The organism is Solirubrum puertoriconensis (assembly GCF_001483135.1).
GTDB classification, from domain to species: domain Bacteria; phylum Bacteroidota; class Bacteroidia; order Cytophagales; family Hymenobacteraceae; genus Solirubrum; species Solirubrum puertoriconensis.
Map to the genome: position 1 here is coordinate 741,777 of NZ_LNAL01000006.1, position 230,686 is coordinate 972,462.

Below are 230,686 nucleotides of genomic sequence, written 5' to 3' on the forward strand. Positions count from 1 at the left end.
TTAAAACCGCGCCGTTTCAGCTCTTTGCTGAGGGCTTCGCTGGCAGGGGTGGAGAGCGGCGGCGGGTTGTCGGGGCTGCGTTGGTTATTGAGCGGGTATCCGCCCGCAAAGCCGTAGAAAAAGCGCAGAATCCCTAGGTCGCTGCCAAGTGCTTGGCGCAGCTTTAGCCAGGCCTGCGCGTTTTGCACCGTAGCCTCCAGCTTGCGGCGGTTGCGCAGGATGCGCGGGTTTTGCAGCAGTTCCTCAACGTCATCGGGCGTAAAGCGGGCAATGCGTTCGGGAGCGAAGCCAGCCAGCAACTCCCGGAACGCCTCGCGGCGGCTTAGCACCACCGGAAAATCGAAGCCGATTTGGAAGGAGTGCAGCACTAGGTACTCAAACAGGATGTCGGCGTCGGTAACCGGTTCGCCCCATTCGTGGTCGTGAAACGCGCGCAGTAACGGGTTTTTATCGGCCCAAGGGCAGCCGTTGGTAGCCATGCAGCAGGGTGGAGGAGGTGCAGGTGTGTAACCCAATCGGGCGCGAGTAGTTTGCTTGCGGTGCCCTAGGTGCCAAAGCAGCCGCCTAACCTAGGGAGCAAGTAAGGGCACGCCTCTTTGTGGGGTATGGCAACATTGGCCCGCCGCTTGCGCCTGAGCCTACATGGGGCCGCTCGGGCAGCCTTTTTTGCCCTGCTGAGGCTAGCTGATATACGCTTTCCGAATGAAAGCGGCTCATTGCCTGTGTGGTAGCTTGCGGGGCTTGGTGGGGGAACCTATCTGTCGGCAGAAGGCTTATCTTGCCGTTATGTCTTACGAAGTAGCCAACCTCACCCTGGCCGAAGCCACGCGGCTGGAGCCCGTTCTGCACTACGCCATTTGCATCGACGCCGACAACCGCCCCGGCAACCACGTGGGCGATTGGCCGGAGGAAGGCAAGGTGTACCCCGTGCGCTTGGTGACGAGCAAGCTCGAAGGGATGGAGCTTGTGCATGTGCTCGGCTTTCGGGCCGAAGCGCCTTACTACAACGCTTTTGCGCCGCACCGCTTTGCCGTGGTGGCCGAGGTATTCCTGAACTAACCATACCGGGCAGGCCGGCGGCTACCTAGGCCGCTGGCACCCGCTCCGACGACCCCCGAATCAGCAGCTCGGGCTGCAGCGTAATCTGCCGCCCAACGGCTTTCTCCTCGTTTTCGTGCTGTGTCATCAGCTCGAGCAACAAGTGCACGGCCGTGCGCCCCATCTCTTCGCACCGCTGATCAACCGAAGTCAGCTTGGGCTCGGTAAGCGACGAAAATAACTCGTTGCTGAAGCCCGCCAGTGCCACATCATTGGGCACGCGCAAGCCATACCGCTTTAGCACCTGCATGGCACCCACCAACGACAAATCATTGGCCGCGAACACGGCATCGAGCTTGGGCGCCTGCTGCAGCAACTGCTCCATGCCGTCGAGGCCGTCTTGCATCGAGAGGTTGGAGAAGTGTACCAAGGCCTCGTCGTAGGCAACGCCGTGGGCGCGCAATGCATCCTGGTAGCCGCGGTAGCGGTTCTGGCAAATATTCACGTGCTGCGGGCCGCCTAGGTGCGCAATGCGCGTGCAGCCTTGCTCAATGAGGTGCGACACGGCCTGGTAAGCGCCCTGGTAATCGTCGAGCACCACGGCGCTGGCATCGGGCGTTTCCATCACGCGGTCGAAGAACACCAGCGGAATGTTGCGCCGGCGCACCTCCTCAAAGTGGCTGAAGTCGCGGGTAGTAAGCGACACCGACACCAGAATGCCATCAACCTGCGCGTTCAGCAGGGTAGCAATGTTTTTCTTTTCGTGGGTTTCGTTTTCGTTCGATTGGCAGATCATCACGTTGAAGCCCGCCAGGTTGGCAATGGTTTCGATGCCTTTGAGCACCAACGCGAAGAAGTGCCCATCGATGTGCGGCACCACGACACCTAGGGTGTTGCTGCGCCCTTTGCGCAGAGCGGCCGCTAAGTGGTTGGGCTGGTAGTTGAGCTGCTTGGCCAGTTCCCACACCCGCTTTTTGGTAGCGTCGCTGATAGCGGGGTGGTTGTTTAGCACCCGCGAGATGGTGGAAACCGACAGGTTGAGCTGCTTGGCGAGGTCTGATATGGAGGCGCGACGAGTAGCCACTGGGGAGTGCTAAGTAAGAAATGAGCCTGCAAGTTCGGCTAAAACGAGCACTGAAGCGGCATGACTTCGGTACCGCCTGCTTTGCAAGTAATAACAAGTAATACCCGCGACTAGGTTTTCGCAGCAACAGCCAGCATTAACGCCGCCGCCCGCCGCTAACGGGAGCTGGTGCAAGGAAGAAGCTGACGCATGATTTATGCAAACGTTTGCACAGAAAATTTCAGTCGCCTACATTTGGCAAGTGAGCAGCCGCTAAAGCGCGAGGCATGGGCCGCGAATGCCTTGTAGCGAGTGGGTGCTTTTGCCAACCGACCCTGTGTCTTCCCCACCCAACACACATCGTTAGCTCTTAGTCATCCGTTACCAATGGGCCGTCACCGTTACACCCTACAGCTTACTCGCAAGCAACAGGCATACCTAGCCGACTTTATCAACTCCGAAACGCTCTCCAAACAGCAGCGCAACCGCGCCATTGTGCTGCAGCATTGGCTGGCTGATTTCTCCGCGCAGGATTCGGCCGACATCCTGGGGCTCAGCATCGACCGCGTGTACAGCATGCGCCGCGCCTACTCGCAGCAAGGGTTCCGCGGCTATCTGCACGAGGTACCCCGTTGCGGTGCGCCCAACAAGCTCACGCCCGAGCTCGAAACCCTGTTGCGAAAACTCACGCAGGGGCAGGCCCCGGCCAAAGGCAAACGCTGGACGCTTGCCTTGCTGGCGCAACGCATCGTGGAACTCGGCCACACCGACCGAATTTGCACGCTTACGGTGCACAAAGCCCTGAAGCGCATCCGGAGCACTGCGGCCACGCCGCAAGCCACCCACATGAGCCAAGCAGCCTAGCTTGTGCTAAGCGCTTAAGTTGCTACAGCCGTTGCAGTGCCTCCATTACGAGGGCAATCAGTGGTATTAGCATGCCTACGCCCACAGTTGCAATGCTAACCCAAGCTGGGAGTATCCGATCGGCGGCCTCGTGGCGGCGCAAACGGTACCGCTCTACAATGAATGTGTGGTGCATAGCGATGGTGGCTGATGTTTTAACGATATGATAATATAAACATAAAATTTAAATATTGCCATAGATCTGTAGTTTCTAGTTACCTCATGTGTACAAGAAGCCGACTGACCATACACTAACGCCCCAAACACCCGATGCCCTAGCGCCTGCACGTGCAGGCGCTAGGGCATCGGGTGTTTGGGGGCAATCAGAATCCGGAAGTACCGCTAGGAACGCAGCATATGAATGTGCTCTATGCCATCTTCCAGGTAAATGTCATCGAGCTGCTCGAAGCCGAAGCTAGTGTAGAAGGCGCGCAAGTAGTACTGCGCCCCGATTTTTATGGCCTGCGGGCCAAACAACTGTTCGCACTGGGTAATGGCCTGTTGCATCAGCTCGCGGCCTAGGCCGTAGCGCCGGTACTTTGGGCTCACTACCACGCGCCCGATGCTGGCCTGCTCGTAGGAGCGGCCCGCCTCAAACAAGCGGGCGTAGGCCGCCAACTGGCCTTCGGGCGAATAACCCAGCAGGTGGTAAGCTTGCTGATCCATGCCGTCGATGTCCTGGAATGCGCAGGTTTGCTCCACCACAAATACCTCGCTGCGCAGTTGCAGCAGGTCGTACAGTTCGGCTAGGGTAAGCTCGGCAAAGGGCTTGGTAATCCAGGTAAGCGTCATGGCAAGAAAATGTGAGCCCAAAGGTAGGTGGCCAGCCGTGGTTTTGTCACGCTGGCTACCTGCGGCACTACATTCTCTTTTGCTCAACCGCACGAAGCGCCGTGTTTGGGCTTAGCTATTGCACGAGCAAGCTTCGGGTAAGCCGCTGCCCATCGATGCTGAGCTGGCACACGTACATGCCGGCTGCCAGCCCCGCCCGTTCGAAACGTATGGCGTGGCTGCCTGCGGGGCGGGCGGCATCGAGCAGCACGGCTACTTCGCGACCTGCCAGGTCGAGCACCGAAAGGCGCACATGGGCGTTGCGGCTAAGCGAAAAAGGCACCACCGCGCCATCGGCCGCAATGGGGTTGGGGTAGGCGGCCTGGAGCTGCATGCCTGCCTCGATGCTGCGGCGGTTGCTGGTTATGACCGAGGTAGTTTGCACGGGGTCGTTTTCTTCGGGCGCATTGGTAGAGCCCAGTACCCCAGCAGGGCCGGTTCTTACCTGATTGGCCACGGTTTGGCCCGGCGCATCCTCAAAGCGGAAGTAAGCCAGCAACTCGGCTGGCGGCACGGCCACACCGCTTTGCATATCGGTCAGGATTTCTTCGCTGCGGTCGTCCTTCCACACCATCACCTCGTCGATAAAGCCTTCCCAACCGGTGTCGTCCACGTTGTAGCCGATTCCTAGGTTACTGGCGGTGGGCAGCGTCCAGGGGGCTTTCTTGGAGGAGGCTACTTGCGTACCGTTCACGAACAGGGCTCCATCGGTGCCGTCCCAGGTGTAGGCTACGTGCGTCCAGGCACGTATGGGCACCGAGCCGCCCGCCGTTACATTAAAAAGCTCCAGCTGCCCGAAGCCGTTCACGCCAAACCACGGCGTGTCGTTTCCGAACTCCATAATGGTATGGTGACTCTTGCCGGAGGTGTAGCTGGCGCCCGTGTAATACACCCACGCCTCTAGGCTTAAAGCGCCGTTGGGAACCAGCAGTGGCACGGATATTTTCGACGACTTAGCGCTTGAGAATCCGAAGAACCGGCCGCCCTGTTGCGCGTAGGCAATGCAAGGTAAAGTTGCACTTAGCAAGACTATGAGGGTAATGCGAAAAAGTGTTGGCATAGGATAGTATATAGGTGTGCAGATATACTCTAAACGGAAACTTTACTGTTGGGTTGTTGTCATAAATATATTATTATCAATAGTAATGTGTTATGCCTATATTTATACTCAACAGCTTGGGTGCCGATCCTCTCTGGTTAAGATCTAAGGCGCCTTGTAGCGGTAAGGTGATAGCACTATCCCGCGTTTCGGCGCGTCTTGAAATGCCCTGAGCTTTTCGGGGGTTGGGCAAGCTATTTTTGCTTTTGCGGCGAAAGCGAAGCCAGGTAGGTCGCAAGCTCCTCGGATGATTTTCCTTCGAGTGTCAGAAGTGCCTCGTATGGGTCGCCGGGCAGTTGCAAAAGCTGCGCAAACGCTGGCTCTGTTTTCAGACCCTGCAGCTTAAGTGCCCGCACAGCTTCAAGCCACGCTGCTCCACCGGCTTGCAACAAGGCATGCTCCACTATCAGATGCCGGTAGGCATACTGCTGCCGTACAGGTCGGCCCTGCCCGAAGACCTCCACGGCAAACCCGCCGAACTCAAACCCGCACACCACTGATGACTGCCCACGCACAGATTTGTGGCGCAGGCTATACCCGGCAAGGTGTGCGTAGGCACGATGCAGCAGGGCCGCAAACCGCGGCTGCTCGTTGTCGGGTACTTCGCAAATCACGTCCAGGTCGCTGGTGGGCGTATCGATACCTAGCGGAATGGTGCCGGCCAACACGGGCGAGTAGGCCCGGAGCGTGTGCCACACACCGAGCTGCAGCAACACCGCATAGGCTTGCTGTTGACGGGGGCTGCCGGTGGCCAAGTAGCGGTGGTCGTGCCAATTCATAAGCCAGTACCATGACTAAGGGCCGATAATCCGGGCCTAGGTGAATAACGTGAGCCGGACAGCAAAGACCTGGCGAGGTACCGCGCGTTGCCTAACTTTGGGGCAAATCTAGGTGCGACGATGCGTCGCTGGCAGGAGCATGCGAAGAAGATTGCGCGGGCACGCCCGCCGGGTAAAGCTGATTGTATACGAAGAAACGCTGTTTGACTACCGAGAGCATTTCTGGACGTTTCTGGGCGCTTTTACCGGTATTGCCCTCATTGGTTTGCTCAACCGCCTGCTGCTTGGCCCGCACGATACCTTGTTGCTGGTGGGCTCGTTTGGGGCTTCGGCCGTGCTGATTTACGGTGTAATCAATAGTCCGCTGGCGCAGCCGCGCAATCTGCTGGGCGGGCATGTGCTAAGTGCCATTGTGGGCGTTACGGTGCACAGGCTAGTGCCCCACGAGCTGTGGCTGGCAGCGGCGCTGTCGGCCTCGCTGTCGATTGTACTCATGCAGATTACCAAAACGCTGCACCCACCCGGCGGAGCCACCGCGCTTATTGCCAACCTGGGCTCGGCAGAGGTGAAAGCCCTGGGGTATTGGTACGTGCTGATGCCGGTACTCACGGGAGCTGTGCTACTCCTTGTGGTGGCACTCATCTTCAACAACCTCACTAGCGCACGGCACTACCCCGCCAATAAGCACTGGTACAAAATCTGGCGGCGTCGGTACCCGGTGCGGTAGTGGCCGAGCCTGCTTTTGCCACATGCTAAAGCCCCTTGTAACGGGGGCTTTCTCTTTTACGCTGCATTAGCGTGCGCCTGAGAAGTCGTAGTTACTTTTTCTGAATATACTGCTTCAACTTACGTCCACTGACCGAACCGAAGGTCGGCGCAGCAGGACCGTTTCATCCGCTTCAGTCACTGCCTGGCCAATACCCGCCTCCGAGCAGCTTTCGCCTAAAAACCAAGTCATGGCTGGCTGTTAGCCATTGGTGGTTGGAGCAGCCACAAGTTCATCATAGGTGTGCACATCAAGAGCAACATTGCTCCCCGTCAGGTTTGGTAAGGCCAGTGCCAGCCTACAACGTCCCCAATTCAGATGCGCTCATTGTTCTGCGCCAGCGCAACCGCGAGGAGACAAAAGGCCGCAACAGCCACAAGAAGGAAGAAGGCAACCCGCCTTAGGTAAAAAATAGCGCCCACCTCGACAGCCGCAGGCAGGGCAAGGCCGTATGCAGGCGTATATAAACATTCCTGCATATGCCGCTGCGCAACCTCTCGTTACGCCACACCAACCAAGTATTGCTGCTCCTCGTGCTTAGCGTGGCAGTGCTGTACTTCGGGCGGGTTTTCCTGATTCCGCTGGCGTTTGCGGCGGTGCTGGCCATGCTGCTGGCCCCGGTAGCGCGGCGGCTCGAGCGGTGGCACCTAGGGCGGGTGGGCGCGGCGTTAATCTGCCTGTTGTTGCTGCTCGCATTTGTGGGCGGCTGCATCTTTATCGTTGGGGCGCAGGCGGCCAACATTTCCGAGCAGTTACCGCAAATTCAGCAAAAGCTGCAGCAACTACTGGCACAGGCGCAGCAATGGATTCAGCAGCAGTTTGGCGTGGCGCCCGAGCAGCAAATCCGGTTTGTGCAGGAGCAGGTAGGCAAGCTGGCGCAGTCGGCCAACCGCTTCCTTACCATGTCGCTTAAGGGCATTGGCGGGCTGCTCAGTGGTTTTATATTGGTGCTGCTGTACTTGTTTTTCCTGATTTGGGGCCGCGACAAACTCCGGAAGTTCTTCCTGCAGCTGGGGCCCAACGAGCGTCGCGCCGAGGTGGGCCAGATGCTCGACGAAATAACCAAGGTAGCCGGGCAGTACATTTCGGGGCGCTTGCTTTCCATGTTGTTTCTGGCCGTGTTCTACTTAATCGGCTTTTCCATCGTCGGCCTGAAAAATGCCTTGCTGCTGAGCCTGATTGCCGTATTGCCCACGCTCATTCCGTACGTAGGGGCGTTTATTGGGGCGTTTTTTCCGCTTACCATGGCATTGGTAAGCGGCTCGTCGGGGCAGGTGCTGCCGGTGGTAGGCGTGCTGGTGGCCGCGCAGGTTATCGATAACAACATCATCGAGCCCTTAGTAATGGGCTCGCGCCTCAACCTGAGTCCCATTTTTACCATCATTGCCATTGTAGCGGGCGAGCTGCTGTGGGGCATACCGGGCATGATATTGTTTGAGCCATTGCTGGCCGTTATCCGCATTGTATGCTCGCACGTGCCGGCCCTGCACGCCTACGCTTTCTTGCTCGAAGACGAAGTGCAGGAGCCGCGTTGGGTAGAGCGGATTAAGCAATTGGTGAAGCAAAAGTAGGTAGCAGATGAAAGTGTATGCTTTGCCAAGTAGTTGCAGCAAAGCCTAATACAAGCTGCCCTGTGGTAATTCTGTTGATTGATAAGTTTATATAAAATATCGACAATGTTATAAAAATTGCAATTATTTCATGGCTAACAGCAACTTAGTAAGGTTATTATAGTACACATGCAATAAAAAATTGTGTTGTTTGAAGCTTTAGCAATATGCCGCGGTTGCTCCAGGCCACTACAGCACTACCACCTATTTTCCAATCAACCACCAACCACATGAGAAATTCTCTATTGTTGGGCGTGGCTACATGCGCGCTTTCCGTTTTTAGCTGTCAGAAACACGAAGTTGAACCGAGCGGGCTTGCTGCCAAAGGTGCAGCTGCAACAGCCGCAGCTACCAGCTGCGTAAGTGATGTCATCAACTTTGAAAATGCTTCGGGGTTGTTGCAGCAAGTAACCACGGCCAATGGGGTAGTAGTACCGGTTACGAGCTATAACCCGCATTATGCCGAGCCGCAGCGCTCCAACGCGGCTATTGTGTTCAATACCAATCCGCTTTCCAGTCCCGAAGACAACGACCTAGGTACGCCCAACTGGGTGCACGGTGGCACCGGCACCGGCGACGCGGGCATCAGCGGGCCGTACATCAACGACAAGGCGCTGGGCAAGCTGGCCGTGCTGCACAACTACAAGGAGTACCCCGTGTCGGAGCCCAACGACGACGACTTCCGAACGGGTGAGGAGGCCGGTTGGATGCGCTTTAACTTCAGCAATATTGGCACCGTAACGGCTACCTCCATCACTGTAATTGATATTGAAGGTGCCGAGGCGGAGTACGGCAAGGCCGAGCTCTACAACAGCAGCGGAGCGCTCATCAGCACCGTCGACTTTCCATCGACGGGCTCCAACGGGGTGGCCGTTGTTAGCCTAGGTAACGTGGCTGGCGTTAGCGCCATTCGGGTAATCGTAGGTGGGTCGTTCGGCGTGGATAATTTGCAGTTCTGCCGCAGTACCACACCGCCGCCCACCAACCAGTGCACCTACACCCAGGGCTACTGGAAAAACCACCCCAATGCATGGCCGGTTAGCTCGCTCACGCTCGGCTCGGTTACCTACACCAAGGAGCAGTTGCTCAGCATCCTGAAAACGCCGGTAAAAGGCAACGGCTTGGTTTCGCTGGCGCACCAGTTGATTGCCGCGAAGCTCAACGTGGCCAATGGCACCAACCCGGCCGCTATATCTACAAGCATCAACCAGGCCGATGCGCTAATCGGCAACCGCAACATCCTGAACGGTGGCTACCTGGCTCCTTCGGCCACCAGCACGCTCACCGATAAGCTTGACGCGTACAACAACGGCAAGCTCGGCACACCGCACTGCGGGTAAAGCAAAGCCGTTTGCTACAGCAAAAAACGCCCGGAGCAATCCGGGCGTTTTTTTTTGCGCGGGCGGTTGTCAGCGGGCAGGGGGTAAGCCAGTTTAAGCAAACCGCTGCACGGCGAGGTTGGCTACAAATAGGAGCTAATGCCTTTTCCCCAACGCTTTGCAGGTTGGCCCATCACGCCGATGTGGCTCACTTCCTAGGTATATGTCAAGGCAGTCGGCACAGCCTTACTTCGTTCCATCAATAGCCTTTTGCATGAAGCCGGCAATGTTGGGGTGCGAAAGGGCATGGAACACCACCTTGCCTTCTTTGTCGAGCACCACATTGGTAGGAAAGGCCCTGATGCCGTACCGCTGCGCCATAGCCCGGGCACCGGGTATTTGGGCGTAGGCAAACGGGTTTTCCTTGATGAACTTTTGAATGGCGAATTTCTCGTCGAGGGCCACGGCCAGAAACACCACGTCCTGGCGTTGCGCGTTTTGCTCTACCAAGCGGTTGAGGTCGGGAATTTCGCGGCGGCAGGGCGGGCACCCGATAAACCAAAAGTTGAGCACCACCACCTTGCCGAGCAGCTCTTTGCTGTCGTACTTCTTGCCGTTGATGTCCCACACTTTGAAAGGGGCCATGGCTTGCCCGGTCTTAAAGAACGGGCTTTCCTCGGGTGCAGGCATGCGCGCCAATTGGGCAGCGCGCTCTTCGGCCGTTTGGGACACTACCACGAACACGGGGTTGGCCGGCGTATAATTGGGCGCACTCGTCAGCTTGAACGTGCCCGACGCCAACATGGCACTCCACACCGCGTACGGCAAGCGCTGGCCTTGCTCATCGTTTACTACAGAATTCTGATCAACTCGAACGCGCTGCTGCGCGGTAGCCGGAGTAGGCGGGGTTACTTGCGCAGCTGCCATGCCGCCAATGCCCAATAGCAGGCCGAGGGTAAGTACCAGTTGCTTCATTGATGCAGTAGTAATGATTGAAGTACAAAAATTGAGAACAGGCAAACGCCGAAATGGCGGTACGGGCATACCAGCTACAAATGAGGCTGCTAGGCTAGCCGCGGTGATGGCTTGGGTGTACTTGGCTCAGGACAGCAGGCGTGCCTGCTGCGCCGCTTTTATAAGAGCCGGCGCGTTTCTGAGTGTAGCCAGAGCCACCTCCTTGGCGGCTTGCTTCACCTCGTCGCGGTGGATGTCGCGGATTTCCTCCTGCACCAACTCAGTAAGGGTATGAATGGCTTGGCTGAGCGCCTCGCGTCGGGGCCGCTCGGCCCGTAGCTCGGCGTAGGCTTCGGCTAAGTGGGCCTGCATGTTCTTGCGGCGGATGTGAAACACCGACTCCTGCGCCAACTGCCGCTGCACCGAATCGAGCAAGTTTACCAGCGGCAGCAGTTTGCTGGCCCCGCTAATCATCACCCGGTTGAGGCGGTCTGGGTGTTGCGAAGCTTCGGTAGGCCCTGGCAGCTCAGCAGCATGCTCCGGCGTGGGCAGATGGGTAACATACGAATCGAAGTAATGGGGCTTATCGGCGGAGAGCATGGCCTAGGTGGCAATAGCATAGTGCAGCTACCAAGGTAGTAAGCTCGTGCGGGTTTATCGACTATCGCAACGCCAAGTTGCCTGATACCAGCACTCTGTATTACACGACCTGCCGTGTGCCCTAGGTTGCCAACCAGGCTACCAAGCACAACACCTTCACTGCTCCGTGCTAGCACGGATTTTAGTATATGTGTATTGCAATATTTGTTGATGATATGGCGAATCCCTAGGTTGGCACTGCCGCACCGATGTCAACCGCCCAGCTCCTCATTTATGATCAAAGCTTTACTCGTAGCCAGTTTGCTGTGGGTGGGTGCACCCGTGCCGGTTGTTCGGCAGATGCTGCAGGCCCGCGCTACTGCCAGCGCGCAAACCGTTTATGTCTGCATCAGCAAATCATCGGTAGCCTACCACTCGTCCGACGGTTGCGCGGGCCTGAACCGCTGCACCCACGAGGTGCGTGCCATGTCGGTGAGTGCCGCGCAAGACATGGGCAAACGAGCTTGCCAGAAGTGCTACTAACCCGAGCCACCTAGGCCTGCTGCCGCCATTTACTGCTTATCTCTCAACCTTTTTCATCCCCACCTTATGAGCAAGTTTCAAGTATTCAAAAGCACCGCCGATGGTCAGTACTACTACCATCTGAAGTCGGCCAACAACGAGATTATTCAGTCGGGCGAGGGGTATACCAGCAAGGCCAACTGCCTACAGGGTATTACCTCGGTGCAGCGCAATTGCCAGCCCGAGCGCTTCGAGCCGTACTATGCCTTGGGGCAGTACGGCTTCAACCAAGTAGCCACCAACGGCGAAATCATCGGCCGCAGCGAAAAGTACACCGCCAGTGCTGCGCGCGACCACGGCATCGAGGCGGTTATCCGGCTGGCACCTTCGGCGCTGATCGAAGACCTGGCCTAGGTACTGTTGGCCCTTGGCTGCCGCACAAAGGGCATACTTTAGAGTGGGCTGGCACCGCGCTGGCCTCAGTCGTCACGCCGATTTTTCAGCAACGCTATGCAGCCCAAAACGTGCAGCCACCTTCAGGCCCTAACCCACATTACGCCCCCAGCCGAATATGCGTGCGCCGAGTGCGTAGCAGCCGGCGACACCTGGGTGCACTTGCGCGTGTGCCAGGAGTGCGGCCACGTAGCCTGCTGCGACGACTCCAAAAACCAACACGCCACGCGGCATTACCACGCCACACAGCACCCCGTAATAGCCTCGGCCGAACCGGGCGAGCAGTGGCTCTGGTGCTACCCCGACGAAGTGTTTCTGCAATACCGCTAAGCACCTAGGGCGGGCAACAAAAAAGGGCGGACCCAACGGTTCGCCCTTTTTGCGTGTAGCGCAGCGGCTGCTTACATCACCAGCTTCGGCAGCTGAGCATCGAACAGCTTGGCAAACTCTTGCGGGCTCAGGATATGGCCTTGCTTTTGAGCGTTGTTGGCCAGGTTGTAGCCCCATTCGGCAGCGGCCAAGCGCTGCGTGGGTGTGCCGTGGTGCCCGTCGCTTGTGAAGGAACAGTCGCCGATATTGAAGAACACCTCCAGGAACAGGCGCACGCGCTTCCATTGCATGGCAGCGCCGCGGGCGTGCGAGAGGTAATAAGCCGAGTAAGCATCGGCCATCAGTTCGGTGCGGCGGGTAGCCTCGGGGCTGTCTTCTTCGCCGAACAGGTTGAGCTGAAACTGAATTTGGTGGCCAAACTCGTGGGCCAAAATGGCTTGCGGAGCTACGTCGCCGAAGCCAATGGCCGTAAAGCCTTCCATGATGCCGTCGCCCATCACGATTTTATCCGGAATGTTGGCGTAGGGCGGGTAGTTGAAGCCTTGCAGCGCAAACGCGTTGAAGGTGAAGATGGGGTGGCTACCATCGCGGTACTGCGGAATTTGGTCGGTGAGCAGCACCACGATCTGCGCCAGGGTATTGGCAGTGGTCTTGCTCAGGCCGTAAGCGGCTTCGTAGGTGCTGGCAATTTTGGCTTGGTCGAGCATCACGTTGCCGTGCATGCCCACCATCACCATCTGGCCCGATTCAATCGTCCAGAAACGTCGGAGGTCTTTAAACGTTTTGGTGAGGCGCTGGCTGTACTCGCCGTTTTGGCCAAACGTCTGATTAGCCGAGCTGTTCTCGAACACCAACGTGTAGTAGGTGGGCAAGTTCAGCATATCGTAATTCAGCACGTACGTGATTACCTGCGAGTTCCAGTCGGAAAGCTGCTCGTCGAGCCACAGGTTTATGGGCGTGCTGTCCTCGCAGGGGGTGGGCGTAACGGCCAGCAAGCGGCGGGCCATTTCCTGGTACTGCGGGTCGGTTTGCAACAGCTGCGCCGAGCGCTGCTTCAGCTTCTCTTCGGTGCCGGCAGGCAATGTAGCCCGGAGCTGCTCGATGCGCTCGATGGTGGCAGCAGTGGAGAGCTGTGCCGATTCGGTAGCTGCAACTGGCGCAACCGTGTTATCTGCTTCTTTCTGGCAACCCGTGAGCAGGGTAAACGAAGCGGCAACGCAGGCCAACAAAAGCTTTACGTGTTTCATACAAGCGGTTGGGAGGGTGAAACAGAGAGGTATAGAAAGGCCAACCCATATTGTATTAAATCAATACAATATAGGTGTGTGCTTATCCGGTGCGGCCAGCTGGGCTCTGTTGAAGAGGTGTTCTAAAGTATAATTACATCTTAAAATATCATAATAAAATCATGAATTAATTTACTGTTGGGCTTGAGATGGACGCCTCAACAAATGATTATTGCATAATATTTTATTGATAAAAGAAGAAGCTATAACGGCTCAGGCACACGGTTGCGATGGCTGCACCGGTATTATTGTATCCCAAGGTGCGTGCCTGATTACCGTTGGGCTAAGCTGTTCGGGCATCATAATTGCAACGGAAGTATGGGCGGCTTGTCCGCCTCCATAGCTCCATCTAAAAGCCCAGGGTTTTGCCCTGGGCTTTTGCTCGGTTGGGTAAGCCAGGCGCAACCGCTCTGGTAGCCGCAGGGTTAACTACGCACCAACACAATTGAGCCAATGTGCCAACGAACACGGGGCCGCAGCAGTGCTGCGGCCCCGTGTTCGTTGGGCTCGTCTGCGGGCGAAATGTTTCTCACGGCATTTCGCGCTCAGCACAGGAATGCCAGCCTTTGTTTTCCATACCTAGCAAATACATTCCTGTGCATTAACTACAAGGCCCCTAGGGGTGCTGCGTTTGCAATCCGCTCTCAACGCAAACACCTAGCAAGGCCTTGGCCAGTTGGTTTCCGGTAACCGACCAAGGCCTGCTACCGAGCTGCGCTCGGGTAAGCACCCCTTACGGATGTTGCAAAGCTGCATGCCTAGCATTAACCGCAGATTAAGTTCAAATTAGAAAACATTAACACGGCCAACATTCGGCCCAGGACGACTCGGTACCTGAACAAAAAGCCTGCAGATTAGCGGTTGCCAGGCAGCACCGAAACCAAGGTATTGTAGAGCAAGTCCTCGTCGAAGGGTTTGGCTACGCAGGCGTTCATACCGGCGGCCAAGTACTGTTGCGCGTCGGCCTCAAAGGCATTGGCTGTTAGGGCTATAATGGGCACGCCGGCGCGAGCAGCATCGGGCAGGGCCCGAATGGCGGTGGTAGCCTCAAGCCCACTCATGCCCGGCATTTGTATATCCATCAGCACGGCATCGTAGGAGTACTGGGCGGCCATCTGTATACCGGCCCGGCCGTCCTCAGCCTCGTCGAGCACCACCCCCCATTCTTCGAGCAGCATGCGGGCTACCAGGCGGTTTACCTCGTTGTCTTCAACCAACAGCAACCGCTTGCCTTGCAGAGCGGTGCGCTCGGTAGTGGTGGACTGCGGCGCGGCGGGTAACTCCGGTGCCTTGGCGCGCGGCAGCGTTATCCGCACCGCAAACGTGCTGCCTTTGCCCAGCTCGCTTTGCACTGTTAGGGTGCCGCCCATCTGCTCTACCAAGGCTTTGGTAATGGTAAGGCCTAGGCCCGTGCCGCCAAACTGCCGCGAAGTATCGGCATAGGCTTGGGTGAATGACTCAAAAATCCGGTCGATTTTATCGGGCGCAATGCCCACACCGGTGTCGCTGAAGCGAAACTCAACGGTGAGCGTGTCGTCGGTTTCGGCAATTTGGTAACCGCCCGCGTCGATGCGCCCACCCGCCGGCGTAAACTTGATGGCGTTGCTGAGCAGGTTGAGGATAACCTGGCTGAGGCGGTGCGAATCGCCGAGTACCTGCGGGTTGGGGCACGAGTCGTGCAGGCGGGTGGCCACCACCGTAATGCCTTTTTCCTCGGCTTGCATCAACAAGGGCTCTGCAGCGCGGTACAGCACTTCGCATACATCGAACGGCTCCTGCACTAGCTCCAACATGCCCGCGTTGATCTTAGTCATGTCGAGCACGTCGTTGATGACGGTGAGCAGGTGCTGGCCCGAGCTACGAATAATGCCCAGCAACTCCTGCTGACGGGCGTTGAGCGGAGTTTTGGAGAGCTGGTTGGCAATACCCAATACGCCATTCAAGGGGGTGCGAATTTCGTGGCTCATGTTGGCCAGAAAGTTGGCACGCGAGGCCGCGGCGGCTTCGGCAGCCAGGCGGGCTTGTCTCAGCTCGGTAACTTCCGTTAGGTAAAGCGTGGCGGTTTGCTCGCTGGGCTCGGGCGTTACGCACACCTTAAAATGCTGCTCGCCAATTGATAAATATTGCCGACGCACTGCGTTGGTAGCCAAGGCTTCGTGGGCCCACGCAAGCGCCTGCGTGCGTAATTGCTGCTCCAACTCCGATCCTTGTTGGCGGCGGAGTTCCTCACCGGCCTGGTTAGTGTATATCACTTGGCCGTTGGAGTGCAAGCGAAATACGGGGTTTGGGTTACGGGCCGGGATGCGAAGCAAGGATTCCTGCGCGGCAAGCTTCGCATTCAGCTCCTGAATGCGAGCGTGCGCATCGGCCAGAGTAGCAGGCAGAACGTTGGTGGAGAAGGTAGGCTCAGTCATAGGAAAACGCACGCAGGAGTGGGGGCAACTCTTGCAATACGGAAATGCAAAATCCCGTGATAAAAATACTGGGGTGCCAAGTACGTAATTACCACAGCCTTCGGTTTTAGTAGGTAAGTACCATTTTTCGAAGAAAAAAACAGCCCGACCACCAAAAGGCAATCGGGCTGTTCTGGGCGGAAAACCGGGCTGTGCTATTCTACCAGCAAGCGGCAAGCACCCGTGCCGCTGCGCACAAAGTACACGCCGCTGGGCAAGCCGGCGGGAAGGCGCAACGCGCTCTGGCCAGAGGCATCGGCGGTGGTACGAAGCAGCAGGCGGCCGGTGGCATCGTACACCTCAACTGGCGCATTGGGCTGAGCCCCAGCTACGCTGGCTTGCGTGCGGGCCGGGTTGGGCGTTACGCGCAAGGTGTGGGCAGCCCGATCGAGCACCACCGTGCGCACGGGCGAGTAGTTGGTGGTGCCGTCCAGGTCTGCCTGGCGCAGGCGGTAGTAAAGCACGCCGGCCTGCGTAGGCAGTTGCGCATCGGTAGTGGCGTATGCGTGGGTACGGTTGCTGGTGCCTTGCGCCGCTAAGCGTTCTATCTCGGCAAACTGGCGGCCATCGGTGCTGCGCTCCACGGCAAAGTATTCGCTGTTGCGCTCTTGGGCGGTAGTCCAGCTTAGCTGCACGGCAGCGCCCAGCGCTTCGGCCGTGAAGCTTACCAGCTCCACCGGCAGCGGGTTGGCCGAAGAGCCGAGCGTCCAGACGGAGAAGCCCGTTACGCCCGTGGCCGTTACGGTGTTGGCGCTGGCGTTGCGGTTGTTGGCAGCTACGTACTGCCACGGACCGGCCGTGCCGGTGGTGGAGCGGAACAAACCTAGGGAGTTTTCAGCCAAGCCGTTGAGCTCGGCCTCGGCGTAGCCGAACTCCAGCGTTACGTTCAGGCCGCTGTTGGTTTGAGCCGTAATGTCGTAGTAGCGCTTGATGCTGGTGCTCGTGCCCTGGCCCGACAAGGCCGTGCCCGTTACGCGGCGCACGGTGGTGGTGCCGGGCAACGTACTGCCGCTCGGCGTGAGGGCCAGCCCTAGGTTGCCAAAGGCCTGGCGGGTGCCGGCAGCGTTGAGCTGGCGGGTGGTTTCGACGGTGCCCGTAACGTAGCTGGCTGCCGACTCGCTGATGGTGGCCGTAGTGCCCAAGGTTACTTTGTTGGCCCCCGTAAGCAGGGTGCCGGCCGTCAGCGTCAGGCTCTGGCTCACGGTTGCGTTGGTTTGCAGCGTAAGCGAGCCAGACGTTTTGTTTACTGTCAGGCCCGTAAAGGTGGTGGCGCTGCTACCACCTAGGGTTTGAGCATTGCCACCGCGGAACACCACCGTACCGCTGAGCGTGGTCGTGCCATTGTTCGTCCAGTTGCCGTGCACCTCCAGCGTGGCGCCCGAGGCTACTGTTAGGCTTGAACCCGAAGCTATTGTTACGTCGGCGGCTGTTAGCGTGCCGCTGCTCAGGGTTGGGTAGCGGCTTAGGCCAGCCGGAATAATTACGTGCGTGCCGGCGTCGGGCAGCTTGCCAAAGCTCCAGTTGGCGCAGTCGCTGAGTACTGCGCTGGCGTTGCCGGTCCAGGTAGTAGTAGGGGTGGTGGGCACGCTAACGGTAATGGAAACCGGGGCGGTGCTGCGGTTGCCCGCAGCATCGGTTACCACCAGCTGAAAGGCGTTGACTCCCACGTTGGCGCAGGTAAAAGTAGGGCTGCTGCTAGGCACCATGCGCAGGCTCAGGTTGTCCAGGGCTGCATCCACATCGGCACCGTTGATTTCGCTACGGAATGCGAGCGTGGCGCTCGTAGCCGGTGCTACAAAGTTGTAGCTGAAGCTCGCCCAGGTAGTGCCGGGGTTAGGGAAGGTCGTTTGCTGAGTGCCGTTCAAATCAAACGCCAGCAGTGCCACCCCAATCGGAGGGTTGCCGTAGCCGGTGCCATTGCGCAGGCTGCCGCTAACCGTGTACGTGGCACCAGGCGTGAGGCCCGTTACGGTTTGCGCAATGCTGGGGTCGGTTGCCGAGGCTCCATTACTGTTCAAAATGACATAGCCACCCGGGTTGCCGCCCGTGTTGCGCCAGCCGCCGTTTGCATCCACGGTGCTTATTGTCCAGCCATTGGTGTTCGAGGTTAACTCGCCGTTGCTGATGCGTTCGGTGAGGTCGGCAATACTCAGTGTAACGGCACCGCAGGTAGAGCTACTGCCGTTGTTGATGGAAGCTACCGGCACAGTTACCGTGCCGTCGGCACCTAGGGATACGGCTACATCGCGCGACACAGCGGTTACGGTGCAGGTGCGGGTAACGGCTACCGAGTAGGTGGTAGTGGTGGTGCCGTCCTGGGCCGTTACCAATACGGTAATGGTGTTCAGCCCTGGGTTGAGGTTAATCGTGCCCGAAGCGGCCCCATTTGCCACAACCGTACCGTTTACCCTAACGGTAGCATTGGCCTGCAGGAGTGTTGGGGTTACCGTGGTAGTAGCGGCAGCGGTGGAGAGGGTGTAGCTGGAGGTGTTGCTCGCAAAGGCCGGGGTGAGCGTACCTGCGCTGAGCACTAGGTTGCTTAGGCGCGACTCGTTGGAGGGCGTGTACACCGAAATGGTGTTCGAGTAGTTGCCTTGCCCCGTCACCGAAGCTTTATCAGCCCGCACGCGGTAGTAGTACGTGGTGGCACTGGCCAAGCCGGTAATGGCGCGCGAGGTACTGTTGCCCGCTACCGAGAACGGCGAGCCGCTAATCTGGGAGGCAAACGTGTTCGAGGTAGATACTTCGAGCAGGTAATTGGTTACGCTGCCCACTGCCGGCGCCGTCCAGTTGGCTGTAAAGCCCGTGCTGCTGATGGCCGTAGCGGCCGTGGCCGTTGGCACCACCATGGCGTAGCTTTCCACCCAGTTGGAGGTGCTGCCCGTGAGACCAAAGTTGGTGAGCGTACCGAAATATGTATTAGCAGTTACGTCATCTAGCAGGTTCTGGCTGGTATTGGTACCGTTGGCCATACCATGCTCAAACGTGTAATAGGCAACCAGTCCGGCTTGGCTTGGGCTTAGCGGAGTAGCGTAGTTGGCCTGAATTTCGGCCGCCGTGCGAGCTGTGTTCCAGATGCGCACTTCGTCGAAGCGGCCGCTGAAGTAGCCATTTACCAGGGTTTGCATGGAACCCAGTACCAGTCGGTTGGGGACATTGCGTGGAGCATTGCTGGCCGAGGAGTTACTAGCTTCCAACTTCCCATCGATGTACAGTTGCATGGTGCTGCCGTTGCGTACAGCGGCCACATGGTGCCAACGCCCATCGTTCACGGCCGTTGCCGACTGAATGGTGATATCGGGGTTACCCATGCCAAAGGCTACTTTGTTCTCGAGCAGCGCCGTACCAAAGTCGTTGGTTACACCGCCGACTTCGGCATCGAGCAGGCCAACGCCTTGGTACCACTGCGTGCCTTGCGGGGCCGTTTGGGTGGTGTTCAGCCAAAATTCCAGGGTAAAGTTGCCTTGAACGGTTTGGGGCAGCACCACGTAGTCGTTGGTACCGTCGAAGTGCAGAGCATTGCCGGGCTGGGGTTGGGTAATGGTGTAGTTGCGGGTTACCGAACAGCCATTGGCATCGGTGGCCGTTACGGTGTAGTTGCCGGCGCGCAGGCCCGAAGCTGTGGCGCTGGTGCCGCCGCTTGGTGCCCAGCTGTAGGTGTAAGGAGCGGTACCGCCGCTAAGCCCAATGGTGGCCGAACCATCGGTGCCGCCCGAGGTGGTTACGTTGGTTTGGGAGGAAGTGGTGACAATCGCCGACGGCTGCGTGATGGTGACGTCGCGGGTAATTTCGCAGCCGTTCGCATCGCGGATGAGTACAGAGTAGGTACCAGCAATAAGTCCGGTAATGCGGTTGGTGCCGTCGCCGGTAGGGTTGCCAGGCGACCAGTTATACGTGTAACCCGGTGTGCCGCCGCTTACCGTAACCGTGGCACTACCACTCGCCACGCCGTTGCAGCTTATGTTGGTTTGCGCCATCGAAGCTTGCAAGGCGGGCGGCTGCGTGATGGTGACTTGCGCCGAAGTTTGCAGGCCGTTTCGGTCGGTTACCCTCACGAGGTAATTACCAGCAAAAAGGTTATTGGCAGTTGAACCGCTGCCGCCACTCGGTTCCCACACGTAGGTGTACGGGGAGGTGCCACCGCTAACCGATACGGTGGCCGAGCCGCCCCGGCCCCCGTAGCAGGTTACGTTGGTTTGCGAGCTGATTCGGGCGCTTACGTCGGGTTGGTCAGTAACGAAAATGGTAAACGTCTCCTCGAAGCTGCCTACTGGCACGCCGTTATCGGTAACACGCACCCGGATGCTGTAGCTGCTCTTGGTTTCGAAATCGAATATCGACGCCGTGCGCAAGCTATTGCCTACGATGCTGAACGAGCCGTTGTCCGCTGAGCCGGTGCCGCTTACCAGTTCGTAGGTGTGCGTTTGACCCGCTCCATCGGCATCGGTAGTACCTAACGTACCAACCGTAGTGCCTGCTAGCTGATTCTCAGCCACTGAAGAATTGGTGAGCGAGATGTCGGTAGGAGCTAAGTTGGGCGGCGGGGGGGCAAAGCGGTAGGAGCGGCCGTTTGTGAGCGTTACGCCGTTGGCAGGCTCTATGCTACTGCTGCTAGCCGTGTGCGTATTGGGATTTACCGTCAGATACTCCGTAGCTGAGGTAGCAATACCAATAGTGGTAGGCGTGCCGTTGCTGAAAGTATTGGGGCCATACACAAATCGTACAGCATTGGAGCTTTCGTAAAGCCACACTTGGTAGCGACGGGAAGAAGGACTGTTGAACGTGCTTGCGCCTCCCCATTCTACCACCAGCCTGCGGTTGGGGCTTACGCCCACCAGCCGGTAATACACACCTCCATCTGAGCCCATGGTTTGCGGAGTGGCCAGGGCTGCCACAGCTGGAGTGTTTTCCGCGGTCGGAAAATCGGACCAAGGGCTAGGGGCGGTGTTCCCGAACCGTAGCACGCCGCTGCCGTTTACCCAGGCCTGCGTGTAGGTGGTCGCGCCAAACTTAAAAGCAAAGCTACTCGGGAAGGTGAATGGTGATGGGGCTACTGAACCAAACGAGGAGTTTGGCGCAATGAGCAGCGTACCGCCGCTCATTGATTCTAGCGAATAGCCTGTTTCGGTGCTAAACGAATAGCTAGCCGCCGACTGGGCGAGTGCCGGATTCCACTTTACCGGAAACAGGTTTAACAGCATGGTGGCCAGTAGCAACAAGCCATAATTAAGCGGCCGACTGCGCGCTGCAGCCGGTACAATAGGGTAGCAATGGGGCATATGTTGAGAGAAAGTGAGAGAAGGCGGTTCTAGCCAGCGCAAAGGTCGCTGAAAGCTTGAAATATTTTACTCGCTATATGCCTTTATCTAAGACAATTGCACATAACGAGTACAAGCCCGTGCGTACACGCATGCAGTGCCAATCTGTGCCGCCAAGGCCTAGGTGCCAATTGGTATTTAGCTAATAATGAGCAAGCCGGTTAGTGGCACGTTGGGCCACCAACCGGCTTGTTTTCCGGAGTATTTTGGTTTTTGCGGTGCCGCTTTAGCTGCCAGCCCGATTAAGCTCTTCCAAGTTGGTGTTTCGGCGCTTGGTATCAACCTTGGCGCCCTGGCTGAAGTTGTAACGGACCGTAAGGCCCACGCTACGCCAGCGGAAGTACTGGTTGAAGTCGTTGATGTTGCCGTTGATGTTGGTGCTGAAGCGGTACCGATAGCCTTTGAAAATGTCGTTCACGTTCACGCTCACATCCAGCTTATCCTGCCGGAAGCTGCGCTTGAGGGCCACACCCACCCAGTGCATGGGTTCGATCTGGTACAAGCCCGAGGCCGTGGGGCCTAGGTACCGCGCTTCTATTTCAAGCCGCACTTTCGAAGGGAGCAGCAAGGTGTGGTTGCTCTGTAGCATGTAGTACAGCTGCTCGTTGGTCAGAAAGCCATTGAGGTCGTTGGTGCTGAACTTGCGGTACGACACCACCACGGTGTTTTGCGTGTCCCACCACTTAGCCAGTTTCACCGGGGCCACGCCCGTCATGCCGATGATGTGGCCGGTATCGAGGTTGTCGGTGGTGTACGTGGTGGTAGCTGCTTCCACATCCAGGATGGGCACTTCCGAAATTACGGCCGTTTGGTAATCGTAGTTCAGCGCGAGGCTGTACACCTTTTTGTACGTGTGGGCCACCCGGAAGGCGTGGGTGTACTGCGGCCGCAAAAACGGATTGCCTTCCTCCCAGGTGTACGGGTCGCGGTAGAAGCGGAAGGGGTTGAGGTTGCCGTAGTTGGGGCGCGTGAGGCGGCGGCTGTAGCTGTAGCCGATGTCGTAATCTTTGGTTACCTGCTGTTGCGCGAACAGGCTCGGGAACAGGTTCAGGTACTGGCGCCGCGTTACCTGCCCCGTGGTGTACGACTCACCTAGGGAGGTAGTGTTTTCGAGGCGCAGGCCCGCCTGCAGCTTCAGCCGCTCCGAGGCCTTTCCGCTCCAGTTGAGGTAAGCGGCCTGAATGTTTTCGCGGTAGTTAAAGTGGTTGGTGCGCAAAGGGTCGAGCACCAGCGCCCCGTTGTTAAAATAAAAGCGCGAATCGTTGTCGGCCGTTACGCGGCTGAACTTCGTGCCTGCCTCAATTTTGTGCCCGTTGGCAAGCGGCTTCGTGAAATCGACTTTGGCAGCGTAAATGCTGAGGTCGGAGAAGGTGTTTGTGAACAGGAAATCCTGGGTGCGGTTGTTGGTGCCCAGGTCGGTGAAGAAATTGAAGAAATCGGCTTTGCCGCGGTTCTTGATCTGCACCAAGTCCAAGTCGGCGGTAAGGGTGGTGCCAGCGCTATCTAGGTTGCCGATGTAGTGCAGGTTGCCGGTGTAGTTGGCGTAGGTGTTGCGGCTAATGTTGTCGGCATCGATAAAGCGCGTAGGCTCCTGCGGCGAGGCGCCTAGGTAAGTGTCCGTCAGAAAATCCGACTCGCCGCGGCGCGGAGTGTAATTAGCCATAAAGCCGATGGTGTGTCGTTTGCTCAGGCTGTAATCGGCACCTAGGCGCACCACGGCCGGGCTAATCGAGGTGAAGTTGCCAGTTGCTTGTTGATTGAAATACGTGGTGTTTTGCTCGCCGAAAAACACCCGCGTAAAGGTGGCGTCGCGGCCCCCCACGCGGCGCGAGCCATCCACCGTCAGGAAACCGTTCCACCGCTCGCGCTTTAGGTTGAGGCTGGCACCGTAGGTATGGCCAAACTGCTTGAAGTTGTAGTTGCCGCTGGCGTACACGCTGCCGTTGAGGCCGCGTTGCGTGTTCTTTTTTAGGTTGAGGTTGAGAATGCCCGAGGTGCCTTCGGCGTCGTAGCGGGCCGGCGGGTTGGTAATGATTTCGATGTTCTTGAGGTTGGCCGCGGGCATGCTCTCGAGCAGGTTGCGCAGGTCGCGGCCCGAGAGGTACGTCAGGCGGTTGTCGAGCATTACCGTTACGCCGGTTTTGCCGTTGAGCTGAATGTTGCCTTCCTGGTCGATGAACACGCCGGGCGACTTGGCCAGCACATCGTAGGCGGTGTTGCTGGCTGCCATGGCCGTGCCCTCTACCGAAACCACCATGCGGTCGGCTTCCTGCACAATCGTCGGCCGTAGTCCCTCAATTTTCACCTCCGCCAGCTGCTTGGCATCCGCTTTCAGGGTAAGCGTACCAAAATCTTTGCCCGGTGCGGTGGCGCTTAGCTCGAAGGCGGGCGTTTCCAGCATTTGATAACCCACCGACGTGATGCGCAGCCTGTAGGAGCCAGCCGCGGGTGCTTGCAGCTGAAAGCGGCCGTTTTCATCGGCAACGGTGCCGGTAATGCTACTGGTGGCACCGGCTGGTAGCACGGCCACCGTGGCAAAGCCCACGGCCGCGCCTTTTTCGTCGGTGGTAGTGCCCGTGAGCACGGCGCTTTGCTGCGCCCAGCCCGCCCGGACGACCAGCAGAAGGCAGAATAGCAGCAAGTGAGCGGAGAAGTTCTTCATACCTAGGTGCTGTTGGTTGTGGAAAGAAGGCAGAAACCCGAAGAGCGTTGCACTAATCGGGCGCGGAAACCGAGGTTTGTAGCAATAGTTACACGTGCCACTCAAAAAACTTTTGCCGTGAGCCACAAGCCCGAGCAAGGCAAAGCGGCAATGGTTCAGCAGCCGGGCTATATCTTCCGGCCATGAGACCCTTGCTTGAGCTTGTTTCCGTACTCGTGTTTCTTGGCCTGGGCATGGGCTACAGCTACCGGGCGCGTAAGCTCACGGGAGCGGGCGTATGGGCGGGCGGGGTGCTCGGCCTGTTCATCTTTTTGGGCACCGGCTACCTAGGGATGAGCTTGCTGGCGCTGTTTTTCGCGCTTGGCACGGCGGCTTCGGCCTGGCGCGTAGCCGACAAACGCCGACTGGGTCTGGCCGAAGAAAACCGCGGCCAGCGCACCGCCGGGCAGGTGCTGGCCAATGCCGGCGTGGCGGGCGTGCTCGGGTTGCTAAGCTGGGCGTTTCCGGCGTTTGCGCCCCTGGGTAGCCTAATGCTGGCCGGCGCCTTTGCCTCGGCCACCGCCGATACGTTGGCCTCGGAGCTGGGCAATGTGTACGGCAGCCGCTACGTCAACGTCCTCACCCTGCGCCCCGACACGCGCGGCGAAAACGGCGTGGTAAGCATCGAGGGTACTTTGCTGGGGGTGGCCGGGAGCGGCGTAATTGCCCTAACCTACTGCCTGGCCGAAGGGTGGGGGCCGTGGGCTTGGTGGCTGCTGCTGGCCGGCACCGCCGGCAACCTCGCCGACTCTGTACTGGGCGCCACGTTGGAGCGGCGCGGCACCTTATCCAACGACGTGGTAAACAGCCTCAATACGCTGGTAGGCGCCCTCGTGGCAGCAGCCTGTGCACTAGCCCGGTAATGCATTACTTCCACCTTCGAGCACAGCCGGTGACCCAATACGTAGGAAAGGCGCAGCGTACATGGCGGCTGCAGGTAGTTGGGGTGCTGCTCGGCTTGCTCTGCGTATGTGCTTCGGTAACCTGTGTGGCCCAACCGGGCCGCTTGTCCGAATCCGCCACCGTAAGCTTGCTGACGTGCGCCCCCGGCTCCGAAACCTACGCTTTGTTCGGGCACTCGGCCCTGCGCATTACTGACCCCGTGCAGGGCATTGATCAGGTGTATAACTACGGCACGTTCGACTTCCAGACCTCGCACTTCTACTGGCGCTTTGTGCGGGGCAACTTGCGGTATTACCTGTCGGCGGTACCATTTGCAAGCTTTAGCCAAGCCTACGAGCAGGAGGGCCGCGCCGTAGCGGAGCAAGTGCTCAACCTGCAGCCGCAGGAGGTACAACGGCTGTACGCCCGCCTGGAAAGCACGCTGCATTCGGAGGCACGATACTACCGCTACCAGTTCTTTTCCGATAACTGCTCCACCCGGCTTTTCACCCTCATCAACGAAAGCACCAATGCGCCGCTGCAGCTCGATTCGGCGCGGGTGGCCGCGGCTACTTACCGGCAGCTGCTCAGGCCTTACTTAGCCCCGGCGCCTTGGGTAAAGCTCGGCATGAACCTAGGCCTGGGCTTACCTGCCGACCACCAGACGCACTACCGGCAACGGCTGTTTCTGCCGCTGGAGCTGTTTCAAGCAATGGCCCGAGCAACCCATCGCGGCAAACCGTTAGTTGCCAGGCAACAACAGGTTGTGGCGGCAGATAGCGCCGGCGTTCCAGCGCCTGCAGGCATTGTGCCCATGCAGGTACTGCTCGGCTGGCTGCTGGGGAGCGTGTTGGTGTGGCGCATCAAACCCCTTAGCTGGCTGCATCAAGTAAATATGCGCGTGGTGTTTGGGGTAACCGGTGCTTTGGGCTGTTTGCTCGCGGGGCTTGCTTTGGTTTCGCTGCACGAGCCAGTGCAGGCTAACTACCAATTGCTGTGGCTGCTGCCGAGCCATATTGCTTTGGCCCTAGGTCGGCGGCGCTCGTGGTGGCTGCGTTATGCGGCGGTGGCCATGTTGCTGCTGTTGCTCGGGGGCATAATTGCGGCTGTGTTGGGATACGGGTTGCTCTTGCCCGAGGTAGGCATGTTGCTGCTCTTGCTACTAGGTCAGCTGCTGCTGATTTGGGCAGGGCAGCGTAGGGAAGAGGAGCATCAGGGTTGATTTGCGCTTTCCTGGGTTGAGTACGTGAGCTTAATAGCCAGGCAGCAAGCCATCGTGCGTCAGTTACCTAGTAGTACCTGTGTCGGCTGAAGTACGCTGGTTGGTAGCAATACCTCGCTTGCGCGAAGCACTCATCGACCTGCCTTACGAGCCGAGCCAACCAGCAAGTCAAGTGTGCTGAGAAATCGTGATAAATGAAAAAACATAGCACTTTGTATTGCAAAGTATCCGCTGAACACATTGCTTTGCAATACAAAGTTCTTTTTTGGTTGCTGTGCAGTTCATGCTACTCAGAATTCTCAGCTGAGGGAGTTTCCTTAAGCTCTGCTGCCTGCATCTGCCTTTTCTTCCCGCATCGTCTTCTTCACTTGCCTGCTGAATTGTTATGGAATTACGGATACGCAACGTCTCGAAAAGCTACGGCAACGGAGTGCAGGCCCTGCAGGACGTGAGCCTGACCATCCCGGCGGGCCTGTACGGTTTGCTGGGCCCGAACGGGGCGGGCAAATCGACGCTGATGCGCACGCTCGCCACCCTGCAAGAGCCCGATTCGGGCAGCATTCACCTAGGTGATATCGACGTGCTGCGCCAGAAAGAGGCCGTGCGCCAGACGCTGGGCTACTTGCCCCAAGAATTTGGCGTGTACCCCAAGGCCCGGGCCGAAGACCTGCTCGACTACTTCGCTATTCTCAAGGGCATCGGCAACCAACGCGAGCGGCGGGCAACGGTCGAGCATTTGCTGCGGCAAACCAACCTCTGGGAGGTGCGCCGGCAAAAGCTGGGCGGCTTCTCGGGCGGCATGAAGCAGCGCTTCGGCGTGGCCGTGGCCCTGCTCGGCCAGCCGAAGCTGCTGATCGTCGACGAGCCCACGGCCGGCCTCGACCCGGCCGAGCGCGTGCGCTTCCTCAACCTGCTGAGCGAGCTGGGCGAGCAGAGCGTGGTCCTCCTCTCCACCCACATCGTGGAGGACGTGGCCGAGCTCTGCACGCGCATGGCCATCATCAACCAGGGCCGCATCCTGCTCGAGGCCGAGCCGCTGCGGGCCGTCGAGCAGCTGCAGGGGCGCATCTGGCGCCGCATCGTGGAGAAAAGCGCCTTGGCCCAACTCGAGCAGGAGCATAAGGTGATTTCCACCAAGCTGCTCAGCGGCCGCACGCTGGTGCACGTGTACAGCGACGAGGCGCCCGGCCCCGGCTTCGAGCCCGTCGCCCCCGACCTGGAGGACGTCTACTTCTGCACCATGGCCGGGCACTTCGGTCCGCACGTTGCTCAACCGCTGCAGGCCGTACGCTCATGAAGTTCTGGGCGATTTACCGTTTCGAGCTAGCTTACCAGCTCCGCCGCCCTTGGCCTTGGCTGTTCGTGGTGGTGCTGCTCGCGCTCAATTTTCTGATGACCCGCGACGGCTCCGTAGCCGAGGTACTGTACTCCGAATTTTACCTGAACTCGCCGTTTGCCGTGGCCAAAACCACGGTGTTCGGCAGCTTGGTGTGGCTGGTAATGGCCGCCGCTATTGCCGGCGACGCCGCTGCGCGCGACGTGCAAACGCGCATGCACCCCTTGCTCTACACCACGCCCATCAGCAAAGCGCAATACCTAGGGGGTAAGTTTTTGGCCGCGTTGGTGCTCAACGCACTGGTGCTGCTGGCGGTGCAGGCCGGTATTGTACTGGGCGCGTACCTGCCCGGCGTCGATGCTGAGCTGATTGGCCCGTTTCGGCCGGCGGCTTTCCTGGGGGCGTACGGCATCATTGCTTTGCCCAACGCCTTGGTCGCTACCGCCATTCAGTTTGGGCTGGCTGCGCGCAGCGGCCGCGCTATGGCCAGCTACTTCGGCAGCTTTCTGATCGTGTTCATGGGGTTTTTCGTGGCCTCCATGCTGCTGTTCAAACGGAGCCTCGGAACCCTGCTCGACCCCATCGGCATTCGCTTCGTGGTGGAGGATATGGCGCATCTCTGGACGCCCGCCGAGAAAAATGGGCGCCTGCTCGCGCTGGAGGGGACACTGCTCACCAACCGCCTGCTTTGGCTCGGCCTTGCGGTAGTTGTTGGCATGGTTACCTACTTAAGTTTCCGGTTCGCGCACCGTGCCGAAAGCAGTTGGCTGAGTCGGTTCCGGAAACGCCACAAGTCAGTGAATTCGACCAAGCTGGCCCGCCTCGGCATTGCCGCAAGCACGCCGGTAGTAGTGCCGCCGGTGCGTCAGCAATTTGGCCTGGCTACGCACGTGCGCCAGCTGCTGGCCGTAGCCTCTGATTCGTTTCGGATGATCGTGACGAGCTGGGCCGGGCTGGCCATGCTGGTTGCACTTCCGCTCCTTACGGTGCCCGTAGTGCTCGATCAGATGTCGTCGAACGGAGTGCCGCTGGTGCCCACCACGGCGCTGGTGGTTAAGCAACTAACAGCCTCGCTGGCCGATGAGCTGAGCCGTTGGGTTGTAGTGCCTTTTCTAATCGTGTTCTTCGCCGGCGAACTGATGTGGCGCGAGAGAGATGCCCGCGTAAACGAAATCACCGACGCCATGCCCAGCTCCGAGTTGACGTCCTTCCTCGGCAAATACCTAGGACTTGGTGGTGTGCTGCTCGTGTTTATGGCTTTGCTGGCCGCAGCCGGCATGCTCGCCCAGGCCACCCAGGGCTACCAAAACTTTGAAGTTGCGCTGTACCTGAAAACCATGCTCGGGCTGCAGCTGCCCGAGTACCTGCTCTTCGCCATGCTGGCCTTGGTGGTGCACGTGGTAGTTGATCAGAAGTACGTCGGGCATTTGGTAGCCATCCTGGTCTTTGTATTCATCACGCTGGCCTCGCTGTTCGGCATCGAGCACAACCTGCTTATTTACGGGGCCGGGCCGGGGTGGTCGTATAGCGAGATGATCGGTTTCGGCAACTCGCTGGGGCCGTGGGTATGGTTTAAGCTGTACTGGGCCGCCTGGGCATTGCTGCTGCTAGTAGCAGCGCGGCTGCTGTGGGCGCGGGGCAAAGAAAACAACCTAGGGCAGCGGCTGCAGGTAGCGCGGCGCCGGTTTACGCGCGGCACGGCCGTAACGGCCGGTATTGCCGCGGTGCTGGTGCTGGCCCTAGGCGGATTTATCTTCTACAACACCAACGTGCTGAACGTGTACAGCACCGCCGCCGAAGGCAAGGCGCGCAGCGCTGAGTACGAGCGGCGCTTTGCCCGGTACGCCAACCGCCCGCAGCCACAGCGCAGCGCCGCCAACCTGCGCGTGGAGATATACCCCGAGCGGCAAGCAGCCGACATTCGGGGTAGCTACCGCCTCGTCAACCGCAGCGCCGTTGCCATCGATTCCGTTCACGTGGCCACTGCGCCGGGCGTCGAAACGGATGCAATTACCTTCGACCGGCCCGCCACCCGCGTGCTGGCCGACAAGAAGCTTCACCAGCAGATTTATGCCCTGCAGAAACCGTTGCAACCCGGCGATTCGCTGCAACTTAACTTCCGGGTGCAGGTGGCGCCGCGCGGCTTCCGCGAAAATGGCGTGGACGGTTCGGTAGTTACCAACGGCACCTATTTCAGCAACAGCTGGCTGCCGACTATCGGCTACCAGGCAAGCCGCGAGCTTACCAATGCCGGCGAGCGGCGGGCACACGGCTTGGCACCGCGCCCGGTAATTGCCTCGCTCTACAACACGGCGGCCCGCGGCACACACGGCGTAGGTACTGCCTTCGAGGCCGTAGTGGGTACCGCCGCCGACCAAATAGCCGTGGCGCCAGGGGCGTTGCGCCATACCTGGGCCGAAGGCGGGCGCCGCTACTTCCGCTACGCAACCGATGCCCCAATCAGCGGCGAGTGGGGCTTTTTCTCAGCTAAGTACGCCTTGCACCAGGAGCAATGGCAAAACCCCGATAAGCCTGGGCAAGTGGTTACCATTCAGCTCTACCACCACCCCAAGCACACGGCGCACCTAGGGCGCGTGCTGGCAAGTGCTAAGGCTTCGCTGGATTACTACACCAAACAGTTCGGGCCGTACCGCTACAAGCACCTTAGCATTGTGGAGCGGCCCGGCCTGGGAACGGGCATGCACGCCGATGCCAGCATGATTTCGCACGGCGAAGGATTCACCTTCTGGAACCCCGAAAACACCCCCGGCAGCCACGACCACCCGTACGCTATCGTAGCCCACGAAATGGCCCACCAGTGGACGGTGCCCTACGCCGCCGTCGAGGGTGCCCCGGTGATGTCGGAGAGCCTAGCCTGGTACTACGGCCTGAAGCTGGTGGAGCACGCCAAAGGGCCCGAGCACCTGCAGCACCTGCTGGATTACATGCGGCAGCCCTACCCATACCCGGTTATCCGGCGCGGCGAGCCACTGTTGCGCGGCCTCGACCCGTACATGTCGTACCGCAAAGGGCCCTTTGTGCTGTACGCACTGAGCGAGTACCTAGGGGAGGAGCCGGTGAATGCCGCGTTGCGCCGCCTGCTCGAAAAGCATCGGCAAGCCGATGCCCCGCTGGCTACCACGCTCGATTTGTACCGCGAGTTGCGTGCCGTTACGCCCGATTCGCTCCGGCCGCTGCTGCACGATTTGTTTGAGGTGAATACTTTTTGGGAGCTGAGAGCCGAGCGCGCCACCGCCAGGCAAACCCTGGCCGGCACTTGGCAGGTAGCCCTCGAGGTACGCGCCCGCAAAGTGGTGGTGGATAGCGCCGGCACCGAAACCGAAGTACCCCTGAACGATGTGGTGGAAGTTGGCGCCTCCGCGGCCGGCAACAAGCCGTTGTATCGAGACAAGCACCGCCTGCGCACGGGTCGGCAAACCATCACGTTCACGGTACCTCGCCAGCCCCTTCGCGCCGGCATCGACCCGAACCACCTGCTGCCCGACCTGAAGCCCGAAGACAACACCGCCGACATCAAGCCATGAAGTTCCGGAGCATCTTTCGCTACGAGTTCCGCTACCAGCTGGGGCACGTAACTACGTGGCTGTTCTTCGCGGTTCTGCTGCTGTTTCCGTTTCTGCTGACCAAGCTCGGCACTCCTTCCGATGGCACTTACAACAACGGACCGACATCCATAGCATTTCTCACCGTATTCAGCAATGTGGTTTGGCTGCTGATGGCCGGGGCCATCAGCGGCGACGCTGCCGCGCGCGACGTGCAAACGCGCATGTACCCCTTGCTCTACACCACACCCGTGAGCAAGGTCAAATACTTGGGCGGGCGCTTTCTGGCTGCCTTCGCGCTCAATGCACTGCTGCTGCTGGTGGTGCAAACCGGCCTGATCCTGGGTTTCTACACGCCCGGTTGGAAACCCCAATTACTCGGCCCGTTTCTGCCCGAAGCCTACCTCACGGCCTACGCCTTTCTGGCCTTGCCCATTGCCTTGGTGGGCACTTCGGTGCAGTTCTGCCTGGCTGTGCTCAATGGCCGCGGCATGGGCAGCTACGTCGGCAGCGTGCTGCTGTTCATCACTTCGCATTTCATCGTGATGATTGCCGCCAAAGCCGTAGGCTGGTGGGATTTAACCAAGCTGCTCGACCTCGTAGGGTTTGCCAGCATCGTGAGCGGCCAGCTTGAAACCTGGACGACCGCAGAAAAGAACACGCGGCTTATTGAGCTGGCGGGTTTGTTCGGCTGGAACCGCATGCTGTGGCTTGGGCTTACCGCGGGCGTGCTGGCCTTTACTTACCACCGCTTCGGGTTTGGTAACCCCGCCACTAGCCGCGGTTGGGCGCCCTTCAAACGCCGGGCTGAAGCTACAAGCGCAACGCCTGCGGTAGCCCCGGCGCTGGTTAGCCACCCAGTTACGGTGCCGCAGGTTAGCCGCACGTTCGGTTTCGCCACCGACGTGCGCCAAACCCTGGCCGTGGCGTGGTCGTCGTTTGGCAGGGTGGCCCGCAGCCGCATTGGCCTGCCGGTGGTAACGCTTATTGCTCTGGGCTCGGCGCTGGTTGGGTCGGAGTTTATGGAGCAGAACAGCATTCCGATTTTCCCAACCACCCAGCAGGTTGTTGATTTTCTGACCACACCGCTGGGCAATGTCAAAACGCCCTGGATTGTGCTGCCGCTGCTCATCATGTACTTCGCCGGCGAGCTGGTGTGGCGCGAGCGGGAGGCCGGCCTCAGCGAAATTGCCGACGCGGCCCCCGTATCGGAGTGGGCCTTGCTGGTGGGCAAGTTCCTGGGCCTTGGGCTGCTGATTGCCACCTGGATGCTGCTCTTGCTGCTGGGCGGCATGTTGCTGCAGCTCATCCTTGGCTACGATAAGTTCGAAGTAGGCTTGTACCTGCAGGCACTGTTCGGGCTGCAACTGCCCGAGTACCTGCTTTTTGCCATGCTGGCCTTGGTGGTGCACGTGGTAGTCAACCAAAAGTACCTAGGGCACTTGGTGTTGTTGCTCGTGCTGGGCTTTATGGGCTTTGCCGCCAAGCTTGGGGTACACCACCACCTGCTGGTTTTCGGCGCCGCTCCCGACTGGTGGTACACCGACATCCGTGGCTTCGGCAGCTCCCTCGGTCCGTGGGTGTGGTTTAAGCTGTACTGGGCGGCCTGGGCATTGCTGCTGCTAGTAGCAGCGCGGCTGCTGTGGGCCCGAGGTAAGGAAAACAACCTAGGCGCTCGAAAGCAACTAGCTCGTAGCCGCTTTACGCCCGCAACCGCCGCCACAGCCGCGGTAGCAGGCGGGCTGGTGCTAGGCCTAGGTGGGTTTATCTTCTACAACACCAACGTGCTGAACAAGTACATAACCACTGCCGATGCAAGCAAGCAGCGCGCTGAGTACGAACGGCTTTATGCGCGGTACGCCGATGCGCTGCAGCCGCAAGTGGCTGGTGCCAAGCTGCGCGTGGAGCTGTACCCCGAGCGGCAGGAGGTAACGATACAGGGTACCTACCGCCTTGTCAACCGCAGCGCCGTTGCCATCGATTCCGTTCACGTGGCCACCGCCCTAGGTGCCGAAACCAATGCCGTTTCGTTTGGGCGCGCAGCTGCCCAGGTGCTGGCCGATGACCAACACGGCCACCGCATTTACATCCTGCGGCAGCCGCTGCAACCCGGCGACTCGTTGCAGCTCAGCTTTCAGGTGCAGAAAAAAACCAAAGGTTTCAGCAACAACGGCAGCACAGCCTTAGTGGAGGCCAACGGTACCTATTTAATGAGCCAGGATGTGCTGCCCGCCATTGGGTATCAGCCCCTACGCGAATTGCGCGAGGCAAGCGCCCGCAAGCAATACGGGCTCAGCCAGCGCCCCGAAATTTCATCGCTCTATGATGTAGCCGCCCGCCAGAAATCAACGCGCGGCGATTGGATGGCTTTTGACGCCGTTGTGGGCACCGCTGCCGAGCAGGTGGCCGTGGCGCCCGGTAAGCTGCGCCGAAGCTGGCGCGAAGGCGGGCGCCGTTACTTTCATTTCGTTACCGATGCGCCCATCCAGAATCAAGCGGCCTTCTTCTCGGCCAACTACGCGGTGCGCAACGCGCAGTGGCACAACCCCAAGCAGGCCAACAGCAAGCCCGTCGTCATCAGCCTTTACTACTACGCGGGGCACGCGGCCAACGTGGAGCGTATGCTGCGCAGCGTGCAAGCCTCGCTGGATTACTACACCGAGCAGTTCGGCGCCTACCCGTACGGCCACCTCACCATCATCGAGAGGGCCGGCACCGAGGGCGAGCTGAACGCCGAGGCCAGCACCATCGACTACGGCGAGCAGTTTGCCCTGATGAACCCCGACGACAGCCCGCGCGGCTTCGATTTGCCGTACTACGTGCTGGCCCACGAGGTAGCGCACCAGTTTGGCATGGGCTTCGCAAGCGTAGAAGGCGCGCCCTTCCTGGCCGAAGGCCTGGCGGTGTACTCGGGCATGCAGGTGCTCGAAAAAAACTACGGCTACGGCCACTTGCGCCGTTACCTAAGCTTTTTGCGCCAGTCCTACGAGGTGCCACGCTCCCGCGCGATGGTGCCCTTGCTGCGGGCCAACAATGCCTTTATGGGCTACCGCAAAGGCCCGTTGGCGCTGTACGCGCTCAGCAAATACATCGGGCAGGAGAAGGTAAACACCGCGCTGCGGCAACTGAAACTGAAGCATAGCCCCAAAGTGCCGCCGCTGGCTACCACGCTCGATTTGTACCGCGAGCTGCGCGCCGTTACGCCCGATTCGCTCCACTACCTGCTGCACGACCTGTTCGAGGCCAACACCTACTGGGAGCTGCAAACCAAGCAAGCCACGGCCCGGCAAACCAAAGCCGGCAATTGGCAAGTGAGCCTCGAGGTGCAGGCCCATAAAGTAGTAATCGACAGCACTGGCGCCCGGCACGCGCAGCCCATGAACGACTGGATAGAAATTGGGGTAATTGCCCCACGCGAGAAGAACGAAGACTATGGCAAGCCGCTGTACTTGCAAAAGCACCGCATCCGCTCGGGGCAACAAACCATCAGCGTAACCGTGCCCCGCAAACCCGCCCGCGCCGGCCTCGACCCATACCTGTTGCTGGTTGATTTGGATGGGGACAATAATGTGAAGGATGTGCAGACTGCGGCAGCCATGGCAACCGCTAAAGCAACCCAACGATAACGGAGCATTGTCAACAAAAAAGCCCGGCAAGGGTTACTTGCCGGGCTTTTTTGTTGCCTTCGGGACACTGGGTTTAAGCAGTCAGTTAATACAACTGTAGTCTTTGGTCGTCATGCTGAGCTTGTCGAAGCATCTCTACCGCTTCGTTGAATAGTCTCTGACGAAGCGGTAGAGATGCTTCGACAAGCTCAGCATGACGGTGTTTTGGGTATGCGTACTTAAAGCACCTAGGCTTTCTTCTTCCACTTAATGGTGCATCCAATGGCTTTCGTCGAAGTAGTCTGCACGGGCTTACCGGCCATCAGCTGCGTCATGGCCGATTCTACGTAGCGCTCCGTGGCGGCGGTGCCGTCCTCGGTGTTGTTGTCGATGGCGCCGATGTACGCCACCTTAAAGTCCTGGCCCGAGCGCTGCAGCACGTACACGTGCGGCGTGCGGGTGGCGCCAAAAGTACGGGCCACGCTCTGGGTTTCGTCGAACAGGTACGGGAAGGCGTACTTCTTCTCGGTGGCGCGTTCCTGCATTTTCTCAAACGAGTCGCCGGGGGCAATTTGCGGATCGTTGGGGTTGATGGCAACTACCGGGTAGCCCTGCGAGGCATACTTTTGGTGCAGGGCCATAATGCGCGATTCGTAGGCCTGGGCGTAGGGGCAGGTGTTGCACGTAAACACCACAATGTAGCCCTTGGCGCCGGCGTTGCTGCTCAACGAAACGGTTTTGCCATCCACGTTCTTCAGCTTGAAATCCATGGCTTTGTCGCCCACCTTGTAACCTTCGTCGGGGCTGGGGCCTGGGCCGGGGGTGCGCATGTAGCTGCTAAAGCCGACTATCAGGGCCAGCACTAGCAGCAGGGGCAGGAGGTACGCTGCTTTCTTCATGGGTTGTTTGGGTTGTGAGAGGTGAACAACAAAGACGGACCTAGGGCCGCACAAACGGGCGGAGGGCCTGCGTCAGTTCGGCTTCGGTAAGCGGCTGCTCGAACGACGTGCGCAGCTTGCGCCGGTTGTTGATGAGCAGCGTAAACGGCAACGCACCCGACCACTTCGGGTCTACTTTATCAATGTAAGCATTAGCGTCGGTTTCGTTGAGCAGCCACACGGTGGAGGCCAGGCGTTGCTGCTTCACGAAGGGTTTTACCTTTTGCTCAAGCTTCGACGGAAAGTCGAGGCTCACGAGCAGCACCCGCACTTTTTGGTTGGCGTAGCGTGCCCGTACCTTCTCGAAGTGCGGCAGCTCCTCGATGCAGGGTTTGCACCACGTAGCCCAGAAGTTGATAACGTAAGTAGTATCGGTGGGCCGGGCCAGCACCCGCTGCAGCGCGGGCAGCTTCACCACCGAAACCTTTTGGGCCCAGGCCGGAGCGGCACCTAGGCACAAAAGCATTAAAACCAAAATGCGCAAGTGTTTCATGGGCAAGATCCTAGGTGGCGGCAGGAGTTAGGGCAACGAACAAGACACCGCACCGACGAAAGCGTTGCGCGGATGCGGGTATGCATATCCTTTCGCAATAATATTAATGCATTAGTTGCCTACACAGGCCACTTAGTCACGGCCCTGCAAACCGATGCGCGCACCTAGGGCGTATAGCTGAGGCGGGTCCTAGGGTGGACCCGCTGCTTTCAGGTTGTATTTATGCGTGTAGTTCGTTGGTTGAAGATGCTGGTTGCGCTAACCGGCACCCTGTGGTTGCTGGTAGCGAACAATGAGGCCCTGGCCCGGCCCAGCCGCCGCACCGCCGACGTGGCCTACGTAGCCACCAACGCGCCCGATTACGATGCGGAGCGGCACCGGCTGGATGTGTACGCCCCACGCCGCAAGGCCTTGGGCGGGCATCCGGTGGTGGTATTTATTCATGGCGGCAACTGGAACAGCGGCCGCAAAGAGATATACCGCTTCGTGGGGCGGCGCTTGGCCAAGCAGGGTGTTGTGGCGGTGGTTATTAACTACCGTTTGGCGCCGCAGGTGCAAGTGCCTGCCATGGCCAACGACTGCGCCCGCGCCGTGCGCTGGACGCGGCAGCACATTGGGGAGTTCGGCGGCGACCCTGGGCGCATTTACCTAATGGGCCACTCGGCCGGGGGCGGACTGGCCGCCCTGCTCGCTACCAATGATGCGCTGTTTGCCCAGCTCGGCCTGCCGCAAAACCCCGTGCGCGGCGTCATCCTGAACGACCCCGCCGGGCTAAACATGTACGCGTATCTACAGAAAAAGCAGTACCCCGACGATTCGCAATACATGGTGGCCTTCGGAACTGCACCCGCGTGTTGGCGGCAGGTGTCGCCGTACTACTACCTCACGCCCAAAAGCCCGCCATTTCTCGTCTTCGTCGGCGGCGAAACCTATGGCTCCATTGCCAGCAGCAGCGAGGAGTTTCGGCAACGGCTAACGGAGCTGGGTCACCAACCAGGCTTTACCGTGATGAAGGGCAAAAAGCACGTGCCCATGGTGCTGCAGCTGTATTGGAAAAACAACCTCATTTACCGGCAACTGCTGCCTTTTGTAGGCGCTAAGCCGCAGCCCGAGCACCTAGGCACTGCCCAAGGTCAACCCTAGGCGCTCGATGCATTACTGCACCAGCTTCTCGGCCCGAAACACGTCGTCGGCGGCTTGCAGCAGCTTGGCGCGCAGCTTGGGGTTGAAGTTGGGGTGCGCCTGCAAGAAGCTACGGACCGTGGCCGCCGCACTGGCGCTCTGGTAATTACCTAGGGTGGCCTGCAGCCAGGAGTAAGGGAAGAAAATGTCGCCGGTTAGCTGAATTTCTTCGAGCAGCTCGAGGCTCTGGGGCAAGTACTTCTCGGAGGTGCGCTGGCGCAAGGGGTGGTGCAGCGCACCTAGGGCGGCCAGCACCCAAGCTTCTTTTTCGCGGTTCTGCTCGTCGCGCAGCGAGGCGAAAAACGCGTCGCGGGTGGCTACGTCGGGCGAGAGGGCGGGCATCAGAAACTGCAGGCGCTTTTGGCGGTCGGGGTTTTTGATGCGGGCCAGTTGCTTGGTCAGGATTTGCGCATCGGCGGCGTAGTCGCGCACGGCCAGGGCTTGCGCCAGCGAGGTGTAGTCGTCTTCGGTAAGCGTAACGCCAGTAGGGGCCTGCTGCTTGTCCCAAATCTGGTACAGACGCTGCTGGGCCGCTGGCGTGAGGGCAACCGATTGGTAGCTCTTGAACAGCAGCTTGCGGATGTTGGCCGAGTTGTTCTGCTGCATCGTGCGCCACAGGTCAGCCTCGAGGGCCGGAGCTAGGGCGGTGCGCTCTTCGGGCTTCAGCAGACGCCAATACATGTCGGAAAGCTGGCCCGTAAGCAGCTTCAGGTTCAGCTCCTCGGTTTCGAGGGGCAGCTGTTGGCGGTACAGGTCGAGGAGCTGGCGCGGGGGTAACACCTGGCCGTTGAGCATGTTCTCGTAAAGGCTGATGTAGGCTGAGGCGCGCGCCACCGGATTCGGAAGTTTGCCTAGGTTGGGCAGCAGCAGCTTATCGATGGGGAACACCCCATAACCCAGGCCCGAAGAGTTGAACAAGACGAACGCCGGGACTGGTTGGTCAGCCGCTTCCGCGAGTTGCACTTGCCGCTCGTTCATGTTGACGGTCAGCTCCTTGCTGGTGCCGTTGGGGTACACCAGCAGCACCTCAAACACCTGCGGCCAAAGACGGTCGGAGTTGTCTTCGGCGCGCTGCCTGAGTTCGAGCTGTGTGATTTTGTCACCTTGGGTTTGCAGTTGGTAGTCGATGACGGGGCGGCCGGGTTGGTTTACCCACACTTGGTTCCAGGCCTGCAAATCGGCGGGCGTGCGGCGGTCGAGGATGCTGATGAGGTCGGGCCAGGTGGCGTTGCCGTGGGCGTAGCTGCGCAGGTACTCCTGCAAGCCCTGCCGGAAGGCCTCTTCGCCCATCAGCCGCTCCAGCTGCCGCATCATAATGGGCGCCTTGTGGTAGATAATATTGCCGTAGAGCGAGCCGGCATCCTGCAGGTTATCAAGCTGCTGCCGAATGGGGTTAGCGCCCTGGGTGCGGTCGATGCCGTAGGCGGCCGGGAAGTGGTCGGTCACGAACTTGAGGTCGTAGTTGGAGTTGGCTACGGCCACTTGCGTGATTTTATCGGCCATGAAGTTGGCAAACACCTCCTTCATCCACACGTCGTTAAACCACTGCATCGTCACTAGGTCGCCAAACCACATGTGGGCGGTTTCGTGGGCGATGAGCGAGGAGCGGGCAATCTTCTGGTCCTGGGTGGCGCCTTCGTCGAGGAACAGCGTGCTGGCTTTGTAGTCGATGGCGCCCACGTGCTCCATGCCGCCGTACTGAAAGTCGGGAATGGCCGCAAAATCGAACTTGCGGAAGGGGTACGGAATGCCCGTGTACGCTTCCATGAACTTCAGCGCATCGGCATGAATCTGGAAGATCGGACCTAGGCTAAGCTGCAGTTTGCTTGCATCGGTTTCGCGGTGCAGTAGCTGCATGGTGCGCCCGCCCGCCTCGCGCGACAACCGCGTAAACTTGCCCGCCACAAACGAGAACAAATAGGTGCTGATGGTGTCGGAAGGAGCGAAGCGGTAGGTTTTGGTGTTGCCCGCAACGGTCGAATCTTGCACCGGTCCGTTGGCCAACGCCTGCCAACCCTGCGGCACCGTAAGCTGCAGCTGAAAACTGGCTTTCAGGTTGGGCTGATCGAACACCGGAAACACCGTGCGGGCGCGGTCGGGCACCAGCAAAGTGTACAGGAAATCGTCGGAGCGGTTCAGCGACAAATCACCGGCTACAAAGTCAATCTGCACGGTGTTCGGGCCGCGCTTAAGCGTGCTGGCGGGTAGCACCAGGTGCTCCTCGTGGTGGTCGATGGCAACCGCTTTGCCGTTCACCACCACGCGCTTCAGGTGGTCGGTTTTCTCTTTGAAATCGAGCTGTACGGGCTGGCTGGCGTCCTTCAGCTTAAACGACACCACCTCCGACGCAACCACCGGCTCGGCTTTGCGCTCGGGTATACTTAGCTGCAGCTGGTACCCTAGGTTGCTGATGAGCTGTTTGCGTTGCTCGGCCAGTTGCAGCGAAACACCCTTTGCCACGGGCACGGCCGTAGTGGTGGTAGGCGCCAGGTTTTTTTGGCAGGCAGTAGCAAGCAAGGCAAGCATAAACCAGCTTGCCTGTTCATATTTACCGAAACGCGTGTTCATCGGGCCAGATCAGTACCTAGGGAAGAAGTAAAAGTAAGTTGCAGGGCCGATGAAACACACCACTCCCGAGCCGCATCCCTCCGTTCAGCTGTACCCGCTGGGCGATGCGGCCGTGGTGGTTGAGTTCGGCAAGAGCATAAGCCCCGCCACGCACGAGCGCGTGCAGGCGTTTTGCCACCGGCTAGAGCAACAGCCGTTTGTAGGGTTGGTGGAGTACGTGCTTGCCTTTACGACCGTAACCGTGTACTACGACCCGTGGCTGCTCCGCCACCAGGCCGCCACGCCCTACGATGCCGTGCTGCAACAACTGGAGCAGCTGCTGCGCCGCGTCAGTATTGCAACCGAAAAGCCGGCCCCTCGCGTGGTTGAAATACCCGTGTGCTATGGCGGCCCGTACGGCCCCGACCTCGATTGGCTTGCCGAGCACCTAGGCCTGCTGCCCGAGCAAGTAATAGCCCTGCACGCCGCCTCCGAATACCTGGTGTACATGATTGGGTTTGCGCCGGGCTTCCCGTACCTGGGCGGGCTCGATGCGCAACTAACCGCCCCGCGTAAAGCGCAACCGCGCCCGTTGGTGCCCGCCGGCGCGGTAGGCATTGCCGGCCAGCAAACCGGCGTGTACCCGCTGGCCACGCCGGGCGGTTGGCAGCTGATTGGCCGCACGCCGTTGCGCTTGTTTCGCCCCGAGGCCGAGGTGCCCAGCCTGCTGCAAGCCGGCGACCGGGTGCGCTTTGTGCCGATATCCGCCGCCGAATACCAGCGCCTCCAGCAGCATGAGCTTTAGCATCCTCAGCCCCGGCCTGCTCACCACCGTGCAAGACCTAGGCCGCGTGGGGTACCAAAAGCAAGGCATCATCGTGAGCGGCGCCATGGATGCCACGGCCCTGCGCCTGGCCAACCTGCTGGTGGGCAACCCCGAAAACACCGCCGGCCTGGAGCTAACCTTACTGGGGCCCAAAATCCGCTTCGAAACCGACCAAGTAATTGCCCTTGCCGGCGCCGATTTGTCACCTGCCGTCGATAGTGAGCCGGTGCGCATGTGGCGGCCGGTGCTGGTACGTGCCGGGGCCGTGTTGTCGTTTGGGGCACCTAGGGAGGGCAGCCGGGCCTACCTGGCCGTGGCCGGGGGGCTGGCGCTGCCGCCGGTGCTCGGCAGCCGCTCCACGTACCTACGCGCCGGTTTGGGCGGGCTGCAGGGCCGGGCTTTGCGCAAAGGCGATGCAGTGCCGTGTTCCAAGCCAAACGCCCTAGCTGCCAAGTTGATGCAGGTGCTGGTAAGCAATGCCGATGCCTTAGGTCGGCGGTGGGCCGAGGCGGCGTGGGCACCCGATCCGGCCCTGCTGCCGCGCCACGAAAGCAGCCTCGAAATACGCGCCACAACGGGCCCCGAGTACCACCTGTTTTCGGCCGAAAGCCAAGGGCACTTGTGGGAGCAGGAATACAGCCTGAGCACCGAATCGGACCGCATGGGGTACCGTTTGCTTGGGCCCCAGTTAGGGCTCGAAAATCCCCAGGAGCTGCTCTCGAGTGCCGTTACGTTTGGCACGGTACAAGTGCCCGCGGGCGGCTTGCCTATTGTGCTCATGGCCGACCACCAAACCACCGGCGGCTACCCGCGCATTGCCCAAGTCATCACGGCCGATTTTGCGCGGCTGGCGCAGTTGCCCCTAGGTGGTAAAATCCGATTTCGGGAGGTTACTTTGGCCGAAGCGCAGCAGCTGTACCTGCAGCACGAGCAGCAGCTACACGCTCTGCGCGAGGGCATCCACCTGAAATTGCAGCATACATGAGCGCAAGCTTTACCGTTGATCTGAACTGCGACTTAGGCGAAAGCTTTGGCGCCTATCAACTCGGCACCGACGAAGCCATTTTACCCTACGTCACCTCGGCCAACATTGCCTGCGGTTTTCATGCCGGCGACCCTGCCGTGATGAAGCGCACCGTGCGCCTCGCCCTGCAGCATGACGTAGCCATCGGCGCCCACCCCGGCCTGCCCGACCTCGTAGGCTTTGGCCGCCGCGAAATGGCCGTTTCGGCCGAAGAAGCACACGATATGGTGGTGTACCAATTAGGGGCGCTCGAGGCGTTCGTACGGGCCGAAGGCGGCCGCATGCATCACCTGAAGCCCCACGGTGCGCTCTACAACATGGCCGCCGTAAACGCCGCCCTCGCCGAAGCCATTGCCGAAGCCATGTACCGCGTAAACCCCGAGCTGGTACTCTACGGCCTGGCCGGTAGCGAGCTGATTCGGGCCGGCGAAAAGTTAGGCCTGCGCACCGCCCACGAGGTGTTTGCCGACCGCACCTACCAGCAAAACGGCACCCTCACGCCCCGCCGCCAGCCCGATGCGCTCATCACCGATCCGCAGCTGGCCATTCGGCAGGTGGTGCGCATGGTGAAGGAGGGCAAAGTGCGTGCCCAGCAAGGCCCGGATGTGGCCATGAAAGTCGATACCGTGTGCATTCACGGCGACGGGGCGCATGCCGTGGCGTTTGCGCAGCAAATCAGGCAGGTGTTGCAGCAAGAGGGCGTACAAGTTCGGGCCGCGCAGTACCCCGCCACCGTATGAGGCAGCAGCACAACTGGGGCGTGCTGCTAGGTGCGGCCTTCCTGATGGCTACCTCGGCGGTGGGGCCGGGCTTTCTCACCCAAACCACCGTTTTCACCGAGTCGTTAGGCGCCAGCTTCGGCTTTGTCATTCTCACGTCCATCCTCATCGACCTAGGCGTGCAGCTGAATATCTGGCGCGTAATTGCCGTCTCGGAGCGGCGCGCGCAGGACATTGCCAACGCCGTGCTGCCCGGCCTAGGTGCGGTTATTTCGGTGCTGATTGTGCTCGGCGGCCTGGCCTTCAACATCGGCAACGTGGCGGGCGCGGGCCTAGGTCTGCAGGTGCTCACAGGCATGTCGGCCGAGGTGGGGGCGGCTATTTCGGCGGCGCTGGCAATCGGTATTTTTCTGGTGAAAGAAGCCGGAAATGCCATGGACCGCTTCGCGCAGCTCATGGGCTTGCTGATGATTCTGGTTATCATTTACGTAGCCGTTACCTCAGCCCCGCCGGTTGCCCAAGCGGCCCTGCACACGGTGGCACCTAGCAAGATCGACCTGATGGCCATTGTAACGCTGGTGGGCGGTACCGTGGGCGGCTACATCACGTTTGCGGGCGGCCACCGCCTGCTCGATGCCGGCGTGAAGGGCCAAGCCGCCTTGCCGCAGGTTACGTCCAGCGCCGTGTCGGGCATCACGGTGGCGTCGGTTATTCGAGTGCTGCTGTTTTTGGCTTCGTTGGGTGTGGTAAGCAAAGGGCTGGCGCTGGGTGCGGCCAACCCGCCGGCCTCGGTGTTTCGGCTGGCAGCGGGCAACCTAGGGTACAAACTATTTGGCGTGGTGATGTTTGCGGCGGCTATTACGTCGGTTATCGGCTCAGCTTACACGTCGGTGTCGTTTCTGAAATCGTTTCATCCCAGCATCGGCCGCCACGAAAACCGCGTCATCATCGGGTTTATTCTGCTCTCCACGGTGGTGTTTGTGCTCATCGGTAAGCCTGTGAAACTGTTGGTGTTGGCCGGCGCCGTCAACGGGTTTATTCTGCCGATTACGTTGGCTACCATTCTGGTAGCTGCTTACCGCCGCAACGTGGTAGGGGAGTACCGGCACCCGTGGTGGCTGACGCTCTGCGGCGTGCTGGTGGTATTGGTGATGAGCTGGATGAGCGCCGCGGTGTTTGTGGAGCAAGTGCGCGGCTTGTAGCCGCGTGCGCAGGCATGGGGCGCAGGTTTTTTGGCCAGCCGGTGTAATCTTTTTTCGCAGCGGGCGACTAATGAGCTAAACTACACCGCCATGCCGCTGGTAGCCCCTCCCGATTTCGTCGACACAATAGCCCAGTACCGGCCCATGCTGTGGCGCGTGTGCCGGCTGTACTGCCCCGCTTCGCCCGACGACCAGCGCGACTTGTACCAAGAGATGGTGCTGCAGCTGTGGCAGGCCTGGCCGCAGTACCAGGGCCGCGCCAAGCTCAGCACCTGGCTCTACCGCATTGCGCTCAACGTGGCCATTTCGGCCTTGCGCCGCGAGCAGCGCCGCCCTGCCTCCAGCGGGCTGGATGATGCCGCTCAGGAGCTAGCCTCGCCGGGTGCCAGCGGCCCCGAAGCAGACGAGCTCGAACAGCTTTACGCAGCAATCGAGCGGCTTTCCGATGTCGACAAAGCCTTGGTGCTGCTGCGTCTCGAGGAACGCCCCGACGACGAAATAGCCGACATCCTGGGCATCACCGTGAACAACGTGCGCGTGAAAATGCACCGCGCCCTGCAACGCCTCCGTCAACTACTACCCCCGCAGTAACCATGGACCTCGACCGCCTCAGCCGCAACTGGCAGCAACAGCACGTAGCTGCCCCAAACGCCGCCTTACCCACTGCTGCCGCGGGCAGCGCACTTAGCTTTCCGGTGGCGCAAATGCAGCGCAATGCTTGGGTCGAGCTAATCGGCGCGGTGCTGTTTGGCGTGCCCATCGTGCTTTGGGTTTTCTCGCTCGATTGGCGCTACGCAGCCTGGGCCGGCGGCTTACTGGCCGGTTTGCAAGCCATTACCCTGCTCTACCATTACCGCCAGCTTGCCTTATTGCGGGGCATGCGCCAGCCGCTGGGCTCTTTGCGCCAAATACTGCCGCCCCACATCGCGCAGCTACGCCAACTGTTGCGCCTGAACTACCAACTGAGCCTGTGGCTCACGGCGATGATAGCAGTAGTGGTGCTGGCGGGCATGGTGCACTACGTGTTGCCAGTGCTGCCGGCAGAAACGCACGTTCAGTTCTGGACTTGGCTCGTGTCAACGATAGTGGTGGGCCTGACCCTGGTGCACCTATGCTTGCGGTGGCACTTCAAGCATTCATACGGCAAGCACCTCGCCCGCCTCGAAAGCACCCTGCACGACCTAGGCAACGAAGCTTAAAGCCGCGCTGCTCAATGATCCAACCTCTTTAACTCACCATCTGTTAGTAGCTACCCGTGGCGCCACCGCCGCCAGAGTGCCCGCCTCCGAAGGCGAAAGCCGGCTCCGCTGGTGCAGCAGGTTTGTTAATCTGCACCGTTACCAACGCCTCTAGGTTGAGCGGGTCGGCTTCTTGGATGGGGGCTGCCGTGAAACCGTGCTTGGGTTTGCGCAAGTAGCGCAGGCAGATGGCCGTGAGCAGCACCAGCGCCGCGCCACCTAGGGTAAGGGCCGCCTCTACAGGCAACACCGAACGGTAGTGGCGCACGGTGTACAGCGAAAATGCGAACGTGAGCAAGCCTACGTACAGCAAAATGCGGTTGTGCTTGCGCAGCCCCAGCACCACGTACGCTACCGGAATGCCCGCCGTGAAAAAGTAGAACAGCGGCGCAAAGGCAATTTGTACAGAGGTGGGCAGGTTGTTGAGCGCCGCGTTGGCCTCGCGCACCACCAGGTAGTTGCCGCCTAGGTAAGCCGTAACGAGTGCCAGCGCCGAAGTAAGCTTGATGCAGGTGCGGTAGTACAGGTAATCGGGGCGGCGCTTAAGCCGCTGCAGCACCACATACGCAGCGCCCGAAACCAGCATCAGCACGAAGGGCAGGACCACTTTACCTAGGGCAAGCTGCAGCGCGAACGTAGCCACCATCAGCAGGATGGTGAGGTAGCAAGCCGCGGCTACCAGGGCATCGGCGTAGCGCACCACGGCGGCAAACAGCAGCGCTACTACCGGCACGAGCAGCAGCCAAAACAAGCCTCGCCCGATGAGCACATCGTCGAAGATGGGCAGGCCGAGAATATGGTCGTAGAACAAACCTAGGGCCGTGAGAAATGAACCCAGGGCAAAGTAAAGCAGGGCATTGTCGGAGCCGGAGTGGTAGAGGCGGGAGTTGCGGATAAAAGCATCGAGCGCCACGATTGTTACCGCGCCCATGAGCAACGAATCGACGAGCAGCACGCTTTCAAACGTCACTACTCGTGTATCGGCCAGGCCGCTGCCGAACATCAGTAGAAACAAGCCCCCGGCCATAAAGCAGCCAAACCACGTAAACAGAAACAAGCCAACCTTGATGAAGAAGTTGGGCTGATAGAAATCGAGCGGATAAGCCTGCACAATGGCCTTGGCCTGCGCCTCGGTAAGCAGGTTGGTTTTCAGCCAGCGGCGGGCGCGGCGGCGCACCTCCTGGTTGAAACTCCACTCGGGGTTATAAGCCTTCGGATTCATGGCCGCGTACGATTTTCTTGAGGTTTTTCAGCAGCCAGATTACCGCCGCTGCCGAAGCCGGGAAGTAAACCATAGCGCAGTAAATGGCCGCAATAGATAGGATGGTGCTGTCGAGTGCGGCAATCAGCTGAATAAAGGTGTAGGTAACGGCCACATAGCCGTAGAGTGCCGCCAGCAGTACGAACAAGTAAGAGTGGCTGTGGCGGCCGTACCACCACAACACGGCGCTGAACGCCAACAGCATAATCACACCCAGCGCCGCTGGCAAATGCGCCGTATCGTCGCTGCGGAACAGCGAAGTAAGGGCAGCCAGCAAGGCCAGGTTGCTGCCCATCAGCACGTAGGTGTAGGCAAAGTGCGGCTTGCGGTGGTAGCGTTCCGAGGCCAGGCCGGCCGCCATCAGGGCCATGCCCAGCAGCACGGCAATGACATCGAGGTAAGGCGCCGAAAAGTCGTTTTGCTTGAACACGTCGGCCGGGGCGGCGGCAATGCCTACCCAGGCCGCCAGCGCCGTGATGCCCATGGCCAGCACGCCCCGATGATCGAAGCGGTAGGCGCAGTAGAAAAACAGCAGCGCGGGGAGGAGCGGCATCAGCCCGTAGCGCGAGCCAAACACCGTGTACTGCGCCTGCAGGTAGCCCTCGAGCGTGAGGAAAGTAAGGCAGCCGAGCAGCAGGGCGTAGTCGGCAAACACCGAAACCCTAGGTGCTTCGGCCCAGGTAAATGGCTGCCGGCGCCAGTAGGCATAGCCAAACCCCGCGGCCGATACCGCCGCAATGGCGCCTACGATTACGGCGTGGCTGATGCTATCGAGGTTTTGGTAGATGTAGATACCTAGGCCCGTGCTGAGCAGCGTAACGCCCAACGACAAGAGTGCCCGCAGCTCGAAGTACAGCGAAAAGGGCTTGGTACGCTCGTGCTCGGCCAAAGCCCGGGCGTGTTCCGGCGTTACGATTTGCCGCTCTTGCAGCGAGGCTAGTATGTTGGGGTCCATGAATAAGCGACGTAGTAAGCTGCCGATGAGGGAAGCAAATTGGGTATAATATAGGCGCTTTTGGATGCTTTGCCGATGTAGCGGCGCTTGGCCCGATTCAGTAACTTCGTAAACTCGACAACAGCACGTGGAAGCGGCCGAAGCACAGCGGAAGATTATTCACTTGGACATGGACGCGTTCTATGCCTCGGTGGAGCAGCGCGACAACCCCGCGCTGCGCGGCCAGCCCGTGGCCGTAGGCGGCTCGCGCCAGCGCGGCGTGGTGGCGGCGGCCAGCTACGAGGCCCGGCAGTTTGGTGTACGCTCGGCCATGCCCTCAGTGGTAGCGCAGCGCAAATGCCCGCACCTCGTCTTCGTAAAACCACGCTTCGAGGTGTACAAGGAAGTGTCGCGGCAAGTGCGGGCCATTTTTGCCGAGTACACTCCGCTGATCGAGCCCGTGTCGCTCGACGAAGCCTACCTCGACGTGACGCACAACCTCAAGCAAATGGTCTCGGCCACGCGCATCGCCGAGCAAATTCGGGCCAAAATCTTCGATCAAACGCAGCTCACGGCCTCGGCGGGCGTGTCGTACAACAAGTTTCTGGCGAAGCTGGCATCGGATTACCAAAAGCCTAACGGTTTGTTCGTCATCAAACCGCACGAGGGGCTGGCCTTTGTGGAGCCGCTGAAGGTGGGCGACTTCCACGGCATTGGGCCCGTTACGGCCGCACGCCTCAACCAGCTAGGCATTTTTACCGGGGCCGATTTGCGGCAGCAGTCGGAGCAGTGGTTGCGGCAGCATTTCGGCAAGGCCGGCTCGTACTACTACACCATTGCCCGCGCCATCGACCACCGCCCCGTCGTGGCCGACCGCGTGCGCAAATCCGTAGGCTCCGAAAATACCTTCGAGCAAGACCTAACGGAGTACGAGGAGCTGGTGGCCGGTTTGCAGCCTTCCATCGACGAAGTATGGGAGTACTGCCAGCGCACCGAGGTGCTGGGCCGCACGGTTACGCTCAAGGTTAAGTACGCCGATTTTCAGCTCATCACGCGCAGCCGCACCAGCTTCGCGCTCATCAGCTCGCAGGCGTTGCTGGAGCGCATTACGCTCGAACTGCTCGCGGCCCTGCTGCCCATGCCCAAAGGGGTGCGCCTCCTAGGTGTGTCGCTTTCCAACCTCGACAACACCGACGAGCTGGTGGGGCGCCAACTGGTGCTGGAGCTGTAAGCCACCTAGGGCGCACCAACGCTCGCGGAAACAGTTACTGCACCAAAATAAGGGCCGAGGTAGCAGGCAACTGCACCGGCGCTTGCTGCACTTGCAGTTGCCCAAGGCCTTGCTCAGCGTTTAGCTCGCTGCCACGCAGCACCACCGTGTAAGCCCCCGCCGGAATGCTCACCGGAGCAGCCGTGCGGTTGCCGTTGAAGAGCACCACAATGTTCTTCCATTTGTCGCCGCCCGCATGGTCGCGCAGGCGGTAGCCGATGGTGCCAGCGGGCAGGTTTGGTAAGAACTCCAGGTGCTGCTGAATGAGCGCCTGCGTGGGCAGCCGGAAGGCGGGGTGGTTGCGCCGCATGGCAAGCAACCGCCGATGAAACTCGTAAACGGAAGCATACCGGGCTTTGCGGCTCCAGTCGATTTGGTTTACGCTATCGGGCTGGTTGTAGGAGTTGTGCGAGCCACCCTTAGTACGCAAAAACTCGTCGCCGATGGGCAGAAATGGCACCCCTTGGGAGGTCAACACAATGGCATGGCTCAGCAGGGCCATGTTGATGCGCTCGGCCTCGGTGGTGCCGGGGTTGGCTACCTGCAGCTTGTCCCAGAGCACGCGGTCGTCGTGGCAGGCCACGTAGTTGATGCTTTGCTCGGGTGCAGCGGCCCAGGGCGCCTGGGAGTAGTTTACCAGGGCGTAGTTTAGCTGCGGGTGGCGTGTGGCGGCCACAATGCCAAACTTCACGCTTTCCTCGAGGCTTGGTTGGCCGCTGGCAAAACCGCGTTCGGCTTGCCGGGCGTAGTGGCCCTTCACGCCGTCGCGCAGCTCATCGCCGAAAGCGGCCACGCGCTCAAGCTGCAGCACGTTGGCTTTCACGGCACGTTGGCTTTCGGGCAAGGGGCTGGGCCCAGCGGTCCAGCCTTCGCCGTACACGTAAATGCTGCGGTCTTGCGTATCCAAGGCGGCGCGTACGGCCCGCATGGTTTCCAAGTCGAGAATACCCATGAGGTCGAACCGGAAACCATCGACGTGATACTGCTGCGCCCAATACGCCACCGACTCCACAATCAACTTGCGCACCATGGGGCGCTCCGAGGCTACCTCGTTGCCGCAGGCGCTGGCGTCAGCAAATTTGCCGTTGGCCGTTTGACGGTAGTAGTAGCCGGGCACCAGTTGCTCGAAAGGGTGACGGCCCGCATCGGCCGTGTGGTTGTACACCACATCGAGCACCACGCGCAGGCCCTGCTGGTGCAGCGCCTGCACCATTTGCTTCATTTCGAGAATGCGCGCCGTGGGCGCGGCTGCCGCCGAAGCATAAGAGCCCTCTGGCACCGTGTAGTGCAGCGGGTCGTAGCCCCAGTTGAAGGGGCGCTTCTCGGCGGGCAAGCTTTCGTCGATGGAGGCAAAGTCGTTGGTGGGCAGCAGGTGCACGTGCGTAATGCCGAGCTCGGTAAGGTGGTCGAGGCCGGTGCGTACGCCGCCGGGGCCGCGGGTGCCGGTTTCGGCAAAGCCCAGGTACTGCCCTTTGCGCCGCACTCCCGATTGCGGATGCGTGCTCAGGTCGCGCACGTGCACCTCGCCAATTACAATGTCGGTGGCTTTACTTAGGGCCGGGCGCTGGTCGCGGCTCCAGTTGGCGGGGCTGGCTTTGGCCGGGTCGAGCCAAGCACCGCGTTGGCCGTTCAGCCCAACGGCATGTACATACGGGTCGGCCACCTCGGCCATGGTTTTGCCGGCAATGGTGGCTTGCACGGTGTAAAAACCAGTGGTGTTGGCCGGCAGGGTATAGGTCCAGGTGCCGCCCTCGGCTTTGCGCATGGCATGGGTAGCGCGTGCTTTGCCGCCGGTGCCCGCATCGTAGAGGCGCAGCTGCAGGCTTTGGGCCGTGGGCGCCCATACCCGCAGGGTGCCCTGGCCTTTGCTGAAGGTGAGGCCTAGGTCGGCGCCGTTGTAGGTAGGGTAGTGGGCGTAGTCGGGCACAGACTGAGCAACCACGGCTGGGCCGCTGCCGAGGGCCAGCAGCAAAAACAACAAAGGGCGAATCATGGGGCCAAGGTCGGGAGTTGGCCGCACGAATCACAACCCGGTATACCTAGGCCTTACTCGCGACGCGGCGCACGCGGCCTTTGCTAGCAGTAGCGCGTTTTGTTTTGGGCTTTTTGCGCCGCCGTACGGGCCGGCTCAGGCGTTCGGCTTTGCGCACGGCTCGGGCCTCAAGGCGCTGGGGCATGCGCTGCATCAGCCGGGTACGTACAAACTGCGCTAGCTGCGAAAGCGGGATGGAGTGGGCCGTATTCAGCAGCTTGGTGATGTCGCGGCGGCGCAGCAGGCCTACGTGGTACAGCCCTAGGTCGGTAAGAAACTCCTTTACCTCGGTAAGGCGCAGCAAGCCCGCCACCGCGCCGCGTTGCACGGTGGCGTTGTAGCCGGGCGCCCGGTGCTGGCGCAAGCCCTCGGGCGTAGCTACCAGCACGCCTACCCACTCGGGCACCAACGGCAACAGCTTCTCGAGGTGCTTTTCGGTGACAACGAAGGTTACCAGATCGTAGGCGTTGGCGTAGCAGGGCAGCTGCTTGGCCACGCGCTGCAGGGTATCGTTGTCGCCTTTTACCTCGAAGCCGTGCATGTAGTGCTCCGTGATGTGCACCACATCGGCACGGGTGGTGCTGGTGGGCAGTTCATCCACGTACACGCCACCTTGCAGCAGCGGGTAAAGCAAAGCTCGGATATCGGGGTCGTTCATTAGTAGCTGGCACCAAAAAAGCGGTGCACCTTCGGCAACACAAAGGTACTAGCTTGTGCCTCAACGCTGCTGAAGCAGCATTAAGCTAAATAGAATATATCTAACAAGTGCTATGTTGGACCTTGTACGAATAACCAGCGCATCCTCCTTGCATTTAAACTCGCTTGCAGCTCGGCAATTTGCAGCGGCCAAGAGAGCTAACTTAAGCAGTTGTTTTGATAAATAGTCAGCTTTATGGGTAAATAATTTTATTTCGACAAAATGAAAACCAAATACATTGAAGGATTCGTAAGTACCCTCACAACTGAAAAACAGCTGATTTTACCGAGGTACATAGCATACCTGTGTTGAGCAGTGGGGTTGGATAAAGTTCTGCGATTCGCCGCTAGTAGGACTTTGTGTGGATGCGTTGCCTTGGGATGAACAGCCAGTTTCGGTTATCTATTCACTCCAACCAACACCTTAATGACCAAATCTTTATCTGCGTTGCTCGTGGCTGTGCTGGCGAGCAGCACCTCCTTTGCCCAAGCCGTGGTCGACCCCGAAATTCGGGCGGCGTTGCAGTCGAACCCCGTTGCTCAGGTAATCATCACGTTTAAAGGCGATGGCGCTCCACAAGTGGCCCAGCTAAGCCTGTTGCAGCAGCTGGGCCTCACCAAGGGCATAACCCTACGCTCGCTGCCCATTGTGGGCAGCCTCGCTACCGCAGCCCAGGTACAAGCCCTGGCCCAGCGGCCCGAAATCCGATCTATCTACTTAAACAAACGCCTTCAGTACTACAACTACGACGCAACCCACCTCACGGGCGTGAAGCGCCTGCGCACCGATGCCAACCTGATTGCCCGCAACAACGGCATGCCGGTTTCGGGTAAGGGCATTGGGGTGGTCATTAACGACAGCGGGGTCGACGGCACCCACGAGGACATTAAATCGGGCACGCACCTGGTGCAAAACGTGCTCGGCTCCATCAACCTGAACGCGGTTGATGCCATGCTGCCCGTAACTTACCTCGAGAACGTGCCCAACACCGACACCAACTCGGGCCACGGCACGCACTGCGCCGGTACGGTGGGCGGCAACGGATCCAAATCGGGTGGCAAGTACGAGGGCGTAGCGCCCGGTGCTTCGCTGATTGGCTACGGCTCGGGCGCCGCGCTGCTGGTGCTCGATGGCATTGGCGGTTTCGACTACGCCCTCACGCACCAAGCGCAGTACAACATTCGCGTTATCAGCAACTCGTGGGGCTCAACGGGTGATTTTGACCCCGAGCACCCCATCAACCTCATTTCGAAAAAGGCCTACGACCGCGGTATCGTGTCGTTGTTTGCGGCCGGTAACGAAGGCCCCAGCTCCGATACGCACAACCCCTACGCTGTTGCGCCGTGGGTAATTTCGGTAGGTGCCGGCGACAAGTTTGGCAAGCTGGCCGATTTCTCGTCGCGCGGGGTGAAAAACGAAGGCGGCTCCTTTGCCCTTGATGGCCAAACCTGGACGTACCAAAACCGCCCCACGCTGGTAGCCCCGGGCGTTGACATCGTATCGACGCGGGTAATTGGCCCGGTTGCCAGCCTAGGTATCCAGACGGATATTGAGCAGCTCGACCCCGCGCACGTGCCCTTCTACACGCACATGAGTGGTACCTCCATGGCTACGCCGCACGTGGCTGGCGTGGTGGCTCTGATGCTGGAAGCCAAACCCTCGTTGTCGCCGATGCAGGTAAAGCAAATCCTGGAGAAAACGGCCACCAACATGCCCAACCGTGAGTCGTGGGAGGTAGGCGCCGGTTACGTAAACGCGTATGCTGCCGTCGACCACATCTTCCGCGGCTCGGTGTTTGGCGCCCCCGTTAACCTCACGCGTACCTTCAACAGCAGCGTAAACTCGCAGCTAAGCTTTACGCCCTTCAGCATCAACTACAACCCGCTGATTACGGCCAACAACCAGCAAACCTTCCAGGTAGGCTCGGGCGTAACCAGCATCGAAGCTAAAGCCCTGGCCGGTGGAGTATCGGGCCTGACGGGCAACTCCATCAACCTCGTGCTCATCGACCCCAGCGGCACGCGCTACAGCTCCGGCATCAGCGCCTTGTTCGCGTTGTATCAGGACAGGGGCATAGCCGTAGCCTCGCCCAAGCCGGGCACCTGGACGGTGCTGCTCGAGGGCCTGCGCGGCGTAGCCTTGCCCGAAACCATTTCGGGTACCATTAGCATGCTGACCACCTCCGGCACTTCGGGCCTAGGTGACATTGCCGGCCATCCGGCCGAGGCATCCATTAAAACAGCCGTAGCGGCGCGCCTGGTTGATGGCGTGAGCGGCGGCTACAAACCCAACGATTTGCTTACGCGCCGCCAACTGGCCGACTACTTGCTGATGGGCCAGGCCGTGCGTCAGTATCTACCCACCACGGGTACCAGCAGCTTCATTGATGTGCAAGGCACCGACCTGCTGCTGGCCGAATCGGTAACGGCACGCGGTGCTGCCCTACGCGACCGGGAGCACAAGTCTCGGGGCGTAATGCTGCCGACCGCATCGGGCGTCTTTGCACCTGCTTCGTCGGTAAACCGTGCTAGCTTGGCTTACTCGCTCGTGCAGAGCCTAGGGCTGGAAGAAGCTGCCTTGGCTCGCAACGGTAAGGCCGTGACGGTAACCGCCGATGGCAAAACCATTCCCGTGGATGATGCTTCGCAAATCCCAGCCGGCTTGGAAGGCTACGTGAGTGTGGCCCTCGAACTGAACCTGATAAACGCCTACTACAAGGTAACCCAAGGGCCGTTCGATCTGGTGCCGACTTTGCACGCAAGCTTCAAACCCGCCCAGGCTGTTACTCGCGGCGAGTTTGCAGTTATCGTAACGCGCACCTTTACGCAGTGGGATGCCGTAACGCAGCCGGCTGCTGCCCGCAGCACCGCAGCTACCGCGGCCTCGCAGCCCACCGAGGAGGTAACGGCTTACCCGAATCCCTTCTCCGGCAGTACCACCATCAGCTACACCGTAGCCGAGCCCGGCCTTGTAACCGTGGAGGTGTACAACGTGCTCGGCCGCAAGGTGAAAACCCTGGTGTCGGAGTCTCAGCAATCGGGTATTCACCAAGTGAAATTCGACGCCAGCAGCCTAACGCGTGGCTCGTACGTGTACAAGGTGAAAGCCGGCGGCAAGCTCACCTCCAAGCAACTGCTGGTGCAATAGCCGCGAGTAGTTTGCCTACATACCGAAACGCCCTGCTCCAGATTGGAGCAGGGCGTTTCGGTATGTGCTTGCCTAGGTCGCTTGGCGCTGCGCTACGGCAGGCGCTTAGGCCGGAAGCGTAATTACAAATTCGGTGTAGTGGCCTTCCTTACTGTCTACGCTGATGCTGCCGCCATGGCCTTTGGTTATAATGTCGTGGCTGAGCGAGAGGCCCAGCCCCGTGCCTTCGCCCACGGCTTTGGTAGTGAAGAAGGGCTCGAACACGCGCTGTCGCACGGCCTCAGACATGCCGGTACCGTTGTCGCGCACGCGCACCTCCACGCCGTTTGGCGTGCGCCGGGTGCTGATGCGTACCTCGGGTTGGTAGCCGTTGAGGCTAAACTGCTGACGCTGGCGCACGGCGAAAAAAGCGTTGGTAAGCAAGTTTAGCAGCACACGGCCCAGGTCCTGCGGCACGGCCTGCACCTCGCTTAGCGTCGTGTCGAAATCGGTGTTGAGCGTAGCCCGGAAATTTGGGTCTTGGGTCTGAACGCCTTCGTAGGCCAAGCGTAGGTTTTCGGCTGCTAGAGCGTTCAGATCGGTAGCTTCGCGTTGGCCAGTGCCCGAGCGCGAGTGCTCCAGCATATCTTTGATGATGGAGGATGCCCGCAGGCCGTGTTGGCTGATTTCCTGAAGGTTTTGCTTCAGGCCAGCCAAAATCTCCTGCTGCAACTCCTGCCCGTTGTGGGCGTGGCTGGTTTGCTGCGGCATGCCATCAATCATGTTGGTGCTCACCTCGGCAAACCGCTTCATAAAGTTGAGCGGATTTTGCAACTCGTGCGCAATGCCCGCCGACACTTCGCCCACAAAGGCCCACTTTTCGGCGGCCACCAGTTGGTTTTGTGCCTGGCGCAGCTGGGCCAGGGTACGCTTGTTAATTTGTAGTTGCCGGTACAAAAACACTCCCAAGCCCGATACTGCCACCACCGTAAACAGCGCAATAAAAAGCAGGCGGTTGCGCTGCCGCAACTGCAACTCCTGAATGGCGCGCGTTTGCTGCAGCGCGGCAATGCGGGCATTTTGGGCTTGCTCTATTCGCTCGCCCTCGTACTGCGCCACCAAAAAAGCACTTTGCTCTTGGTGCATCGAATCGGTGAGGGCCATGTACATGCGGGTGTACTGCTGCACTTTGGCCGGCTGCTGGCTCTTAATGTAGAAGCCAATGATGTCGCGCAATACCCGGTAGCGCAGAATTTTGAGCCTGCCCGAGGTAGCTTTGTTATAAGCCTGTTGCCAATACTGTTCGGCTACGTTGGGCTGGCGTACGGCCTCGTAGTACTTGGCCCAGGCCGCATCCAGCAGAAACTCGCCCGGGCGACCCGAAACACGCAGTTGCAAGGAGTCGGCCAGGTGCTGGGCTCGGGTAAGCATGGGCCGCACGGGTTGCGTTTGGCCCATACCCAGCAGCACAAAGCTTTTCTGCACCAAGGCGTAGGCCTTGCAAATATGCTTGTGCACTGGGTTTTGCTTTGTGCCTACCTCCGCAAGGTTTTGATTGGCATACCGTAGCGCATTGGGCATATCGCCTTCCTGCAAATACACCCTCGAGAGCGTCTGCAGGGTATAAAACCGCTGCAGGCCCTCCACGTTGTACTTGTCTTCGAGCACCATGGCTTGGCCTAGGTACTGCAGCGCTTTTTGCGGGTTGCCCCAATCGGCATACAGCGAGCCGGCCACCATCAGCTCGTTCACATAGTATTTGGGGTCGAACTGCTTAAACAAATCAGCAGCGCGCAGGCAGTAGCTAATGGCCTGATTGTAGGCTCCCATGTGCCGGAAGTAGCCGCTGATTACCAAGTAGCAGGCGGCGGTATTCTCGAGGGAGTTGTGTAGGCGGTAGTAGGCTAGCTTATCCCGGAAATAGGCGTAGCGCTCCTGCGATTGGTGCAGGCGATTATAAAGCGGAGCTAGGTCGATCAGCAGCCGCGGAATAGGATGATCGAGCCGGTCGAATTCGGCGATGGCCTGCTTGATGATTTCGAGTGCCTGCTGATCGTTGTGCCCTTTATGCCACAAGGCTACCCCGCGGCGGAGCAACCGATAAGGCGTTTCGTCGATTTGTTGGGAGCGGGCATTCAGCTCCAGCAGCTCGTCGATTAGGGGCAACGATTGTTCGCGGCCGGAGGCCTCGGTTAGCTCCAGAATGTCAAGCAAATGCACCAACGTGCGAATGCGCGCACTATCGCTCTGTTGCCGCGGCAAGCTTTTGCGCAGCGAATCGTAGTCGGTTGTCCAGTAGCGTTGATTTGCACGGGCAGGAAGCGCGCAAAAAAGTTGGATTAGCAGACTGCTAAAGAGGCAAAATGCAATAGTGCGCACAAACAGGTGAGGTAGCTGGATTGGTCGCCGAACTCCTAATTAGCTCTGTAATCAGTTGCTAAGCAATTGCTTGCAAAACAATGGTTGCAGTTAAGAAGATCGGAAGTAAGTACTGAGAGCAGAATCGTGTCCAAAATAGGAGTAATTGCCGATAATCATGTTCTTTGCTCGCCCGGGCCTTCGGCATACCAACGCAGCTGAGCAGGCAACCCAGGCCGTGCGGCTCAAGCGGCACAATGCCTAGGCAATCAGCCTTAGGCCTGTTCACAGAAAACACCAGCCTACGGGAAAGATGGCACTACTTTTTCTCCCGCCGCCAGATGAAACCATCGAGCACGTAGTGTGTGGTTTGCGGCAGTGCCAGTAGCGGCACCAGCCACGCAAGGGTAGTGGCATCAGCTACGCGCGGCAATTGCTGAAACCAGCCAAATACGGCCGCATGCTCGCGCCACACCAGCCCGTCCCATATGCCTTCCTCAAAATACGCCAGCATCACCAGCACACCTAGGAAAACCGCCGCCCCGTACTTGCCCGCCCACAACCCGCTGGGCGAGGCCCTAGGTGCTACGGAGGAAGGCTGCGCCCCGGCAGCCCAAATCAGGGCCAGATAGGGAATGCCGTGCGACACCACGTTGAGCAGGGTAAACGCCAAGTCGCCGTTGAAGTACACAATGCCGAAGTACCACGACAACAAAGTGCCGATGACCAGCAAATTGCGCGGTAGGTTGAAGCGGCGCGTTTGCAGCCATTGCTGCAACTCCTTACTCGCATACAACACCAGCAGCACGGCGTAGGCAGTTGTAGCCAGCAGCCGACCTAGGGGCCAATCCAGCTGCACAAAGTCGCCATCGACAAACCAGTTGAAGTTGCGGGCAGGCGAAAAGTGCCAGTAAAGCAGCGGGTAAATCGTAGCGTAGTAGATAACGGCCGTATCGAGCCAGCGGTAGGGCACAGTAGGCTCGTGGCGCGAGTACAGCCGCAAAAAGCCGTACTGCTGCCGGATGAAATGAAAAACTGCCAGGTACGCCAGCACGCGCCAAAACAGTAGCCCGCTTGCGAGGTGCAGCGCCACGCCCGCGGCGTAGCACAGCACCGGTACTACCACAAACAGCCCCAGCTGCCGGCGCCGGCGCTGCGCATCGAGGTAGGTGCGGAACAACGTACTGTACACGTGGCTTACATCGACGAGCAGCACCAGGGCCACCCAACCGAGCAGCGGCATGTGTGGGGTGTTGCGGAACGCCGCAGGCAGCAGCAACACGATTAGCAGCGACACAAAAGGCGGGGCCAGCACAAACAAACCATCGTACCAAGCCGAGCGAATCCAAGGTTGCTTCATGCTGGTAGCAGCATTTCGGTTGCCGCCCTGATGCCTTGGTAAAAGGCCTCCTCAAATATGGAAATGCCGCTCAGGTCGGTGTGGGCGAAGTATAGCTTATTGCGGAGCGGTTGGGCTGCCGCCTGCCGGTTGGAGCCCCACAGGTAGCCCGGTGTGGGCGCCACCATGCCGTGGCCCCACACCCAAACCTCGGCGTGTTGGATGCGCGGCGTGATGCCCGGGTGCGCCGTTTCGAGCTCGGCCACTACGCGTTGTAGCCAATCGTTGTAGCTGGTTTGGTAAGCTTCGCGCCGGGCCGCGTTGGCATCGGGGTGCGAGAGCGGCCAGTACAGGGTAATAACCTGGGGACCTATTGGCTGCGTTACCTGCTGGTGCGTAGCGCTAATGTAACCCACCGACTGGCTGTTGTAGAGCACATTATCCCAGCACAGCGGCTGGCCGGGGCCCTGCGGCAAACCATCAACCGTGAGGTTGGCAATAACCCAAGGGGCGTGGTGGGGCGCGGGCGTGAGTTGCGGAGCATCGGCAAGGCCCGCTAGCAGCCGCTGCGTTACGAAGTGCGGCGTAGCCAGCAGTACCTTCCGGGCTTCGAAGCGGGTGGTTTGCTTGGTGGTGCCGTCGTAGGTGAGTACCTCTACGCCTGTTGCGGTTTCGCGCAGCTGGTAGGCCAGCGTGTTCGGGCGAATACCTTGTGTGGTTTGCCGGCGTAGCTGCTCTACCAAGTAGCCGTTGCCCTCGGGCCAGGTAAGCACGTCGGCTTGTTCGGCGTTGTGGGCGCGGCCTTTGCGGGCGGCAAAGTAGTGCAAGCCCGCCCACGCCGATACTTGCTCGGGGGTAGCGCCGTAATCGTCGCGGCAGCTGTACGCCAGAAACCAGCGCAGATACGGCGAACTGAAGCCTTCGCGACCTAGATACTCGGCAAACGTAATGGCGTCGAGCTGCCGAAACTGCTCGTCGGCGGAGGAGCGGTCGAGCGGAATGGCAAAGGCATCGAGGCCGTCCGTGCCCTTGGCGTGGCGCAGCTCCTCAACCAACGCCAGAAAGCGGGCAATCTGTTGGCGGTCGGCATCGGGCACGCCAAACTCGGGCACCAAGCCCTGCTGCCAATGCCCGTTGATGTACAATCGCTCTTCGGGGTCGTGGCACAAGTGGTACTCGTTGTAGATGGGCAGCCCATCGGCCGAGTAGCCGGTAATCACGTTTGCCTCCTGCAAAAACGCGAGCAGCTCGCGGTTGCGCACATCGGGAATGGGCAGGTAGTGCGCGCCCCAGGGATAAGCCGAAACAGCGTTCTGGCCGCTGGCTGCGTTGCCGCCCACGTGGTTTTCCAGCTCCAGCAGCACCACATCGCTGAGGCCGCTGCGCTGCAACCAGCGTTTGGCCGAAAGGCCCGTTATGCCGCCGCCAATAATTAACACCTCCGCACGCTCGGTGCGGGTGGGTGCCGGCAGTTTGCCCGGCTGGCGCAGCAAATGACCTAGGGAGAAATCGGCGCCGCGCATCCCGCCCTTGATATGCGCCAACGAGGCCGCCGGCGCGCACGAATGCAGCAAGGCAGGACTTAGCATCAGCCCGGTAAGCGCCAAGCCCGTGCGGCTGATAAACTCGCGCCGGCCAGACGCAAAATTACCGTAGGCGTTTCCTTCTTTGCTCATCTTCAGCTCGGCCACTTAGTGGGTGTAGGGGCCCCAATCTTCCTCGAAATAGCGTACCAGCGCTTGGTTGTTGAGCTGGTTGATGTCGGTGGGCAGCTCGGCCATATCCGGCGGAAACACCAGCATTTGCCGGATGCTCTGCGGCGTTACGTAGCGTAGGCCCTTGGGCAAGGGGCCCGCATCGGGGCGCCAGTGGCCGTTTCGGCCGGCCAGCACGTAGCCCCACTCGCCAAACGAGGGCACGTAGAGGTGGTACGGGATGGTATGGAAGCCCGAAGCCTGCAGCGTGTGGGTAATGCACCAAAACGAGCGCCGCGCCACGTAGGGCGAGGTACTTTGTACCACCATCAGGCCGCCGGGCGCCAGTAGCTTGTGCAGCTCCTGGTAAAACGAGGTGCTGTACAGCTTGCCGATGGAGTAATTGGAAGGGTCGGGAAAGTCGACCACGAGCAAGTCGTAGCGGGTGGTGTCCTGTCGTACCCACTGGTAAGCGTCGCCGTTGATCACCTGCACCTTGGGGTGCAGCAAGGCCCGTTGGTTGAGCGCCACCAGCATTTCGTTGCGCCGGAACAGCTCGGTCATGCCCGGGTCGAGGTCGACGAGGTGGATTTGCTGCAGCTGCGGGTAGCGCAGCAACTCGCGCACGGCCAGGCCGTCGCCGCCGCCTAGCACGAGCACGCGGCGCGCCCTAGGTAGCGCCTGCATGGCCGGGTGCACCAGGGCCTCGTGGTAGCGGTACTCATCCGAGGAGCTGAACTGCAGGTTGCCGTTCAGGAACAGGCGCAGCTCGCGGCTGTTTTTGGTAAGCACGATGCGCTGATAAGGCGTGCTTTTGCTGTAAATCACCTGATCCTGAAAAGCCAAGGTTTCGGTGTAGACTTGGATGCGCTCGGCGTACACAAATCCGGCTCCCAGAAAAAGCAGCGAGGCGGCTACCACGCCCAAAAAGGACCGGCGAAAGGAGCGGGTTTCTTCGAAACGAAGCAGCAGCACCGCGGCCACCGCCACGTTGAGCGCCCCGAAAAACAATGAGGTGCGTACCAAACCCAACTGCGGCACCAGCACCAGCGGAAAGATGAGCGAGGCCAGCAGCGCGCCGATGTAATCGAAGGTGAAAACCCGCGACACGAGGTCTTTGAACTCGAACCGGTTTTCCAGAATCCGCATCAGCAGTGGAATTTCCAGCCCCACCAAAATGCCCGTGAGGCCCACCAGCGTGTACAAAATCAGGCGGAAGGAGCTGACGTACTCGAACAGCACAAACAGCAGCGGAGCCGAAATGCCGCCCACCAGCCCCACCATGATTTCGAGGCGGATAAACCACTTCAGCAGCTGCCCATCGAGAAAGCGCGAAAGCCACGAGCCGATGCCCATGGAAAACAGGTACGCCCCGATGATGGTGGAGAACTGCGTAACGGAGTCGCCGAGCAGGTAGCTGGCCAGCGTGCCCGCTATCAGCTCGTAAATCAGCCCACAGGTGGCAATAACGAAAACCGAACCTAGGAGCAGGGCCGGTAAATGATCTGGGCCTGCCCGGCGCGGGGGCGCCGGCAGCACCGGTTGGTTAGCCATGAATTGCGGAACTGATAATCAGGGCTATGGCGACGATAAATGCGGCCGACACAATAGCCAAAGCGGTGTTGTGCTCCTCAATAATCTCTTTCCAGAGCGTGCGCGGCGTAATCTTCTCGAACACGAAAAAACTGATAAACAAAATCGCGATGCCGATAACCGAGTAGATAACCGACGCCGCGATGAGCTTGAAGTTGAGGTATTCCATGGGGAGGGATTAGGATCAGGAGTTAGGTTGTGGGTTGGGTTGCGCTTATTGAAGTCGCGCACCAACTGATGACGCGGGCTGTAGCCCGGCTGCAGTTATTTATGATAAAACCGACCTGTGCGGGTACCAGAGCCACCGCTACCGCCGCTGCGGTAGCCGTTGATGTTCTCGGTGCTTTCGTTGTCGTCGCCGAGCAGGCGGTTGCCGCGCAGGCCCGCCCACACAAAACCCGCGAAGGCCAATAAGGCCACCACGATGTAATAGCGGAGTTGGTAGAATTGGCGAAACATAGACAAGTACAGTTAGGCGCCTTGGGGGCCGTAGTCGCTGTTTTCCCAGCGCTGCTGCTCGTGAAAGCGACGCCGAAGAAACAGGATGGCGGGGTACACAAACAGTGCGCCCAGCAGCAGAAACAGATTCGACTGCAGCGTAGCGTTTTCGGTTACGCGCAGGCTGAAGGTGGTGGGCATGCCGCCCTGCGACGCGGGATAGATGTTGATGTGGTAGCGGCCCGATGGAACTTCGGCCAGCACCGCATCGGCCGAGGTGCTGCCTTCGCTCCAGCTTTCGCCGCCCTCGTAGCCGTGGTAGTACTCAATGCTTTTGGTGAACTCGTAGCTCTGGCCGGTTTTCTCGTTAACCAGCGTCACGGGTAATTCCAGCCAAGCGTTGTCAACATAGGCGTTTATATCAACCGCAATGGCGGTGGGGCCGTGCACCTCAAACGAATGCGTTACAATGTTGGCGCTGGGGCCTGCCGTGCTGCCACGAGCGGTATCGGGCTGCGTCGAGAAGTTTTCGTTCACGAGCAGATTGCTCGGGTTGGTCGCCGACATAAAGAACTGCGCCACCACCGTCAGCATGCACATGAACAGCGTGAAGCGCAGCAGCGGGAGCCAGGTGTCTTCGCCCGGCGCCGGCTGAACAGCCCCCGTGCCGCTGCGCCACGGCATTTCGTGGCTGGGCACGCCAAAGGCTTTGGCTACGGCCTTGGGCTCGATGTGCTCGGCGCGGTACCACTGCTGCTTTTTGCCGAACCGTTCTTTTTCCTCCACCAGCATGTGCGGCGGACTGATGTATTCGGCTACGAACAGCTTCTCGTCGTCGAAAACATCGTAGTCGTACTCGCCCACGGCATAGAGCACCTTGGGCTGGTACTTGTTGTACAGCCGGTAATCCAAATCGCCACTGGCTATGTAGGCGCTACGCGAGTTCGGAAACTGCACCTTGTAAAGGCGCTCGGTAGGTTGAATAAACGTCCAGTGGCCCTCGTACACGGCCAGTTGGGCGTACTTATCGGGGGCACTGAACAACGTGTACTCGCCCCAGCGGTACTGCTGAGCGTTCAGCTCGCAGCGCACCGAATAGCCCGCCACCACGTAAGTGCTGCCATCGAGCATAACACCCGAAGCACCTAGGGGAATAACTTGCTTCGGTTGCTGGGTGCTAGCCTTAAACTCCCCGATGACGCGCGGCGGCTTTGGGTCTTCGTACTCGAAATACGTATGGCACGCCGGGCAGCCGTAGTGCGTGCTGTTTTCGGTGTCGTAGTACGCGATGGTGGTATGGCACTGCGGGCACTCGAGCTGCGCCGTAGGCACCGATGGGGTAGCGGTTTCGCTCATCGGCACACTTCGGTTTTGCTTTGCTCGGTAGCCTGAAAGTAGCGCAACGTGGCCGCGTACAGGGCTTGCACGGTGGCTGAGTTGTCGCGCTGAAAATTCGACAAAAATACGTCGAACGTAGCCAGGCCGAACTCGGGCCAGGTATGAATGCTTAGGTGCGACTCGGTAAGCGCTACCACGGCAGTGAAGCCCCCATTACCCGGAAAGCGGTGGTAAGCTTCGCCTACTTTGCTCAGGCCCAACTGGTGTATCTGTGAATCGAAAAACACCCGGCAGCCTACCATATCGGTTAGCTGCGGCACGGGTGCGATAAACGTGGCCAGCACGTGCAGGCCCGGGGTATAAGTGCTCATCGGATAGAAGCGACCGGCTCGGCAATGGAGCGGGCCAAATGAAAGCGGCTACAGCTCCAAAACTAGCGCCCGACGAGCTTCGCTCCAACTCCACCTAGGCCCGAAACTGATCAGCTAATCAGCTTGTAGCCCACGCCGCGCACGTTCACGATTTGCACCTGCGGATCGTCTTTGAGGTAGCGGCGCAGGCGGGTGATAAACACATCGAGGCTGCGGCCGTTGAAGAAGTTGTCGTCGCCCCATAGCTCCTGCAGCACGGCGGTGCGCTCCAGCACTTGGTTGCGTTGGTCGTAGAGGCGCTTGAGCAGCTCGGCTTCGCGGTGGGTTAGGGCCTCTTCGTGGGGGCCTAGGTGCAGGCGTTGCTTCAGGTGGTCGAAGTGATACTGGCCGATTCGAAGGGTGGCGGGCTCATTGGGCGCAGCGGCAGGCGCCTGACCTAGGCGGGCTCGGATGCGCACAATCAGCTCATCCATGCTGAAGGGCTTTTTGAGGTAGTCGCTGCCGCCCAGTTCAAAGCCGCGCACCACGTCGGCAGGTTGCGAACGAGCCGTCAGGAAGATGATGGGCACGGTGCGGTTTTCGCGCCGGATTTGCTCGGCCAGCGAAAAGCCATCGAGCTTGGGCATCATCACATCCGCCACCACAATATCGGGACACTGCTGCCGAAACAACTTCAGGCCCTCTTCGCCATCGGCGGCGTATTGCACCGCGAAGCCTCGCACCTCCAGGCTGTCTTTTACAATCATACCTAGGGCTGGTTCGTCTTCGATTAGTAGAACAGAGGGCATGTTGTTGGAGGAATTGAGAGCGGAAGGTGAGAAGCTAAAGTTATAGTTAAGGCTAGCTCCCCTCCTCAGATGAGGAGGGGTTGGGGGTGGTTGATTAATCGTTGACCGGCAACTGGTACCAGCTTTCTAGCTCTATCCTTTCAACCACCCCCAACCCCTCCTCATCTGAGGAGGGGAGCTAGTATTAGCCTCGAACTAGTTGGGCAGCCACAGGCTGAACTCGCTGCCGCGGTTTGGCTCGCTGCGCACGGCAATGCGGCCGCCGTGGCGCTCCACCACTTGCCGCACGTAGTACAAACCGAGGCCAAAGCCTTTAATGGGGTGCAGGTTGCCTGTGGGCACCCGGAAGAACCGATCGAAAATGGCATCCTGGTAGTTCTTCGGAATGCCAATGCCGTCGTCTTGCACCGTGAGGCGCCAGCCGCCGTTGTCGTCGTGGTGGCCCCGTATGGCAATGCTTACCTGCTCGCGCGAGTACTTAATGGCGTTGTCGATGAGGTTGTTGATGACGTTGCCCACGTGCAGCGGATCGAGGTGCACCGAGTCAGAGGGGGCAATGTCGACGGTGAAGTGCACTGGTTTGGTGGCCTTCAGCTGGTGGCGCGTTACCAGCTCGCTCACCAGCTCGGCCGGGCGCACAGGCTCGGGGTTGATGGTAAGCGTTTGGCGCTCCTCCACGGCAATGTTTAGCACTTTCTCCACCAAATCGGAGAGGCGCTGCAACTCGTTGCGCGAAATGCTGAGGTAGGTTTGGGCCTTTTGCGGATCGTTGAGGGCGCCGAAATGCTGCATGGCCTCCACGGCTGCCGATACCGTTGCCAGCGGCGTCTTCAACTCGTGCGTCATGTTGTTGATGAAGTCGTTCTTCACCTCCGAGAGCTTCTTCTGCTTCAGGATGGTGCTCAGCATCAGCAGAAAGCATCCCGTGGTTAGGCCCAGCAGCAACACCGAGCCACCCAGCAGCCCGCCCATTTGCCGCAAGATGTAGTACGTGGGCGTCGGGAACGACGCCTGCACGTACAGCGAGCGGAGCGGATTAAGCGGAACGGGGGGCGTTTGTACGGGGTAGCCCACCGGGGCGGGTTTGCTGGGCGGCAGGGCACCTAGGCCAGCGGCGCGCGGGACCGAAAGGGTATCCAGCTTCAGGTCGGAGTCGGCGCCGCGCAGGCGCAGCTCGGCGCGGTAAGCCTTGGTTAGCTTCTGCAGATCGACATTGCGGCCACCGGCCCAATCGTCGATGATGATACGCGAAATATTGCGTGCCACCGTATCGGCCTCGGCTGAAGTACGGAGGGAAGGCCGCCGCTTGTGAATCTCGATGCGCTTGGTAGCAGCAAAGCGGCGTTTGCCTTGGCGGCGGTTGGTATCGGTAGGAGAGGCACTGTCGGGCGACACCAGCACGATGCGGTTGACGCTGCCGTTTTCGGAAGTGAACTGCCGTACAAATAGCTTGTTGGGCACGCGGCCGGGCTCCATCACCAGCTCGCGCGCACCGGCCAGTAGTTGGCGCTGCGCGGTAGCCAGCAAGGCCTCGCGCACCGTGCGGTTGAACTGGGCCGTGGTGAGCTGGTAGGTATTGTAAAGCCAATACGCCTGAAAGCCGTTGATGCCCAGGATGCAAACCGCCATGAGCCAGAAGATAGAGCGGATGCGGCTTTTCATGAGATGACGAAGCAAGTGTGCACCAACGAAAATACTACCCCCCGGCGGGCTGTAAGTGGCCGTTAACACACTTTAACACAATATAACAGTGCTTTACACGGCAGCATCGGTGCTTTGCAAGCGTCAATCAACCCAACTCTCTTGCTGCCATGAAACCCTTGCTCATGTTCCTGCTCCTGCTGCTGCTCACCGGCACCAGCGTGTTTGCCCCGGCCAATGCCCAAACCACCTCGGGCCGCATTATGTACGAAGGCACCCGCCGCATCGACCCCAACTCCATGCGCGTGGTGATAAACGGGCAGGAGATAAAGCCCGGCAGCCCCGATTTCCCCTCCGACATACCCGACGTGCGCAGCTTTGCCATGACGCTGAGTTTTGCCAACGGCTACGCCAAGGAGGAGCGCGAAGGCGGCGCCGTGATGCGCACCATGGTAAGCAGCTCCGGTGCAGCCCCGCAGGTAACCAACATCGGCCGGCCGTTTGAGGAAGCCGTGTACCTCAACCTGAATGAGCGGGCCACCAGCACCGTGCTCACCCTGAAAAAGGATAACGCCACCACCGTGTACCGCGCCGATGCGCCCATGGCCAAGCAACCCACCGGCTGGCAAACCACCGAGCAAACCAAGAAAATTGCGGGTTACACCTGCCGCAAAGCCACCGTGCCTTACCAGAAGGAAACCTACACGGTGTGGTATACCACTGAGCTGCCCTTCACCTACTCACCCATTCGGGACCTCACGCCGGAGAAAGGCGTGGTGCTGGCCATTGAGGGCTCGAAAGAACAGTTTCGGGCCAACAAGGTGGAGCTGAAGCCGGTGAAAGACGCCGACGTGCGCCCCAGCGAACAAGCCAAAACCGTTACGGCCGAGGAGCTGAAAGACCTGCGCGACAAAGCCAGCGCCGACTTCCGCCAGCGCATGATGGACGAAGTGGGCACCCGCGCCAATTAGGGCGGCGGGGCATTGCCCCGCCGCAACCCGCCTGTTGCTTACCCATTGCACACCTGGTTTGCACCTAGGGCTTGGCCGCGCCTTGCCCATACTCCGGCACCTTATGCGCTACTGTATACTTTTGATGATTAGCTGGCTGAGCTGCGTGGCTGGCACGTTCGCGCAGCAGCCGGCAGCTCCGCGGCCCAGCAGCGGGCAAGTGCGCGGCGCCGTGGCCGACTCGCTCACTGGTAAGCCCTTGCGCGAGGCCTCGGTGTCGTTGCTGGCGGCCAAGGATTCGTCGTACCTGAGCTTTACGATAACCGATGGCGACGGCAACTTTACGTTGCGCAACGTGGCTCCCGGCCGCTACTTTCTGCTGCTCACCTTTCTGGGCTACAAAAGCAAGCTGCAGCCCATTAGCCTGACGGCTGCCAGCCCGAGTTTGGAGATGGGTACGCTGCGACTGCGCGCGGTTTCGCAAACCCTAGGTGAGGTGGTGGTGCAGCAGGAGCGGGCCCCCGTAAGTATGCAGGGCGATACGCTGGCGTTCAACGCCCGAGCTTTCAAAACGCAACCCAACGCCGCTGTGGAAAGCCTGCTGAAAAAACTGCCCGGCGTGGAGGTAGACCGCGACGGCACCATTCGGGCCCAGGGCCAACAGGTAAACCGCGTGCTGGTAGATGGCAAACCCTTCTTCGGCGACGACCCCAAAATGGCTACACGCAACCTGCCGGCCAACATCATCGATCAGGTGCAGCTGTACAACCAGCAGAGCGACCAGGCGCAGTTTTCGGGCATCGACGACGGCTCGCAACAGAAGACCATCAACCTGGTAACCAAGCGCGACAAGCGCAAGGGATACTTCGGCACCGAGCAACTGGGCTTGGGTACCGATGGCCGCTACCGCGCGCAATTGGGCCTGAACCGCTTCAACAACGGCCGGCAGATTTCCGCCCTGGGTCAGGCCAACAACGTCAACCAACTGGGCTTTTCCGACGATGGTGCCCCCGCGGCCGGCGACCTAAGCAGCGGCCCCAGCGCCCTAGGTGGTGGGCTGTCCGGCGGCTTTGGGGGCGTAGGTGGGCCCATGGGCGGTGGCGCTACCATGGTGATGCAAGGCGGGCGCGGCGGGGGAGGTGGCTCGGCGGGCGGCATCAACAACCAGCCCAGCAGCATTACCGAATCGATGGCGGGCGGGCTGAACTACCGCGACGCCTGGGGCAAGCGCGCCGAAGTGGCTACCAGCTACTTTGCCAGCCGCACTACGGTACGTACTGAGCAGCTGAGCCGCCGCGAAAACGTGGCGGGCATCACCCGGCCCAACGGCGAGGCCGGTCCGGCGCTCATTACCGACTTGGATGCCGCCGCGCGCAACCGCACGCTTAGCCAGCGCTTCAACTTTCGGCTCGACTACAAGCTGGATTCGCTTACCTCGCTGCGCTTTACGCCCAGCCTGTGGTGGCAAAATACCGAGCAGCGGCGGCGCAACAACCAACAAACCAGCTTGGGTGAGCGGCTGCTCAACACCAGCCAGAACCACTACGATGCCACGGCCGATAACCTGTGGGGTGGGGGCAACCTGTTGCTGATGCGCAAATTTGCCAAGCCGGGCCGCACCTTTTCGGCCAACCTGAATGCGGTGCTCAACAACCAAGAGGGCGAAGCCTTTAACCGCGCCAACAACACCTTCTTCGGCCCCGATGGCACGCCGCGCAGCAATGTGCTCGATCAGCGCATCGGGCAGGATTACCCCGCCCGCTCGCAGGCGCTGAACCTCTCGTACACCGAGCCGCTCAGCCTGCAAAGCAAGCTGGAGCTGCACTACAACCTGGCCAATTCGCGCAGCAGCGCCATGCGCTTACTGGATGATTACAACGAAGCCACCAGCCGCTACGACTTGCGCAACCCCCTGCTCAGCAACCAATTCGAGAGCGGGTTTCTGACGAACCGCGCCGGCCTTACTTGGCAAACCCGCCGCCTGCGCTACGGCTACTCCCTAGGTGTGGATGCCCAGCAAGCCGAGCTAACAGTTGACAACCAAAGCCTAGATACTGAGCTGGCGCGCCGCTACCGCACGCTGCTGCCCAATGCCATGTTCAACTACAATGGCACCCGCAACCGCAGCCTACGCCTCAACTACCGCACGCGCCTGCAGGCACCCACCGCCACGCAGCTGCAACCCGTGCCCGACAACACCAATCCGCTGTTCGTGCGCCTTGGCAACCCGGCGTTGGCGCCCGAGTATTACCACACGCTGTCTGCCACCTACAACCAGTTCAATGCCAGCAACAACCGCAGCATCTTTGGCTTGCTCTCGGGCAACCAGGTGCAAGACCGCATCGTGTCCTCGACTGCATTTGACGCCAACGGCGTGCAAACAACCCGCCCCGTGAATGCTAACGGATTTTACAGCCTGAACGGGTTTATGTCTATGGGTCAGCGTTTAAGCTGGCATAAGCTAAACCTGAACCTGAGCACCAACGGCAACTACACCCGCAGCATCAGCTACGTAAACGAGCAAGCCAACGAGGCCCGCAACTGGAGCCTGGGGCAGGGCATTAGCCTCAATTCGGCCTTCAACGATGCGCTGGAATTTGGCCTTTCGGGCAACGTTACGTACCAGCGGGCCAGCTACTCGCTGCTGGCGCAGCAGAACACCTCGTACTGGACACAAACCCTCAGCGCCGACGTGCACTATCAGCTGCCCAACCGCTGGGTCGTTACTTCCGATTTGTGGTTTACCAACTACGCCGGGCGCTCAGCAGGCTTCAACCAGGCCGTAGCGCTCTGGAACGTGGGCGTGGCGCGGCAGTTTTTCGCCAACAAGCAAGGCGAGCTGAAGTTGCAGGCCTACGACTTGCTGAAGCAGAACCGCAGCCTGGTGCGCAACGTGACGGATACCTACCTCGAAGACGTGCGCAGCCGGGTGCTCACGCGCTACTTCATGCTAAGCTTCAGCTACAACCTGCGCCAGTTCGGTAAGTAGGCGCTGCAAAGCCACGGTATTAAGCCCTGGGTGCCGAACGCATTTTCGATACCCAGGGCTTATTGCTGCCCGATTGAACCCGCAGCCCGCGGCCTGCGTTCGAGGCCTTAAGTTTTGGCTGATGCGGCTTAACCTCAACAATTTAGCTGCAAACTTCTGGCCCAAACCGCCGTACACGCACACCTTTGCTTACAACACACTCCGTACCATGCGCATGAAAAGCCACTACCTGTTGCTTGCCACTTTGGCCACTGCCGTTGCCTGCACCCGTACCGATCAGGTGCGCTCGAATCCCGAGCGCGTGATTGATCGGGATAGTGCCTCGACCGATGTGGCCATTGCGGCCGATACGGCTGCGCTTGCTACTGCCGCGCCCACCGCTACTCCCACCGCAGCAACGGCGGGCGCATCGGGTAAAAGCACCCTGAACCCTGCCGTGGTAGAGGCCGCTGCCAACCTTACCGTGGCCCTGAACCGCGACGCGCAGCGCCTCTCGGAGGTGCGCGCCACCGGCAACACCGACCACGACTTTGCCGCCATGATGGCCGAGCACGCCCTAGGTGCCGTCGACCTGGCCCGCGTGGAGCTGCGCGATGGCAAGAACCCCGAGCTACGCCGCATGGCCGAGCAAATAATTACCGAGCGCCCGGCCCAGGCCGAGCGCCTGAGCGTAACGGCCAAACGCTTGGCGGGCGCCAAAGCCAACTACAACACCCTCGATGCCACCGACCCCTACAAAGCCCGCCTGATTGGGGTGATGCGCATCATGAAACAACCGCTGGTTTCGTCGGAGAAGATTGACGTGGACTTTGCCCGTTTGCTGCGCATTCACACGCAAAGCGGCATTGCGCTTACCAACGCCGTAATTGCCCACGGACGCGACGCCGAGGTAAAGAAGCTGGCCCAGCGCCTAACTACCGAGCAAACGGCTTCTTTGGCTCAGATTGATACCTGGCTGCAGCGCAACGAGCGGTAAGGGAGCAGCCCTAGGTTGCTGCGGGCGGTAGCTCGGCCGGAACATTGGGCCAGCGGTGGCGTAAGGGCAGGTAGCCGCACGCCCGACTGATGTTCTCCTTCATTCCTTCGCCAACGCCATGAAACGTACTTTCTTGCTGCCGGCTGTGCTGCTCACCTTGCTATTGGGCGCCTGCAACAGCGGCTCTAACCAAGCCAGCACCGACGCCGACAATCCCAATACCGAAGCCGCCGCCAGTGCCAACTCTACCAGCGGCACCGGCACGGCCGCTACCGCCGCCGAGGGCGTAACCCGCGACTCGACCTCGGCCGATGGCTTGGCCGACGAATCGGCCAGCGGCAACAAAAAAACCGGAATCGATCCGGAATAGCCTACCCGCATACAAAGCCCGCCGGCAGCTCCCAACCTAGGGTCAGGAGCTGCCGGCGGGCTTGTGTTTGGAGCATGGGTTAGTCGTGGGCCGGCAGCACCAACACGGGCACGGGGCACAGCTGCATCAGCCGATCGGTAACGCTACGATGAAACAGCTCGCCCAGCACGCTGTGGCGGCGGGCAATAACTACCAGCAGCTCGGCTTTGGTGTCCTCCACGGCTTGCAGCAGGCCGTGCGCGGTGGAGAGGTGCTGAAAAGCGCGGGTGTGCACCTGCCGGGCTCCTTCGCACAGGCCGCTTTGCTCCACCTGATACCGCGCGGCCAGGCAGTAGTCGTCGGTTTCGAGTACGGATACGTTTACCACCGTCAGGTCGGGCTCGAGCTCGGTGAGCAGCAGCCGGGCGCCCGTGGCCGCATCATCGAGCTGAAACGCGTCGCCATCGGCGGCTACGGCTACGTGGCTGGGGCAGGAGGTGCCGCGGTATCTTTCGGGCACAAGCAGCACCGGAAACTGCCCGGTGCGCAGCACCTCCAGCACAGCGGTGCTCAGCTCGGCCTCCTGCGCGGCCGAGCGGCCCACCACAAACAGCGCCGGTTGGTAGCGCTTGGCCAGGCTTAGGGCTACATCGGACTGCAGACTGGGCACCAGCTCCACGCTGGTAGGCACGTACACCTCGTCGGCCAGCGCGTTCAGGGCCATCAGCAGCTCACCGTCGCGCTCGTGGGTGTCGCTAAGCCAAGAGGCATCGGTAGCGTCATCTTCGAACACGGCAACCTGCCGCACGTGCAGCAGCACCAGTTGCGCACCTAGGGGCGCCGCCAGCTCGGCCGCGTACCGAATGGCTCGGTGCGCGGCCGGAAAGAAGTTGGTGAGCACAATCAGCGACAGCGGCGTGCCGGGAGGCGCAGCCAGCTTCGCCGGCTTTGGTTGGGCGGTAAGTTGTGGCATGGCAAATATGGCTTAGCTGTGGCTGATGTGGATGGGCCTGGGTGCTTACTGCGTGTGCAGCACCAGCACCGGCACGGGACTGTGGCTCATTACCTGCGCCGTAACGCTGCGGTGGAACAAGCCGCCGAAAAAGCTGTGGGGCCGCGCCAGCATCACCACGGCATCGGCCTGCAAATCGGCCACGGCTTGCACAATGCCCTCGGCGGGGTCTTCGTCGCGCACTTCGTAGAGGCGGTTGTCGGGCACTTGCTCGAACAGTCCGGCGCGGCGCACGTGGGCCAAGGCTGCCTGCGCATTGGCGGCTGCCAGCGGCCCCTCCGCCGACACGTGCACCACCGCGGGGTCGGCTTTGAGGGCAGCAAACAACGGCTTGGTATTGGCCGAGGCCGCGTTGAGCTGAAAGGGGTGTCGATCGGCCGCTATCAGTACCCGCGTGGGCAGCTTGGCCTGGCCGGGTTGCTCGGGCACTACCAACAGCGGAAAATGCACCGCCCGCAGCGAAGGCAAGGCTAAGTTGCTCACCAGCCGATCGAGAAAGTTATCGGCGTGCTCGCGGCCTACCACCAACAGCAGCGGGTGGTAGCGCTGCACAGTATCGGCTACCACCTCCGATATACTGCTCGACGACACGGCTACCTCGGCAGGTACCGGCAGTTTTTCGGCCAGCTGCTGCAGGTGCTGCGTTACCTCCTGCTGGGTTTGGTAATAGGCCTCCACGGGCACCGTCACCAGCGCTGTTTCGGTTACCAGCAAGGGGTCTTGGTAGAGGTGCAGCAGCACCAAACGCGCCGAGAGTTGCTCGGCCAGGCTGGTAGCGCAACGCAAGGCTGCCTCAGCGCCCGGCGAGAAGTCCATCAGCACAACGAGGGAGGGAGACATGGGTGTGATTGGTTGGGAAGAGAGGGAGAACAAGGAAGGAGCAACCAAGGGGCCGCTTATTCGGCGGCGGGCAGCAACAGCACGGGCAGCGGGCTTTCGGCCACTACCTGCGCCGTTACGCTGCGGTGAAACAGGCTGCCAAACAAGCTGCGCCGCCGCGCAATGAGCACCAGCAAATCGGCCTTTACCTCGTGGGCAGCTTGCAGAATGCCAGCCGCCGTTTCGGCTTGGTGCACGGTGTGCACGTGGGTAGCGGGTATTTCGGATGATATTCCGGCCGTACGGGCCAGTTTAAGCAAGCTTTCCGGCGTGGGTTCGGGCTCGTTGGTGGGGGCCACGTGCAGCAAGTTGAGGCTGGCACCTAGGCAGCCTTGCAGGCGGTGCAGCAGGTCTTCTTGCTGCATAATGGTGAAGGGATTGTCGTCGATAGCCACGGCTATGCGGTGGGGCGGCACGGTACCCCAGCCCACGGTGGGCACCACCAGCAGTGGCCGGTGCACGGTGCGCATCAAATCAACGGTGGCTCCGGTTACCAGGTCGGAGGGTGAGTAGGCGGTGCCGGGGCGGCCCAGCACCAGCATCAGCGGGTGGTGGTGCTCCACCGATTCGCGAATGGCATCGGGCAGAAACGCGTCGGAAATCTCGGCCACGGCGGGCACGGGCTGCTGCTCGGCCAACTGCACGAGCTGGTGAGCAGCTTTCCGTTCTTCGCGGTGGGCGCGGTAGGTGCCGTGCTCGGCCGGGTCGAGCAGAGCATCGTGCTGCACGTGCAGCAGCACCAACTGGGCACCCAGGGGCTCGGCCAGCTCGCCGGCATAGGAAAGCGCCCGGTTCGACACGGCAAAGAAGTCGGTAAGTACAATAATGGAAGGCGTCATGGTGCTTAGGTGCTTGGTAAGCCGGCAGCCCGGCCGAGTAGGAGTGGGGGAGGCAGAATTGGGCGGGTATTCAGGAGCAGGTGCTTGGCTTTCAGTAGCGTATGCGCTACCGGGCAGCCGAGCCACTAGGGTGCGCTGATGTCGCCAGCCGAATGCTCGGGAGGCAAATGAGGCATACTGCCCTAGGTGGAGTAGCCGCCGTTTCGGCTAGTGGGCAAAAGCCGAGCGGGTAGCCGGCTCGGCCACGCGCCAGGCCGTGTGCCGGCGTGGGCGCTGCACCGCGGGTTGCGGGCGGTGCAGATTGTGGTGCTGCAGCATCACGGCCAAATTGGCGGTTTTGGCCTTCAGCTCCTCGGCTTGGTGGCGGGGGTAGTGCGCATCAAGGGTTTCGGCCAGCACCTGTTGCCACCGCCCAAACGCGGCCAATAAGTGCGATATAGGCTGCTGGCGCGGAAAAGGCCGTCCTTCGTAACAGGTGCCTTGCATTACGCTCTCCCAAAAAAGGTACACCACGTCGGGCTGCGGCACCCGGGCTAGGCTGGCCTGGTCGCCAAACAGGGGGCGCAGCATGGCATCCAGGCTGATGCGCCGGTACAAATCGTGCACGAAGGCTTTGGGGTTGGCCGCGGGTCGCTGGGCCATGAGCGAAGCTAAAGCAGGCATGGTAACTGGTCGAGAGGAACAACACGCGGAAGCAAAAGCAGCGGAACCCGGGGCGGAGTCAGGCTCGCGGCGGCGCAAAATGGGTGGAGGCGCCGCGCAAAGGATCAGTAAGCCGGCTGCAACCTGCGCAATGGGGCGCAGGTGCTATTCGGCTCTCTACAAATATGACATTTGCAGAATGCCAATGCACTGATTTATGTCATTTTTTTGACAAAAACTTTACCGGAGGGTGCGGTGTCGCAGCCTGGGCGGCAACGCTTGCGCCTAGGTAGGCCACGCATGGTACATGCTCCACACCCTTCGTCGTCATTCTGCTGGTCGGGCCTTGCTTCGGTCTTGATGCTGCTAGCTGCAGCCGCTGCCCTGCTGGCCTTGCGCAGCACCCTTAACCCAGCAGAAATAATGGTGCCCGGCTCAGCCGCAGCTATTGCCATCAGCCGGCCCGATACGGCCCTGCAACACCAATTGCGCTTGCACCTGAGTGACTCCGCCAACGCCCTGCCGCGCCTAGGTAGGCACGCGTTGGTGGAGGCATTTTATGCAGAGCGCAACTACGCGCCCGCCTGGCACAATGCGGCTGGCCACGCGTTGCCGCTGGCCGATTCGGTTTTGCGGGTGCTAAGCCGCGCTGCTGCCTTCGGCCTCGACCGGCGTCCGTACCACTATGGCGCCCTGCTAGCCCTCCACGACTCTTTACAAGCGCAGTCCGCCGCCCACCTAGGGCAACAATCCCGCGACGAGGCGCTGCTTACCGATGCGCTGTTGCAGCTCTTTGCGCACCTGCAGCACGGGCGCGTGCGGGCTTCGGTACTCGCGGCTGACGCTACCGCGCCCACTGGCCCGGTAGCATGGCTGCAGCAAGCCTTGCAGGAGCAGGCCTTAGCCAATGCGGTGCACCACTGCCAGCCTGCCAGCCGGGAGTACCGGCAGCTACAACCGGCTTTGGCGGCTTGGCTGCAAACGCAACCCGACTGGGCGCCCGATGCGCTTTGGCAGCAGCCGCAATTCTGGAGTGCGGCCTTTAGTCTGGAGCGTTGGCGGCAAGCACCCGTTGCCGATACCGCTTACGTACTTCTCAACCTGCCGGCGTATGAGCTGCAGGTGCTGAGCCAAGGGCGAGTTGTAGCCAGGCACCGCGTGGTAATTGGCAAGCCGCAAACGCCCTCGCCCACGCTAAGCAGCCGCATAAGCTACTTTACCACCGCGGCCGATTGGCACGCGCCGCGTTCCATTCCCGTCAACGAAATTCTGCCATGTTTACGGCGCGAGTCTGGTTACCTGGCTCAGCATAATTATGCCCTGTACTCCTAGCAAGGCGAGTGGCTTGATGCTTACAGCATCAATTGGCAGCAAGTGTCGGCCAAGCGGTTTGTTTATCACATTCGGCAGAGTGCCGGCTGCGACAATGCCCTTGGCAACGTGGTGTTCCGGTTTGCAAATCCTTACGCCGTGTACTTGCACGATACGCCAGCCCGCGAAGCTTTTCGGGCTCCGCAGCGGGCGTTCAGCCACGGCTGCATTCGGCTTGAACACCCCATGCAGTTTGCAGCCTATCCGCTCCGGCGCGAAGGCCGCCTTGCTTAACTGCCAGCCGAGGCTGCGTGTGCTCGGCAAACCAGGCCTCGGCACTACCAGCTGCGCCAGCCAACGCCCTTTCATATTCGCTACGCTACCAGCACCGGCGAAGGGGGCGAACTGCACACTTACCCCGATGTGTATGGCCGCGACTCCGCGCTGGCGCGCCACTGGGCAACAATGCCTCTGCAGTAAAAGGTAGGTACGAGGATTTAGCGAAGAAAGTAGTTGATTTTCAGTAATTCAGCTCCTATCTTTTAGGTAGTTGTTCAACCCAAAAGCACCTACGGCTATGCAAACGAATGTGGGAACTTTGGATCGGGAAATTCGGCTGGCATTGGGCGCCGCCCTGATACTAATTGCCTTGCTGCCCATTGGCGCCAGTCAGCCGGTATTGGTGCTGCTGCTGGTGTTCGGTGGTCTTTTCTTGCTAACGGGCGGCGCCGCTTACTGCCCCATCTACGCCATCCTCGATATTTCGACGGAAGATGGCCGCGATGAGCTGGAGGTGACGTCCTAGGTAGGCCGGCAACCAACCTAGGCAAACAGGTATGCGGCAGGCCGCTTAGCTAGGGGCGCGCCTGAGTAGGCCCCTGCGTGCCGGCTTGTTTACCGCTGCTGCTGCAGTTTGCGCAAAAACTTCAGCATGGCGGGGTTATCGTACTGCGCCATGCCTTCGTGCCGCGATACAATATCGCCGTTGGGCGCGATGATGAACGTGGTGGGTATCGACTGCGTATCAAACACCCTAGGTACGTTGCCGTTGAGGGTGTAGATAGGCATGCTAAACCCGCGCCGCGCCACAAACTTGCGCACTTTCTCGGGGCTATCGTCAACAGAAACCAGGGCCAGCGAAACGCGGTCGGTGCCGGGTTGCAGTTGCTCGTGCAGGCGCTGCAGGCTGGGCATTTCGGCTACGCACGGCGGGCACCACGTGGCCCACAAGTTCAGCACTACCACTCGGCCCCGCAGCTCACCTAGGGTAATGCTGCGGCCATCGAGCGTGCGCAGGGGCAACGAGTAGTCGGCTTTGGCTGCGGCGGCCGGCGGGGCGTCGGGCAGGGTAGGCGCAAACAGGCCGGTGGCCAGCACCACTTGCTGCACCCGCCCGATCACCTCGGTGTGCCAGCCGCTTAGGTACAAAGCCAGCGGAATCGTAACGAAAGCCGAGCGGCGCAGCTGCCGCCAAAGGGTAGGGAGGAGGTTATTCATTGTTTCTTAATTGATGTAGCGCGGAAATCCGTTCCGCGACGTGCCTTGAAGCGCGTCTGTGGTGCTGCATGGTACCGGATACGCTCCTGCGGCGCGTTGCGGAACGGTTTCCGCGCTACACATGCGCCAGCAACTGCTGCACCTGCGTTTGCAAATCCTGCAACGAGCCCGTGTTGCGCAGCACGGCATCGTAGTGCGTGTAATTATCGAGGGCGGTTTCGCTGGGGTGGTTGTCGTCGCGGGTGCCGTCGCCGCGTTGCTGCAGCGGATCGCCCTCTATGCGCCATACCACGCCGCCGCGGCTCCTAATCGCCTCGGCTTCGTCGGGGAAGCGCAAGTCGGCTACCACCACGGGCTTGTCGGCTGGCAGCGCGGCCAGTAGGGCTTCAATCCAAACCTGCGGGCGCCACGCGCGCAACGCGCCGCCCACTTGCTGCAGCAATTCGCCGCGCGTTAGGCCAAATACCGGCAGCAGTTCGGTTTTGCCTTCCTGGCTGTAGTAAGGCTGCGTAGGCTCAGAAGCCAGTGCAGCGCTAACCGCCTTTATACCATCGCCAAAGGCCAGAATTTGCCAGTTGCGCTCGGGCTGCATCGCCTGAACCAGTTCGGCCACGGTGTTTTTGCCGCTGCCACGTTTGCCCGCAAGGCCAATCAACTGAAGCATAGGAGAAGTAGGGGAGTAGTGCTGAGTAAACAACTGCATTGGGCAGTTGGCCGGGCTTTATTCCGCGGCGCAAGCTGCAAAGTTGCGCAAGCCCGACTGAAATTGCCTTAGCCCGTTATTCGGGCAGAACGCCAACACAACCCAGCCGGCGCAAGCGTAGTACATTGCACTACGCTATGCCCGAAAACACCCCTTACCGCCGCCCCGATCTGCTGCGCCTTTCGTACGACGATTACCGCGCCTTACCCGCCATTGCCAACTCCGACCTCTCGAAGTTGCGCGATGCCCTAAACGGCCGGCCGCGGCGCGAATCAGGCGGGAACTCGGCGCTTAGCTTCGGTACGGCTTTTCATACGGCCCTGCTCGAGCCCGACCAGTATGTGCCCAGCTACCCCGTGGTAAACGACACGCTGGTGTGGTGGCTGGTAGAAGGCGTACGCCTGCGCGACGACATGCGCGAAATGATTGATAACGGCGTGGCCGAACCCAGCTGCGTGTTCACGGAGCCCATTACCGGCACCATGTGCAAGCTGCGCGCCGATTTGGTGTACAACGTGCCCGGGCAGCCTTACACCATCATCGACTTCAAGACAACCATTGCGCGCGACTACCACCACTTTGTAGCGCAGTGCTCGGGTTACGATTACGACCGCCAGGCCGCCTTTTACTCCGACGCGCTGCGTGCGGAGCGGTTCTTGCTCGTAGGGGTGCAGAAGGTAGAGCCCTTCCACGTATTTGTGTACGAAGTACCGCCCCACATGCTCGAAGAAGGCCGCGCCAAGTACCTCCGTTTGCTGCGCCTGCTCGACCCCAGCAAGCTGCCCGACTACCTGCACCCCTCCGTGCGCGATGTGGTGCTGGAGCTAGGCCATACCCCGCCCGAGCAGGAAGACGACCCTGCTACCACCCCCGATACCCCCGCCTAACCCGCTGCCCCGGCAGCGGTTATAGTTGCCCAACCTCACTGTTCACCTCCACATCCGTATCACGATGCTTAAGCGAGATTTCCTGAAGAACGGTTTGCTGACGATTGTTGGCGCCATGGTAAGCCCCAGCCTCCTGGCCTACGCCCGCGACGAAAAGCTGCTGCGCGAAGCCCGCGCTACGCCCATTGCCGATGGCCCCTTCACGCTGCCGCCGCTGCCGTATGCCAACAATGCGCTTGAGCCGCACATCGATGCGCGAACCATGGAAATCCACCACGATGCGCACCACAAAACCTACGTTTCGAAGCTGAACGAGGCGGTGGCCGGCAAACCGCTCGAGAAAATGTCGCTGGCGCAGCTGCTGGCCTCGGCCAGCAAGCAGCCCGATGCCGTGCGCAACAACGCCGGCGGCCACTGGAACCACTCGTTCTTTTGGCAGCTGATGGCCCAAAAGGCCGGCGGCCAACCCACCGGCGAGCTGGCCGCGGCCATCACCAAGGATTTCGGCTCGTTCGACAAGTTCAAGGAAGAGTTTACAAAGGCTGCCACGGGCCGCTTCGGCTCGGGCTGGGCCTGGCTCATCCACGATCCTAAAGCAGGCAAGCTGGCCATTACCTCCACGCCCAACCAAGACAACCCGCTGATGGACCTACCCGGCATTCAGCGCGGTACCCCGCTCATCGGCCTCGACGTGTGGGAGCACGCCTACTACCTCAAGTACCAAAACAAGCGCCCCGACTACGTGGCCGCTTTCTGGAACGTGGTAAACTGGAGCGAGGCCGGCAAGCGCTACGACGAAGCCCGCAAAGCGAAAGGCTAATTCGCTTTGCTGAATTGCCTAGGTAAAATGCCGCTCCCGAACCATCGGGAGCGGCATTTTGCTTTAGAAGTCTCATTATTAGCAGGGATTAAAGATGCCGCGATGCTTTGCGCAACGTCCTGCTGAACTTGTAGAAGCATCTCTGCCGCTTCCTAGGTCGTCATGCAGAGCCGCGGGCGAACCGCAGGTCAGCGTAGCTGAGCATCTCGCCGTATGGTGACTTCTATCGGGCTTCAGCACGCGAGATGTTTCGCTTTAGGCTCGACATGACGGGCCATTGTAAATGCCACGAAGCGGGAGAGGTGCTTCACCGGAGCTTACTACAAAGTTTTTGTGTCTACCGCTCACACAACCTTGAGCAAGACGACTAATTAAAATGCCTAATTTCTTCTCTTGAAAAATTATTTACACGAATTATTTGCATTAGAAATTATACTCTTTACTTTGGCAATACCAAACGCCCTTAAAGCGCTTATCATGTTTCAGTTCGCCAATAGCCTCAATAATCAGAATCGGAATAATCAATTCCGACGAGGAAGGCTATTGGTCTGATCGACAGACGTAAAATCATAAACTGATTTCAATAAGCCTTCCGATTTCGGAAGGCTTTTTTTTCGCCTATACACGGCCGTTACCGGGCTTTGTGCATCGAAAAAACATAGTGTTTTCTCGGTTGGGCGGAGCCTTGTCTAAATATTTATAATTCCGAAATCCAAACACAATTCTTTAATCCAAAACCACACATTTCGCATGGAAGCAACCCTTGCCCCCGCCAAAGCCCTGAGCCCCGCCGAACTGCTCAAAACCGAAGAAGCCATTGGCTTCGTGAAGGACACGTTTGCCCGCGAGCTGGCCCGGCAACTGCAGCTTACCAAGGTGTCGTCGCCGATAGCAGTGCTCGACGGCACCGGCATCAACGACGACCTGAACGGCGTGGAGCGCCCGGTGTCGTTTCCAATCAAAGCCCTGGCCGAGCGCCGCGCCGTGGTGGTGCACTCCTTGGCCAAGTGGAAGCGCCTGCGCCTAACAGAGCTTGGCATTCCGGCAGGCCGCGGCATCCTGACGGACATGCGCGCCCTGCGCCCCGACGAGGACTACTCGCCCATTCATTCGATTTACGTCGATCAGTGGGATTGGGAAAAGCACATCTTGCCCGAGCAGCGCACCGTGGCTTTTCTGAAAGAAACCGTGGAGAAAATTTACGACGCCTTGCGCACCACCGAGCTGCGTGTGGCCGAAGAGCACGCGGACATCGTGCCCGTGTTGCCCGAGCAAATCACCTTTATCCATGCCGAAGAGCTGCTGCAGCGCTACCCCACGCTATCGGTAAAGGAGCGCGAAACCGCCGCGGCCCGCGAGTACGGTGCGGTGTTCATCATGGGGATTGGCGGCGAGCTGAGCCACGGCGAAATCCACGACGGCCGCGCCCCCGACTACGACGACTGGAGCACCGCAACCGAGCCCGGCCTGCGCGGCCTGAACGGCGACATTGTGCTGTGGCACCCCGTGTTGCAATCGGCCTTCGAGGTATCGTCGATGGGCATTCGGGTGGATAAGGCGGCTTTGCTGCGCCAGCTGGCGCTGCGCGGCTGCCCCGAGCGGGCGGCCCTAGGTTTCCATAGCCTGTTATTGGCCGGGCAGCTAACCGAAAGCATTGGCGGCGGCATTGGGCAGTCGAGGGTGTGCATGTTTATGCTGCGCAAGGCGCACATCGGGGAGGTGCAGGTAAGCATCTGGCCCGAAGCCGTGCGGCAAGAGCTGAGCAGTGCTGGTATAGCGCTGCTGTAGGCAACCCAAAGGTTGGTGGGTTGGTGAGGCGAGGGTGGGCCGGCGTAGGCTGGCGCACCCTCGTTTGCTGCCACCGATATGGCCACAAACCTAGGCGCAAATGGGCAGGCAAGCAGCGAAAGAATGGCCCGCCCGGGCAAGTTAAACTAAACGAAGCGTAGCCTTTAGCCGTAGTAGGCAGCCAAGCTAACCAATACTACCATGGCTATGAACCAACCTCAGTCCTCCTCGAACCAAGGTGCCCAAAATGGCACCAACGCACAATCCGACAACAACACGCAAGGCGGCGGCTCGCTGCTCAACCAGGCCCAAAACTGGCTTAGCCAAGGCCGCGACCTAGTAGGCCAACTGCCCGAGCCGGTACGCAACGTGGGTACCAATCTGGGCTCTAGCATCGGCCGCCTCAGCACTACGCAAAAAGTAGTAGGCGGTGCGCTACTGGCCCTAGGTGTGGGCTACTTGGCCACCCGCGGCCGCACCGGCGGGCAGCGCGGTACGGCAGCTACTTTGCAGGAGCTGCTGCTGTTCGTGAACGACCGCATCGAAGGCTACCAGCGCGCCGTGGACGAAAGCACCGATGCCGAGCTGCGCGGCTACTACAAGCAGCTGGTAAGCCAGAGCCAGCGCTTTGCGGGCATCCTCAACGATTACCTGCGCGAAGAAGGCGGCGGCCGCGAAACCAAAACCACCATCAAGGGCAAGTTCTACCGCGCGTTTATGGAGGCCAAAGCCGCCGTAACGGGCTACAACGAAAACGCCATCCTGGGCTCGAACATCTACGGCGAGGAGTGGGCTATTAAAGCCTACAAAGAAGCCCTGGCCGACCGAACCCTGACCGGCGAGTTGCGCCAGGAAGTGCAGCGCCAGTACGATCAGTCGCTGAAAACCTACGAGCGCCTTAAGCAGCTGAAGCAGCAAAGCAGCAACAGCGGCTCGGGCCAGGCCTAAGCCACTGCCCATAGCACCCTAGGTGCACATGAGCGCAACGCCCCACCTGCTACCAGCAGGTGGGGCGTTGTTGTTTTAGTTAGTCCGGTGCCGAGTTAGCCGTTGCCGCCTTCGCCTTGTTTCTGGTCGTCGTTGCGGATGCTCTTTTTGGGCTTGGCTGGTTTGGTATCGAGCTTGCCGAACTGGTAGTTGAAGCTGAGGCGAATTTGACGGTTGTAGAAGTACGAGTTGTTGGTGTAGTCGAAACGGTCGGTTTCGAGCTGGCTGCGGAACACTAGCTTGCGGTTAAAGGGGTTCACTACGCCCAGTGTCAGGCTGGCTTTTTTGTTAAACAGCTCCTTTTTGGCGGCAATAGTGTAGGTACGGTAGCCGGGGGTTCGGCCCTGCAGCGCCACGCGCCGCGAGTTGAAGAAGCCCGAAAACTGCGCGCTCCAGCCCTTGTCAAAGGTCCAGCTGCTGGTAAGGTTGCCGTTGTACATCACCCCGCCGTTCGTGAGACCTAGGGCCTGGCTACGCAGCTGCAGGTAATACGCGTTGATGTTGCCGTTGAGGCTCCACTTGGGCGTAATCTTCGTCGAGCCGAACGCGCTGAGGCCGTAGGTGGCGTTGCGCGCCACGTTCAGGAAGGTGCTGTAAAGCACCCGCGTGGTGTCGTCGGTGGGCAGTACGGTGTTGCTGGGCACCAACCGCGACACGCTCTCGATGGCGTTGTTGGTTTGGCGGAAGTACCCCGAAAAATTGATGGTGCTCTTGTTGATGTAAGTGCTGTAAGCCAGCTCGTATGCGTCGGTCAGCTCCGGATCGACTTTGGGGTTGCCCGAGGAGATATTGCGCCTATCGCTGAGGTTTACGTAAGGGTTCAGAAACCAAATGCCCGGGCGCTGAATGCGGCGCGTGTAGCTCAGCTTCAGCTTGTTGTCCTTGTTGATGTCGTAGGCCGCTTGCACGCTCGGCACCACGTTGGTGTAGTCGGTGCGCAGCGAAATGTTGTCGGTAATAAAGTCGCCGTCGATGCGGGTGTGCTCTACGCGGGTGCCGGCTTTCAGCGTCAGTTTTTTACCTAGGCTGAAGCTGTAGGTAGCGTAGGTAGAGTACACGTTTTGGTCGTAGCGGAACTCGTTGGAGCGCGAGGGGATGGGCAGCAGCCCCCGGCCATCGAGGCTATCGGCCGCCACCAGGTAGTCGCTCGATACACGGCGCAAAATGCTCTTCAGGCCGAGCTCCAGGGTGCCGGTGCTGTCGACGGGCTGAATGTAATCGAGCTGCAGCGTAGCCTCGCGGTTGCGGTTGTCGTTCGAGCTGGTTTCGCGGTAGTCGATAAACTCCTCGCGGCGCTGATCGAGGTCGTAATCGGTGTTGCCTTTGTTTTGGCTGTAAAGGGCCAGCACGCTCAACTCTTGCTTGGGCTTGGCCATGGTGCGCGTGTAGCCAAAGTTCAGGTCGAAGTTGGTGTTCTGTTCCTTCGTCACGATGTCGCGCGTAAAGATGTCATTCACCTTCGGGCCGACGTAGGCCGTGCGCTGGTTGCGGTCGTTGGTGTAGCCAAACAAGTTGCCGCGGCCGCTGAGGTTAAAGGCGTCTTTGGGGGTGAAATCGTACTCGATGCCGAGCTGCGCAAACGCTCCGCCGCCTAGGTTGGTGAAGTTGCCGTTTTGCTGCAGGGTGCTGCGTCCTTCCTCGGGCAAAAACTCGGTGCGCATGGAGGCGTTACGCGCCACGTTGTAGAACATGTTGGTGCCCGCGTTGGTATTCAGGCCCAGCTTGCCGCGGCGGGTGTTTACGGTGCTGCTCAGGAAGGCGCCCCGGTTGGAGCCCGCGCCGTTGATAGAGCCGTTTACGCCCTCCAGATTGCTCTTTTTCAGGATGATGTTTACCACGCCGGCCGTGCCTTCGGCATCGTACTTCGACGAGGGCGAGGTAATCACCTCCACCGACTTAATCTGATCGGCCGGAATCTGACGCAGCGCATCGGCCAGGTTGTTGGCCAGGATGGTGGATGGTTTGCCGTTCACGAGTACCCGAATGTTGCCCGAGCCGCGCAGCTGCAGGTTGCCATCGATATCGACGCTCAGCAGCGGTGCTTTTTGCAGCACATCGGCGGCGGTGCCGCCGTTGTTGGTAATGTCCTTGTCGGCGTTGTACACAATGCGGTCGACCTTGTTCTCCACCAACTCCCGTTCGCCCACCACTTTCACTTCGCTGAGCTGCTGGGCCGCCGCAGCCAGGCTGATGTTGCCTAGGTCGACGTTGGCATTGGCGGCAGTAAACACCACTTGCTCCACCACTTTGGCCTGAAAGCCCACAAAGCTGACGTTGAGCTTGTAGGTGCCCGCGCCAATGTTGCTCAGGATAAAGCGGCCTTTCTCGTCGCAGGTGCCGCCGCCTATCGCCTTATTCGTAGCCACGTCGATAAGTCCAACATTGGCAAATTCTACGGGTTGGTTGGTGGCCGCGTTTACTACCGTGCCGGTCAGCTTACCTGTGCCTCTGTTGGGCTTGGCTACCTCGGCAGTTGCGGGGGCATTTTGGGCCAATAAGGGCCGAAATAGCGGTGTTGCCGCAAGCAGGCCCAGCATCAGCAGCGAACGACGGGGGGTAAGAAGTAGCTTCATGTTTGGCTGGCGTAGGGGTGTATCGGTGCAATTCAGGCCAAGTGACAGCAGGTGCTTCTTCCCGGTTGCATACAAATACGAAATATTTCGTAAATATTTTTTAGCACCTCCCAACAGTCAGCTTAGCAAGGCTGAACGCAGGTGAGGGCACCTACAAAAGGGAGGAAGGAGGGGTGTGCTACCCTAGGTGGCAAGCCACCGCCCAGGCACACAGGTGCTGCTTGGCAGTACCATCAGGTCGGGAGTAAAAGTAGAAGCGTTGCATTCAGTCTTCAAGTATATATTTTGCATCGATTGATATAATGTAGATATGAATGAAAAGCGGCCCGAGCTGGAGCTACGGTTGTTGTGGTACTTCGTAACGGTGGCCCAGCACCTGCACTTCGGGCGGGCGGCCGAGCAGCTGGGCATTGAGCAGCCGCCGCTCAGCCAGCAGATTCGCCGGCTCGAGGAGTTGATGGGCTGCCGCTTATTTGAGCGCACCAGCCGGCGGGTGCAGCTGACGGCCGCCGGCGAGGCGCTGCTGCCCGAGGCCCAGCGGTTGCTGGCCCAAAGCCACGCCTTATCCGAGGCGGTGCGCACCGTTGGGCAGGGCCGCTCGGGTTTGCTAACAGTGGGCTTCGCGGCTTCGACGCTGTTTACTACCGTGCGGCAGATTATTCAAACGTACCGCACGCGCTACCCTGGCGTGGAGCTGCGCTTGCGCGAGCTTTCCACGGCAGCGCAGGTAGAGGAGCTGCGCACGGGCGGCATCCATGTGGGCTTTTTGCGCGAGCCGCCCCATATGCCCTGGTTTGTAGCCGAAGATGTAGTGCGCGAAGCATTTGTAGCCGTGTTGCCCGGCGCGCACCCGCTGGCCCAACAGCCTACGTTGGCGTTGGAGCAACTCAACCAAGAGGATTTCGTGCTCTTTCCGCGGCAAGTAGCTCCGGCCTTGCACGGGCAGGTGCAGCACCTGTTTGCCACGGCGGGCTTTACACCTAGGGTGGTGCAGCAAGCCTTGGAATGGACGACCATTGTGGCGCTGGTGGAGGCTGGCCTAGGTGTATCGGTGGTGCCCGCTTCGTTCGATATCCTGCGCCTAGGCCACGTGGCGTACGTGCCGCTTTCGGCACCGGTGGGCCACACGCGCATTGCGGCTTGTTACCCAACTGGCCCCGTTTCGCCGCTGGTGCAAGGGTTCTTGGGAGTGGTAAGGGATTTGACCACGACCTAGCCAAAAACAACCGGCGTTGCGGCTACGGAACAGTATTCCGCAACCGCAACGCCGGTTAGCAAGGCAGTGTGCTTGGCAGCCTAGGCCAGTACCTGAATTACCGCTTCCGAGAAACGCTCCATTTCCTCGAGCTGCGGGCTGCACTGCAGCAGGAACAGGTCGACGCCCACGGCTTCGAACTGCGCCACACGCTCAGCAATCTGATCTGGCGTGCCCGTTAGGCCCGAGCGCAGGCCGCGGTTCGAAACCGAGTAATCCTGCAGCGAAACTTGCTTTTCGAGCTGAGTGCCGGCTAGCCACTGCTGGTAGTTTTTGTAGCCGGCAGCCGAGCCGTTCACGTTGGTGATGCGCTCCAGCTCTTTCTTCACCTCCTGCTCGGTGTTGCGCACAATGCTGTACGCCGCCACGCCGAACTTCATCGGTGGTAAACCGAGCCGGTCGCGGCGCTCCTGCAGGTCCTTAATGCGGCGGCCGATGGCCTCGGGCTCGTCCCCGTGCATCACGTAGCCGTCGCACTGGGCCGCAATCAGGTTTTTGGCCGCTTCCGATTCGCCGCCGGCGTACAGGAACGGGCGCGGGCGCGACACCGGCTTGGGCTGCAAAATGGAATCGGTAACCTCGTAGTACTTGCCCTTGAAGGAGAAGTGGTCTTGCTTCCAGAGGTTGTCGACAACGTGCAGCCACTCGGCCGTGCGGGCGTACCGGTCGTCGTGCTGCTCGAAGTGCACGCCGTACTTCTTGGCCTCGTCCTGCCACCACGACGACACTACGTTCAGCGACAACCGGCCGTTGCTGATGTGGTCGATGTTGGCGGCCTGCTTGGCCAGCAGCGCCGGTGAGTGGAATGTAGGACGCACGGCCACCATCAGCTCGAGCGTTTTGGTAACGGCTGCCAGCGCCGCGGCCGTGCTCCAGGCATCCAGCGAAGGCGCTTCTTCGCCTTTGATGTCGTTGAGGTTCAGCTCGGCGATAAGCGAGAGGTCGTAGCCGAGTTCCTCGCTGCGTTGGGCCAGCGTTTTCACGTAGTCCCAATCGGCGCGCATGTTTTCATCTTCAACATTGCGCAGCCACCCGCCAAATACGGGCATCCAATATCCGTAACGCATTATGCCAGGGCTTTTTCGGTGGCCAGTTTCAGTTCTTGCTCGAGGTAGTCGACAAACAGCGCGTAGGGGTCGAAGCCCACCACGTTCACGGCATCGGCCACGAAGTTGGACAGCGCGTTGATGTCGTAGAACAGCACGTCGCCGGTGCGGTCGTCAACCAAGTACTCAATGCCGCCCACGTCGATTTTGGCTGCGGCTACCAAACGCTCTACTGCCTCAATAACCTCGGCGGGCGGCGTGGTGGCCTCTACCTGAATTCCTTTCTTTGGCGCCGTGGTAAGGCAGAACTCGCCTTCGGCAGCTGGCTCGTCGGGAATCTGGCAGATTTCGGCCGGGCACAGGTTGAAGCTGGTGCCGGTAGTGTACACCTTCATGGCGTACAGGAATTTGCCGTTCAGCGTCTCCACGCGGGTAATGTGGCCGCCGCGCGGCGCCACAAACTCCTGCACCAACGCGGTTTGGTCGATGCCTAGGTCAATCTGGCCGTTATCAACGGCCGCCTGCAGGCCTTCGGGTGTATCGAAGCGCACAATGCCCGCGCCGCTGCCGCCGATGTTCACCTTCACCACGAGCGGGAAGCTGAGCTCCTTAGCGGCATCCGGAATGCGCGACACGTGGTTCACCACCCGCGACTTCGGAAACTTCAGCCCCAAACCAGCCAACAAATCGAGCTGGCGCGCTTTGTTGGTTTCGATGCCCGAAGCCACCGTGCCGTTAATAACGCGCACACCCAGGCGCTCCAAGTGCGTGAGGAAGCCCGCCGTGTGGAATATGCCTTGGCCGTGGCCGCGCAGGTAAGCCGAAGAGCTCATGCGGTTGATTACCAGCCCGTAGCGGCTTTCCGACTCTGATGGATCGAAGAGGTGGTGCGCGGCGTCGATCTTCTCGTAGGGCAGCCCACGGCGGTCGAGCTCGGCGAAGAGCGGCTTAAACCACTCGGGGTGTTCGTAATAAATTCCTATGGGCTTGGGGTAATGTGCCATGTTATGCAGAATTGAAAATGTATGTCGGGGGAGGGAAAAGGCAGCTGCGACAGAGCTGCAAAGCTGATTATCAGTTGAAAAGCCTAGCTTGGTAAGCTCTAGGTGACTGCTGACATGCGGACCAGCAAACCAGCACGTGCCCCAAACCAGAGCAAGAACAGCGTAGCACATTGCCGGCACCGCAGCGGCGCCAGCCAGGCACGAAAACAGGTTAGGGACACTGCGGCGAAGCTCGAACGCCGAGCGCGCAATTGCTTAGCCATCAAGTAGCTGGGTTACGCATCAGCAACGCCGAAACCGGAAGGGCAGCGTAACTGAGCACCATGCCCTAGGTGCCAACGCACCTAGCAGCTAAGCAGCAGCAAGGGAGGGGGTATAAATCCGGCTCAACAACAACAAGCCGCAACTGCCATGCCCATACAGCAACACTGCGCACGGCGCAGGTTGAGGGCGGTGGTAGCAGAACGAAAAGCGGCGGTGCGGGTAGTTGAAGCCACGGCTACTTGTTTTTATATGGTCAGGACTTGGCACCGTTCCCGGGAGTTACCCCGCTGGTGGTTGCCGGCGTTTCGCAGAGCCTGTCTCTCCACGCCTCTGTATAAAAACAATCCTTTGGTCGGAAAGAATTGGTGCTGCAAAGGTATAGCAGCTTACGGCAGAAACACAAACATTCTTGTCAAAGAACAAGCACAAATGCTGCGTAATAGGCAACGAAAAAGCCGCGAAACGACCGGTTGCCCGGCGCGTTTCGCGGCTGAAAAGGGTGGCTGAAAAGCCTTAGTTGGCCGGAAATTCGGCGAAAGAAGAGAAATCGACGAGCTTGCCCTTCTGAATCAGTTTCAGCTCGGCCTGCAGGTTTTTCTGGTTGCTCTTGGTGGTGTATTCGGTATCGAGCTTGGTGAGGTCGGGCTTGCCGGCGTTTACCCAGGCCGTGTACCAGAAGTTGGCAGTGGTTTGCGCGGCGTTGCGCATCTGCCGCTCAATCATGTTGTTGAGCGCCTTGTGGTAAGCGGCCGAGTAAGCGGGGGTATGTACCCAGCTGTTGAACACGTTTTTCTTTACCTGGCCGTCGGCGTTCAGCACGTAAAGCGCCTCCTTGGGCGTTTCGCCGGCTAGCTTCTTCTCAATGGTCAGCATCGAGTCGATGGCAGCATGGCTCTGGGCGATGATGCGCCACGATTCGGCCACGGGGTCCTGAATCAGCTTGGGTTCGGCGAGCTTGAAGTTGTAGTTCTTGCCAAACTGCTCGGGCAGCTGCGACTCGTAGAAAGCGTGGATGCCGCGCTGGCCGGTGCGCTGGCCGTCGTGATTGGAGGAGGTGTGCAAGGGCTGGTGCGCATCGCCGATGTAGTGACCCAGGTCGGCCGCCAGAAACAGGATTTCGTCCTTGCGCTGGTTTTTCATGGCCTGCGTCAGCTTGCCCAGCATGTCCTGCATGTACCAGGGCAGGCGCCCATGTTTGTCGAGTGCTTCGGCGCCGTATTTCTGGTAAGCGTCGGCAGCGGCTTGGGGTATCTCCGCCACGGGGCCGTACTCCTCCAGGTCGATGTAGTGGCGCGGAAACTCGGCTTTGTCGTTGATGCTGTACTTGCGCGAATCGGGAATTACCGACTCCGTCACCACATAATCGATGTGGTTGTAGAAGAAGGTGCGCATGGCAGCGGGCAAGGCCAGCACGGCAGCGCGATTGATGCGTTGGTGGCCCCAGTTGCCCCAGGCAAACAGCAGCGACGGAGCAGCGAGCAGCAAAGCCGTAGCCAGCACCAGGCGGCGGTTACGGCGGCTAAAGTTGAACATACGTGGCGTAAGCGTAAGAAAAAGAAAAAGCAAAGTTCAGCCCTTGGAAGGCGCCCGCAAAATATCACCCAAATTTATGCACTGGTGTTTGTTCAACATGCTTGTATACAAACGATTAAGCGGGTGTGCGCGTGGCTGATTGTTGCCGAACGGTCAAATGAAACAGTTGAATTAATCCAAGAAACATCTGGCAAACCGTAAACGAGCGTTGGGTGCTTGGCCCGGGTATGTGCTAGCGCAACCTAAACGATTATAACGGCGCGGGCTGTAATCGTTGGCGACAAGCAACCATTAATCAGGCCTAGCAAAAGGCAGGCTGCAAAGGCTGGTGCTACTTGCCGGCAGGATACAATGCAAGGCGATTTGGTCTTCTGGTTTGGACTGCGATACGCTGAAGATCAGTGTGGTTACAATTGTGGTGATAAAAAATATTGCCGAGCAGCCTACTACAGCTAGGTGATTTTCGTACGCGGGGCGTGGCCAAGCTCTACCGTTGGCGTTTGGCAAACCCCCAATGGTCTTGCCGAACGCCAAGCCCAAGGCCACGCGCCGCCAAATTCCTCACCACTCTCCACCGATGCAGATTGTTTTTCCGGCTAAAATCCTGATGACTGCCGACGCTGTGGGCGGCATGTGGACGTATGCGCTAGAACTTGCCAACGCCCTAGGTGCTCACGGCACGCACGTGCACTTGGCAACAATGGGCACGCCCCTGAGCGATGCCCAAAGCCAAGAAGCTGCCGCCATCCCCAACTTAACGGTACACGAAAGCGCCTATAAGTTGGAGTGGATGGAGGAGCCGTGGGAAGACATAGCCCGCGCCGGCGAATGGCTGTTGCAACTGCGCGACGAAATTCAGCCCGACCTGATTCATCTAAACGGCACGGTGCACGGCAACTTGCCGTGGGGCAAGCCTGTGCTGGCAGTGGTGCACTCCTGTGCACTCTCGTGGTGGCAGGCGGTGCGCGGCGAGCAGGCGCCCAATAACTGGGCTACCTACCGCCGCATGGTGCAAGCGGGCCTGCAGGCAGCCGATGTGGTGGTGGCGCCGACCCACAGCATGCTCAGCCAAGCCGAAGCGTTTTATGGGCCGTTTCGGCAGCAGGCCGTAGTGCCTCACGGCCGTACGCAGGAAAATTTTCGGGTGCGCGTTAAGGAGCCGCTGATCTTCGGCATGGGCCGCTTGTGGGATGAAGCCGAAAACCTGGAAGTGCTGGCCCGGGTAGCTTCGTTGCCGTGGCCGGTTTACCTGGCCGGCGATGCGCAGCACCCTGTTACCGGCGAAACGATGCAGCTGGATAACGTGCACTTCCTGGGCTGCATAGCGCCCGCCGAAGCAGCTGACTGGCTGAGCCGCGCCTCGATTTTTGTGTTGCCGGCAAAGTACGAACCCTTTGGCCTGACGATTCTGGAGGCGGCAATGTCGGGCTGCGCGTTGGTGCTCGGCGATATACCAAGCCTGCGCGAAGTGTGGGGCGATGCGGCACAGTACGTAAAGCCCACCGAAGCCAAGGGCCTGGAGGCGGTTATTGAGTGCCTGATGATTGACGAGATGGCGCGCAACCGCTTGGCGCTCCGCGCCGCTGCTCGCTCACAGAACTACACCACAGCCCGGATGGTGGAAGCCTACGGCGCCCTCTATGAACAACTGCTTGCATCGGCTGCCGCGGTAATGGAGGCTCCGGGCCTAGGTGCTGAGGCCAGCAGCACAAGCCAGCAAACCGCTGCCAAGCTGCTTAGTAGCTCCCTTGCTTCGGCCTGAATTAGCTGACCTAGGCATGCCCTGAGTTACCGCTATTCACTTAATGCTTGTTTCAAACCGCACAAAAGCAGTAGCTTTTCTACCACTCCATCTTATTCGACTAAAGTCACGGCCACGCTGCGGCAGCTAGACAAAGCCGCACATTAACCCTAGGTGCCAAATGCAGCGGCATTAGCGCAACACCGGCTCGGGCGTGGCGGCTTCTTTGTGCAGCAACGACGAGGCCCTAATCAGTACATCGGGTGGCAGCACAATGCGGCGCGGTAGAAAGTCCTTGGGCTTCTCGTGCATGATTTCGAGCAGCAGCTTTACGGCGGCCTGGCCCATTTGCTCGCACCGCTGATCGACGGAGGTAAGCATGGGCTCGGTGAAGGAGGTGATGGGCTCGTTGCTGAAGCCGGCGAGCAGCATGTCGTCGGGAATGCGCAGGCCCCGTGCTTTCAACACGTGCATGGCACCTAGGGCGCCCATGTCGCTGGAGGAGAACACGGCATCGGGCGGATTGGGCAAGGCTAGCAGTTTTTCCATGGCTTCCAGGCCCTCGGCGTAGGTAAGGTTGCCGTAGTGAATCAACTGCTCATCCACCTCCAGGCCGTTGCTGATCAGGGCATCGTGGTAGCCGCGGAAGCGGTTGTTGTAGATGTTGAGGTGGCGCGGGCCTTCGAAGTGCGCAATGCGGCGGGCGCCCTGGTCGATGAGGTGCTGCACCAGCTGAAAGGCCCCAAGGTAGTCGTCAATCACCACGGAGCTGACGTTGACGTGCTCCAAGGTACGGTCGAACAACACCAAGGGAATTTCGCGCCGCCGGATTTTCTCAAAGTGGCGGAAGTCGCGGGTGGTGCGCGCCAACGATACCAGAATGCCCTCCACCTGGGCGCTCATCATGGCCTCGATGTTCTGCTTTTCGCTGTTCACATCTTCGTTTGATTGGCAGATCATCACGTTGAAACCGGCCTTGCGGGCCACCGTTTCGATGCCGTGCACTACGGCCGCAAAGAAGTTGCCCTCGATGTGCGGCACCATCACGCCAATGAGGTTGCTGCGGCCTTTGCGCAGGGCCGCGGCCAGGTGGTTGGGCTGGTAGTGAAGCTGCTCGGCCAGGGCGCGCACCTTCTTTTTCATGGCCTCGCTGATGCTATGATGCCCGCTGAGCGCCCGCGAAATCGTGGACGGGGAGACGTTCAGCTCCTGCGCCATATCTGCGATGGATGCCCGTTTCTGTGCCAAGGCAGTAAGGTTGTGTTGGTGTGGAGAAAGAGAATGATAGGCTGGAGCCTACGGCAAAGGCTAGGCAAACTGCTAAGGTATGGGCTGAGGCGTGTACGTAGGGCCTTGGCAACGCGGGCCCTGCGCCGTCCAGAGCAGTTTATCGATGCACATTTGCCGTTCCTTCATGCCCGCATCCCAGGCATGATACACGAGGTACTCGGTTTTGCCGTCGGGCCCCATAACGTGCGAGTGATGGCCGGGCCCGCGCACCTTGCCGGGCACGTACTGCAGTACGCGGGCCCCTTTTTCGGCCCCGGCATCGGAGTACGGCCCCAGAATGTTGTCGGCCACTAAATAGTCGACGCCGTAGTTGGTGGTGAGAAAGTTGGAGCCGCTGTAGAAGCAGTAATACCGGCCGGCACGGCGCCGCACAAACGGGCCCTCCAGCGTGTGCCACTGCGCAAAGGTGCGGTTCTCGTAGAGCGGCATGGTGCGGTTGGCCTCAAACAACGTCCAGGGGTGGCGGGCCCGCATTACGGTGCGCTCTTCGCCGGCCAGCTTGGTCATGTTTATCAGCCGATCAACGGCCAGGCCAGTGCCAGGGTAAAAGCCGTTGTCCGAATCGATGAAGTCGCGGGCGTAGAACAAGTACCATTTGCCGTCGGTGTCCTGGTAGGGGTGCGCATCAATGGTAAAGCGGCTTTGGGGCACCTCCAGGGTAGCCACATCTTCGTACGGGCCTTCGGGTTTCTTGCTGGTGGCTACGTGCAGCTGGTGGCCCACAGTGGCGCCAATTGCCCCACCGCCCCGCGAGTAGTAGAGGTAAAAAGTACCGTTTACGTACACTACCTCGGGCGCCCAATACTCCATGTTTTCCGCTCCCTTGGGTGGCACCAGCGCCCCGCCCACCTCCTTCCAATCGACGAGGTTTGTGGAGGTAAGCACCTTGAAGAAGCGGCCCGTGCGGGTGTCGCGGTTGGTGGTGCCAAAAGCGTAGTACTTGCCTAGGTGCCGCAGCACAAACGGATCGGGCATGGAGCCGGGGTACACCGGGTTGGTGTAGGTGCGCGGGGCGGCAAGCAGCTCGGGCATAAAGGGCAGGGCCGCCAAACCTAGGGCCGTGTGCTTCAGAAACTCTCGACGGGTGGGGAAGGGGAGCATGAGGAGTGGGGCTGATGAAATTCGGGGATGTTGAGGCGGCAGCGGCGCGCGGTGGCTACGGCCGCCTAGGTGCCCAGCGTTGTTCGAGCATCTTGATGAAGTAGCCACCCACTACCGAGCGCGCCCGAAAGCCTACGGCCTTGCCAGTAGTGGTTTCGTGCCAATCGCTGAGCGGAATGCGGTCGGGCGTTTCGTTGACGAAGCGGTAGAGCGGACCAATGAACTGCTGAAATTCCTGCGGCGAATCGGCCAGCGTAGCCGTCCACACAATCCAGTCGGATTTAGTGTAGGTGCGGCGGCTATCGAGCGGCAACCCGTAGGGCTGCTGCTTGCCTAGGTAGTAGCGCACCTCGGTGCGGGCCACTTCGGGCGGAAACACCTCGAGCCGCAGCAGCTTATCCCACACTAGGTTATACTTCTGGCTCCAGGTGTTGGCGTTGTCGAAAGTGAGGCGGTAGTGGTCGTTGCCGTCGCGGGCTTTTTCCATCCATTGCCGGGCCATGTCGCGGGCCAGTTTTTGATATGCGGCGGCCGTGGCTTGGTCGCCGAGCATGCCGGCCAGGCGACCGTAGCTGGCCAGTCCCAAAATGGCTTTCACCGAGAGGTTGGCGTTGTGCGCCAGGTGGCCGGCAAAGTCGTCGGTGCACAGCTGGTTGTCGGGGTTAAAGCCCTCTTTTTTGAGGTAGTCCGCCCACTGCGTAAGGGCGGGCCAGTGCTGCTTGGCGTAGCTGGCGTTGCCCTCGGCCGCGGCAATGGCAGCCGTGAGAATGAGCATGTTGCCACTTTCCTCCACGGGCATGTCTTCGCCGTAGGTTTGGCCGTTGGCAACGGGGTAGGTGCCTACGTCGTGCGCCGCAAATTCCTTCTTCCACCTGCCGCTTTCGGTGTAGTAGAAAATGGGGTCGAGCATGCCCTTGAGCAGCGTGGGGTTGTAGCGCAAAAAAAGCGGGGCCGAGGGGTACGTTACGTCGACGGTACCAATCGAGCCATTGCTGAAATTCTCCTTCGAAAAGAACAGCGGAGTACCGTTGGGCCCGGCCACCGTTTTGTGCGCGGCTATGGCTTGGCGGTAGGCCAAAGCGCACAGCTCGGCGTATGGCTCGCCGCCGGCCGCGCGGGCTTCCTGCGCCAACTCCGTATCAAAACGGTTGCAGGCCTGCATCAGGCGTTCGTAGTCCTGCTCGGCGGCTTGCAGTATTTGCTCGGCCGAGGCGCCGTTGCGCCGCCACCATGGCCGCAGCCGTTGCCCGAAATACTCTACCGAGTACAGGTCGTCGTAGCCAAGCAAGGCGTGCCGGCTTGTGGCGGTGGTAGTCAGCTTGCCTAGGTCCCAAACCAACGCCAGCTCCACGGGCTGCTGATTGGCAGGGCGCGGCATGCGTGCGTCGTCGGTTTTGGGCAGGGTGCCGCGCCGCTTAAAGCTGCTGCGGGTACTGGTGTTTTCGGCGATGCGGGCAGTAGCGGCGTTATCGGCAGCCAGGAACAAGTAGCCCCAATCAATGCGCACGTTGTCGCCTTTGGTACCCAGTACGTTTTGCTGTTGCGTGCCGGTGCGCAGCAGCGTAAGTGGGCCCGCAATGCTGCGCTGCCACGCCACGGCCTGGTCGGGGAAATTTACGGCCAACTGCGGCGAGGCCCCTAGGTACAGCTGCACCGCATGCGGGCGGCCATCGGTGGCCTTGGCTCGCATGGTGATGTAGGAAACCGGGCGGCTCAGCACCTCTAGGTCGTCGAGCAGCAGGGGAGAGGTAAAGGCAACCTCCAGTTGCACCGGGCCGCAGGCAAACTCATATAGCGTTTGGGTGGCGGTAGTGCGCACGCTGCGCTGTGTAGCAGTAGCAGCGGTGCTTGGGTCGGGCTCTTCGAGTAAGCCCACGTCGAGGGTGCCGGGGCCGCCGGTGTTTTTACAGTGCACGGCCAGCGTGTTGGCTCCTTTGCGCAAGGTGGCCGCGGCAGCGGGTGCCACCTCAAACTCCAGGTAATCGGGCGTAAAGCACGGCGCGCACGAAAACGCGGGCACGCCGTTGAGGTACACTTCCACGTCGTCGTCGTGGCGCATGTACAGCTTCAGCTTTTGGCGCGGCACTTCCTTCAGCGTAACGGTGCGCCGCAGCCATACATCGGAGCCTTGCCAATGAGTTTTGGCGTTGCGTTCATCCTTTTCGGTTGCCAGCAGGCCCGCGCCTTGCTCCCAAGCCTTGTCATCGAAGTTGGGCTGCATCCAGTTGTCGGCGGGCTTGTTGGTGGTGAAGCGGTAGGCTTGCGGCACGGTTTCCGAAGCAGCCGCAAGTACCTTTTGGGCATCTTCCGGTGAGCCCAGAAAGGTGAAAGTGCGGCCATCCACGCGGGCCATGCCCAGTAGGTTGTGGTTGCGCCCGGTCCAGTGCTTGGTAGGTTGCCCGTATAGCTGGTCGCCAAATGCCCACACGCTGGTGTAGGGGTCGATGGTGACCAGCGGATAAGCCGGTGCGCGCAGCCCTTGCCCCAAGGCAACGTTAGCCCAAACAAGAACCAGCAGCCACAAGCAACTATTGCGTAGCGTTTTAGCACTCATAGGCAGACCGGTGTAGGGTTGAGAAATAACCGCCAACAGCATGTTGTCGGGCTACGCAATCGTTAGCGCATGACTGCAGATGCCTTCAGGAGCCAGTGTGGGCCTTTTAGAAGGCTCCAGCAAGCAGTGTTAGCGCAAATAGTGTGCTGAATCAGTACTTTAAAAGTATGTTTTTTGCTTATTCGAAGTCAAGTCAGCGTAAAAATCTTGTTAGCGCGACTTAACTGGAGTAAGTGCTGGTCAGCTTAGGCAGGTATTTTCCTAAGTACGCGCAACAATTGCTTCGAATGATTCGCAAACGATTGTTTGGTGCGTTGCAACAACCCTACGATTGAGCTGCCCGTATTGTTCGGCTTGTAAGGTCCTCCGGTCATGATGCACGGTAGCAGAATTATTTCTGCCTATCGTAACACTTGACATTGATAAAATTACTTTTTATCCTTACTTATACTAACTTTCAGTAGGGTGTTGGTCGCTTTACTCACCCTGCCCAGCGCGTCCGCTTACCGCTTCGCTTAGCCCCTGTTGCCGCCCGCTTACCTGGGCTTTTTTTGTCCAAGTGCGCGCAAACGATTGCGCACCTCCGGAGCAAGCCCTTTATTCTCACTTGTGTTGCTCACCATTTCCCACTTCTGCTATGAACAAAACTGTACTAAGCAAGTATGGGCTAGCCTTCCCTACGTTGCTGGGCTTGCTGGCTGCGCCTCCTGCGCCTGTGCATGCTGCCAACCCCGAGGCAGCGCCTCGTGCCCTGCAGCCCGACATTACGGTGCGCGGACGCGTAGTTGACGAACAAGGCCAAGGTCTGCCGGGCGTAACCGTTTTGCAGCGCGGCAGCACCAACGGTACCTCTTCCGATTCGGAAGGGCGCTTTACCATTACAGTGCCCGACGATGCCACGCTGGTGTTTTCGTACGTAGGCTACACCACGCAGGAAGTTGCCGTAGGTGGCCGCGCTACCCTCGATGTGTCGTTGCGGCAGGATACCAAGGCCCTGCAGGAACTGGTAGTTGTAGGCTACCTCACCCAAAACCGCCAGGATGTAACCGGTTCGGTAGCTTCGGTTAGCGGCGACGATGTGCGCCGGGCGCCCGTAGCTACCTTGGCCGAGGGCATTCAGGGTCGCTTGCCGGGCGTGCAGGTTACTAACTCCGGCGCGCCGGGGCAGGCTCCCATTGTAAATATTCGCGGCATTGGTACCCTCACCAGCGGCAGCGGACCTTTGTATGTGGTTGATGGCTTGTGGGTAGAAAACATCCGCGACTTCAACCCGCAGGATGTGGAATCGGTGCAGGTGCTGAAAGACGCCGCTTCGCTGGCACCCTACGGTTCGCGCGGGGCCAACGGCGTTATCATCATCACCACGCGGCGGGGCAAAGAAGGCACACCGGCTATCAACGTAAACGCCTACGTGGGGGTGCAGAACATCACCCAGACTTACGACCTGATGAACGCCCAGCAGTGGGCGGCCGTCAACCGCCAAGCCTACGAAAACGCGGGCCGTGCACCGCAGCCCTTTGCTGCCAACCCGCCAGCCGGCGTTGATACCGACTGGCAGGATGCGCTAATCAAGCAAGGCACGGTGCAGGATTACAACGTTGGCTTTTCGGGCGGCGGGCCCAACTCCAACTTCCTGATTTCGGGCGGCTATTTTACGCAAACCGGCACCATCGTGGGGCCGCGTTTCGACCGCTACAGCGTGCGCCTGAACACAGGCTTCCGCCGCGGCAAACTGCGCGTGGGCGAAAACGCATTGCTTACTCGCTCCAACCAAGTAAGGGTAAACGGCGCGCCCTTCGTGGATGTGCTGCGCATGCTGCCCGTAATCCCCATCCAAGACCCGGCCAACCCCGGCGGCTTTGGCTTCGGCAACAACAACGCCAGCACCTTTGGCACCAACCCCATTGCGCTTCAACGGCTGCTGAACAACACCAGCGTAAACAATCGCCTGCAGGGCAACGTGTTCGGCGAGTTCGATATCCTCAGCTCCCTGCGCTACCGACTCAACCTAGGTGTCGATTACCTGGCTTACCACGACCGCGAAAAGCGGCAATTTGGCCAATGGCGCCAAAACGACCCGCTGAACCCCTCGTACTACGCCGAAAACCAGGGCAACGACTTCTTTACGCTGGTAGAGAACACGCTAACGTTTGATAAGAGCTTCGGCGACAACAACGTAACGGCCGTTGCGGGCTACACCGAGCAGCGCCAGCACAACGAGTTTACGCGCGGCCGCAACAACGGCTACGGCACCGGGCCTATTTATTACTGGTCGTTGAGCGCGGGCAGCACTACGCCCTCGGTTGAAGGCAACGAGTACACCTGGACGAAGCGCTCCTACCTAGGGCAGGTAACCTACGACTACAAGCAGCGCTACTTGCTTACGGGTGCGGTGCGCCGCGATGGTTCGTCGCGATTCGACCCCGACAACCGCTGGGGTACTTTCTGGGCCGCTTCGGCCGGCTGGCGCATTTCAGAAGAAGGCTTCTTCGATGCGGTAAGTGCCGTAAGCAACCTAAAGCTGCGGGCCAGCTACGGCTCCCTAGGTAACGAATCATTGAACGGGCCATTCGGGGGTTCCTACTTATGGCAGGGTGCCGTGAACCCCAATGTAAACTACCCCTTCGGCGGCGACAACATCCAGAACGGCAGCATCCAAACACAGCTCGTGAGCAATAACATTGCTTGGGAAGAGCGCCGCACAACCAATGTAGGCTTCGATGCCGGTTTCCTGGAAGACCGCATCACGTTTTCGGCCGACTACTACGTGTCGCAAACCCGCAATGCGCTGGTGCGGCCGGCTACGCCCATCATTTTAGGCAATGCCGGCGAGGAGCCGTACCGTCGCGTGGGCCGCATTGAAAACCGCGGCTTCGAGTTTCAGGCGGGTTACAACGAAAACCGCAACCCGTTTAAGTATGGCGTATCGGCCAACCTTACCACCATCAAAAACGAGGTGCAGCGCCTGAGCGACGACGGCAGCAGCAGCTTCTTCGTGGCGGGGCCCGAGGGCGGCGTTACGCGCACCGAGGTAGGCTACGAAGTGGGCTCGTTTTACTTGTTCCAGTTCGACGGCATCTTTCAGCAGGGCGACAACATTGCCAACAGCGCGCAACCCAACGCCCGACCGGGCGATGTGCGGTACCGCGACATCAACAACGATGGCCGCATCGACCAGCTCGACCGTACGCACGTGGGCCGCGTGTTCCCGAAAATCCAGTACGGCGTCAACCTGAACGCCAGCTACCTAGGGTTCGATGTGGCAGCCTTCTTCCAAGGGGTGGCCGGCAACGACATTCTGAACACCACGCGCTGGTGGCTCGACCGCACCGACGACAACGGTAACTACCGCGCCGACTTCAGCCCCTGGACGCCCAACAATCCTTCGAACACCACACCTAGGGCCCTCATCTCGGGTGGGGGCGGGCAGGCCGGCGAGGCTGCGGGTATCAACTCGCGCCTGGCTTCTACGCGCTGGCTCGAAAGCGGCTCGTACATGCGCCTGAAGAACATTCAGATTGGCTACACGCTGCCGAAAACACTTACCGAACGCTGGGGTGGCATTACCAACGTGCGCGTTTACCTGACGGGGCAAAACGTGTTCACGATTACCGATTACTCTGGCTACGACCCCGAAGTGGTGAACGTGAACACCGTAACGCGCTTTGCCGATCCGCTGCTGCGCGGCGTCGATGAAGGCTACTACCCCAACGTGCGCACGTTCACGGCGGGCTTGCAAGTGGGGCTCTAACGTCAGCGGTAAACGCCTATTCTCACTCCACGTCGACTTCCCATGAAAGCACATACCCTTAAACTTTGCGTGCTGGCGGGCGGCCTAATGCTCGGCGCCACGGCTTGCGACAAAGATTTGCTGGACCAGGTAAACCCCAACCAGCCCACCACCGAAACCTTCTGGCGCAACAGCGACGACGCCATTAAGGGCGCAAACGCGGCCTACAGCGGCTTGCAGCAGCTGGGCACGTACCGCCGCTGGCTCAACTTCGCGTTCGATTTGCGCTCCGACGATAGTTTCAGCTCCAGCCCCTGGGGCGAGCTGGCCGACTTCACGCGTTTCACGCAGCCCAACTACAACTTTGAGGTGTCGCGCGATATTTGGCGCGACCATTACCGGGCCATTTGGCGCACCAACCAGGTGCTGGCCAACGTGCCCAACATCGAGATGGACGCAGCCCTGAAAGCGCGCGTGCTTGGCGAGGCGCGTTTCCTGCGGGCCTTATACTACTTCAACCTGGTGTCGCTCTACGGCAATGTGCCACTGGCGCTGCAGCCCGCCGACCCCACCAACCTGCCGGCGCAGGCTACCGAGGCCCAGGTGTGGGCGCAGATTATCGAAGATTTGCAGGCTGCCAAAGGTGCGTTGCCGGTGTCGTACACGGGCAGCAACGATGTGGGCCGCGCCACCAAAGGCGCTGCCACCACGCTCCTGGGTAAGGTGTACATGCAAAACCGGCAGTGGGCGCAGGCGCAGGCACAGTTTCAGGAGGTAATCAGCTCCAACCAGTACCAGCTGGCCGCCAACTACACCGATAACTTCCGCCACACCACCGAAAACAACCGCGAATCTATTTTTGAGGTGCAGTTTTCGGATGCCAAACTGGGCGGCAACGACCAGGACGACGCTACCTCCTCGGAGGGCGGGCAACGCTCGCAATTTTGGGGCGTGCCGGGCGCAGGTTTTGTCGACGGCGAGCTGCGGCCGTGGGTGATAAACGAGTTTTTGCAGGAGGGCACCACTGCCGGACAGCGCGACCCGCGCCTCGCCGCAACCGCTTTTTACAACCGCCGCAACTTTACCACGGCGCTGCCCGTGGATGCCGACACGCTGGTGTACGGCCGGGGCTTTCTGACGCGCTTCAGGGGCAACGCCCGCGACCTGAGCCGCATTTACTGGCGCAAGTACCAAACCGATTACTACCGCACATTCGAGAACTTCGACTCGCCCATCAACCACCGCGTGATGCGCTACGCCGATGTGATGCTGTTGCAAGCCGAAGCCCTGAACGAGCAAGGTCAAACCCAAACCGCCGTGCCGCTCATCAACCAGGTGCGGCAGCGTGCTGGCCTGGCGCCGCTGGTAGCTGCTACTTTCAACCAGAATTCGTTGCGCATGCAGCTGATGCACGAGCGCGTAACGGAGCTTACCGGCGAAGGCTGGCGCTGGTTTGATTTGCGCCGCTGGGGCCTGATTGAAAACCAAGCTGGCCTCGACCAGCTCCGGCAGCGCGACCCCGACTTCGTAAACTTCCAGTTGAATAGGTCGCGGCTGCTGCCCATTCCGCAGAACGACATTGACTTGGCCCGCCTAACCCAGAACCCCGGTTGGTAAGCCCTAGGTTAGCCTCGGCACCCTGCACCCCCACAGCCGTTCCGGTGCCCGCCGGAACGGCTGTTTTTGCTGCCATTCCTTGTACCTTCCGGCCAGTGCCTGCCGCTGGTTCGTGCTCCACCCAAACCTAGGCTCATGACTGCAAACTCGTCGCGCTGGCTGTTTCTGCTGACGGCGCTGTGGCTGGCTTCGCCCGCGTGCAAAAAGGCCGACCCGGTAATTCCGCCGCCGCCTTCGCCCGTAAACGACGCCACCACCTACACCAACCCGCTGCTGCCCTCGGGCCCCGACCCGTGGGTGTACCAGAAGGATGGCGTGTATTACTACATGCACACCACCGGCAACAACCTGCAGCTCTGGAAAACGGCGAAGATGTCGGAGCTGGGTTCGGCCCCGAACAAGATTATCTGGTCGCCACCGGCGGGGGGCAGTGCCTCGCGCGACATTTGGGCGCCGGAAATCCATTACCTGGATGGCAAGTGGTACGTGTACTTCACGGCCGGGCCGGGCAACTGCTGCGGCGGCCAGCGCACCTGGGTGCTCGAGAACTCCGCCGCCGACCCCACCACCGGCACGTGGGTGGAGAAAGGCCGCATCTATAACCCCGCGCAGGATTACTGGGCCATTGATGGCACCGTGCTCGAGCAGGGCAGTAAACGGTACTTTATCTGGTCGGGGCAAAGCGGCGGTACCGGCGCCGACAAAGACGAGCAGCGCCTGTACATCTCCGAGATGAGCAACCCCTGGACGCTCATCGGACCTAGGGTGGAGCTTTCGCGCCCGCAGTACAACTGGGAAACCAGCGGCACGCCCGATGTAAACGAAGGCCCGCAGGTGCTGAAGCACAACGGCCGCACCTTTATCGTGTACTCGGCCAGCCACTGCAGCACCGACGATTACGCCCTAGGTCTGCTGAGCCTCTCGGGCACAGGCAACCCCATGGACCCCAACGCCTGGACGAAATCGGCCGCGCCGGTATTCACCAAAGACCCTAACAACAAGGCGTTTGGGCCCGGGCACAACAGCTTCTTCGTATCGCGCGACGGCACCGAAAGCTGGATTTTGTACCACGCCAACCCCAACCCCGGGCAAGGCTGCGGCGATGCGCGCACCCCCCGTATGCAGAAGTTTACCTGGAACGCCGATGGCACGCCCAACTTCGGGGCGCCCGCGCCCATCAACACTCCTTTACCCGAACCGGCCGGCGAGTAAGCCGCGCTGGGTGTAACTACACTGTCGAACCAAAACCTGTCAGCCCGCGTGTTCTCTACCTTCCACCCGCACACCCGCCAAGCTGCCCTGTGGTTGGGCCTAGGTTTAAGCCTGCTCGGCACTGCCTGCAAGCCCGGCGTAACTACCTCGCAAAAAGCCGCGGCCCCACCCGCCACGGCGGCCGCGCCCATCACCAACCCCATTTTGCCCGGCGACTACCCCGACCCCTCGGTGGATAAGCTCGGTGACAACTTTTGGGCTACTGCTACTACCTCCAACTGGGGGCCTATTTTTCCGCTGTTGAAATCGAAAAACCTGACGGAGTGGGAGCTGGTAGGCCACGTGTTTCCGGATAAAATGCCGGCCTGGGCCGACTACTACTTCTGGGCGCCCGAAATCAGCTTTGAGAAAGGCAAAACCTACATCTACTACACCGCCCACAAGCGCGGCGGCAACTTGTGCGTAGCCGTGGCCAGCGCCGACAAGCCCGAAGGCCCCTATACCGACCACGGCCCGTTGATAGGGCAGGAGGTAGGCTCGATCGACGGCTTTCCGATGCGCGACGAAAACAGCCGCCTGTACCTGATTTGGAAGGAAGACGGCAACAGCGTAGGCAAACCTACCCCCATTTGGGCGCAGCCCATGAATGAGGAGCGCACCGCCTTGGTGGGCGAGCGGGTGGAGCTTTTCCGGAACGACAAACCCTGGGAGGGCAACCTGGTAGAAGGCGTGGCCATGGTGCGCCACAACGATTACTACTACGCCTTTTATGCCGGCAACGGCTGCTGCGGGGGCGCCTGCACCTACGGCACCGGCGTAGCTCGCTCGCGCAAGCTCACCGGCCCCTGGGAGAAGTACGAGAAGAACCCCGTAATCCTGAGCAACGAAACCTGGAAGTGCCCCGGCCACGGTACCGTGGTGCAGCGCAACGGGCAGTGGTTTTTGCTGCACCATGCCTACAGTGCCCGCGGCCACGAGTACGTGGGTCGGCAGGGGGTGCTTACAGAGTTTCGCTGGAATGCCGAGGGTTGGCCCGAGTTTATCAACCAAAGCACGCCCGGTACGCCCGGCGTGCCCACTGCTCTCAGCCGCAAAACCGTTACCGAAGATTTTAAAGGCAAGGAGCTGCAGCCCTCGTGGCAGTGGCCCGTAGAGGAAAAACCCGCCTTTGCCCTGCGCGATGGTAAGCTGATGCTCACGGCGCGCCCCGATAAAAGCGGCGCCATGTTGGGCCACCAGATTTACACCCCTGATTTCACGGCCACCACTACGCTGCTCGAGCCGGGCACCTTGCCCACCGGTACCGCTGCCGGCATTGCCGCCCTAGGCGACCCCGACAACACAATTGCCCTAACTGCCGGCGACGGAAAGCTGCGCGTGTGGCAGCTCGAAAAAGGCAAGCGTAAAGTACTCGGCGAAACCGCCCTGCCCACTGCTAAAGCCCTGACGCTGCGCATGAATGCCCAAGACGGCAAGCAGTATAGCTTTCAGTACAGCACCGATGGCGGCAAAGCCTGGCAGAGTCTGCCCAGCCTGACTGCGCCCGTTAATGGTGGCTATCTGCCGCCTTGGGATCGGGGCGTGCGCGCCGGCGTGCTGGCCCTAGGCCCGGCCGCGGCCACTGCCACCTTCGATGACTTTGTGCTGGATAGCAAGCCCTAGGCAGCAGCCGAAAAACCACCGACTAGTCGCTTATTCCCGTTTTCTGCCTTTTTTACCGCCCCGTTATCCTGTAACAACGCTCCACCATGACCAAAACCTACCGCACTGGTGTGCTGGCCGGGAGTATGGCTGCTCTGCTGCTGGCTGGCTGCAACCAAAACGCCAGCAACACCGAGCAGAATGCTGCCGATGCAAACACCGCCAGCACCTCGGCCGATACTACCCAAACCACAACCAGTGCTATGCCTACGTCTGCCTCCTTCGGCAAAACCAAGGACGGCCAGGAGGTGCAGCTCTTCACGCTCACCAACGCCCACGGCCTCAAAGCAACCATCACCAACTACGGCGGCATCGTTACCAGCCTTACCACGCCCGATAAAAACGGCCAGCAAGGCGACATTGTGCTGGGCTTCGACAACCTGGCCGACTACCAGCGCGACGCGCCGTACGACTCGCCTTACTTCGGGGCGCTGATTGGCCGCTACGGCAACCGCATTGCTAAAGGCCGCTTTACGCTCGATGGCAAAACCTACCAGCTGGCTACCAACAACGGGCCCAACCACCTGCATGGCGGCGTGAAAGGTTTCGATAAGGTGGTGTGGCAGGCGCAGCCCGGCTCCTCGGCCGATGGGCAAAACCTAACCCTCACGTACCTGAGCAAGGACAGCGAAGAAGGCTACCCCGGCAACCTGAACGTGAAGGTGGTGTACACGCTCACCAACAACGACGCCCTGCGCATCGACTACACTGCCACCACCGATAAGGCCACGCCCGTAAACCTCACGCACCACAGCTACTTCAACCTCAACCACGGCAAGGCCCAAAATGCCCTAGGGCACGAGCTTACCCTCGACGCCGACCGCTACACCGTGGTAAACGACCAGCTGATACCTACCGGCGAGCTGCGCGCCGTGGCAGGCACACCCATGGATTTCCGGCAGGCGCATACCATCGGCGAGCGGATTGCCAAAGTGGGCGGTGCTGCGCCTGGCGGTTACGACCACAACTGGGTGCTAACCCAAGCCAATGCTGCCGGCCTGCGCCGCGCCGCCGCAGTGTACGAGCCCACCACCGGCCGCACCATGGAGGTGTTCACCGATCAGCCCGGCATTCAGTTTTACTCGGGCAACTTCCTCAACGGCAACCTCAAAGGCAAGGGCGGTGTGCAGTACCCGCAGCACTACGGCTTCTGTCTCGAAACGCAGCACTTCCCCGATTCGCCCAACCAGCCCAAATTCCCGAGCACCATTTTGCGCCCCGGCGAAACGCTGCACACCGTTACGGAGTACCGCTTTGGCGTGCGCAAGTAGGCCAACGACCGATACTCTGCTTCGGCCCAAAAAACGGCTGCCGCATCCCCCTGAACTCTCCACCTTCCAAGCCGCTTTATGCGCAACGATCTTGCTTTAATCGACCTGCTGGTCTTTCTCGTCTACATCGTGGGCGTATCGCTGTACGGGTACTACATCTACCAGCAAAAAAAGCGGGCCCAAACCGATTCGAAGGACTTCTTCTTGGCCGAAGGCTCGCTTACGTGGTGGGCCATTGGCGCCTCCATGATTGCCTCCAACATTTCGGCCGAGCAGTTCATTGGCATGTCGGGCGGAGGCTTTGTGCAGGGCATTGCCATTGCGGCCTACGAGTGGGTGGCGGCGCTAATCCTGATTTTCGTGGCGGTGTTCTTCATGCCCATTTACCTGCGCGAGAAGATTTACACCATGCCGCAGTTTTTGGAGCAGCGCTACAACGCTACGCTCAGCCTGATCATGAGCGTGTTCTGGCTGTTCCTGTATGTGCTCGTCAACCTCACAGCCATTTTGTACCTAGGGGCGCTGGCCATCAACAACATCGTGGGCGGCGAGAGCTTCCACCTGATACTGCTGGCCTTGGCGGTGTTTGCCCTGCTGCTTACCCTAGGTGGCATGAAGGTGGTAGGCTACACCGACGTGGTGCAGGTAACGGTGCTCATCATTGGCGGCTTGGCTACCACGTACATCGCCCTCACGCTGGTTAGCCAAAAGTTTGGCCTCGGCAACGATGTGCTGGCCGGCTTTAAGGCCATGATGAACGACGCCGACGACCACTTTCACATGATCTTCGAGAAGCCCGGCCCCAACGCCTCGCAGGCCGAAACCGCCCGTTACCTGGCCCTGCCTGGCCTGGCCATGTACGCCGGTGGGCAATGGGTTGCCAACCTCAACTATTGGGGTTGCAACCAGTACATTACGCAGCGCGCCCTAGGTGCCGACCTCAACACGGCGCGCACGGGCATTCTGTTTGCGGGCTTCCTGAAGCTCATCATGCCCATCATCGTAATGCTGCCGGGCATTGCAGCCTACGTGCTGCACAAAAACGGCGGCCTGCAGGCCGAAATGGCCTCCACGGGTTCCTTCAACCCCGACAATGCCTACTCGGCCATTCTTACCTTCTTGCCCAACGGCCTGAAGGGCATGGCGTTGGCCGCCCTCACGGCCGCCATCGTGGCCTCGTTGGCCGGCAAGGCCAACTCCATTTCCACCATCTTCACGCTCGATATCTATAAGCGTTACCTCAACAAAACCGCCGACGAAAAGCAGCTGGTGTGGGTGGGCCGCCTCACCATTCTGGCGGCCATGCTGCTGGCCATTTTCCTGACCTGGAAAGACGTGCTCGGCATCAGCGGCGAAGGCGGCTTTACCTTCATTCAAAAGTACACGGGCTTTATTTCGCCGGGCATCGTGGCCGTGTTTGTGCTGGGTATGTTCTGGAAGCGCACCAGCGCCTCGGCCGCCGTGGTAGGCATCCTGGCGGGCTTTCTGCTGTCGGTGCTGTTCAACAACTACGCGCCCACGCTATTTGGGCCCGAAACCGTGCTCTACACGGCCTTCCGCAACGCCCAAGGCTTTTACGAAATACCCTTCCTGGTCAGCATGGGCTGGTCGTTCTTCTTCACGGTGGCGCTCATGGTCGTTATTAGCCTCTTCGGACCTAAGGACAACCCCAAAGGCCTGAACCTGAACACGGCCATGTTCCGCGTAAGCCCGCAGAATACCTTCCTGATCGTGCTGATTTTGCTGATGGTATCGGCGCTGTACATCAAGTTCTGGTAGGCCCGGGTGTACCTCATTTGCCAGCAAGGCCCGGAGTATTCCGGGCCTTGCTTGTTTACAGCGGCTAGGCGTTGCGCCCGATGACCCAGTACCGGATTGCCTACCTTGCGCCCTCACCTCAGTATGTTGCTAGAACGTCTCAGAATGGAACGGTGGAAGATTTTGAAATCGGAGCTGGTGGTAAACCACCGCTGGTACAAGTTGCGGCGCGACCACGTGGAGCTGCCCACCGGCCAGGTGCTCGACGATTATTTTGTGAGCGTGCGGCCCAACGTGGTGCTGGTGTTTCCGCTGACTGCCGATAACCAGGTGGTGCTGGTGCGCCAGTACAAGCACGCCGCCGCCGATGTGTTTATCGAGCTGCCCGGTGGCGTGGTTGACGAAGGTGAGAACACTCCGCTCGAAGCCGCCAAGCGCGAACTGCTCGAGGAAACCGGCTACGCCTCCGACGATCTGGAGCAGCTGCTGGAAGTAACCGACAACCCCACCAAGGACACCAACCGCATTTACTTTTTTGTGGCCCGCAATGCCCGGCGCGTAGCCGAGCAGGAGCTCGACGATACCGAAAACATTGAGGTGCTAACGGTGCCCTTGGGCGACATTGAAAGCATGATTTTGAGCGGGCAAATCCGCGTGGCCGGCTCCATTGCGCTCTGCCTGCTGGCCCTGCGCAAGCTGCAGCCCGTGCGCACCTAGGCTGAATGGGGATTAATTGGGCAAGCGAGCAGCTTTTGGGCCGTTTGTTGCCCGCTGGCCAAAGCCGCCTCTACCGTGCCCATGGCGTGTCCCTCGTATAAGGCTTCGCCGGCGAAAAACAAGGTGTTGGCTACGGGTTGGGTTAGCACCGCCCGCGCCTCGGCTGCCCCTACGGTGGCATAGGCGTAGGCACCTAGGGCAAAGGCATCGGCGCCCCAGTTTACCACCTTGTGGGCCACCAGATGCTCGCGCACGGCGGCCGGGCTGCTACCAAGCAAGTACGCCACCGATTCGAGGGCTTGCTGCAGCACCTCCTCGGGCGCAGTGTGGCGCAGCCGCTCGGCAGCGGGGCCGGCAACCCAGCCCGTGAGCAAGGGGCGTTGCTCGGGCAGCTGCGACCACCACGTGGGCACCGGCGCATCCGAAAACAAGAAGCCCATATTGGGCAAAGGCCGTTGCAGCGCGGGACCAACGGTTTCCCAAAACGAGGTGTCAAACTCCAGCAGCACTTTGATGACGGGCCCAAACCCCAAAGCCTGAGCAGCGGCGCGTTGCGTTGGCAGCTCGGGCTGAAACCGCACGTAGCCGGGTTGCCCGTCCCGGGCTTGGAGCACACCTAAGGGCAGGGTAAGCATTATTTGCTTAGCCATGAATTGGGAGCCGTTGGTACAAAGCACCTGCGCTCGGCCGGGTTGCCACTGCACGGTTTGCACCACGTGCCCTAGGTGAATTTGGCCGCCCGCAACCCGGCAGGCCGCAGCCAGGTGCTCAATTAGCCGGCTGTAGCCCCCGGCAGGGCGGGGCGAGTCTTCGGCGCCGCCAGCGGCCCATTCTTCGCGCAGGGCAAACACGCTTACGCGCTCGGCATCGGCGGCGTCGTAGCCTTCGGCAAAGCGCGTTACCCAGGTGCGCAACCCGGCGTATTGCTCGCCGGCAAAGTACTGCGCCAAGTAGCTAGCCAGCGTCATGTCGTGCTCGAGGGTTTGCAAGTGTTCCAGCAGCGTGGGTAAGTCCTCAAACATGCCTTCCGACGCCTGCACCTGGCCGTTTTCAACTTCGTACATCTCACCAGCCGTGTCGTGGTAAGCAATGTTGGCTTCGGCCAGCAGGCTTTGGGTCAGCGGCACTTCGCCGTGCATAAACTCGGCGCCCGCCTCGGTAGGGGCGGTAAACCCTTCGCCGCTGAAGGTGTAGATGCGGCCACCCAGGCGTTGGCGAGCTTCCAGAACTACCACGCGCTTGCCGGCTTGGCTTAGCTCGCGGGCAGCCATTAGCCCGGCAGCGCCGGCACCAATAATTAATACTTCTGCTTCAGTCATGTCAGGCAACCCTACAGTTGGCGGCGCCGAAAAGTTTTCGGCTGCGTGTCGGCCCGTGGTTTGGCGCACTGCCCGGAGGCTATGCACGTGGCCCGGGGAATGCCGTTGCCGGAATAAGCACCTAGGTGGCGGCGGTTGTGCTTACTGCAACAGCCGTAGCGTAGTGTCGAGCGGCTGCGCCAGGAGCAGCTGGCGGCACTGCTGCCGAAGCAGCGCCTGTTGCGCGCGTTTCTCTTGGCCCTTGAAAAGGCGAAGGTTGTTGCGGCCACGCGGACCACGGCGCAGGTTTACGAATGTTAAGTTGCGGGTGGGCCGGCGGGCGGGTTCGTCGCGCAATATCCGGTCGACGCGCTTGGTGTTGTTGCCTAGCAGCGCCTGAAACGGACTGAGCCCTAGGTACAAATTGGCCTGTCCGCTGAGGTTGTAAAAGCCGCTGACATCGAGGTCGGTGAGGTTGCTGTTGAGGTGCAGCGACGGGATAAGCACGGTGCCCCGGTCGAAGAAGAACCGCGAGCTAACGGGCTCGAACACCAAGTGGCTGGTGCGGCGGGCGCCGGCCAGTTTAAACGCCTGCTCCAGGGCAGCCACGTTCAGCAGCTCCAGGTTGTTGATATCGGCGCGGGTGTAGCCCACGGTGCGGCCGGCGGCGGGCAAAAAGTTGGCATCGAGGGTGGTGTGTACGTCGGCATTGCAGTGCAGCGTACCCTTAATGTTATGGCTACCGAGTACATCGAACTGCAAGGCATCGGCCAGGCGGAAAAGCTGGGGCAGGGCAATATTGCGCAAATCAAGTTGGGCGTGCAGCGGGTGCAGGCCGCGCACGGCCGTGGTTTGCAGCCTCCCGCGCAGCCGGAAGAAACCTCCGAAGGCATTAAGCGCGCACTCCTCGAGCCGGGCCGTGCCGGGTTGTAGGGTAGAAAGCGCCCGAAAGTTGGAGCCCGTGAGCACGCCGTATTGCACTTGGTCGGCGCGCACGCGCAGGCGGGCACTCAGGCGGCCGTCGGTGAGCATGCGGCTGGTGCCGTTGCCACCGGGTTTGGCCGTACTAGGCGCCTCTTCTTCGTCATCGGGCGCCAAGCTGGCCAGTTGCAGCAGCAGGCGTTGCACATCGAGGGTGCGGTAGCGCAAATCGAGGTTGGCATTAGCTGCCGCTAGCTTACCGCTGGCCAGGCGGGCCGTGGCCGTAGCCCGCCCCACACCGCCGCCCGACGCGCTGAATAGCAGGTACGGCATCCGCAGCGAGGTGCCGGTTTTCAGCACCCGCAGGCGCAGGTTCTTCACCTGGCCATTGGCGGGTAGCCGCAGGGTTTCGATCTGGCAATTGGCTTGCCCGTTGGCCTCGAGCAGCATCTCGGAAAGGGCAGTAGGCTGAGCCGCTGTGCGGCGCTTGTGCTTGGCCGTAAGCAAATGCACCATGCGCTGGTAGCTTAAGGTGCCGAAGCCGACATCGAGCCGAAAATTGGCCGGAGCAGGGTTAACGGCCTCGGCTGCAGGCCAGGAGGCTTGGCCGCGCACTTTGCCGCCCCATACCCGCGCCGTAAGGTTGCTTAGTGAGGTACGCCGGCTGTCGTGCTGCACCGCGGCGGCCATGTCGGATACCGTATCGGTTGGTAGTACCAAGCGTTGGCAGCTCAGCTCGATGTTCAGGCGCAAGCCCGGCGGTATCAGGCTGGTATCGGCAGGGGTGGTGCGTGGGGCGGCTGGCCTGGCCTCTGCTACCCTAGGTGCCGCCGGCTGCAAGAGCCGGCGCAAGCGGGCAGTCCGCAGCTCTTCCACGGCAAAGCGGCCTTTCACGTGGGTAGCAGGAGCAAGGCCGGTAAAGTAATCAAGCAAATGCGTAGCCGTAGCCGTGGCCCGAAAGCGCATGCCATCTACCTCGCCCGCGAGGTTGTTGAGTTGCCACACGCTGTCCTGCATGCCTAGATGCACGTTCAGGTTGCGTACCTCGGCATTGCGGTCGGGTAGGCGAAAGGCCGCATTGTGCAGCACTACCTTGCCGCGGGCCTGTAGGTTTTCGGCGGCATGCCTGGGGCTGATTTGCCCGGGCGGAGGGGGCAACAGGCCGCGCAGGGCTATATCGAGCTCGGCACTGCCCGAATGTGCCTGCCAAAAGCCTGGCGCCACCAAGGCGGCCAGGGCCGGCAAATCGGTGCGGCCGCGCATGCGCCCCACCACGTACGGTCGCCGAAAATCGCGCATGGTCAGCTGCACATCCAGCTCGCCCACCGACGAAAAAATGCGGCACTGCTGCAGCCGCAGCGTGGTGGTGCGCGGGTGGTGGGCCGCTCCGTTATCGAGCACGGCCAGCATGTTCCAGCGCCGGATGCGCCTGGCCGAATCGGGCCAGGTGATTTGCGCATTGCGCAGCTGCAAGCGCGTGATGCTGCGGGGCCACACCGTGGGCCCCACGGTGCCTTGCATTTGGTAGTTGATAAACGCCTTACTGGGGCTGCGGGCTGCGGCTACGTAAGCGCGCAAACTGTGCGGCAGCATGGTAGGCAATACCCGGCTAAGTGGCTGCTTGCCCCGAACGCTAAACTGAAGGCTATTGCTACCTAGGCGGCCAGCGGTATGGGTGCCGGCTACGTGCAGGGTGTCGCCGTGCAGGGTAAGGCCGCTTTGCCAGATGGTGCCCTGCCGGCGGCTGTGGTTGTAGCGGTAGCGCACCCAGGCACGTACTGGTTGGCGGGCTACCATGGTGCCGCGCCGGGCGCGTAGCAGCTCCATGGTGCCGGCCAGTTGGCCTTGCACTTGCAGCAAACCATCGGCCTGCCGGGCGCTAAGGCGCGCATCGGCAATTATTGCCGTAAAGGCGCTGCGCTTGTAATCGTTGCGGAACTGCAGGCGCACGTTGCTGAGGCGCAAAGTCTTTAGCTCGAAGGGAACGGGGTCGGCGGTTTCTGCCGCATCGGGTCTGCGGCCGTGCACGCCCCAGCGCCGCCCCACCGAATCGACGTAGCTGCTCAGTACCACATCGGAGAGGTGCAGGCGGCGTACTTGCACGCGGCCCCGCAGCAAGGCCAGCACTTGCAGGCGCAAATCGGCGCGGCCTACTTGCAGCACCTGCCGCGCCCGGCCGTGGGCGGTATCGGTAAGCGCAAAGCCCCTAACCGTGGCCGTGAAGTGCGGAAAATCCTGCCAGGTAGAAAGGCGTACCTCGTAGGGGCTGACGACCAGATCGGTACTTTGCCGTAGTTGCTCGCGCAGCTGTTGCTCCAGCTGCTGCCGGCCCGAGTGGGTGCCCAGCAGCAACAACACCAGCCCGCTCCCTACCGCACCTAGCAGCAGAGCCAGCAGGGCGGCCCGTCGGAAATGTTTCAGCAACATAGCGCAATGCCGGATATCCTACAGGTAAGGAACTGAGCGGCATTGTTAGCTCCACTGTAGCACCCGCAATGGGCAGTACGCAGATGCGCGGGCCTTGGCTGCGATGGTGCCTGGCTAGTTGCCCTGGGCAGGGCGGTTACTGAACAGGGGCGGGGCTGGGGTGCGGGGCCGGCTGGGCCGCTTTCAGCCACTGGGTAGCCTCGCCAAGGCTGCCGAACAAGCGCATCTCAAAACGGCCATCCACGCGGTGCAGCATTTCCTCTACCGATTGCTGCGCAAACAAGCCTGGGGCCAGAATGTGGGCAAAGCGGCGGAGCCCCAGGGCTTTGGCCTTCGGCATCCATTGCTGGGCAATGTAGTCGTTGGCTTGGCTCCACGAGCCTTTTACCTCACGGTTGTCGTTGAGCAGTAAGCGGCAGCCGGTGGCTTGCATTGCCTCCAGCACCTGCTCGCCACCTTTTTCCACGTTCTCCTTTGAGAGTAGGCCTTCCCAGCGGCTGTAAACCCAATTGTTTACCTGGTCCCACTGAATGGTAAGGAAGGGCTTGCCGAAGGAGTTTTGCAGAACAACTGTTTGCATACTAGTAACCCCAAGTGGGCGTAATCAGCGGTACTCTACTTAAGCCAACCTAGTTATTGGCGCAGCTACAGGCGACAGGTGAGGCACGAACGCATTGCTCTACAGCAATATATAGACTTGGTTTTTTACTACCAAAGGTTTGCGGGTGTAGCCCACTGCTGAAATGTAAAGTGCAATCCGCTGCTGTATAGTGCAAACCCGCTCTTTTCTGCTTATTCTTACCGTTCAGAAAGTACCTACCTCCTCGAACACGCCTTGTTATGAAGTCTTATTACCTGGGTATGGTGGCTGCAGCGCTGCTCGTGGCCGGCTGCAACCAGTCGGCACCTAGCACCGAGCAGGCCAATGCTGCTGCCGGCACAACCGAGCAAGCAGCCGCTGCCGATAGCACCAACCCCGCCGCTGCAACCGAGGGCAGCAAGCCTGCTGCGGCACCTACCGCCCCGGCTCCCGTAGCCGCCCAGTTGTCATTCCGCTTCGAGCCCGTGAAGGATGCCGATAGCGGCCCAAAGAAAACCACTGCCTACCTCGTGATCAAAGGCAGCGAAACCAAAGAAATTGACCTGGGTCGATTTGCTGGCAAGCCCGATGTGATTGATGAAGCCAAGGCCAAGCGCGCCGAGTATCCGAGCAATACGCTGGTGGGTTTTCGCAGCTACGACCCCAACACGGGCACCGGCGAGGATGTATCAGTAACCCCGGGCGATGGGGCCCGCCTGCGCATTCAGCAGCGCCGCATCGACGAACAGGCTGACAAGCCGTTCACCTTCCAAATCGCCCGCGAAATTCCGCTGCCCGACAACACGGTGGTGCAAGTGGCTCCGCTAGTCAAAAAGTAGGCTAGCAGCGCAGCACAACGGCCCGCAACGTGGTAGGTATATCCTGCTGCGCTGCGGGCCGTTGGCGTATTTAGTAGCATTGTACTAAGCTAAAGTTGGTTTCTAATAGGAATAGCAAGAGTGCATTTATACAGCGCGATAACAGCTTATTAATTAAGTTTTTAAAAATATATAGTGAATAATAGCTTGAAGTAATTATATCTTGTTCTGTAGCTGTTGTAACGTCATGTTCAAGACATTCAGCTAATTGCCACAGCCTGCAGTTCGAGCTTTTGCTTGCCCTAAATCCGGCTAGTGCACTGGTTTGCTGAATGCCGAATCAGTCGACTGGCGCCGCCGTGCAACGGCGTACACCCCAGCCGCTAAGCCAGCCGCAAAAGCAGTACCCAACCAAGCAGCCAAGCCGGGCTTGCGGCTGCTGCCCCAGCCGCCCACAATATCGGTGCCGTGCGGTACAGAGGCAGGTGCCAACAAGCTGCCGGTGCTTATCGGCGCGGGTTTGGCTTGCTTAAAATAGAGCTTGAAAAACCTCGCCAACATGGAGCGGGTAGCATCGGGGGCAAAGGCGTAGGCGTAGCGCATAACGCTAGCCGTCCAGCCAACCATGGTGGTGTTGCGCGGGTGCTGGGCAAGCGCTACCAATGCATCGGCTACTTTGTGCGGACTAAACACCGGCGACGAAGGCTTGATGAGCTTGCCCGTGTAGTTGGCACCGTGCTGAAAACCGGGCGTATCAACAAACGCCGGGTATACATCGCAAATCCGAATGGAAGGCGTATCGATGAGCTCGGCGCGCAACGATTCGCTTAGGCCGCGCAAGCCGAATTTGCTGGCTGTGTACGAGGCCGTGAACGGCATTGGTACCCACGCACCCAAGGATATCATGTTGATCAGGATGCCGCCTCGCTGCCGCCGAAAGCGCGGCAACACCGCGTGCGCGCCGTAGAGGTAGCCCAGCAGATTAAGTCGCAATACCTGCTCGTGTGCGGCCACCGGCACCTCATCAAACGCGCCCACGGCGCCGCTGCCGGCGTTGTTGATCCACACATCTATTCGCCCGCCAAAGGTTTCGGCGTTCTGGGCAAGGCGCTCCACGGCTTGCGCATCGGTGGTATCGGTGGGTACGGCCAAGGCTCGGGCGCCTAGGTGTTCGCACTCGGCTACTACCTCGGCCAGCACATTGGCCCGGCGGGCAGCCAGCACCAACCGCGCACCGCAACGCGCAAACGCCAGCGCCGTGGCCCGGCCAATGCCGCTGCTAGCGCCCGTAATTACCACCGTTTGGCCCTCTAATGAATATTTTTCCATGGCCCTCTCACGTTTGATGAGGTAGATTTAACGCGTTAGTGCCGGTGTGGTTCGGGAGCTGCAACGGCCGATGGTCAGAGCGTTTGGCCTGGTGCTCGGTGCCAGAGCAAAGCGCTTACAAAAGCAGGTAAGCAGCGTCAGGTTTCGGGCTGATTATTGTCATTTCTACACCTAAGGCAGCAGGGTAGCTTCGGCGCATCAATTGCGCTGTTAAGCTTCTTCCCTATGAACTCAGTTGCTTCTGCTGCCTTCCGAACGGGTAGCTTACTTGGTGGGCGCCACGCTACCGTTGGCGAAACCAAAGCCCAGGTGCTGCTCGATAAAAACGGGCAAAAAGTCATCTTCAAAACCTTTCGGGCGGGCGAAACCATGCCCACCCACGATGCCCCGGTTGAGGTGCTGGTAACCGTGCTGACCGGCCGCCTCAACATAACGGTAGAGGGCGCTACCACCGAGCTGGGAACCGGCGACTACATTGTGTTTCCGGCCGGTGCGCGCCACTCCTTGCATTGCCTCGACGATGCGCGCATTCTCATCTATCGCTAGCAGTTGGGCACATGGAGTAAGCCCTAGGTAACGAACCGGCCGGGCCGGTTGCGACATTAGCAACCCGCCCGGCCGGTTCGTTATTTACGCTCGAGTACCTCATCAATAAGGCCGTAGGCTTTGGCCTCGTCGGCCCGAAGCCAGTAGTCGCGGTCGGAGTGAGCATGAATCTGCTCGTAGGTTTGGCCAGTGTGCTTGGCGAGGATTTCGTACAGCTCCTGCCGCATTTTCAGAATTTCGCGCGCCGTAATCTCGATGTCGGCCGATGGTCCTTGTACGCCGCCCGAGGGCTGGTGAATCATGACGCGGGCGTGGGGCAGGGCCGAGCGCTTGTCGCGGGCACCGCCCGCGAGCAGCACCGCCGACATCGACGCCGCCAGGCCGGTGCAGATGGTGGCCACGTCGGGGCCCACGTACTGCATCGTGTCGTAAATGCCCAGGCCGGCGTACACCGAGCCGCCCGGCGAGTTGATGTAGAGCAGAATATCCTTTTTCGAATCCACCGACTCCAGGAACAGCAGCTGCGCCGTGAGCACGTTGGCAATCTGGTCATCAACAGCCGTGCCCAGGAACACGATGCGGTCCATGATCAGGCGCGAGAACACGTCAATTTCGGCAAAGCGCGTGGGGCGTTCTTCGATTACCGAGCGCGTCATATTGGTAACAAGCGGCCGCGCCAAACCTGCGACGTGTTGCAGGTATTGGTGGAGATAAAGGCTGTTAAGTCGTTGATCTTTAACGGCAAATTGTGTGAACTCGTGGGCAAAGTGCATGGCAGTATCTTAAGGGTGAAACGCAGTGAGGCGAGGCACCCAAAAGGCAACACCGAGCTACCACAAGCCGGAGCCTGCGCAAATCGGAAGTAGCCAGAAGTAGCGGGTGCCCTAGGTGGCCGCGGCTAAGCGGAGCTTTAGGGCTTGGGCCGGAGCCGCGGCCAGCGGCTTAGTGCTTGCTGCAGGCGGGCAGTGGTGCGGCGCAGCCAGCCTGCCGCCACGGGGCCGTACAGCCCCGAATGAATGGCCTCGAGCTCGTGGCGCAGCTGGCGCCTGCCTGCCAGTTTGAGGCCCGCGTAGAGTTGCTGCTGGGCGTGGGCATCGGCAGCCAAGCCGGTATCGAGCAACAGCATTCGCTGCCATTCGGCCTCGGGCACAGGCGGCTGAGTACCTAGCAGCTGCTGCTCGAGGTTGGCAAGGCGGGCGAGTTCGGGGCGCATGGTTTCAGGCGTATAGGGCTTCGGCGATAGCATGGCGCACCGATTGGCGCAGGCGTTCCAGGCACTTAAACTTTTGCACCGTAGCCGAGCGGACACTCCGGTATTGGTGCGTAGCCGCAATCTGCTCGAGCGGTTGCCGGAAGTAATAAAACGACAGCAGGATGCTCTTGCACCGCTCGCCCAGGCGCTCTACATACTCGCGCACTGCTAGCGCAGGCAGTTCGTTGGCAGCCGCCTCGGCATCGGGCAGCTCGCAGTGCTCGTCGGCGAGCTGAGTAAGCGGCTCGCCGCGGCGGCGAGCCAGCTCGCGGCGCCACAAGTTGCGGCTTACCCCAACCAGGTAGGTGCTGGCCGAAGCCGTGAGGTGCAGTGTGCCCGCCACGGCTTTTTCGTAGAACACCACCAAGGCATCCTGAAACACATCTTTGGCATCTTGCGCCGAGCCGCCGTGGCCCAGCACGTAGCGCTGCACCATGGGGTAGGTGCGCTGGTAGAGCTGCGCGAGCACAGCCTGCCTGTTGGTAAGCAATGCTTGCCGAAGTGCGGCGCCGGAGGTTGGCTCGGTAGGCGAAACGGGGTGGGGCAGTGGTGTCATCGGATTGAGGCGTCTTCTACTCATTAATCATCCGGCGCGCCAACTATCACCCTAGGTGCTGCAAAAAAACTGATGGCAGGCAGCGGCAAGAAAGTCGGGCAGCTGCATACATAACGGCTTAACGAGCCGCAACGCTGCACGCAACAGGCTGTAAATGCAGCGAGGCACCCCCGTGGGGTGCCTCGCCGATCCGATTTTACGCGTTAGGCTTAGCGCTGCTGCCTAAGCCAAGCCACCGCGTCGGTTTCGCTGTCGAACATCCGGTAGGTGAGGGCGGCTGCCTTGGCCTCGTGCATCATGTTGTTTACCGATAAGCGGGCAAACACATCATTGGGCAGCAGCACGGCGCCGTAGATGTTGCCATTCTGCTGCTCCTGCGACAACCAATAGCCCACAATCCATTGGCTTTCTTCCTCGGTAAAGGGCGACATCAGGCGTTGGTCGCCGAGCAGTTTGTTCCAGTTGCGCAGCTGCATTAAGCGGCCGGTATGGGTCAGGAAGGCTTGCAGGTGCTGCAGCTTGCGCTTGCCCGCGTGGTACTGCACTACGGCGTAGCCATCGGGGTGCTCTAGCACGCGGCCCACGGGGTTTTCGAAATACAACCGCAAGGCGGAGTCAGTCATTCGGATAGGAATGTATTGTAGGCGGATACGCGGCAACGTTCCATAATGCAGCTTTACGGCAATCAGTTCCGCCGCTGCCAGAGGTGTGCACTGCAAAATTACAACAACTCGAGCGTGGCCGCTAGTGGGTGAGCCGTGCCCTGGGTGCTTGCACTAAAGCGTATCGAAGTAAGCCAGGAGCTTTGCCACGTCGGCTTCGTCGTCGAGCTTTAGGCGTTGCTGGTTGATATACGCCTGCAACGCTGGTGCCTGCGCTTTGCCCAGGGCTTCGAGCACGGAGCGGGTGTTCAGCCGCACGGGCACGAGGGTGTTATCGGTGCGCTTGATATAATAAGCGTACGTATCACGCCAGGCCGAGCCCGTAGAGCCCGCCAACGACGGCGAATTGCCGTAGCTATACACGGTGCGGGTACGTTGGCGCAGCAGCGCGGTGCTGCCGGCATCGTAGCGTACATCCCAAAGCGTGCTGCGCAGGGTTGGCTTTTCGGTCTTTACATCGGGGTAAAGTCGGAAGGTATACCGCTCGCCCCGGGCCGAGTCGCCGAGGGTAAACTCCTTCACCTGCGCCATCATTACTTCCACTGAGTCGCCGTTGGGCTTGCGCACCAGCAGGCGGTTTTGGGCTAAGTCGTACTTCAACAACGCACGCCGGGGGCCGCTGACTGTGCTTACTAATTGGCCGCTTGTCCAGTTGTGGAACAGAAACGGGCTACCTGCCGTGCTCGAGCGCGTAGAAAGTCCTTTGCCTTTACTCAGCTCGGTGTTAATGTAGTCGGCATCGGTAGCGGCCGTCATGCTGGTGCGCGTTTGCGCCGAAACGGCGGTGCAGGCCAGGGCAGCAAACGCCAGGAGCGGAAGTGCGCGTTTCATCGGGGGCTAAGTTGGAATTGGGAGAAGACGGATAATGCGCGTAATAGCCTTAAAGTAAAGAATAAATAGGTTTGTTAATATAGTGGCCGAATGCTCCTTGCGCGTCATTTCCCTGAGGGTGCCTACTGCCGGGTTTCACTTGGGTGGGCAGATGCTCCCTAGGTAAAAAGTAAGCTTCAGCAGCCTGCAATCAACAGTTGTATCAATGGTATTTTCCGATCAGAACTTAGCCCGGCGGCTCGAGCGTGCCGAATCGCGCAGCAATGCCAGTTTTGTTGAGGCGCGCGCCAAACTGCACCCAGAAAGCGGCGCCCAGTGGCTGGAGGTAGCTGGCACTTACGCCATGTTCGACGGGCCCGATTCGCCGATTACCCAAACCTTCGGCCTGGGCTTGTTTGAGGCCGTGGGCGAAGCAGAACTGGTTAAGCTCGAGCAATTCTTTGCGGAGCGCGGAGCACCCGTGTACCACGAGGTAAGTCCCATGGCAGATAGCGCTTTGCTAGCGTTGCTGCCTATCCGCGGCTACGTACCCTTTGAGTATACCAGCGTGCTGTATCTGCCGCTCGAGCAAGCAGCATTGGCCACCAGCCCCGCACTCAACCCCAGGGTGCATACCCGCGTGGTGCCGCCTGCCCAAGCCGATTTGTGGGCCCAAACCTTAGCCCAGGGCTGGAGTACCGAAATGGACAACGCCGAAGCCTTTATGCGCGACTTTGGGCGCATTAATGCTCACAGCGCAGGCTACTCGGCTTACCTAGCCGAACTCGACGGCACGCCCATTGCGGCCGGCGGCATGTTCGTGCACGATGGGGTAGCCCTGCTGGCGGGAGCCAGCACCGTGCCGCACGGCCGCAGGCAAGGCGGGCAACAGGCCCTGCTACACGCCCGCCTGCGCGATGCCGCCGCGCAAGGCTGCACGCTGGCCCTGATGGGCGCCCTGCCGGGCAGCCAATCGCAGAGCAATGCCGAGAAGCAGGGCTTCCGGATTGCGTACACCCGAATTAAGTGGCAGTTGCAGCCCCGGGCCTAGGTGGTTGCCTAGGTGTGCAGGGTAAGCACGGGCGGGGCAGCATGCACAGCTACATTTTCGGCCGTGTTGTTGTGCAGCAGGTGGCTGAGGCCGGTGTGGGCGTGCGTGAGCATCACCACCAAATCGGCGTGGGCTTGCTCCACAAAGCGCGGTATGCCAATGCTCACCTTGGGCGCATCAATCACATCGGGCTCGTAGTGCTGCAACTGGTGGCGGCGGGCAAAATCGTTGATGCGCGCCAGCACGGCATCGTCGCGGTCGTGCGAGGGCACCACGTCGAGCAGGTGCAGGGTAGCTTCCGGAAACGCCTGCTGAATTTGTTTGAGGCTGGGCACCACGCGGTCGGCCTCGGCCGAGAAATCGGAAGCAAACACAATGTGCTGCACCTTAAAATCGGGGGCGGGCTGCTTTACGGTAAGCACCGGGCACGGCGCCGTACGAATCAGGCGCTGCGAGGTTGATTCGGTAAAGAAGCGCGTCCAGTCGTGCGGTTCCTCGGCGCCCATCACCACCAGATCGATGTTGCGTTCCTCGATTACCTCCATGATAGCATCCTCGAGCGAGGAGGTATGGATAAGGTCTTGCACCTCCACGCCCTCCACGCGGCGCTGTGCCTCGGCAATCAGCTCATACATGCGGTGTTTTACCACCTGCAGCAACTTAATGGCATACAGGTCGTTGAGCGTGCCGCCGCCTGCCGGGCCGCCCGACGACACCACGCCGCCACCCGTCGGCATATCAACCACGTGCAGCAGGGTAACATGGCCACCCGTGCGGCTGGCGAGTTGCAGCGCCACCTCAAAAGCATTGTGAGCTTTGGGCGTAAAGTCGGTGGGTACGAGGATTTTCTTCATGGGCCAAGGGAAGCTTAGTGGGAAGGTGCCGCGTCCGGAACGCCCACGCCGAGCGTACTGGATTTCGTGTATAATATAGTTATTTATTTGGATATTAAAACGGGTTGCGAGCAGCTTTTCGCAAGCGCCTGTGCCCTTGCTCTTCGGGCTAATGCTTCGGAAGTAAGCCCTAGGTGCGCAGGCCAAGATCAAAAAGCAGGAGCTGGCCTGAAAAAAATAGGTGTTCAATTTCCGGTTGCCTGCCCTAGGGCAGCGTGTCTACTTTCGCTCAAAATCCTTTGAGCATGACACCACCCAACGCGCAGCTTTTCCGGGAGCTGCACCACCACGCCGAACCCCTGTTGTTGCCCAACGCCTGGGATGCCCGCAGCGCTGCCACCTACCAGGAGCTGGGCTTTCGGGCCGTGGGTACTTCGAGCGCCGCCATTGCCAGCACGCTGGGCTACGCGGATGGCGAGCAAATGCCCTTTGCCGATTTGCGTTTTGTGGTGGCGCGCATTTGCCAGGCCGTGCAAGTGCCCGTTACGGTTGATGTAGAAGCCGGCTACAGCCGCGACGCCGCGCAAGTGTGCGCCAACGTGGCCCAACTCGCCGAACTCGGTGTGGTCGGCATCAACATCGAAGACTCGGTGGTGCGCAACGGCCAACGGCAACTGGTGCCCGCCGATGCGTTTGCCGAGCTGCTGCACCAACTCAAAAGCCATCAGGCAGCGCGCGGCTCGGACGTGTTCATTAATGCCCGCACCGATACTTACCTGCTCGGCACTGCCCAGCCCTTAGCCGAAACCCGCCAACGCGCCGAAGCCTACGAGCAAGCCGGCGCCGATGGTTTGTTTGTGCCAGGCCTGACTGACCTAGGGCATATGCGCGAACTGTCCGCCGCCACGTCGCTGCCCCTAAACGTGATGTGCTTGCCCAACTTGCCCAGCTTTGACGAGCTGCAACAAGCCGGGGTGCGGCGCATCAGCATGGGCAACTTTGCCTTTGAGCACCTAGGGCGCGTGCATGCAGCGGCCATGGCTAAACTGCGCTCCGAAGAAAACTTTGCAACCTTGTTCCGATGATTGCCGACCCCGCGCTTACTCACGAATACTACCGCGCCTTGGTTGCCAAGAATGTAGCCTACGAGGGTACGTTTATCGCGGCCGTGAAAACCACGGGCATTTTCTGCCGGCCTACCTGCACGGCCCGCAAACCCAAGCCCGAAAACGTGGAGTTTTACGGCACCACCAAAGAGGCCTTGGTGCGCGGCTACCGGCCCTGCAAAGTGTGCACGCCGTTGGGCAAGCGCGGCGAGGCACCGGCCTTTATCGGCGAGCTGCTGCAGGAAGTACACGCCCAGCCCGCCGCCAAAATCAACGACCGGGAGCTGCGCAGCCGCGGCTTTGAGCCCAGCATGTTGCGCCGTTGGTTTCTGAAGCATCACGGCCTCACGTTTCAAGCCTACCAACGCATGGTGCGCATTAATACCGCATTCAAGAAAATACAGGAAGGGGAGTCGGTAACGGCTGCCGCTTTCGATGCCGGCTACGAGTCGTTGAGCGGGTTTCAGGATTCGTTTAAGGCGGTGTTTGGCGTGGCGCCTTCCAACAGCCGCGAGCAGCGGGTTATTGATCTGCTGCGTTTCGAAACGCCCCTGGGCCCCATGATTGCCTGCGCGGTGGAGGAGGGGGTATGCCTGCTCGAATTCACCGACCGCAAAATGCTCGAAACCGAGCTGAAGGCCTTGGCCAAACTACTGAATGCCTCCATTGTGCAGGGGCCGAACCCACACTTTGCCGTCTTGCAGGCCGAGCTGGAGGAGTACTTTGCCGGCCAGCGGCGCACCTTTTCGGTGCCGCTGTACGCGCCCGGTACGCCGTTTCAGCAACGCGTGTGGGCGCAACTCCAAACCATTGCCTACGGCAGCACGCGCGCGTACCAGCAGCAGGCCAACGCCCTGGAGCAGCCGGGTGCGGTGCGCGCCGTGGCCGCGGCCAACGGCATGAACCGCATTTCCATTCTCATTCCGTGCCACCGGGTTATCGGGGCCGATGGCAAACTCACAGGTTACGGCGGAGGTTTATGGCGCAAAAAATGGCTGCTCGAGCTGGAGCGGCAAACTCCCCAACTGGCCTTGTAACTTGGCGCCCATGAACTACCGCACCATCCGCCCCGCCGCTACCGAGTACGGCGCCTACTACCAGCGTTACATCAGCCTAATTCCGGACGGTACCGACCCGTTGCAGCAGCTGCGCAACCAGCAAACCGAGCTGAAGCAAATGATTGGCACCCTCACCGACGAGCAGGCCTTGCTGCGCTACGCGCCCGGCAAGTGGAGCATCAAGGAAACGCTGCTGCACGTTATCGATACGGAGCGCATTTTTGCTTATCGCGCCCTGCGCGTAGGCCGCGGCGACAAGCAGCCGTTGCCCGGTTTCGAGCAAGACGAATACGTGGTAACCTCCGGTGCCGATGCCCGCTCGCTCGCCAGCTTACTAGCCGAGTACGACGCCGTGCGCGCCGCCACCCTGGGCCTGTTCGAGTCGTTTGGCCCAGAGGCTTACGAACAGAAGGGCACAGCCAGCAACCAGCCCGTAACGGTGCGCGCCTTGGCCTACATTACCGCCGGCCACGAGGCCCACCACCTGCAGCTGTGGCGCGAGCGTAGCCTGCCGTTGCTGCAACAAACAGCACACAGTTAGTATTAAAGGTGTTGATGCTCAAGCCACGCCACGCTGGTGCCCTAGGTTGCTTGCCTTGCGCGGCTTGCTTGCCGTTGTCAGCAACCACGGCAGCACCCCTGACCTAGGGCAATTTTTCAGCTAGGTACATATACGGCAAGAACAAGTGGTGCCCGAATATGCGCTTGGGGTCGTCGGGGAAGCGGCGGTAATACTCGGCGGTGGGCTGCAGCACCACCGGCCGGCCCGTGCGCACGTAGTTATTGCTGGCGTAGTAGGTGCCCGGTTGGTATTCGGGCAACGTTTTGCGCACTTGCCGCGAGGCAAACGTGCCTAGGTAGCGCTGGTAGTTGCGCTGGGCCTTGCGCGTGGGCTTATCGAGCTGCCGGTACACGTAGCCCAGCGCGAGTCGCTTGGGCAGGGTTTGCTTACGAATGATGCCGCGGGCACCCACAAACGGATTGGTGGGGTTGAAGTCGGTGAGGGTTTGAATGGAAATGGGCGTTTCTGGCACCCAGTCGGCGGCGTTTACCACGTTGAAGCCCCAGCCGCCATCGGGGCCGTGGGTTTGCGCCTCGTACTCGTAGGCGTACTGCAAGTTGCCGGGTTTGGGCGCGGCGCTGCAGTAAGTTTTCAGGCGAACATCGGCGGGCAGCTCGCCGCGGCTTTGCAGGTTGCGCAGGTGCGAGGTAAGCAGGTAGGCAATGGCTCCGCCTTGGCTGTGCCCCAGCACCACCACGTCTTTGGAACCGCGGCGGTAGCACGAGTCGATTTTGCTCACGATGTCGTCGGCCATCGAGGCCATGCCCAGCAGCCAGCCCGCGTGCACTGCCGCCTGCGGGTGCCGGGCCAGTTCGTACCGAAACGCGCGCTCTTTGCTGAGCCGCAGCTCGCCTTTGGCGGGCAGCATGGCCGCGTAAAAGTTTTCGAGCCAGCTCTCGTTGTTTTGGGTAGTGCCCCGCAGGCTTACCACCACCATGCCGCGGCCGTTGCTCCACAGGTCCCAGCGGTTATCGAGGCCCACCACGGGCGAGCGGTAAACCCGCCGGAACTGCTTGGGCGCGGCCACGCCGGCGTAGTACACCGAGTCGCCCGCTTGCCGCGACGACACCCGCAGCAGCTCGATGTACTCAGCTTTATCAAAACCGGGTTGCAGGCGCTGCCCTAGGGTAGAGTAGGCGGGTAGCGCAAACAAGCAGCACATGAGCGGGAGCAAACGTTTCATGGAGCACAAGAGTAACAGCGTAATGCAATCATTACCCGCACCACGGCAATAGGTTTGCGCGCAGCTGCCCTAGGTGCCTTGCAGCCTGTTGCAACAGTCGAGCAATGCCCAGTGGGTAACCCGTTGTAGGTCAGGCAACAGCTGGTGTTTCGGCTCCTAGGTACGACTTACCAAGCACCCATTGCCGTAAATGAATCCTGAGCAGCGACCGTGTGTTGCCGACATTGCGGCGTCAAACCTAGGGCGGCCGCTTACTCCTTGCGCTTTTCTGTATGTCAGCAAATAGGTTTTCCATTGATCAGGCCACCTTCGAAAACTCCTTGGTTGAGGAGTTGCGCGGCGAGGCCACATTTGATAAACAGCCGCGCCAGGTGCCCGGCTTTGCTTACTCGCGCGTGCAGCCCACGCCCGTACCCGATCCGCACCTGCTGGCTTGGTCCGATGACCTAGCCTGGTACCTAGGGCTCGAGAAGCCCGCCGAACGCGGCCCTGCCGTGGAGGTGCTGGCCGGCAACCGCGTAACCGAAACCATGAAGCCTTTTGCCGCCCGCTACGGCGGCCACCAGTTTGGCAGTTGGGCCGGGCAGTTGGGCGACGGGCGCGCTATTTCGCTGGGCGAGCTGCGCGCCACCGACGGCACCACCTGGGAAATTCAGCTGAAAGGCGCTGGCATGACGCCGTACTCGCGCCGCGCCGATGGCCGCGCCGTGCTGCGCTCCTCCCTACGCGAGTTTTTGTGCAGCGAGGCCATGCACTACCTGGGCGTGCCCACCACCCGCGCCCTTAGCCTGGTAGGCACTGGCGCCAAAGTGGTGCGCGACATGTTCTACAACGGCAATCCGCAGGAGGAGCCCGGCGCCATTGTGGCCCGCGTAGCGCCTACGTTTGTGCGCTTCGGCAACTTCCAGATTTTTGCGGCCAACGGCGAGATGGACAACCTGCGCGAACTGGCCGATTACGTCATTCGCCGGTACTACCCCGAGCTGGGCGAGCCGTCGCCGGAGGTGTACCTGCGCTGGTTTGCGGAGGTGAGCCGCCGCACTGCCGTCATGATTGCGCACTGGATGTCGGTGGGCTTCGTGCACGGCGTGATGAACACCGATAACATGTCCATTCTGGGCCTGACCATCGACTACGGCCCTTACGGCTGGCTCGAGCCTTACGAACCCGACTGGACGCCCAACACCACCGACTTCAGCTACCGCCGCTACGCCTTCGGGCAGCAGCCCCAAGTGGCCCTCTGGAACCTGGTGCAGCTGGCCCGCGCCATTGCCCCCCTCGTAGCCGACCCCGAGCAGCTGCGCCCCGGCCTCGACCTCTACGGCACTACCTTGGCCGAAACCATGCAGGCCATGATGCTGCGCAAGCTCGGCCTCACAACTCACGAAACCGCCGACGATCAGCAGCTGATCGAGGATATGCACCAGGTTTTGGTTGATGCCGTGATGGACATGACGCTGTTCTTCCGCAACCTCTCGCACCTGGCCCCCAAGCTGCTGCACGATGCCGCCAACGAAGAAACCCAGCTGCTCGAGTTTGTAGAAGCCAACTCCTACGCCCAACCCGGTTACGCCGGCCATATCGTGCTGGTGCAGTGGCTGCAACGCTACCTAAAACGCTTGCGCCAAGAGCCGATTACACCCGAGGCCATTCGCGAAAGCATGTTGGCGGCCAATCCCAAGTATGTACTGCGTAATTACTTGGCGCAGAAGGCTATCGAAGCCGCCGAAACCGGCGACCTATCGGTGCTGAGCCGCTTGATGGAAGTGCTGAAAACGCCCTACGCCGAGCAGCCCGAGCACGACGACCTGGCCGCCATGCGCCCCGATTGGGCAGCCTCCAAGCCCGGCTGCGCTACGCTTTCGTGCAGCTCCTAAGGCACCGTTCCCTTAGCTGTCATTGCGATGAGGTACGACATTCCGCGCATCGAGCGGCGGCAATCGGTCCTCTCGCGGCATAACTCCTTGGTGAGCAGCAACCGAAAACCAAGTAGCGCGGACTTTGTAGTCCGCGTCCCCGGATAGTAACTCTAATCAGCTGAACGCTTGAGAATACTATCCGGGGACGCGGACTACAAAGTCCGCGCTACATTGTTCTGCGGCGCCCTAGGTCGGTTGCGCTAAGTGCTACCTGAACGGTTGTGCCCTGCTCAGGACCGATTGCCGCCGCTCGATGCGCGGAATGTCGTGCCTCTTCGCGATGACAGTGGCGGGAATGGTCGGTGCTAAGCTCCACTGTTGCCACCCATTGCCGCCCAATTTCGTTATCAGCAGAGAAGCTTGCTGCCTCTTTGCCCTGCAACTAGTGCAGCCACCTAGGGCGCAAGCATCGGCCACCAAACACCAGGAGTATGATAGCAGAGGAGCGTAAAACCCAAACCAGCTACGACATAGCCCAAATCATGGGCGGCCTGTACGGCGACGGCATCATTGGCCTGAAGGGTGCTTTCAGCCGTGAGTGGGCGCAGCAGCTAGGCGAAGACATTGCCGTGCTGTACCAAGATGCCCTGAAGCGCCCGGGCGGCGCCATAGGGCGCGGGCCCAAGCGCCACTATGTCGAAATTCACCCGGAAGGCATCCGCGGCTTTGTGGAGCTGTGCACGCACCCGTGGGTGGTGGCTGTGTGCGAAGCGGTGCTTGGGCCCGAGTACAAAATCGTGGAAATCGGCTTTGATGTGCCCAACCCCGGCGCCGTACACCAACCTTGGCACCGCGACTTTCCGGCCCCCGACGACACTATTGTGGGCCGGCGCCTCAACTCCTTGGCTTTCAATCTTACCACCGTCGACGTTACGCCCGATATGGGGCCGTTTGAGGTGGCGCCGGGCACCCAGTGGGACTTGCCCGACGGTTTCGAGCACGGCATGTTTCCGCCTAGGTCGTTGTACCCGCGCTACGAGGAAAGAGCACAGCAAAAAATGCCGCAGATGGGCGACATCTCGGCCCGCTCGGCGCTTACCATCCACCGCGGCACAGCCAACATCTCCAATACGCCGCGCCCGGCATTGGTACTAGGCGTAGATGCCCCCACCGCCAACAACGCCGAGCGCCACGATCTGCAAGTAACGCGCGCCTACTACGAAGCCCTTCCCGAAAGCCTGCGCCAGCACCTAACCTGCCGCGTAGTTGATAAGCTCGAGCCCATCGTGCAAGCGCATACTATCGAAGGGCTGATGATGGGCGAAGCTTAGCGTATGTGTGAGCTACTAGAGCTGCTAATAGCTAAGGCCAGGTGCTAGTTCCCCTCCTCCTCTGAGGAGGGGTGCCCGAAGGGCGGGGTGGTTGATGGTCGTTGGGCTGACGCTGGAACGATTACCCTAGGTCAAATAGAACGTCATGCAGAGCAAAGCGAGACATCTCGCCGGATAGTGATTACTACCTGCCATCAGCACGCGAGATGCTTGGCTCCGCTGACCTTCGGTTCGGCTCACGCCTTTGCATGACGTTCAATGAGGAGTGCAACGAAGCGGTAGAGATGCTTCGGCGGGGCTCAGCATGACCGTTCCAATATCCTTACGCAAACAGCATCAGCTCAACCTACATTCTACCCAAAACCCACCTCATGCACACGCCTGACGACCACATTTACCAGGAGGCGCACCTGGCCCCCATGACGGTAGATGAAATAAACGTGATGACGGCCCGGGCGCGGGCACAGCCGCCCAGCGGCGACCAAACCCACGTGCTGGTGCCCGATGGCGAAGATCCGTGGGTGATTTCGCACGAAAATCAGCTGTACTACTGCACCGTCGATCGGCTGAAGCAGAAGATCCTGATCAGCCGGTTTTCGCGGCTCGCGGAAATGGCTACTGCCGAGTTGGTGCAGGTGTGGCCCGGCAACCACGGCGCCGTGCCCGAGTACCGCGAAATTTGGGCACCCGAGCTGCAGCGCATCAACGGCAAATGGTACATCTACTTTGCGCTTTACAATGCCCGCAACGGCGAAGAACGGCTCTACGCCCTTGAAAGCCTCACCGACGACGCCCTAGGTGAGTACGCGTTCCGGGGCAAGCTGGAGGTGCCCACCGACCGTTGGGCCATCGACGGCACGGTGCTGCAGCTCGAGGGCGAAATGTACTTCCTGTGGTCGGGGTGGGAGGGGTTCAGCAACACCAGCCAGAACATCTACATCGCCCGCATGAGCAACCCCTGCACCATTGCTTCGGACCGGGTGTGCATCTCGAGGCCCGAGCATGATTGGGAAAAGCAGGGCTATCCGCACGTAAACGAGGGGCCGCAGGTGCTGCAGCATGCAGGGCGCACGTTCATCATCTACTCCGCCAGCGGCAGCTGGACGGACGATTACTGCCTTGGCCAACTTACCTACCTAGGCGGCTACCCGCTCGAGCCCTCGTCATGGCGCAAGGAGCCGCAGCCGGTGTTCTCGAAAACCGATACCATCTTCGGGCCGGGCCACGCTTCGTTTGTGGTGATTGACGGGCAGCACTACATCATCTACCACGCCGCGCGCAGCAGCCAGGCCGGCTGGGCGCGGCAAATCAGGGCCAAGCCGTTTGAGTGGCACCCCGATGGCTCGCCCAACTTTGGGCGGCCTTTGTAGGTTAGCAGGCAATAAGTTGCGCCGCGTGCACCGGCCACCCGCCCGGCCCAGCGCACGTATGTATGCTTAATCAACCTCTCTGAACCCGTTCGCCCGCTGGTATGAAGTTTCCCGGATTAAAGCGTCGACCCCTCCGCGACGAATCGCCCGATGACAAATACATCAAGTGGGGGTGGTACATGATGGGCCTGCTCGCCGCGGCCTGGGTTATCTACAGCTTGTTCTTCGAGAAGTAAGCGCCTAGGTGGCCGCCGCCCGATGGGTTGCTGGCAAGATATGCTCCGCCTATTGCCGACCTTTGCGGCATGCATACCCTCGAACAGCTGCGCACGGGGCAACTGGCTGGCGCTACCCGGCTCGATTTATCGTGTGGCCTCACCGAGTTTCCGCGCGAGATTTTTGACCTAGCCGACACACTCGAAATCCTCAACCTGTCGGGCAATGCCTTGTCGGCGCTGCCCGCCGACCTAGGGCGCCTGCACCGGCTGCGCATCCTGTTCTGCTCCGACAACCAATTTACCGCCGTGCCCGAGGTGCTGGGCCAGTGCCCGCAGCTGAGCATGGTGGGCTTCAAGGCCAACCGCATCCGTACGCTGCCGGCTGCCGCCTTGCCGCCGCAGCTGCGTTGGCTGATTCTGACCGACAACGAGCTGGAGGAGCTGCCCGCGGAAATCGGCAATTGCACCCAGCTGCAAAAGCTGATGCTGGCCGGCAACCGCCTGCGGCACCTGCCCGAAACCCTCGCCCAATGCACTGGCTTGGAGCTGCTGCGCATTGCCGCCAACCGCTTCGAGGCCTTGCCCGAGTGGCTGTTGCAGATGCCCCGGCTTGCGTGGCTGGCCTACGCCGGCAACCCCTTCGCCGACCGCATTGAGGAGGCAGCCGTGGCCCGGCGCCCCATCGTCGGCATCGATTGGGCCACGTTGCAGCTCGAGCAGCAACTGGGCGAAGGCGCTTCGGGCATCATCCACCGGGCGCGTTGGCAGCCCGAGCTGCCTGCGCCCCAGGCCGAAGTAGCCGTGAAGCTGTTCAAAGGCGCCGTTACGAGCGACGGGCTGCCGCACAGCGAAATGGCCGCCTGCATCAGCGCCGGGGCGCATCCCAACCTGATTGCCGTGGCCGGTAAAATTCAGCAGCACCCCGCCGGTGCCGAAGGGCTGGTTTTGCAGCTCATCGAGCCAAGGTTTGGCAACCTGGCCGGGCCGCCCAGCTTTGCCACCTGCACCCGCGATGTGTACGCTGCCGGCACCCGCTTCTCGTTGCCCGAGGTGCTGCGCATCGCCCTAGGTATTGCTTCGGCGGTGCGGCACTTGCACAGCCGCGGCATCTTGCACGGCGACTTATACGCCCACAACATTTTGGTAGCCGAAGGCGGCGAATGCCTGCTCGGCGACTTTGGCGCCGCCTGCTTTTTCGACCCCTCCGACGAAGCCACTGCCCAAGCGCTACAGCAGGTAGAGGCCCGCGCATTTGGCTGCCTGCTAGAGGAGCTGCTGGAACGTTGCCCCGATTCCAACCACACCGAGGTACTGCAGAACCTAGGTGCTTTGCAGCAGCGCTGCGTGCAGCCCGCGGTAACTAGCCGGCCGCTATTTGCCGAAATAGAGCAAACCCTGGCCGGGTTGCAGGGATAGGGCTACGCGTGCGGTTTTAAGCCGTATTGTGCAGTATGCTTCGTTGGTCCGACGTTATTAAGTACGCCAAATACAGCAACCCCGAGCCGCCGCGGCGGGTGGAGAAAACCGATGCCGAGTGGCGCGCGCAACTTACGCCGGCGCAGTACCACATTGCCCGCGAAAAAGGCACCGAGCCGCCCTACCGCAACGCGTATTGCCGCTCCTATGAGCCGGGCGTGTACGTGTGCATCGGCTGCGGCAGCCGGCTGTTCGATTCGGCTACCAAGTACCACGCTATTTCGGGGTGGCCCAGCTTCACGCAGCCCGCTGCCAAAAACGCCGTCAAATACGCCTTCGACGACAGCCACCACATGCAGCGCATGGAGGTGCGCTGCAACGTGTGCGATTGTCACCTAGGGCACGTATTCCCCGATGGGCCGGAGCCACACGGGTTACGTTACTGTATCAACTCGGAGTGTATGCGTAGGGTAGATGAATAGAAGCGAAGCACACCCAGTGCTTCTCAGCGGAGTCTTAATAAACGACACCTAGGGCTTAATGCACCGGCTCAGCCACCGCGGCCTCGGCCGTAGCGGGCATGGGCGTAACATTGCGACGGCCCACCAGCAAAATCAGCAAGGCAACTACCGAGGTTACCATCATGATGGCCACCATGGGCACGGCCGTGTGGTTGTTGAACACGCTAACGGCCGCCGAGGCCATAGCGCCAATGCCCATCCGAATGGCGCCCATCAGTGAGGAGGCGCTGCCGGCGTTTTGGCTGAACGGGGCCAACGACAAAGCCGCCGTGTTGGGGCTGCTGAAACCCAGGCAGCACAGAAAAACGAAGAGCAGCGCGATGGTGCCGTAGAGGCCGATCAGTCCGTTTACCGTGAGCACCAAAAACACCACGCTGGTAGCTACCTGGCAGCACAACGCGCCATACACCAGTTGCTCGCTCCGGAAGCGGCGCAGCAGCACGCTGTTTACCTGGCTGGCGCCAATGAGGCCAATGGATAGGAAGGCGAAAATCCAGCCGTACACTTTGCTGTCGACGCCGAATATATCCATGAACACCAGCGGCGAATCGGCCACGTACACGAACAACCCGCAGAACGACAACGCCCCCGTGAAGGTGTAGGTGTAGAAGCTGGGGTCGCGCAGCACCCGCCAAAAATTGGTGAGGATGGGCCTGGGTTTCAGCGACAAATTGGGATTGGGCTGGTACGACTCGGGCAACCACAACAAGCAAGCGAGCAGCAGCGCCACGCCCATGAGGGCAAGCGTGCCGAAGACCCCTTGCCAACCAAATGCCGCCGTAACGTAGCCGCCCACGGTAGGCGCCAGCATGGGCGAGAGGCCCACCACCAGCAGCAGCAAGGCAAACACCTTGGCGGTATCCTGCACCGGAAACAGGTCGCGCACCATGGCCATGCAGGCTACCGCTGCCGCGCAGCTGCCCACCGCCTGAAAAAAGCGCAAGGCGATAAGCGAATCGATGGAGTGAACGGCGGCGCAGGCAATGGAGCTGATGATGTACACCGCCAAGCCAATGTAAAGCGGCTTTTTGCGCCCGAACCGGTCGAGGAGCGGCCCATAGAGCAGCTGCCCCGCCGAAATGCCGATAAAGTAGCTCGAAAGCGACAGCGCTACCCGGGCGGGCGTGGTCTGCAAATCCTTGGCAATGGCCGGGAAGCCCGGCAGGTACATATCAATAGTGAACGGACCTAGGGCAGAGAGGCTGCCCAGGATGAGGATAAGCGAAAAGTATCGTTGCTTCGTCATGGAGAAAGTACCTAGGAAAATGCCGGCGGCACTTTGGGCGGGGTAAGCCGAAACGGATGCTGCACCAAGAAATGCCTGGGGCAAAAAGGCCGGCTAGGTGGGTGGCAGAATAAGCCGGTGGGAGAGGGGCAAGCGGTGCGGCGCCTCAATCAACCAGCTGCTACCTGCGCGTTGCCGGTGCAAAGTAACGGCATTGCGCGAGGATGGATGCGCACCTGCAGGTGAATTGTAGGTAACCTTTTGCCACACGCCCGAGCTTGTGGCTGCGTGTACAGCGCCGCATCAAGCCGCGCAAATGGGCCTAATCCCGTAGCCACGCACAGCCTTGGCAAGCAGCTGTTCCAGCTAATCGGGGCCGTAGCTACGTATGAGTGCGGTGTTGGCCATTGCCTAGCTTTGGCCGCGCATCAGACACATGGCACAACACACCCCACCTGCTTCGGCAGCTCCTGATTTCACCGGCTTCGTGCACGTGCGCGGCGCCCGTGAGCACAACCTCAAAAACGTAGACCTCGAGATTCCGCGCGATGCGCTGGTGGTGTTTACCGGCGTGTCGGGCTCGGGTAAATCGTCGCTGGCATTTGGTACGCTCTACGCCGAGGCGCAGCGCCGCTACCTCGAGTCGGTGTCGCCGTACGCGCGGCGGCTGTTCCACCAAATGGCCGTGCCCGAGGTCGATAGCATCGATGGTTTGCCGCCCGCCGTGGCCCTGCAGCAGCAGCGCGGCACACCCACCACGCGCTCCTCGGTGGGCTCAGTGACCACGCTTTCCAACCTGCTACGCATGCTGTACTCGCGCGCCGGCGACTACCCCACCGGGCAGGGCATCATCTACGCCGAAGCGTTTTCATCGAACACGCCCGAGGGGGCTTGCCCCACCTGCCACGGCCTGGGTCGGATTTACGAGGTAACGGAGCAGAGCATGGTGCCCGACCCCTCGCTGACCATCCGCGAGCGGGCCATTGCCGCGTGGCCGCAAGCCTGGGGCGGGCAAAACCAGCGCGACATTCTCGTGACCCTAGGTTACGATGTCGACATTCCGTGGCAGGAGCTGCCGCAGGAGCAGCGCGACTGGATATTGTTTACCGAGGAACAGCCCGTGGTGCCCGTGTACCCCGGCTACTCGCCCGCCGAAACCCAACGCGCCCTCAAGCGCAAGGAGCCGCCCAACTACATGGGCACCTTCAGCAGCGCCCGGCGCCACGTGCTGCATACCTTCGCTAACACCCAAAGCCCCCTCATGAAAAAGCGGGCTTTGCAATACATGCTCAGCACCGAGTGCCCCTTGTGCCACGGCAAGCGCCTGCGGCCCGAGTCGTTGTCGGTTACGTTTGCCGGGCTCGATATTGCCGAGATGGCCGCGCTGCCGCTCAAGCGCGTGGCGGCCTTGCTGCAGCCATTTGCCGAGGGCACCGCCAAAGGCCGCAAACGCCACGATGCCGAGCACCCCGAACAGGCCATTGTGGCCCAACGCATCGCCCACGACTTGGTGGCGCGCCTGCGGGTGCTGCTCGACCTAGGGCTGGGCTACCTTTCCCTGGAGCGCAGCACACCCACGTTGTCGCCGGGCGAGCTGCAGCGCCTGCGGCTGGCCACGCAACTGTACTCCAACCTATTCGGGGTGGTGTACGTGCTTGATGAGCCTTCCGCCGGCCTGCATCCCTCCGACACCGAGGCTCTGCTCAAAGCCCTCCACAGCCTCAAGCAAGCCGGCAACTCGCTGTTCGTAGTCGAGCACAACCTCGACGTAATTCGGCAGGCCGATTGGCTGGTGGATGTGGGCCCCGCCGCGGGCGAAAAGGGCGGCGAGGTGCTCTACAGCGGTGCTCCGGCTGGCCTGGCACAAGTGCAGGCTTCGCAAACGCGCCGCTACCTGTTTGCCGAAACCGACAGTCGGGCACCTAGGGCGCCACGCACCTCGGCGGGGTGGCTGCAGCTAGCGGGCATCACGCGCAACAACCTGCAAGCGCTTGATGTGGCTATACCGCTCGGCGTGATGACGACCGTAACGGGCGTGTCGGGCTCAGGCAAATCGAGCTTGGTAAGCCAAGTGCTGGTGGAGCTGGTGGCCGAGCACCTAGGGCAGGAGGTAGAGGCCGAAGAAGAGCAGGAAGGCGACCCGCTGGAGCGTACGGCCCCCGTAACCACCGGCGGCCGCATCGTCAGCGGCCTCGAGCACATCAGGCGCCTGGTGCGCGTCGATCAGAAACCCATTGGCCGCACGCCGCGCTCCAACATGGCCACGTACACCGGCCTGTTCGACCACGTGCGCAAGCTTTTTGCCGCCACACCCGCGGCCCGCAAGCGCCGCTACGATGCCGGCCGGTTTTCCTTCAACGTTGCCAAAGGCCGCTGCGAAAATTGCCAGGGCGAAGGCTTCGTGATGGTGGAGCTGCTGTTTTTGCCGAGCGTGTACGCGCCGTGCCCCGTTTGCCACGGCGCCCGCTACAACGCCAAAACCCTCGAAATAACTTACCGCGACAAGAACATAGCCGAGGTGCTGGGCCTGACGGTGGACGCCGCTTGGGAGTTTTTCGACGAGGAGCCCGCCGTGCACCGCGCGCTTACCGTGCTGCGCGAAGTAGGCCTGGGCTACCTGCGCCTGGGGCAGCCGGCCACCGAGCTTTCGGGCGGCGAGGCGCAGCGCATTAAGCTGGCCACGGAGCTGCAGCGCCAAGGCCGCGGCAACACCCTGTACGTGCTCGATGAACCCACCACCGGCCTGCACCCCTCCGATGTGGAGAAGCTGCTGGTGCAGCTCGAGGGCCTGGTAGAAGCCGGCAACACCGTGGTGGTAGTGGAGCACGACATGCGCGTGGTAGCCGGCAGCGACTGGGTTATTGACATGGGCCCCGGTGCCGGCGACGAAGGCGGGCACGTGGTAGCTGCCGGCCCGCCCGCCGAGGTAGCCCGGCACAAGCAAAGCCGCACGGCGCCGTACCTGCGGCGGTTTTTGGGCTCGGCCAGAGCCTAGGTACGTGTCGGCAGCAGGCAGGCGAATAGCTCGGCTTTGCGCCAACCAATGCTACCTAGGGCAATACCCGCCGTACAATTAGCAACCATCCGCATCAAATTTTGTAGGCCTATGGGCTCGTTTCTCGAAGAATTTATCCGCAACCCGGCCACGGTGGGCTCAATGGTGCCCAGCTCGCGCGAGCTAACCGAGCAGGTTATGGCCCCCATCGATTTTGCTACTGCCAACTGCATTGTGGAGTACGGCCCCGGCACGGGGGTATTTACCGAGGCCCTGCTGAAACGCCGGCGCCCCGAAACCGTGGTGGTGCTGGTTGAGGTAAACCGCCGCTTCAGCGAATTGCTGCGCCAGCGCTACGCCCAGCACGAAAACGTGCACGTCGTTCACGGCTCGGCCGATAAAACTGCCGAGTACCTGCAGCCGCTGGGGGTTAAGCAAGTCGATTGTGTGGTGTGCGGCCTGCCGTTCTCGTCGCTCTCGCGGCGCTTGGGCTGGCGCATTCTGGAGCATACCCAGCAACTGCTCGAGCCCGACGGCAAGCTGGTGCTGTTTCAGTACTCCATGCGCAACAAGCGCTTGTTTGAGCGGTTTTTCCGGCCGGTTAGCCACGAGCACGTGCTCCTGAACCTGCCCCCGGCGCACGTGCTGGTGTACGCACCCGCGCCGGCCGGCCGCAAGCAACAGCCGGCACAAGCTGCCTAGGTGCTTTACTCGGGCCTACGTATTGGTACCTAGGGCAAGGCAGGCGGCACAAAATACGTACGCCAAATTACCGGCATCGCGCAGCCCAAATCCCGTAGTTACCGGCCCTACTCGCTGCTCCCACCAACGTTTAAGCTAGTGTGGTTCGGCGCCTTAATGCGGCAACTCGCGTAGTTTCTGGTGTGGTACTACGTGTGGCGCCGAATCAATTAAAAACGCCCCCTCGGCAGACGGCCGGAGGGGCGTTTTGTTTTTTGGGTTACTGAATTTAAGGTTCTGTCAATCAGTCAGAAGACCTTCTTCTCTTCGGCGGCTTGGGCGGGTTTTTCATCTTCGCAAATAATGCTGATGCGCCCTGAGGGCTCCATGTAGGCTTCGCGTATGGTCGTTAAATCGGCAATGCCGTTGGCGCGCACTTCGCTCATCAGCTCGCTGTGCGTGATGAGCTCCTTGCGCATGTTTTCGCGCAGCATCACGCCGTCTTTTACCAGCAGCAGTTTGCCGGGCTTCAGCAGCCGCTGAAACATAGGAAAGTGAAAGCCCAACCAGTTGAGCACGTAGCTCCAAGCAATGATGGTGACTACCAGAATCAGGCCCTCCGTAACGGAGGTGTAATCGTGGGTCATGCCGTTCTGCGAGGCGTCGGCAATCAGCACCACCAGCAGCATGTCGCTGATGCCCAGCGTACCCGATTCGCGCTTCAGAATTACGCGCATCAGCAAAAACAACCCGAGGTAAATAAGGGTACCCCGAACGAAGATTTCCAGGATGGGTATTTTCGGCACGAACATGCTGTGCCAATCTACCTGCTCGAACATGGCGTAGCGGTTAGGTTCGACGTAAGCTCCACCAAGGCCAACCAAGGCGACCAGCATTGTACGCAACTCGCAGCCCAAGCAGCCAACGCCGCATAACAAACAGGCCTGGCCGATGTTTCGGCCAGGCCCTAGGTAATTACCGACGTGGTCAGTAAGGGTACGGGCAGCCTACCCAGCCGAGCTGAGCTTGGGCGCCTCGTGCTCGGCATGTAAGTGAAACACAGCATCGAGCTTCAGCAGCTGCAGGCACCTGCGAAGGGCCGGGCTGGCGTTGCGCAGCCACACATCGGCGCCCGATTGGCGCAGCACCAGCAGTTCCGATACCACGTGGCTTACGCCAAGGGTGCGCAGGCACTGCAAGTTGGCGGCATCAACTAACAGCAAGGGGCGCGGCTCTTGCGCGCAGCGCTCCAGCGCCCGCACCACCTGTACGGCGGGTACCGCGTCCAGATCAACCGACGCAATGTTGGAGGCATTCTGCCGGTTGGGCAGGAATTCCTGTTGAATGATTCTCATGGCCGGGGAAGGGTTTTGGTTGTTCGCAACGAAAGAGGATTTGCTCTCGCGGGTCGCTTTGCGCTCTAGCTTCGATCAGGTTCTTATTTGCAAAGCTACGGCACTGAAAATGAGGATGTAAGCGTTTAAATGCTGAAAATCAAGGTGCGTGTTTGCTCTTTCTGCCCTGGGTATTTATGCCGAAACCATCTGCAAAGCACGGGCGCGGCGGCCAGTATGTGGGCTTACCGCATACCCCTGCCTGCGCAGCCAGTATAAACCCGCAATACAGGGCAGGCGCATGGGGCAGAATCTTTGTAAGTGCTACATTAGAGAGGCGAAATGACTGCAAAAGGTCGATAGCACGGCCTTCTTGCCTGCAATAAGCCTTGGGCTAGTGTCACAACGATATGGAAGTTCTTAAGCGCAACAACGTTACGGTATCGGGTGCTGCTGATAAGCAACCTATGGTGTTCGTGCACGGCTTCGGCTGCGACCAGCGCATGTGGCGGCTGGTGGCGCCGGCTTTCGAGGCCGACTACCGCGTGGTGCTGCTCGATTTGGTAGGAGCGGGGCAATCGGACCTGAGCGCTTACGACCCCGAGCGCTACCGCACTCTCGACGGCCACGCCCTCGATGTGCTTGCGGTTATCGAGGCGCTTGGCCTGCGCGAAGTAGTGTTTGTAGGCCATTCGGTTAGCGCCATGATTGGGGTGCTGGCGGCTAACAAGCAGCCCGAACGGTTTGCCCGTTTGGTGCTGGTGGGGCCTTCGCCGCGCTACATCAACGACCATGGCTACCAAGGCGGCTTCGAGCGGGCCGATATCGAGGAGCTGCTCGAGGCCATGGACAGCAACTACCTGGGCTGGTCGGGGGCAATTACGCCGGTCATCATGGGCAACCCCGAGCGGCCCGAGCTAACCGAGGAGCTTAACGACAGCTTTTGCAGCACCGACCCCGAAATTGCCCGCCACTTCGCCCGCGTCACATTCCTGTCGGATAACCGCGCCGATTTACCCAGGGTGCAGGTGCCCACGCTCATTTTGCAGAGTGCCCACGATGCCATAGCCCCCCGCACGGTAGGCAGCTACATGCAGCAGCACATACCCAGCAGCCAACTGGTACTGCTCGATACCTCGGGCCATTGCCCGCACCTAAGCGCCCCGGAGGCTACCATCGCCGTCATTGAAAATTATTTGGCTGCCGAGCGTATGCATTTGGTATGAGCCAACCCGACGACGAGCTGCCCGAGCTGGACTTGCGCCTGACGCAGGAAAATCTCGACGACTTATACGAGAATGCTCCCTGCGGCTATTGCTCGTGCCTGCCCGATGGTACGCTGGTCAAGCTCAACCACACATTGCTGCATTGGCTGGGTTATACCCGGCCCGAGCTGGTGGCCAGCCAAGGCTTGCAGCAGCTGCTCACGGTGGGCAGCCGGCTGCACTACGAAACCCACTGCGCGCCCATGTTGCTGCTGCTCGATCGGGTACGCGAAATCAGTTACACGCTGCGGTGCAAAAACGGTGCAACGCTGCCCGTGCTCATGAACGCCGAGCTACGTCGCGATTCCGACGGGAACCCCTTGGTGCTGCGCTTTACTTTTTTCGACATCACGGAGCGGCGCAAGTACGAGCAGGAGCTGCTGCGCGCCAAAGCCCAGGCCGAAGAACAGCGCGAGCAGCTGGCCCGCGCCAACGAGCTGCTAACCACCAAAAACGAACAGCTCACGCGCATCAACGCCGACCTCGACAGCTTTGTGTACACCGCCTCGCACGACCTCAAGCAGCCCATCAACAACATGGCGGGCTTGTTTGGCGAGCTGAAACGCGTGGCCTCCTTCCACGACCCCGAGGCCGAGCCCATGATGCAGATGTTTGAGGACGCGCTGCAGCAAATTTTAGCTACCATTAGCGGCCTTAGCGAGGTAGTACAGCTCCAACGCCAGCTGGAGCGCGTGCCCGCCGAAGAAATTGTGCTGCAGCCCGTGTGCGAAGAAATCATCCGCAGCCTGCAGCGCTCCGACGAAGTAGCGGCCCAGTTCAGCCTCGACTTTGCCGCCGCGCCCACCTTGCGTATGGCCCGCCCCGGCCTGCACAGCATGCTCTACAACCTGCTGAGCAACGCCATCAAATACGCCCACCCCGAGCGCCCGCCCCGCGTGCACCTAAGCACCCAACCCAACGGCGACCAAGTAGTGCTGCGCGTGCAGGATAACGGCCGCGGCATCAACCTGCAGCGCCATGGCCACGAGCTATTCCAGCTTTTCCGCCGCTTCCACCCCGAGGTAGTTGGCTCGGGCATGGGCCTGTACCTGGTAAACCGCTTGGTGCACCAAGCCGGCGGCCACGTCGAAGTTGATAGCACCGTAGGCGAAGGCACCACCTTCCGCATCTACCTACCTAGGTAGATCAGAGGTAACAAAACCAACACCCGGGCTACGGCTAGCTACAAGCTAAACCCAGCCGTGGATAAGGCTATAAAAAAACTAGTTCCCCTCCTTCTAAGGAGGGGCTAGGGGTGGTTGATTGGCCGCTTGAACTTTCTCCCTAGGCCGTCCTGCTGAGCATGCCGACGCCTCGTTGCGCGGTGTAGCGCGGACTTTGTAGTCCGCAGCCCGCAGATACATTTCTCAATCGTTCAGTTGATAAGAAGTTACTATCTGTGGACGCGGACTACAAAGTCCGCGCTGCAGTAGCGCCGTTCGTTCTGGCAAATGCGGACTGAACTGAAAGTCGGCGTAGCCAAGTCCGTGCTACACCGCGCAACGAGGCGGAGGTGAGGCGTCGGCGGAGCTCAGCAGGACGTTTAAACGTAATTATTAACCTCAAAAAGAAAACAGCCCCAGCTTCAGATCGCAACCGGGGCTGTTCGCTCAAAATCAACCTAGGGAAAAGCGCCAATTAGTGCGCCACCACCAGTCGTTGCACCGAAACCGCGGTACCCGACTGCACCCGCAGCAAATAAGTGCCGTTGGCCCAGGCGTTGGTATCCAGCTGATAGCCGTTGCCGTTGAACGATACAGTTTGCACCAAACGGCCCTGCAGATCATACACGCGCAACTGCGTTTCGCCGGTGGGCTTGCCGGGCAGCTCCAAGCGTACTGCCTGGCTTGCCGGGTTGGGGTACAACCTAGGGCTGAAATCAGCTTTACCAGCCCTTACCGGTGTAGGCTGAGCTGGTGACAGACGCAGCACCCACGTTTGGTTCGCGCCCAAAGCAGGCAGCCCCACGCGCCAGTTGCTAAAGCCACCCTGTGCATCGAGGGTAACCATGCCCGCTGCTTGCCCTGTAAGCAAATCGGTAACCTGGTAATTGCCCGCCGCCAGCGTGGAAAGTTGCACCGAAAGCGCCGTGTTGCTGGCGGCCGCGCTGCCCAGGTTGGCTACCGTCAGCACCGCCTCTTGGTTGTGCACGCGAGCATAGCCCAGCACCGAGCTGGCCGAAGCCGTAACCGGCAGCAAATAGCCCTTGCGCAGCGCCTCGTGAGTATTGCGCAGCCGAATGAGCTGCTTGTAGTGGTTGAGCAACGAACCGGCATCGGCCTGCTGCGTGGCCACGTTGAACTGCGCGTAATTGCTGTTGAGGCTGCGCCACGGCGTGCCGCCGGTAAAGCCTGCGTTCGAGCCGGCCGTCCACTGCATGGGCTTGCGCTTTTCCTCGTCGGCGCCGGCACCGAGCATGCCTACCTCTTCGCCGTAGTACAGGAAGGGCACGCCGGGCATGGTGAGGTACAAGGCGGCTGCCTGCTTCATGCGGGCCATGCCGCCACCTAGGGTGCCAAGCACGCGGTTCTGGTCGTGGTTGCTCAGGAAGGTGGCGTACTGCAGCTTGGGGTAGCTACGGTCGACCAGCTCCAGCTGCGTGCGCAACGCGGCCGGGTTGCCGCTGCTCAGGCTGCTGATAATGGCTCCCTGCAAATCAAACTCAAAGCAGGCATCGAGGCGGTTGTTCACCACGTAAGGCACCACTTGCGGCGTGGTCGACCACGCCTCGCCCACGGTAAAAGCCGCCTGGTTTACGGCCCGCACCGAGTCGTGAAATTCCTCCAGTACCCCAAAGGTTTCGGGCGTGTTTTCGATGGTGCTGCCGTTTTCCACCAAGTACTTCACGGCATCGAGGCGGTAGCCATCCACGCCCTTCTTCAGCCAAAAACGTGAGGCATCCCACATGGCCGCGCGCAGCTGGGCGTTGCGCCAGTTCAGGTCGGGCATGCCGCTCCAGAAGTAAGCGTAGTAGTAGCTGCCGTTGGCGGCGTGCCAGCCCAGGCCGGGGTTGGTGGCCGACCACCGGAACCAGTCGCGGTAGGGGCTGCTGGCGCTGTTGGCCGCCTGCCGGAACCAGGGGTGCTCGTTGGAGGAGTGGTTCAGCACCAGGTCGATAATGACCTTGATGCCACGGGCGTGGGCAGCGGCCAAAAACGCCTCAAACTCGGCCATGGTGCCGTAGTCGGGCTCGGTGGCTTTGTAGTTGGTTACGTCGTAGCCGTGGTAGCTCGGCGACTCCATCATGGGCATCAGCCAAATGCCCGTAATGCCCAGGTCGGTGGTGGTATTGGGGTTGCCGTCGTTCAGGTAATCGAGCTTCTGCGTAAGGCCGGCAAAGTCGCCCTTGCCATCGGCGTTCGAGTCGTAGAAGCTGCGCACAAAGATTTCGTAGAACACGGCGTCGTTCCACCAGTGGGTGGTGTAGCCGGTGGGCGAGGCTCCACAATCCTGGCAGGTGCCGAAGCACGCAGGCGGAATGGTGTTTACGGCGGCCGTAGCATCAAAAACGCGGGCCAAAGTGCCGGTGCCATCATCAATGCCGCAGGCGGCGGGCACCTGCTCGGCACCGGCCAGCGTAGCGCCGTTCACGAAACGGTACTGAAAACGCATAGGAGCCGGCAGGGCTACCTGCGCTTCGTAAATACCGTCGCCGTTGTTATCGGTTAGCGGTATGCTGGTGGGGTCCCAGTTGGTGCTGTAGCCCGCCAGCGTCTGAAAGTTGCCCACCACGTGCACGCCGGCCCGCGTTACGGTTTGGCCGCGCATGTTCACCTGAAATTGCACCAGCGTGGCGCACCCACTGAATGGCACCGCCGGCAGCCGGTAGGCCGTGCTACCTAGGGAAACCTGGCGGTTGACGTTGCCCGAACCATCGGCCACGCCGCAGGCCGCGCTGGGCTGCTCGGCGCCGCTCCAGCTGTTGCCGTTCACAAACTTGTAGAGGTACTGGCCCGCGGGCACGTCAACGGTAGCCTCGTAAATCTGGTCGTTGTCAGCGTCGGTGAGGCGGGTAGTGGCGGGGTTCCAGTCGGAGCCAAAACCTGCCGCCGCCTGAAAGTTACCGGCCACGTGCACGCCGCTCGCGGCCACGGTTTGCCCGCGCATATTCACGCGGAAAGTAAGCTGCACCGCCTGCGCCCAAAGGCCATGCAGGAGCAGCAAAAGGAGTAAACAGTATTTCATCAGCCGCCTAGGTCAGGAGTAAGTCAACAAAGATAAGAGCCTGCTTGGGGCAGCCCTCGGTAAAATGATGCTCCTTGACCTAGGGTTAAGGTTAGAACCAGGAGCTAAGCGCTAGTTCCCCTCCTCAGATGAATTCCGCGCCTGGAGCGGCGTGGGCTAGGGGTGGTTGATGCTCGTTGCTAACAAACACAGCCTCAATAGCCGCCAATACATTCTCCACCTGATGCATCACCGTTGCATTCTCGAACCGCAACACGCGCAGCCCCAAGCCCTGCAGGTAAGCCGTACGGGCCACATCATGCGCTTCACCGCTCACAGTGAAATGCCCGGCCCCGTCCAGCTCTACCACCAGCTGTTCAGCGGGGCAGTAGAAATCGACGATGTACGGCCCTATGCTGTGCTGGCGCCGGAACTTGCGCCCTCGCAGCTGGCTGTTGCGCAGGCAGCGCCACAGAGTAGCCTCGGCAGGGGTAGCGTTGTTCCGCAGGTCGCGGCGGTGTTGCTTTCGATGAGGTAGGTTATGCAGATGTTCGGTAGCCATAGTTTGCTTATAGTTAGAGCTAAACAGCGAAGGAGCTAGCGACTAGTTCCCCTCCTCAGATGAGGAGGGGTTAGGGGTGGTTGAAAGCTAGCGTTAAGAGCTAGGCTAAACGTCGTTCATACGTCAGGGTCAACCACCCCTAACCCCTCCTCATCTGAGGAGGGGAACTAGCTTTATCCTTATACTTAATTTACCCTAACCTTAGCCTTCATCATAGCTTGCCATGCCTGCAGACTTAACTCTAGGTTCAACCCTAACCTTAATCCTAGCAGCAACCTTAGCTCTAGCCCTAGCCTGTAGCTCTTACCCCTAGGTCATCAACCCAACCAAAGCGCCAACACAGCTGTGCGTTCATCGCCTAAACCGCGTTACATTTAGGCTCCTCCACACTACAGCATTTCCACCTCCGTGAAGCACCTTTTCCTGTCGGCTGCGTTGGCCACTGCCTTGCTTGGTACGCTGATGAGCCACCGCGCCGCGCCCGTGGCGGCCGATTCGCCGCAGCTGGCGAGCATGTTCGAGAAGTACTGGGACGAGCGCGCCCAGCTGTTCCCGCTCGAAGCCACCGCGCAGGGCGACAACCGCTACAACGATCTGCTGCCCAACGACGGCACCCAGGCCTACCGCGAAGCCCAGCGCCAGTTCTTTCAGCAGTACCTCGACGAGCTGAAGAAGTTCGACCGGGCCAAGCTCTCCACGGTCGACCAGGTGAGCTACGACATCTTCCGCTACGAAATGCAAATGCGCCTCGAGGGCCTGAAGCAGCTCTCCTGGATGATGCCCTTCTCGCAGTTCAACGGCCTGCCTATTTCGCTGGCGCAGTACGGCGCGGGCACCGGCAACCAGCCCTTCAAAACCACTCAGGACTACGACAACTGGCTCGGCCGCGTGCGCGCCTACCCCGTGTGGGCCGATACCGCCATCAGCAACATGCGCCGCGGCATGCGCGCCGGCGTGGTGCTGCCCAGGCCCTTGGTCGAGAAGATGCTGCCCCAGCTGCAGGCCATGGTTACTGCCGATGCCAGCAAGAGCATCTTCTACGGGCCCGTAACCAAGTTTCCGGCCGCGGTTTCGGCCGCCGATCAGCAGCGCCTCACGGCCGCCTACCAGCAGGCCATCAGCCAGCAGGTGGTGCCCACCTACCAAAAGCTGCACGACTTCCTGAAAAACGAGTACCTGCCCAAGGCCCGCACCACCACCGGCATTTCGGCGGTGCCCGGCGGCGAGGGCATGTACCGCTACGCCGTGAAGTACTGGACCACCACCGACCGCACCCCCGACCAGATTTACCAAACCGGCCTTGCCGAGGTAAAGCGCATTCGGCAGGAGATGGAGAAGATCAAAAACGAGGTGGGCTTCAAGGGCGACCTGCAGGCCTTCTTCACCTACCTGAACACCGACCCCAAGTTCATGCCCTTCAAAACGCCCGAAGAAGTGCTGAACGTGTACCGCGGCATTCAGGCCCGGATTGATCCGAACCTGAAGAAGATGTTTGGCCGCGTGCCCAAAACCGGCTTCGAGGTGCGCCAGACGGAAGCCTTCCGGGCGGCCACTGCCTCGGCGCAGTACAACCGCGGCCTGCCCGACGGCTCGCGCCCCGGCATCTTCTACGTGCCCATCGTGGATGCTACCAAGTACAACGTAACGCGCGGCATGGATGCGCTTTTCCTGCACGAAGCCATACCCGGCCACCACTACCAAATTTCCCTGCAGCAGGAAAACACCGCCCTGCCCAAGTTCCGTCGCTTCAACGGGTACAGCGCCTTTAGCGAAGGCTGGGCCCTGTACGTGGAGAGCCTCGGCCAAGACCTAGGCGTGTACACCGACCCCTACCAGCGCATGGGTGCCCTGAACACCGAAATGCACCGCGCCATCCGGCTGGTGGTGGATGTGGGCATGCACCACAAAGGCATGACGCGCGAACAGGCCATTCAGTACATGCGCGAAAACCGCTCCATCGACGAGCAGGGCGCCACGGCCGAAATCGAGCGGTACATGGCCATGCCCGGCCAGGCGCTTTCCTACAAAACCGGCCAGATGCACATCCTCGGCCTGCGCAGCAAGTACCAAAAGCAGCTCGGCCCGAAGTTCAAGCTCAGCGCCTTCCACGACGAGCTGCTGGCCAACGCCGCCATGCCCCTAGCCATTGCCGAAAAGACGATGGATGCTTGGGCGGCGCGGCAGAGGTAAATGGTTAGATACAAATTGTTTATGAACCTAATAGTCAGCGTAATGCTAATGTTGCGCTGACTATTTGGTTCATATTACTTTGAGTTAATTCTTCAATGGTTTTACATTTTATCAGTATGTCAGAGCAGAGGTTCTGATGCTTGAGTTATGGTGAATTGGATATTTGATGATAAGATTAGAACTGATATGAGCTTTGCGCAGCACTTGGATGATACATATGACTTCTATGACAGAACTGCTCTGCCTGAGTTTGCCTCGATAAGAGAGACTATAAACTTATAGTTTAATGATTATCCGGATAGTGAAAAGTTTGAGTTAAGCAGACGGTTTCGAAAGACCTTCTCTTCTGCTTTCTTTGAATTGTTTATCTGTCAAATATTCAAAAAGCAAGGCTTTGATTTAGTGCCTCATCCAATAGTTAAAGGAACATCAAAAAGGCCAGACTTCCTGGCTGTGAAAAACGATTTTGAATTTTATATTGAGGTTAAAGAAGCTAATTACGTTACCGAAAGTGAAGTAGCTTCATCGAAGAGAGAAAGCGCTATTCTTGATGCAATCAATAGGCTAATTATTTCTGACTTTTGGTTGGTCATAAAAGAACTTACAATAAAGAGTGCAGCTCAGCCAAGTGGAAAGAGTATAGCTCGTGCAATCAAACTAAAGATTGAAGAATTCGCTTCTGGCTGTTTGCCTATGCCAATGAATAGCAAAGAAAACGATGAGCTTGGTTCTGTTATTGGTGATATTGTTATAGATAATGATGATGTACGTGTTGTAATAGATTTACTGCCTCAGTCCAAAAAGGCTATCAAAGGTGAAGGGTCAATTGGAGTTTACCCAATGCAGACTTTTTGGGGTGGTCCAGAGGATTCAATTCGGACATCTATCAGGAAGAAAGCAACTCGATATGGAGAGTTGGATAAACCTTATTTAATATGTATTAATGCCTTAAGTACAAAAGGTGTTTCAAGAGAAGGAGTTGAATTTGCTCTACTTGGTTCTCCAACAGTTATCTACTCGGCTGATCCAGGAGCATGTGAAGGAAAGTGGAAATTTGAGAAGGATGGAGTCTTTCTATCTGCCAGAGGTCCTCAATTAACCAGAGAGAGTGGTGTGCTGGTTACAAATGTGTTCCCTTCTAACATTCATGTGGCTCCACATTGGTTTTATAAACATCCATTTGCTAGAAACGAGTTATACTTTTCAGAATTCGACTTAAGCTACCATCATCTCGTAGGAAGTTATTGACAACATGTGCCAGGAATTAGCTTGAATGACATAATAAATAGATAGTCATTGTTTGGTAGTACTATCATTTGGAGTACATGTTTATTAGGTAGTGTTTTGATAATGGGGTGTCTTATAAGTTTATATGACTATAAGAACCAAGCTGAAACACTAAATAATATTGCTGCAGCACCAACTAACATGAAGCTTAAGAGCCAATCCTCTACTTTCTCTTTGTGTGCCACCAATCGAAATTCCTGCGGCTTATCTACTAGATATCGCAGCATCAATCGTTGGTCTATTTGCCATTGTGTAAGGCTGCTAGATTCATAATGAACTGTCATCACAACTTCTTCTAGCGTCACAAACTGGATCAAGGGCTGGTAGCCAATTGGCTCGTGTGAATCGGGATACTCCTCGTCTCTAATTGGAATTAGGGAAATCACTCTGCCTTCAGCTTCTTCGCCGTGCTGCATGATGAAGCGCGTTAGGCGGTACTCATTTAATGCCCAAAAGAAAACGATAGCGCCGACTACAATGGCAATAATTTGGACTATCAGAGTATCATCAAACTGAATCATAGATGTGGAAGCCTCCTAAGTGCTGTTAGAGGTTCAGGGCTTTTTTAGCCCACGAGCTCCTGTATGGTGGAAGTTTATTAATGTAATAATCAACCTGTACGTCTTAAAAACAAAAATCCCGGCAGTGAAGCTGCCGGGATTTTTGTTTTGTACTAGCTCTGCACCGCTAAGCCTTCTTGTTGCTGGTTTTCGGCGCCGGCTTTTTGTTGCTGGGCTTGGCCGTGGTGGCCGGGAAGCCGCGTTCCTTCATCAGCGCATCCACTTTCGGGTCGCGGCCGCGGAACTTGCGGTAGGCTTCGGCGGGGTCAACGGTGTTGCCTACCGAGAACACGTGCTTGGTCAGGCGCTGGCCCACGGCTTTGTCGTAGGCGCCACCAGCTTCGGTGAAAGCGCTGAAGCCGTCGGCCGCCAGCACCTGCGACCAGAGGTAGCCGTAGTAGCCGGCCGCGTAGCCTTCGCCCGAAAACACGTGGCCAAACTGCGGCGTGCGGTGGCGCATCACAATCTCCTTGGGCATGCCTAGCTCGGCCAGGGTTTCGCGCTCAAACTTGTCGGGGTCAATCTTCTGGTCGCCAGCCAGGTGCAGCTTCATGTCGATGAGGGCGCTGCCCAGGAACTCCGTGGTTTCAAAGCCTTGGTTAAAGGTCGAGGCCTTTTCAATGCGGTCGACGAGCTCCTGCGGAATGGGCTTGCCGGTTTTGTAGTGCAGGGCAAAGCGCTGCAGCACCTGCGGGGTGGGCAGCCAGTTCTCGAGGATCTGCGAGGGAAACTCCACGTAGTCGCGCAGCACGCTGGTGCCCGAGAGCGAAGGGTACGTAACGTTCGACGACAGGCCGTGCAGGGCGTGGCCGAACTCGTGGAACAAGGTGCTGGCGTCGGTCCAGGAAATCAGCGTCGGTTCGCCGTCCTTGCCCTTCACAAAGTTCGAGTTGTTCGATACGATGGTGGTAACCTCGCCGTCGAGGCGCTCCTGCTTGCGGTAGGCGTTCATCCAGGCGCCCGAGCGTTTGCCGGGGCGGGCGTACGGGTCGAAGTACCACAGGCCTACGTGCTTGCCCGAGGTCTTGTCTTTCACCTCCCACACTTTCACATCGGGGTGGTACACGGGCACGTTGCTCACGGGCACGAAGGTGAAGTTGAACAGCTCGCCGGCCACCCAAAACATGCCCTCGCGCATTTTATCGAGCTGCAGGTATTGCTGCACCTCGTTCTGGTCGAGGTCGTAGCGGGCTTTGCGCACTTTCTCGGCGTAGTAGCGGTAGTCCCAGGGCTCAATCGTGATGTTGGCGCCCTCTTTGTTGGCTACGGCTTGCATATCGGCTACTTCCTCGCGCACGCGAGCCACGGCGGGCTTCCACACGTCCTCCATCAGCTTCATGGCGGCTTCGGGCGTTTTAGCCATGGTGTTGTCGAGGCGCCAGTGGGCGTAGGTTTTGTAGCCCAGCAGCTTGGAGCGCTCGGCCCGCAGCGGCAAAATCTGCGAAATGAGGGCGTTGTTGTCGCGGGCTCCGCCGTTGTCGCCGCGGTTGTAGAACATGCGCCAGGCCTTCTCGCGCAGCTTGCGCTGGTCGGAGTAAGTCAGGAACGGCTCCACCGAGGAGCGGGTGTTCACGATGAGGCCCGCGCCCTGAATTTTGCGCGCCGCGGCGGCGTTGGCCGCGTCGGTTTGCAGCGAAGCGGGCAGGCCCCCTAGGTCGGCCGCAGTTTTCAGCACCAGCACCGAGTCGGTCTCGTCGGCCAGCAGGTTCTGCGAAAAGCGGGTGTAGAGGTTGGCCAGCTCCTGGTTGATTTTGGAGAGGCGGGTTTTGGCGGTGGCGTCGAGCTTGGCACCGGCTCGCACAAAGTTGTTGTAGTACACCCAGGTAAGGCGCTGCTGCTCGGGTGTCAGCTTCTTCTTGTCGGGCGAGTTATAAACCGCCTCAATGCGCTTAAACAAGGCTGCGTTCTGGTTGATCTGGTCGCTGAACGCGGCCAGCTTCGGGGCCATTTCGCGCTGCACGGCCTGCACCTCGGGCGTGCTGAGCGTGCCCGACCAAATGCCGTAAACCGTCTGCACTTCATCGAGGCGCTGGCCGGCGCGCTCCAGGGCGGCAATGGTGTTGTCGAAGGTGGCGGGTTGCTTGTTATCGGCAATGGCCTGAATCTCGCGCAGGTTTTCGGCCATAGCACCTTCGAGGGCGGGCTTAAAGTGTTCCACCTTCACCTTGTCGAAGGGCGGTACGCCGCCGTAGGGGCCCGCCCAGCCCGCCAGCAGCGGATTTGCTGACGTGGTGGCTGAGGCGGTAGGTTGGGTAGTTTGGGCCGAGCTGGACATAGGCACGACAGCCGTAAGCTGTAGGGTAAGGAGGGAGCCGGCTAGCAGCAGGCGAGTGGGGAAAGGTCGGAAATCGGGCATAGGAGTGAGGCCGGCATTAAGGCCAGCCTAGGCTAAAGTACAGGAAAGCAGGAAAAGCAAGCGCCCTAGCAAGCAGCTGTCGGGGCAACGCGGCACGCCTGGGAGGATTGTGGGTTTTCTAAGTCAGGCACACAACGCCTTAATGCTGCCCCTAGGTGCTATTTGCTTGGAATGCCACGCAGCTTAACCCGAAGCGTGCCACTACCAGAGCTACAACTAAGACTACAGGCTAGCTCCCCACCTCAGCTGAGGAGGGGCTGGGGGTGGTTGACCAATCGTTGCCTCCTATCTATCATCTTGCGGGGCAAGCCGAAGGCTCCTACCATTATAGGGCTACTTATATAAGAACGTCATGCTGAGCGAAGCAGAAGCATCTCTACCGCTGATGTTGGATAGTAACCTCGTACAATAAGAAGTTGCTATCTGTGAACGCGGACTTAAGTCTTCGTTACATCGCGCTAATTAAGCGGGCGAGACAATTCGACGGGGCTTAGCATATCCTTCAACGAAGCGGTAGAGATGCTTCGACAAGCTCAGCATGACCTAAGCTTAAATTTTCACTCTGTTGCTGGGGCCGGTTGGACGGGACGCTGTATGCCCCGGCGGGTTAAAGACCTAGGGCCTCGGCCTTTCGGCAAGGTCTCGGGGTTAGCCAGTGTCCGAAATACCTACACCGTCCACAGGCGTAGGCTCAGCCAGCCATGCGCGGCAAGGGCATAGGCTAGCCAACCCAGGGAGGCGTAAGTGAACAACAGGAACCAGGCCACCGGGCGGCTGCGGAACTGCTGGAAGCGGAGCACCGTGAGCAGCAGGCCGGCCAGGGTGAAAACGGCAAAAGCCAGCGGCCCCAGGCTGGCCAGCACGGGGGCGGGCTGCGGGGTGCCGCTCAGCCAGAGGTGGTCGGCGAGGTACGCAAAGGCCGCGAACGTAGCGACAAGGGCCACGGTGGCGAGCAACGGCAGCAGCCGGGGCAGCACTTGGCCGCGGGGCACCAAGCGGCGCAAGGCCAGAATCAGCCACACCAGGCCCGCCAGGCTGCTGCTTACGATGAGCAGCAGGCTGAGCGCAAACAGGGCGGGGCGCACCCACCACCAGGTGTTGCTAGCTTCGAGGAAGTAACCCGTGGAGGAAACCAAAGCGCGGCGGCCGTCGCGGTCGTGGGTGAGGGCGAAGGACGCCACCCGCTGGCCCGGCAGGCGGAACGTAAGCGGGCCGGTGGGCAGCAGCGTGTCGGCGGCGCCCACCAAGGGCTTAAGCAGCAGCAGCTGGCCTTGCCGGATCAACTGCCGGTCGCCGAGCAGGTAACCGTTGATGCCGGTTAAAGCGTTGCGCGGCGCCGCGCCTTCGTAGTGACCTAGGAAGGGCGCCACCGCAGCGGCATCCAGCGCAACCGGGGCAGGCTCGGCGGGGGCGGATACTTGGCGCAGCAAGAACTCCTGAATCAGCTTATCGAGAGCCTTGGTGCTTTGGTCGCCGTTGTTCGACAGGGCGTAGCCCAGGCCCAGCTCGCGGTTGTAGGCAAAAGTGGAAGAGAAGCCCCCGATGCCGCCGCCGTGGCCCCGGAACGTAGCCTTTCCCTTCCGGTTAATCACGTGGTTAGCCAGGCCGTAGTCGGCGGGCAGGCCGGCCCGGGCGGCCAGCGACGAATGGGTGGTTTCTATCTCGCGTAGAAAGTCTGGCTGCAGCACCACTGCGCCGTTGGCGGGACGGAAGTCGCGCAGGAAAAATTGCACCCAGCGCGTCATATCGGCCGCCGAAGCGCTAAGCGAGCCGGCGGGGCCGCTGTAAATGGGCAAAGCCTCCACGCGCCGGTACCGGCCCTCGGCGTATGCGTAGCCGCGGGCCAGCTTGGGGTGGGCAGCCGGGCGCAGCGCAAAGGTGGCTTCGGGCATGCCCAACGGACGGAGCACGCGCTCGGCCAGGTAGGTTTCGTAGGGTTGGCCGCTCAGCTTTTCGAGCAGGTAGCCGGCCAGCTGGTAGCCGGGGTTGGAGTACGACATCCGTTCGCCGGGGCGCCAGCGGCAGCGCAGCTCCTCGCGAAACACCTGCACGGCGGCGGGGCCGCGCGGGTCGGTGGCCGTGGGGTTGTAGATGTGGTTCAGGTGCATATCGTCGAAGCCGGCGGTATGCTCCAGCAGGTGCACCACCCGCACCGGGTCGGTGGCTTCCCAAGGGTTTTCGAGGGGGATTTCGGGGGCCAGCTTGCGCACTTCGTCGTCGAGGCGAAGCTTGCCCTGCTCCACAAGCTGCAGCAGCCCCACGGCCACGAAGCTCTTGGTAACGGAGCCCACCCGAAACAGGGTGTGAGCCGTGACGGGCTTGCGGTTTTCCACGTCGGCCAGGCCCAGCCCACCTTCGAAAAGCACGGAATCACGCGCGACCAACGTGAGCAGCAGCCCAGGCATGTGCTGCCGGCGCATAATGCTCTCCAGCGAATCAGTTAGTTCGGACACGGTGGTAACAGGCCGGCGCTGGGCGTGGGCCGCAAAAGCGGCAAGGCCCACCAGCAGCGGCAGAATCAGCAGTAATTTCTTCACGATAGAGGAGGTTGGCGGCTATAAGATTTTACGGAAAATATAGGAGGTTTAAAAAGAATATGAATTTGTTAATATAATGATCGAGATGAGAAGATGGGCGCGATAGGGCCCGGCCGCTTAACAGCGCCGAGAGGCTTGCACCAGTGATGGTCGTTTGAATCAGAACTTCGGCGGTAGTGGTACCTGCACCAGCGAAAATTTCTGGTAGGTAAACGCACCAGGGCAGACCCTTCTGTTGCGGAAGCACAGGCATGAGCGCCTCCTTGCCCAACCCGAAACCACCTGCGCTGGCACACCACGAAGTGGCCGCCGAGAATATATGTTGTAACTAGCTGAACTTAACTGACCGGGAGCCGCTTGCTCTTGTATCAGCATCGGGAGTTGCAACCGAGCAAATAAGGGCTAAACTGGGGCAGTGCGAACGGCCCGCCCGGCGCCCTGCTCAGCTTTGCCGGTTTTGCATCCCCAACAAGCCTTGCCAAGGTAGGCAACAGGCACTTTACGGTTTAGCGCGCCGCCATCCCAACGCCGCTGCAATCATCCTGAAGGGTGTGGCAAGAAACCGTACTGCCGCACGACCTAGGAGACAAGCACCCCGCATCTTTTCGCTGCTGCCTTTCGGGGCGGTATTGGCATGGCGTAGCGGCCATTACCGGAGCGGCCCATCATCAGGCCGGCCGATGTATTCCTCCTTCTGCAGTTCTTCTATCGACATGACCGATACTTACCTGCGCAGCCTCGGCTTTGCGCCCCTCGACCAAAACGACCTAGCCGGCCGCCGCGCCTTCGATACTTCCTGGCGGTACCAGCACGAGTGCCGCGCCCTTGATGGGGCTTCCTTGTTCATCGAGCATCCGTTGGGCGTAGCCAGCTGCCGCCTAAGCGCACTGGCCGCACCCCTGGCCGCCCAGGATGTCTTTGCCACCACCACGCTCCACGACCGCCCCGGCCTGGAAACTGCCATCGAAGCCTTCTACAGCGCGCACGGTGGCAAGGGCGAGGTGGTGCCCCCCTTTGTGCCTTATGTGTACCGGCCGTTCCGCCGCCGGCACTAGCCGACTCCCTTTTCTGCTTTCAAATCAACGTTTATATGAATCAAGACCTACAAGACAGCCTGGCCAACAACGCAAAGGAGTGGTTGGCGTTGTCGCTGTCCATTTCCTCGGCCGAGAAACAAGCCTTCAACAAAGTCCACGACGGCTTTTACACCTCCTACGGCCCCGCGTTTATGGCGCACGTGTACCGCAGCACCATCGAGCAAGCGCTGCAAAGCATGCCCGATGCCGAGCGCACCAAGCTGCTGGCGGCTTTTCAGGATGCCATGAGCAAAGCCATCGACGAACACTACGCGCAATCGGGCAATTAATCGTTCGGCGCCCTGCAAAAGCAACGACCCCGGCCAATGGCCGGGGTCGTTGCTTTTGCAGGGGTGGCTACATCAAGGGTTCAGGTATTTGAGTAGTCCGTACACACATATGGCAACGCCGCCTAGGATTGAAATCCAGAGGTTGACGCTGGAGCCGCCCGTATTGATTGTAAAGTGGCTTGGGTTGACTGGGTCGAAACGCACCCGCACGGTGTCGCCGGCTTTGCAGCTAGGTACGTCGGTTCCGTAAGCGGCACGAGCGGTTACTTATTCGCACTGCGGAGTCCAGAACCGGACCACGGCGTGGCCGCTGCTCAGAAAAACGAGCAGCGGTTAAGATCCTATAGGTGCAAACAGGCCGGCCAGTATTAGAATGATGCCAATACCTATAAACACCAGCGGGCGTGCATTTAGGAGGTAGTAGTCGGCTAGGGCAAAGTTGTGCTGCGGATCTCCAGGGTTGTAGTATAGTGAGACAACCGCGCCGCGAGCAAAGTAAGACTTGCCGCCAGTTTCGGGCTTGATGCGCACTAGGTGGCCGGCTTCGGTGTGAAACTCCACGATGGGGCCCTCGTCGTGGTCGACGACGAGCCCAGTGGTGAAGTGGCCGTGCTGGCAGAGGCGTTGGTGACGCTGCCGCAGCGCGAAGCCGTAGATGATGGGCACGGCGCTGAAGAGGATAACTAGAAGGCGCTCGTTGAAAATAGGCCTAAGCTCATAAGGATGTGACAATAGAAGGAATGCGGTTGCATAACGTAAGAATGAACATCGCCTGCAAGCTTTCAACCACCCCCTAACCCCTCCTCATCTGAGGAGGGGAACTAGCCTTAGTTTTAGTTAGTGGATGGGCCTTTCAGGGCCTCCCGAATCCCGCTTAGGTTGCCCGCAATGGCTTCGAGCTTAGTGAGCACCTGCAGCACCTGCCCGGCTTGCGAGTTGCGCAGGTTGTCTTGGTAAGTTTGCTTGATCTGCTGCCAGCGCTGCTGCTGCTCGGGCGTGAGCCAGCCGAGCAGCTCGCGCAGCTTAAGTAGGTTGGCTTCGGCAGCGCTGGTTAAGGTTTGGGCTTCGCTTTCGTAGTGGGCGGCCAACAACTGCTCTACTTCCTGCTCGTTCATCACCGGGCGCACCTTTTCGGCCAGTTTGTTCATGTTGCGGTACGAGCCCTGCAGCTTAAACGGCGGCTCGGTGCGGTATGCGTCGGCTTGGGCGGCGCTGGCAATGTAGGCGGCGTTTACGCGGGCCACCACGTCGCGTAGGCGCAGCAGCTTTTGCAGCACGGCCACGTACTCGCTGAGCTCCTCGGGAGCGTGGTTGCCCTCGAAGGTTAAGCCGTCGGCTTGGCCGGTTTCGGCGAGGCGAATGAGGGCGGGCACGTCCTGCGGCGCCTGGGTGGCCAGGCGACCTAGGGCGGCGTTGCTGGTGAGGGCGTTTTCGAGGTAGGAGAGGCGGAAGGCTTCTTCGGAGCCGGCCGTCAGGATGTCGCCGAGGTTGTAGATGTCGGCGCGGTTGGCGAGCATGTCGGGCAGCTTAAACACGTCGCCGGTTTCGGTGTAGGGGTTGCCGGCCATTACCACGCACACCTTGCGGCCGCGGAAATCGTAGGTGCGGGCGCGGCCCTGGTACACGCCTTCAATCTTGCGCTGTGCATCGCAAAGCGAGATAAACTTCTGCAGAAACTCGGGGTGGCAGTGCTGTATGTCGTCGACGTAAATCATCACGTTGTCGCCCATCTCGAAAGCCAGGTTCAGCTTTTCCAGCTCCTGCCGCGCGCCGGCATTCGGCGCCTGTGCCGGGTCGACGCTCGTAACGGCGTGGCCGATGGCCGGCCCGTTGATCTTCATGAAGATTAGACCTAGGCGGTTGGCCACGTACTCGAGCAGCGTGGTTTTGCCGTAGCCCGGCGGCGAAATAAGCAGCAGCAAACCCATGAGGTCGGTGCGCTTGCTCTCGCCGGCGGTACCAATTTGCTTGGCCAAGTTGGCTCCAATCAGCGGCAGGTACACCTGGTCGATGAGGCGGTTGCGCACAAAGGAGGTGAGCACGCGCGGGCGGAAGTCGTCGAGGCGCATGGCGTCGGCGGCTTGGGCCAGCAGCTGCTTTTTCAGCTCGGCAAACTGCTCGAACTGCGGCTGCGTGTGCTGCACGTAGTCGTGCAGCCGGCGGCGGAAGTGCGGGAAGTTGAGCGCGTAGCTGTGGTCTTCCTGGATGCGCGGGTGCGTACCGCGCAGGCCGGGCAGCACCTCCGTAAGCGGCGTGCGCACCACCTGCGCGGGGTTGTAGCTACGCGTAACGAGAAGCGCGGCGGCCTCGTCGCCGTACTCAACCCAAGCGGTGTGGTTGGCTTGCTTGAGGAAAGCCTGCAGCCACTGCCGTACCAGTTGGTACTGCGCCGTGGGTTGCTGACCTAGGGCCGCTACCGAAGCCTCGAAGGTGTCGGTGGCGCGGCGGTCCTTCAGTTGCTTCAGGAAGGCATCGTGCAGATCGGCGGCTTCGGCGGAGGTGGTGAAGGGGGTAGCGCGGGGTTGATACTGCTCAACCACCATGCTGCCGCGCCCCTCAACCAAACCACCTTGGTTGATACTTGCCGGCAACTGTCGGTTTTCCGAAGCCGAGGCTTGCTGAATCAACTCGTGCAGTAGGTAGTTGCCTGCTTCGGCCACTTCGGCTTGGGTAAACAGGCCACTTTCTTGCGCAAACTGGCTGATGGCAGCCTGCAACTCGGCGGCGAGCTTGCTGGTTTCCAGCGCGCCAGGGAATACCTGCAACAACAGGGCAAGGCCCCGAATCTGGTGCAACCAGTGGGCTTTTTTATCGGCTGGGGCAAAGCGGTGCCAGTACAGGCTGGCGGCGGCGCGGGTTTCGGTGGGGTAGCGCAGCAGGCCGGTGGTGCGGGTTAGGCGCACAAGCGCAGCCAGGATTTGCGCCGCGTCGTGGTCGTGTACGCCTTTGAGGTAGCCCTCGGCGTAGCGCGGGGCCATGTGCTGCTGCACGTAGCTCAGCAGCTCGGTGGCACCTAGGCGCTCCAGCTCCGCCACCTGCAGCGTGGCCGGTGCACCCTCAGCGGCCGGTGCTGGATGCTGGGCGGCTGCGAGCAGCTGGTAGGCCAGAAACTCGGCGCGGTACACGTCGTGGTTTTCGGAGGGCAGCGTTTGCTCCCACACCGGGCGGGCCTGCTCCACGGCGGCATCGGCCACGGGCCGGAAGAAGTTGGTGCCGGTGAGGTGGTAATGCAGCTGCCCATCGCGCAGCACCAGAGTCAGCTCCAGCGGTTGGGTATTTACCGTGAAGGTGTGCGGGCCAAAGCGCACGCCCTGGCCACCGTCCACGAATAAATCGGCGCGGTCTTTCAGCTGGCGCACGGCGTCTTCGCGCACAGTTTTCAGGCGCGATTGTAAGTCGTCGGCCTTCACGGCGTCGCCTAGGGCCAGCAGCTCATCCACGGTGCGGCGCACCTTCTCCACCATCACGTCGGCCGCGAAGTAGCCGTTGATGTCGGCCACCGACGTGAGCTTGGCTACGCGGTTGTGCACTGCCTTCAGCATGCGCTCGGCCGATTGCAGCAGGGCCGTGGCGCGTTGGTTGCGCGCGGCTACCAGGCTTTGCTTGCGGGCCTCGAAGGCTTCGTAAGCTTCTTCGCGGCGGGTAGCCAGCTGACTCAAAAACTGGTCGAACTCCGGAAACTTGCCCTCCAACTCCTCCAACTGCACCATCAGGCGCGAGAGGTACTCGTCGCACTTGGCAGGCGTGTCGGAGAGGTCGAGGTAGTTTACCAACGACTGCTCGAGCAGCTTCAGCTGGGCAGCAAACTCGGCTTGGGCCTCGGTGCCGGCCAGGGCCTGGCGGCGTTTCTTGAGGGCGGCCCGCAGCTGATTAAAGCCGGCGTAAATCCCCGAGATGTTGTCGATGATGCGGGTGGTCTGCGTGGGGTCGGCAATGGGCAGGTTGCCCACTACTTCAATCAGCAGCTCTAGCTCGGCGGCCACGGCGTTCATGTTCTGCTCGAGGCGGTTGGCTTCGGTTACCGTGGGCACCTGCTCGATGCCCGCACCTAGGGCAGCCACGCGCTCGGCGTAAGGGGCCAGGGCATGGTCGCGCAGCAAGAAGTCGACCGTACGCTGGGCAACTTCCTGCGACAAACTTTGCAGCTCCTCGGCGGTGCGCTCTACGACTGCGGCGTCAACGTAGCGCAGTTCTTTCAGCGAAATAACCTCGCCGCGCACTTGGCGCAAGTTGGCCAGTTGCTGTACGTATTCCTGCACCTCGGTAGCATCGGCCGTGCGCTTGATGTAGTCGCGCAATTCGGCGGCGCGGCCGAGCACTTGCTGGGTTTGCTCGTGCGTGCTGCGACGAATGCGCTGCACCTTATCAAATTCCTCTACCGCCGAGGTAGCAGCCTGGCGGATGTCCTGCAGCGGCTCGGCCAGCTTCTCGGCGCCGGGCTCGGCCAGCCAATGGTACGAGTCGGAGAGTGTAGTGGTGCGGCGGATCAGGTCGAGGTACAGGCCGGTGTAAGAGTCGTCCTTGCCAATGAGCGTGAGCACCTCCTGGGCCTCGGCCATGGCCCGCACAATTTCCTTGTTGCCCAGTTTCCCTAGGTAACCATCCTGCACGGCAGGCAGCTGAAAGTTGGGGGCGGTGTAGGGCGTTTGCCAGATCTGTACGGCGTGGTGCTTTTTGGGCTCCTCGTCGGCGCGGAAGTAGCACAGTTCGCCGTTCTCGAACAGCGCGTAGCCGTGGCACACGATGGGCGCGGCCACCTTCTGGCTGATCAGGTTGTAGCTCAGCAGCAGGTACAGGCCGTTGTCTTTCTGAAAGAACACGTACAGGAAATCCTCGCCGTTGGGCGAGGCCACACGCTTCTCAAACACCAGTTCGGTCGGCACGTTTTCGAACTGCTTGCCGTCGCCGGTTTGCAGGTAATAGCCGTGCGGGAAGATGAGGCCGTGGCCGTCGGGCAAGAGCACGCAGGCGTCGGCCAGGGCATCGAGGCGTTGGGCCTGGCGCAACTTGGTGTTGTAGAGGAAGTAGCGGAACTGCTGCTCCTGGTACGGCCTAATCTTGAGCAGTACCAACTGGCCCACCACCGCATAATGAATTTCGGCGTCGTCGAGGGTCTGGTCTTTGTTGTCGACGGGCTCGGAGTAAATACCTTGTCCCGTCTTGGTGTTGTCTTCGACCTTGATGGTAAGGTCGCCGCCCACCGTCTCTACAAAAACTTTGTCTTCGATGCTGATGTGCGGGTGCTTGCCAGCCCGTTGCATGTCGCGGGTGGCACGCTTCCAGCTGAACTCGTGCTGGGGCGGAAAGGTGTACTCGTGGTCGGAGCGGTTGTCGAGGTACGTCAGCGCCTCGCCCTGCACCAGCCACTTAAATGTCTTGATATCATTAGCCGTTTTGCCCACCCGAAACACCATAAACAGGTGCTCGCCGCGCTGGGCAAACTTCACGAAGCGCGCATTTTTGTAGTAGCGGTACAAGTTGCGCAGCTCCTCCAGAAAACCCTTGTCCCGAATGATGTCAAGCCCCACAGGGCGGAACTCTGGCCGTTGGTATGCATACACGCCAAATACATCATGCAAATCGACCTCGGTTTTGAGACCTAGGAGCACGTTGAACCCGAACAGGAACTTGTCGCCGAGCGCCACCATGTCCATGGGCACGCAGTTGTGCTCGGTGGTGATGCGCCCGGTGCCGAGCAGAGCCCAGTCCAGCGCTCCGAAAACTTGCTTGCGGGCAGTGTTGAGCTTGTCGAGGCGGATGCGCAGGTCGGTGCCGCCCTTGGTAAGGCGGTTGCGCAGGATTTCGTAGGTGCCGGTTTCGAGTTGAGGAGCGGCGGTAGTTTCCATATCGGTCAGCCCGTGCGGGCAGTACTAAAAGCTGGAGCTAGCTTAAAGGAAGAGGCTAGAGCTAGTGCTAAGGCTAGCTCCCCTCCTCAGATGAATTCCGCGACTGGAGCGGCGTGGGTTGGGGGTGGTTGAAAGGCTAGAATTAAAGACTAGGTTTAAAAGCCGTTCAACGAACAGTCAACCACCCCCAACCCACGCCGCTCCAGTCGCGGAATTCATCTGAGGAGGGGAGCTAGCTCTAATCCTAGCATTAGAGGCTAGTTTGCCCTGGGGCTAGGAGGTGAGGCCCCTAATTCAGCGTGCTCACCACCTTGTCCGAAATACCCAGCATTTTGGCGGTGCCGGCTAGTTGGGTAATCGTGTTGCGGGTGGCGTCGTCGCCGGCTTTGTTCATCATCTGCAACAGCAGGGCCGAGATGCTCAGGTTCTTTACATCATCCGAGCTCAGACCGAACTGATTAACGAACTTGGTTAGGTTGGTTTTAAAGTCTACGCCTCCAGCGGCATCGAGCGGGAAGAAGGTATCCTTCACGGTGGTCAGCACCTGGGAGTTGCCCACGGCACGGTCGATGCTCTTGCCCTTGGTGATGGAGCCGATGATCTGGTCGAAGAACATGGTTTCGCCGCCCACGATGTCGATTTTGGCGGCTTTCAGAGCCTCGGCAATAACGCCCGACTGCGCGGCCGCAATGTCTTTCTGGATGCTGATTTCGGCCAGCTCCACGGCTTGGTCTTTGGCCAGGCGCAGCTTGAACTCCTCGTGCTCTTTGCCCACGCCGTCGAGCTTTTTCATGGCATCGGCTTTGGCTTCGATGCCTTTGGCCTCTACCGCAAACTTTTCTTCGTTCACGCGCACTTCGGCCAGGCCTTTCTTCTGCTGAGCGTCGGCCATGGCGTCTACTACTTCCACTTCTACCATCGCCTTCTCGCGATTCACTTTGGCAGCTACCACCCCCAGTTTCTCATCGGCTTCGGCTTGCGCTGTGGCTTTGGCCTGAATGGCCTGGGCTTCGGCCGAGGCGGTAAGCTGCAGCACGTTGGCTTCGGTTTCGCCTTCTTTCTGGCGGGCAACGGCTTTGGCTTGCATCACCTGCGCTTCGGCCAGGCCTACGGCAGCGGCTTTCGAAGCCTCGGCTTCGGCCAATGTGCGGATGGCTTGAGCCTTAAACTCGGCCGAGGCTTTTTCGGCTTCGGCATCAATAAGGGCTTGCTTGGCGCGCAACTCGGCGGCTTGCTTTTCCATGTCGGCCGAGCCTACGAAGTTGATAGTCTGCGCGTCGGTTTCCTGCTTGGCTTTGGTAAGCGCCACCAGCTTCAGGCGTTCGGCTTCGGCCTGAGCGCGAGTGTCTTTAATGCGCTCTTCTTCCTGCACGGTGGCTTTTTCCACGGCAATTCGCTCGCGGATGATGGCCTGAATATTCTTGCGCTCTTCTTCCAGCGCCTTTTCCTTTTCAATCTGGGCCAGCGCCACAATACGCTCCCGCTCGTTGGCCTCCAGGGCCTGGGCCTGCGCCACGCGCTCGGTTTCCACGGCGTCGGTACGTTGCTTGTTGCGCTCGGCCACCAGCACCTGACGGTCGCGGTTTTGCTCGGCCACTTTTACTTCCTCCTCGGTAGCTAGGCGGGCGCGCTCCGATTTGAGCAGCTCTTCCTGCTGCACCTTGGCAATTTCGGCGGCTTCGCGGGCCTTGATGCTGGCAATTTCGCGGCGCTGCTTTTCCTGGTTTTCGGTCAGTTGCTTTTCCAGCTGCAGAATGGTTTCCTGCGCTTCTACGTCCTGCTTCTTGATGGTCTTCTGGGTTTCCCGCTCAATAGCGTTGGCCTGAATCTTCTGCTCCGAGGTCAGGGCAATGATTTTCTTGATGCCCTCGGCGTCCAAGATGTTGTCGTGGTTCAGCGACGTAAGCGGCGTTTGCTCCAGGTAGTCGATGGCGCAGTCGTCGAGCACGTAACCGTTCAGGTCGGTGCCGATGATGCGCAGGATTTCCTGCTTGAACTGCTCACGGGAGTTGTACAGCTCGATGAAGTCGAACTGCTTGCCTACGGTCTTCAGCGCTTCCGAGAACTTGGCATCAAACAAGGCCTCCAGCGCGGCGGGGTCCGAAGCACGGCGCGTGCCGATGCTCTGGGCTACCTGCACCACGTCGTCTTGGGTTTTGTTGACGCGCACAAAGAAGTTCACCTTCACGTCGGCGCGCAGGTTGTCTTTGCAGACGAGGCCTTCCTTGCCGCTGCGGCTGATGACGATGGTTTTCAGGGTGATATCCATCACCTCGAGCTTGTGCAGCACTGGTATAACGAAGATGCCCGAAAACGACACGCGGGTGTCGCCGAGGCCTGTGCGCACAAGGGCTTCGCCCTGCACGGCTTTCTGGTACATCTTCACCACAATGGCGATGATGCCGAGCAGGAACAGGCCGGCAATAACCAGCACTGCCAAGGATAATTGTTCGATCATGGAAGTAAAGCGTAGAGTTGTGTCAGAGCTAAAAGGGGTAGGGTGGTTGAGAAACCTTGCCTAGGTTGGCGAAGCCAAGCCCGGGCTACATTGTTCTAACCGAGCTGGATGCTGGGGTTGATTTGCTGCAAGGCAGCGATGAACTCCGCTTTGTCGCGCGGCGAAATCATCACTTGGCCGAACTGGTTGTAGCTGATCTTCAGTCGGTCGAGCGACGGGGCCGGCGAGCTGAGCGGGTTGTTGGTGGGCACAATGCGGGTGATTTGCTGCACCGGCACCTGCCACGTAAATGGGCCCGATTGAATGTGTAAAGTGGCCTTGTCGGTTAGCTCGTAGCGGGTGTAGAGCACCACGTAAGCCACAAAAGCTGCTACTGCCAAGCACACCAGCGCACCCATAAGGGCACCGTAGAGTAAGTTGGCAACAGCGCTGCCAACGATAAGAGCCAGGATAGGGCCAAAAAGCCACCAAGAAACCTTGGCAGGAAATAAGCGCGGCATTGGTTAGTGAATTGAATTAGAAAAGCTCGAAGAAGAACTCGAAGGCAAACACGACGACGCGGCCTAGGACTTTGGTGCTTCGGAAAAGCAGCTGAAACGAAAATTCGAGAAGAAATTCGAACAGCACCTCAAATTAAAGCGGATCGTCGGTGCGCTGCGAGCGAGGGGGATTAGCAGGCGGCATCGAAGGGCTCGATGAGGTAGCAGCGGCGCTGGGCGTCGTAATCGATTACCAAAGCCGTGTCGCCTTTGCGCAGCTCGGCGTTGGAGGCCGCGCGCACATTCAGCACCAACGCGGCGCCCTCGGCGCGCAACGTGGCCTGGCCGAGCTGGTCGGCGGAGGTGGGCAGCAGCACCGTGCATACTTTGCCCAAGGGTTTGGCACCGGCTGCGGCATCTTGTTCGAGCGTAGCAAAAAGCCGTACAAATGGCGTGGTAAGCACTTTAGCCACGAACAAACTGGCCAGCAGCAGCGGCACCAAAAACAGCAGGCCTAGGGCAAAAGAGCTGTTGTGGGTGTAGTGGTTGAGCAGGATGCTGCCTACCCACAGGGGCAGCGACACAAAGCCCACGAACACCATCAGCGGCACGCGGCCCAGGTTGAAAAAAGCCAGCGCGTTGTTGAGCCAGTCGACGCCTAGGTGAGCGTGGTGGCCGTGGTGCAAATCGGAGTTGCCTAGGTGCGCATCGGCAGGGTGGGTGCTTAAGTCGAGCGTTTTAAAATCGAGTAAGCCGATAATTACAGTAAGCCAGTACAGCAGCACAAAGATTAGCAGACCGGTAGAGAGCAGATTAGGCGGAGAAACTGCAGCGCGTAATAGTTCTGTCATAAGCATAACGAGGGTAGCTTAAAAGTAGAAGAATTACCGTGGACCAATACGCTGCCATCCGGCAACCGAAGTGAAGAAATTGTTACGCCGCCTAGGTCGAAAAGCCGAGGCTTATTCCGTGGCGTGCAGCCTACGAACTTCCGCTTCCAGCTCTTGCACCCGCTGCTTTAGCCGCCGCATGTGGCGGTGGTTGGCAATGCCGAACAAAGCCATGCCCGAGGTAAGCATCATTACCGCCTGGCTCGCCCCGATGATGTGCACAATGTGCAAGACCACCGCTGCATAAAGCATGGCCATGGAGGCGTAGTAGAAAGTTTTCTCGTAGGCGTTCATCGGGGTAAAATGAGGCCAGAAGCGGTTGCTAGAGGGCGGCCCTAGGTCGGGCTACTGCCGCTCAGGGGCGGACGGCAAAGCCTGGGGTGGCTGGTTCTGGTTAGCCGCATTCGTGCGGCGGTTATAACGCGAAATCGCCGCTATGGCAAAGGTGAAGCTAAACAACACCAGGGTGGGCGCCACCCCTTTGTGCAGCCAATGCCCCGCCCGGCCCGCAATGCTGATAATGATCATGCAAAGCGCCAGCACCAAAAACCGTTTTTCTTCGGGGTTCATCTGTTCGAGTCTCATGGGATGCTGTTCAAGTAATTGCCTAGGTGCGCTATTGCTGCGGCTGCTCGGCGAGGCCCAGCTTCTGCTTCAGGGCCTGCAAATCGGCGGCCGCTTTGCCACCGGCGCTTTGCTCCAAGGCCTTGTCAATTTCCTGATCGACGGTGCGGCTTTCCTGTGCGATTTCGCCGTACGATTCGGCCAGGGCTTCTTCCACGGCCACCTTCTCCTTCATGCGCTCGAGCAGGGCCACCGTGCCCGACGAATCGAGCTGGGCCAGCTGCTTGTTGATGGTTTTCGTAGCCGAGCTCACGGCGGCGCGGGCCTTCAGCGTTTTCAGCTCGTTTTCCCAGGTGCCAATGGTTTGCTTCAGGGTTTGCACGTTGGCATCGAGCTGCTGCGCCGAGACTTCAAACTTTTGCTGATCGGCGGCGGCCCGCTCGGCCTGGGCTTCGTTTTCGGTTTTCTTACCTAGGGCTTCGCTGGCGAGGCGGTCGGCCTCGGCGGTGGCCAGGTCGCCGCGGTGGGCGCGCTGTAGCAGCAGCACCGCCTTGGTTTCGTAGTCCTGGGCTTTGGTGCGGAAGCTTGCGGCCTCGTTGCGGCTCCGGATGGCCATGGCTTTCACCTCGGCTAGGGCGTGCAAGCTTTTGTCGAGGTCCTGGCGCAAGTCGCGCAGGCCTTGCTCGGTCATCTTGATGGGGTCTTCAAGCTGATCGACTGCGGAGTTGGCTTCGGCCTGACCAATCTTAAACAAGCGGGAAAAGATGTTCATGGCGTTACTGGGGTTGATAGTTCGAAGAGAAAATGAGGTGACAACAAGGGCAAAGGCGCGGCCATGCCCCGGGCACCTAGGGCTGTTGGCAAACCGGCTGCGAGTAAGCTGCAGGCAGAAATTAAGAGGCTAGTACGGGCGCGGCCACGCCGCGCGAAAACTCAATCAGCTCGTCGGAAAACTCCGTGAGCAGCAGGCTAAGCGAGTTGAGCACGGCTTCAAGCTCCGATTGGTCGAGGGTTTCGATTTGCAGCGTGTCGCGGAAAATCACTTTGCGGCCCGATTCGTCGAGGGCAAAAGCCCCGTGAATGATGTCGCGGTTTTTCTGCAGCAGGCGTTGGTACACCTCGCACGATGGGGCCGGCAGCTCCAGCAGGTATTGCTCCATAATCAGGAGCGGCTCGCCACAACCCAGCACCAGGTTGCGGATGCCCAGCGCCGGGTTGTCAACCACCAATACGCCGTCGTGCTCGTCGGCGTGGCGGATATCGAAACCAAGCGCCAGCAGGTAGTTCTTAACAGTAGCGAAGTAGCGGTTGGGCATATGCGGCAGTATTGGCGGTGTGGTAGTAGCGGAAGGTAACCAAACTTAGCTGGGTTGCCAATGCTCAAAAAAGTAGCGGTGGCAGGTGTTGGTTGCGGTGTTTGTGGTAGATTTACGACACAACATTACTGAAAGTTTTAGATGTGCTCAAAGTTTGAGCGTAAAATTTTTTCGGCAGAATGTCCTACATCGGAAATAATATTCGGAAGATTCGTGCGGTTAAAAAGCTGAGCCAGGCAGCTTTTGCTGAATTGTTTGGTTTGGCGCGACCAAGTGTTGGGGCCTACGAAGAAGGTCGCTCTGAGCCAAAAATGGAGACGCTCATTCAGATTGCTCAACATTTTGGCTTATCGGTTGACTTGCTACTAACAAGAGAGCTTACCGTAAACGACCTCTACCGCTTCGATATATTTCAGCAGGAGTTGAAGGCTGCACCAGCGCCCGATGTGAAAGCCGAAGCCGACAAACAGGCCCACCTAACGCCGCTAGTGCCCGCCGACCGGGTGCTCGAGTACATTGTGCACCACCACAACCCGCAGTTCATCGACGAGCTAACTGCCCTCACGTTTCCGCACCGCCTCGGGCCGGCCACGCGGGCTTTCGAACTTAGTGGGGCCGATATGCACCCCACGCTGCGCCATCACGATGTGGTGCTGTGCTGCCCCGTGGATAAGGCCGCGCCCGTGCTGCGCGTGGGCGAGGTGTACGCATTCGTGATCCAAAACCGCTTGCTGGTGCGCCGCCTGGCCGAGCGCCTGCCCGATAGCCCCGTGCTGCGCCTGCGCGCCGACAACCCCGATTACCCCGTGCAGGAATTTGACCTGGGGCAGGCCCTGGAAATTTGGGAGGTAAAGGCCGTATTCAGCACCCACCTGCGCCCGCCGGCCGTGCTCGAAGACCGCGTAAGCAAGCTAGAGCGGCAAGTAGAAGAACTGCTAACGCGGTTGCAGTAGCCCGGGCGGCTGTATATTTCAAGCCGCAAAACGCGCGGGCAACACGTCAGCGGCCCGCGTGCTACTCCCCACAACCGCATGAGCCAACTTACCATCAGCAGCCTCGCCGACCTCGAGCAGTACGAGGGGCAAATGCTAGGCACCTCCGAGTACCACACCATCAGCCAGGAGCAAATCAACAGCTTTGCCGCCGCCACGCTCGATTTTCAGTGGATACACACCGACGCGGAGCGCGCCCAACGCGAGTCGCCGTTTAAGGCCACCATTGCGCACGGCTACCTTACGGTGGCGTTGTTGCCTTACCTCTGGCAGCAGATTGTGCGCATCGAGAACCTGAAGATGCAGGTGAACTACGAAATCGAGAGCCTGCGCTTTAACCAGCCCGTGGCTGTGAATAGCGAGGTGCGCTTGTTGGCCAAGCTGTTGTCGGTGAAGAACCTACGCGGCATTGCCAAAGCGAGCATCGAGGTAATTTTGGAAGTGAAGGACAGCAAGAAGCCCGCATACACAGGTATTGTCACCTTCCTGTACCACTTCAACGACTAGGTAGCTGTAGCTACAGCTAAATAAAGCAAACCGCCAGCACTTGCCTTTCGAGGTGAAGTGCCGGCGGTTTACTTTTTGTAAGAGGTGCCAGTAGCGTAGCGCGGGCTCCAGCCCGCGTTTTCCAGCACGAAATCGTTTGGCTAGACCTGCGCGGTACCTGCTGTTCTGGCAAACGCGGGCTAAAGCCCGCGCTACATCCATTTACCGCAAAGGTTATCCCGCTTGAGGCGCGTTGGCTGAATAGACGCCTTCAGATTTTGCGTGTTGCACAGCCCTAGGTGCCGCGCTACTCTTGCTCGAACAGGGGCAAGTAGCCCAGTATCTGCAAAGTCCCCACAATGAGAAAGCCCAACCCAATAACTACAGCGAAGCCAATGCCGGTTGGCTTTTCGGTGGCGAAGTCGGCATTTTCGGGGTTCTGCGGATCATAGATTACTTCTACCTCTTGGCCCACCGTGTACCTGCCGGCTTCCACGAGCGACTCGGTATCGGTGGTGATTTGGCCGCCACCCCGGACGGAAAACTGCACCATAGAAGTAAGCAAGCCGCTGCGCGAAGGCGTTTGCCCGATGAGGGTAGCCTTGCTGCGCACGCCGCGTTGCGCGCGCGTTTGCTGACTGCGCCGGGCGTACAAGCCCGTGAACATGAAGAACAGCCCCATGGCAGCGAAAACAACGGACTCGACGTGGAAAGAAGGATTCATGAGGGGGAGGAGCGGAGTCAAAAACTCCGAAAGCTAGTGCCCGTCAGCAAATATTCAAGCACTCAACTATTGCTTACTTACTAGTAAGTAAGTACGTTTGGGCGTTATGTCTGCTCAAGCAACGTCCTCCGCTTACGATACCCGCACCCGCATACTTGACCTAGGCGAGCAGTTTATGCTGGCCCGTGGGTTTAATGCGTTCAGCTACCAGCACATTGCCAAGGAGTTGGAGGTGAAGCCGGCGGCCATTCACTACCATTTTCCGAGCAAGGAAGACCTAGGCGTGGCCATTATTCGGCGGCAACTCAACCGCTTGCACAAATGGCGCGGCTTACCGCGCGTAACCGAGCTTACGCCCACGCAGCAGTTCGATGCTTTGCTCGAGGTGTATCATGGCCGCGTAACCGAACGGCAGCAGGTGTGCTTTTTCGGGGCCTTGGCCGCTGATTTTCAGACGCTGCCCGAAGCCATGCAGCAGGAGCTGCGCACCTTCACCACGGAGCTAACCGAGTGGGTAGCTGGGGTGTTGGCCGCCGGGCGCGAAGCAGGCACCATGCACTTTAGGGGGCACCCGGTTTCGAAGGCCTCGCAGGTGCTCACCACCTTGGCCGGTGCGCTGCAGGTAGCGCGCGTGTACGATGCGCGCCAGTACGAACGCATTGTAGCGCAGCTACGCACCGAGCTGCTGGAGCCCGCCTGAGCGCCGGCTGTGGCTTAGTAAGTAAGAAAGCGGCGCCAATGCGGCGCCCCATGTGTCACCTTATAACATTACCCTAGTTATGGTGAATACGTATTCGCCCGCGTACGACCGCGCCGCGACCCTCATGCCCCCACTTGTTTCGCCTTCGGAGTTTCGGTACGCCGAGCCGCCCGGCATTGGGTGGGTGCGGCTGAAGTTCCGAGTGCTTTCGGCTATTTCAACCGAGCTGGCGTTTCGCGAGGCGTGGCGCATGTTCTGCACGCCGCGGCGGCTACCTCGCAAAAAGTGGGAAGAGGCCGCGCTAGCCACGGCCCGGGCTTTTCGGGTGCCGTTTGAGCGGGGCTCGTTGGCCGCTTACGAATGGAATCCCAAGGGCCAGCGCACCGTGCTGATGGTGCACGGCTGGGAGCACCGTGCTGCTTTTTGGGGCGTGTTTGTGGATGCGCTGGTGCGCGCCGGCTACCGCGTAGTAGCTTTTGATGGGCCCGCCCACGGCGACTCCAGTACGGGCCGCCGCACCAACCTGCCGCAGTACGGCCGCGCCACCCAAACCGTAGCCAACCACCTAGGCGAGGTGTGGGCGGTGGTTAGCCACTCCTTCGGCGCGGCTACCACGGCGGGGCTGCCGGTGGTGTTCAACCAGGGCCAAGGGCTGCCTAGGTTGGTGCTGATGAGCGCCCCCGGCAACACGCCCGCCGTGGCCCAACGCTTCGCCGATTTGCTGCACCTATCGCCCAAGGTGCTGGCCCGCATGGCGCGCCACGTGCGCGAGCAGCACGGCCGCGATGCCGAGAGCTTCAGCCTAACCCAAGCCGGTCCGCGCGTGCAGGCCGAGCGCGTAATGCTGCTCCACGACTGCAACGACGACTCAGTGCCGTTTACGGAGGCGCAAGAAGTTGCCCGCAACTGGCCCGGCCTGGATTTTCGGCCCACCAATGGCCTAGGTCATAACAAGATCATGCGCGACAAAGGGGTGATTCGGCAGGTGGTAGAGTTTTTGGGGTAGCCGTTCCCCCGGCTGTCATTGCGAGGACGAAGGACGAAACAATCGGTCTTGGGCCGGGCACAACTCTTCACCCAGCACTAAGCGAAACCGACCAAGGGTGTAGCGCGGACTCTGCAAGTCCGCGTCCGCAGATAGTAATTTTTGTTTTCCGGACCTAGGGATGCAACGCGGTGTAGCGTGGGCTTGGCTACGCCTTCCTTCGGTTCAGCCCGCGTTTGCTAGAACAAGCGGTAGCGCCCGGTTGCGAAACAACGGCATCATGCAAGCCTGCGCGGACTGAAGTCCGCGCTACACCGCGCAACGATTAAGATTACTATCTGCGGACGCGGACTTGCAGAGTCCGCGCTACAGCAGGCGGCGCTTTTTGGTTACTACGGGAACAGATCTACCCAGCCCAGGACCGATTGCTTCGTCCTCGCAATGACAGCCGGGGGATAGAGGTTAAATCTCCTCGTGGCCGGCTTCGTCCAGCTCGCGAATCAGCTGGCGAAGGTTCTCCGGGTCTTGCACGGCTTTCTGCACTAAGTCCAGGTACTCAGCTTCGCCGCGTAGGCTGCGCTTTACTTGTCGCAACTCGGCTTCCTGTTTTTTGCCGGTACCCATAAAGGCGTTCCGGTCGCCGAACTTTAGTTGTTGCAGACGCAGCTTTAGCTCCGTTTGCTGTTGCTGCAGCGCCCGGGTGTAGCGCATCAGCAGCTCATCGGATTCGGCGTCGGAGTCGCCTTGGCGGTGCTCGGCCAGGAGCTGAAGCAGGGCGTAGAGGTCGTCGGCTTCGTAGGCGCGGGTGATGCGCTGCATGCGTTCGGTTTTCTGGCGGGCCAGCTCCGGGTCGCGCTCCAGATCGGGGTGGTTGGCGCGGGCCAGCTGGCGGTATACGGCTTTGGTACCGGCTTGCAGGCGCTTCTGGTCGGCCGCGAGTGCTCGGGCAGCAGCTTCCTGCTCGCGTTCTTGCTTTGATTTGCGCTTGCCGCGCTGGTGCGCGTGGTGCTCGGCGTGGTCTTGCCAAGCGTCGGGCGCGGTCTTGCGCTGCTCTTCCGAAGCTGTAGGCTTGGGTTCCGCTGCGCGTTGCTGCGGGGCGTAACGGCGGATGAGTTCGGCTACGTCTTCGCCGAAACGGTTCTGCAATGTAAGCGCATTGCGCAGCAGCAGCTCCTCGATGCGCTGCTCTTCCAGGCGGCTGAAGTAGCCGGTGGTAAGCGCGGCTTCCAGGGGTTCAAACAACGAGCGGCGGGCGGCTACCACGGCATCGGCCAGCGGGCCTACCTGGCGCCAGTACTTGTTTTTAGCTTCGCGTTGGGCCTGCTCCAGCTCCTGCACTTGGTTGCGCAGGTTTTCTACATCCTGCACGGCCTGCCGAAATGCCTGCTGCGCCGGGGTGCCGGTGGGTTCGGGGGCCTGACCGTGCCGGCCTACCTCGCGCTGGGTTTTGGGCGTGTGGCGGGCATCAAACTCTTCAAACTCGGGTAGGGGCATGGACGTTGGCAGCGGTAATGGGGGACGAAGCAGCGGGCAAAGGTCGGCAAGAAGCGGCGCCCCACAGCTCGTAGGCCACGGCAAAGGTGTTGCAGTGGGCATTCACGATGTCGGCAGTACGCTCGGAGTAGCCGCCGCCCATGCTCACGGCCACCGGCAAGCCCAGGCGGTGGCACAGGCCAAGCACGTACTCATCGCGTTGCCGACAACCGGCGGGAGTAAGGGCCAGCTTGCCGAGTTTATCGGTAGCCAGCACGTCCACCCCGGCCTGGTAGAAGATAAAATCTGGCTGCACGCGCTCGATGAGGCCCGGCAGCACCGCGTGCAGCTGCCCTAGGTAAGCAGCGTCGTCTGTACCTAGGGGCAGCTCAATGTCGAGGTCCGATTGCTCCTTGCGCAGCGGGTAGTTGGCGCCGGCGTGCATGGAGAAGGTAAACACCCGTGGCTCGTGCCGGAAGATGGCAGCCGTGCCGTCGCCTTGGTGTACATCGAGGTCGACAACCAGCACCTGCCGCGCCAGGCCGTGGTGTAGCAGGTGGGCGGCGCCGATGGCAATGTCGTTGAGCACGCAAAACCCTTCGCCGCGGTCGGCAAAGGCGTGGTGGGTGCCGCCGGCGCAGTTCAGGGCCACGCCGTCGCGCAGGGCGCGTAGCGCCGATTGCAGCGTTCCTGCCGACGATGACAAAGAGCGCAGCACCAGCTGCTCGCTCTGCGGCAACCCCAGGCGGCGCACCTCGGCAGGGGAGAGCTGCAGGTCGCGCACCTTGTGCCAGTATTCTGTTGTGTGCACGCGCAGCACGTCTTCTTCGGCGCACAGGCCGGGGTCGTAAAAGTCTTCGGGCGGCGCAATACCCTGCCATAGCAGCTGTTCCCGAATCAGCTCGTACTTGGCAATAGGAAAGCGGTGGCCCTGGGGTAGCGCAATGGTGTAGCGGTCGGAGGTAGCGAGGCAGGGCATGCGAGTGAGCCAATGAGACAATTCTAGAACGCAAAGCTGCTCGTTTCAGATGAGAGCAGTCGAGCGGTAGCGCCGAGCAGTACGCGTTAGGAAACAGTCGCCCGCGCCAACATCTTTACGGCAGTACATCAATCCTTATCCGGCTTTTATGAAACCCGCTTCTTATCTGACTACAGCCGCCTTGTTTGCTACCCTGGGCGTAGCGGCGCAAGCAAAGGAACCCACGCTCGATTACAAAGCCCTGCGCATCGACGGTTTGCTGTTCTACACTTCCAAGGCCAGCATTCTTAAAACCTACGGCAAGCCAACCAAAGTAACCGAACCCAATTATGAGTGCGGTTTTCACGCCGCTCAGCAGGGTAAACGGTATTATTTGCTGCACTACCCCGGCCTGAAGTTTATCGGTAATGCGGCCGAAGGCTACGTGCTGGAGGAAGTTGACCTAGGGCCGCGGTACCCGCAGCGCACCATCTCGTACCGCGGCAAGCGCCTTTCGCGCCTCACCACCACCGCCGATTTTCAGAAGCTGTTTGGAGTGAAGGTAGAAGGCAACGAGAAGGGCCTGTTCAACACCAATGCCGATGATGCCTTCCGCTTCCATTTTGTGGGCGGGCGCCTGGTGAAAATTGATTATTGGTCGCCGTGCTAATCGAAACGAATTACCTAGGTTGTGGTATTGCGATATGCGCTATTCATTGAAATGAAATTGTAAATGAGTTGTGTTAGTTGGAGAAGTCTTGCGAATGGAGAATTGCTGCATAGTGGAAAAAAATATTTTTTGAAAAATAATTGCTTTGCAGAAAATAACCTTTCTATCTTTGACCCGTTCAAAGCACAAAACACAAACGCCTTACCCGACTTCACTCGTCATGCGCTGCCACTTCAACCAATACCTAGGGATGCCAACCAGCTCGGTGAATAAGATCCAGCCGGGGTTCGGCGCGCACGCAGCGAGATGAGGTTTTAGAGATAGAAGCCATCCATTGCAAAACGCCCGAACCCCGCCAGGTTCGGGCGTTTTGCTTTCCCAATCAGTTCCTTAACTGCTCACGCTCATGCTGTCGAATCAATACACCCAGCTTCTAGCCCTGGCCCATGCACCAGCCGCCACAATGCTTTGGTATTTCGGCAGCGTAGCAGATATACAGGCTGATTTTGGCTGGCGAAAACGGGTTAGCCCCTGCTGGCAATATCCGGGCCTATAGGTAACCACCTAGGGTATTTTTCGAGGTATTTATTTCTTGAGCATCGCTGATAATAATTAGCGGTTTCGAAAACTATTGCCTTTGCAAAACGGTAATTATTTTACTTGATAACGGCAATAAATTCCGTAGGAATTGCCGAACGAATTTCTACACCCTTTACGCAACGGTAACTATGCGCTTCAACTTTACTTTCCGCAAAAACAAGCCGGCGCAAGTGATAAACCACGAGGGCGCGCAGGCCTTCCAACTCACCCCGGCTTTGGAGCTGTACGCCGCCGTGGCAACCGCTGCGCTGAACGACCAGTTCTACGAAAATGCCGGTACCCGCCTGCAACGCTTGCGCGAGCTGGTGGCCCAAAACGATCCGCGCTTCGTGGCCCAAATGGCGGTGTACGCCCGGGAGCGGCTGTACCTGCGCTCGGTGCCGCTGGTGTTGGCCGTAGAGCTGGCCCAGGTACACCGCGGCGACGACCTCGTGAGCCGCATGGTAGCCCGCGTGGTGCAGCGCGCCGACGAAATAACCGAACTGCTGGCTTTCTACGCCTTGGCCAATCAGCGGCAAGGCCCGAAAACGCTTAACCGTCTCTCGAAGCAGCTGCAGAAGGGTTTGGCCCTGGCCTTCAACCGCTTCGATGGCTACCAGCTGGCCAAGTACGACCGCGCCGGCCAGGTGCGCCTGCGCGATGCCTTGTTCCTGGTGCACCCCACCGCCAAAAGCACCGAGCAGCAAGCCTTGTTCGACCAGCTGGTGCGCGGCGAGCTGCCCACGCCCTACACCTGGGAAACGGAGCTCTCGGCCCTAGGTCAGGAGTCGTTTGCTACGGCTGAGGAGCGGCAGGCAGCCTTCCGCAGCAAGTGGGAGGAGCTGATTGCGAGTGGCAAGCTGGGCTATATGGCCTTGCTGCGCAACCTGCGCAACATCCTCGAAGCCGAAGTGTCGGCGGCGGCGATGGAGCAGGTGTGCACCAGCCTTTCGGACCGCTTTGCCGTGGCGCGCAGCAAGCAGCTGCCGTTCCGCTACCTGGCCGCTTACCGCGAGCTGCTGCAGGTGCGCTCGGGCCACGTGCCCCGGGTGCTCGAAGCCTTGGAAACAGCTATCGGACACTCCATCCAAAACCTGCGCGGCTTTGAGGCCAACACGCGGGTGGTGGTGGCCTGCGACGTGTCGGGCTCGATGCAGCAGCCGGTATCGGCGCGCAGCAAAGTGCAGCTCTACGACGTGGGCCTGGTGCTGGGTATGTTGCTGCAGAGCCGCTGCGCCAACGTGGTAGCCGGCATGTTCGGCGACCGGTGGAAGCGCATTGCGCTGCCCCGCAACCAGGTGCTCAGCAACGTGCAGGAGTTCTACCGCCGCGAAGGCGAGGTAGGCTACAGCACCAACGGCCACTTGGTGGTGCGCGAGCTGCGGCAACAGCGCGAGGTGGTAGACAAGGTGATGCTTTTCACCGACTGCCAGCTCTGGGACAGCCACAACCACGGCGCCACCTTGGCGCAGGAATGGGCCGAGTACCGCCGCTCGGTGGCACCTCAAGCCCGCCTGTACCTCTTCGACCTGGCTGGCCACGGCAACACGCCCGTGGAGGTACGCCACAACGATGGCGTGGCCCTCATTGCGGGCTGGTCGGATAAGGTGTTCGACGTGCTGCAGGCGCTGGAAAATGGCGGCTCTGCCTTGTCGGAAATTGAGCAGATCGAGCTGTAGGCCTGCCTGGCAGGCAATCGGCTAGCAACTACAACTACCATCATCTGTGCCCAATTCTTACCCACAATTCTGCTAAACCAAAGCTGCCGGGGCGGCGGCTAATCCGAGCCGCTGCCCCATCATCCCGGACACCTTTTTAATTCTCTACTGCCATGAATTGCAGATAACAACATCAAGCATCAGCCCTGGTAGCTGATGCCTCCGCCGCGGCCAATCAACTTGCAAGGTGCCGTAGACGGGCGTTACTTCGTGGTATAGTTTTCGGGTGCGGCGCAATGGTCGCCGCATCAACGCGGGTTCGAATCCCGTCCTTGGCCGGTGGCCAGGTGGTGAAAACATTTCGCTTGTCGCCTGTAGCCCTTGCAGTTGGTTGGGCCAGTGGATACTAGCTTGCTGAACGGGTGCCGTAGCTCGGCCATCCTTCGTACCATTCAAACAGAGTCTTGTCGCGGGTTCGACTCCCGAAGTGGCACCCTAGGGTGCTGCGCATACGTGAACGGTAGGGCAGACTCGTTGGCCGGGCACCAGTTGCCCCGTTTAGCCTAAACCCTTGTTGGGTGCCGTAGCCGAGCCATACTTCGACTTTAGTTCGCCGTGTCGCGGGTTCGATTCCCGCTCGCCTGCCCTAGGTGGCTGGCGGTAGCTCAGTTGGTAGAGCAGGATATGTAGGCTTGGCGCCTGTTGCCCCAACACTTTTTCTTAATGCTGACCGGGTGCCGTAGGACGGCGTTACTTCGGTAAGATCTAACGATCATGCAGGTTCAAATCCTGCAGCTTGCCGCCTAGGTGGCAAGTGGCGCACTCGCCTGCGGGTGTGCCGGCAACGCCTGCCGCTTGTTGCCCTTGGTCAGCAGCTTGTTTACCTGTTTGGTGCCGTAGCACAGCCCTACTTCGCAACCTGTAATAGGCTGTGCGGCTGGTTGCCCACGCAGGTTTGGTGCCGCCAAAGGTGTCGTTGGGTAGCCTTACTTCGACTGAACACGCGCAACAGGCTACTCGCATTGTAACCCTTCGGCTGCACCGCCCAACCCGCCCGATGCCGTAGGCCAGCGTTCCTTCGACCTGTTAAGTCGCCTTTGGCCAAACGCTGGCCGCTTGTTGCTCGGGCTTTGGGTTTATGCACGTCAAAAACTCCCCTCCTCAGATGAGGAGGGGACGCCGCGCCGCAGGCGCGGCTGGGGTGGTTGACGGGCGTCCGCGCCACTTGCACGGCCTGCCTCTAAAACAGCCTTGTAGGGCTCAGCTATGCACGGCCTGCTAAGTGTAACCTCACCATCAACAACCCCGCCCTTCGGGCACCCCTCCTCATCTGAGGAGGGGAGTTCGTTCTCACTTCACAACATCACTTTTATGGCTAATCAATTACGCGGCAACGACCTTCGGCAGCTTGGCTTCCCCGAAGGGCGTGCCATCGGGCTGGCGCTGGCCCAACTGCAGCGCAAACACCTAAAACGCCTGTCGCAAACCGACCAGCTCGCCTTGCTGCAGGCCCTCATCCGCAACCCGCACAACTTCCTCACTGACCTCGACTGGAGCCACACCGCCGCGGCGCTGTTGCCCCCGCCCAGCCGGCACATTGCCTTGGCCGAGCGCAAAGAGTACGTCACGTTTGGGGCCGAGTACATCGACCCCAGCGCCGTGCACCAGATGGAGGTAGCCATGAAGCTGCCCGTGACGGTAGGCGGCGCCCTTATGCCCGACGCCCACCACGGCTACGGCCTGCCCATCGGCGGCGTGCTGGCTACTGATAACGCGGTGATTCCGTATGCGGTGGGCGTCGACATCGGTTGCCGGATGGCCTTGTCCATCTTCGCGCTGCCGCCGCAGTACCTCACGCAGCGCGTGCAGGAGCTGAAGAATATCCTGCTCGCCAACACCAAATTCGGCAACCGCGACGTGTTCCGGCACGGGCAAAAGCTCGGGCACGAGGTGCTGGAGCGCGACGAGTTCAGCACGATTCCGTTTTTGCGTAACAAGCAGGAAACGGCCGCGGCGCAGATCGGTACCTCCGGCTCGGGCAACCACTTCGTGGAGTTCGGCTTCGTCGAAATCACCGACCCCGCCAACGAAATGGGCGTGCCCGTTGGCCAGTACCTAGGGCTGCTCTCGCACTCCGGCTCGCGCGGCCTGGGCGCTAGCGTGGCGCAGCACTACACCAAGCTCGCCAAGGATACCTGCCAGCTACCCGCCGAAGCGCAGCACCTAGCGTGGTTGTCCCTCGACTCGGAAGCGGGGCAGGAGTACTGGGCCGCCATGAACCTGGCCGGTGATTACGCCTCGGCTTGCCACCACCAGATTCATCAGCGCATTGCCCGCGCCCTAGGTGAGCGGCCCCTGGCTAAGGTGGAGAACCACCACAACTTTGCCTGGAAGGAGCGCCTCGCCGATGGCCGTGAGGTTATCGTGCACCGCAAGGGCGCCACGCCGGCCGGCAAAGGCGTGCTGGGCGTGATTCCGGGTTCGATGACGGCGCCCGGGTTCATTGTGCGCGGTCGGGGAGTGGCCGAGTCGCTGGCGTCGGCTTCGCACGGGGCTGGCCGACTGATGTCGCGTACCCGGGCCAAGCAGGAGCTGGGCGAAGCCGACGTGCGCCGCCACCTGCAGCAGCACGGCGTGGAGCTCATCGGCGGCGGTGTCGACGAAGCGCCGCAGGCGTATAAGGACATCTTTTCCGTGATGGAAAGCCAGCACGATTTGGTGAATGTGCTCGGCACCTTCACGCCGAAAATCGTGCGCATGGATGGGGCCTGATCGGCCTAAGTGCCGCCTAGGTGCCAAGGCCTTTCTGAGCCGAAAACAAACAAGCGGGTCCGACGAACAGCCGTTCGTCGGACCCGCTTTTGTTGTATGCACCTAGGGCGCTGCTATTCCACGAACAGGCGCTTGGTCAGCTGGCCTTCGGCGGTGTTTACTTGCACCAGGTACAGGCCGGTTTTTACGCCCGCCAACGAAATGGCTGCCGGCTGCGCACCACGCGCCGTGAGGGTTTGCTGGCTAACCTCCTGGCCCAGCGCATTCAGCACCCGTACGGTGAGAGGCTGCTTGGTGAGTTCGGTGGGCAGTACCAGGTTGGCCGTGCCTTGGGCCGGGTTGGGGTACAGCGACACTTGCGCGGCCAGTACGCTGGGCAACGTAGCCGTGGGCAAGCCAGCCTGCGAGTAGGCCGCCATGCCGCTGATGTTGATGCCGCCGCCAACGGGGCCCACCAGCGTAGCGGCGCCCGTAGTCAGGTTCACGGAGTAGAGGTTATCGACGGTGCTGGTGCCGGTGCTGGCCGCCAACAGGGCCTGGTTGGTGGTACCGTCGGTGATGATGTCGAACTCGACGGCGTTGGTGGTGCGGTTCACGGTGATGCCCGAGCTGCCCACGGTGTTCAGCACGCCGTCGTTGGGCGGGGTTTGGGTCACCAGCACGTTCAGGGCGTCGTCGTAATTGAAGAGCGTAGTGCTAGTGGCGTTGCTCAGGTTGTTGGTGTAGGCCGAAGCCGAAACCGACGGGGTGGCGCTGGCATTGGCATCGGTAGCGGCGTAGTTCAGCTGCCCATCGGTGGCCGCAATGGTACCGTCGTTGGGGTTGAGGCGGAAGTTGCCGCGGCTGGTACTGGTTACGCGAATGCGGTCGACTGTCGGGTTGAAGTCAAAACCGATGCGGTCGGTAGCAGCCCCTAGGTTGAGGGTGAGGGCCGAGCCCACGGCAGTTGCGGCGCCGGTGGTCAGGTTGAGGCGGTAGAGCTGCGCCGTGGTGTTGGCGGCGCTGTACCCTAGGGCAAACAGCTGGTTGGTAGCGGGGCGGAAATCAACCCCTACCAAAGCTTGCCCGGCCGTAAGGCCCGTGATGGGCGTGAGCGTGCGGATGGTACCGGGCAGGGCCGAATCAAATGACAACAGGTTGGTGCCCGATACGGCGTAAATCAGGCGGCCCGTAAGCGTGGCCGGCACCGTGCGGTCGATGGCCACGGCAATGTCGGTAACCATGCTGGTGGCCGTGCCCACGGCACCCGCCGCGGTAGCCGCGCCGGTGGTCAGGTTTACGGTGTAGAGCGTGGTGCCCGTGGAGGTACCCGCCATTGTTACCACCAGGTAGGCCGTATTGGTTTGGTTGGTGGCGTTGTAAGCAATGTCGAGGTCGGCGCTCTGGGTGGCGCCGCTGGTGGTTACCCCTAAGGCGCCAATGGTGTTGAGGGTGCCGTCGTTAGGCGGTACCTGCGATACCAGGCGGCTGTTCACCTCATCCACGTTGTAGAGCGTGGTGCTGCCCGTGCCGATGTAGCTGTTGGTGTAAGCCGAGGCGCCTACGCCGGGTGTTTGGCCCGAGTTGGCATCGGCGGGGGCGTAAGTAAGTTGCCCGTCGGTAGCGGCTAGGGAGCCATCATTCGGGTTGAGGCGGAAGTTGCCGCGGTTGGTGCTCGTGACGCGAATGCGGTCGACTGTCGGGTTGAAGTCGAAACCGATGCGGTCGGTAGCGCCGCCCAGGTTCAGCGTGAGGGCCGAGCCCACCGTAGTAGCGGCGCCGGTGCCCACGTTGATGCGGTAGAGCTGCGCCGTGGTGGTGGCCGGGTTGTAGCCCAGGGCAAACAGCTCGCCGGTGTTGGGGCGCACATCCATGCCTACAATGGTTTGGCCGGCGGCTACGCCCGTAATGGCCGCAGTAGCCGTGAGCGTGCCCGGGGCCGAGGCCTGGAAGGTAACTAGGTTAGTGCCCGATAGGCCGTAAATGGTTTGGGCCGCGGCGGGCGCTAAGGCAGCCAGGCTCAGCACCGAGCCTAGCAGGGAGGCGCGGCGCAAACGGCGAGCAATCGGACTAATAGTGGGCAACAGTACTGGTGTTTGCATGGGATATGGTAAGAATGAAAATGGCGTGCAGCTACGCTGGCTTACTCAGCCAGTGATGTAGGAGCTACGCAGCGCCCGTGCCCGGCGGATTGCCAAAAGGCATTAAATCCACATTAAATATTTAAGATGGACTATACACAATCGGTTAAGCTGAGCTAAAAAGTGGATCAGATACTGCTCACCGCGAATAGACAAACTACTAACTACTAGTGCGATAGATGATGATGGTCTTGCCGTCGCGAAGGAATCCTACAAACTTGTAGGGCCGGTAAATACTGGAATACGCCGCACTGCAGGTTAATTTCACATCCACGCCGGGATTCACGTATTCGAACGTGTCGGAGTGGATAAAGAGAAATTTCGGGCTGCTCAAGGATTGAAACGTAGTATCGCGGCGAAGCCGGAGCAACAAATTGGTGTAGTCGGCTGGTGCTAGCCTGATACGCGCACAAGCTGCATAAGCACCGTGTTGGTCGGGGTAGCTGGCATCCTTGCGTTGGATATCGGCCGAAGCCGGTAAGGGAACTCCGGTGATGCTGCGGAATTCGTCGTGGTAAAAAGCATCGTTGGGGTAAATGGCAAAGTGTACGCAGTAGCCAATGCCCGACATCAGCAAGCCCGGCAGCAGAAGAGCTAACCGGCGGTTGCCTTTGCGGCGTTGCCAATGGTACAGCGCCCAACAAACAAGTACAATTGAGCCCACAAGCAGGAGGGCGCTGAACAAAAAGAGCAGGACTAATTCCATGGAGAGCCAAAAGTGTTTGCCTTCACTGCTTCAAAAGTATAGCAAGCTAGCTGACATCAAGTAGCGCAAACCGAAACCTAGAGATGAGCGAAGTCGGTAAACCCACTACCATCCTTCCCATCCGCATCATGGCCAAAAACACGAATAAGCTGCACGGCAAAGACCTGCGTCAACTCGGTTTCACCGACGACAAGCAGATCAGCCTGGCCCTCGACATACTCGACCAACGCGAGCTGCGCAAGCTCGATAAGGGCAGCGCCCTGGCGCTGCTGCGCGAAATAAAAGCCGACCCCTACAAGTACGTGCGCGACCAAACCTGGCGCCCCTTAGCCCAGGAGCTAGTGCCCCAACCCAGCCGCGACGTAAAGCTGAACCCCGAAATAAAAGACTACCGCCGCTACGGCGAAGCCTTCATCGAAGACGGTGCCCGCAAGCAGATGGACACCGCCATGCAGCTGCCCGTTTCCATCGACGGGGCCCTAATGCCCGATGCCCACCAAGGCTATGGCTTGCCCATCGGCGGCGTGCTGGCCGTGGATAATGCCGTAATACCCTACGGCGTGGGCATGGACATTGGCTGCCGCATGGCCTTGTCGGTGTTTGAGCTGCCGCCGCGCTACCTCGAGCAGCGCCGCGACGAGCTGAAAAAGCTGCTGCACAACCACACCCGCTTCGGCAACAAAGAGGTGTTCAAGAACCCCGCCGACGACCCCGTGCTGGAGCGGCCCGAGTTCAAGGAAATAGCCGTGGCGCGGGGCAAACACGAAGCCGCCGTAAAGCAGCTCGGCTCGTCGGGCTCGGGCAACCACTTTGTGGAGTGGGGCATTGTCGATATCACCGAGGAAGAAAACGACCTGAACTTGCCCCTAGGTCAGTACCTCGGGCTGCTCTCGCACAGTGGCTCGCGGGGCCTAGGTGCCGCCATTGCCCAACACTACACCAAGGTGGCCATGAACAAGTGCCCGCTGCCGCCCGAAGCGCGCTACCTCGCCTGGCTCGACCTCGACTCGGAGGAAGGGCAGGAGTACTGGCGCGCCATGAACCTGGCCGGCGACTACGCCTCGGCCTGCCACCACGACATCCACCGCCGCCTCAGCAAAGCCCTAGGTTACAACCCGCTTGCGCAGGTTGAGAACCACCACAACTTTGCCTGGAGGGAAACCTTAGCCGACGGCCGCGAAGCCATTGTGCACCGCAAAGGCGCCACGCCGGCTGGCAAGGGCGTATTGGGCATTATACCTGGCTCCATGACGGCCCCTGGCTTTATCGTGCGCGGCCGCGGCGAACGTGACTCTATTCAGTCGGCTTCGCACGGGGCGGGGCGGCGGCTTTCGCGCACGCAAGCCAAGCAGCAAGTAACCGAAGGCGAGCTGCGCCGGCTGCTGCGCGACCAAGGCGTGGAACTCATCGGTGGTGGGCTAGATGAGGCACCGATGGCTTACAAAGACATCCATCAGGTAATGGCACACCAGCGTGACTTAGTAGATGTGCTAGGCTCCTTTACGCCGCGCATTGTGCGCATGGATGCCGGCGGCTCGGGCAAAAGCAAGTACGGCGGCGAGTAGCTACTTGCTGTGTTGAGAATCGACAAAATACGGGGATGCTATTTCAGACAGCATCCCCGTATTTTTAGCTTTTGCCCGGTTGAGTACAACGTTTTGACAGGCGCACCTGACCTGGTGAAAGGTGTTTTCGTTCTCCTCATTTCGTGACGAAAGAAGCTCAGGTGCCTGGCCTCAACTACTAGAGGTACATCTGCCTTGTTAACGATGGATTAGGAGTTGCCTAAGGATTTGGCTTGTTGAAGCATAAATTCAGAATAAAAAACCAATGAATTGAATAACAGAATGTTATGTATATATTAAACTAAATATATTCGCTGGGCTTGCTTAGTTTCGGCTATTACTATTGGCTACCGCCTAGTGGGCCCGCTCCGACATGCGCCGTACCAAAGCCGTTACCATTCTGCGAGGCGCAAAGCGTACCGATTGTGCCATCAGCGAGTTCATGAGACCATGCACCGCTACGGTTTCGCCCTGCATAAAGGCACGGTAGCCGTACTCGGCAACTTCGGCCGAAGTCGGTAGCTTTTTGCCTTTCACCAACTTGGAGTCGTTGAGGGCCGCCGCATCCTGAAAGCCCGAGGCGGTAGGGCCGGGGCACAGGGCCGTTACGGTTACGCCCGTGCCTTGCAGCTCGTTGGCAATGGCCTCCGAAAAACTGAGCACGTAAGCTTTGGTGGCGTAATACACCGCCATCAGTGGGCCGGGCTGAAAAGCGGCTGTACTGGCCAACTGCATAATGCGTCCCGAGCGGCGCTGTACCATGCCGGGCAAAAAGAGTTTGGTAAGGTGCGTGAGGGTCCGAATATTCACATCAAGCATTTGCTCTTCCTTGGTCCACTCGGTTTCGGCGAAGAAGCCAAAGTCGCCAAAGCCGGCGTTGTTGATGAGGTAATCAACCGCAATGCCGCGGCGCTGCAGCTCCTCAAACAGCTGCTGGGGTGCCTCGCGTTGGCCTAGGTCGGCGGGCAGCACTAGGGCCTCGATGCCGTGCTGCTGCTGCAACTCTTGCTGCAGTTGCTCCAAGGCTTTGCGGTTACGGGCTACTAACACGACGCGATGCTTCTCGCGGGCGAAGATGCGCGCTAGCTCAAGGCCAATGCCGCTGCTGGCGCCGGTAATCAGGGCAGTTTTCATGGGTGTGGTTTTGGGGTTGCGTTGATGACCTAGGGCCTCGGTTTGTTGAGCAGCAGCTTAAGCTACTTCTTAAGGCCGTTCAGGAGGAGGGTGAGGGTGTAGGTAAGTTTCTCCTGCACCGGGGCGTAATCTACCTCGTGGGCAAAGCGCGTGCGGGAGCGTTGCACGGCTTCGTGCTTGATGCCATCGGCCACGGTGAGCAGGGCATCGGCCGCACGCTCGGGCTGCAGCTTCAGGAACTCGCGGTCGGCTACGCCTTCGCTTAGCAGTTCGCCCAAAAAGGCCAGCTCCTGGCCGCGCACGGCCTGGTACACATCGTCGAACATCGGCTCGAGGCGCTGCAAGTTCTCGATGCTGAGCTGGTGCAGGTTGAGCACCTGCCGGTAGTACTCGAGGCGCCCCGTTAGGTACGCCACAATCTTATCAGTGGCGCGCATCAGCGGCTTCACTTGCTCCTGCAGCGCGCCTAAGTAGCGCTCGGCCTCGAGCAGCACTACCTGGATAAACAGGTCTTCCTTATTCTTGAAGTAGTAGTAAAGCGAGGCCTTGTTTAGTTTGGCCGCATCACCAATGTCCTGCAGCGTGGTTTTGTCGTAGCCGAAGCGGCTAAAACATTGGGCTGCTGCCTGTAAAATCAAGTCGCGCTTGTCGTCCCTTTTGGCTGTCATGGTGCCACAAAGGTACGCGTTTTCTGAATTTTCAAACAAATAACTTCAAAGTTTGAAAATTAGACTCGTCATCTAGGCTGACTTCTAAAAGCCATGGTAAACAAAGCTACTTATATCTAAGCCGCACATAACCAATGCTCTTGCGTTGAAAGCGAGCAAATGGGTAAGTACACCGGCGCCCGGCAACAAGCAAGTGCTTGTTGCCGGGCGCCTAGGTTAAATAAAGATGATTGAAAGCTCGGCTTACTTTTCCTGCAGCACCTGCACAGCGTCGCCTACACGAATTTGGCCGCCTTGCAGGATGCGGGCCGTGAGGCCGCCGTGGCCGCGCATGGCGTTGTAGCCGCCCGGGCCGAGCTCTTCCTCCATGCGGGAGCAGGGGTGGCATTCGCCGGTAATCTCCAGCACCACTTGTTCGCCAATGCGTACGCGCCGATTTTTTAGTGCCAACAAATTAAGGCCACTGATGCTGAGGTTGCGACGCAGCCGGCCAGGCTCAACGGGCTCGGGCAGGCCCAGAAAGCCCGCCACCGATGCCAGATGCTCGTGCTGAATGAGCGTTACCTGCCGCCTTCCGCCGGGCTTGGGCCGCGCGTGGTCGCCGGTTAGGTGGGCGTCGGTTAGGGCCTCCACTTCGGGCACCGATAGCAGGGGCTGGCGCCGGGCGGGGCGTACCCCAATCCACTCCACGCGGCCAGTTTGCGGCAGGGTAGCCAGCAAGCGGGCTACCACCGATTTTTCATCGCTGAAGGAAGGAAAGGCCATGGTGGAGCGGACTAAAGTGGCTAACTCAGGAGAAGATCCTAGGTGTACGAAGCTAGCAAAACAGCAGCTAAGGCATGGGTTGAGGCGCCTCGGCCGCGGTTTGAGGCTCTGTTAATTCGGGGTGGTTGATTTTGCCGCCCTCCCAACCCGCGTACGCCATCAGGGCAAAGCTAAGGGCTGCGCCACCTAGGGTAAGCAACACCAGCAGGCGGGCGCGGGCGTGTTGCCACAGCATCAGCGCTACCAAGGCGGGAATGGCCGTAAGCTCGAGCATCCAAAACGCTAGCTCGGCGGCATCCTCGTGGGCCTCAATCTGCGCGTGCGAAACGGTGGGCCGGTGTTCAATCAGCTCTTCGGCACCTTCGCCGGTAAGTTGGGTAGGCAGAGCAAAGGCCGCGGCTACAAGCAGCATGATCAAGCCGGTTTTCGTGACGCTGGCATTGTGGCGCAACACGCCAACCAGCAGTATCACAAAACCGGCGAGGCTGCCCAGTATGGGTACGTGGTTGAGCAGCAGGTGGAGGTGGGCTTCGTTCATGGCAGAGCACCTAGGCAAATAGTGCCGAAAGGTACGTGCCCGAAGCTGAAGCACACGCGGCGGGCGGTGGTTCTACAAGCTTTCGACCAGCCGGGCTACCCCAAAGGCGGCCGCTGCTGCCAGTGCTCCAATGGCTGCCATTTTAAGAGCGCCTAGCACGGGTGGCTGGCCGGTAAGCCGGCTCTTGAAATACCCAAATACGAGCAGGCACAGCAACGTAATCAGCGCCGACCAGGTCAGCCCCTCGGTGGGCGTTGCCGCTACAAAATACGCACTGAGCGGGATAAGCCCACCTAGGGCGTAGGCCAGCCCAATGGTGGCCGCGCTATTGCGGGCCCGCTCGGGGTCGGGCTGCTCCAGGCCAAGCTCGTACTTCATCATGAACTTAACCCACTGGTCGCGGTCGGAAGTAAGCTCGCGCACGGCTTGCTCTTGGGTAGCGGGCGAGAGGCCCATGTCGGCGAGCAGCTCGCGCACTTCTTCGCGCTCTACGTGCGGCACCTCGTCTACCTCGCGGTACTCGCGCTGCAGCTCCGATGCGTAATGATCGAGCTCGGTGCGGCCCGAGAGGTAGCCGCCCAGGCCCATAGCAATGGAGCCGGCCACGATTTCGGCTAAGCCAGCCGTTATTACCAACTCCGACGATTGCACCGCGCCGCTTAGCCCGGCGGCCAGGGCGAATGGCACCGTAAGGCCATCCGACAAACCAATTACAATGTCCTGCAACACGGCCGAACTGGTGAGGTGTTCTTCGGGGTGGGGGTGCTGATGATGCGCTGCCATGGTGGGTAAAGATAGGCGCGGGTGCGAACCTGCAGCCGCGCCGTGCGTAAGCCAAACCGAGCAGCTGCAAGGCTGTTTCACTTGAACACTCGAATTCACACCACACCCAATGGCTACTAAAACATCTGCTAAGTCTTCGGCTGGTAAGGCCACCAAAACCTCGGCCTCGGCAAACGGCCGCGCTGGTGGCAAATCGGCCCAAGGCCTCTCGACCAAAGCAACCGCTACCCGCGGCGACATCGACTCGCCGATTACGCTGGCTAAAAACGGTACCGATGCCGTGCAGCCCGTGCTCAACCAACAAGAAAACTCGCCCCGCGTGCTGCAGCGCTATGGCACGGTATCGCAGCGTTTGCCCATCGGGTTGGATGATGCTACCCGGCAGGAAAGCGTGGACATGCTGAACCAACTGCTGGCCGACACCATAACGCTGCGCGACCTTTACAAGAAGCACCACTGGCAAGTGGTAGGTCCTACCTTCTATCAGCTGCACCTGCTCTACGATAAGCACTACGAGGAGCAGAGCACCCTGGTGGATACCATTGCCGAGCGCATTCAGATTTTGGGCGGTATTTCGCTGGCCATGGCGCCCGACATTGCCGAGGCCACGAGCATTCCGCGCCCACCGCGCGACCGTGAAGAAGCGCCCGTGCAGGTTTCGCGCTTGCTCGAAGCGCACGAAATCATTTTGAACGAATGCCACGAGTACGCCAAACGCTCGGCCGACTCGGGCGACGACGGCACCAACGACCTGGTGGTAAGCCAGGTTATTCGCACCAACGAAATGCAGGTGTGGTTCCTGTCGGAGCACTTGGTTGACACGCCCTTGGCTCGCTCCTAAACGGCACTGCAACCGAAGTAAAACGGCCCGGCCTGCACCTGCAGGCCGGGCCGTTGTTTGTTTACCGCGTCATTAGCTTACCGGGAGCGGTGCTTCACCATCTTCTCGGCGTGGTTTTCTTCGGCCTCCTCCACGGAATGCGTGCGCCCTAGGTCGTTGTCTTTTCTGGCTTTCTCAGCCAACAAGCAGTAAAACCGGTGCAGCGTGTCTATCTCTTCCTCCGTGAAGTCCTGGGCGTTGATGAGGCGGTTGCTGGCACCCTTGGTAGCGGCAATCAGCTCGTTTAGCTTCAGGTGCAGCACCAGCGAGTCTTTGTTTTGCGCCCGCTGAATCAGGAACACCATCAGAAAGGTAACGATGGTAGTACCGGTGTTGATGACGAGCTGCCAGGTTTCGGAATACTTAAACATAGGTCCGGTAACCGCCCAGCCCAACACAACGCCCAGCGCCAACATAAAGGCCGCCGACGAGCCCGACCAAACGGTAATGGCGTGCGCGAAACGCTGGAAGACGGAGCCTTGGTGCTGGCTGCCTATTTCTTGCAAGGCTTCTTTGGTAGTCATGGCGACAGGTGTGGCTAGAATACGACGTAAGCCTAATTTACGATGGGTGAGGAACGCATGAACTGCGCCACCCGATAATTTTTGTCGCTGATAACCTTGTTAGTACAACGGTAAAGGGCAAAAATGCCCGGGCAAGGCTTGCACCAACCAAACCCACCTACTACTTTTGTCGCCACTTCGCCGCCCTCTACGGCGGAGCGGGCGCAACCAAAGCGCCGATACAATGTGACCTGCGCACATGGTGAAATTGGTAGACACGCCATCTTGAGGGGGTGGTGCCTTCGGGTGTGGGAGTTCGACTCTCCCTGTGCGCACACCAGCTGAGTGGCTCGCTTTCTTCGGAAGGCGAGCCACTTTGGTTTTTCAGCGCTGCAACCACCCAGTCAAAGCTGTCATGCACTTAAGCTTCACCTAGGTGCTAGAGGCGCCAACCTGAGCGGGCACCTAGGCGTGGCGCTCGTACGGGTTGGCGGGCACTACCAGCACCACCTTTTCGCGCTCCACTATTACTTGGCCGGCTGCGGCGCCTTTGGGCTTGCGCACAAACTTTTTGGGCGTAACCGTTACGGGGCACAGCGAGTCGTTTTTGCGCCGCGAATACCACGCCGCCAGCTGCGCTACCCGCTCGAGTACGGGCTCGGGTACGGTTTGGCCGGGTCGCTGCTTAATTACCACGTGCGAGCCGCTTACGTCTTTGGCGTGCAGCCACAAGTCGTCTTTGTGGGCGTAGCGTTGGGTAAGCAGGTCGTTGTTTTGGGCGTTGCGGCCCACCAGAATGGTAAAGCCACCATCCTCGAACACCTTAAAGGGTAGCTCGTTGGCGGTTTTGGTTTGCGCCGCGGGGTCGAGGCTGTGCTGCTTGCGCCATTGGCGCAGCGTGCGAAGGTCGGCGAGGCCAGGGAGTTCCTCGAGGCGCTCTAGGCACCATAGCGCTTCGGTTTCGCGCTTCTCTACGCGCTCCTGCAGCTGCTGGGTTTCTATCTGTTGATTTTTGGCCTTGCGGTAGAGGTTTTGAGCGGTGCGCTGCGGCGTTTCGCTTGGCTTCAGCTTGATGGTGCGCGGCTGGTCGTGCTGGTAAAAATCGAGCACCTCAACCTGCTCGGCGCCGGCCGGTATCTGGTGCAGGTTGGCCATAATCAGGTCGGCGGTTTGGCGGTAGCTGGCCTCGTGCTCGAGGGCGTGTAGGCGGCGGCGGGCCAAGGCGGCGCTGGTGGTGGCTTCGTCGGCGCGTTTTTCCAGCTGCTGCCGCAGTTGGCGCAGCTCGGCCTCGTAAGCCCCGCGGCCCAGCAACAACGGCACAAATGCCCGGAGCGCTACAACTGGCTCCGGAGCCAAGGTTTGCTCTACGGCGCCTACCGGCAGCAAGCTAAGGCGCGTGCGCCCTTCCAACTGAATTATGTAAAACGCGTCGGGTGCGCTAAGCCGCTGCAATACTTCGTGCACCAACTCTTTGCGCCTAGGTTGCGGAGCCGTGTCGTAGCCTTGGGCACGCAGCCACAAACGGGGTACTTCGCCGAGGGTTGGAAACAGCCGCGCCGGGTCGGGGTGCGCGCTTATTTCCTCGTCGGTCGGGGTGGTATTAGGTTGTCGGTGCAGCAAGCCAGCATCCTCGGTTACGCGCTGCTGAAACAACTGCCCCGGCGCCTCGGGGGCGGGGTAGAACACCGCATTGGGCCTAGGTCCGAACAGCTTCAGCAGCAGCACGGCACCATCGGCAAAGCCAATGCGCAGCACCCGGTCGTTGGGTACGGTACTTACTTCGGCTACTGCCCGGCCGAGCATGTCGGGCAACAAATCGACGGAGTTCTGGCGGGCGCGGTGGAAGCTCTCGGGCAACGACAACAGCGGCTGCGTACCGGCCAAATGGGCCTTCAACCAAAACTCCGCCGCGCCATTTGTCAGCCCGATTACCAGCTCATCTTTTTCCTGCGAAAAGCACGCCACTACGCGGTAGCCGCCTAGGTGCTGGGTGAGGGCCGGAGCCAGCAAACGCAGAAAGAAGTAGTTGTTGTGCATGCCCAAAAGCGTCGGGTTCAGCAGCCCCGACGCAGCCAGAAAAGTACCTGTTCGGAAAGATATTACAGCTGCACCCGCAGGCCATCGTAGGCCAGCTTTACGTGCGGCGGCAGGGTGGCCTCAACTTCGCGGTGCTTGCCCAATAGGTGGCTTATGTGGGTAAGGTATGCACGCTTAGGTTGCACATCCTCAATTACTTCCAGGGCTTCGGATAAACTGAAGTGTGAGATGTGCGGCTCGTGGCGCAAAGCGTTTAACACCAGCACATCGGAGCCACGCAGCCGCTCGCGCGACTCGGGCGAGAGGTGGTTGGCGTCGGTAACGTAGGAGAAGCGCCCCACCCGAAAACCCAGCACGGGCAGCTTGTAATGCAGCGCCCGGATGGGCTGAAACTCAATGCCCTCGACCTCGAAACCGGCCGTATCGCTGAGGATAGGAATGGTTTTTACCTGCGGTACGCCGGGATATTTTTGGTCGGCAAAAATGTAGGCGTACTCGCGCTTTAGCTGCTCGAGCACGCGCGGTTCGGCGTACACGGGCATGTCTTGCCGCTGCTTGAAATTGTACGCCCGGATGTCGTCCATGCCGGCCGTGTGGTCTTTGTGCTCGTGCGTGAACACCAACGCATCCAAGTGGTCGATTCGATCGCGCAGCACCTGTTGGCGAAAATCAGGGCCCGAGTCGATGATGATGCTGCGGCCCTGCACCTGTAAGTGCACCGACACCCGCAGGCGCTTGTCGCGGAAGTCGACGGAACGACACACCGCGCAGTGGCACCCGATTACGGGAACCCCCTGCGATGTGCCAGAACCTAGGAAAGTGACCTGCATGCGCTAGGGCTTAGCGAATTAGGGCTTAGGTGCCGGGTGCAGTTCTCCGGAACGGAGCTACTAAAACCCAAGCACCCAAGCCCTAAAACCTATCCGATGTGCTGCTTTACGGTGCGCACTAGGGCGTCGAAATCGAGCGGTTTGGGCAGGTAATCGGTAATGCCGGCCTCGCGGAAGTCGTCCATGGTGTAGTTGTTGGCGTTGCCCGTAATGGCGATGATGGGCACCTGACGGATCTTGTCGTCGCCGTGCTGGCGAATCTCGCGAGCCACCGTCATGCCGTCTTTCACCGGAATGTTGATATCGAGCAGAATGCAATCGATGGGCTGCGCCTCGAGCTGCTTTACTACCTCGCCTCCATTTTTCGCCGACACGATGCGGTACTTCTGCAGCTCCAGGATCTTCTTGGTCAGGTTCAGGATAACGGAGCTGTCCTCCGCAATAAGGATGGTTTTCGAGTCGGACATGACTGACAGCTAGATTTTTTGGAGTGAGTTGGAAGGGGCGTAAACTAACGGCAGGACGTCAGGTAGCGCTGGTTTGGGCCGGGTAAGTAGCCACGAACTGCGCGAAGTAATGCAAAAGCTTCTGAAAATCCTGCACTGCATTCTCCGTACGGCCCTGCTTTAAGTCATGTTCCAAATGTTTTGCTTGTTCGGCAAGGCGTGTGAGGCCAAGCGTGAAACCAGTGCCCTTTAGCTGGTGCAGATGGGGGAGAATGTCGGCGTAATTTCCGGCATCTACCAGGGTTTTGGCTTCCTCCAGCAAAGGCCCGGCTTCGTGCTCAAAATCGGCAAACAAACCGGCCGCAAAATCGGCGCCGCCCAACTGGCGCAACTGCTCCACCGTGTCCATATCAATGATGGGCCGCGGGTCGTTGTCGGCAACGGGGCCGGCCTCAACCACGCTGTCAACAGGCGTTTCGGCAGGGGCTTGATCCGGAGTTGCGTTGGCCGAGGCCGACAGTAGTGCTGCCTGCGGACGCCAACGGCACAACACCTCGTACAGGTCCTGGCTTTTCACGGGCTTAGGCACGTAGTCGTCCATGCCTTGCTGCACAAACCGCTCGGCGTCCTCCTTCATCGAATAAGCCGTCATGGCTACCACCGGGGGGCAACCCGGACCTAGGCGCCGCCGGATTTCGCGCATGGCCGTAACGCCATCCATCTCGGGCATCTGAATGTCCATGAAGATGACATCGTAGCGCAAGCCGCTGGTGGCAAGGCCAATGGCCTCAAATCCGTCGCCGGCCACATCGGTGCGGCAGCCCAGCTTATCGAGCAGGCGCACGGCTACTTTCTGGTTGATGGGGTTGTCGTCGACGAGCAGCACGCGCGGGGCTTGCTCGAAGCGCATCACCTCAGAGCCCGAACGGTCGCGCGAGGCTTGGCGCTCCTGCAAAATCTCCATCTCGTTGGTGGCCACCCGGCACCGGATGGTAAACCAGAACGTAGAGCCTTCGCCCACGTTCGAGTCGACGCCGATGCTGCCGCCCATCAGCTCCGTAAGCTGCTTGCTGATGGCAAGACCTAGGCCCGTACCGCCAAACGATTTGGTGGGCGTGGTATCGAGCTGCGTAAAGTTGGTGAACAGCAGCTTCGCGTTTTCCGACGAAATACCGATGCCGGAGTCCTGCACCTCGAAGCGCAAGGTATGCTCCACGCCATCGGTGAATACCGACGTGACGCGCACCGTTACGGAACCCTGCTGCGTAAACTTGATGGCGTTCGAGGTGAGGTTGCTCAGCACCTGCAGCAAACGCGTTTCGTCGGTGATGATGAAGCGCGGCGTGTGCGGCGTGATTTCGTAGGTGAAGTTGAGGTGCTTTTGCTGCGCCCGGTTGGCAAAAAGCGAGTGAATCTTGTCGAGGGTGTAGTGCAAATCCATGCCCTCCTCGTTCAGCTCCATCTTGCCCGCCTGAATCTTCGACAAGTCGAGGATGTCGTTCAAAATAGCCAGCAGCGCATCCGACGACTTCCGCAGCGTATCAATGTACTCTTCCTGCTCCTCGGAGGCCACCGTTTGGTGCAGCAGGTCAATCATGCCAATGATGCCGTTCATAGGCGTGCGCAGCTCGTGGCTCATGTTGGCCAGGAACTGGGTTTTGGCATGCAGCGCCTGTTCGGCTTCGTCCTTGGCGCGGCGCAGGTCGTCGTTCAGGGTTTTCAGCTCCGTAATGTCGCGGGCAATGCCCTCGGTGCCGGCCGGGCCATCGTGCACCATGCGCGCGTTGATGAGCACACTTACCGGGTGCCCATCTTTGTGGCGCATGTCAATCTCGTAGTTACGCACTTCGCCGTCCTGCTTGATGGCTTGCAACAGGGCGTCGCGGTCGGCGGGGTTCACATAGTAGTTCACGATGTGCGTACCAATCACCTCATGCGGCTCGTAGCCCAGCATGTCGTGCACCGAGGGGCTGAGCAGCGTGAGGATGCCCTGGCCATCGGTGCGGTAGTACACGTCCTGGAACGACTCGAAAATGGCCCGGAATTTTTCCTCCTGTGCGGCCAACTCCAGCTGCCCGCGCTTCTTGTCGGTAATGTCGTGCGCGATGCCCGAAATCTCTTCAAACGTACCGTCGTCGAGGTAAATGGGGTTGAGGTAGATTTCACGCCAAGTATCGTGGCCGCGCACGTCGCGCAGGCGCACCTCAAAGCGTTGCGGTACGCCCTCAAAGGCCCGCGTGTAGTGCTCGATAAACAACTGCCGCGCGTCCTCGTCCATCATGGCTAGGTCGGCGTGCCACAGGTTGATGTTGAGGGCTGGGTGCACGCCATTGCGCCGCAAGAAGTAGGCCGCGTAGTTGCGGTTGAACGAGGTAAGTCGCGACTTCAGATCGACGGACCACATCAAGTGCGTACCGCTCTCGAAGATGGCGTTGAGGCGTGCGTTCTGCTTGTTGATCTGAACCTCGTTGCGCTTCCGCTCGATGGCCAAGGCCACCTGGTTCGAGATGAAGTGCAGAATCTCGAGGTCGGAGGGGGCATAGGCTTCGCGGTTGGAATAGTCCTGCACCGCAATAACCCCGATAATTCGGTCGCCGATGCTCAGCGGCGAGCAAAGCATAACTTCCGGCATCAGCCCGTAGGCCGTAATGGTGCCGTCCGCAATCAGCGTCTGCAAATCCTCGCGTACCAGAATTTGTGGCTTGCCCGTGCGGATGATGTACTCCGATACGCCCGAGGAGAACGGGCGCGTTACCATCGCCTTCTCGCCCTGCGAGTTCTGATCGACGAAGTACGCGAACTGCAGGTGCGTGCGCGCTTCGTCGCAGAGCGCGATGTAGAAGTTGTTGGTTTCGATGATCTTGCTCAGCTCGCGGTGGATGGCACCGTACAACGAGTGCAGATCCTTGGAGCTGATGGCCAGGTTGGCAATGCTGTAGTAAACCTTCTGCAGGCGCTCGGCCTTGATGCGGTCGGTGATGTCGTGCAGAATGGCGCGGGTGCTCACCGGCTCGCCCTCGTCCCAATGGCAGGTGATGGAGCCAATGAGGTGTACCGGCTTGCCCGTTTTGGTCAGGAACACCGTTTCGAGCTTGTTCACCTTTTCGCCCTTATACAGGTTGCGCAGCTGGTACAGCAGCTTGGCCTTGTAGTAGGGGTGTACCACATCACCTAGGGTCAGCTCCGAAAGCTCGTCGTCGTCGTAGCCCAGCTTTTCCTTCCAGGCCTTGTTCACGAACAGAAAGCGGTTGTCAACCGACAGGTTCTGAATCAGGTCGTGGGCGTTGTCGAGGAAATCCTGCAGGCGCGAGCGGTTGTCGGTAAGGGCCTTGGCCGTTACCTGCCGGTCGGTGGTATCGTAGCCGATAAAGAAGATGCCTCGGATTTCGCCGGTAGGCGTGTGGGCAAACTCGGAATGCCAGAACAAGGTGCGCTTGCTGCCGTCGCGGGCCTGCAAGGAGCGCTCCACAAAATCGTAGAGCTTTTGCTGCTCCAGCGACATACGAAAGGCATGACGGCGCGGCTCGCGCTCGGCTACCGGGGCAAACGTATCGAAGTATTCGTGGCCGATAATCTCCTCGCGGGTGTAGCCCGTGAGGTGCTCAAAATGCTCGTTGAAATCGGCAATATGCGCGTTAAGGTCGAGCTCGAGGTAGCACATGTTGGCCCGGCTCAGCACATCGCGCAGCTGGTTGTGCAAATGCTCTACAGCTAACCGTTGCTTGTTGGTTTCGTTGGTGCGCTTCTGCGTGGTTACGTCGCGTGCGGTTAGCTGCACAATTTTCCGCTGATCGGGCAGCTCCAACCGGTGCAGCGTGAGCCACACATCCAACTCGGTTTTGTTGGTGTGGGCGGCGTACCAAATCCGCGATGCCTGCTCGCCGGTGGCGGCACACTGCCGAATGGCCTCGTTTAGCTCGCTTTCGGTAGCCCAGTGCGGCTCGGCCGTTGGCACGGGGCGCGTAAAGCTGATGATGCCGGTTTCGAGCAGTTGCTCGCGGGCAGTACCCAATAAATCGAGGGCGCGCTGGTTGCAGTCGAAAAGCCGGCCTTGCTCGTCGTATAGCAGGATGGCATCGAAAGCGCCATCGAAAAGAGCGCGGTAGGTTGCGTAATCGGTAGCCGATACGGCCTGATCTGTTTGGAATGACATCGCAGAAACTACAGCTGCAGCGGCCCCTAGGTTGGGCCGTAGCCGGTGATAAGCAGGTTAACCGCTTAAATTTGTCAAATATATCCTAACCGAACACCCTATTGGGTGTACAGGAGAAGGATGAATTTATGCATTGCCGTGCGCCGCCTGCTCTTCGCCGTTACCTCCGACCTCACCTACGATCAGCGCATGCAGCGCATTTGCACCTCGCTGGCGCAGCACGGCTACCGTGTGCGGTTGGTTGGGCGGCAACTGCCCAGCTCGCGGCCACTGGGTACGCAACCCTTTGAACAAGTGCGGCTTCGCTGTTGGTTCAACAAGGGCAAGCTGTTCTATGCAGAGTACAACATCCGGCTGATACTGTACCTGCTCCGGCAGCGCGGCTGGCACGCCTACGGCGCCGCCGACCTCGATGCAGCGCTGCCTATTTGGCTGCGCGCCAAGCTAGGCGGCCAGCCTTTTGTGTACGATGCCCACGAATTATTTACCGAAGTGCCCGAAGTAGTGCAGCGCCCCCTGGTGCAGCGCGTGTGGCGCGGCGTAGAGCAATGGGTGGTGCCTAGGGCTAGGCTGGCCTACACCGTAGGGCCCGCGCTGGCGCAGTGGTTTAGCCAGCGGTACAGCCGGCCGTTTGGGGTGGTGCGCAACATCAGCCGCCTAGGTGCCGAAACACCTAGCACCTCCCCGGCAACTGGTTACATCCTTTACCAAGGCGTGCTCAACGTGGGCCGCGGCCTGGAGGCTTTGATTGATGCCATGCCCGCTGTGCAAGGGCGGCTGGTTATTTGCGGCGAAGGCGACCTATCGGCCCAACTGCGCCAACGGGCTGCCGACCTAGGGCTAGTGGCCAGCGGCAAAGTAGAATTTCGGGGGTACGTGGTGCCTGCCGAACTGCGGCAGGTAACCCTGGGTGCTGCCGTGGGCATTAGCGTGCTTGAGCACCTAGGGCTTAGCTACTACTACTCGTTGGCCAACAAGTTTTTTGATTATCTGCACGCCGGCGTGCCGCAGCTCATCTCGCCGTTTCCGGAGTACTTGGTCCTGAACGACGAATTCCAAGTAGCTGAAGTAGTGCCGACGCTAACCCCCAAATGCCTGGCCGCCACGCTCAACCGCCTGCTGCGCGACGCGCCCGAACGCCGCGAGCAATTGGCCCGTAACTGCCAGCGCGCCCGCCAAGCCCTGAACTGGGAGCACGAAGAGCAAGAACTGCTGCGCCTGTACGCCGCGTTGTGAGCAGCCCCAAGTACCCAACCTGTTTTGGCATGAGTAAACAAGCAACCGCACGGCCGTTGCTGCTGGTAGTAGCCGGCCCCACGGCCGTGGGCAAAACGGCCCTGTGCGTGCGCCTGGCCCAGCACCTAGGCACCGAGGTAATATCGGCCGATGCGCGCCAGTTCTTCCGCCAAATGAGCATTGGCACGGCCAAGCCCACCGCTGCCGAAATGCAAGGCGTACCACACCACTTCATCGACTCGCACTCAGTGGAGGAGGAGTACAGCGCCGGCCGCTACGAAGCCGATTGCCTAGCTTTGCTGCAGGCGTTGTTTCAGCGGCACCAAGTGGTGATTCTGACGGGGGGCTCGGGCTTGTACCTGCAGGCCATTACCGATGGGTTCGACGACCTGCCGCCCGCCGACACGGCCGTGCGCGAGCAACTGCAGCAACAGCTAGAGGAGCAAGGCCTACCCGCACTGGTAGCCCAATTAGCCGAACTCGACCCCGTGTGCCACGCCCGCATCGACCGCCAAAACCACGTGCGCGTGTTGCGTGCTTTGGAGGTAACGCTAAGTACCGGCAAGCCCTTCAGCTCCTTTCATGGCAGCAGCGCTAAAGCCGAACGCCCCTTCGAGGTGCTCAAAGTGGCCCTTGCCCGCGAGCGGGAAGAACTGTACCAACGCATTGACATGCGGGTAGATCAGATGCTTGCCGAAGGTTTGCTCGAGGAAGTGAAAGCCTTGTTGCCCTACCGCGAAAAGCAGGCGCTGCAAACCGTGGGCTACCAAGAGATTTTCGGGTTTCTCGATGGCGAGTATGATTGGGAAGAAGCCGTGCGCCTGCTCAAGCGCAACACCCGCCGCTATGCCAAGCGCCAACTTACCTGGCTCCGCCGCGACCCGGCCTACCATTGGCTACACCCCGATGCCGCTGAAGACTGGATTCGGGAGCAAATAGCGTCGCGGGCGTTGTAGGCCATTGCCGAGCTTGTTCTCGCAGTATCTAAATCATAAAAAAAAGCCGGTGCCTGCCGCCAAAACGGTAAGCACCGGCTTTGCTTGCAAGCGAACCGCTTACACCGACAGAATCTCTACCATGCGCATGAAGCCTTGGTTGATGAGCTTCTTCTTGTAGATGGTATCGTGGAAGGGGGTGTACACCAACTTTCGGTCGACGATGCCGGCCATCACGTTGCGCATGCCGTTCACGAGGCCTTCAACAGCCGCAATGCCGATTTGCGAGGCCAGCAGGCGGTCGGCAGCCGAGGGGGCGCCCCCGCGCTGAATGTGGCCGATTACCGTTACGCGGGCGTCCATCTCCGGAATGGCTTCCTTCACCTTGTTGGCCACAATGGTAGCGTTGCCTTCTTCGTCGCCTTCGGCCACGATAATCAGGAACGACGACTTCTGGCGCTTACGTGCGGTTTGGAGCGTTTCGATAACGGTATCGATGCTTTGCTGCTGCTCGGGCACCAGCACAATTTCGGCACCGCCGCCAATGGCGCACGGAATGGCAATGTAGCCCGAGTCGCGGCCCATTACCTCCACGAAGAAGGCGCGGTCGTGCGAGTCGGCCGTGTCGCGGATTTTGTCGATGGCGTCGAGGGCGGTGTTCACGGCCGTGTCGTAGCCGATGGTGTAATCGGTGCCGTACAGATCGTTGTCGATGGTGCCGGGGGCGCCCACCGTCGGAATGCCAAATTCCTCCTCAAATTTCATGGCACCGGTGAAGGTACCGTTGCCGCCAATGGCTACCAACCCTTCGATCTTGTGATTTACCAGCTGATCGAACGCCTGTTGCCGCCCTTCCTTGGTCATGAACTTCTGCGAGCGGGCCGACTTCAGAATGGTGCCGCCGCGTTGTACGATGTTGGCCACCGATGTCGTGTCGAGCCGCACGATTTCGCCTTTGATCATGCCCGAGTACCCGCGCATAATCCCGTAAACTTCGATACCGTGGTAGAGGGCCGTGCGTACAACGGCGCGGATGCACGCGTTCATGCCGGGCGCGTCGCCTCCGCTCGTAAACACTCCGATGCGTTTCATGCTAGTAAGAAGGGCAGAAAAACGGGCCGACCGGCGGCCCGTTTAGGTGTGGCAGTTTAGGACAACCACTAACCGTTACGGCGGGTTGCTGATTTAAGCCTGCAAATATGCGCCATTATTTGACAGTTTTTTTTCAAGTTCCGTATGCAAGCCTAAGAGGGAAAGGATAAATTAACATCACCCTCATTGCCAGCCGGCTTGGCCGCGGGTTGGCATTAGCCAATTTGGCTTGTGTTGCGGCCGCTGTCCTACACCGTTTCCCTTCCCACCTCTATGTTTGGTTTCTTCGAAAGCGAACAATGCAAGAAAGCACGCAGCCACATTCATAACCTGGCTTCGCTGGCCCGCGTCGATGGGCACATCGACGAGCGGGAGATGAACTTCCTGGTGTCGGTAGGAAAGAAAAATGGGTTGAGTGCCAGCGACGTACGCAACGTAGTGGCGCAGGCGCAGCAACACACCCTCGCGTTGCCCGATAACGACTCCGAACGCTTTGATCAGATCTTCGACCTGGTGGATATGATGCTGGCCGACGGTGTGGTGGACGACAACGAGATGGACTTCTGCATTGACATGGCCGAGAAGCTTGGCTTCCGCAAAGCCATTGTGGGCGTGCTGGTGCGCAAGATTTCCATGGGCGTGCGCGATGGCTTGCCCCGCGAGCAGATCAAGAACGAATCAGAAGCTTTTTTAAACTTCAAAGGCGAAGGCACCGCAACCCACGGCCGCGGATTGTAGCACCAAGCAAGCCTCGATAATTGCACCGCCCCTAGGTCGCCGGAAGCTCCCGGCGACCTAGGGGCGTGCTTTTTGTTTGGGGCAGGAGCCTTGCACTCCCAAGCCAATGGGCACCCGCGTTCTGAGTTTGCGGCCGTAGTATCCGGTGCCTTACGCGGCAGCATCAATGGCCCGCAACAAAGCCGCGCAGGCGTAGTCGATTTCGTCGTCGGTGATGGTGAGGGGCGGAGCCAGGCGCAACGAATTGTCGCAGAACAGGAACCAGTCGGTAAGAATGCCTTCGTGCGCGAGGGCGTGGTCGATAATCGGCTTCAGCACCGCAAACGATTCAAACTCCACGGCCATCATCAGACCTTGGCCGCGCACCTCGCGAATGGCCGGGTGCACCAGCAGCTGCCGAAAGCGGGCGGCTTTGTCGGCTACGCCGGCCAGCAAGTTGTCATCCAAAATGGTGCGCAGTGTAGCTAACGAAGCCGCGCACGACACCGGGTGCCCGCCGAAGGTGGTGCAATGACCTAGGATCGGGTTACTCTTGAAGCCCTGCATAATCTCCTGGCGCGAAATAAAGGCCCCAATGGGCATACCGCCGCCCATGCCTTTGGCTGTCAGGAGAATGTCGGGCTCGATACCAAACTGCTCGAAGGCCCAGAACGTGCCCGTACGGCCAAACCCGCACTGGATTTCATCGAGGATGAGCAAAGCCCCGACCTCCGTGCACCGGCGGCGCAAATGGCCTAGGTAGTCGTTGGTGGGTACGCGCACACCGGCTTCGCCCTGCACCGTTTCCACAATTACGGCGGCCGTGCGGGTTGTAATCTGCTCCAGATCGGGCAAGTGGTTGTAGCGGATGTGGCGCACATCGGGCAGCAAGGGGCGGTAGCTGCGCTTGAAGCTCTCGGAGCCATTTACCGACAGCGCGCCTTGCGTGGAGCCGTGGTAGGCATTGTAGCAGCTAATGAGCTCGGTGCGGCCGGTGTGGCGCTTGGCCAGCTTTAGGGCGCCCTCCACGGCCTCGGTGCCCGAATTCACGAAGTATACGTTGTCGAGAGCCGAAGGCAAGGTTTGGTGCAGGGCATGCGCCAGCTCGGCCGGCGGCGCTTGTACCAGCTCGCCGTACACCATCAGGTGCAAGTACTTATCGAGCTGCTGCTGAATGGCCTCTAGCACACGCGGGTGGCGGTGGCCTACATTGCTCACGCCAATACCCGAAATCAAATCAAGAATCCGCCGGCCATCGGGCGAGTACATCCATACGCCCTCGGCGCGCTCAATTTCGAGCAGCAGCGGGAAATCGGAAGTTTGGGCCTGGTGGCGCAGAAAGAGCTGGCGAGGAGTAAGCATAAGCGTGCAGAACGAGCCCACAAAGTTACCACCTAGGCGGGGAGTGCCGCTGTGGCAGGCCAATGCACCTAGGGCAAACAACAAAGGCTGCCCAGCAGGCAGCCTTTGACAGGTAGTGGCAAGGGAAGTTAGTCGTTGGTTGTAGTGGCCTGAGCGGGGCGGTTATCCAGGCGTTTGATGAGGGCCTTGGTAAACTCGCGCTCGGCTTGTTGCAGCTGCGCTACTTGGCGCAGGGTAATCACCTTCTCGAATTTGCCCACGTATTCTTTCTCGAGGTTCAGCTCGTTTTGGCGCATGGCGAACTGTTGGTTAAGCGCCGCCCGAATTTCTTTGTCGCCCATAGCGGAGTAATCGGTGCCGCGGCGGGCCTCACCGACTTGCCGGCGCAAAGCCCGACGCTTTTCGGTGTACTCGTTGAACAAGGGCCAAAAGCGCTGCGACTGTTCGGGCGTGAGGGCGAGTTTTTCGGTAATGTAGGCCACGCGGGCACTCTCAAGGCGCTCCATGCGGGGGCCGCTGCCAGGGCCGCCGGGGCGCTGGGCCATGGCCGGTGCGCTGGCACCTAGGGCCAGCAGCACAAGCAGCAGCAAGTGGGGCAATCGGAAAAGCTTCATATCAGAGGGAGGAGGTTGCAAAGATGGGCTTACAGGTAAACATCCACGCTGGGTTGTTCGTCGAGGGCGGCCTCCAACTCGGCGCGCGAGGTGCCGGGCAAGAAGGTGGCCGTAAGGTCGCGGTCGGCGATGGGCGTTTCCGAAAAATCCTGCAGGGTCAGGCGCTCATCGTTGGTGAGCAGGTATTGTACTACTTCGGCGTGCGGCACGGCCGCCAAGGCCCGCTCCGATGTAGCAGCCGGCACAGTAGCCACGGCCCCGGTTGGGGTGCGGTAGCGCGCAGGGCTATCGGTAAGCCAGTACGTACCCACAAAAGCTACCAGCAGGAGCACCGAGGCCAGGGCGGTGCGCAGCGGCGCACTCAGCGCCGCCAGCCAGCCAAACAGCGGGGCAGCTTCGGGCTCGGCGGGGCGCACGCGCTGCATTACACGCAGCGGCAGCTTATCAAAGTAGCCATCGGGCGGCGAGGCCAGCGGCTGCTGGCGCCGCGGGTGGTCGTCCAAACGAAAAGGCGTTTTCATATCGGTTAGAGGGCTGCAAAGCCCAGAAGTTTAATGGCTGGCTTCGTTTACGTATTGCTCGATTTTCTTGACGGCGTGGTGGTACGAGGCCTTGAGGGCGCCCACGCTAGTGCCGGTTACTTCGGCCATCTGCTCGTAGGGCATTTCGTCGTAGTAGCGCAGGTTGAACACCATGCGCTGCTTATCGGGCAGGCGCAAAATGGCTTTCTGCAGCTTTAGCTCCACTTCGTCGCCGGCGAGGCTGTCGTCGGCTTCGAGCTTGGCCGAAAGCTCGGCACCCACGTCGTTGAGCGGCAAGAAGAATTTCCGCCGTTTGCTCTGCAGAAAGTTCAGGCATTCGTTGGTGGCAATGCGGTAAATCCAAGTGTAGAGCGAGGCATCGGAGCGGAAGTTCTCGAGGTTGTTCCACACCTTCACGAACACATCTTGCACGAGGTCGTCGGCATCGTCGTGGTCGATTACCATCTTGCGCACGTGCCAGTACACCTTCTGCTGGTACTTGCGCACCAGCTGGTTGAAGGCCACATTGCGAGCGGCGGGGTCCCGGAACTTGAGGAGGATTTCCTGGTCTTCCAAGCGGGCTAGGAGAGAGGTGGTAGAGGCGGTTGGCGTGGGGGTTAGACGCTGGCGCAAGCGCAAGGTTTAACACGCCACCGAAAAAACTACCGAGCTTACAGAGCCGCTTTTTCAAAATGCTCTGACGAGTCGGTGCAAATCACATGTACATGTTATTGCTATGGGTAAAGTGCCACGAATATGCCTTGCGCACCTCGCTGGTGTACAATTGCCTACTGTACGGCTAGCGCAGCTACCTACGAAGCCATTACTTTGGGGCTGATACTCGAAAAATTTACCACCGTGAGCACAATGATCCGCTTCGTGGCCAACCACGATGACTTATCAACCGACAAAGGATTTCAGTTTAAGTTTTACTGCGACAAGTGCCGCAACGGGCATATGTCGCGGTTTCAGCCCAACGCCGTGGGCATTGCGGGCGAGTTGATGCGCGCCGCCGGCAGCTTGTTTGGCGGTTACTTTTCGAGTGCCGGCAACGCTGCCTACCACGTGCAGCGCGCCATCGGGGGCAAAGCCCACGACGAGGCCATGGAAAAAGCCGTAGCCGAGGGTAAGCAGTACTTCAAGCAATGCACCCGGTGCGGCCACTGGGTGTGCCCCGATGTGTGTTGGAACTCCAAAGCCGGCTTGTGCGAAGATTGCGCCCCCGACGAGCACGAGGAACTGGCAGCCCAGCAGGCCTTGGTTGCCCGCGAGCAGATCTATGAGAAAACGCGCCAGCAGAACTACACGCAGGACCTCGATTTTCTGAACCGCGCAAGCGTGGTGCAATGCAACAGTTGCAACGCCAAGCTGAATCCTGACCAGAAGTTCTGCCCCGAATGCGGCTCACCCAATGCCGCTGCCAAAAATAAGGAGCGCTTTTGCGGCGACTGCGGCGCGAGCATGAAACCCGAGCAGCGCTTTTGTGCCGAGTGCGGTGCCAAGCAAGGCTAACGCACCGGCAGCTACCTGGGCAACGGCCGCCGCGCCACCCGTGCGGCGGCTACAAGGACTTATATGCTGTTCAGGTTTACTAAGTAGTTAAAAGCGTGTATATTGATAGTACCTGCAAACCAGGCAACCGAGCTGTGCCGCCATAGCTCGAGCGTACGGATCGGTTGGCAGGCTTATGGTTTCGGAAGAATATTCAGCTTGGTCTTATGCTCCGATTCCGCCTTACCTCCGGCTACGCGGTAGCACTGCTGGCCCTCATGTTCCTCACCCAAGAGGTACGCATGAGCCTGCGTATGCTGCTGATGCGCGCCGTGTGTGGCTGCTGGGGCAACCGCACTTTTAGCGAGTGGGAAAGCTGCGCTACTTGCGCCGCCACCGAGGCCGGGCAATTAGGCGGGCAGGCCCTGAGCGCAATACTACCCTATGCGCAAATGTGGGTGGGCTACAAATTGCTCGACGAGGTAAACCAAACGCGCACGCGGGCGTTCGGGCTAGCTTTGGTATTTGCCGGGTTGCCATTAGCCCGGCTCAGCTCGGCTACCCTGGCCGCCGGCCCCGAAACCTACCTGATGCAGCAGCTCATGGGCGAATGGGGGGCCAGCTGGCTGGTTACCATCATACTGGTGCTGTTATTGGTGGTGCCGCCTGCCATTCGGGCCCACGATGCGCTAATGCACCCCAAGCGCGGAGCGGTGTTTCTAGGAATGTTGCTGGTGCCGCTGGCGGCCAATGCCGTGGTGGTTACGGGCGTACTAAACCCGTTGCTGCACTCGGGAGTGTTGGTGAGCCATGGGCCGCTGCACATGCCTTGGCTGGCCATGCTCTGGCTGGCTGTGTTAGGGGTGGTGCTGGTAGCCACATGCCGCTGCCTGAACCTAGGCGAAGAAGCGAACAGCATTTCCTGGTTGCGGCACCAACGCACTCCTGAGGTAACCTAGGTGCTGGAGCTTCTGCAACAACGAAGGCAGTAATCAGGCCCAGTGGAAGCCAGCAACCACTAAAAAAACGGGGCGCTACCGAAAAGCCACACGAGTAGGATCAACTTCATGCCCACAGCTATGCCAAGGTTTGTTATTGAAAGAGACCTACCCGGAGCCGGTAACCTGTCGCCCGAGCAGCTTCGGGGTATTTCGCAAACTTCCTGCGACGTACTGCGCGGCATGGGCCCCGAAATTCAGTGGCAGCAGAGCTACGTCACCAACGACAAAATTTATTGCGTGTACATCGCGCCCAACGAGGATATGATACGGGAGCACGCCACCAAAGGGGGCTTCCCGGCCAACTCCATCAGCAAAGTGGCCATGGTTATCGATCCGACTACGGCCGAGTAAGCTGCAGCTCTCCAACGCTTCGACAACAAAGCCCCGGCTACCTAGGTAGCCGGGGCTTTGTTGTCGAAGCGTTGGAGTAGCCTAACCGCTTACTTGCGGCGGCTCATTACTTTCTCAACGGCCGCTACAATGGCCGCTTCGTTCAGGCCGTACTTCTCCATCAGCTGATCGGGCGTGCCCGATTCGCCGAACGAGTCGTTTACGGCTACCATCTCGAGGGGCAGGGGCTCCTCGCGGGCCAGTAACTGGGCAATGCTGTCGCCGAGGCCGCCGTGCATCTGGTGCTCTTCGGCCGTTACTACGCAGCGGGTTTTGCGCACCGATTGCAGCACGGCTTCCTCATCAAGCGGCTTGATGGTGTGGATGTTGATGATTTCGGCGTTAATGCCTTTTTCAGCCAGCAAGTGCCCAGCCAGGATGGCCTTCCACACCAAATGGCCCGTAGCGAAGATGCTCACGTCGGTACCTTCGTTCAGCATCAGGGCTTTGCCAATTTCGAACTTTTGATCGGCCGGGGTGAAGTTCGGTACTACCGGGCGGCCAAAGCGCAGGTACACCGGGCCTTCGTAATCGGCAATGGCGAGGGTAGCGGCTTTGGTTTGGTTGTAGTCGCAGGGGTTGATGACGGTCATGCCGGGCAGCATCTTCATCATGCCCACGTCTTCCAGAATCTGGTGCGTAGCGCCGTCTTCACCTAGGGTGAGGCCGGCGTGCGAAGCACAGATCTTCACGTTCTTGCCCGAGTAGGCAATGCTCTGGCGAATTTGGTCGTACACGCGGCCCGTGCTGAAGTTGGCGAAGGTGCCCGTGAACGGAATTTTGCCACCGATAGTGAGGCCCGCTGCAAGGCCCATCATGTTGGCCTCGGCAATGCCTACCTGAAAGAAGCGCTCCGGGAAGTCCTTTACGAAGGCGTCCATTTTAAGGGAGCCAATCAGGTCGGCGCACAAGGCTACTACGTTGGCGTTGGTTTTGCCCAGCTCGTGCAGGCCGGCGCCAAAGCCGGAGCGGGTGTCTTTCTTCTCGGTGTACGGGAAATCTTTCATGTATAAGGTTGGGAGAGGGTTTCAAAAAAGAGGTAGAACAAACTCCCCTCCTCAGATGAGGAGGGGATGCGGCAGTTTACCGCCGCTGGGGTGGTTGACGGACGTTGCTGACGCCCATACCACCTAGGGCAGACCATTGAACAGATAATGCTTTGCTGCAAGTCTGCATCAGCATTACGTTTGCGCATCAGGCACGAGATAAATGCACGAGCGAAGTTGGTTCTGGCGGCGCGGGCGCCCGTCAACCACCCCGCCCTTCGGGCACCCCTCCTCATCTGAGGAGGGGAGTTGGTGCACGTCGACTACGTTCATCACTTTCCAAAAATGCTGACCGAGGTGGTTTGCCCACTGCGGATGGTAAAGCTGCGCACGTCGGTGAACTTGCTGCCGGTAGCGGTGCTGGTGCGGAATACCAGGCGGTAGTTGCCGGGCTGCATCGTCAGGTTGATTTTGCTGCTGGCATTATCGCCCAGGGTGTACACCCAGGTTTGGGTGTCGTCCTGGTTCAGGCGGTAAATGCTGCCGTAGCCTTTTAAATCCGAGAGGATATTGAGGGCACCGGGGGCATCATACGTCACCACGGTTTCTTGACCTTGCTTGATGCTCACGCGCCGAAACTGCCTAGGTAGCGTCAGAATTTCCACCTCGTAATTGCCTGCCAGCAGCTTTTGCTTGCTGCCGAAGGGCCGCGACACCAGCGTAGCCGGGTTGCCCTGTTGCCGCACCACGGCGTGCATGGTGCCGTAGGGGTTGGGCGTAAGCTGCGGGTTTTGCAGGTTGAGGGTGCCTTGCGGTGTTTTGAAGCTCAGTACGTTGGCCTTGCCCGGCTTAATGGGCAAGTTGGCCTGCCGCACCGGCGGCACCGTGTTAATTACGAGGTCGTAGCTCTGCAGCGGATCTACGTCGAGCACATCGGCCTGGCCTTTGGCGTCGCGCCAGTGCACGTAGTTGTACTCGGGCGTGTCGGTGAGGCTGTTCAGGAAAGTCAGGTTCACGTTCGACTCCACGGGCCGGCCGTTCTCATCCGTCAGGTTTACCGCCACCGTGGTTTTGGCCAAGGTTTGGGCAATTACGTCGTTGAGGATGGTCCGGAAGGTCTTCACATCGGCCGCGTTGTAGTACTGGCCTAGGCACTCCAACTGCTTACCAAAGTCGCGCTCAGCCCCAATGCCAATTACAAACGGCTTCAGAAAGATGCGCTTGCGCTGCAAAGCCAACGAGGTAGCACACGGGTCGCCGTTGCACGATTCCAGCCCATCGGTAATCAGAATGAGTACGTTGCGCGAGGTTTTCTCCGACGGAAAATCCGAAGCCGATTGCATCAGCGAGTACGTGATGGGCGTGTTGCCTTGCGGCTTTAGCTCCTGCAGTTTTTGCTTGATGGCGGCCGCGTTTTTGCGCGCAAAGGGTACTTCCAGCCGCGAGTCTTCGCAGTTGTTTTCGTCTTTGTCGTGCATGTGGCCGTAGGCGCGCAAACCCAGCTCGAGGTTGGGGTAGGCGTTGAGCGAATCGGCCATGCGGGCCAGCAAGCGTTTGGCTACGTTCCAGCGCGGCTCGCCCTCCCACGGCGCCAGCATCGAGCCCGAGGCATCGAGCACAAACAAGATGCGCGTGGTTTTGGGCTGGCTTTGCGGCCCAGCTTGCTGGGCGCACAAAGGCCCGCCGGCTAGCAAGCCGACGATTACTAAAAGCCAGAAGGGGAGCGTGCGGAGTAACATGCGGTGGAGGCCGGAGCTGCTCCTACAAAGTACAGGTTAGGAGCAGCTTAACCTAGCATTGACAAGCGCAGAAAGCAGAACTATTAACTAACGCCAAGCGCCCGATAATCGTCTGTGCCGATGCCTTTCGGAGGCTTAGTAGTCGGAGTTCTGCTCCACCTCGAGTTGCTGCAGGGCTTTCTCCAACTGCTCGTCGTTGGGGGCTACGCCGTGCCACTTGTGCGAGCCCATCATGTAATCGACGCCGAAGCCCATTTGGGTATCCATCAGCAGCATTACGGGCTTGCCTTGGCCAAGCAGCGACTGCGCTTCTTCCAAAGCTGGCAGCAGCGTTTCGAACTGGTTGCCATCGGCTTCGATTACTTGCCAGCCGAAGGCCTCGAACTTGGCGCGCAAATCACCTAGGCCCCCCACTTTCTCGGTGGGGCCGTCGATCTGCTGGCCGTTGCGGTCGACTACGGCAATCAGGTTATCCACCTTGTGATGTGGGGCGTACATGGCAGCTTCCCAAATCTGGCCTTCTTCCAGCTCGCCGTCGCCCATCAGCACGTACACGGTGCGGTTGTCGTTGTTCAGCTTTTTGGCTTGCGCCGCGCCAATGGCCACGCTCAGGCCTTGGCCCAACGAGCCCGAAGCCACGCGTACGCCGGGCAAGTGCTCGTGCGTGGTAGGGTGGCCCTGCAGGCGCGAATCGAGCTTGCGGAAGGTAGCCAACTCGCTAACCGGAAAATAGCCCGAGCGGGCCAGCACCGAGTAAAACACCGGCGAAATGTGGCCGTTGGAGAGGAAAAACAGGTCTTGGCCCACGCCATTCATGTCGAAGGGTTCGGGCGTGTGCTTCATGAACTTGAAGTACAAGGCCACCAGCAAATCGGTGCAACCCAGCGAGCCGCCGGGGTGGCCCGAGTTAACGGCGTGCACCATGCGCACGATGTCGCGGCGCACCTGCGCGGCAATTTGCTTGAGCTCGGTGATGGAGCGGGTCGCCGTGGCTTCGGCGGGAGAAGAAGAAGCTGACATATGGGGTAAGTGAGGAGAATCGGTGGGTAAGTGGCCGTTTGCGGCGCCTTATGCGGCAACGCACTAGCTAAGGTTACAGCAGAGCCTAACGGGAAAGCCCTAGTTGCCAGCAAAAATCGGCAGTGGCTGGCACCTCGCCAAAACCAAACCGGCGGGCCTACAAGAGGTCCGCCGGCGGCTGAAATTACTTGAGCAATTGAGCAGCGTGGTTCTTTGTATCGGGTCGGCGGATGATGCGCTCCACGCGGCCCTCGGCATCGATCAGGAAAGTGGTACGCACCACGCCCCAATACGTGCGGCCGTAGTTTTTCTTTTCCTGCCACACGCCGTAGGACTGCGCCAACTGTTTATCGGGGTCGGCCAGCAGCTGGAAAGGCAACTCATACTTTTGGGCAAAGCGCTGGTGCGACTCTTCCGTATCGGGACTGACACCCAGAACGGTGATGCCGGCCGCTTTCAGCTCCGTCTCGCCATCGCGCAGCGAGCAGGCCTGGGCCGTGCAGCCGGGGGTATCATCTTTGGGGTAGAAGTACAGGGCCACGCGCTGGCCGCGCAAATCGGAAAGGCGCACGGTCTGGCCGTGCTGGTCTTGCGACGCGAAGTCGGGGGCTTGGTCGCCGGGGTTCAGCGTAATCATCGGGGCAAAGGTAAAAGCCTTAGCCAGATGTAGCACCTCCTAGGTGCCTAGTTGCCCCAGCGGCAGTGGCACCTAGGGCAAGTTGGTTTCGAGCTGCTCGGTGTAAATCAGCTTCTCGACGGGAAAACCCTTTTGCCGGGCAATTTCGACGAGGTTGTGCAAGGTGGGCAACGAGAGGTGCGGCTTGCGGGCCAAAACCCAGAGGGCTTTGCGGTTGGGCGTACCTACCAAGGCAAACTGGTACTCGGGGTCGAGCGTCAAGATCCAGTAATCACCCTCAAAGGGCCACTGAAATTGCACCTTCAGCTTGGCATTGGTTTCGGAATCGGCTACGCGGGCTACACCATGGGCTACCTCGGTGGGGCCGTACACCGAGTTTTTGTGGCAAGTATTTGTCACCTCGATGCGGCCATCGGGCAAGGGGCGGTACTCGGCTGTTACGTTGGTGCAGCGGCGCTCGAAGCGCTGCGGCAGGCGCGCTATTTCGTACCACAAGCCAGCGTACCGATGCAAATCGACGTGCGAAACGGTAACGAGCTCGGGTTTTTTGCGGCGGGTAATGGCGTACACGGCCGCTCCGGCAGCCACAGTAGCCGCAGCGGCAGTCCACAGGCTAGGCTTACGGATGTTGGGAGTAGGCATAAAATCGAGGGTGTGGTTGGGGCCCTAGGTGTTAGGTGCCAGCCCTAGGTACGTTAAGCCCGCGTTAACCGTTAGCCTTTCGGAGCCGCTGGTTTAGCCACGGCTACGAGTTGGCCCACAAGAAAAAAGCGAAACCGAGGTTCCGCTTTTTTCTGATTAGAGCTGGAAGGTGAGCGTCTTTTCGTTGCCGGCCTGATCGGTAATGTGCAGGCGAGCGGTGCCGCGCAAAGGTGGCCCAAGGGTGTCTTCGCGCTCGGTATAGAGCGTGGCGTTCTTGTGCTCGAAACGCAGGCGCTTAAACTGCCCGTTAATCTCGAGGCGGTAGCTGGCCAGGCCCGAAAGGTCGTCGCCTACCTTGAACACGAGCCCGCCATAACCTTTGCTTACAAGCCTGGCCGATGGCGCCGTGGTATCCGTGAGGATGCGGTACTGCCCCAGGATTTTGGTGGAGAACGACACGGCCTCGCCTTCCCACTTGCTGCCTTGGTAAATGCTTCCGTTGCCGCGGATAAGGTACACCGCCGAGCGGCGTTTATCGGCCACGGGTACTTCGGGCTTCAGGGTCACGCGAATGGGGGCCAGCAGCGGCGTACGCGGATTTTGCACCGTCCAGAGGCCGTTTTTGTAGCTGGTTTGCAGGTACAGCGTGTCGAACAGTGTGGTAGGACCGAAGGCGATGTTCAGGTGCTGATTGGAGAACAACTGCTCGGTTTGGGCCGGAATGGCCGCCACCCGATCGAAGCGCTGCGCCAGGCGGATGCCGGGGAAACGCATGGAGTCGGGCAGGCCGGCGCGCAAGTCGTACAAGTACACCGAGCGGCTTTGGTCGGTGTAGCTTGGCTTCAGCTGCAGCTGGCGGTTGCCACGTAGCAGCGTCAGGTTGGGCGCCTGGCGGGTGGTGTCGTCGCAGGTTACGCGTAAAATGTTGCGCAGCACATCATAGCGCAGGGTGGGCTTGCGCACCGCGGCCGAGCGCGTTTGCCAGTACTCGGGCGCCACGCCACGCAGCACCATGCGCAGGGGCGTGGTGTTGCCATAGGAGTCGGAAAGGCGCATTTCAACGGTGTACACCTTGCCCGGCTCGGTGCGCAGGCGGCCTTTGCTGGGGCCGGTTTCGTAAATCGGCAGGGTGTTGCCCTCGTCGACCCACAACTTTTCCATGGTGCGACCGGCACTCATCATGTACTCGTAGTCGGTGTGGTGGTTTACCTGCCGGGTTTCGTCGGGGAACCCAACACCGTTGATGGCGTGCGTGTAGTGCGGCTCGCCGTTGACGCGTACCTCCACCCGCTGAATGCCGTTCTTGTTCCAGGCGTTATCGAACCGGTCGAAGCCCTGTAGCAGCAGCCCCACCGTACCCGCCACAGGAATGGTATCGGCCACGGCAAAGCCCGTGGTGTTGGTGCCCTTGGGGGCAAACAAGCGTTTCTCAAAACGGCCCTGCACGCGGCCGTCGATGCTCAATGGCTCCACGGCTGTCATCACGGCGGTGGGCGGCACGTGGTCCTGAATTTCGGCAAAGCCACCCCACTGCAGCGGATTCAGCTGGGTGTCTTTGGCGTCGCGCACTTCCCAATGCAGGTGCGGGCCGGCCGAGCCGCCGGTGTTGCCCGAAAGGGCCACCACGTCGCCGCGCTTCACCTCAAACTCGCCGGGCTTGAAGAACAGCTCAAGCTCGTAGGTCTGCTTTTCGTACTGACGCTTCAGCAGCTCTTGAGCTACCGGACCTTTAAACTGGTTGAGGTGGCCGTACACCGTTACCAGCCCGTTGGGGTGGGTGATGTAGAGCACGTTGCCGTAGCCAAACGACGACTGCTTAAGGCGCGAAATGTAGCCATCGGCCGAGGCGTACACGGGCAAGCCCACCACGCCGTCGGTTTTGATGTCGAGCCCGCCGTGGAAGTGGTTGGGGCGCAACTCACCCATGCTGGCCGCCAGCAAGTTGGGCTTGCCGGGCTTGATGGGGAACAGGAAATAATCTTTCGCAACTGCCACCGTGTCGGGGGGCGCAGTAGCGGCTTTTGCAGCGGGTTTTTCCGTTTTATCGGTATCGGTGGTGCAGGCCGAGGGGGCTGCGGAGGCAAGCAACAGCATGGCTGGGCCAGCCAGCAGCCAGGTAGAGAGCAGGCTATTCTTCAGCACAATCAACAAACGACGATCAACCAACTACTCCTTACTTCACGGCTACTTCGAGCAGCTTCTCGTCTTCGATGTAGCCCACAAGCTGGTCGCCCACTTGTATGGGGCCTACACCGCTGGGCGTACCGGTAAAAATCAGGTCGCCCATTTTCAGCGTAATGAACCGCGACACGTAGCTGATGATTTTGTTGAAATCGTGCAGCATCATGGCGGAGCTACCTTGCTGGCGCACCTCGCCGTTTACCTCCAGCCGGAAGTTGATGTTCTTGAGGTCGGCAAACTCCGATACAGGTTTGAAGGTGGCACCTAGGGGCGCCGAGCCGTCGAAACCCTTGGCAAGGTCCCAGGGCAGGCCTTTGCTTTTGGCTTTGCTTTGCAGGTCGCGGGCCGTGAGGTCGAGGCCCAGGCCAATGGCATCGTAGTAGGTATCGGCAAACTGCTCCTCGATGTGGCGGCCGTTTTTGCACACGCGCAGCACCAACTCAATCTCGTGGTGAATGTCCTGGGTGAACTCGGGGTAGAAGAACGGCATGCCGCGCTGCAGCAGGGCCGTATCGGGTTTCTGAAAGATGACGGGTTCGTCGGGTACTTCGTTATTCAGCTCGGCAATATGTTCGGCGTAGTTGCGGCCGATGCAGAGAATCTTCATGAGAGGCGGAGTCGGGATGGGGAGGAAACCGGTAAACGACCGGCCCTAAGCAAAAGTACACCATTGCGGCCGCGCAGAAAACGACGCGCGCAATGCGGCACCTTACGCAAAAGCTGCTGAGCGCGTTAGGCCGCGGCACAACATTTGGCCTAGGTGCCGACGTATAGCAGCCATACCGCTGAGCTGGGCTGAAATGCGTATTCTAGCTGTCAGAAGCGGATTTTGCCGTCACCGCATTCCGAAACGCACACCTTTAGCATGGTAAAAAAACTGATGGTAGCCGCGGCCATGTTCGCGGCCGTGAGCTGCTCCACGGTGCCCATCACCGGTCGCTCGCAGCTAAATCTGGTATCCGACCAGGAAATGAACGCCATGGCCGCGCAGGAGTATCAAAAGGTGTTGCAGTCGAGCCGCCTTTCCGCGGACGCTGCCCAAACCGCCATGGTACGCCGCGTGGGCCAGCGCATACAGCAAGCCGTAGAGCAGTACTTCCGCCAAAACAACGCCTCCGCGCAACTCGAGGGGTACCAGTGGGAGTTCAACCTGATTCAGGAAGATCAGCAAAACGCCTGGTGCATGCCCGGCGGCAAAGTAGCCGTGTACACGGGCATTCTGCCCGTTACGCAAGACGAAGCCGGCCTGGCCGTGGTAATGGGCCACGAGGTGGCGCACGCCGTAGCCAAGCACAGCAGCGAACGGATGAGTCAGCAAATGGCCACCCAGGGCCTAGGTGGGGTGCTCTCCACGGCCGTGGGTCAAAATCCCTCCGCCACCCAAAATGTGTTTCTGCAAGCCGTGGGCGTAGGCTCGCAGTTGGGCCTGCTAAAATATGGTCGCAACCAGGAGTCGGAAGCCGACCACCTAGGGCTTATCTTCATGGCAATGGCCGGCTATAACCCTGATACGGCCGTTTCGTTCTGGCAGCGCATGGCAGCCCAAGAGCAAGGCGGCAACATCGAGTTTTTATCAACCCACCCCTCCAGCTCTACGCGCATAGCCGATATCCAGCGCGATTTGCCAGAGGCGCGTAAGTATTATACTGCCCGCTAACGCGGCCCACACCTGTGTTTACAACCCGCTTTTCTCGCCTCTTTACTGCCGCCGCCCTAGGTGTTGCGTTACTATCAGCCTGCGAAACCTCCAGGCAAAATTTTCCCGAAGGCAAAGGCCCCAACCGCAAGGTAGAGGAGAGCCTGCGCGTACTCGATTCGCCCAACCGGTTGGTAGCGGTGGTAGAGGCCGGAAAAGTGGAGTACAAAGTGCCGCGCCAGCAGCTGATGGTAAACTTTACGCGGCAGTTCGCCGACGGCACCGTGGTGAACAACGCCCAAGTGCGCAAGGTGCAAAGTTCGGCTAAGGAGAAGCCCTCGTACTTTTTGGTGGGCATGGGCCTGCGCAACGGCATGTTCCGGGCCATGGCCATGCCGCTGGAGCTCACCACCGACAACGAGCTGTACCTCAGCTCGGCCACCGAGCGTTACCTGCTGGAGGGCCGCGGCTGCCAAATGTGCTACTTCAACTTCAACCGCAGCGCCATTACCGGCTCTACGTGCGAAGACAACTCGGGCGGTGGCACCTGCGACCTGGAAATCATGGAGAAGAACTCGTTTTTCGCCACTTCCTCCAACAGCAGCAGATGAGCCGAAAGTGGATTTTGCGCCTGACGCTGACGGCCTTGGCTTTGCTGCTTACCACCGACCGGCGTAAGAAACCCAGCGCGCCGCCGTCACCGCCCAAACCCGCCGACGAATAAACGCACGAGCGGCCTGCCCTAGGTGGTGCAGGCCGCTAGTGCGTTGGGGGCTGTGCTTAAACAGTAGCCGTGGCTTGGGTAAAGGCCCGAATGCGTTGGGCTAGGTCGTCGAGGTTGGCGCGCTCGAAAGGATGCGGGGTGTTGGGCAGCACATCGAAGCTGGCCGTGGGCAAATACATGGCAAACTGCCGCGAGGGCTCCACGCCCGCGGTTTTGTCGCCGTCGCCCACGAGTACCTGCACCGGAATAGCCAGTGCCGAGAGGTTCAGCTCGTGCAAAGCCGGGGCGGTGCCCAGCTCCTGCATCATGGCGGCCGTGGAGGTTATTACCGCTTGCCAGTTGCCTTCGCCGTGGGTGCGCTGGAGTTGCGCTACAAACTGCGGCACTTTGGCTTGCATTTTCTCCGCATCCAGCATCTGCACCTCCTGCGCCGCCACCTCCGGCGACCAGTCGAATTTGGTACCTAGGGTGGTGATGGAACGAATGCGGCCCGGATCGGACACGGCGCTCAAAATGGCCGCGTAGCCACCCATGCTGTACCCAAACACGTGCACATTGTCGAGCTGGTGCTCGGCCAGGAAGTAGCTTACCTCGGCGGCAAAGTGCGTCATGTTGAACTGCTCGGGGTGCAGCTCGCGCCCGCCGTGGCCGGTAAACGAAAAGGAGTGCACCTCAAAATCAGCAGCAAGCCGCTGGGCAAGGGGCTCGAGTTGGGCCGCCGAACCTAGGGCGCCGTGGAGTAGCAGAAGAGTGGGTTTCATAGCACGTTAAATGTATGTAGCGCGAACTTCAATTCGCAGCCCGCGGGTCGTAATTTCCATTCGTTCGACGAATCAGAAGTTCCTGCCTGCGGGCTGCCGAATGAAGTCCGCGCTACAATTGCGCCAAACTTGCGGGCTAGGTGCTAAGCGTTGGTGACTTCGCTGGCTAGCTTGCCTAGGTCGATGCCATCAAAGGTGCCCGATGTCATCATCAACAGGTTGGTATTCTGCCAGTTCTGCTCTTGCAGAAAGTCGGCCAGCTTGCGGCTGTCGGTAAACACGCGCAAATCGGCTCGGTGGAACGCCTCGGCCACTTGCAGGTCGCTGAGCGGAGGCAGACGCTTGTGGGCCAGCACCTGCGGGTTGAAGTACACCACGGCCACATCGGGCGAGTCGAAGGTGCCTTCGTACTGCGGCAGAAAATCGGGGTTGAGCGAGCTGAACGTGTGCAGCTCTAAGCAAGCAATCAGGCGGCGCTGCGGGTACTGCTTCTTGAGCGCGGCTGAGGTAGCTTTCAGCTTGGAGGGAGCGTGGGCAAAGTCTTTGTACACCACCGAGGTAGCGCCTTGCTTTACCAGCTCGAGACGGCGGGCCGCGCCCTTAAACGTGGCCACTGCTTCGTAAAAATCTTTGCCTTTGATGCCGAGCTGCTTGCACACCTCTTTGGCTGCCGAAAGGTTGCGCAGGTTGTGCTCGCCGAACACCTGAATGGGCACCAGCTCATCTTTTTTGGTAACAAGCGAAGTGACGCCGTTTTTGATGACGTGCTCGTGCGGGCCGTAGCCTACGTATTTCACATCGGGGTTCGAGGGCACGCTTACCAGCTGCGCCTGCTCGTCGTCCTGATCGTAAATCAGTACGCCGGCTTTGGGCGTCATGCGGGCAAAGATGGCAAACTGCTCGCGGTAGTTTTCCTCCGTCGGAAACACGTTGATGTGGTCCCAGCTGATGCCCGAAATCACCCCGATGTGGTGCTGGTAGAGGTGAAACTTGGGTCGACGATCCACGGGCGAGGAGAGGTACTCGTCGCCCTCGATGATGATGATGGGCGCGTCGTCGGTCAGCTTCACCATCAGGTCGAAGCCTTCGAGCTGGGCCCCTACGGCGTAGTCGAACTTGCGGCCGTGGTGGCGCAGCACGTGCAGAATGATGCTGGTGATGCTGGTTTTGCCGTGCGAGCCGCCGATTACAATACGCTGCTTATCCTTAGAGGCCTCGTAAATGAACTCGGGGAAGGAGAAGATGCGCAAACCTAGCTCCTGCGCACGGTGCAGCTCGGGGTTGTCGGGGCGGGCGTGCATGCCCACAATTACCGCGTCGAGTTCGTCGGTAATGCGGGCGGCGTCCCAGCCCATCTGCTCGGGCAGTAGGCCGGCCTGTTGCAGGCGAGTACGCGCCGGATCGAAAATCTCGTCGTCGGAACCAGTGACGTGTACGCCTTGGCGGTGCAGTGCCAAGGCCAAGTTGTGCATAATGCTGCCGCCCACCGCAATCAGGTGGACGCGCCGATAGTTTGGTAAAGCCATGCGGGCAGTAGGTGGTACGCTACACAGGGGCGGCTCAAAAGCCGAGCCACAAAAGTAACAAAGGCCGGGCGCGTCGGCCGCTACACCTGAGCTAATTGGGCCAAAGTAGCGAAAACTCTGTCGGCAATCAACGTCGACAAATCACGCTGGCGGGCGTAGTTTTGTAGCCCTTTTCTGGTACTTTCGGAATAAGTGGATCTGCCGCACGATGATGGACGAAAGCAACAGCCGCGTTAAACAATTGGCCGCCAGGGCCCATAAGGCCTGGAACAAGCCCGTGGTAGCCACCAACCCAACCGGCAAGCTCCCTCCGCAGGCTCTCGACCTAGAGTCGGCTGTGCTAGGGGCACTGATGCTCGAAAAAGATGCCCTCACCAGCGTTATCGACATCCTAAAGCCTAAAAGCTTTTATAAGGAGGCGCATCAACAGATTTTTCAGGCCATTTTGTCGCTTTTTGACAAAACCGAGCCCATCGATATCCTGACGGTAACGCAGGAGCTACGCACCATGGGCGCGCTGGAAATGGCCGGAGGCCCCCAGTACGTAGCCCAGCTCACGTACCGCATTCAGTCGGCCGCCAACATCGAAACGCACGCTCGCATCATCACGGAGCATGCGATTAAGCGCGAGCTGATTGCCATTGCCTCCAACGTGCACCGCGACGCGTACGAGGACACGATGGACGTGTTTAACCTGCTCGACCAAACGGAGCAGGCCTTGTTTGAAGTGTCGGAATCGAACATTCGCAAGAACTTCGACGACATGCGCAGCCTGATGGGTAAAGCCATCAAGGAGCTGGAGGAGAAGAGCAAGCAAACCAGCGGCCTCACTGGGGTAACCTCGGGCATGGTGGCCCTCGACCGCGTAACGTCGGGCTGGCAGAAGTCGGACTTGGTTATCATTGCGGCCCGTCCGGCTATGGGTAAAACGGCATTCGTGCTGTCGTGCATGCGCAACGCGGCCGTGCTCGATAAAAAGCCGGTGGCGTTCTTCTCGCTCGAAATGTCCTCAATTCAGCTCGTAAACCGTCTTATTTCGGCGGAAGCGGAGCTGGATTCAGAAAAAATCAAGAAGGGCAACCTGGCCGATTACGAGTGGCAGCAACTCAACCACAAAATTGCTACCCTCTCGAACGCGCCTATTTTCATCGACGATACGCCCGGCCTGAGCATTCGCGAGCTGCGCACCAAGTGCCGTCGTCTGAAGTCGCACCACGACATTCAGATGATCATCATTGACTACCTGCAGCTGATGACCGGCAACGGCGACGGCAAGCCCGGCGGCAACCGCGAACAGGAAATTGCCTCGATTTCGCGCGCACTCAAAGGCATTGCCAAGGAACTGAACATCCCGGTAATTGCCCTGTCGCAGCTCTCGCGTTCGGTAGAAACCCGCGGCGGCGACAAACGCCCGCAGCTGAGCGACCTTCGCGAATCGGGCTCGATCGAGCAGGACGCCGACATGGTAATGTTCTTGTACCGCCCCGAGTACTACGGCATTACCGAAGACGAAATGGGTAACCCCACACAGGGCGTAGGCGAGGTAATTATTGCCAAGCACCGTAACGGCGGCCTCGATACCATTCCGCTGAAGTTTATCGGCCGCTTCACCAAGTTCGCCGACCTCGACAGCGGTGGCTTTGCACCTGAAGCAGCTAACTACAATACTGGCCAGCTACCTGCCAGCAACTTCGATAGTGGTTTCGACGACGACCCGGGTTTCGCGCCGAACACCATCCGCTTGGGTTCGCGCATGAATGACCTAGGTGCTTCGCCGCAACCTTTCCCGAAGAGCAACTTCGGCAACGAGGATCCACCGTTCTAGTCAGGCACAAACAAGGAAAACGACGCTCAGGAGCTGCTTCTGCGCGTCGTTTGCTTTTTCGGGACCTAGGGACCATTTAGCCGTGTAGGCACAATTAAGGCTGGCGCATATATGGGCACTGGTATGCCTGTTGGTCGTGAGCTTACAGTACATATGTAGGTTGTTGGATTCGCGACAGGCTCGGATTAGAATCTGGCCGTGTCGTGGAAATCACATGTGCACGTGTACCTCAGCAGCAGGCATAACGCTTAAACACAACAGCGCCTAGGTTGCTCTGAGCAACCTAGGCGCTGTTTATTAATCCGACGGTTTAGGATTATGCGGCGGCAGTGGCCACTTGCTTGCGTTGCTTCTTACGTTCCTTCTTTAGGCGGTTTAGCCACAGGATTACGCCCGTAACCGGGAACGTTACACCCAGCACGCACACTACCAAAGCAATGATTTTGGAGGGCATGCCGTAAATAGCGCCGGTATGCACGGGCTTGAAAGTGCGCCGTACACGCTGGCCCAAGTTGCGGTCCTCGAAGGCCAGCTTACCTAGGGGCCGGCCGGTGTATTGGTCGAGGTAGAGCTCATCGGTAGCACCTTCGTAGGCAGCGTTAGCCGTGGTAGTCATCACACGTACGGCCTCGGCCGAGTCTTTGGGCATCGCAATGGCGTACGACAGCGCATTGGGTACCTGCTGCTGCGCTACAACGTAGGCCTGGTTGAAGCCCAGCTTGCCGCCAGTCAGCACTACCTCCGATTTGGGTGCTTCGGGGCCTTTGGGATCGGAGTTGGTAACGGCGAAGATGCCGTTGTTGAACCACTCAAACGACCACGCCAAACCCGTGAAGGCAAACACGAACAGGAACAACGCCGAGTAAAAGCCGAGCACAATGTGCAGATCGTGGTTGAGGCGCTTCCAGCTGGCATCCCACTTAACGGTGAGGCGCTGCTTCAGCACTTTGCCGGTAGCCGGGAACCACAGCACCAAGCCCGTAACAATGATGAACAGGAACATCAGAGTGCTTACGCCCACAATCATCTTGCCCACGGGCCCACCCACCATACCCCGGTGTAGCGCCATCATGGTGTAGAAGAAGGTTTCGCGGTACACGTAAGGGCCTACTACGGCACCGGTGTAAGGATTCACGAAGTAAACCGGGCCGCGGCCGCCTTCACCACCGCCTTTGCCGCCTTTCTCGCCCTTGCCTTCTTTACCGCTTTTCGCACCTTGTTCCTTACGGGCACCTTCGGGCTTCTCGCCCCCCTGGCCGCCGCGCATTGCAGCTTCCTTACCGCCCTCTTTGCCACCGGGGCCTCCGGCCAGGTTTACCTCGGCCGTGCGCATGGGGTCGGCGTAGAGCTTAACGCTCGCCACCTTGGCCTTGGGTACTTGGGCCTGCACGGCGGCTACCATTTGCTCGGGCGAGAGGCGCTGCGTACCTGGCTGCGTTACAAAGTAGCGTTCGGGATTAAAGGCCTGCTCGAGTTCTTTCTCGAACACGAGCACTGCGCCGGTAAAGCACACAACGGCAATAACCAGCCCCGAAACAAGGCTCAGGTAAAGGTGAATGTTGCGGAAAAGAACCTTCATGGTAGTAGGGCACCTGATATGCCGAACCCACCGAACCAATGTGGCCCGATGGGTTGGCGGCAGAAAAAAGGTTGAGAGGATTAGAGTTTGTAAGAGAAGGTTGCCGAGTAGTTACGCGGCGCGATGGGGTTCACGCTGTTGTCGTCGTGCATGTTGTAGCTCAACTCATTCAGCAAGTTGGCAAGTTTCACGCGCAACGAAAAGCGGTTGTAGGTGTAACCCAGCGAAGCGTCGAACAAGGTGTAGTCGGGGATGGAGATGAACTTGTTGGCATCGGCACCGGTGCGCCAAGGTTGGCCAGTCGAGGGGTCGAGCAGGCGCGGGTTGCGGCCGGCGAGCTTGTCGCCCACGTAGTAGCCCGTTACGCCAGCGCTCAGGCCCTTCAGAACCGTGTTGTCGAAGGTATAGAACACGCTCATGTTGGCGGTGTGCGCGGGGTTGTAGCGCAGGCGGCTGCCGTTTTCGTAGATGTTGCTGTTGGTGTAAGCGGTGTTGTTGTAGCTGTAGCCCGCAATTACCGACCAGCCCATCATAGGCTTGCTCTGAATGTCTACCTCCAGGCCTTTGCTGGTTACTTCGCCCGCCAACTCCTGCGGGTTTACCGTGTTTATAGCACCTTGAATACGCGGATCGGTGGGCAGTACGCTCTGGATTTGGTTGCTGTTGACGATGCGATAAGCCGTTACGTTGGCCGACAGAGCACCATTAAACAGGTCGTTTTTCACGCCTACTTCGTACTGGTCAATCACCGAAGGAGGCAGCGGTTTGCCGTTTAGGTCGGTAGCGGTGTTAGACTGAGGCGTGAACGAATTGGAGTACGAAGCGAACAAGGACATCGTCTTGATGGGCTGATAAATCAGGCCCAAGCGCGGCGAAAATGCATTGTCGAAGCGGCGGTTCAACGCAAGCGTGCCGGCCGTACGGTTGGCATTGGTGGTTACGTTGGGGTAATAGTAAATGTCGCTCGGGGTTTCCTGGTAGCTCCAGCGCAAGCCAACCAGGGCTTTGATCTTCTCGGAGAAAGTAAGCAGATCCTGCGCGTAGAAACCGGCACGGCGGGTGTTGGCCTGCGTGCGGGTATTGCGCACTAGGTCGTTGAAGCCGCGCAGACGTAGGGCGGGCTGCGTAACCTCCTTGTTGAGGTCGATGAGGTTAATGACGTCGTAAGTCGAAACAGCCTGCGTGGGGTTGTTCGGGTTGGCTGGGTTGGTGTAAGCAAGCGTGGTGGTCTGGTACTGGTCGGCATCGGCGCCCACCAGCAGCGTATGACCTAGGAAACCGGTGTGGAAGTTGCCGGTAAGGTCGAGCTGACCCAGGAAGTAGTTTTCATCTACCTGCGTGCGCTGCAAGCCGCGGTTCCAGTTGCCGTAGGTGGCACCCGGTGTAATAACACCTACTGGGCGGGTGGCGGAGCGCAACTCGTTGTCGTAGCGTTGGTAACCCGCTACGGCGCGCAGTTGCCAAACATCGCTCAGGCGCGAAGTGAGGGTAGCGGTAGCGCTTGTTTGCGTGGTAGCGTTGCGCGCATCGGCTACGTTTAGGAAACGGCTGCGTGAAGGCTGAAATACGTAATCAACTGCCCCGATGCCGTAGTCCGGCGTGCGACGGTCGCGCAGGTAGTCGCCTTCCACCAGCAGATCGGTTTTGGGCGTGAGTTTGAAAAGCAGCGAAGGGTTAACGTAGAAGCGGTTCGACTCTACCTGGTCGCGGAAGCTGTTGCCTTGCTCATAAGTAGTGTTCAGGCGATAGGCAACTTTGTCGCTGTTGCCAACGGCGCCGTATACATCCACCATCGGCTTCCAGAAACCAAAGGAACCGGTGCGCAGCGCTACCGCGCCGCCGCGCTCAAACTTGGGCTTTTTGGTTACGAGGTTCAGCACGCCGCCGGCAGCTACGTTGCCGTAAAGAATGGCCGCGCTGCCCTTCAGCACTTCCATGCTTTCGAGCGACGAAGCCTCGGGCATCACGCCGTTGTTGAAGCGCACACCGTTTTTGAAGGTGTTGTTGGAGCCGTACGCAAAGCCGCGGCTGCCTAGCTCTTCCTGCGTGCCGCCGGTGGTGCTGGTTACGTACAGGCCGGGGGTATTCACGAGGGCTTCGCTCAAACGCAGTACCTGCTGTTGTTCCAAGGTTTCTTGGTTTACAGTAACTACCGCCTGAGGCAAATCGAGCGGGCGAATGGGCATCTTGCTCACGCCGGTGGGGCGTTGGTTGATGGTGCGCGTCTCGGTGATTTTTACCTCCGTGAGCTGCTGCGAGCTTTTCGCCAGGGTAATGGTGTTCAGGCTGATGGTGCTGCGATTGGGCACATCTACCTCAATTTCCTGCGTAATATAGCCCAGGAAGGCAATAGCCAGGGTTTGCTTGCCGCTTGGCAGGCGTAGGCGGAATGAGCCGTCAGCTTCGGTGCTGGTACCGATAGTAGTGCCCTTTACCATTACCGAAACCTGCTCGGCGGCCTGCCCATCGGCCAGCACTACGCGGCCTACTACTTGGCCATGAGCTACGTATGGCGTAGTCGTCGGCTCGTCGGAAGGTTGGTTGTTATAGGCTAGTAACGATTGGGCATTAACAGCTACCGGGGCAGCAATCAGAAGCAGGAGGGGTAGGGTACGGCTCATTCAGTTATTTAGACTGATTCAAAAGTGATGCAAAGCAACAACCTGTTTAGATCTAGTCCAAATAAAAATAAGCTGGGCAGTAACTTTTTTTGGCTTAACTGATAAAAGTCATCTTTCAACGTCTTGGAAGTCAAGTTGCTTGGCCTCCGCTGGCATCATAAAACAGGGGCCTAGGTCAGCTAATCCAGGCCCCTGCTCGGAGCATAGAGGGGATTGTTCGGTAGCTAAACTGCTACAGCTGGGGTAAGCTCAAATGCTTCGGCCAATAGTTGGTACGAACGCAAAAGGTCTGCAAAGTCCGCCGTGATGGTCACGATTACCAACTCGTTCACGCCATAGCTAGCAGCTAGCTGTTCGAGTTGCTCTCGCAACTGTTCGGGCGTGCCGCTGATCATGCGGTGGCGGTTGAACTCGAGACGGGTTTGCTCTTCGGGCGTGTACTGGTAAACCTTGGCTTCTTCGTAGGTAGGGAAAGGGCCGCGCTTGCCTTGCTCGATGCGCAGCATCTGCAGCTCGAGGGAGGCGCGCAGCTGCTGGGCCTTTTCGTCGGTATCGGCGCAGAGTACGAATAAGGCAACATTGGCCGTGGGCACCTGAAAGAACTCCGAGGGCCGGAACCGCTCCTTATATAACTGTACCATTTCAGGCCCACCTAGCGGATTGATGAACTGCGCAAAAGAAAAGGCCAGCCCTAGGTGCGCCGCAAACAAACCGCTCTGGCCACTCGAGCTCAGCAGCCAGGGCTCGGGCACGGTATCGGCCTGGGGCATGGCTTTTACTTTGGCGTGGATGGTGTCCTCTACTACTTCGTCGCGCAAAAAGGCTTTAAGGTCCATCAGCTGCTCGGCAAAGTCTTCGTCGCGGAAGGTGTTGTTGGGGTTAAGCACATGTGCCGTAAAGCGGTCGGAGCCGGGGGCGCGGCCAATGCCCAGGTCGATGCGGCCCGGGAACAGCGTTTCGAGCATGCGGAAGTTCTCGGCCACTTTCAGGGCCGAATAATGCGGCAGCATTACGCCGCCCGAACCCACCCGAATGCGCTCGGTTTGGCCGGCCAAGTGGGCAATAAGCACCTCGGGCGTAGAGCTAGCCAGTGAGGCCGTGTTGTGGTGTTCCGATACCCAGTAGCGGTGGTACCCCAGGCGGTCGGCAAGGCGGGCTAGCTCGATGGTTTCTTGTATGGCTTGCCGCGGCGTAGCCCCGGCCCGGATGGGCGACTGATCGAGCACGCTGAGGCGGAGGGGCGAATTGCTTTCCATGTCGGAAGAATGCAGATGAAAGTAGGCTAAACCAGCGTGGCGCGGCTTGGGTTTGCGTGCCTAGGTACCGGCAGCTTGCGCACGGGCTTTGCTGCCGATATTGCTGGCATGAACCTAGGTCAGCGGAGGTATTACGAGCCTACTGTGCCGCGCGGCTGCTACTCAGCGAAACGCAGCTTACGGCCGTGGAGGCGTTGTTTGAGCCGCGCCTTTGCCTTGGCTGTCCAATTGCAGGAGCTGCGCAAGCGCGGCGTACTAATTGTGGGCTCGGGCAATGTGGTGCACAACCTCCGCCAGAGCATGCCTAAGCTAATTGCGGGCGATGCACAGCCGTTCGCCTGGGCCACGGAGTTCGACAAATGCGTAAAGCAGCGCACCGATCGGCGCGAATTCAGCACTCTGTTGGATGTACAGAAGGCCGGCGCCAGCGGTGCACTGTCGGTGCCCACGCCCGACCACTACTGACCACTGTTCTACACCTTGGCCTTGGCCGACCAAGATGAACCCATCACGCACTTGTTCGAGGAGGTGTCGTAGGGCGGCATTAGCATGCGCACCGTGGCGGTGGGGTTAATACCCAGTGGCTGGTACATACAAAAGCCCGCGGCTACTGCTGCGGGCTTTTGCTTTTGGTGTTTTGGTTGCAGAGATGAACAGAGAAAGGAGCGTAGGGGGAGAATTAATTGGTGCGATTAGCTAAGTAGCGCAGCTGCGCGGCTTCGGCGGCAGGGCCACGGTACACCAAGCGGCCGTTCTTCAGGTCGCCGGCGTACACCTCTACCTCCAGCGCATCATCGGGCAGAAATACCCGCACCGACTCGCGCACGCCGGGCCGTACGTAGGTTACTCCGCCCACCACTTCTGTGTTGGGCCAATTTACTTCGTAAAAACCTGCCCCACTCAACTGCACCTGTAGCATATTCTTGTTTCTATGTTTGACGGGATAAGGCAAAATTAGCTTAGATAGTTCATGTTCGTGGCTGCGAATTTTACTGAGATTCGTCATGTATAAACACGGATTTATTCTGCGGTTAATCATTGCGTATCAGGAGGTTGATTATAAGCTGGGACTATAAATCGGCGTTTAGATGCGCCCAAGCAAGGTTTGATTAGGGTTTGCCAACCGCAGGAGGCATTAAGAGGGCGCAACCCGGTTCCGATTGGCATAGTTGGGCTGAAGTCGGCTGGGCTGCTCAACTCGCCGTAACTTTTCGCCGTTTTTGCCTTAGCTAACCTGCTGTATTGGGTTAACTCCTTTTGTTCCGCATTCTCCCGACACACCGATGCGTTTTCATCGCACTTTCGAAATCCTGAATCAGCGCGCTGCCGAAGCACCGCAAGCTGATTGCCTCGTGGCCAAAACCGGCGGCAAGTGGCTGCCGCTCAGCAACCAACAAGTGCAGGAGGCGGCCAACGCTTGCAGCCTGGGCCTGCGCCACCTAGGGGTAGAGCGCGGCGATAAAGTAGCCATCATCTCAAACAACCGCCCCGAGTGGGTGCAAGCCGACTTCGGCATTTCGCAGCTGGGAGCCGTGAGCGTGCCCATGTACCCCACCATTACGGTGGAGGATTACCGCTACATTTTCCAGGATGCGGCCGTGAAGGTGGTGCTGGTATCGGACCGCAAGCTGCACGCCCGAGTGAAGGAGGCCCTAAAGGACCTAGACCAAGCCCCCGAGCACGTTTTTACCTTCGACCAGGTGGCTGGTGCCCACCATTTCGACGAGCTGCTGGCCCTAGGTAAGCAGGCCAACGCGGCCGAGCTGGAGCCCTTGAAAGCCGCCGTGCAGCCCGATGATTTGCTCACGCTCATTTACACCTCAGGAACCACGGGCCGGCCCAAAGGCGTGATGCTCTCGCACGGCAACATCCTGAGCAACTGCCACTCGTTGCGCGAGTTTATACCCGTAGTGCCCGGCGAAAAGGCTTTAAGCTTTTTGCCGCTGTCGCACATTTTCGAGCGCACGGCCACGTTCCTGTACCTCAAGCTGGGCTTGGCCGTGTACTACGCCGAAGGCCTGGAGGTAATAGCCGATAACCTGCGCGAAGTGCAGCCCCAGGTATTTACCACGGTGCCGCGCTTGCTCGAAAAGATTTACGATAAGATTGTGGCCAAAGGCCAGACGCTTGAGGGCATTAAGAAGAAGCTGTTCTTCTGGTCGCTCGACCTAGGCTTGCGCTACGACCCGCAGCGCAGCCTCGGGCCGGTGTACAACGCGCAATTAGCCTTGGCCAACAAGCTGGTGTTTAGCAAGTGGCGCGAGGCCCTGGGTAGTAAAGTGAAATGCATTATCTCGGGTGGTGGGGCGCTGCAGCCGCGCCTGGCGCGGGTGTTCTGGGCCGCGGGCATCCACGTAATGGAGGGCTACGGCCTGACGGAAACCTCGCCGGTAATTGCCGCTTGCCGCTACAACCGCGAAGACAACATGCCCGGCACGGTGGGCCCCGTAATTCCGGACGTGGAGGTGAAAATTGCGCCCGACGGGGAGATTCTGACCAAGTCGGCCTCGGTGATGAAGGGCTACTACAACCGGCCGGATTTGACGGCGGAGGTGATTGACCAGGAAGGCTGGTTCCACACGGGCGACATCGGCGAGTTTGTGAACGGGCGCTTCCTCAAAATCACCGGCCGCAAGAAAGAAATGTTCAAGACCTCGGGCGGCAAGTACGTGGCCCCGCAGGTCATCGAAAACAAACTAAAAGAATCCCCCCTCATCGAGCAGGCCATGGTCGTCGGCGACGGGCAGAAGTACGCCGCTGCCCTGTTGGTGCCCGCCTTTGAGGAGTTGCGCAACTGGGCCAAGCAACAGCAAATCAGCTTTGCCAACGATGCCGCCCTGGTAGCCCACGAGCGGGTGCAGAAGCTGTACCGGGAGCTGGTAAGCCAGTACAACGCAGCGTTTGCGCAGTGGGAGCAGGTGAAAAAAGTAGCCGTGCTGCACAACCCCTGGACGGTAGAAACCGGCGAGTTGACGCCCACCATGAAGCTCAAACGCAAGATCATCAGCGCCAACAACGAGCAGCGCATTGCCGGGCTGTTTCAGTAAGCAACCCGATTAGCCACCTAGGCGCAGCGGCGCGGCCATTTGGTCGCGCCGTTTTGTTTTACCACCGAAAGCGCCACACCGGCAGCACCTCGCCGGCCGCAAACTGCTCGCGCTCGGCGGGCAGCTCCAGAAAACCGTCGCTGGGGAGCAAACTGGCTAAGTCGCCCGAGCCGTGCGCCCGCTCGGGGTAGGCGAGCAGCTGGCCGGTGGGGCTGCTCTGCAGGCTTACCAGCAGAAAGTGCGTGAGCTTGGGTTTGAAAACGACATCGGTGGCCAGCACGGCATAGGTGGGCGCTGCGAATGTGGGTTCGGGCAACTGCACGGCTCGCAGCCATGGCGCTGCGTAGCGGAAGTAGTTGACGAATGTAGACACCGGATTGCCGGGCAAGGCAAATACCACCGCGCCCTGCGGGTGCCGCCCAAACCAGAACGGCTTGCCCGGGCGCTGCTGCACCTCATGAAAAATCTGCTCGGCGCCGCTTTCGCGCAAGGCCTGCGGCAGGTAGTCGGCTTTGCCTTTTGATACACCGCCGCTGAGCAGCACGGCATCGAACTGCTGCAGCAAGGCAGGCAGGCCCGCGCGTAGGGAGTCGAGGTCGTCGTTGAAGTGGAAGGCCTCGGCTGTGGCGCCAACTTGCTGGGCGGCCGCTTGGAGCATTTGCGCGTTGGAGCGCCGAATCTGGTGCGGCAGCGGCGTTTCGGTTACTTCTACCAACTCGTCGCCGGTGCTTACTACCGCTACCCTAGGTGCCCGCGACACGAGTAGCTGCGCGGCACCAATGGTGGCTGCTACGGCTACTTCGGCGGGGCCGAGCAGCGTGCCGGCGGGCAGCAGCAGCTCGCCCTGTTGGCGGTCGGAAGCGCGGCGATGTACATTAAAGCCGGGCCCGGTGGGCGGCACTTGCACCGTAACGGTGCGGCGGCCGTTGTTGTCTTCGGCAATCAGCAAATCCTCGTAGCGCACCACGGCATCGGTGCCGGGCGGCATGGCCGCACCCGTCATTATCTCGATGGCCGCTTGCGGGTTGTGCAGTGGGCGAGGCGCCTGGCCGGCAAACTGCGTGTGCTCAATCTCAAACACCTGCTGCCCAGCGGCTACGGCGGCGTAGCTCAGGGCAATGCCATCCATGGCAACCCGGTCGAAGGGCGGGAAGTCGCGGTCGGCGTGCAGGGGCTCGCGCAGTACCCGCCCTAGGGCTTGGGCCAGTGGAACAGTTTCGGTGTGCAGCGGCTGGGCGGTGCTCTGAACAAGGCGGGTAGCTTCGTCGACGGAAAGCATGCGGGTTGCGTAGCAAGCTAGTAGGAGAGAGGCCGCCCTAGGTAGCTAAACCCCGGGCAGCGCGCTAAGGTAAAGGGTGACGGGGCAGTAGCCGGTTGGCCGCCGTAACTTGCCAGCCGCGGGCAGCACTACGCAACTCGGGGCGCGGCGGTCGGTTTGTAAGCTGATTGCAAATGCCTGCCCTGCCTGTATTCGACTTCAGAACATGTCCGATTCAAACTCCAAACTCACGCACCTCAACGACGCCGGCCAGCCTGCTATGGTTGATGTGGGCGGCAAGGCCGTAACGCGCCGCGTGGCCCGCGCCCGCAGCCGCGTGGTGCTCGGAACCGATATTCTGGCCCTGGTGCAGCACGGCGACTTGCCCACGCGCAAAGGCCCCGTGTTCCAAACGGCCATTTTGGCGGGAATTATGGCCGCTAAGAAAACCGCCGACCTCATTCCGCTGTGCCACCCCCTAGGTCTGGACGACTGCCAGGTTACCATACAGGTGGCGCCGCCCGAGGCCGTGGTAATTGAGTGCACGGCCACCGTAACGGGCAAAACCGGCGTGGAAATGGAAGCCCTGACGGGTGCCTCCGTGGCGGCCCTTACCATTTACGATATGTGTAAGGCCTTGTCGCACAACATTGTGATTGAGCATACGCGCTTACTGTCGAAAACCGGCGGCAAAAGCGACTACCACTACCAGGATGAATAAGCCCGCCCACAGCAAACACGCTGCCTTGGCCCGGCCCGACCTAGGCGAGTTTGGTCGCCATGAACTGGCCGTGCTAGGTGCCCCGTGCGGGGTTATCAAGGACTTAGTAACGCGCCTGCTGCCCGAGTTGGGCACTGCTTTGCGCGTAGCCTACGTAGATGCCGACCACGCCGCCGGTGACGATGCCGAGCAGGGCGGTGCGGGCGGGGCTGATGCCATTCTGCAAGCCGGAGCCGCTGCCGAACTGACCGACAAAATCCATTTTAGCCGGCTTGATGCGCGGCAGGGCATGGACAAGTTCAGCCAGCAACATTGGCTGGCCGGGCAAAGCCTGGTGCTGGTAAACGGCAACCACTTCCGGGCTAAGCAGCAGGCTATCATTCTCGATCCGCGCAAGCCGCTGGAGAAGAAGCTCGACCGCCTGACCGATGTGCAGTTGGTGCTGACCACTGAAGGCCAAACCGAATTGCCCGATTACCTGCGGGCGCACTTGCCCAATGCCGCCGATCTGTCCGTGTTGGCCCTAGGTGATACCGCCGGCATAGCCGCGTGGGTGCGGCAGTGGTGGCAGCAACGCGTGCCGTTGCTGCGCGGGTTGGTGCTAGCCGGCGGGCAAAGCCAACGCATGCAAACCGACAAAGGCCGCTTGCACTACCACGGCCGCGAACAGCGCGAACACGCCGCCGCGTTGCTGGCTCCGTGGTGCCAGGAGGTATTCGTATCGTGCCGGGCAGAGCAGGCCGCCGAGTTGCCGGCCGGCCTGCAGCCGCTGCCCGATCAGTTTCTTAACCTAGGGCCGATGGGCGGCATTCTGTCGGCACTACGCCACGACCCTAATGCGGCGTGGCTAGTGGTGGCCTGCGACCTGCCTTTCCTTTCCGAAACCACGTTGCAGCACCTGGTGCAGCACCGCAACCCGGCCCGCGTGGCAACCGCCTTCCAAAGCCCCGAAAACGAGTTTCCGGAGCCGCTGATTACCATTTGGGAGCCGGGCAGCTATGGCGTGTTGCTGCAGTTCCTGGCGCTGGGGTATTCGTGCCCGCGCAAGGCGCTGATCAATTCCAATGTAGAGCTGCTGCAGGCCCCGGTACCGCAGGAGTTGCGCAACGTAAACACACCTGCGGAACGCGACGCTGCGCAGCAAGAATTGGCGGAGCACCCTAGGTAAACTTAGCCTAGAGTCGGTAATCCGTATTGGCTGATTTGGCAGTTGGTTACGCGCAAGTAGCTGGCTACCGAATCAGCCAATTGTGTTTTGAGGTGCGTTGGCTTTCGGATGGCTACTTCATGCGATGTGTGATAAAGATCTGATAAACAAATAATAATGATTTAGGTAACTGAGCCGAGAGGCCAGCGTTATGGCCAACCGAATAGTACGCTAAGGCCAACGTAGGCCAGGCAAAAGCGTAAGTCCCACTATTGGGCGCTGGTAGTTAGCCTGCCAAAGCGCCCGGGTATCAAGCCGCCTAACCCTAGCTTGTATGAGCAACTCAGCCACACCAAACACCACCGACAGTCCAGCGCTGGCACCGCCCGCTACCTCGCCAGTCACGTTGCGCATCAACGGCAGCGACATGACGCTACAGCTCGCCCCTTGGACGACG

At 59.9% G+C, this 230,686-nt stretch carries 187 protein-coding genes, 2 tRNA genes, 1 pseudogene and 1 riboswitch (2 of these 191 only partly in view); of the genes and pseudogenes, 86 read left to right on the top strand and 104 right to left on the bottom strand.

Features of this window, described 5'->3' with window-relative positions; translation table 11 throughout:
• Nucleotides 1-479, bottom strand: the 5' portion of a protein-coding gene (locus ASU33_RS08040; protein ID WP_059070012.1) for a DNA-3-methyladenine glycosylase I. The gene continues 133 nt to the left of window position 1, outside the view; only the first 479 of its 612 coding nucleotides appear in the window; it begins with the start codon at nt 477-479; its stop codon lies beyond the left edge, outside the window.
• Between the two features lie 307 nt (nt 480-786).
• On the opposite strand from ASU33_RS08040, the gene ASU33_RS08045 reads away from it, so the two are divergent.
• Nucleotides 787-1,059 carry a hypothetical protein gene (locus ASU33_RS08045; protein ID WP_059070014.1) on the top strand — a complete coding sequence of 91 codons (273 nt, stop codon included), beginning with the start codon at nt 787-789 and terminating at the stop codon, nt 1,057-1,059.
• Between the two features lie 25 nt (nt 1,060-1,084).
• Here ASU33_RS08045 and ASU33_RS08050 read toward each other — a convergent pair whose 3' ends face one another.
• A complete protein-coding gene (locus ASU33_RS08050) occupies nt 1,085-2,122 on the bottom strand; it encodes a LacI family DNA-binding transcriptional regulator (RefSeq protein WP_059070015.1) in 1,038 nt (345 codons plus the stop codon).
• A gap of 366 nt (nt 2,123-2,488) precedes the next feature.
• Here ASU33_RS08050 and ASU33_RS08055 point away from each other — a divergent pair, with 366 nt between their 5' ends.
• Entirely contained in the window at nt 2,489-2,965 is a 477-nt protein-coding gene (locus ASU33_RS08055) for a helix-turn-helix domain-containing protein (RefSeq protein WP_059070017.1), read from the top strand.
• Nucleotides 2,966-2,987: 22 nt separating this feature from the next.
• Here the strand turns inward: ASU33_RS08055 and ASU33_RS21450 are convergent, their stop codons facing one another.
• From ASU33_RS21450 to ASU33_RS08070, 4 genes are all read right to left on the bottom strand, one after another.
• Nucleotides 2,988-3,140, bottom strand: coding sequence for a hypothetical protein (locus ASU33_RS21450; RefSeq protein ID WP_160328157.1), 153 nt, complete (start codon nt 3,138-3,140; stop codon nt 2,988-2,990).
• A 206-nt stretch (nt 3,141-3,346) separates the two neighbouring features.
• Complete coding sequence (locus ASU33_RS08060) at nt 3,347-3,796, bottom strand: GNAT family N-acetyltransferase (RefSeq protein WP_059070019.1); 450 nt, start codon at nt 3,794-3,796, stop codon at nt 3,347-3,349.
• A 115-nt stretch (nt 3,797-3,911) separates the two neighbouring features.
• Nucleotides 3,912-4,772, bottom strand: a complete 861-nt coding sequence (locus ASU33_RS08065; protein ID WP_059070021.1) for a LamG-like jellyroll fold domain-containing protein — start codon at nt 4,770-4,772, stop codon at nt 3,912-3,914.
• A 356-nt stretch (nt 4,773-5,128) separates the two neighbouring features.
• Nucleotides 5,129-5,713: a DUF4269 domain-containing protein gene (locus tag ASU33_RS08070; protein ID WP_059070023.1), complete on the bottom strand. Its 585-nt coding sequence runs from the start codon at nt 5,711-5,713 to the stop codon at nt 5,129-5,131.
• 139 nt (nt 5,714-5,852) lie between these two features.
• On the opposite strand from ASU33_RS08070, the gene ASU33_RS08075 reads away from it, so the two are divergent.
• From ASU33_RS08075 to ASU33_RS08085, 3 genes are all read left to right on the top strand, one after another.
• Nucleotides 5,853-6,440: an HPP family protein gene (locus tag ASU33_RS08075; RefSeq protein WP_059070025.1), complete on the top strand. Its 588-nt coding sequence runs from the start codon at nt 5,853-5,855 to the stop codon at nt 6,438-6,440.
• A 518-nt stretch (nt 6,441-6,958) separates the two neighbouring features.
• Nucleotides 6,959-8,050, top strand: coding sequence for an AI-2E family transporter (locus ASU33_RS08080; protein WP_149867106.1), 1,092 nt, complete (start codon nt 6,959-6,961; stop codon nt 8,048-8,050).
• Nucleotides 8,051-8,319: 269 nt separating this feature from the next.
• Entirely contained in the window at nt 8,320-9,429 is a 1,110-nt protein-coding gene (locus tag ASU33_RS08085; protein ID WP_149867107.1) for a hypothetical protein, read from the top strand.
• Nucleotides 9,430-9,654: 225 nt separating this feature from the next.
• On the opposite strand, the gene ASU33_RS08090 is transcribed toward ASU33_RS08085, so the two are convergent.
• Both ASU33_RS08090 and ASU33_RS08095 read right to left on the bottom strand, forming a co-directional pair.
• The gene (locus ASU33_RS08090) at nt 9,655-10,383 is read right to left on the bottom strand and encodes a TlpA family protein disulfide reductase (RefSeq protein ID WP_059070029.1); all 729 of its coding nucleotides are present in this window, start codon (nt 10,381-10,383) and stop codon (nt 9,655-9,657) included.
• Between the two features lie 126 nt (nt 10,384-10,509).
• Nucleotides 10,510-10,962: a hypothetical protein gene (locus ASU33_RS08095; RefSeq protein WP_059070031.1), complete on the bottom strand. Its 453-nt coding sequence runs from the start codon at nt 10,960-10,962 to the stop codon at nt 10,510-10,512.
• Between the two features lie 273 nt (nt 10,963-11,235).
• Between ASU33_RS08095 and ASU33_RS08100 the strand changes: the two genes are divergently transcribed.
• The 3 genes from ASU33_RS08100 to ASU33_RS08110 all read left to right on the top strand — a co-directional run bounded on the left by ASU33_RS08100 (nt 11,236) and on the right by ASU33_RS08110 (nt 12,246).
• A complete protein-coding gene (locus ASU33_RS08100; RefSeq protein WP_059070033.1) occupies nt 11,236-11,484 on the top strand; it encodes a hypothetical protein in 249 nt (82 codons plus the stop codon).
• A gap of 66 nt (nt 11,485-11,550) precedes the next feature.
• On the top strand, nt 11,551-11,877 hold the full coding sequence (locus tag ASU33_RS08105) for a YegP family protein (RefSeq protein WP_059070035.1): 327 nt from the start codon (nt 11,551-11,553) through the stop codon (nt 11,875-11,877).
• A 96-nt stretch (nt 11,878-11,973) separates the two neighbouring features.
• A complete protein-coding gene (locus ASU33_RS08110; protein WP_059070037.1) occupies nt 11,974-12,246 on the top strand; it encodes a UBP-type zinc finger domain-containing protein in 273 nt (90 codons plus the stop codon).
• 71 nt (nt 12,247-12,317) lie between these two features.
• Here ASU33_RS08110 and ASU33_RS08115 read toward each other — a convergent pair whose 3' ends face one another.
• From ASU33_RS08115 to ASU33_RS08130, 4 genes are all read right to left on the bottom strand, one after another.
• Entirely contained in the window at nt 12,318-13,493 is a 1,176-nt protein-coding gene (locus ASU33_RS08115) for a neutral zinc metallopeptidase (protein WP_059070038.1), read from the bottom strand.
• Nucleotides 13,494-14,386: 893 nt separating this feature from the next.
• Entirely contained in the window at nt 14,387-15,946 is a 1,560-nt protein-coding gene (locus tag ASU33_RS08120) for an ATP-binding protein (RefSeq protein WP_059070040.1), read from the bottom strand.
• A 194-nt stretch (nt 15,947-16,140) separates the two neighbouring features.
• Nucleotides 16,141-21,186 carry a LamG-like jellyroll fold domain-containing protein gene (locus tag ASU33_RS08125; protein WP_160328158.1) on the bottom strand — a complete coding sequence of 1,682 codons (5,046 nt, stop codon included), beginning with the start codon at nt 21,184-21,186 and terminating at the stop codon, nt 16,141-16,143.
• Nucleotides 21,187-21,529: 343 nt separating this feature from the next.
• Nucleotides 21,530-23,965: a TonB-dependent receptor gene (locus tag ASU33_RS08130; RefSeq protein WP_059070043.1), complete on the bottom strand. Its 2,436-nt coding sequence runs from the start codon at nt 23,963-23,965 to the stop codon at nt 21,530-21,532.
• A gap of 182 nt (nt 23,966-24,147) precedes the next feature.
• Between ASU33_RS08130 and ASU33_RS08135 the strand changes: the two genes are divergently transcribed.
• The 5 genes from ASU33_RS08135 (at nt 24,148) to ASU33_RS08155 (ending at nt 34,633) form a co-directional block, all read left to right on the top strand.
• Nucleotides 24,148-24,867 (top strand): DUF92 domain-containing protein, encoded by a 720-nt coding sequence (locus ASU33_RS08135; protein WP_059070045.1) that lies wholly within the window; start codon nt 24,148-24,150, stop codon nt 24,865-24,867.
• Between the two features lie 143 nt (nt 24,868-25,010).
• Complete coding sequence (locus ASU33_RS08140) at nt 25,011-26,108, top strand: Lnb N-terminal periplasmic domain-containing protein (RefSeq protein WP_160328159.1); 1,098 nt, start codon at nt 25,011-25,013, stop codon at nt 26,106-26,108.
• Between the two features lie 385 nt (nt 26,109-26,493).
• Complete coding sequence (locus ASU33_RS08145; protein ID WP_059070049.1) at nt 26,494-27,405, top strand: ABC transporter ATP-binding protein; 912 nt, start codon at nt 26,494-26,496, stop codon at nt 27,403-27,405.
• Entirely contained in the window at nt 27,402-30,989 is a 3,588-nt protein-coding gene (locus ASU33_RS08150; RefSeq protein WP_059070051.1) for an ABC transporter permease subunit, read from the top strand. The genes ASU33_RS08145 and ASU33_RS08150 overlap by 4 nt, the downstream gene beginning before the upstream one ends.
• Nucleotides 30,986-34,633: an ABC transporter permease/M1 family aminopeptidase gene (locus ASU33_RS08155; protein WP_059070053.1), complete on the top strand. Its 3,648-nt coding sequence runs from the start codon at nt 30,986-30,988 to the stop codon at nt 34,631-34,633. Before ASU33_RS08150 ends, ASU33_RS08155 begins: the two co-directional genes overlap by 4 nt.
• A 227-nt stretch (nt 34,634-34,860) precedes the next feature.
• Here the strand turns inward: ASU33_RS08155 and ASU33_RS08160 are convergent, their stop codons facing one another.
• Together ASU33_RS08160 and ASU33_RS08165 are read right to left on the bottom strand one after the other, a co-directional pair.
• Nucleotides 34,861-35,511 (bottom strand): thioredoxin family protein, encoded by a 651-nt coding sequence (locus tag ASU33_RS08160; protein ID WP_059070055.1) that lies wholly within the window; start codon nt 35,509-35,511, stop codon nt 34,861-34,863.
• A gap of 40 nt (nt 35,512-35,551) precedes the next feature.
• Nucleotides 35,552-36,043: a TlpA disulfide reductase family protein gene (locus ASU33_RS08165; RefSeq protein ID WP_059070056.1), complete on the bottom strand. Its 492-nt coding sequence runs from the start codon at nt 36,041-36,043 to the stop codon at nt 35,552-35,554.
• A 222-nt stretch (nt 36,044-36,265) separates the two neighbouring features.
• On the opposite strand from ASU33_RS08165, the gene ASU33_RS08170 reads away from it, so the two are divergent.
• Nucleotides 36,266-37,186, top strand: a complete 921-nt coding sequence (locus tag ASU33_RS08170; RefSeq protein ID WP_059070058.1) for an alpha/beta hydrolase — start codon at nt 36,266-36,268, stop codon at nt 37,184-37,186.
• Nucleotides 37,187-37,198: 12 nt separating this feature from the next.
• Here ASU33_RS08170 and ASU33_RS08175 read toward each other — a convergent pair whose 3' ends face one another.
• Nucleotides 37,199-39,751, bottom strand: a complete 2,553-nt coding sequence (locus ASU33_RS08175) for a M1 family metallopeptidase (RefSeq protein ID WP_149867108.1) — start codon at nt 39,749-39,751, stop codon at nt 37,199-37,201.
• A gap of 91 nt (nt 39,752-39,842) precedes the next feature.
• Between ASU33_RS08175 and pxpB the strand changes: the two genes are divergently transcribed.
• From pxpB to ASU33_RS08205, 6 genes are all read left to right on the top strand, one after another.
• The gene (gene pxpB, locus ASU33_RS08180; RefSeq protein ID WP_059070063.1) at nt 39,843-40,577 is read left to right on the top strand and encodes a 5-oxoprolinase subunit PxpB; all 735 of its coding nucleotides are present in this window, start codon (nt 39,843-39,845) and stop codon (nt 40,575-40,577) included.
• On the top strand, nt 40,567-41,583 hold the full coding sequence (locus tag ASU33_RS08185; protein WP_059070065.1) for a 5-oxoprolinase subunit C family protein: 1,017 nt from the start codon (nt 40,567-40,569) through the stop codon (nt 41,581-41,583). Before pxpB ends, ASU33_RS08185 begins: the two co-directional genes overlap by 11 nt.
• Entirely contained in the window at nt 41,580-42,362 is a 783-nt protein-coding gene (locus ASU33_RS08190; RefSeq protein ID WP_059070067.1) for a LamB/YcsF family protein, read from the top strand. The genes ASU33_RS08185 and ASU33_RS08190 overlap by 4 nt, the downstream gene beginning before the upstream one ends.
• Complete coding sequence (locus ASU33_RS08195; protein ID WP_059070070.1) at nt 42,359-43,543, top strand: NRAMP family divalent metal transporter; 1,185 nt, start codon at nt 42,359-42,361, stop codon at nt 43,541-43,543. Before ASU33_RS08190 ends, ASU33_RS08195 begins: the two co-directional genes overlap by 4 nt.
• Before the next feature lie 90 nt (nt 43,544-43,633).
• The gene (locus ASU33_RS08200) at nt 43,634-44,134 is read left to right on the top strand and encodes an RNA polymerase sigma factor (protein ID WP_059070072.1); all 501 of its coding nucleotides are present in this window, start codon (nt 43,634-43,636) and stop codon (nt 44,132-44,134) included.
• A gap of 2 nt (nt 44,135-44,136) precedes the next feature.
• Nucleotides 44,137-44,742, top strand: coding sequence for a hypothetical protein (locus ASU33_RS08205; RefSeq protein WP_059070074.1), 606 nt, complete (start codon nt 44,137-44,139; stop codon nt 44,740-44,742).
• A gap of 43 nt (nt 44,743-44,785) precedes the next feature.
• Here ASU33_RS08205 and ASU33_RS08210 read toward each other — a convergent pair whose 3' ends face one another.
• Both ASU33_RS08210 and ASU33_RS08215 read right to left on the bottom strand, forming a co-directional pair.
• Nucleotides 44,786-46,003 carry a hypothetical protein gene (locus ASU33_RS08210; RefSeq protein ID WP_059070076.1) on the bottom strand — a complete coding sequence of 406 codons (1,218 nt, stop codon included), beginning with the start codon at nt 46,001-46,003 and terminating at the stop codon, nt 44,786-44,788.
• Complete coding sequence (locus ASU33_RS08215; protein WP_059070078.1) at nt 45,984-46,997, bottom strand: DUF2157 domain-containing protein; 1,014 nt, start codon at nt 46,995-46,997, stop codon at nt 45,984-45,986. Before ASU33_RS08215 ends, ASU33_RS08210 begins: the two co-directional genes overlap by 20 nt.
• A 127-nt stretch (nt 46,998-47,124) precedes the next feature.
• On the opposite strand from ASU33_RS08215, the gene dinB reads away from it, so the two are divergent.
• Nucleotides 47,125-48,207, top strand: a complete 1,083-nt coding sequence (gene dinB, locus ASU33_RS08220; RefSeq protein WP_078062978.1) for a DNA polymerase IV — start codon at nt 47,125-47,127, stop codon at nt 48,205-48,207.
• A 34-nt stretch (nt 48,208-48,241) separates the two neighbouring features.
• Here dinB and pulA read toward each other — a convergent pair whose 3' ends face one another.
• Complete coding sequence (pulA, locus tag ASU33_RS08225) at nt 48,242-50,239, bottom strand: type I pullulanase (protein WP_078062979.1); 1,998 nt, start codon at nt 50,237-50,239, stop codon at nt 48,242-48,244.
• Between the two features lie 46 nt (nt 50,240-50,285).
• Nucleotides 50,286-50,936: a sce7726 family protein gene (locus ASU33_RS08230; protein WP_059070080.1), complete on the bottom strand. Its 651-nt coding sequence runs from the start codon at nt 50,934-50,936 to the stop codon at nt 50,286-50,288.
• A gap of 465 nt (nt 50,937-51,401) precedes the next feature.
• Here ASU33_RS08230 and ASU33_RS08235 point away from each other — a divergent pair, with 465 nt between their 5' ends.
• Nucleotides 51,402-54,122, top strand: a complete 2,721-nt coding sequence (locus tag ASU33_RS08235) for a S8 family peptidase (protein ID WP_059070082.1) — start codon at nt 51,402-51,404, stop codon at nt 54,120-54,122.
• A 105-nt stretch (nt 54,123-54,227) separates the two neighbouring features.
• Here ASU33_RS08235 and ASU33_RS08240 read toward each other — a convergent pair whose 3' ends face one another.
• The 10 genes from ASU33_RS08240 to ASU33_RS08285 form a co-directional block, all read right to left on the bottom strand.
• Nucleotides 54,228-56,321 carry an ATP-binding protein gene (locus tag ASU33_RS08240; RefSeq protein ID WP_149867109.1) on the bottom strand — a complete coding sequence of 698 codons (2,094 nt, stop codon included), beginning with the start codon at nt 56,319-56,321 and terminating at the stop codon, nt 54,228-54,230.
• Nucleotides 56,322-56,778: 457 nt separating this feature from the next.
• Nucleotides 56,779-57,819, bottom strand: coding sequence for a hypothetical protein (locus ASU33_RS08245; RefSeq protein WP_059070086.1), 1,041 nt, complete (start codon nt 57,817-57,819; stop codon nt 56,779-56,781).
• On the bottom strand, nt 57,816-59,474 hold the full coding sequence (locus ASU33_RS08250; RefSeq protein WP_059070760.1) for an FAD-dependent oxidoreductase: 1,659 nt from the start codon (nt 59,472-59,474) through the stop codon (nt 57,816-57,818). The genes ASU33_RS08245 and ASU33_RS08250 overlap by 4 nt, the downstream gene beginning before the upstream one ends.
• Before the next feature lie 15 nt (nt 59,475-59,489).
• Nucleotides 59,490-61,046, bottom strand: a complete 1,557-nt coding sequence (locus ASU33_RS08255; RefSeq protein ID WP_078062980.1) for a polyamine aminopropyltransferase — start codon at nt 61,044-61,046, stop codon at nt 59,490-59,492.
• Nucleotides 61,039-61,254, bottom strand: a complete 216-nt coding sequence (locus tag ASU33_RS08260) for a DUF350 domain-containing protein (protein WP_059070088.1) — start codon at nt 61,252-61,254, stop codon at nt 61,039-61,041. Before ASU33_RS08260 ends, ASU33_RS08255 begins: the two co-directional genes overlap by 8 nt.
• Nucleotides 61,255-61,349: 95 nt before the next feature.
• Nucleotides 61,350-61,544 carry a hypothetical protein gene (locus tag ASU33_RS08265; protein ID WP_059070091.1) on the bottom strand — a complete coding sequence of 65 codons (195 nt, stop codon included), beginning with the start codon at nt 61,542-61,544 and terminating at the stop codon, nt 61,350-61,352.
• Nucleotides 61,545-61,556: 12 nt separating this feature from the next.
• Complete coding sequence (locus tag ASU33_RS08270; RefSeq protein WP_059070092.1) at nt 61,557-62,879, bottom strand: DUF4178 domain-containing protein; 1,323 nt, start codon at nt 62,877-62,879, stop codon at nt 61,557-61,559.
• Nucleotides 62,876-63,232, bottom strand: coding sequence for an S-adenosylmethionine decarboxylase family protein (locus tag ASU33_RS08275; protein WP_059070094.1), 357 nt, complete (start codon nt 63,230-63,232; stop codon nt 62,876-62,878). The genes ASU33_RS08270 and ASU33_RS08275 overlap by 4 nt, the downstream gene beginning before the upstream one ends.
• Before the next feature lie 110 nt (nt 63,233-63,342).
• Nucleotides 63,343-64,020, bottom strand: a complete 678-nt coding sequence (locus ASU33_RS08280; protein ID WP_059070096.1) for a response regulator transcription factor — start codon at nt 64,018-64,020, stop codon at nt 63,343-63,345.
• Nucleotides 64,021-64,215: 195 nt separating this feature from the next.
• On the bottom strand, nt 64,216-65,682 hold the full coding sequence (locus ASU33_RS08285) for a sensor histidine kinase (protein ID WP_059070098.1): 1,467 nt from the start codon (nt 65,680-65,682) through the stop codon (nt 64,216-64,218).
• Between the two features lie 149 nt (nt 65,683-65,831).
• Here ASU33_RS08285 and ASU33_RS08290 point away from each other — a divergent pair, with 149 nt between their 5' ends.
• The 4 genes from ASU33_RS08290 (at nt 65,832) to ASU33_RS08305 (ending at nt 70,946) form a co-directional block, all read left to right on the top strand.
• Nucleotides 65,832-66,632, top strand: coding sequence for a GLPGLI family protein (locus ASU33_RS08290; protein ID WP_059070099.1), 801 nt, complete (start codon nt 65,832-65,834; stop codon nt 66,630-66,632).
• Between the two features lie 124 nt (nt 66,633-66,756).
• Complete coding sequence (locus ASU33_RS08295; RefSeq protein WP_149867110.1) at nt 66,757-69,600, top strand: outer membrane beta-barrel protein; 2,844 nt, start codon at nt 66,757-66,759, stop codon at nt 69,598-69,600.
• Nucleotides 69,601-69,814: 214 nt separating this feature from the next.
• Nucleotides 69,815-70,576, top strand: coding sequence for a DUF305 domain-containing protein (locus ASU33_RS08300; RefSeq protein ID WP_160328161.1), 762 nt, complete (start codon nt 69,815-69,817; stop codon nt 70,574-70,576).
• Nucleotides 70,577-70,694: 118 nt separating this feature from the next.
• Complete coding sequence (locus ASU33_RS08305) at nt 70,695-70,946, top strand: hypothetical protein (RefSeq protein ID WP_059070105.1); 252 nt, start codon at nt 70,695-70,697, stop codon at nt 70,944-70,946.
• A gap of 79 nt (nt 70,947-71,025) precedes the next feature.
• Here the strand turns inward: ASU33_RS08305 and ASU33_RS08310 are convergent, their stop codons facing one another.
• The 4 genes from ASU33_RS08310 to ASU33_RS08325 form a co-directional block, all read right to left on the bottom strand.
• On the bottom strand, nt 71,026-71,898 hold the full coding sequence (locus ASU33_RS08310) for a universal stress protein (RefSeq protein ID WP_059070107.1): 873 nt from the start codon (nt 71,896-71,898) through the stop codon (nt 71,026-71,028).
• Nucleotides 71,899-71,943: 45 nt separating this feature from the next.
• Nucleotides 71,944-72,777, bottom strand: a complete 834-nt coding sequence (locus ASU33_RS08315) for a universal stress protein (RefSeq protein WP_078062981.1) — start codon at nt 72,775-72,777, stop codon at nt 71,944-71,946.
• 56 nt (nt 72,778-72,833) lie between these two features.
• Nucleotides 72,834-73,655 (bottom strand): universal stress protein, encoded by an 822-nt coding sequence (locus ASU33_RS08320; protein ID WP_059070112.1) that lies wholly within the window; start codon nt 73,653-73,655, stop codon nt 72,834-72,836.
• Nucleotides 73,656-73,862: 207 nt separating this feature from the next.
• The gene (locus ASU33_RS08325) at nt 73,863-74,318 is read right to left on the bottom strand and encodes a globin family protein (RefSeq protein WP_059070114.1); all 456 of its coding nucleotides are present in this window, start codon (nt 74,316-74,318) and stop codon (nt 73,863-73,865) included.
• 402 nt (nt 74,319-74,720) lie between these two features.
• Between ASU33_RS08325 and ASU33_RS08330 the strand changes: the two are divergent.
• Nucleotides 74,721-75,902 (top strand): annotated as a pseudogene (locus ASU33_RS08330) (L,D-transpeptidase scaffold domain-containing protein).
• Nucleotides 75,903-76,185: 283 nt separating this feature from the next.
• Entirely contained in the window at nt 76,186-76,413 is a 228-nt protein-coding gene (locus ASU33_RS08340; RefSeq protein WP_059070120.1) for a YgaP family membrane protein, read from the top strand.
• 89 nt (nt 76,414-76,502) lie between these two features.
• Here the strand turns inward: ASU33_RS08340 and ASU33_RS08345 are convergent, their stop codons facing one another.
• Together ASU33_RS08345 and ASU33_RS08350 are read right to left on the bottom strand one after the other, a co-directional pair.
• A complete protein-coding gene (locus ASU33_RS08345; RefSeq protein ID WP_059070122.1) occupies nt 76,503-77,105 on the bottom strand; it encodes a TlpA family protein disulfide reductase in 603 nt (200 codons plus the stop codon).
• Between the two features lie 115 nt (nt 77,106-77,220).
• Entirely contained in the window at nt 77,221-77,769 is a 549-nt protein-coding gene (locus tag ASU33_RS08350; RefSeq protein WP_059070124.1) for a nucleoside/nucleotide kinase family protein, read from the bottom strand.
• Between the two features lie 176 nt (nt 77,770-77,945).
• Between ASU33_RS08350 and ASU33_RS08355 the strand changes: the two genes are divergently transcribed.
• The 4 genes from ASU33_RS08355 (at nt 77,946) to ASU33_RS08370 (ending at nt 82,251) form a co-directional block, all read left to right on the top strand.
• Nucleotides 77,946-78,695 carry a PD-(D/E)XK nuclease-like domain-containing protein gene (locus ASU33_RS08355; RefSeq protein ID WP_059070126.1) on the top strand — a complete coding sequence of 250 codons (750 nt, stop codon included), beginning with the start codon at nt 77,946-77,948 and terminating at the stop codon, nt 78,693-78,695.
• A 64-nt stretch (nt 78,696-78,759) separates the two neighbouring features.
• Nucleotides 78,760-79,515, top strand: coding sequence for a superoxide dismutase (locus tag ASU33_RS08360; RefSeq protein ID WP_078062984.1), 756 nt, complete (start codon nt 78,760-78,762; stop codon nt 79,513-79,515).
• Nucleotides 79,516-80,265: 750 nt separating this feature from the next.
• Nucleotides 80,266-81,303, top strand: coding sequence for an aspartate--ammonia ligase (gene asnA, locus ASU33_RS08365; protein WP_059070129.1), 1,038 nt, complete (start codon nt 80,266-80,268; stop codon nt 81,301-81,303).
• 207 nt (nt 81,304-81,510) lie between these two features.
• On the top strand, nt 81,511-82,251 hold the full coding sequence (locus ASU33_RS08370; RefSeq protein ID WP_160328162.1) for a PA2169 family four-helix-bundle protein: 741 nt from the start codon (nt 81,511-81,513) through the stop codon (nt 82,249-82,251).
• A 95-nt stretch (nt 82,252-82,346) separates the two neighbouring features.
• Here the strand turns inward: ASU33_RS08370 and ASU33_RS08375 are convergent, their stop codons facing one another.
• Entirely contained in the window at nt 82,347-84,863 is a 2,517-nt protein-coding gene (locus ASU33_RS08375; RefSeq protein ID WP_078062985.1) for a TonB-dependent receptor, read from the bottom strand.
• A 310-nt stretch (nt 84,864-85,173) separates the two neighbouring features.
• On the opposite strand from ASU33_RS08375, the gene ASU33_RS08380 reads away from it, so the two are divergent.
• Nucleotides 85,174-86,079, top strand: coding sequence for a LysR family transcriptional regulator (locus ASU33_RS08380; RefSeq protein ID WP_059070135.1), 906 nt, complete (start codon nt 85,174-85,176; stop codon nt 86,077-86,079).
• An 80-nt stretch (nt 86,080-86,159) separates the two neighbouring features.
• On the opposite strand, the gene ASU33_RS08385 is transcribed toward ASU33_RS08380, so the two are convergent.
• The 3 genes from ASU33_RS08385 to ASU33_RS08395 form a co-directional block, all read right to left on the bottom strand.
• Nucleotides 86,160-87,185, bottom strand: coding sequence for an LLM class flavin-dependent oxidoreductase (locus ASU33_RS08385; protein WP_059070138.1), 1,026 nt, complete (start codon nt 87,183-87,185; stop codon nt 86,160-86,162).
• Nucleotides 87,185-88,168 (bottom strand): ATP-grasp domain-containing protein, encoded by a 984-nt coding sequence (locus ASU33_RS08390; protein WP_059070140.1) that lies wholly within the window; start codon nt 88,166-88,168, stop codon nt 87,185-87,187. Before ASU33_RS08390 ends, ASU33_RS08385 begins: the two co-directional genes overlap by 1 nt.
• 506 nt (nt 88,169-88,674) lie before the next feature.
• Nucleotides 88,675-88,773: riboswitch (SAM riboswitch) on the bottom strand.
• 172 nt (nt 88,774-88,945) lie between these two features.
• Entirely contained in the window at nt 88,946-89,965 is a 1,020-nt protein-coding gene (locus tag ASU33_RS08395) for a zinc dependent phospholipase C family protein (protein WP_059070142.1), read from the bottom strand.
• A 577-nt stretch (nt 89,966-90,542) separates the two neighbouring features.
• Between ASU33_RS08395 and ASU33_RS08400 the strand changes: the two genes are divergently transcribed.
• Nucleotides 90,543-91,727: a glycosyltransferase family 4 protein gene (locus ASU33_RS08400; RefSeq protein ID WP_286130435.1), complete on the top strand. Its 1,185-nt coding sequence runs from the start codon at nt 90,543-90,545 to the stop codon at nt 91,725-91,727.
• Nucleotides 91,728-91,898: 171 nt separating this feature from the next.
• Here the strand turns inward: ASU33_RS08400 and ASU33_RS08405 are convergent, their stop codons facing one another.
• The 3 genes from ASU33_RS08405 to ASU33_RS08415 all read right to left on the bottom strand — a co-directional run bounded on the left by ASU33_RS08405 (nt 91,899) and on the right by ASU33_RS08415 (nt 96,651).
• On the bottom strand, nt 91,899-92,954 hold the full coding sequence (locus ASU33_RS08405) for a LacI family DNA-binding transcriptional regulator (protein ID WP_286130436.1): 1,056 nt from the start codon (nt 92,952-92,954) through the stop codon (nt 91,899-91,901).
• 72 nt (nt 92,955-93,026) lie between these two features.
• Nucleotides 93,027-94,097 carry a glycoside hydrolase family 43 protein gene (locus tag ASU33_RS08410; protein WP_216818550.1) on the bottom strand — a complete coding sequence of 357 codons (1,071 nt, stop codon included), beginning with the start codon at nt 94,095-94,097 and terminating at the stop codon, nt 93,027-93,029.
• Between the two features lie 55 nt (nt 94,098-94,152).
• Nucleotides 94,153-96,651, bottom strand: coding sequence for a glutaminase family protein (locus ASU33_RS08415; RefSeq protein ID WP_059070764.1), 2,499 nt, complete (start codon nt 96,649-96,651; stop codon nt 94,153-94,155).
• A 637-nt stretch (nt 96,652-97,288) separates the two neighbouring features.
• Here ASU33_RS08415 and ASU33_RS08420 point away from each other — a divergent pair.
• The 7 genes from ASU33_RS08420 to ASU33_RS08450 all read left to right on the top strand — a co-directional run bounded on the left by ASU33_RS08420 (nt 97,289) and on the right by ASU33_RS08450 (nt 108,657).
• Complete coding sequence (locus ASU33_RS08420) at nt 97,289-100,402, top strand: SusC/RagA family TonB-linked outer membrane protein (RefSeq protein WP_059070145.1); 3,114 nt, start codon at nt 97,289-97,291, stop codon at nt 100,400-100,402.
• Between the two features lie 42 nt (nt 100,403-100,444).
• Nucleotides 100,445-101,998, top strand: coding sequence for a RagB/SusD family nutrient uptake outer membrane protein (locus tag ASU33_RS08425; RefSeq protein ID WP_078062986.1), 1,554 nt, complete (start codon nt 100,445-100,447; stop codon nt 101,996-101,998).
• Between the two features lie 135 nt (nt 101,999-102,133).
• Nucleotides 102,134-103,210 (top strand): glycoside hydrolase family 43 protein, encoded by a 1,077-nt coding sequence (locus ASU33_RS08430; RefSeq protein WP_059070149.1) that lies wholly within the window; start codon nt 102,134-102,136, stop codon nt 103,208-103,210.
• Nucleotides 103,211-103,258: 48 nt separating this feature from the next.
• Nucleotides 103,259-104,872 carry a family 43 glycosylhydrolase gene (locus ASU33_RS08435; RefSeq protein ID WP_286130437.1) on the top strand — a complete coding sequence of 538 codons (1,614 nt, stop codon included), beginning with the start codon at nt 103,259-103,261 and terminating at the stop codon, nt 104,870-104,872.
• 86 nt (nt 104,873-104,958) lie between these two features.
• Nucleotides 104,959-106,182: an aldose epimerase family protein gene (locus ASU33_RS08440; protein ID WP_059070151.1), complete on the top strand. Its 1,224-nt coding sequence runs from the start codon at nt 104,959-104,961 to the stop codon at nt 106,180-106,182.
• A gap of 78 nt (nt 106,183-106,260) precedes the next feature.
• Nucleotides 106,261-107,961, top strand: a complete 1,701-nt coding sequence (locus ASU33_RS08445; protein WP_059070154.1) for a sodium:solute symporter family transporter — start codon at nt 106,261-106,263, stop codon at nt 107,959-107,961.
• A gap of 144 nt (nt 107,962-108,105) precedes the next feature.
• On the top strand, nt 108,106-108,657 hold the full coding sequence (locus ASU33_RS08450) for an NUDIX hydrolase (protein ID WP_286130438.1): 552 nt from the start codon (nt 108,106-108,108) through the stop codon (nt 108,655-108,657).
• Here ASU33_RS08450 and ASU33_RS08455 read toward each other — a convergent pair.
• From ASU33_RS08455 to ASU33_RS08465, 3 genes are all read right to left on the bottom strand, one after another.
• The gene (locus tag ASU33_RS08455) at nt 108,654-109,976 is read right to left on the bottom strand and encodes a flavin monoamine oxidase family protein (protein WP_059070158.1); all 1,323 of its coding nucleotides are present in this window, start codon (nt 109,974-109,976) and stop codon (nt 108,654-108,656) included. The two genes, ASU33_RS08450 and ASU33_RS08455, sit on opposite strands and share 4 nt — an antisense overlap.
• Nucleotides 109,977-110,117: 141 nt before the next feature.
• Nucleotides 110,118-113,303 carry an AsmA family protein gene (locus tag ASU33_RS08460; RefSeq protein ID WP_059070159.1) on the bottom strand — a complete coding sequence of 1,062 codons (3,186 nt, stop codon included), beginning with the start codon at nt 113,301-113,303 and terminating at the stop codon, nt 110,118-110,120.
• A 136-nt stretch (nt 113,304-113,439) separates the two neighbouring features.
• Entirely contained in the window at nt 113,440-113,883 is a 444-nt protein-coding gene (locus ASU33_RS08465) for a hypothetical protein (protein ID WP_059070161.1), read from the bottom strand.
• A 260-nt stretch (nt 113,884-114,143) separates the two neighbouring features.
• On the opposite strand from ASU33_RS08465, the gene ASU33_RS08470 reads away from it, so the two are divergent.
• A complete protein-coding gene (locus ASU33_RS08470) occupies nt 114,144-114,722 on the top strand; it encodes a hypothetical protein (protein WP_149867113.1) in 579 nt (192 codons plus the stop codon).
• 291 nt (nt 114,723-115,013) lie between these two features.
• Here ASU33_RS08470 and ASU33_RS08475 read toward each other — a convergent pair whose 3' ends face one another.
• Nucleotides 115,014-116,030 carry an SDR family oxidoreductase gene (locus ASU33_RS08475; protein ID WP_078062987.1) on the bottom strand — a complete coding sequence of 339 codons (1,017 nt, stop codon included), beginning with the start codon at nt 116,028-116,030 and terminating at the stop codon, nt 115,014-115,016.
• 225 nt (nt 116,031-116,255) lie between these two features.
• Between ASU33_RS08475 and ASU33_RS08480 the strand changes: the two genes are divergently transcribed.
• The gene (locus ASU33_RS08480) at nt 116,256-116,576 is read left to right on the top strand and encodes a cupin domain-containing protein (protein ID WP_059070165.1); all 321 of its coding nucleotides are present in this window, start codon (nt 116,256-116,258) and stop codon (nt 116,574-116,576) included.
• A gap of 80 nt (nt 116,577-116,656) precedes the next feature.
• On the opposite strand, the gene ASU33_RS08485 is transcribed toward ASU33_RS08480, so the two are convergent.
• The 5 genes from ASU33_RS08485 to ASU33_RS08505 form a co-directional block, all read right to left on the bottom strand.
• Entirely contained in the window at nt 116,657-117,349 is a 693-nt protein-coding gene (locus ASU33_RS08485; protein WP_059070167.1) for a ClpP family protease, read from the bottom strand.
• Between the two features lie 137 nt (nt 117,350-117,486).
• Nucleotides 117,487-117,789, bottom strand: a complete 303-nt coding sequence (locus tag ASU33_RS08490) for a hypothetical protein (RefSeq protein WP_059070169.1) — start codon at nt 117,787-117,789, stop codon at nt 117,487-117,489.
• 4 nt (nt 117,790-117,793) lie between these two features.
• On the bottom strand, nt 117,794-118,384 hold the full coding sequence (locus ASU33_RS08495; protein WP_059070172.1) for an RNA polymerase sigma factor: 591 nt from the start codon (nt 118,382-118,384) through the stop codon (nt 117,794-117,796).
• 209 nt (nt 118,385-118,593) lie between these two features.
• Nucleotides 118,594-119,007: a hypothetical protein gene (locus tag ASU33_RS08500; protein ID WP_059070173.1), complete on the bottom strand. Its 414-nt coding sequence runs from the start codon at nt 119,005-119,007 to the stop codon at nt 118,594-118,596.
• 153 nt (nt 119,008-119,160) lie between these two features.
• A complete protein-coding gene (locus ASU33_RS08505; RefSeq protein WP_059070175.1) occupies nt 119,161-119,877 on the bottom strand; it encodes a hypothetical protein in 717 nt (238 codons plus the stop codon).
• A 205-nt stretch (nt 119,878-120,082) separates the two neighbouring features.
• Between ASU33_RS08505 and ASU33_RS08510 the strand changes: the two genes are divergently transcribed.
• On the top strand, nt 120,083-120,907 hold the full coding sequence (locus tag ASU33_RS08510; RefSeq protein ID WP_059070177.1) for a GNAT family N-acetyltransferase: 825 nt from the start codon (nt 120,083-120,085) through the stop codon (nt 120,905-120,907).
• Between the two features lie 8 nt (nt 120,908-120,915).
• On the opposite strand, the gene ASU33_RS08515 is transcribed toward ASU33_RS08510, so the two are convergent.
• The gene (locus tag ASU33_RS08515) at nt 120,916-121,761 is read right to left on the bottom strand and encodes a universal stress protein (RefSeq protein WP_059070179.1); all 846 of its coding nucleotides are present in this window, start codon (nt 121,759-121,761) and stop codon (nt 120,916-120,918) included.
• A gap of 284 nt (nt 121,762-122,045) precedes the next feature.
• Between ASU33_RS08515 and ASU33_RS08520 the strand changes: the two genes are divergently transcribed.
• From ASU33_RS08520 to ASU33_RS08530, 3 genes are read left to right on the top strand one after another with little or no spacing between them, the layout of a single operon-like run.
• On the top strand, nt 122,046-122,825 hold the full coding sequence (locus ASU33_RS08520; protein ID WP_059070180.1) for an isocitrate lyase/PEP mutase family protein: 780 nt from the start codon (nt 122,046-122,048) through the stop codon (nt 122,823-122,825).
• Nucleotides 122,822-123,883: a bifunctional transcriptional activator/DNA repair enzyme AdaA gene (locus ASU33_RS08525; RefSeq protein WP_059070182.1), complete on the top strand. Its 1,062-nt coding sequence runs from the start codon at nt 122,822-122,824 to the stop codon at nt 123,881-123,883. The genes ASU33_RS08520 and ASU33_RS08525 overlap by 4 nt, the downstream gene beginning before the upstream one ends.
• A gap of 10 nt (nt 123,884-123,893) precedes the next feature.
• Nucleotides 123,894-124,445 (top strand): DinB family protein, encoded by a 552-nt coding sequence (locus tag ASU33_RS08530; RefSeq protein WP_059070184.1) that lies wholly within the window; start codon nt 123,894-123,896, stop codon nt 124,443-124,445.
• 103 nt (nt 124,446-124,548) lie between these two features.
• Here ASU33_RS08530 and ASU33_RS08535 read toward each other — a convergent pair whose 3' ends face one another.
• Nucleotides 124,549-125,649 carry a lipase family protein gene (locus ASU33_RS08535; protein ID WP_059070185.1) on the bottom strand — a complete coding sequence of 367 codons (1,101 nt, stop codon included), beginning with the start codon at nt 125,647-125,649 and terminating at the stop codon, nt 124,549-124,551.
• Between the two features lie 272 nt (nt 125,650-125,921).
• Here ASU33_RS08535 and ASU33_RS08540 point away from each other — a divergent pair, with 272 nt between their 5' ends.
• The 6 genes from ASU33_RS08540 to msrB all read left to right on the top strand — a co-directional run bounded on the left by ASU33_RS08540 (nt 125,922) and on the right by msrB (nt 132,325).
• Entirely contained in the window at nt 125,922-127,526 is a 1,605-nt protein-coding gene (locus ASU33_RS08540; RefSeq protein WP_059070188.1) for a protein adenylyltransferase SelO, read from the top strand.
• A 473-nt stretch (nt 127,527-127,999) separates the two neighbouring features.
• Nucleotides 128,000-128,839, top strand: a complete 840-nt coding sequence (locus ASU33_RS08545) for a phytanoyl-CoA dioxygenase family protein (RefSeq protein ID WP_059070190.1) — start codon at nt 128,000-128,002, stop codon at nt 128,837-128,839.
• Between the two features lie 371 nt (nt 128,840-129,210).
• The gene (locus ASU33_RS08550; protein ID WP_059070192.1) at nt 129,211-130,209 is read left to right on the top strand and encodes a glycoside hydrolase family 43 protein; all 999 of its coding nucleotides are present in this window, start codon (nt 129,211-129,213) and stop codon (nt 130,207-130,209) included.
• A gap of 101 nt (nt 130,210-130,310) precedes the next feature.
• Nucleotides 130,311-130,445, top strand: coding sequence for a hypothetical protein (locus tag ASU33_RS21790; RefSeq protein ID WP_286130441.1), 135 nt, complete (start codon nt 130,311-130,313; stop codon nt 130,443-130,445).
• Between the two features lie 69 nt (nt 130,446-130,514).
• Nucleotides 130,515-131,843: a protein kinase gene (locus ASU33_RS08555; protein WP_059070193.1), complete on the top strand. Its 1,329-nt coding sequence runs from the start codon at nt 130,515-130,517 to the stop codon at nt 131,841-131,843.
• A gap of 35 nt (nt 131,844-131,878) precedes the next feature.
• Complete coding sequence (msrB, locus tag ASU33_RS08560) at nt 131,879-132,325, top strand: peptide-methionine (R)-S-oxide reductase MsrB (protein ID WP_059070195.1); 447 nt, start codon at nt 131,879-131,881, stop codon at nt 132,323-132,325.
• A gap of 55 nt (nt 132,326-132,380) precedes the next feature.
• On the opposite strand, the gene ASU33_RS08565 is transcribed toward msrB, so the two are convergent.
• The gene (locus tag ASU33_RS08565) at nt 132,381-133,610 is read right to left on the bottom strand and encodes a multidrug effflux MFS transporter (RefSeq protein ID WP_059070197.1); all 1,230 of its coding nucleotides are present in this window, start codon (nt 133,608-133,610) and stop codon (nt 132,381-132,383) included.
• Between the two features lie 415 nt (nt 133,611-134,025).
• On the opposite strand from ASU33_RS08565, the gene uvrA reads away from it, so the two are divergent.
• Both uvrA and ASU33_RS08575 read left to right on the top strand, forming a co-directional pair.
• On the top strand, nt 134,026-136,584 hold the full coding sequence (gene uvrA, locus ASU33_RS08570; protein ID WP_059070199.1) for an excinuclease ABC subunit UvrA: 2,559 nt from the start codon (nt 134,026-134,028) through the stop codon (nt 136,582-136,584).
• 111 nt (nt 136,585-136,695) lie between these two features.
• On the top strand, nt 136,696-137,286 hold the full coding sequence (locus tag ASU33_RS08575) for a class I SAM-dependent methyltransferase (protein ID WP_059070201.1): 591 nt from the start codon (nt 136,696-136,698) through the stop codon (nt 137,284-137,286).
• 287 nt (nt 137,287-137,573) lie between these two features.
• Here ASU33_RS08575 and ASU33_RS08580 read toward each other — a convergent pair whose 3' ends face one another.
• Nucleotides 137,574-138,104, bottom strand: a complete 531-nt coding sequence (locus ASU33_RS08580; protein ID WP_059070766.1) for a DUF421 domain-containing protein — start codon at nt 138,102-138,104, stop codon at nt 137,574-137,576.
• Nucleotides 138,105-138,272: 168 nt separating this feature from the next.
• A complete protein-coding gene (locus tag ASU33_RS08585) occupies nt 138,273-138,620 on the bottom strand; it encodes an STAS domain-containing protein (protein ID WP_059070203.1) in 348 nt (115 codons plus the stop codon).
• Nucleotides 138,621-139,009: 389 nt separating this feature from the next.
• On the opposite strand from ASU33_RS08585, the gene ASU33_RS08590 reads away from it, so the two are divergent.
• Complete coding sequence (locus tag ASU33_RS08590; protein WP_059070205.1) at nt 139,010-139,825, top strand: alpha/beta fold hydrolase; 816 nt, start codon at nt 139,010-139,012, stop codon at nt 139,823-139,825.
• Entirely contained in the window at nt 139,822-141,009 is a 1,188-nt protein-coding gene (locus tag ASU33_RS08595; protein ID WP_059070208.1) for a sensor histidine kinase, read from the top strand. The genes ASU33_RS08590 and ASU33_RS08595 overlap by 4 nt, the downstream gene beginning before the upstream one ends.
• A gap of 493 nt (nt 141,010-141,502) precedes the next feature.
• On the opposite strand, the gene ASU33_RS08600 is transcribed toward ASU33_RS08595, so the two are convergent.
• Both ASU33_RS08600 and ASU33_RS08605 read right to left on the bottom strand, forming a co-directional pair.
• Nucleotides 141,503-144,049, bottom strand: a complete 2,547-nt coding sequence (locus tag ASU33_RS08600) for an alpha-amylase family glycosyl hydrolase (protein ID WP_078062989.1) — start codon at nt 144,047-144,049, stop codon at nt 141,503-141,505.
• A gap of 124 nt (nt 144,050-144,173) precedes the next feature.
• Entirely contained in the window at nt 144,174-144,590 is a 417-nt protein-coding gene (locus ASU33_RS08605; protein ID WP_059070212.1) for an endonuclease domain-containing protein, read from the bottom strand.
• A gap of 408 nt (nt 144,591-144,998) precedes the next feature.
• On the opposite strand from ASU33_RS08605, the gene ASU33_RS08610 reads away from it, so the two are divergent.
• Together ASU33_RS08610 and ASU33_RS21230 are read left to right on the top strand one after the other, a co-directional pair.
• Nucleotides 144,999-146,780, top strand: a complete 1,782-nt coding sequence (locus ASU33_RS08610) for a DUF885 domain-containing protein (RefSeq protein ID WP_286130442.1) — start codon at nt 144,999-145,001, stop codon at nt 146,778-146,780.
• 360 nt (nt 146,781-147,140) lie between these two features.
• Nucleotides 147,141-148,028 (top strand): hypothetical protein, encoded by an 888-nt coding sequence (locus ASU33_RS21230; RefSeq protein ID WP_149867115.1) that lies wholly within the window; start codon nt 147,141-147,143, stop codon nt 148,026-148,028.
• A gap of 128 nt (nt 148,029-148,156) precedes the next feature.
• Here ASU33_RS21230 and ASU33_RS08615 read toward each other — a convergent pair whose 3' ends face one another.
• The 3 genes from ASU33_RS08615 to ASU33_RS08625 form a co-directional block, all read right to left on the bottom strand.
• Entirely contained in the window at nt 148,157-148,588 is a 432-nt protein-coding gene (locus tag ASU33_RS08615; RefSeq protein WP_059070214.1) for a DUF3592 domain-containing protein, read from the bottom strand.
• Between the two features lie 166 nt (nt 148,589-148,754).
• Nucleotides 148,755-150,983 (bottom strand): M3 family metallopeptidase, encoded by a 2,229-nt coding sequence (locus ASU33_RS08620; protein ID WP_286130443.1) that lies wholly within the window; start codon nt 150,981-150,983, stop codon nt 148,755-148,757.
• 668 nt (nt 150,984-151,651) lie between these two features.
• Entirely contained in the window at nt 151,652-153,520 is a 1,869-nt protein-coding gene (locus ASU33_RS08625; RefSeq protein ID WP_059070216.1) for a serine hydrolase domain-containing protein, read from the bottom strand.
• Nucleotides 153,521-154,233: 713 nt separating this feature from the next.
• On the opposite strand from ASU33_RS08625, the gene ASU33_RS08630 reads away from it, so the two are divergent.
• On the top strand, nt 154,234-154,575 hold the full coding sequence (locus tag ASU33_RS08630; RefSeq protein WP_059070218.1) for a hypothetical protein: 342 nt from the start codon (nt 154,234-154,236) through the stop codon (nt 154,573-154,575).
• 35 nt (nt 154,576-154,610) lie between these two features.
• Entirely contained in the window at nt 154,611-154,886 is a 276-nt protein-coding gene (locus ASU33_RS08635; protein WP_059070220.1) for a hypothetical protein, read from the top strand.
• 333 nt (nt 154,887-155,219) lie between these two features.
• On the opposite strand, the gene ASU33_RS08640 is transcribed toward ASU33_RS08635, so the two are convergent.
• The 9 genes from ASU33_RS08640 to ASU33_RS08680 all read right to left on the bottom strand — a co-directional run bounded on the left by ASU33_RS08640 (nt 155,220) and on the right by ASU33_RS08680 (nt 166,439).
• Nucleotides 155,220-155,552, bottom strand: a complete 333-nt coding sequence (locus tag ASU33_RS08640) for a DUF3592 domain-containing protein (RefSeq protein ID WP_059070222.1) — start codon at nt 155,550-155,552, stop codon at nt 155,220-155,222.
• A 167-nt stretch (nt 155,553-155,719) separates the two neighbouring features.
• Nucleotides 155,720-160,732, bottom strand: a complete 5,013-nt coding sequence (locus ASU33_RS08645) for a DNA repair ATPase (protein ID WP_059070224.1) — start codon at nt 160,730-160,732, stop codon at nt 155,720-155,722.
• A gap of 289 nt (nt 160,733-161,021) precedes the next feature.
• On the bottom strand, nt 161,022-163,190 hold the full coding sequence (locus tag ASU33_RS08650) for a hypothetical protein (protein WP_059070227.1): 2,169 nt from the start codon (nt 163,188-163,190) through the stop codon (nt 161,022-161,024).
• 95 nt (nt 163,191-163,285) lie between these two features.
• Nucleotides 163,286-163,690 carry a PH domain-containing protein gene (locus ASU33_RS08655; protein WP_059070229.1) on the bottom strand — a complete coding sequence of 135 codons (405 nt, stop codon included), beginning with the start codon at nt 163,688-163,690 and terminating at the stop codon, nt 163,286-163,288.
• 170 nt (nt 163,691-163,860) lie between these two features.
• A complete protein-coding gene (locus ASU33_RS08660; protein WP_160328163.1) occupies nt 163,861-164,520 on the bottom strand; it encodes a hypothetical protein in 660 nt (219 codons plus the stop codon).
• 111 nt (nt 164,521-164,631) lie between these two features.
• Nucleotides 164,632-164,853: a hypothetical protein gene (locus tag ASU33_RS08665; protein ID WP_059070233.1), complete on the bottom strand. Its 222-nt coding sequence runs from the start codon at nt 164,851-164,853 to the stop codon at nt 164,632-164,634.
• 51 nt (nt 164,854-164,904) lie between these two features.
• A complete protein-coding gene (locus ASU33_RS08670) occupies nt 164,905-165,144 on the bottom strand; it encodes a hypothetical protein (protein WP_149867117.1) in 240 nt (79 codons plus the stop codon).
• A gap of 31 nt (nt 165,145-165,175) precedes the next feature.
• Complete coding sequence (locus ASU33_RS08675) at nt 165,176-165,895, bottom strand: PspA/IM30 family protein (RefSeq protein ID WP_059070237.1); 720 nt, start codon at nt 165,893-165,895, stop codon at nt 165,176-165,178.
• Nucleotides 165,896-166,016: 121 nt separating this feature from the next.
• Nucleotides 166,017-166,439, bottom strand: coding sequence for a YbjN domain-containing protein (locus ASU33_RS08680; protein WP_059070239.1), 423 nt, complete (start codon nt 166,437-166,439; stop codon nt 166,017-166,019).
• 179 nt (nt 166,440-166,618) lie between these two features.
• On the opposite strand from ASU33_RS08680, the gene ASU33_RS08685 reads away from it, so the two are divergent.
• On the top strand, nt 166,619-167,392 hold the full coding sequence (locus tag ASU33_RS08685) for a LexA family transcriptional regulator (RefSeq protein ID WP_078062990.1): 774 nt from the start codon (nt 166,619-166,621) through the stop codon (nt 167,390-167,392).
• 78 nt (nt 167,393-167,470) lie between these two features.
• Nucleotides 167,471-167,938 (top strand): MaoC family dehydratase, encoded by a 468-nt coding sequence (locus tag ASU33_RS08690; protein WP_059070243.1) that lies wholly within the window; start codon nt 167,471-167,473, stop codon nt 167,936-167,938.
• A gap of 286 nt (nt 167,939-168,224) precedes the next feature.
• On the opposite strand, the gene ASU33_RS08695 is transcribed toward ASU33_RS08690, so the two are convergent.
• Nucleotides 168,225-168,641: a DUF3592 domain-containing protein gene (locus tag ASU33_RS08695; RefSeq protein WP_078062991.1), complete on the bottom strand. Its 417-nt coding sequence runs from the start codon at nt 168,639-168,641 to the stop codon at nt 168,225-168,227.
• A 106-nt stretch (nt 168,642-168,747) separates the two neighbouring features.
• On the opposite strand from ASU33_RS08695, the gene ASU33_RS08700 reads away from it, so the two are divergent.
• On the top strand, nt 168,748-169,341 hold the full coding sequence (locus tag ASU33_RS08700; protein ID WP_059070247.1) for a TetR/AcrR family transcriptional regulator: 594 nt from the start codon (nt 168,748-168,750) through the stop codon (nt 169,339-169,341).
• A gap of 79 nt (nt 169,342-169,420) precedes the next feature.
• Nucleotides 169,421-170,347, top strand: a complete 927-nt coding sequence (locus ASU33_RS08705; RefSeq protein WP_059070248.1) for an alpha/beta fold hydrolase — start codon at nt 169,421-169,423, stop codon at nt 170,345-170,347.
• Between the two features lie 441 nt (nt 170,348-170,788).
• Here the strand turns inward: ASU33_RS08705 and ASU33_RS08710 are convergent, their stop codons facing one another.
• Both ASU33_RS08710 and ASU33_RS08715 read right to left on the bottom strand, forming a co-directional pair.
• Complete coding sequence (locus ASU33_RS08710) at nt 170,789-171,820, bottom strand: hypothetical protein (protein WP_059070250.1); 1,032 nt, start codon at nt 171,818-171,820, stop codon at nt 170,789-170,791.
• Nucleotides 171,801-172,778 (bottom strand): histone deacetylase family protein, encoded by a 978-nt coding sequence (locus ASU33_RS08715; RefSeq protein ID WP_078062992.1) that lies wholly within the window; start codon nt 172,776-172,778, stop codon nt 171,801-171,803. Before ASU33_RS08715 ends, ASU33_RS08710 begins: the two co-directional genes overlap by 20 nt.
• Before the next feature lie 148 nt (nt 172,779-172,926).
• On the opposite strand from ASU33_RS08715, the gene ASU33_RS08720 reads away from it, so the two are divergent.
• The 4 genes from ASU33_RS08720 (at nt 172,927) to ASU33_RS08730 (ending at nt 178,436) form a co-directional block, all read left to right on the top strand.
• Nucleotides 172,927-173,427: a hypothetical protein gene (locus ASU33_RS08720; RefSeq protein ID WP_149867118.1), complete on the top strand. Its 501-nt coding sequence runs from the start codon at nt 172,927-172,929 to the stop codon at nt 173,425-173,427.
• A gap of 728 nt (nt 173,428-174,155) precedes the next feature.
• Complete coding sequence (locus ASU33_RS08725; RefSeq protein WP_059070254.1) at nt 174,156-175,685, top strand: TROVE domain-containing protein; 1,530 nt, start codon at nt 174,156-174,158, stop codon at nt 175,683-175,685.
• 238 nt (nt 175,686-175,923) lie between these two features.
• Nucleotides 175,924-176,003: transfer RNA gene (locus tag ASU33_RS21235), tRNA-His, on the top strand.
• A gap of 1,032 nt (nt 176,004-177,035) precedes the next feature.
• Nucleotides 177,036-178,436, top strand: a complete 1,401-nt coding sequence (locus tag ASU33_RS08730) for an RtcB family protein (protein WP_059070256.1) — start codon at nt 177,036-177,038, stop codon at nt 178,434-178,436.
• A gap of 113 nt (nt 178,437-178,549) precedes the next feature.
• Here the strand turns inward: ASU33_RS08730 and ASU33_RS08735 are convergent, their stop codons facing one another.
• Complete coding sequence (locus tag ASU33_RS08735) at nt 178,550-180,517, bottom strand: DUF4394 domain-containing protein (RefSeq protein WP_078062993.1); 1,968 nt, start codon at nt 180,515-180,517, stop codon at nt 178,550-178,552.
• Between the two features lie 199 nt (nt 180,518-180,716).
• Nucleotides 180,717-181,262: a hypothetical protein gene (locus ASU33_RS08740; RefSeq protein WP_149867119.1), complete on the bottom strand. Its 546-nt coding sequence runs from the start codon at nt 181,260-181,262 to the stop codon at nt 180,717-180,719.
• Between the two features lie 83 nt (nt 181,263-181,345).
• On the opposite strand from ASU33_RS08740, the gene ASU33_RS08745 reads away from it, so the two are divergent.
• Nucleotides 181,346-182,827 carry an RtcB family protein gene (locus ASU33_RS08745; protein WP_286130445.1) on the top strand — a complete coding sequence of 494 codons (1,482 nt, stop codon included), beginning with the start codon at nt 181,346-181,348 and terminating at the stop codon, nt 182,825-182,827.
• Nucleotides 182,828-183,181: 354 nt separating this feature from the next.
• On the opposite strand, the gene ASU33_RS08750 is transcribed toward ASU33_RS08745, so the two are convergent.
• The 5 genes from ASU33_RS08750 to ASU33_RS08770 all read right to left on the bottom strand — a co-directional run bounded on the left by ASU33_RS08750 (nt 183,182) and on the right by ASU33_RS08770 (nt 186,715).
• Nucleotides 183,182-183,961, bottom strand: coding sequence for an SDR family NAD(P)-dependent oxidoreductase (locus ASU33_RS08750; RefSeq protein WP_059070263.1), 780 nt, complete (start codon nt 183,959-183,961; stop codon nt 183,182-183,184).
• Nucleotides 183,962-184,023: 62 nt separating this feature from the next.
• Nucleotides 184,024-184,629 (bottom strand): TetR/AcrR family transcriptional regulator, encoded by a 606-nt coding sequence (locus tag ASU33_RS08755; protein WP_149867120.1) that lies wholly within the window; start codon nt 184,627-184,629, stop codon nt 184,024-184,026.
• A 243-nt stretch (nt 184,630-184,872) separates the two neighbouring features.
• A complete protein-coding gene (locus ASU33_RS08760) occupies nt 184,873-185,394 on the bottom strand; it encodes an MOSC domain-containing protein (protein ID WP_059070266.1) in 522 nt (173 codons plus the stop codon).
• A gap of 67 nt (nt 185,395-185,461) precedes the next feature.
• The gene (locus tag ASU33_RS08765) at nt 185,462-185,932 is read right to left on the bottom strand and encodes a DUF2231 domain-containing protein (protein ID WP_059070269.1); all 471 of its coding nucleotides are present in this window, start codon (nt 185,930-185,932) and stop codon (nt 185,462-185,464) included.
• Nucleotides 185,933-186,004: 72 nt separating this feature from the next.
• Nucleotides 186,005-186,715 carry a VIT1/CCC1 transporter family protein gene (locus tag ASU33_RS08770; protein ID WP_059070271.1) on the bottom strand — a complete coding sequence of 237 codons (711 nt, stop codon included), beginning with the start codon at nt 186,713-186,715 and terminating at the stop codon, nt 186,005-186,007.
• Between the two features lie 109 nt (nt 186,716-186,824).
• Between ASU33_RS08770 and ASU33_RS08775 the strand changes: the two genes are divergently transcribed.
• Nucleotides 186,825-187,556, top strand: coding sequence for a Dps family protein (locus tag ASU33_RS08775; RefSeq protein WP_078062994.1), 732 nt, complete (start codon nt 186,825-186,827; stop codon nt 187,554-187,556).
• Nucleotides 187,557-187,633: 77 nt separating this feature from the next.
• Here the strand turns inward: ASU33_RS08775 and ASU33_RS08780 are convergent, their stop codons facing one another.
• Complete coding sequence (locus ASU33_RS08780) at nt 187,634-188,119, bottom strand: low affinity iron permease family protein (protein WP_059070274.1); 486 nt, start codon at nt 188,117-188,119, stop codon at nt 187,634-187,636.
• A 232-nt stretch (nt 188,120-188,351) separates the two neighbouring features.
• Between ASU33_RS08780 and ASU33_RS08785 the strand changes: the two genes are divergently transcribed.
• Nucleotides 188,352-188,433: transfer RNA gene (locus ASU33_RS08785), tRNA-Leu, on the top strand.
• A 130-nt stretch (nt 188,434-188,563) separates the two neighbouring features.
• Here the strand turns inward: ASU33_RS08785 and ASU33_RS08790 are convergent.
• The 4 genes from ASU33_RS08790 to ASU33_RS08805 all read right to left on the bottom strand — a co-directional run bounded on the left by ASU33_RS08790 (nt 188,564) and on the right by ASU33_RS08805 (nt 195,564).
• Complete coding sequence (locus ASU33_RS08790; RefSeq protein ID WP_149867121.1) at nt 188,564-190,135, bottom strand: NFACT RNA binding domain-containing protein; 1,572 nt, start codon at nt 190,133-190,135, stop codon at nt 188,564-188,566.
• Between the two features lie 62 nt (nt 190,136-190,197).
• Nucleotides 190,198-190,965, bottom strand: a complete 768-nt coding sequence (locus ASU33_RS08795; protein ID WP_059070278.1) for an MBL fold metallo-hydrolase — start codon at nt 190,963-190,965, stop codon at nt 190,198-190,200.
• 89 nt (nt 190,966-191,054) lie between these two features.
• Nucleotides 191,055-191,432 carry a response regulator gene (locus tag ASU33_RS08800; protein ID WP_059070281.1) on the bottom strand — a complete coding sequence of 126 codons (378 nt, stop codon included), beginning with the start codon at nt 191,430-191,432 and terminating at the stop codon, nt 191,055-191,057.
• A gap of 58 nt (nt 191,433-191,490) precedes the next feature.
• The gene (locus ASU33_RS08805) at nt 191,491-195,564 is read right to left on the bottom strand and encodes a PAS domain S-box protein (RefSeq protein WP_059070284.1); all 4,074 of its coding nucleotides are present in this window, start codon (nt 195,562-195,564) and stop codon (nt 191,491-191,493) included.
• A gap of 120 nt (nt 195,565-195,684) precedes the next feature.
• Between ASU33_RS08805 and ASU33_RS08810 the strand changes: the two genes are divergently transcribed.
• Both ASU33_RS08810 and miaA read left to right on the top strand, forming a co-directional pair.
• Entirely contained in the window at nt 195,685-196,800 is a 1,116-nt protein-coding gene (locus ASU33_RS08810) for a glycosyltransferase (protein ID WP_059070287.1), read from the top strand.
• 29 nt (nt 196,801-196,829) lie between these two features.
• Nucleotides 196,830-197,756: a tRNA (adenosine(37)-N6)-dimethylallyltransferase MiaA gene (gene miaA, locus ASU33_RS08815; protein WP_059070290.1), complete on the top strand. Its 927-nt coding sequence runs from the start codon at nt 196,830-196,832 to the stop codon at nt 197,754-197,756.
• Nucleotides 197,757-197,855: 99 nt separating this feature from the next.
• On the opposite strand, the gene pfkA is transcribed toward miaA, so the two are convergent.
• Nucleotides 197,856-198,827: a 6-phosphofructokinase gene (pfkA, locus tag ASU33_RS08820; protein ID WP_059070292.1), complete on the bottom strand. Its 972-nt coding sequence runs from the start codon at nt 198,825-198,827 to the stop codon at nt 197,856-197,858.
• Nucleotides 198,828-199,100: 273 nt separating this feature from the next.
• On the opposite strand from pfkA, the gene ASU33_RS08825 reads away from it, so the two are divergent.
• Nucleotides 199,101-199,565 (top strand): tellurite resistance TerB family protein, encoded by a 465-nt coding sequence (locus ASU33_RS08825; protein WP_059070294.1) that lies wholly within the window; start codon nt 199,101-199,103, stop codon nt 199,563-199,565.
• Nucleotides 199,566-199,715: 150 nt separating this feature from the next.
• Here the strand turns inward: ASU33_RS08825 and ASU33_RS08830 are convergent, their stop codons facing one another.
• From ASU33_RS08830 to ASU33_RS08845, 4 genes are all read right to left on the bottom strand, one after another.
• Nucleotides 199,716-200,906 carry an aspartate aminotransferase family protein gene (locus ASU33_RS08830; protein WP_059070771.1) on the bottom strand — a complete coding sequence of 397 codons (1,191 nt, stop codon included), beginning with the start codon at nt 200,904-200,906 and terminating at the stop codon, nt 199,716-199,718.
• Between the two features lie 128 nt (nt 200,907-201,034).
• A complete protein-coding gene (locus ASU33_RS08835; RefSeq protein ID WP_059070296.1) occupies nt 201,035-201,520 on the bottom strand; it encodes a periplasmic heavy metal sensor in 486 nt (161 codons plus the stop codon).
• A 29-nt stretch (nt 201,521-201,549) separates the two neighbouring features.
• Entirely contained in the window at nt 201,550-202,041 is a 492-nt protein-coding gene (locus tag ASU33_RS08840) for a hypothetical protein (protein ID WP_059070298.1), read from the bottom strand.
• 30 nt (nt 202,042-202,071) lie between these two features.
• Complete coding sequence (locus tag ASU33_RS08845) at nt 202,072-202,617, bottom strand: RNA polymerase sigma factor (RefSeq protein WP_059070299.1); 546 nt, start codon at nt 202,615-202,617, stop codon at nt 202,072-202,074.
• A 291-nt stretch (nt 202,618-202,908) separates the two neighbouring features.
• On the opposite strand from ASU33_RS08845, the gene ASU33_RS08850 reads away from it, so the two are divergent.
• From ASU33_RS08850 to ASU33_RS08860, 3 genes are all read left to right on the top strand, one after another.
• On the top strand, nt 202,909-203,553 hold the full coding sequence (locus ASU33_RS08850; RefSeq protein WP_059070301.1) for a zinc ribbon domain-containing protein: 645 nt from the start codon (nt 202,909-202,911) through the stop codon (nt 203,551-203,553).
• A gap of 206 nt (nt 203,554-203,759) precedes the next feature.
• The gene (locus ASU33_RS08855) at nt 203,760-204,491 is read left to right on the top strand and encodes a hypothetical protein (RefSeq protein ID WP_059070303.1); all 732 of its coding nucleotides are present in this window, start codon (nt 203,760-203,762) and stop codon (nt 204,489-204,491) included.
• A 120-nt stretch (nt 204,492-204,611) separates the two neighbouring features.
• Nucleotides 204,612-204,884, top strand: a complete 273-nt coding sequence (locus ASU33_RS08860) for a DUF4242 domain-containing protein (protein WP_059070305.1) — start codon at nt 204,612-204,614, stop codon at nt 204,882-204,884.
• 89 nt (nt 204,885-204,973) lie between these two features.
• On the opposite strand, the gene ASU33_RS08865 is transcribed toward ASU33_RS08860, so the two are convergent.
• The 7 genes from ASU33_RS08865 to ASU33_RS08895 all read right to left on the bottom strand — a co-directional run bounded on the left by ASU33_RS08865 (nt 204,974) and on the right by ASU33_RS08895 (nt 212,735).
• Nucleotides 204,974-205,930 (bottom strand): transketolase family protein, encoded by a 957-nt coding sequence (locus tag ASU33_RS08865; protein ID WP_059070307.1) that lies wholly within the window; start codon nt 205,928-205,930, stop codon nt 204,974-204,976.
• Between the two features lie 311 nt (nt 205,931-206,241).
• Nucleotides 206,242-207,648: a vWA domain-containing protein gene (locus ASU33_RS08870; RefSeq protein ID WP_059070309.1), complete on the bottom strand. Its 1,407-nt coding sequence runs from the start codon at nt 207,646-207,648 to the stop codon at nt 206,242-206,244.
• A 135-nt stretch (nt 207,649-207,783) separates the two neighbouring features.
• Nucleotides 207,784-208,668, bottom strand: coding sequence for a transketolase (locus tag ASU33_RS08875; RefSeq protein ID WP_059070311.1), 885 nt, complete (start codon nt 208,666-208,668; stop codon nt 207,784-207,786).
• 184 nt (nt 208,669-208,852) lie between these two features.
• A complete protein-coding gene (bcp, locus tag ASU33_RS08880) occupies nt 208,853-209,302 on the bottom strand; it encodes a thioredoxin-dependent thiol peroxidase (protein ID WP_216818557.1) in 450 nt (149 codons plus the stop codon).
• 75 nt (nt 209,303-209,377) lie between these two features.
• On the bottom strand, nt 209,378-209,947 hold the full coding sequence (locus ASU33_RS08885) for a lipocalin family protein (protein ID WP_059070315.1): 570 nt from the start codon (nt 209,945-209,947) through the stop codon (nt 209,378-209,380).
• A gap of 156 nt (nt 209,948-210,103) precedes the next feature.
• Entirely contained in the window at nt 210,104-212,089 is a 1,986-nt protein-coding gene (locus ASU33_RS08890; protein WP_149867122.1) for a M23 family metallopeptidase, read from the bottom strand.
• A 31-nt stretch (nt 212,090-212,120) separates the two neighbouring features.
• A complete protein-coding gene (locus ASU33_RS08895; RefSeq protein WP_059070319.1) occupies nt 212,121-212,735 on the bottom strand; it encodes a fumarylacetoacetate hydrolase family protein in 615 nt (204 codons plus the stop codon).
• A gap of 258 nt (nt 212,736-212,993) precedes the next feature.
• Between ASU33_RS08895 and ASU33_RS08900 the strand changes: the two genes are divergently transcribed.
• Both ASU33_RS08900 and ASU33_RS08905 read left to right on the top strand, forming a co-directional pair.
• Nucleotides 212,994-213,785 (top strand): M48 family metallopeptidase, encoded by a 792-nt coding sequence (locus ASU33_RS08900; protein WP_059070322.1) that lies wholly within the window; start codon nt 212,994-212,996, stop codon nt 213,783-213,785.
• Nucleotides 213,786-213,799: 14 nt separating this feature from the next.
• Nucleotides 213,800-214,375 carry a hypothetical protein gene (locus ASU33_RS08905; RefSeq protein WP_059070325.1) on the top strand — a complete coding sequence of 192 codons (576 nt, stop codon included), beginning with the start codon at nt 213,800-213,802 and terminating at the stop codon, nt 214,373-214,375.
• A 169-nt stretch (nt 214,376-214,544) separates the two neighbouring features.
• Here ASU33_RS08905 and ASU33_RS08910 read toward each other — a convergent pair whose 3' ends face one another.
• Nucleotides 214,545-215,249, bottom strand: a complete 705-nt coding sequence (locus tag ASU33_RS08910) for an alpha/beta fold hydrolase (protein ID WP_059070327.1) — start codon at nt 215,247-215,249, stop codon at nt 214,545-214,547.
• 143 nt (nt 215,250-215,392) lie between these two features.
• On the bottom strand, nt 215,393-216,775 hold the full coding sequence (locus ASU33_RS08915) for a UDP-N-acetylmuramate--L-alanine ligase (RefSeq protein WP_059070329.1): 1,383 nt from the start codon (nt 216,773-216,775) through the stop codon (nt 215,393-215,395).
• Nucleotides 216,776-216,986: 211 nt separating this feature from the next.
• On the opposite strand from ASU33_RS08915, the gene dnaB reads away from it, so the two are divergent.
• Nucleotides 216,987-218,600, top strand: a complete 1,614-nt coding sequence (dnaB, locus tag ASU33_RS08920; RefSeq protein WP_059070331.1) for a replicative DNA helicase — start codon at nt 216,987-216,989, stop codon at nt 218,598-218,600.
• Nucleotides 218,601-218,916: 316 nt separating this feature from the next.
• On the opposite strand, the gene ASU33_RS08925 is transcribed toward dnaB, so the two are convergent.
• The 3 genes from ASU33_RS08925 to ASU33_RS08935 all read right to left on the bottom strand — a co-directional run bounded on the left by ASU33_RS08925 (nt 218,917) and on the right by ASU33_RS08935 (nt 224,056).
• Nucleotides 218,917-220,179 carry a PepSY-associated TM helix domain-containing protein gene (locus ASU33_RS08925; protein WP_059070333.1) on the bottom strand — a complete coding sequence of 421 codons (1,263 nt, stop codon included), beginning with the start codon at nt 220,177-220,179 and terminating at the stop codon, nt 218,917-218,919.
• 80 nt (nt 220,180-220,259) lie between these two features.
• The gene (locus ASU33_RS08930; protein WP_059070335.1) at nt 220,260-222,800 is read right to left on the bottom strand and encodes a TonB-dependent receptor; all 2,541 of its coding nucleotides are present in this window, start codon (nt 222,798-222,800) and stop codon (nt 220,260-220,262) included.
• Nucleotides 222,801-223,024: 224 nt separating this feature from the next.
• On the bottom strand, nt 223,025-224,056 hold the full coding sequence (locus ASU33_RS08935; protein WP_059070337.1) for an LLM class flavin-dependent oxidoreductase: 1,032 nt from the start codon (nt 224,054-224,056) through the stop codon (nt 223,025-223,027).
• Between the two features lie 216 nt (nt 224,057-224,272).
• On the opposite strand from ASU33_RS08935, the gene ASU33_RS21455 reads away from it, so the two are divergent.
• Nucleotides 224,273-224,521 (top strand): class III extradiol ring-cleavage dioxygenase family protein, encoded by a 249-nt coding sequence (locus ASU33_RS21455; RefSeq protein ID WP_160328164.1) that lies wholly within the window; start codon nt 224,273-224,275, stop codon nt 224,519-224,521.
• A gap of 214 nt (nt 224,522-224,735) precedes the next feature.
• Here the strand turns inward: ASU33_RS21455 and ASU33_RS08945 are convergent, their stop codons facing one another.
• Nucleotides 224,736-224,975: a hypothetical protein gene (locus ASU33_RS08945; protein WP_059070342.1), complete on the bottom strand. Its 240-nt coding sequence runs from the start codon at nt 224,973-224,975 to the stop codon at nt 224,736-224,738.
• A gap of 364 nt (nt 224,976-225,339) precedes the next feature.
• On the opposite strand from ASU33_RS08945, the gene ASU33_RS08950 reads away from it, so the two are divergent.
• A complete protein-coding gene (locus ASU33_RS08950; RefSeq protein ID WP_059070344.1) occupies nt 225,340-227,103 on the top strand; it encodes an AMP-dependent synthetase/ligase in 1,764 nt (587 codons plus the stop codon).
• Nucleotides 227,104-227,161: 58 nt separating this feature from the next.
• Here the strand turns inward: ASU33_RS08950 and ASU33_RS08955 are convergent, their stop codons facing one another.
• Nucleotides 227,162-228,382 (bottom strand): molybdopterin molybdotransferase MoeA, encoded by a 1,221-nt coding sequence (locus tag ASU33_RS08955; protein WP_059070346.1) that lies wholly within the window; start codon nt 228,380-228,382, stop codon nt 227,162-227,164.
• A 205-nt stretch (nt 228,383-228,587) separates the two neighbouring features.
• On the opposite strand from ASU33_RS08955, the gene moaC reads away from it, so the two are divergent.
• From moaC to ASU33_RS08970, 3 genes are all read left to right on the top strand, one after another.
• The gene (gene moaC / locus ASU33_RS08960) at nt 228,588-229,082 is read left to right on the top strand and encodes a cyclic pyranopterin monophosphate synthase MoaC (protein WP_059070348.1); all 495 of its coding nucleotides are present in this window, start codon (nt 228,588-228,590) and stop codon (nt 229,080-229,082) included.
• Nucleotides 229,075-230,250 (top strand): NTP transferase domain-containing protein, encoded by a 1,176-nt coding sequence (locus ASU33_RS20985; protein ID WP_078062995.1) that lies wholly within the window; start codon nt 229,075-229,077, stop codon nt 230,248-230,250. The genes moaC and ASU33_RS20985 overlap by 8 nt, the downstream gene beginning before the upstream one ends.
• Before the next feature lie 313 nt (nt 230,251-230,563).
• Nucleotides 230,564-230,686, top strand: the start of a protein-coding gene (locus ASU33_RS08970) for a (2Fe-2S)-binding protein (RefSeq protein ID WP_059070350.1). Its footprint extends 411 nt past the window's final position; 123 of the gene's 534 nt are visible here — the first part of the coding sequence; the start codon lies at nt 230,564-230,566; the stop codon falls past the right edge of the window.

Excerpts from the sequence above, each read along its gene's own strand:
- ASU33_RS08045 (WP_059070014.1), top strand. The coding sequence starts at position 787 with ATGTCTTACGAAGTAGCCAACCTCACCCTGGCCGAAGCCACGCGGCTG.
- ASU33_RS08055 (WP_059070017.1), top strand. The coding sequence starts at position 2,489 with ATGGGCCGTCACCGTTACACCCTACAGCTTACTCGCAAGCAACAGGCA.
- ASU33_RS21450 (WP_160328157.1), bottom strand. The coding sequence starts at position 3,140 with ATGCACCACACATTCATTGTAGAGCGGTACCGTTTGCGCCGCCACGAG.
- ASU33_RS08060 (WP_059070019.1), bottom strand. The coding sequence starts at position 3,796 with ATGACGCTTACCTGGATTACCAAGCCCTTTGCCGAGCTTACCCTAGCC.
- ASU33_RS08070 (WP_059070023.1), bottom strand. The coding sequence starts at position 5,713 with ATGAATTGGCACGACCACCGCTACTTGGCCACCGGCAGCCCCCGTCAA.
- ASU33_RS08075 (WP_059070025.1), top strand. The coding sequence starts at position 5,853 with ATGCGAAGAAGATTGCGCGGGCACGCCCGCCGGGTAAAGCTGATTGTA.
- ASU33_RS08080 (WP_149867106.1), top strand. The coding sequence starts at position 6,959 with ATGCCGCTGCGCAACCTCTCGTTACGCCACACCAACCAAGTATTGCTG.
- ASU33_RS08085 (WP_149867107.1), top strand. The coding sequence starts at position 8,320 with ATGAGAAATTCTCTATTGTTGGGCGTGGCTACATGCGCGCTTTCCGTT.
- ASU33_RS08090 (WP_059070029.1), bottom strand. The coding sequence starts at position 10,383 with ATGAAGCAACTGGTACTTACCCTCGGCCTGCTATTGGGCATTGGCGGC.
- ASU33_RS08095 (WP_059070031.1), bottom strand. The coding sequence starts at position 10,962 with ATGCTCTCCGCCGATAAGCCCCATTACTTCGATTCGTATGTTACCCAT.
- ASU33_RS08100 (WP_059070033.1), top strand. The coding sequence starts at position 11,236 with ATGATCAAAGCTTTACTCGTAGCCAGTTTGCTGTGGGTGGGTGCACCC.
- ASU33_RS08105 (WP_059070035.1), top strand. The coding sequence starts at position 11,551 with ATGAGCAAGTTTCAAGTATTCAAAAGCACCGCCGATGGTCAGTACTAC.
- ASU33_RS08110 (WP_059070037.1), top strand. The coding sequence starts at position 11,974 with ATGCAGCCCAAAACGTGCAGCCACCTTCAGGCCCTAACCCACATTACG.
- ASU33_RS08115 (WP_059070038.1), bottom strand. The coding sequence starts at position 13,493 with ATGAAACACGTAAAGCTTTTGTTGGCCTGCGTTGCCGCTTCGTTTACC.
- ASU33_RS08120 (WP_059070040.1), bottom strand. The coding sequence starts at position 15,946 with ATGACTGAGCCTACCTTCTCCACCAACGTTCTGCCTGCTACTCTGGCC.
- ASU33_RS08125 (WP_160328158.1), bottom strand. The coding sequence starts at position 21,186 with ATGCTGTTAAACCTGTTTCCGGTAAAGTGGAATCCGGCACTCGCCCAG.
- ASU33_RS08130 (WP_059070043.1), bottom strand. The coding sequence starts at position 23,965 with ATGAAGAACTTCTCCGCTCACTTGCTGCTATTCTGCCTTCTGCTGGTC.
- ASU33_RS08135 (WP_059070045.1), top strand. The coding sequence starts at position 24,148 with ATGAGACCCTTGCTTGAGCTTGTTTCCGTACTCGTGTTTCTTGGCCTG.
- ASU33_RS08145 (WP_059070049.1), top strand. The coding sequence starts at position 26,494 with ATGGAATTACGGATACGCAACGTCTCGAAAAGCTACGGCAACGGAGTG.
- ASU33_RS08150 (WP_059070051.1), top strand. The coding sequence starts at position 27,402 with ATGAAGTTCTGGGCGATTTACCGTTTCGAGCTAGCTTACCAGCTCCGC.
- ASU33_RS08155 (WP_059070053.1), top strand. The coding sequence starts at position 30,986 with ATGAAGTTCCGGAGCATCTTTCGCTACGAGTTCCGCTACCAGCTGGGG.
- ASU33_RS08160 (WP_059070055.1), bottom strand. The coding sequence starts at position 35,511 with ATGAAGAAAGCAGCGTACCTCCTGCCCCTGCTGCTAGTGCTGGCCCTG.
- ASU33_RS08165 (WP_059070056.1), bottom strand. The coding sequence starts at position 36,043 with ATGAAACACTTGCGCATTTTGGTTTTAATGCTTTTGTGCCTAGGTGCC.
- ASU33_RS08170 (WP_059070058.1), top strand. The coding sequence starts at position 36,266 with ATGCGTGTAGTTCGTTGGTTGAAGATGCTGGTTGCGCTAACCGGCACC.
- ASU33_RS08175 (WP_149867108.1), bottom strand. The coding sequence starts at position 39,751 with ATGCTTGCCTTGCTTGCTACTGCCTGCCAAAAAAACCTGGCGCCTACC.
- pxpB (WP_059070063.1), top strand. The coding sequence starts at position 39,843 with ATGAAACACACCACTCCCGAGCCGCATCCCTCCGTTCAGCTGTACCCG.
- ASU33_RS08185 (WP_059070065.1), top strand. The coding sequence starts at position 40,567 with ATGAGCTTTAGCATCCTCAGCCCCGGCCTGCTCACCACCGTGCAAGAC.
- ASU33_RS08190 (WP_059070067.1), top strand. The coding sequence starts at position 41,580 with ATGAGCGCAAGCTTTACCGTTGATCTGAACTGCGACTTAGGCGAAAGC.
- ASU33_RS08195 (WP_059070070.1), top strand. The coding sequence starts at position 42,359 with ATGAGGCAGCAGCACAACTGGGGCGTGCTGCTAGGTGCGGCCTTCCTG.
- ASU33_RS08200 (WP_059070072.1), top strand. The coding sequence starts at position 43,634 with ATGCCGCTGGTAGCCCCTCCCGATTTCGTCGACACAATAGCCCAGTAC.
- ASU33_RS08205 (WP_059070074.1), top strand. The coding sequence starts at position 44,137 with ATGGACCTCGACCGCCTCAGCCGCAACTGGCAGCAACAGCACGTAGCT.
- ASU33_RS08210 (WP_059070076.1), bottom strand. The coding sequence starts at position 46,003 with ATGAATCCGAAGGCTTATAACCCCGAGTGGAGTTTCAACCAGGAGGTG.
- ASU33_RS08215 (WP_059070078.1), bottom strand. The coding sequence starts at position 46,997 with ATGGACCCCAACATACTAGCCTCGCTGCAAGAGCGGCAAATCGTAACG.
- pulA (WP_078062979.1), bottom strand. The coding sequence starts at position 50,239 with ATGATTCGCCCTTTGTTGTTTTTGCTGCTGGCCCTCGGCAGCGGCCCA.
- ASU33_RS08230 (WP_059070080.1), bottom strand. The coding sequence starts at position 50,936 with ATGAACGACCCCGATATCCGAGCTTTGCTTTACCCGCTGCTGCAAGGT.
- ASU33_RS08235 (WP_059070082.1), top strand. The coding sequence starts at position 51,402 with ATGACCAAATCTTTATCTGCGTTGCTCGTGGCTGTGCTGGCGAGCAGC.
- ASU33_RS08245 (WP_059070086.1), bottom strand. The coding sequence starts at position 57,819 with ATGAAGCAACCTTGGATTCGCTCGGCTTGGTACGATGGTTTGTTTGTG.
- ASU33_RS08250 (WP_059070760.1), bottom strand. The coding sequence starts at position 59,474 with ATGAGCAAAGAAGGAAACGCCTACGGTAATTTTGCGTCTGGCCGGCGC.
- ASU33_RS08255 (WP_078062980.1), bottom strand. The coding sequence starts at position 61,046 with ATGGCTAACCAACCGGTGCTGCCGGCGCCCCCGCGCCGGGCAGGCCCA.
- ASU33_RS08260 (WP_059070088.1), bottom strand. The coding sequence starts at position 61,254 with ATGGAATACCTCAACTTCAAGCTCATCGCGGCGTCGGTTATCTACTCG.
- ASU33_RS08265 (WP_059070091.1), bottom strand. The coding sequence starts at position 61,544 with ATGTTTCGCCAATTCTACCAACTCCGCTATTACATCGTGGTGGCCTTA.
- ASU33_RS08270 (WP_059070092.1), bottom strand. The coding sequence starts at position 62,879 with ATGAGCGAAACCGCTACCCCATCGGTGCCTACGGCGCAGCTCGAGTGC.
- ASU33_RS08275 (WP_059070094.1), bottom strand. The coding sequence starts at position 63,232 with ATGAGCACTTATACCCCGGGCCTGCACGTGCTGGCCACGTTTATCGCA.
- ASU33_RS08280 (WP_059070096.1), bottom strand. The coding sequence starts at position 64,020 with ATGCCCTCTGTTCTACTAATCGAAGACGAACCAGCCCTAGGTATGATT.
- ASU33_RS08285 (WP_059070098.1), bottom strand. The coding sequence starts at position 65,682 with ATGAAAAGCCGCATCCGCTCTATCTTCTGGCTCATGGCGGTTTGCATC.
- ASU33_RS08290 (WP_059070099.1), top strand. The coding sequence starts at position 65,832 with ATGAAACCCTTGCTCATGTTCCTGCTCCTGCTGCTGCTCACCGGCACC.
- ASU33_RS08295 (WP_149867110.1), top strand. The coding sequence starts at position 66,757 with ATGATTAGCTGGCTGAGCTGCGTGGCTGGCACGTTCGCGCAGCAGCCG.
- ASU33_RS08300 (WP_160328161.1), top strand. The coding sequence starts at position 69,815 with ATGAAAAGCCACTACCTGTTGCTTGCCACTTTGGCCACTGCCGTTGCC.
- ASU33_RS08305 (WP_059070105.1), top strand. The coding sequence starts at position 70,695 with ATGAAACGTACTTTCTTGCTGCCGGCTGTGCTGCTCACCTTGCTATTG.
- ASU33_RS08310 (WP_059070107.1), bottom strand. The coding sequence starts at position 71,898 with ATGCCACAACTTACCGCCCAACCAAAGCCGGCGAAGCTGGCTGCGCCT.
- ASU33_RS08315 (WP_078062981.1), bottom strand. The coding sequence starts at position 72,777 with ATGTCTCCCTCCCTCGTTGTGCTGATGGACTTCTCGCCGGGCGCTGAG.
- ASU33_RS08320 (WP_059070112.1), bottom strand. The coding sequence starts at position 73,655 with ATGACGCCTTCCATTATTGTACTTACCGACTTCTTTGCCGTGTCGAAC.
- ASU33_RS08325 (WP_059070114.1), bottom strand. The coding sequence starts at position 74,318 with ATGCCTGCTTTAGCTTCGCTCATGGCCCAGCGACCCGCGGCCAACCCC.
- ASU33_RS08340 (WP_059070120.1), top strand. The coding sequence starts at position 76,186 with ATGCAAACGAATGTGGGAACTTTGGATCGGGAAATTCGGCTGGCATTG.
- ASU33_RS08345 (WP_059070122.1), bottom strand. The coding sequence starts at position 77,105 with ATGAATAACCTCCTCCCTACCCTTTGGCGGCAGCTGCGCCGCTCGGCT.
- ASU33_RS08350 (WP_059070124.1), bottom strand. The coding sequence starts at position 77,769 with ATGCTTCAGTTGATTGGCCTTGCGGGCAAACGTGGCAGCGGCAAAAAC.
- ASU33_RS08355 (WP_059070126.1), top strand. The coding sequence starts at position 77,946 with ATGCCCGAAAACACCCCTTACCGCCGCCCCGATCTGCTGCGCCTTTCG.
- ASU33_RS08360 (WP_078062984.1), top strand. The coding sequence starts at position 78,760 with ATGCTTAAGCGAGATTTCCTGAAGAACGGTTTGCTGACGATTGTTGGC.
- asnA (WP_059070129.1), top strand. The coding sequence starts at position 80,266 with ATGGAAGCAACCCTTGCCCCCGCCAAAGCCCTGAGCCCCGCCGAACTG.
- ASU33_RS08370 (WP_160328162.1), top strand. The coding sequence starts at position 81,511 with ATGAACCAACCTCAGTCCTCCTCGAACCAAGGTGCCCAAAATGGCACC.
- ASU33_RS08375 (WP_078062985.1), bottom strand. The coding sequence starts at position 84,863 with ATGAAGCTACTTCTTACCCCCCGTCGTTCGCTGCTGATGCTGGGCCTG.
- ASU33_RS08380 (WP_059070135.1), top strand. The coding sequence starts at position 85,174 with ATGAATGAAAAGCGGCCCGAGCTGGAGCTACGGTTGTTGTGGTACTTC.
- ASU33_RS08385 (WP_059070138.1), bottom strand. The coding sequence starts at position 87,185 with ATGCGTTACGGATATTGGATGCCCGTATTTGGCGGGTGGCTGCGCAAT.
- ASU33_RS08390 (WP_059070140.1), bottom strand. The coding sequence starts at position 88,168 with ATGGCACATTACCCCAAGCCCATAGGAATTTATTACGAACACCCCGAG.
- ASU33_RS08395 (WP_059070142.1), bottom strand. The coding sequence starts at position 89,965 with ATGTTCAACTTTAGCCGCCGTAACCGCCGCCTGGTGCTGGCTACGGCT.
- ASU33_RS08400 (WP_286130435.1), top strand. The coding sequence starts at position 90,543 with ATGCAGATTGTTTTTCCGGCTAAAATCCTGATGACTGCCGACGCTGTG.
- ASU33_RS08410 (WP_216818550.1), bottom strand. The coding sequence starts at position 94,097 with ATGCTCCCCTTCCCCACCCGTCGAGAGTTTCTGAAGCACACGGCCCTA.
- ASU33_RS08415 (WP_059070764.1), bottom strand. The coding sequence starts at position 96,651 with ATGAGTGCTAAAACGCTACGCAATAGTTGCTTGTGGCTGCTGGTTCTT.
- ASU33_RS08420 (WP_059070145.1), top strand. The coding sequence starts at position 97,289 with ATGAACAAAACTGTACTAAGCAAGTATGGGCTAGCCTTCCCTACGTTG.
- ASU33_RS08425 (WP_078062986.1), top strand. The coding sequence starts at position 100,445 with ATGAAAGCACATACCCTTAAACTTTGCGTGCTGGCGGGCGGCCTAATG.
- ASU33_RS08430 (WP_059070149.1), top strand. The coding sequence starts at position 102,134 with ATGACTGCAAACTCGTCGCGCTGGCTGTTTCTGCTGACGGCGCTGTGG.
- ASU33_RS08440 (WP_059070151.1), top strand. The coding sequence starts at position 104,959 with ATGACCAAAACCTACCGCACTGGTGTGCTGGCCGGGAGTATGGCTGCT.
- ASU33_RS08445 (WP_059070154.1), top strand. The coding sequence starts at position 106,261 with ATGCGCAACGATCTTGCTTTAATCGACCTGCTGGTCTTTCTCGTCTAC.
- ASU33_RS08450 (WP_286130438.1), top strand. The coding sequence starts at position 108,106 with ATGGAACGGTGGAAGATTTTGAAATCGGAGCTGGTGGTAAACCACCGC.
- ASU33_RS08455 (WP_059070158.1), bottom strand. The coding sequence starts at position 109,976 with ATGACTGAAGCAGAAGTATTAATTATTGGTGCCGGCGCTGCCGGGCTA.
- ASU33_RS08460 (WP_059070159.1), bottom strand. The coding sequence starts at position 113,303 with ATGTTGCTGAAACATTTCCGACGGGCCGCCCTGCTGGCTCTGCTGCTA.
- ASU33_RS08465 (WP_059070161.1), bottom strand. The coding sequence starts at position 113,883 with ATGCAAACAGTTGTTCTGCAAAACTCCTTCGGCAAGCCCTTCCTTACC.
- ASU33_RS08470 (WP_149867113.1), top strand. The coding sequence starts at position 114,144 with ATGAAGTCTTATTACCTGGGTATGGTGGCTGCAGCGCTGCTCGTGGCC.
- ASU33_RS08475 (WP_078062987.1), bottom strand. The coding sequence starts at position 116,030 with ATGGAAAAATATTCATTAGAGGGCCAAACGGTGGTAATTACGGGCGCT.
- ASU33_RS08480 (WP_059070165.1), top strand. The coding sequence starts at position 116,256 with ATGAACTCAGTTGCTTCTGCTGCCTTCCGAACGGGTAGCTTACTTGGT.
- ASU33_RS08485 (WP_059070167.1), bottom strand. The coding sequence starts at position 117,349 with ATGCACTTTGCCCACGAGTTCACACAATTTGCCGTTAAAGATCAACGA.
- ASU33_RS08490 (WP_059070169.1), bottom strand. The coding sequence starts at position 117,789 with ATGCGCCCCGAACTCGCCCGCCTTGCCAACCTCGAGCAGCAGCTGCTA.
- ASU33_RS08495 (WP_059070172.1), bottom strand. The coding sequence starts at position 118,384 with ATGACACCACTGCCCCACCCCGTTTCGCCTACCGAGCCAACCTCCGGC.
- ASU33_RS08500 (WP_059070173.1), bottom strand. The coding sequence starts at position 119,007 with ATGACTGACTCCGCCTTGCGGTTGTATTTCGAAAACCCCGTGGGCCGC.
- ASU33_RS08505 (WP_059070175.1), bottom strand. The coding sequence starts at position 119,877 with ATGAAACGCGCACTTCCGCTCCTGGCGTTTGCTGCCCTGGCCTGCACC.
- ASU33_RS08510 (WP_059070177.1), top strand. The coding sequence starts at position 120,083 with ATGGTATTTTCCGATCAGAACTTAGCCCGGCGGCTCGAGCGTGCCGAA.
- ASU33_RS08515 (WP_059070179.1), bottom strand. The coding sequence starts at position 121,761 with ATGAAGAAAATCCTCGTACCCACCGACTTTACGCCCAAAGCTCACAAT.
- ASU33_RS08520 (WP_059070180.1), top strand. The coding sequence starts at position 122,046 with ATGACACCACCCAACGCGCAGCTTTTCCGGGAGCTGCACCACCACGCC.
- ASU33_RS08525 (WP_059070182.1), top strand. The coding sequence starts at position 122,822 with ATGATTGCCGACCCCGCGCTTACTCACGAATACTACCGCGCCTTGGTT.
- ASU33_RS08530 (WP_059070184.1), top strand. The coding sequence starts at position 123,894 with ATGAACTACCGCACCATCCGCCCCGCCGCTACCGAGTACGGCGCCTAC.
- ASU33_RS08535 (WP_059070185.1), bottom strand. The coding sequence starts at position 125,649 with ATGAAACGTTTGCTCCCGCTCATGTGCTGCTTGTTTGCGCTACCCGCC.
- ASU33_RS08540 (WP_059070188.1), top strand. The coding sequence starts at position 125,922 with ATGTCAGCAAATAGGTTTTCCATTGATCAGGCCACCTTCGAAAACTCC.
- ASU33_RS08545 (WP_059070190.1), top strand. The coding sequence starts at position 128,000 with ATGATAGCAGAGGAGCGTAAAACCCAAACCAGCTACGACATAGCCCAA.
- ASU33_RS08550 (WP_059070192.1), top strand. The coding sequence starts at position 129,211 with ATGCACACGCCTGACGACCACATTTACCAGGAGGCGCACCTGGCCCCC.
- ASU33_RS21790 (WP_286130441.1), top strand. The coding sequence starts at position 130,311 with ATGAAGTTTCCCGGATTAAAGCGTCGACCCCTCCGCGACGAATCGCCC.
- ASU33_RS08555 (WP_059070193.1), top strand. The coding sequence starts at position 130,515 with ATGCATACCCTCGAACAGCTGCGCACGGGGCAACTGGCTGGCGCTACC.
- msrB (WP_059070195.1), top strand. The coding sequence starts at position 131,879 with ATGCTTCGTTGGTCCGACGTTATTAAGTACGCCAAATACAGCAACCCC.
- ASU33_RS08565 (WP_059070197.1), bottom strand. The coding sequence starts at position 133,610 with ATGACGAAGCAACGATACTTTTCGCTTATCCTCATCCTGGGCAGCCTC.
- uvrA (WP_059070199.1), top strand. The coding sequence starts at position 134,026 with ATGGCACAACACACCCCACCTGCTTCGGCAGCTCCTGATTTCACCGGC.
- ASU33_RS08575 (WP_059070201.1), top strand. The coding sequence starts at position 136,696 with ATGGGCTCGTTTCTCGAAGAATTTATCCGCAACCCGGCCACGGTGGGC.
- ASU33_RS08580 (WP_059070766.1), bottom strand. The coding sequence starts at position 138,104 with ATGTTCGAGCAGGTAGATTGGCACAGCATGTTCGTGCCGAAAATACCC.
- ASU33_RS08585 (WP_059070203.1), bottom strand. The coding sequence starts at position 138,620 with ATGAGAATCATTCAACAGGAATTCCTGCCCAACCGGCAGAATGCCTCC.
- ASU33_RS08590 (WP_059070205.1), top strand. The coding sequence starts at position 139,010 with ATGGAAGTTCTTAAGCGCAACAACGTTACGGTATCGGGTGCTGCTGAT.
- ASU33_RS08595 (WP_059070208.1), top strand. The coding sequence starts at position 139,822 with ATGAGCCAACCCGACGACGAGCTGCCCGAGCTGGACTTGCGCCTGACG.
- ASU33_RS08600 (WP_078062989.1), bottom strand. The coding sequence starts at position 144,049 with ATGAAATACTGTTTACTCCTTTTGCTGCTCCTGCATGGCCTTTGGGCG.
- ASU33_RS08605 (WP_059070212.1), bottom strand. The coding sequence starts at position 144,590 with ATGGCTACCGAACATCTGCATAACCTACCTCATCGAAAGCAACACCGC.
- ASU33_RS08615 (WP_059070214.1), bottom strand. The coding sequence starts at position 148,588 with ATGATTCAGTTTGATGATACTCTGATAGTCCAAATTATTGCCATTGTA.
- ASU33_RS08620 (WP_286130443.1), bottom strand. The coding sequence starts at position 150,983 with ATGCCCGATTTCCGACCTTTCCCCACTCGCCTGCTGCTAGCCGGCTCC.
- ASU33_RS08630 (WP_059070218.1), top strand. The coding sequence starts at position 154,234 with ATGACCGATACTTACCTGCGCAGCCTCGGCTTTGCGCCCCTCGACCAA.
- ASU33_RS08635 (WP_059070220.1), top strand. The coding sequence starts at position 154,611 with ATGAATCAAGACCTACAAGACAGCCTGGCCAACAACGCAAAGGAGTGG.
- ASU33_RS08645 (WP_059070224.1), bottom strand. The coding sequence starts at position 160,732 with ATGGAAACTACCGCCGCTCCTCAACTCGAAACCGGCACCTACGAAATC.
- ASU33_RS08650 (WP_059070227.1), bottom strand. The coding sequence starts at position 163,190 with ATGATCGAACAATTATCCTTGGCAGTGCTGGTTATTGCCGGCCTGTTC.
- ASU33_RS08655 (WP_059070229.1), bottom strand. The coding sequence starts at position 163,690 with ATGCCGCGCTTATTTCCTGCCAAGGTTTCTTGGTGGCTTTTTGGCCCT.
- ASU33_RS08660 (WP_160328163.1), bottom strand. The coding sequence starts at position 164,520 with ATGACAGAACTATTACGCGCTGCAGTTTCTCCGCCTAATCTGCTCTCT.
- ASU33_RS08665 (WP_059070233.1), bottom strand. The coding sequence starts at position 164,853 with ATGAACGCCTACGAGAAAACTTTCTACTACGCCTCCATGGCCATGCTT.
- ASU33_RS08670 (WP_149867117.1), bottom strand. The coding sequence starts at position 165,144 with ATGAGACTCGAACAGATGAACCCCGAAGAAAAACGGTTTTTGGTGCTG.
- ASU33_RS08675 (WP_059070237.1), bottom strand. The coding sequence starts at position 165,895 with ATGAACATCTTTTCCCGCTTGTTTAAGATTGGTCAGGCCGAAGCCAAC.
- ASU33_RS08680 (WP_059070239.1), bottom strand. The coding sequence starts at position 166,439 with ATGCCCAACCGCTACTTCGCTACTGTTAAGAACTACCTGCTGGCGCTT.
- ASU33_RS08685 (WP_078062990.1), top strand. The coding sequence starts at position 166,619 with ATGTCCTACATCGGAAATAATATTCGGAAGATTCGTGCGGTTAAAAAG.
- ASU33_RS08690 (WP_059070243.1), top strand. The coding sequence starts at position 167,471 with ATGAGCCAACTTACCATCAGCAGCCTCGCCGACCTCGAGCAGTACGAG.
- ASU33_RS08695 (WP_078062991.1), bottom strand. The coding sequence starts at position 168,641 with ATGAATCCTTCTTTCCACGTCGAGTCCGTTGTTTTCGCTGCCATGGGG.
- ASU33_RS08700 (WP_059070247.1), top strand. The coding sequence starts at position 168,748 with ATGTCTGCTCAAGCAACGTCCTCCGCTTACGATACCCGCACCCGCATA.
- ASU33_RS08705 (WP_059070248.1), top strand. The coding sequence starts at position 169,421 with ATGGTGAATACGTATTCGCCCGCGTACGACCGCGCCGCGACCCTCATG.
- ASU33_RS08710 (WP_059070250.1), bottom strand. The coding sequence starts at position 171,820 with ATGCCCCTACCCGAGTTTGAAGAGTTTGATGCCCGCCACACGCCCAAA.
- ASU33_RS08715 (WP_078062992.1), bottom strand. The coding sequence starts at position 172,778 with ATGCCCTGCCTCGCTACCTCCGACCGCTACACCATTGCGCTACCCCAG.
- ASU33_RS08720 (WP_149867118.1), top strand. The coding sequence starts at position 172,927 with ATGAAACCCGCTTCTTATCTGACTACAGCCGCCTTGTTTGCTACCCTG.
- ASU33_RS08725 (WP_059070254.1), top strand. The coding sequence starts at position 174,156 with ATGCGCTTCAACTTTACTTTCCGCAAAAACAAGCCGGCGCAAGTGATA.
- ASU33_RS08730 (WP_059070256.1), top strand. The coding sequence starts at position 177,036 with ATGGCTAATCAATTACGCGGCAACGACCTTCGGCAGCTTGGCTTCCCC.
- ASU33_RS08735 (WP_078062993.1), bottom strand. The coding sequence starts at position 180,517 with ATGCAAACACCAGTACTGTTGCCCACTATTAGTCCGATTGCTCGCCGT.
- ASU33_RS08740 (WP_149867119.1), bottom strand. The coding sequence starts at position 181,262 with ATGGAATTAGTCCTGCTCTTTTTGTTCAGCGCCCTCCTGCTTGTGGGC.
- ASU33_RS08745 (WP_286130445.1), top strand. The coding sequence starts at position 181,346 with ATGAGCGAAGTCGGTAAACCCACTACCATCCTTCCCATCCGCATCATG.
- ASU33_RS08750 (WP_059070263.1), bottom strand. The coding sequence starts at position 183,961 with ATGAAAACTGCCCTGATTACCGGCGCCAGCAGCGGCATTGGCCTTGAG.
- ASU33_RS08755 (WP_149867120.1), bottom strand. The coding sequence starts at position 184,629 with ATGACAGCCAAAAGGGACGACAAGCGCGACTTGATTTTACAGGCAGCA.
- ASU33_RS08760 (WP_059070266.1), bottom strand. The coding sequence starts at position 185,394 with ATGGCCTTTCCTTCCTTCAGCGATGAAAAATCGGTGGTAGCCCGCTTG.
- ASU33_RS08765 (WP_059070269.1), bottom strand. The coding sequence starts at position 185,932 with ATGAACGAAGCCCACCTCCACCTGCTGCTCAACCACGTACCCATACTG.
- ASU33_RS08770 (WP_059070271.1), bottom strand. The coding sequence starts at position 186,715 with ATGGCAGCGCATCATCAGCACCCCCACCCCGAAGAACACCTCACCAGT.
- ASU33_RS08775 (WP_078062994.1), top strand. The coding sequence starts at position 186,825 with ATGGCTACTAAAACATCTGCTAAGTCTTCGGCTGGTAAGGCCACCAAA.
- ASU33_RS08780 (WP_059070274.1), bottom strand. The coding sequence starts at position 188,119 with ATGACTACCAAAGAAGCCTTGCAAGAAATAGGCAGCCAGCACCAAGGC.
- ASU33_RS08790 (WP_149867121.1), bottom strand. The coding sequence starts at position 190,135 with ATGCACAACAACTACTTCTTTCTGCGTTTGCTGGCTCCGGCCCTCACC.
- ASU33_RS08795 (WP_059070278.1), bottom strand. The coding sequence starts at position 190,965 with ATGCAGGTCACTTTCCTAGGTTCTGGCACATCGCAGGGGGTTCCCGTA.
- ASU33_RS08800 (WP_059070281.1), bottom strand. The coding sequence starts at position 191,432 with ATGTCCGACTCGAAAACCATCCTTATTGCGGAGGACAGCTCCGTTATC.
- ASU33_RS08805 (WP_059070284.1), bottom strand. The coding sequence starts at position 195,564 with ATGTCATTCCAAACAGATCAGGCCGTATCGGCTACCGATTACGCAACC.
- ASU33_RS08810 (WP_059070287.1), top strand. The coding sequence starts at position 195,685 with ATGAATTTATGCATTGCCGTGCGCCGCCTGCTCTTCGCCGTTACCTCC.
- miaA (WP_059070290.1), top strand. The coding sequence starts at position 196,830 with ATGAGTAAACAAGCAACCGCACGGCCGTTGCTGCTGGTAGTAGCCGGC.
- pfkA (WP_059070292.1), bottom strand. The coding sequence starts at position 198,827 with ATGAAACGCATCGGAGTGTTTACGAGCGGAGGCGACGCGCCCGGCATG.
- ASU33_RS08825 (WP_059070294.1), top strand. The coding sequence starts at position 199,101 with ATGTTTGGTTTCTTCGAAAGCGAACAATGCAAGAAAGCACGCAGCCAC.
- ASU33_RS08830 (WP_059070771.1), bottom strand. The coding sequence starts at position 200,906 with ATGCTTACTCCTCGCCAGCTCTTTCTGCGCCACCAGGCCCAAACTTCC.
- ASU33_RS08835 (WP_059070296.1), bottom strand. The coding sequence starts at position 201,520 with ATGAAGCTTTTCCGATTGCCCCACTTGCTGCTGCTTGTGCTGCTGGCC.
- ASU33_RS08840 (WP_059070298.1), bottom strand. The coding sequence starts at position 202,041 with ATGAAAACGCCTTTTCGTTTGGACGACCACCCGCGGCGCCAGCAGCCG.
- ASU33_RS08850 (WP_059070301.1), top strand. The coding sequence starts at position 202,909 with ATGATCCGCTTCGTGGCCAACCACGATGACTTATCAACCGACAAAGGA.
- ASU33_RS08855 (WP_059070303.1), top strand. The coding sequence starts at position 203,760 with ATGCTCCGATTCCGCCTTACCTCCGGCTACGCGGTAGCACTGCTGGCC.
- ASU33_RS08860 (WP_059070305.1), top strand. The coding sequence starts at position 204,612 with ATGCCAAGGTTTGTTATTGAAAGAGACCTACCCGGAGCCGGTAACCTG.
- ASU33_RS08865 (WP_059070307.1), bottom strand. The coding sequence starts at position 205,930 with ATGAAAGATTTCCCGTACACCGAGAAGAAAGACACCCGCTCCGGCTTT.
- ASU33_RS08870 (WP_059070309.1), bottom strand. The coding sequence starts at position 207,648 with ATGTTACTCCGCACGCTCCCCTTCTGGCTTTTAGTAATCGTCGGCTTG.
- ASU33_RS08875 (WP_059070311.1), bottom strand. The coding sequence starts at position 208,668 with ATGTCAGCTTCTTCTTCTCCCGCCGAAGCCACGGCGACCCGCTCCATC.
- ASU33_RS08885 (WP_059070315.1), bottom strand. The coding sequence starts at position 209,947 with ATGCCTACTCCCAACATCCGTAAGCCTAGCCTGTGGACTGCCGCTGCG.
- ASU33_RS08895 (WP_059070319.1), bottom strand. The coding sequence starts at position 212,735 with ATGAAGATTCTCTGCATCGGCCGCAACTACGCCGAACATATTGCCGAG.
- ASU33_RS08900 (WP_059070322.1), top strand. The coding sequence starts at position 212,994 with ATGGTAAAAAAACTGATGGTAGCCGCGGCCATGTTCGCGGCCGTGAGC.
- ASU33_RS08910 (WP_059070327.1), bottom strand. The coding sequence starts at position 215,249 with ATGAAACCCACTCTTCTGCTACTCCACGGCGCCCTAGGTTCGGCGGCC.
- ASU33_RS08915 (WP_059070329.1), bottom strand. The coding sequence starts at position 216,775 with ATGGCTTTACCAAACTATCGGCGCGTCCACCTGATTGCGGTGGGCGGC.
- dnaB (WP_059070331.1), top strand. The coding sequence starts at position 216,987 with ATGGACGAAAGCAACAGCCGCGTTAAACAATTGGCCGCCAGGGCCCAT.
- ASU33_RS08925 (WP_059070333.1), bottom strand. The coding sequence starts at position 220,179 with ATGAAGGTTCTTTTCCGCAACATTCACCTTTACCTGAGCCTTGTTTCG.
- ASU33_RS08930 (WP_059070335.1), bottom strand. The coding sequence starts at position 222,800 with ATGAGCCGTACCCTACCCCTCCTGCTTCTGATTGCTGCCCCGGTAGCT.
- ASU33_RS08935 (WP_059070337.1), bottom strand. The coding sequence starts at position 224,056 with ATGGAAAGCAATTCGCCCCTCCGCCTCAGCGTGCTCGATCAGTCGCCC.
- ASU33_RS08945 (WP_059070342.1), bottom strand. The coding sequence starts at position 224,975 with ATGCTACAGGTGCAGTTGAGTGGGGCAGGTTTTTACGAAGTAAATTGG.
- ASU33_RS08950 (WP_059070344.1), top strand. The coding sequence starts at position 225,340 with ATGCGTTTTCATCGCACTTTCGAAATCCTGAATCAGCGCGCTGCCGAA.
- ASU33_RS08955 (WP_059070346.1), bottom strand. The coding sequence starts at position 228,382 with ATGCTTTCCGTCGACGAAGCTACCCGCCTTGTTCAGAGCACCGCCCAG.
- moaC (WP_059070348.1), top strand. The coding sequence starts at position 228,588 with ATGTCCGATTCAAACTCCAAACTCACGCACCTCAACGACGCCGGCCAG.
- ASU33_RS20985 (WP_078062995.1), top strand. The coding sequence starts at position 229,075 with ATGAATAAGCCCGCCCACAGCAAACACGCTGCCTTGGCCCGGCCCGAC.